The sequence below is a fragment of the Micromonospora sp. HUAS YX12 genome (assembly GCF_040215685.1).
In the GTDB taxonomy this organism is placed as follows: Bacteria; Actinomycetota; Actinomycetes; order Mycobacteriales; family Micromonosporaceae; genus Micromonospora; species Micromonospora tulbaghiae.
The window spans coordinates 1,240,094-1,462,695 of record NZ_CP157974.1 but is presented as its reverse complement, the minus strand read 5'-3'; the positions used below and the strand labels follow the sequence as shown (position 1 = coordinate 1,462,695).

221 protein-coding genes, 4 tRNA genes, 7 pseudogenes and 1 riboswitch (2 of these 233 running past the window's edge) are annotated in these 222,602 nt (G+C 72.0%); of the genes and pseudogenes, 127 read left to right on the top strand and 105 right to left on the bottom strand.

The genetic code is table 11. The features are described from left to right. Positions 1-508: the 3' portion of a TetR/AcrR family transcriptional regulator gene (locus tag ABIH81_RS07315; RefSeq protein WP_349879604.1), read on the top strand. The gene continues 131 nt to the left of window position 1, outside the view; 508 of the gene's 639 nt are visible here — the last part of the coding sequence; the start codon falls outside the window, past its left edge; the stop codon is at positions 506-508. Here the strand turns inward: ABIH81_RS07315 and ABIH81_RS07310 are convergent. Then, complete coding sequence (locus ABIH81_RS07310; protein ID WP_349879603.1) at positions 498-1,160, bottom strand: VTT domain-containing protein; 663 nt, start codon at positions 1,158-1,160, stop codon at positions 498-500. The genes ABIH81_RS07315 and ABIH81_RS07310 overlap by 11 nt on opposite strands. Positions 1,161-1,320: 160 nt before the next feature. On the opposite strand from ABIH81_RS07310, the gene ABIH81_RS07305 reads away from it, so the two are divergent. Further along, positions 1,321-2,517 carry a histidine kinase gene (locus tag ABIH81_RS07305; protein WP_349879602.1) on the top strand — a complete coding sequence of 399 codons (1,197 nt, stop codon included), beginning with the start codon at positions 1,321-1,323 and terminating at the stop codon, positions 2,515-2,517. Next, positions 2,463-3,103: pseudogene (locus tag ABIH81_RS07300) on the top strand (response regulator transcription factor). Before ABIH81_RS07305 ends, ABIH81_RS07300 begins: the two are co-directional and overlap by 55 nt. Before the next feature lie 304 nt (positions 3,104-3,407). Here the strand turns inward: ABIH81_RS07300 and ABIH81_RS07295 are convergent. From ABIH81_RS07295 to ABIH81_RS07265, 7 genes are all read right to left on the bottom strand, one after another. Next, positions 3,408-4,025, bottom strand: coding sequence for a DedA family protein (locus tag ABIH81_RS07295; protein WP_349879601.1), 618 nt, complete (start codon positions 4,023-4,025; stop codon positions 3,408-3,410). A gap of 24 nt (positions 4,026-4,049) precedes the next feature. Further along, positions 4,050-5,309, bottom strand: coding sequence for an adenylosuccinate synthetase (locus tag ABIH81_RS07290; protein WP_349879600.1), 1,260 nt, complete (start codon positions 5,307-5,309; stop codon positions 4,050-4,052). Beyond that, positions 5,306-6,265, bottom strand: a complete 960-nt coding sequence (locus ABIH81_RS07285) for a hypothetical protein (protein WP_349879599.1) — start codon at positions 6,263-6,265, stop codon at positions 5,306-5,308. The genes ABIH81_RS07290 and ABIH81_RS07285 overlap by 4 nt, the downstream gene beginning before the upstream one ends. Before the next feature lie 9 nt (positions 6,266-6,274). Continuing rightward, the gene (locus ABIH81_RS07280) at positions 6,275-7,258 is read right to left on the bottom strand and encodes a serine/threonine protein kinase (RefSeq protein WP_349879598.1); all 984 of its coding nucleotides are present in this window, start codon (positions 7,256-7,258) and stop codon (positions 6,275-6,277) included. After that, the gene (locus ABIH81_RS07275) at positions 7,255-8,013 is read right to left on the bottom strand and encodes an NUDIX domain-containing protein (protein WP_205775951.1); all 759 of its coding nucleotides are present in this window, start codon (positions 8,011-8,013) and stop codon (positions 7,255-7,257) included. The genes ABIH81_RS07280 and ABIH81_RS07275 overlap by 4 nt, the downstream gene beginning before the upstream one ends. An 80-nt stretch (positions 8,014-8,093) precedes the next feature. Continuing rightward, positions 8,094-9,155, bottom strand: coding sequence for a MaoC/PaaZ C-terminal domain-containing protein (locus ABIH81_RS07270; protein ID WP_349879597.1), 1,062 nt, complete (start codon positions 9,153-9,155; stop codon positions 8,094-8,096). Then, positions 9,155-10,513, bottom strand: a complete 1,359-nt coding sequence (locus ABIH81_RS07265) for a 3-oxoacyl-ACP reductase (RefSeq protein WP_349879596.1) — start codon at positions 10,511-10,513, stop codon at positions 9,155-9,157. The genes ABIH81_RS07270 and ABIH81_RS07265 overlap by 1 nt, the downstream gene beginning before the upstream one ends. A 55-nt stretch (positions 10,514-10,568) precedes the next feature. Here ABIH81_RS07265 and ABIH81_RS07260 point away from each other — a divergent pair, with 55 nt between their 5' ends. Further along, positions 10,569-11,861, top strand: a complete 1,293-nt coding sequence (locus tag ABIH81_RS07260) for an acetyl-CoA C-acetyltransferase (RefSeq protein WP_349879595.1) — start codon at positions 10,569-10,571, stop codon at positions 11,859-11,861. A gap of 50 nt (positions 11,862-11,911) precedes the next feature. On the opposite strand, the gene ABIH81_RS07255 is transcribed toward ABIH81_RS07260, so the two are convergent. After that, a complete protein-coding gene (locus tag ABIH81_RS07255; protein WP_349879594.1) occupies positions 11,912-14,209 on the bottom strand; it encodes a PKD domain-containing protein in 2,298 nt (765 codons plus the stop codon). A 309-nt stretch (positions 14,210-14,518) separates the two neighbouring features. Here ABIH81_RS07255 and purB point away from each other — a divergent pair, with 309 nt between their 5' ends. Further along, complete coding sequence (gene purB, locus ABIH81_RS07250) at positions 14,519-15,943, top strand: adenylosuccinate lyase (RefSeq protein WP_349879593.1); 1,425 nt, start codon at positions 14,519-14,521, stop codon at positions 15,941-15,943. Between the two features lie 92 nt (positions 15,944-16,035). Here purB and ABIH81_RS07245 read toward each other — a convergent pair whose 3' ends face one another. Next, positions 16,036-16,617 (bottom strand): YbjQ family protein, encoded by a 582-nt coding sequence (locus ABIH81_RS07245; RefSeq protein WP_349879592.1) that lies wholly within the window; start codon positions 16,615-16,617, stop codon positions 16,036-16,038. 6 nt (positions 16,618-16,623) lie between these two features. Then, on the bottom strand, positions 16,624-17,307 hold the full coding sequence (locus ABIH81_RS07240) for a DUF1986 domain-containing protein (protein ID WP_349879591.1): 684 nt from the start codon (positions 17,305-17,307) through the stop codon (positions 16,624-16,626). A gap of 470 nt (positions 17,308-17,777) precedes the next feature. On the opposite strand from ABIH81_RS07240, the gene purS reads away from it, so the two are divergent. The 4 genes from purS (at position 17,778) to ABIH81_RS07220 (ending at position 22,251) form a co-directional block, all read left to right on the top strand. Next, a complete protein-coding gene (gene purS / locus ABIH81_RS07235) occupies positions 17,778-18,041 on the top strand; it encodes a phosphoribosylformylglycinamidine synthase subunit PurS (protein WP_013473439.1) in 264 nt (87 codons plus the stop codon). After that, complete coding sequence (gene purQ / locus ABIH81_RS07230; RefSeq protein ID WP_349879590.1) at positions 18,038-18,721, top strand: phosphoribosylformylglycinamidine synthase subunit PurQ; 684 nt, start codon at positions 18,038-18,040, stop codon at positions 18,719-18,721. Before purS ends, purQ begins: the two co-directional genes overlap by 4 nt. Before the next feature lie 64 nt (positions 18,722-18,785). Then, positions 18,786-21,491, top strand: coding sequence for a phosphoribosylformylglycinamidine synthase subunit PurL (gene purL, locus ABIH81_RS07225; protein ID WP_349879589.1), 2,706 nt, complete (start codon positions 18,786-18,788; stop codon positions 21,489-21,491). Positions 21,492-21,501: 10 nt separating this feature from the next. Next, entirely contained in the window at positions 21,502-22,251 is a 750-nt protein-coding gene (locus tag ABIH81_RS07220; protein WP_349879588.1) for a 2-phosphosulfolactate phosphatase, read from the top strand. A gap of 95 nt (positions 22,252-22,346) precedes the next feature. Here the strand turns inward: ABIH81_RS07220 and ABIH81_RS07215 are convergent, their stop codons facing one another. Next, positions 22,347-24,623 carry a carboxypeptidase regulatory-like domain-containing protein gene (locus tag ABIH81_RS07215; RefSeq protein ID WP_349879587.1) on the bottom strand — a complete coding sequence of 759 codons (2,277 nt, stop codon included), beginning with the start codon at positions 24,621-24,623 and terminating at the stop codon, positions 22,347-22,349. Between the two features lie 160 nt (positions 24,624-24,783). Between ABIH81_RS07215 and ABIH81_RS07210 the strand changes: the two genes are divergently transcribed. The 5 genes from ABIH81_RS07210 (at position 24,784) to amcA (ending at position 29,447) form a co-directional block, all read left to right on the top strand. Then, complete coding sequence (locus tag ABIH81_RS07210; RefSeq protein WP_269703075.1) at positions 24,784-25,137, top strand: sterol carrier family protein; 354 nt, start codon at positions 24,784-24,786, stop codon at positions 25,135-25,137. A 168-nt stretch (positions 25,138-25,305) separates the two neighbouring features. Further along, the gene (purF, locus tag ABIH81_RS07205; protein ID WP_091414138.1) at positions 25,306-26,823 is read left to right on the top strand and encodes an amidophosphoribosyltransferase; all 1,518 of its coding nucleotides are present in this window, start codon (positions 25,306-25,308) and stop codon (positions 26,821-26,823) included. A gap of 57 nt (positions 26,824-26,880) precedes the next feature. Continuing rightward, the gene (gene purM, locus ABIH81_RS07200; protein WP_349879586.1) at positions 26,881-28,035 is read left to right on the top strand and encodes a phosphoribosylformylglycinamidine cyclo-ligase; all 1,155 of its coding nucleotides are present in this window, start codon (positions 26,881-26,883) and stop codon (positions 28,033-28,035) included. Between the two features lie 127 nt (positions 28,036-28,162). After that, positions 28,163-29,254: a cyclophane-forming radical SAM peptide maturase AmcB gene (gene amcB, locus ABIH81_RS07195; RefSeq protein ID WP_349881031.1), complete on the top strand. Its 1,092-nt coding sequence runs from the start codon at positions 28,163-28,165 to the stop codon at positions 29,252-29,254. Then, positions 29,235-29,447, top strand: coding sequence for a multiple cyclophane-containing RiPP AmcA (amcA, locus tag ABIH81_RS07190; protein ID WP_018785465.1), 213 nt, complete (start codon positions 29,235-29,237; stop codon positions 29,445-29,447). Before amcB ends, amcA begins: the two co-directional genes overlap by 20 nt. A gap of 147 nt (positions 29,448-29,594) precedes the next feature. Here the strand turns inward: amcA and ABIH81_RS07185 are convergent, their stop codons facing one another. Both ABIH81_RS07185 and ABIH81_RS07180 read right to left on the bottom strand, forming a co-directional pair. Then, positions 29,595-29,810, bottom strand: coding sequence for a DUF3073 domain-containing protein (locus ABIH81_RS07185; RefSeq protein ID WP_013283429.1), 216 nt, complete (start codon positions 29,808-29,810; stop codon positions 29,595-29,597). A 291-nt stretch (positions 29,811-30,101) separates the two neighbouring features. Beyond that, positions 30,102-31,184, bottom strand: a complete 1,083-nt coding sequence (locus tag ABIH81_RS07180) for a Glu/Leu/Phe/Val dehydrogenase (RefSeq protein WP_349879585.1) — start codon at positions 31,182-31,184, stop codon at positions 30,102-30,104. A 174-nt stretch (positions 31,185-31,358) separates the two neighbouring features. Here ABIH81_RS07180 and ABIH81_RS07175 point away from each other — a divergent pair, with 174 nt between their 5' ends. Continuing rightward, a complete protein-coding gene (locus ABIH81_RS07175; RefSeq protein WP_349879584.1) occupies positions 31,359-32,198 on the top strand; it encodes a hypothetical protein in 840 nt (279 codons plus the stop codon). Positions 32,199-32,454: 256 nt separating this feature from the next. Continuing rightward, the gene (locus tag ABIH81_RS07170) at positions 32,455-32,664 is read left to right on the top strand and encodes a BldC family transcriptional regulator (RefSeq protein ID WP_007073996.1); all 210 of its coding nucleotides are present in this window, start codon (positions 32,455-32,457) and stop codon (positions 32,662-32,664) included. A 55-nt stretch (positions 32,665-32,719) separates the two neighbouring features. Here the strand turns inward: ABIH81_RS07170 and ABIH81_RS07165 are convergent, their stop codons facing one another. Continuing rightward, on the bottom strand, positions 32,720-33,118 hold the full coding sequence (locus ABIH81_RS07165; protein WP_349879583.1) for a PPOX class F420-dependent oxidoreductase: 399 nt from the start codon (positions 33,116-33,118) through the stop codon (positions 32,720-32,722). 55 nt (positions 33,119-33,173) lie between these two features. On the opposite strand from ABIH81_RS07165, the gene ABIH81_RS07160 reads away from it, so the two are divergent. Next, positions 33,174-33,953: a class I SAM-dependent methyltransferase gene (locus ABIH81_RS07160; RefSeq protein ID WP_349879582.1), complete on the top strand. Its 780-nt coding sequence runs from the start codon at positions 33,174-33,176 to the stop codon at positions 33,951-33,953. A gap of 52 nt (positions 33,954-34,005) precedes the next feature. On the opposite strand, the gene ABIH81_RS07155 is transcribed toward ABIH81_RS07160, so the two are convergent. After that, the gene (locus tag ABIH81_RS07155) at positions 34,006-34,293 is read right to left on the bottom strand and encodes a hypothetical protein (protein WP_013283434.1); all 288 of its coding nucleotides are present in this window, start codon (positions 34,291-34,293) and stop codon (positions 34,006-34,008) included. 162 nt (positions 34,294-34,455) lie between these two features. Here ABIH81_RS07155 and ABIH81_RS07150 point away from each other — a divergent pair, with 162 nt between their 5' ends. Together ABIH81_RS07150 and ABIH81_RS07145 are read left to right on the top strand one after the other, a co-directional pair. Continuing rightward, the gene (locus tag ABIH81_RS07150) at positions 34,456-35,313 is read left to right on the top strand and encodes a 3-hydroxyacyl-CoA dehydrogenase family protein (protein ID WP_349879581.1); all 858 of its coding nucleotides are present in this window, start codon (positions 34,456-34,458) and stop codon (positions 35,311-35,313) included. A 52-nt stretch (positions 35,314-35,365) separates the two neighbouring features. Further along, positions 35,366-36,109, top strand: coding sequence for an enoyl-CoA hydratase/isomerase family protein (locus tag ABIH81_RS07145; protein ID WP_349879580.1), 744 nt, complete (start codon positions 35,366-35,368; stop codon positions 36,107-36,109). 64 nt (positions 36,110-36,173) lie between these two features. On the opposite strand, the gene ABIH81_RS07140 is transcribed toward ABIH81_RS07145, so the two are convergent. After that, positions 36,174-37,511 carry an ABC transporter substrate-binding protein gene (locus ABIH81_RS07140; protein ID WP_349879579.1) on the bottom strand — a complete coding sequence of 446 codons (1,338 nt, stop codon included), beginning with the start codon at positions 37,509-37,511 and terminating at the stop codon, positions 36,174-36,176. A 166-nt stretch (positions 37,512-37,677) separates the two neighbouring features. On the opposite strand from ABIH81_RS07140, the gene ABIH81_RS07135 reads away from it, so the two are divergent. Further along, the gene (locus ABIH81_RS07135) at positions 37,678-38,067 is read left to right on the top strand and encodes a hypothetical protein (protein ID WP_349879578.1); all 390 of its coding nucleotides are present in this window, start codon (positions 37,678-37,680) and stop codon (positions 38,065-38,067) included. A 45-nt stretch (positions 38,068-38,112) separates the two neighbouring features. Then, positions 38,113-38,817, top strand: a complete 705-nt coding sequence (locus ABIH81_RS07130; RefSeq protein WP_349879577.1) for a DUF2786 domain-containing protein — start codon at positions 38,113-38,115, stop codon at positions 38,815-38,817. 6 nt (positions 38,818-38,823) lie between these two features. Here ABIH81_RS07130 and ABIH81_RS07125 read toward each other — a convergent pair whose 3' ends face one another. Next, positions 38,824-39,336 (bottom strand): SRPBCC family protein, encoded by a 513-nt coding sequence (locus tag ABIH81_RS07125; RefSeq protein WP_349879576.1) that lies wholly within the window; start codon positions 39,334-39,336, stop codon positions 38,824-38,826. A 259-nt stretch (positions 39,337-39,595) separates the two neighbouring features. Between ABIH81_RS07125 and ABIH81_RS07120 the strand changes: the two genes are divergently transcribed. Further along, positions 39,596-40,600, top strand: coding sequence for a hypothetical protein (locus ABIH81_RS07120; protein WP_349879575.1), 1,005 nt, complete (start codon positions 39,596-39,598; stop codon positions 40,598-40,600). 152 nt (positions 40,601-40,752) lie between these two features. Here the strand turns inward: ABIH81_RS07120 and ABIH81_RS07115 are convergent, their stop codons facing one another. Continuing rightward, positions 40,753-41,100 carry a transcriptional regulator gene (locus tag ABIH81_RS07115; RefSeq protein WP_349881030.1) on the bottom strand — a complete coding sequence of 116 codons (348 nt, stop codon included), beginning with the start codon at positions 41,098-41,100 and terminating at the stop codon, positions 40,753-40,755. On the opposite strand from ABIH81_RS07115, the pseudogene ABIH81_RS07110 reads away from it, so the two are divergent. Next, positions 41,092-41,331, top strand: a pseudogene (locus tag ABIH81_RS07110) (glyoxalase/bleomycin resistance/dioxygenase family protein); the annotation flags it as partial. The gene ABIH81_RS07115 and the pseudogene ABIH81_RS07110 sit on opposite strands and share 9 nt — an antisense overlap. Positions 41,332-41,445: 114 nt before the next feature. Here ABIH81_RS07110 and ABIH81_RS07105 read toward each other — a convergent pair. Beyond that, positions 41,446-42,366, bottom strand: coding sequence for a hypothetical protein (locus ABIH81_RS07105; RefSeq protein ID WP_349879574.1), 921 nt, complete (start codon positions 42,364-42,366; stop codon positions 41,446-41,448). 324 nt (positions 42,367-42,690) lie between these two features. Between ABIH81_RS07105 and ABIH81_RS07100 the strand changes: the two genes are divergently transcribed. Then, a complete protein-coding gene (locus ABIH81_RS07100) occupies positions 42,691-44,157 on the top strand; it encodes an NF041680 family putative transposase (protein WP_349879573.1) in 1,467 nt (488 codons plus the stop codon). A gap of 74 nt (positions 44,158-44,231) precedes the next feature. Here ABIH81_RS07100 and ABIH81_RS07095 read toward each other — a convergent pair whose 3' ends face one another. From ABIH81_RS07095 to ABIH81_RS07080, 4 genes and pseudogenes are all read right to left on the bottom strand, one after another. Next, the gene (locus ABIH81_RS07095; protein WP_349879572.1) at positions 44,232-45,494 is read right to left on the bottom strand and encodes an IS256 family transposase; all 1,263 of its coding nucleotides are present in this window, start codon (positions 45,492-45,494) and stop codon (positions 44,232-44,234) included. Between the two features lie 94 nt (positions 45,495-45,588). Next, positions 45,589-46,461 (bottom strand): annotated as a pseudogene (locus ABIH81_RS07090) (IS5 family transposase); the annotation flags it as partial. A 125-nt stretch (positions 46,462-46,586) separates the two neighbouring features. Next, entirely contained in the window at positions 46,587-46,997 is a 411-nt protein-coding gene (locus tag ABIH81_RS07085) for a RidA family protein (RefSeq protein WP_349879571.1), read from the bottom strand. After that, a complete protein-coding gene (locus ABIH81_RS07080) occupies positions 46,997-47,821 on the bottom strand; it encodes an NAD(P)-dependent oxidoreductase (RefSeq protein WP_349879570.1) in 825 nt (274 codons plus the stop codon). The genes ABIH81_RS07085 and ABIH81_RS07080 overlap by 1 nt, the downstream gene beginning before the upstream one ends. Positions 47,822-47,900: 79 nt before the next feature. Here ABIH81_RS07080 and ABIH81_RS07075 point away from each other — a divergent pair, with 79 nt between their 5' ends. Then, positions 47,901-48,797, top strand: a complete 897-nt coding sequence (locus tag ABIH81_RS07075) for a LysR substrate-binding domain-containing protein (RefSeq protein ID WP_349879569.1) — start codon at positions 47,901-47,903, stop codon at positions 48,795-48,797. 11 nt (positions 48,798-48,808) lie between these two features. Here the strand turns inward: ABIH81_RS07075 and ABIH81_RS07070 are convergent, their stop codons facing one another. From ABIH81_RS07070 to ABIH81_RS07025, 10 genes are all read right to left on the bottom strand, one after another. Next, positions 48,809-49,198 carry a squamosa promoter-binding protein 15 gene (locus tag ABIH81_RS07070; protein ID WP_349879568.1) on the bottom strand — a complete coding sequence of 130 codons (390 nt, stop codon included), beginning with the start codon at positions 49,196-49,198 and terminating at the stop codon, positions 48,809-48,811. A 296-nt stretch (positions 49,199-49,494) separates the two neighbouring features. Continuing rightward, entirely contained in the window at positions 49,495-50,133 is a 639-nt protein-coding gene (locus ABIH81_RS07065) for a flavin reductase family protein (protein ID WP_349879567.1), read from the bottom strand. Between the two features lie 232 nt (positions 50,134-50,365). Next, positions 50,366-50,439 (bottom strand) — tRNA-Phe (locus tag ABIH81_RS07060). Positions 50,440-50,515: 76 nt separating this feature from the next. Further along, positions 50,516-50,589, bottom strand: a tRNA-Asp gene (locus tag ABIH81_RS07055). A 33-nt stretch (positions 50,590-50,622) separates the two neighbouring features. Next, positions 50,623-50,695 (bottom strand) — tRNA-Glu (locus tag ABIH81_RS07050). Positions 50,696-50,838: 143 nt separating this feature from the next. After that, on the bottom strand, positions 50,839-51,627 hold the full coding sequence (locus ABIH81_RS07045) for a polysaccharide deacetylase family protein (RefSeq protein ID WP_349879566.1): 789 nt from the start codon (positions 51,625-51,627) through the stop codon (positions 50,839-50,841). A 76-nt stretch (positions 51,628-51,703) separates the two neighbouring features. Continuing rightward, entirely contained in the window at positions 51,704-52,651 is a 948-nt protein-coding gene (locus tag ABIH81_RS07040) for a MerR family transcriptional regulator (RefSeq protein WP_349879565.1), read from the bottom strand. Beyond that, positions 52,641-53,234, bottom strand: a complete 594-nt coding sequence (gene idi / locus ABIH81_RS07035; protein ID WP_349879564.1) for an isopentenyl-diphosphate Delta-isomerase — start codon at positions 53,232-53,234, stop codon at positions 52,641-52,643. Before idi ends, ABIH81_RS07040 begins: the two co-directional genes overlap by 11 nt. Then, positions 53,231-54,712 (bottom strand): phytoene desaturase family protein, encoded by a 1,482-nt coding sequence (crtI, locus tag ABIH81_RS07030; protein ID WP_349881029.1) that lies wholly within the window; start codon positions 54,710-54,712, stop codon positions 53,231-53,233. Before crtI ends, idi begins: the two co-directional genes overlap by 4 nt. Positions 54,713-54,741: 29 nt before the next feature. Beyond that, positions 54,742-55,896 (bottom strand): polyprenyl synthetase family protein, encoded by a 1,155-nt coding sequence (locus tag ABIH81_RS07025; protein ID WP_349879563.1) that lies wholly within the window; start codon positions 55,894-55,896, stop codon positions 54,742-54,744. A gap of 64 nt (positions 55,897-55,960) precedes the next feature. Here ABIH81_RS07025 and ABIH81_RS07020 point away from each other — a divergent pair, with 64 nt between their 5' ends. Beyond that, positions 55,961-56,887 (top strand): phytoene/squalene synthase family protein, encoded by a 927-nt coding sequence (locus ABIH81_RS07020; RefSeq protein ID WP_349879562.1) that lies wholly within the window; start codon positions 55,961-55,963, stop codon positions 56,885-56,887. Further along, positions 56,884-58,206, top strand: a complete 1,323-nt coding sequence (locus ABIH81_RS07015; RefSeq protein ID WP_349879561.1) for a deoxyribodipyrimidine photo-lyase — start codon at positions 56,884-56,886, stop codon at positions 58,204-58,206. Before ABIH81_RS07020 ends, ABIH81_RS07015 begins: the two co-directional genes overlap by 4 nt. 39 nt (positions 58,207-58,245) lie before the next feature. On the opposite strand, the gene ABIH81_RS07010 is transcribed toward ABIH81_RS07015, so the two are convergent. After that, a complete protein-coding gene (locus tag ABIH81_RS07010; RefSeq protein WP_349879560.1) occupies positions 58,246-59,346 on the bottom strand; it encodes a serine hydrolase domain-containing protein in 1,101 nt (366 codons plus the stop codon). Positions 59,347-59,438: 92 nt separating this feature from the next. Here ABIH81_RS07010 and ABIH81_RS07005 point away from each other — a divergent pair, with 92 nt between their 5' ends. After that, on the top strand, positions 59,439-60,893 hold the full coding sequence (locus ABIH81_RS07005) for an FAD-dependent oxidoreductase (RefSeq protein ID WP_349879559.1): 1,455 nt from the start codon (positions 59,439-59,441) through the stop codon (positions 60,891-60,893). A gap of 4 nt (positions 60,894-60,897) precedes the next feature. Here ABIH81_RS07005 and ABIH81_RS07000 read toward each other — a convergent pair whose 3' ends face one another. The 3 genes from ABIH81_RS07000 to ABIH81_RS06990 are packed head-to-tail and all read right to left on the bottom strand — an operon-like array spanning position 60,898 to position 62,334. After that, positions 60,898-61,662 (bottom strand): crotonase/enoyl-CoA hydratase family protein, encoded by a 765-nt coding sequence (locus ABIH81_RS07000; protein ID WP_349879558.1) that lies wholly within the window; start codon positions 61,660-61,662, stop codon positions 60,898-60,900. A 40-nt stretch (positions 61,663-61,702) separates the two neighbouring features. Further along, positions 61,703-62,122, bottom strand: a complete 420-nt coding sequence (locus tag ABIH81_RS06995) for a PIN domain nuclease (protein WP_349879557.1) — start codon at positions 62,120-62,122, stop codon at positions 61,703-61,705. A gap of 2 nt (positions 62,123-62,124) precedes the next feature. Further along, positions 62,125-62,334 (bottom strand): type II toxin-antitoxin system VapB family antitoxin, encoded by a 210-nt coding sequence (locus ABIH81_RS06990; protein ID WP_030500628.1) that lies wholly within the window; start codon positions 62,332-62,334, stop codon positions 62,125-62,127. 110 nt (positions 62,335-62,444) lie between these two features. On the opposite strand from ABIH81_RS06990, the gene ABIH81_RS06985 reads away from it, so the two are divergent. Continuing rightward, the gene (locus tag ABIH81_RS06985; protein ID WP_349879556.1) at positions 62,445-63,296 is read left to right on the top strand and encodes a Rieske 2Fe-2S domain-containing protein; all 852 of its coding nucleotides are present in this window, start codon (positions 62,445-62,447) and stop codon (positions 63,294-63,296) included. Between the two features lies 1 nt (position 63,297). On the opposite strand, the gene ABIH81_RS06980 is transcribed toward ABIH81_RS06985, so the two are convergent. Genes ABIH81_RS06980 through ABIH81_RS06925 form a run of 12 tightly spaced genes read right to left on the bottom strand, consistent with a single transcriptional unit; the run spans position 63,298 to position 72,236 of the window. Continuing rightward, a complete protein-coding gene (locus tag ABIH81_RS06980) occupies positions 63,298-64,308 on the bottom strand; it encodes a LysM peptidoglycan-binding domain-containing protein (RefSeq protein ID WP_349879555.1) in 1,011 nt (336 codons plus the stop codon). 14 nt (positions 64,309-64,322) lie between these two features. Continuing rightward, positions 64,323-64,754 (bottom strand): pilus assembly protein TadG-related protein, encoded by a 432-nt coding sequence (locus ABIH81_RS06975; protein WP_349879554.1) that lies wholly within the window; start codon positions 64,752-64,754, stop codon positions 64,323-64,325. After that, complete coding sequence (locus ABIH81_RS06970) at positions 64,751-65,224, bottom strand: TadE/TadG family type IV pilus assembly protein (RefSeq protein WP_349879553.1); 474 nt, start codon at positions 65,222-65,224, stop codon at positions 64,751-64,753. Before ABIH81_RS06970 ends, ABIH81_RS06975 begins: the two co-directional genes overlap by 4 nt. Further along, on the bottom strand, positions 65,221-65,703 hold the full coding sequence (locus ABIH81_RS06965) for a TadE family protein (RefSeq protein ID WP_349879552.1): 483 nt from the start codon (positions 65,701-65,703) through the stop codon (positions 65,221-65,223). The genes ABIH81_RS06970 and ABIH81_RS06965 overlap by 4 nt, the downstream gene beginning before the upstream one ends. Continuing rightward, on the bottom strand, positions 65,703-65,912 hold the full coding sequence (locus ABIH81_RS06960) for a hypothetical protein (RefSeq protein WP_349879551.1): 210 nt from the start codon (positions 65,910-65,912) through the stop codon (positions 65,703-65,705). The genes ABIH81_RS06965 and ABIH81_RS06960 overlap by 1 nt, the downstream gene beginning before the upstream one ends. 25 nt (positions 65,913-65,937) lie before the next feature. After that, entirely contained in the window at positions 65,938-66,801 is an 864-nt protein-coding gene (locus tag ABIH81_RS06955) for a type II secretion system F family protein (protein ID WP_349879550.1), read from the bottom strand. Further along, entirely contained in the window at positions 66,798-67,697 is a 900-nt protein-coding gene (locus ABIH81_RS06950; RefSeq protein WP_349879549.1) for a type II secretion system F family protein, read from the bottom strand. Before ABIH81_RS06950 ends, ABIH81_RS06955 begins: the two co-directional genes overlap by 4 nt. Next, positions 67,694-69,235 (bottom strand): CpaF/VirB11 family protein, encoded by a 1,542-nt coding sequence (locus ABIH81_RS06945; protein ID WP_349879548.1) that lies wholly within the window; start codon positions 69,233-69,235, stop codon positions 67,694-67,696. The genes ABIH81_RS06950 and ABIH81_RS06945 overlap by 4 nt, the downstream gene beginning before the upstream one ends. Then, positions 69,225-70,058 carry a ParA family protein gene (locus tag ABIH81_RS06940; RefSeq protein WP_349879547.1) on the bottom strand — a complete coding sequence of 278 codons (834 nt, stop codon included), beginning with the start codon at positions 70,056-70,058 and terminating at the stop codon, positions 69,225-69,227. The genes ABIH81_RS06945 and ABIH81_RS06940 overlap by 11 nt, the downstream gene beginning before the upstream one ends. Then, the gene (locus ABIH81_RS06935) at positions 70,058-70,726 is read right to left on the bottom strand and encodes an SAF domain-containing protein (protein WP_349879546.1); all 669 of its coding nucleotides are present in this window, start codon (positions 70,724-70,726) and stop codon (positions 70,058-70,060) included. Before ABIH81_RS06935 ends, ABIH81_RS06940 begins: the two co-directional genes overlap by 1 nt. Beyond that, positions 70,723-71,676, bottom strand: a complete 954-nt coding sequence (locus ABIH81_RS06930) for a hypothetical protein (protein WP_349879545.1) — start codon at positions 71,674-71,676, stop codon at positions 70,723-70,725. The genes ABIH81_RS06935 and ABIH81_RS06930 overlap by 4 nt, the downstream gene beginning before the upstream one ends. After that, on the bottom strand, positions 71,670-72,236 hold the full coding sequence (locus ABIH81_RS06925) for a hypothetical protein (protein ID WP_349879544.1): 567 nt from the start codon (positions 72,234-72,236) through the stop codon (positions 71,670-71,672). The genes ABIH81_RS06930 and ABIH81_RS06925 overlap by 7 nt, the downstream gene beginning before the upstream one ends. 569 nt (positions 72,237-72,805) lie before the next feature. Here ABIH81_RS06925 and ABIH81_RS06920 point away from each other — a divergent pair. Both ABIH81_RS06920 and ABIH81_RS06915 read left to right on the top strand, forming a co-directional pair. Next, positions 72,806-73,582, top strand: a complete 777-nt coding sequence (locus ABIH81_RS06920) for an A24 family peptidase (protein WP_349879543.1) — start codon at positions 72,806-72,808, stop codon at positions 73,580-73,582. A 109-nt stretch (positions 73,583-73,691) separates the two neighbouring features. After that, positions 73,692-76,067, top strand: a complete 2,376-nt coding sequence (locus ABIH81_RS06915; RefSeq protein WP_349879542.1) for a glycosyl hydrolase family 65 protein — start codon at positions 73,692-73,694, stop codon at positions 76,065-76,067. On the opposite strand, the gene ABIH81_RS06910 is transcribed toward ABIH81_RS06915, so the two are convergent. Continuing rightward, positions 76,040-76,522 (bottom strand): hypothetical protein, encoded by a 483-nt coding sequence (locus tag ABIH81_RS06910; RefSeq protein WP_349879541.1) that lies wholly within the window; start codon positions 76,520-76,522, stop codon positions 76,040-76,042. The genes ABIH81_RS06915 and ABIH81_RS06910 overlap by 28 nt on opposite strands. Positions 76,523-76,673: 151 nt before the next feature. Between ABIH81_RS06910 and ABIH81_RS06905 the strand changes: the two genes are divergently transcribed. Next, positions 76,674-77,411: an SAM-dependent methyltransferase gene (locus ABIH81_RS06905; protein ID WP_349881028.1), complete on the top strand. Its 738-nt coding sequence runs from the start codon at positions 76,674-76,676 to the stop codon at positions 77,409-77,411. Between the two features lie 7 nt (positions 77,412-77,418). Here ABIH81_RS06905 and ABIH81_RS06900 read toward each other — a convergent pair whose 3' ends face one another. Further along, positions 77,419-77,712: a hypothetical protein gene (locus tag ABIH81_RS06900; protein WP_349879540.1), complete on the bottom strand. Its 294-nt coding sequence runs from the start codon at positions 77,710-77,712 to the stop codon at positions 77,419-77,421. 26 nt (positions 77,713-77,738) lie between these two features. Continuing rightward, on the bottom strand, positions 77,739-78,620 hold the full coding sequence (locus ABIH81_RS06895) for an RNA polymerase sigma-70 factor (protein ID WP_349879539.1): 882 nt from the start codon (positions 78,618-78,620) through the stop codon (positions 77,739-77,741). Between the two features lie 168 nt (positions 78,621-78,788). On the opposite strand from ABIH81_RS06895, the gene ABIH81_RS06890 reads away from it, so the two are divergent. Continuing rightward, positions 78,789-79,274, top strand: a complete 486-nt coding sequence (locus ABIH81_RS06890) for a carboxymuconolactone decarboxylase family protein (RefSeq protein ID WP_334467635.1) — start codon at positions 78,789-78,791, stop codon at positions 79,272-79,274. Between the two features lie 9 nt (positions 79,275-79,283). Here the strand turns inward: ABIH81_RS06890 and ABIH81_RS06885 are convergent, their stop codons facing one another. Further along, on the bottom strand, positions 79,284-80,375 hold the full coding sequence (locus ABIH81_RS06885) for an epoxide hydrolase family protein (protein ID WP_349879538.1): 1,092 nt from the start codon (positions 80,373-80,375) through the stop codon (positions 79,284-79,286). Between the two features lie 94 nt (positions 80,376-80,469). Between ABIH81_RS06885 and ABIH81_RS06880 the strand changes: the two genes are divergently transcribed. The 8 genes from ABIH81_RS06880 to ABIH81_RS06845 all read left to right on the top strand — a co-directional run bounded on the left by ABIH81_RS06880 (position 80,470) and on the right by ABIH81_RS06845 (position 88,402). Next, complete coding sequence (locus ABIH81_RS06880; protein ID WP_349879537.1) at positions 80,470-80,931, top strand: MarR family transcriptional regulator; 462 nt, start codon at positions 80,470-80,472, stop codon at positions 80,929-80,931. A gap of 72 nt (positions 80,932-81,003) precedes the next feature. After that, the gene (locus ABIH81_RS06875; RefSeq protein WP_349879536.1) at positions 81,004-81,606 is read left to right on the top strand and encodes a helix-turn-helix domain-containing protein; all 603 of its coding nucleotides are present in this window, start codon (positions 81,004-81,006) and stop codon (positions 81,604-81,606) included. Beyond that, positions 81,606-81,812: a hypothetical protein gene (locus tag ABIH81_RS06870; RefSeq protein WP_349879535.1), complete on the top strand. Its 207-nt coding sequence runs from the start codon at positions 81,606-81,608 to the stop codon at positions 81,810-81,812. Before ABIH81_RS06875 ends, ABIH81_RS06870 begins: the two co-directional genes overlap by 1 nt. After that, entirely contained in the window at positions 81,809-82,714 is a 906-nt protein-coding gene (locus ABIH81_RS06865; protein WP_349879534.1) for an ATP-binding cassette domain-containing protein, read from the top strand. The genes ABIH81_RS06870 and ABIH81_RS06865 overlap by 4 nt, the downstream gene beginning before the upstream one ends. Further along, a complete protein-coding gene (locus ABIH81_RS06860) occupies positions 82,711-83,505 on the top strand; it encodes an ABC transporter permease (RefSeq protein ID WP_349879533.1) in 795 nt (264 codons plus the stop codon). The genes ABIH81_RS06865 and ABIH81_RS06860 overlap by 4 nt, the downstream gene beginning before the upstream one ends. Before the next feature lie 112 nt (positions 83,506-83,617). Beyond that, a complete protein-coding gene (locus ABIH81_RS06855; protein WP_349879532.1) occupies positions 83,618-84,610 on the top strand; it encodes a DUF559 domain-containing protein in 993 nt (330 codons plus the stop codon). Beyond that, positions 84,597-85,238, top strand: coding sequence for a hypothetical protein (locus tag ABIH81_RS06850; protein ID WP_349879531.1), 642 nt, complete (start codon positions 84,597-84,599; stop codon positions 85,236-85,238). The genes ABIH81_RS06855 and ABIH81_RS06850 overlap by 14 nt, the downstream gene beginning before the upstream one ends. Next, a complete protein-coding gene (locus tag ABIH81_RS06845) occupies positions 85,238-88,402 on the top strand; it encodes a DUF87 domain-containing protein (protein WP_349879530.1) in 3,165 nt (1,054 codons plus the stop codon). The genes ABIH81_RS06850 and ABIH81_RS06845 overlap by 1 nt, the downstream gene beginning before the upstream one ends. Here ABIH81_RS06845 and ABIH81_RS06840 read toward each other — a convergent pair. Then, complete coding sequence (locus ABIH81_RS06840; RefSeq protein WP_349879529.1) at positions 88,384-89,298, bottom strand: NADP-dependent oxidoreductase; 915 nt, start codon at positions 89,296-89,298, stop codon at positions 88,384-88,386. The genes ABIH81_RS06845 and ABIH81_RS06840 overlap by 19 nt on opposite strands. A 116-nt stretch (positions 89,299-89,414) precedes the next feature. Here ABIH81_RS06840 and ABIH81_RS06835 point away from each other — a divergent pair, with 116 nt between their 5' ends. Both ABIH81_RS06835 and ABIH81_RS06830 read left to right on the top strand, forming a co-directional pair. Then, complete coding sequence (locus ABIH81_RS06835; protein WP_349879528.1) at positions 89,415-89,846, top strand: helix-turn-helix domain-containing protein; 432 nt, start codon at positions 89,415-89,417, stop codon at positions 89,844-89,846. A 288-nt stretch (positions 89,847-90,134) separates the two neighbouring features. Further along, positions 90,135-91,613 (top strand): endo-1,4-beta-xylanase, encoded by a 1,479-nt coding sequence (locus tag ABIH81_RS06830; protein ID WP_349879527.1) that lies wholly within the window; start codon positions 90,135-90,137, stop codon positions 91,611-91,613. A gap of 73 nt (positions 91,614-91,686) precedes the next feature. Here the strand turns inward: ABIH81_RS06830 and ABIH81_RS06825 are convergent, their stop codons facing one another. The 3 genes and pseudogenes from ABIH81_RS06825 to ABIH81_RS06815 all read right to left on the bottom strand — a co-directional run. Further along, positions 91,687-91,851: a hypothetical protein gene (locus tag ABIH81_RS06825; protein WP_349879526.1), complete on the bottom strand. Its 165-nt coding sequence runs from the start codon at positions 91,849-91,851 to the stop codon at positions 91,687-91,689. Between the two features lie 23 nt (positions 91,852-91,874). After that, positions 91,875-92,164: pseudogene (locus tag ABIH81_RS06820) on the bottom strand (hypothetical protein). Then, positions 92,161-92,451, bottom strand: a pseudogene (locus ABIH81_RS06815) (hypothetical protein); the annotation flags it as partial. The pseudogenes ABIH81_RS06820 and ABIH81_RS06815, both read right to left, overlap by 4 nt. Positions 92,452-92,915: 464 nt before the next feature. Between ABIH81_RS06815 and ABIH81_RS06810 the strand changes: the two are divergent. Beyond that, entirely contained in the window at positions 92,916-94,337 is a 1,422-nt protein-coding gene (locus ABIH81_RS06810; protein WP_349879525.1) for a helix-turn-helix transcriptional regulator, read from the top strand. Here ABIH81_RS06810 and ABIH81_RS06805 read toward each other — a convergent pair whose 3' ends face one another. The 3 genes from ABIH81_RS06805 to ABIH81_RS06795 all read right to left on the bottom strand — a co-directional run bounded on the left by ABIH81_RS06805 (position 94,338) and on the right by ABIH81_RS06795 (position 98,290). Further along, positions 94,338-94,904, bottom strand: a complete 567-nt coding sequence (locus ABIH81_RS06805; RefSeq protein WP_349879524.1) for an NUDIX hydrolase — start codon at positions 94,902-94,904, stop codon at positions 94,338-94,340. A gap of 368 nt (positions 94,905-95,272) precedes the next feature. Beyond that, positions 95,273-96,055, bottom strand: a complete 783-nt coding sequence (locus ABIH81_RS06800) for a transposase family protein (RefSeq protein WP_349879523.1) — start codon at positions 96,053-96,055, stop codon at positions 95,273-95,275. Positions 96,056-96,268: 213 nt separating this feature from the next. Then, positions 96,269-98,290 carry a hypothetical protein gene (locus ABIH81_RS06795; protein ID WP_349879522.1) on the bottom strand — a complete coding sequence of 674 codons (2,022 nt, stop codon included), beginning with the start codon at positions 98,288-98,290 and terminating at the stop codon, positions 96,269-96,271. 300 nt (positions 98,291-98,590) lie between these two features. Here ABIH81_RS06795 and ABIH81_RS06790 point away from each other — a divergent pair, with 300 nt between their 5' ends. From ABIH81_RS06790 to ABIH81_RS06780, 3 genes are all read left to right on the top strand, one after another. Next, on the top strand, positions 98,591-98,761 hold the full coding sequence (locus ABIH81_RS06790; RefSeq protein WP_349879521.1) for a hypothetical protein: 171 nt from the start codon (positions 98,591-98,593) through the stop codon (positions 98,759-98,761). A gap of 250 nt (positions 98,762-99,011) precedes the next feature. Further along, on the top strand, positions 99,012-99,419 hold the full coding sequence (locus ABIH81_RS06785; RefSeq protein WP_349876492.1) for a helix-turn-helix domain-containing protein: 408 nt from the start codon (positions 99,012-99,014) through the stop codon (positions 99,417-99,419). Further along, positions 99,308-100,090 carry an IS630 family transposase gene (locus ABIH81_RS06780; RefSeq protein WP_349876491.1) on the top strand — a complete coding sequence of 261 codons (783 nt, stop codon included), beginning with the start codon at positions 99,308-99,310 and terminating at the stop codon, positions 100,088-100,090. Before ABIH81_RS06785 ends, ABIH81_RS06780 begins: the two co-directional genes overlap by 112 nt. 80 nt (positions 100,091-100,170) lie before the next feature. Here the strand turns inward: ABIH81_RS06780 and ABIH81_RS06775 are convergent, their stop codons facing one another. The 3 genes from ABIH81_RS06775 to ABIH81_RS06765 all read right to left on the bottom strand — a co-directional run bounded on the left by ABIH81_RS06775 (position 100,171) and on the right by ABIH81_RS06765 (position 102,221). Further along, a complete protein-coding gene (locus tag ABIH81_RS06775; protein ID WP_349879520.1) occupies positions 100,171-100,932 on the bottom strand; it encodes an NYN domain-containing protein in 762 nt (253 codons plus the stop codon). Between the two features lie 33 nt (positions 100,933-100,965). Then, on the bottom strand, positions 100,966-101,970 hold the full coding sequence (locus ABIH81_RS06770) for a hypothetical protein (RefSeq protein ID WP_349879519.1): 1,005 nt from the start codon (positions 101,968-101,970) through the stop codon (positions 100,966-100,968). Between the two features lie 107 nt (positions 101,971-102,077). Continuing rightward, positions 102,078-102,221, bottom strand: coding sequence for a hypothetical protein (locus ABIH81_RS06765; protein ID WP_349879518.1), 144 nt, complete (start codon positions 102,219-102,221; stop codon positions 102,078-102,080). Between the two features lie 968 nt (positions 102,222-103,189). Between ABIH81_RS06765 and ABIH81_RS06760 the strand changes: the two genes are divergently transcribed. The 8 genes from ABIH81_RS06760 to ABIH81_RS06725 all read left to right on the top strand — a co-directional run bounded on the left by ABIH81_RS06760 (position 103,190) and on the right by ABIH81_RS06725 (position 110,900). Beyond that, the gene (locus ABIH81_RS06760; RefSeq protein WP_349879517.1) at positions 103,190-104,398 is read left to right on the top strand and encodes a tyrosine-type recombinase/integrase; all 1,209 of its coding nucleotides are present in this window, start codon (positions 103,190-103,192) and stop codon (positions 104,396-104,398) included. Between the two features lie 75 nt (positions 104,399-104,473). Further along, the gene (locus ABIH81_RS06755; protein ID WP_349879516.1) at positions 104,474-104,848 is read left to right on the top strand and encodes a PadR family transcriptional regulator; all 375 of its coding nucleotides are present in this window, start codon (positions 104,474-104,476) and stop codon (positions 104,846-104,848) included. After that, complete coding sequence (locus ABIH81_RS06750; RefSeq protein ID WP_349879515.1) at positions 104,845-105,792, top strand: hypothetical protein; 948 nt, start codon at positions 104,845-104,847, stop codon at positions 105,790-105,792. Before ABIH81_RS06755 ends, ABIH81_RS06750 begins: the two co-directional genes overlap by 4 nt. Positions 105,793-106,268: 476 nt before the next feature. Beyond that, a complete protein-coding gene (locus tag ABIH81_RS06745) occupies positions 106,269-106,640 on the top strand; it encodes a hypothetical protein (RefSeq protein WP_349879514.1) in 372 nt (123 codons plus the stop codon). A gap of 272 nt (positions 106,641-106,912) precedes the next feature. Then, on the top strand, positions 106,913-107,800 hold the full coding sequence (locus ABIH81_RS06740) for a hypothetical protein (protein ID WP_349879513.1): 888 nt from the start codon (positions 106,913-106,915) through the stop codon (positions 107,798-107,800). A 275-nt stretch (positions 107,801-108,075) separates the two neighbouring features. Beyond that, complete coding sequence (locus ABIH81_RS06735) at positions 108,076-109,029, top strand: hypothetical protein (RefSeq protein WP_349879512.1); 954 nt, start codon at positions 108,076-108,078, stop codon at positions 109,027-109,029. A 13-nt stretch (positions 109,030-109,042) separates the two neighbouring features. Then, complete coding sequence (locus ABIH81_RS06730; protein WP_349879511.1) at positions 109,043-109,690, top strand: ABC transporter ATP-binding protein; 648 nt, start codon at positions 109,043-109,045, stop codon at positions 109,688-109,690. Positions 109,691-109,754: 64 nt separating this feature from the next. Beyond that, positions 109,755-110,900, top strand: a complete 1,146-nt coding sequence (locus tag ABIH81_RS06725; protein ID WP_349879510.1) for an ABC transporter permease — start codon at positions 109,755-109,757, stop codon at positions 110,898-110,900. Between the two features lie 626 nt (positions 110,901-111,526). On the opposite strand, the gene ABIH81_RS06720 is transcribed toward ABIH81_RS06725, so the two are convergent. From ABIH81_RS06720 to ABIH81_RS06700, 5 genes are all read right to left on the bottom strand, one after another. Continuing rightward, positions 111,527-112,246, bottom strand: a complete 720-nt coding sequence (locus tag ABIH81_RS06720) for a hypothetical protein (protein WP_349879509.1) — start codon at positions 112,244-112,246, stop codon at positions 111,527-111,529. A 776-nt stretch (positions 112,247-113,022) separates the two neighbouring features. After that, the gene (locus tag ABIH81_RS06715; RefSeq protein WP_349879508.1) at positions 113,023-113,706 is read right to left on the bottom strand and encodes a hypothetical protein; all 684 of its coding nucleotides are present in this window, start codon (positions 113,704-113,706) and stop codon (positions 113,023-113,025) included. Further along, positions 113,703-114,251, bottom strand: coding sequence for a SigE family RNA polymerase sigma factor (locus ABIH81_RS06710; protein WP_349879507.1), 549 nt, complete (start codon positions 114,249-114,251; stop codon positions 113,703-113,705). Before ABIH81_RS06710 ends, ABIH81_RS06715 begins: the two co-directional genes overlap by 4 nt. 162 nt (positions 114,252-114,413) lie before the next feature. Further along, a complete protein-coding gene (locus ABIH81_RS06705) occupies positions 114,414-115,727 on the bottom strand; it encodes a tyrosine-type recombinase/integrase (RefSeq protein ID WP_349881027.1) in 1,314 nt (437 codons plus the stop codon). 277 nt (positions 115,728-116,004) lie between these two features. Then, positions 116,005-116,079 (bottom strand) — tRNA-Lys (locus ABIH81_RS06700). 119 nt (positions 116,080-116,198) lie between these two features. On the opposite strand from ABIH81_RS06700, the gene ABIH81_RS06695 reads away from it, so the two are divergent. Both ABIH81_RS06695 and ABIH81_RS06690 read left to right on the top strand, forming a co-directional pair. Next, positions 116,199-117,365 carry a sensor histidine kinase gene (locus ABIH81_RS06695; protein ID WP_349879506.1) on the top strand — a complete coding sequence of 389 codons (1,167 nt, stop codon included), beginning with the start codon at positions 116,199-116,201 and terminating at the stop codon, positions 117,363-117,365. Then, the gene (locus ABIH81_RS06690) at positions 117,362-118,024 is read left to right on the top strand and encodes a response regulator transcription factor (RefSeq protein WP_091414275.1); all 663 of its coding nucleotides are present in this window, start codon (positions 117,362-117,364) and stop codon (positions 118,022-118,024) included. The genes ABIH81_RS06695 and ABIH81_RS06690 overlap by 4 nt, the downstream gene beginning before the upstream one ends. Positions 118,025-118,104: 80 nt before the next feature. Here ABIH81_RS06690 and ABIH81_RS06685 read toward each other — a convergent pair whose 3' ends face one another. Next, positions 118,105-118,488: a DUF6223 family protein gene (locus ABIH81_RS06685; protein ID WP_349879505.1), complete on the bottom strand. Its 384-nt coding sequence runs from the start codon at positions 118,486-118,488 to the stop codon at positions 118,105-118,107. A gap of 180 nt (positions 118,489-118,668) precedes the next feature. Here ABIH81_RS06685 and ABIH81_RS06680 point away from each other — a divergent pair, with 180 nt between their 5' ends. Together ABIH81_RS06680 and ABIH81_RS06675 are read left to right on the top strand one after the other, a co-directional pair. Next, positions 118,669-118,968, top strand: coding sequence for a hypothetical protein (locus tag ABIH81_RS06680; protein WP_349879504.1), 300 nt, complete (start codon positions 118,669-118,671; stop codon positions 118,966-118,968). Between the two features lie 36 nt (positions 118,969-119,004). Beyond that, positions 119,005-120,087, top strand: coding sequence for an NAD-dependent epimerase/dehydratase family protein (locus tag ABIH81_RS06675; RefSeq protein ID WP_349879503.1), 1,083 nt, complete (start codon positions 119,005-119,007; stop codon positions 120,085-120,087). A 227-nt stretch (positions 120,088-120,314) separates the two neighbouring features. Here the strand turns inward: ABIH81_RS06675 and ABIH81_RS06670 are convergent, their stop codons facing one another. The 5 genes from ABIH81_RS06670 to ABIH81_RS06650 all read right to left on the bottom strand — a co-directional run bounded on the left by ABIH81_RS06670 (position 120,315) and on the right by ABIH81_RS06650 (position 125,007). After that, positions 120,315-121,463, bottom strand: a complete 1,149-nt coding sequence (locus tag ABIH81_RS06670; RefSeq protein ID WP_349881026.1) for a hypothetical protein — start codon at positions 121,461-121,463, stop codon at positions 120,315-120,317. A 128-nt stretch (positions 121,464-121,591) separates the two neighbouring features. Continuing rightward, positions 121,592-122,341, bottom strand: coding sequence for a ZIP family zinc transporter (locus tag ABIH81_RS06665; RefSeq protein ID WP_349879502.1), 750 nt, complete (start codon positions 122,339-122,341; stop codon positions 121,592-121,594). 37 nt (positions 122,342-122,378) lie between these two features. Then, a complete protein-coding gene (locus ABIH81_RS06660; RefSeq protein WP_349879501.1) occupies positions 122,379-123,578 on the bottom strand; it encodes a GNAT family N-acetyltransferase in 1,200 nt (399 codons plus the stop codon). Between the two features lie 52 nt (positions 123,579-123,630). Next, the gene (locus tag ABIH81_RS06655; RefSeq protein WP_099162983.1) at positions 123,631-124,350 is read right to left on the bottom strand and encodes a protein phosphatase 2C domain-containing protein; all 720 of its coding nucleotides are present in this window, start codon (positions 124,348-124,350) and stop codon (positions 123,631-123,633) included. Positions 124,351-124,443: 93 nt separating this feature from the next. Further along, positions 124,444-125,007, bottom strand: a complete 564-nt coding sequence (locus ABIH81_RS06650; protein ID WP_349879500.1) for an XRE family transcriptional regulator — start codon at positions 125,005-125,007, stop codon at positions 124,444-124,446. 58 nt (positions 125,008-125,065) lie between these two features. Here ABIH81_RS06650 and ABIH81_RS06645 point away from each other — a divergent pair, with 58 nt between their 5' ends. After that, positions 125,066-126,280: a benzoate/H(+) symporter BenE family transporter gene (locus ABIH81_RS06645; RefSeq protein ID WP_349879499.1), complete on the top strand. Its 1,215-nt coding sequence runs from the start codon at positions 125,066-125,068 to the stop codon at positions 126,278-126,280. Between the two features lie 66 nt (positions 126,281-126,346). Here ABIH81_RS06645 and ABIH81_RS06640 read toward each other — a convergent pair whose 3' ends face one another. From ABIH81_RS06640 to ABIH81_RS06615, 6 genes are all read right to left on the bottom strand, one after another. Beyond that, complete coding sequence (locus ABIH81_RS06640) at positions 126,347-127,072, bottom strand: DUF3800 domain-containing protein (protein ID WP_349879498.1); 726 nt, start codon at positions 127,070-127,072, stop codon at positions 126,347-126,349. A gap of 79 nt (positions 127,073-127,151) precedes the next feature. Then, positions 127,152-127,517: a hypothetical protein gene (locus ABIH81_RS06635; protein ID WP_349879497.1), complete on the bottom strand. Its 366-nt coding sequence runs from the start codon at positions 127,515-127,517 to the stop codon at positions 127,152-127,154. 29 nt (positions 127,518-127,546) lie between these two features. Next, the gene (locus ABIH81_RS06630; RefSeq protein WP_121684401.1) at positions 127,547-127,795 is read right to left on the bottom strand and encodes a hypothetical protein; all 249 of its coding nucleotides are present in this window, start codon (positions 127,793-127,795) and stop codon (positions 127,547-127,549) included. Between the two features lie 78 nt (positions 127,796-127,873). Next, positions 127,874-128,344: a large conductance mechanosensitive channel protein MscL gene (gene mscL / locus ABIH81_RS06625; RefSeq protein ID WP_121684400.1), complete on the bottom strand. Its 471-nt coding sequence runs from the start codon at positions 128,342-128,344 to the stop codon at positions 127,874-127,876. Positions 128,345-128,392: 48 nt separating this feature from the next. Beyond that, positions 128,393-129,775, bottom strand: a complete 1,383-nt coding sequence (gene tnpB, locus ABIH81_RS06620) for an IS607 family element RNA-guided endonuclease TnpB (RefSeq protein WP_349879496.1) — start codon at positions 129,773-129,775, stop codon at positions 128,393-128,395. 113 nt (positions 129,776-129,888) lie between these two features. Continuing rightward, entirely contained in the window at positions 129,889-130,581 is a 693-nt protein-coding gene (locus tag ABIH81_RS06615) for a FadR/GntR family transcriptional regulator (RefSeq protein WP_349879495.1), read from the bottom strand. 49 nt (positions 130,582-130,630) lie between these two features. Here ABIH81_RS06615 and ABIH81_RS06610 point away from each other — a divergent pair, with 49 nt between their 5' ends. Next, the gene (locus ABIH81_RS06610; RefSeq protein WP_349879494.1) at positions 130,631-131,899 is read left to right on the top strand and encodes an MFS transporter; all 1,269 of its coding nucleotides are present in this window, start codon (positions 130,631-130,633) and stop codon (positions 131,897-131,899) included. A gap of 10 nt (positions 131,900-131,909) precedes the next feature. Here ABIH81_RS06610 and ABIH81_RS06605 read toward each other — a convergent pair whose 3' ends face one another. Continuing rightward, on the bottom strand, positions 131,910-132,266 hold the full coding sequence (locus ABIH81_RS06605) for an STAS domain-containing protein (protein WP_018789120.1): 357 nt from the start codon (positions 132,264-132,266) through the stop codon (positions 131,910-131,912). 160 nt (positions 132,267-132,426) lie between these two features. On the opposite strand from ABIH81_RS06605, the gene ABIH81_RS06600 reads away from it, so the two are divergent. From ABIH81_RS06600 to ABIH81_RS06570, 7 genes are all read left to right on the top strand, one after another. Then, positions 132,427-133,287 (top strand): STAS domain-containing protein, encoded by an 861-nt coding sequence (locus ABIH81_RS06600; protein WP_349879493.1) that lies wholly within the window; start codon positions 132,427-132,429, stop codon positions 133,285-133,287. Then, positions 133,287-133,697 carry an STAS domain-containing protein gene (locus tag ABIH81_RS06595; RefSeq protein WP_349879492.1) on the top strand — a complete coding sequence of 137 codons (411 nt, stop codon included), beginning with the start codon at positions 133,287-133,289 and terminating at the stop codon, positions 133,695-133,697. Before ABIH81_RS06600 ends, ABIH81_RS06595 begins: the two co-directional genes overlap by 1 nt. Continuing rightward, positions 133,694-134,113 carry an ATP-binding protein gene (locus ABIH81_RS06590; RefSeq protein ID WP_349879491.1) on the top strand — a complete coding sequence of 140 codons (420 nt, stop codon included), beginning with the start codon at positions 133,694-133,696 and terminating at the stop codon, positions 134,111-134,113. The genes ABIH81_RS06595 and ABIH81_RS06590 overlap by 4 nt, the downstream gene beginning before the upstream one ends. Next, complete coding sequence (locus ABIH81_RS06585; RefSeq protein ID WP_349881025.1) at positions 134,110-135,123, top strand: SpoIIE family protein phosphatase; 1,014 nt, start codon at positions 134,110-134,112, stop codon at positions 135,121-135,123. Before ABIH81_RS06590 ends, ABIH81_RS06585 begins: the two co-directional genes overlap by 4 nt. Further along, positions 135,120-136,466, top strand: a complete 1,347-nt coding sequence (locus tag ABIH81_RS06580; protein WP_349879490.1) for a sensor histidine kinase — start codon at positions 135,120-135,122, stop codon at positions 136,464-136,466. Before ABIH81_RS06585 ends, ABIH81_RS06580 begins: the two co-directional genes overlap by 4 nt. Before the next feature lie 2 nt (positions 136,467-136,468). Continuing rightward, positions 136,469-138,007: a SpoIIE family protein phosphatase gene (locus tag ABIH81_RS06575; protein WP_349879489.1), complete on the top strand. Its 1,539-nt coding sequence runs from the start codon at positions 136,469-136,471 to the stop codon at positions 138,005-138,007. 454 nt (positions 138,008-138,461) lie between these two features. After that, positions 138,462-139,028 carry a TIGR03086 family metal-binding protein gene (locus ABIH81_RS06570; protein WP_349879488.1) on the top strand — a complete coding sequence of 189 codons (567 nt, stop codon included), beginning with the start codon at positions 138,462-138,464 and terminating at the stop codon, positions 139,026-139,028. Between the two features lie 55 nt (positions 139,029-139,083). Here the strand turns inward: ABIH81_RS06570 and ABIH81_RS06565 are convergent, their stop codons facing one another. Then, positions 139,084-139,227: a hypothetical protein gene (locus ABIH81_RS06565; protein ID WP_349879487.1), complete on the bottom strand. Its 144-nt coding sequence runs from the start codon at positions 139,225-139,227 to the stop codon at positions 139,084-139,086. Positions 139,228-139,249: 22 nt separating this feature from the next. Between ABIH81_RS06565 and ABIH81_RS06560 the strand changes: the two genes are divergently transcribed. Then, the gene (locus ABIH81_RS06560) at positions 139,250-140,197 is read left to right on the top strand and encodes a threonine/serine dehydratase (RefSeq protein ID WP_349879486.1); all 948 of its coding nucleotides are present in this window, start codon (positions 139,250-139,252) and stop codon (positions 140,195-140,197) included. A gap of 47 nt (positions 140,198-140,244) precedes the next feature. On the opposite strand, the gene ABIH81_RS06555 is transcribed toward ABIH81_RS06560, so the two are convergent. After that, positions 140,245-142,338: a S9 family peptidase gene (locus ABIH81_RS06555; RefSeq protein ID WP_349879485.1), complete on the bottom strand. Its 2,094-nt coding sequence runs from the start codon at positions 142,336-142,338 to the stop codon at positions 140,245-140,247. A 100-nt stretch (positions 142,339-142,438) separates the two neighbouring features. Here ABIH81_RS06555 and ABIH81_RS06550 point away from each other — a divergent pair, with 100 nt between their 5' ends. Continuing rightward, positions 142,439-144,013, top strand: coding sequence for an FAD-binding oxidoreductase (locus tag ABIH81_RS06550; RefSeq protein ID WP_349879484.1), 1,575 nt, complete (start codon positions 142,439-142,441; stop codon positions 144,011-144,013). Between the two features lie 377 nt (positions 144,014-144,390). Here the strand turns inward: ABIH81_RS06550 and ABIH81_RS06545 are convergent, their stop codons facing one another. Then, positions 144,391-146,451, bottom strand: coding sequence for a SpoIIE family protein phosphatase (locus tag ABIH81_RS06545; RefSeq protein WP_349879483.1), 2,061 nt, complete (start codon positions 146,449-146,451; stop codon positions 144,391-144,393). A gap of 170 nt (positions 146,452-146,621) precedes the next feature. On the opposite strand from ABIH81_RS06545, the gene ABIH81_RS06540 reads away from it, so the two are divergent. Together ABIH81_RS06540 and ABIH81_RS06535 are read left to right on the top strand one after the other, a co-directional pair. Then, complete coding sequence (locus tag ABIH81_RS06540; protein ID WP_349879482.1) at positions 146,622-150,986, top strand: HAMP domain-containing protein; 4,365 nt, start codon at positions 146,622-146,624, stop codon at positions 150,984-150,986. Beyond that, positions 150,983-151,540, top strand: coding sequence for a response regulator (locus ABIH81_RS06535; RefSeq protein ID WP_013473514.1), 558 nt, complete (start codon positions 150,983-150,985; stop codon positions 151,538-151,540). The genes ABIH81_RS06540 and ABIH81_RS06535 overlap by 4 nt, the downstream gene beginning before the upstream one ends. Positions 151,541-151,544: 4 nt before the next feature. Here the strand turns inward: ABIH81_RS06535 and ABIH81_RS06530 are convergent, their stop codons facing one another. After that, a complete protein-coding gene (locus ABIH81_RS06530) occupies positions 151,545-152,069 on the bottom strand; it encodes a MarR family transcriptional regulator (RefSeq protein ID WP_349879481.1) in 525 nt (174 codons plus the stop codon). Positions 152,070-152,122: 53 nt separating this feature from the next. Between ABIH81_RS06530 and ABIH81_RS06525 the strand changes: the two genes are divergently transcribed. Together ABIH81_RS06525 and ABIH81_RS06520 are read left to right on the top strand one after the other, a co-directional pair. Continuing rightward, the gene (locus ABIH81_RS06525) at positions 152,123-153,064 is read left to right on the top strand and encodes an ABC transporter ATP-binding protein (RefSeq protein ID WP_349879480.1); all 942 of its coding nucleotides are present in this window, start codon (positions 152,123-152,125) and stop codon (positions 153,062-153,064) included. Next, positions 153,061-154,653: an ABC transporter permease gene (locus ABIH81_RS06520; RefSeq protein WP_349879479.1), complete on the top strand. Its 1,593-nt coding sequence runs from the start codon at positions 153,061-153,063 to the stop codon at positions 154,651-154,653. Before ABIH81_RS06525 ends, ABIH81_RS06520 begins: the two co-directional genes overlap by 4 nt. 95 nt (positions 154,654-154,748) lie before the next feature. Here ABIH81_RS06520 and ABIH81_RS06515 read toward each other — a convergent pair whose 3' ends face one another. Next, positions 154,749-155,081, bottom strand: coding sequence for an STAS domain-containing protein (locus ABIH81_RS06515; RefSeq protein ID WP_282312214.1), 333 nt, complete (start codon positions 155,079-155,081; stop codon positions 154,749-154,751). Between the two features lie 146 nt (positions 155,082-155,227). Here ABIH81_RS06515 and hemL point away from each other — a divergent pair, with 146 nt between their 5' ends. From hemL to ccsB, 6 genes are all read left to right on the top strand, one after another. Continuing rightward, complete coding sequence (hemL, locus tag ABIH81_RS06510) at positions 155,228-156,565, top strand: glutamate-1-semialdehyde 2,1-aminomutase (protein ID WP_349879478.1); 1,338 nt, start codon at positions 155,228-155,230, stop codon at positions 156,563-156,565. Positions 156,566-156,629: 64 nt separating this feature from the next. Next, complete coding sequence (locus tag ABIH81_RS06505) at positions 156,630-157,277, top strand: histidine phosphatase family protein (RefSeq protein WP_349879477.1); 648 nt, start codon at positions 156,630-156,632, stop codon at positions 157,275-157,277. Continuing rightward, positions 157,277-157,852 (top strand): TlpA disulfide reductase family protein, encoded by a 576-nt coding sequence (locus ABIH81_RS06500; RefSeq protein ID WP_349879476.1) that lies wholly within the window; start codon positions 157,277-157,279, stop codon positions 157,850-157,852. Before ABIH81_RS06505 ends, ABIH81_RS06500 begins: the two co-directional genes overlap by 1 nt. Next, positions 157,852-158,745, top strand: a complete 894-nt coding sequence (locus ABIH81_RS06495; RefSeq protein WP_349879475.1) for a cytochrome c biogenesis protein CcdA — start codon at positions 157,852-157,854, stop codon at positions 158,743-158,745. The genes ABIH81_RS06500 and ABIH81_RS06495 overlap by 1 nt, the downstream gene beginning before the upstream one ends. Continuing rightward, positions 158,745-160,364, top strand: a complete 1,620-nt coding sequence (locus ABIH81_RS06490; protein WP_349879474.1) for a cytochrome c biogenesis protein ResB — start codon at positions 158,745-158,747, stop codon at positions 160,362-160,364. Before ABIH81_RS06495 ends, ABIH81_RS06490 begins: the two co-directional genes overlap by 1 nt. After that, positions 160,364-161,338 (top strand): c-type cytochrome biogenesis protein CcsB, encoded by a 975-nt coding sequence (gene ccsB / locus ABIH81_RS06485; protein WP_349879473.1) that lies wholly within the window; start codon positions 160,364-160,366, stop codon positions 161,336-161,338. The genes ABIH81_RS06490 and ccsB overlap by 1 nt, the downstream gene beginning before the upstream one ends. Here ccsB and ABIH81_RS06480 read toward each other — a convergent pair. Together ABIH81_RS06480 and ABIH81_RS06475 are read right to left on the bottom strand one after the other, a co-directional pair. Next, positions 161,307-161,531 (bottom strand): hypothetical protein, encoded by a 225-nt coding sequence (locus ABIH81_RS06480; protein WP_349879472.1) that lies wholly within the window; start codon positions 161,529-161,531, stop codon positions 161,307-161,309. The genes ccsB and ABIH81_RS06480 overlap by 32 nt on opposite strands. Before the next feature lie 44 nt (positions 161,532-161,575). Then, positions 161,576-162,046: a MarR family winged helix-turn-helix transcriptional regulator gene (locus ABIH81_RS06475; RefSeq protein ID WP_349879471.1), complete on the bottom strand. Its 471-nt coding sequence runs from the start codon at positions 162,044-162,046 to the stop codon at positions 161,576-161,578. A 63-nt stretch (positions 162,047-162,109) separates the two neighbouring features. Here ABIH81_RS06475 and ABIH81_RS06470 point away from each other — a divergent pair, with 63 nt between their 5' ends. The 3 genes from ABIH81_RS06470 (at position 162,110) to mqnP (ending at position 165,120) form a co-directional block, all read left to right on the top strand. Continuing rightward, positions 162,110-162,664 carry a carboxymuconolactone decarboxylase family protein gene (locus ABIH81_RS06470; RefSeq protein ID WP_349879470.1) on the top strand — a complete coding sequence of 185 codons (555 nt, stop codon included), beginning with the start codon at positions 162,110-162,112 and terminating at the stop codon, positions 162,662-162,664. A 93-nt stretch (positions 162,665-162,757) separates the two neighbouring features. Continuing rightward, the gene (locus ABIH81_RS06465) at positions 162,758-164,215 is read left to right on the top strand and encodes a menaquinone biosynthesis decarboxylase (RefSeq protein ID WP_349879469.1); all 1,458 of its coding nucleotides are present in this window, start codon (positions 162,758-162,760) and stop codon (positions 164,213-164,215) included. Continuing rightward, the gene (gene mqnP / locus ABIH81_RS06460; RefSeq protein ID WP_349879468.1) at positions 164,215-165,120 is read left to right on the top strand and encodes a menaquinone biosynthesis prenyltransferase MqnP; all 906 of its coding nucleotides are present in this window, start codon (positions 164,215-164,217) and stop codon (positions 165,118-165,120) included. The genes ABIH81_RS06465 and mqnP overlap by 1 nt, the downstream gene beginning before the upstream one ends. 40 nt (positions 165,121-165,160) lie before the next feature. Here mqnP and ABIH81_RS06455 read toward each other — a convergent pair whose 3' ends face one another. Continuing rightward, positions 165,161-166,126: a terpene synthase gene (locus tag ABIH81_RS06455; RefSeq protein WP_349879467.1), complete on the bottom strand. Its 966-nt coding sequence runs from the start codon at positions 166,124-166,126 to the stop codon at positions 165,161-165,163. A gap of 143 nt (positions 166,127-166,269) precedes the next feature. Between ABIH81_RS06455 and ABIH81_RS06450 the strand changes: the two genes are divergently transcribed. Further along, a complete protein-coding gene (locus ABIH81_RS06450) occupies positions 166,270-166,914 on the top strand; it encodes a UbiX family flavin prenyltransferase (protein ID WP_349879466.1) in 645 nt (214 codons plus the stop codon). 51 nt (positions 166,915-166,965) lie between these two features. On the opposite strand, the gene ABIH81_RS06445 is transcribed toward ABIH81_RS06450, so the two are convergent. After that, complete coding sequence (locus ABIH81_RS06445) at positions 166,966-167,232, bottom strand: BldC family transcriptional regulator (RefSeq protein ID WP_013473529.1); 267 nt, start codon at positions 167,230-167,232, stop codon at positions 166,966-166,968. A 257-nt stretch (positions 167,233-167,489) separates the two neighbouring features. On the opposite strand from ABIH81_RS06445, the gene ABIH81_RS06440 reads away from it, so the two are divergent. From ABIH81_RS06440 to ABIH81_RS06430, 3 genes are read left to right on the top strand one after another with little or no spacing between them, the layout of a single operon-like run. Continuing rightward, positions 167,490-167,948 carry an Lrp/AsnC family transcriptional regulator gene (locus ABIH81_RS06440; RefSeq protein WP_018787850.1) on the top strand — a complete coding sequence of 153 codons (459 nt, stop codon included), beginning with the start codon at positions 167,490-167,492 and terminating at the stop codon, positions 167,946-167,948. A gap of 42 nt (positions 167,949-167,990) precedes the next feature. Further along, positions 167,991-168,833 carry an SDR family oxidoreductase gene (locus ABIH81_RS06435; protein ID WP_349879465.1) on the top strand — a complete coding sequence of 281 codons (843 nt, stop codon included), beginning with the start codon at positions 167,991-167,993 and terminating at the stop codon, positions 168,831-168,833. A gap of 10 nt (positions 168,834-168,843) precedes the next feature. Beyond that, a complete protein-coding gene (locus tag ABIH81_RS06430) occupies positions 168,844-169,938 on the top strand; it encodes a PLP-dependent cysteine synthase family protein (protein ID WP_349879464.1) in 1,095 nt (364 codons plus the stop codon). A 16-nt stretch (positions 169,939-169,954) separates the two neighbouring features. On the opposite strand, the gene ABIH81_RS06425 is transcribed toward ABIH81_RS06430, so the two are convergent. The 6 genes from ABIH81_RS06425 to ABIH81_RS06400 form a co-directional block, all read right to left on the bottom strand. Then, positions 169,955-170,575, bottom strand: coding sequence for a putative glycolipid-binding domain-containing protein (locus tag ABIH81_RS06425; RefSeq protein WP_349879463.1), 621 nt, complete (start codon positions 170,573-170,575; stop codon positions 169,955-169,957). Positions 170,576-170,650: 75 nt separating this feature from the next. Beyond that, positions 170,651-170,860, bottom strand: coding sequence for a DNA-binding protein (locus tag ABIH81_RS06420; protein WP_349879462.1), 210 nt, complete (start codon positions 170,858-170,860; stop codon positions 170,651-170,653). Positions 170,861-170,904: 44 nt separating this feature from the next. Beyond that, complete coding sequence (locus ABIH81_RS06415; RefSeq protein ID WP_349879461.1) at positions 170,905-171,120, bottom strand: hypothetical protein; 216 nt, start codon at positions 171,118-171,120, stop codon at positions 170,905-170,907. A 359-nt stretch (positions 171,121-171,479) separates the two neighbouring features. After that, positions 171,480-173,387, bottom strand: a complete 1,908-nt coding sequence (locus tag ABIH81_RS06410; RefSeq protein WP_349879460.1) for a DEAD/DEAH box helicase — start codon at positions 173,385-173,387, stop codon at positions 171,480-171,482. Positions 173,388-173,576: 189 nt separating this feature from the next. After that, the gene (locus ABIH81_RS06405; RefSeq protein WP_349879459.1) at positions 173,577-175,322 is read right to left on the bottom strand and encodes a hypothetical protein; all 1,746 of its coding nucleotides are present in this window, start codon (positions 175,320-175,322) and stop codon (positions 173,577-173,579) included. A gap of 109 nt (positions 175,323-175,431) precedes the next feature. Then, positions 175,432-177,060, bottom strand: a complete 1,629-nt coding sequence (locus ABIH81_RS06400; RefSeq protein WP_349879458.1) for an NlpC/P60 family protein — start codon at positions 177,058-177,060, stop codon at positions 175,432-175,434. Positions 177,061-177,280: 220 nt separating this feature from the next. Between ABIH81_RS06400 and mqnE the strand changes: the two genes are divergently transcribed. The 3 genes from mqnE to ABIH81_RS06385 are packed head-to-tail and all read left to right on the top strand — an operon-like array spanning position 177,281 to position 179,185. Next, positions 177,281-178,450, top strand: coding sequence for an aminofutalosine synthase MqnE (gene mqnE / locus ABIH81_RS06395; RefSeq protein ID WP_018787841.1), 1,170 nt, complete (start codon positions 177,281-177,283; stop codon positions 178,448-178,450). Positions 178,451-178,457: 7 nt separating this feature from the next. Continuing rightward, complete coding sequence (locus tag ABIH81_RS06390; RefSeq protein ID WP_349879457.1) at positions 178,458-178,886, top strand: hypothetical protein; 429 nt, start codon at positions 178,458-178,460, stop codon at positions 178,884-178,886. A 26-nt stretch (positions 178,887-178,912) separates the two neighbouring features. Next, positions 178,913-179,185 (top strand): DUF4229 domain-containing protein, encoded by a 273-nt coding sequence (locus ABIH81_RS06385; RefSeq protein WP_349879456.1) that lies wholly within the window; start codon positions 178,913-178,915, stop codon positions 179,183-179,185. Between the two features lie 71 nt (positions 179,186-179,256). On the opposite strand, the gene ABIH81_RS06380 is transcribed toward ABIH81_RS06385, so the two are convergent. After that, positions 179,257-180,597 carry a C39 family peptidase gene (locus tag ABIH81_RS06380; protein WP_349879455.1) on the bottom strand — a complete coding sequence of 447 codons (1,341 nt, stop codon included), beginning with the start codon at positions 180,595-180,597 and terminating at the stop codon, positions 179,257-179,259. 205 nt (positions 180,598-180,802) lie between these two features. Here ABIH81_RS06380 and ABIH81_RS06375 point away from each other — a divergent pair. The 4 genes and pseudogenes from ABIH81_RS06375 to ABIH81_RS06360 form a co-directional block, all read left to right on the top strand. Continuing rightward, positions 180,803-182,125 (top strand): annotated as a pseudogene (locus ABIH81_RS06375) (M14 family metallopeptidase); the annotation flags it as partial. A 120-nt stretch (positions 182,126-182,245) separates the two neighbouring features. Further along, a riboswitch (cobalamin riboswitch) is annotated at positions 182,246-182,339 on the top strand. 106 nt (positions 182,340-182,445) lie between these two features. Continuing rightward, positions 182,446-183,378 (top strand): ABC transporter substrate-binding protein, encoded by a 933-nt coding sequence (locus ABIH81_RS06370; protein ID WP_349879454.1) that lies wholly within the window; start codon positions 182,446-182,448, stop codon positions 183,376-183,378. Between the two features lie 86 nt (positions 183,379-183,464). Further along, a complete protein-coding gene (locus tag ABIH81_RS06365) occupies positions 183,465-184,538 on the top strand; it encodes an iron ABC transporter permease (RefSeq protein ID WP_349881024.1) in 1,074 nt (357 codons plus the stop codon). Further along, positions 184,535-185,314, top strand: coding sequence for an ABC transporter ATP-binding protein (locus tag ABIH81_RS06360; protein WP_349879453.1), 780 nt, complete (start codon positions 184,535-184,537; stop codon positions 185,312-185,314). The genes ABIH81_RS06365 and ABIH81_RS06360 overlap by 4 nt, the downstream gene beginning before the upstream one ends. Before the next feature lie 430 nt (positions 185,315-185,744). Here the strand turns inward: ABIH81_RS06360 and ABIH81_RS06355 are convergent, their stop codons facing one another. The 3 genes from ABIH81_RS06355 to ABIH81_RS06345 form a co-directional block, all read right to left on the bottom strand. Next, the gene (locus ABIH81_RS06355; RefSeq protein WP_349879452.1) at positions 185,745-186,503 is read right to left on the bottom strand and encodes a VOC family protein; all 759 of its coding nucleotides are present in this window, start codon (positions 186,501-186,503) and stop codon (positions 185,745-185,747) included. Between the two features lie 94 nt (positions 186,504-186,597). After that, positions 186,598-187,335 carry an ABC transporter permease gene (locus tag ABIH81_RS06350; RefSeq protein ID WP_349879451.1) on the bottom strand — a complete coding sequence of 246 codons (738 nt, stop codon included), beginning with the start codon at positions 187,333-187,335 and terminating at the stop codon, positions 186,598-186,600. 9 nt (positions 187,336-187,344) lie between these two features. Continuing rightward, the gene (locus tag ABIH81_RS06345; RefSeq protein WP_349879450.1) at positions 187,345-188,232 is read right to left on the bottom strand and encodes an ABC transporter ATP-binding protein; all 888 of its coding nucleotides are present in this window, start codon (positions 188,230-188,232) and stop codon (positions 187,345-187,347) included. Between the two features lie 148 nt (positions 188,233-188,380). On the opposite strand from ABIH81_RS06345, the gene ABIH81_RS06340 reads away from it, so the two are divergent. The 4 genes from ABIH81_RS06340 to ABIH81_RS06325 are packed head-to-tail and all read left to right on the top strand — an operon-like array spanning position 188,381 to position 190,607. Further along, positions 188,381-188,701 carry a type VII secretion target gene (locus ABIH81_RS06340; protein WP_349879449.1) on the top strand — a complete coding sequence of 107 codons (321 nt, stop codon included), beginning with the start codon at positions 188,381-188,383 and terminating at the stop codon, positions 188,699-188,701. A 12-nt stretch (positions 188,702-188,713) separates the two neighbouring features. Beyond that, a complete protein-coding gene (locus tag ABIH81_RS06335; protein WP_349879448.1) occupies positions 188,714-189,640 on the top strand; it encodes a WXG100 family type VII secretion target in 927 nt (308 codons plus the stop codon). A gap of 9 nt (positions 189,641-189,649) precedes the next feature. Next, a complete protein-coding gene (locus ABIH81_RS06330) occupies positions 189,650-190,003 on the top strand; it encodes a YbaB/EbfC family nucleoid-associated protein (RefSeq protein ID WP_349879447.1) in 354 nt (117 codons plus the stop codon). Between the two features lie 4 nt (positions 190,004-190,007). Continuing rightward, the gene (locus tag ABIH81_RS06325; RefSeq protein ID WP_349879446.1) at positions 190,008-190,607 is read left to right on the top strand and encodes a hypothetical protein; all 600 of its coding nucleotides are present in this window, start codon (positions 190,008-190,010) and stop codon (positions 190,605-190,607) included. Between the two features lie 38 nt (positions 190,608-190,645). Here the strand turns inward: ABIH81_RS06325 and ABIH81_RS06320 are convergent, their stop codons facing one another. Then, entirely contained in the window at positions 190,646-192,691 is a 2,046-nt protein-coding gene (locus ABIH81_RS06320) for an AAA family ATPase (RefSeq protein ID WP_349879445.1), read from the bottom strand. A 221-nt stretch (positions 192,692-192,912) separates the two neighbouring features. Between ABIH81_RS06320 and ABIH81_RS06315 the strand changes: the two are divergent. From ABIH81_RS06315 to ABIH81_RS06295, 5 genes and pseudogenes are all read left to right on the top strand, one after another. Further along, a pseudogene (locus ABIH81_RS06315) lies at positions 192,913-193,283 on the top strand (type II toxin-antitoxin system RelE/ParE family toxin). Beyond that, positions 193,280-193,600, top strand: coding sequence for a helix-turn-helix transcriptional regulator (locus tag ABIH81_RS06310; RefSeq protein ID WP_349879444.1), 321 nt, complete (start codon positions 193,280-193,282; stop codon positions 193,598-193,600). The pseudogene ABIH81_RS06315 and the gene ABIH81_RS06310 overlap by 4 nt, the downstream one beginning before the upstream one ends. 55 nt (positions 193,601-193,655) lie before the next feature. Beyond that, on the top strand, positions 193,656-194,237 hold the full coding sequence (locus ABIH81_RS06305; RefSeq protein ID WP_349879443.1) for a metalloregulator ArsR/SmtB family transcription factor: 582 nt from the start codon (positions 193,656-193,658) through the stop codon (positions 194,235-194,237). Between the two features lie 41 nt (positions 194,238-194,278). After that, a complete protein-coding gene (locus tag ABIH81_RS06300) occupies positions 194,279-195,520 on the top strand; it encodes an MFS transporter (RefSeq protein ID WP_349879442.1) in 1,242 nt (413 codons plus the stop codon). A gap of 137 nt (positions 195,521-195,657) precedes the next feature. After that, a complete protein-coding gene (locus tag ABIH81_RS06295; protein WP_349879441.1) occupies positions 195,658-196,509 on the top strand; it encodes a menaquinone biosynthesis protein in 852 nt (283 codons plus the stop codon). Between the two features lie 58 nt (positions 196,510-196,567). On the opposite strand, the gene ABIH81_RS06290 is transcribed toward ABIH81_RS06295, so the two are convergent. Further along, positions 196,568-197,506, bottom strand: a complete 939-nt coding sequence (locus tag ABIH81_RS06290; protein WP_349879440.1) for a hypothetical protein — start codon at positions 197,504-197,506, stop codon at positions 196,568-196,570. Beyond that, complete coding sequence (locus ABIH81_RS06285; protein WP_349879439.1) at positions 197,506-198,486, bottom strand: hypothetical protein; 981 nt, start codon at positions 198,484-198,486, stop codon at positions 197,506-197,508. The genes ABIH81_RS06290 and ABIH81_RS06285 overlap by 1 nt, the downstream gene beginning before the upstream one ends. A 360-nt stretch (positions 198,487-198,846) precedes the next feature. On the opposite strand from ABIH81_RS06285, the gene paaA reads away from it, so the two are divergent. The 5 genes from paaA to paaE all read left to right on the top strand — a co-directional run bounded on the left by paaA (position 198,847) and on the right by paaE (position 202,610). Beyond that, the gene (gene paaA / locus ABIH81_RS06280; protein WP_349879438.1) at positions 198,847-199,914 is read left to right on the top strand and encodes a 1,2-phenylacetyl-CoA epoxidase subunit PaaA; all 1,068 of its coding nucleotides are present in this window, start codon (positions 198,847-198,849) and stop codon (positions 199,912-199,914) included. Positions 199,915-200,024: 110 nt separating this feature from the next. Further along, on the top strand, positions 200,025-200,312 hold the full coding sequence (gene paaB, locus ABIH81_RS06275; protein WP_349881023.1) for a 1,2-phenylacetyl-CoA epoxidase subunit PaaB: 288 nt from the start codon (positions 200,025-200,027) through the stop codon (positions 200,310-200,312). After that, positions 200,309-201,028: a 1,2-phenylacetyl-CoA epoxidase subunit PaaC gene (gene paaC / locus ABIH81_RS06270; protein ID WP_349879437.1), complete on the top strand. Its 720-nt coding sequence runs from the start codon at positions 200,309-200,311 to the stop codon at positions 201,026-201,028. The genes paaB and paaC overlap by 4 nt, the downstream gene beginning before the upstream one ends. Further along, complete coding sequence (paaD, locus tag ABIH81_RS06265) at positions 201,025-201,501, top strand: 1,2-phenylacetyl-CoA epoxidase subunit PaaD (RefSeq protein ID WP_349879436.1); 477 nt, start codon at positions 201,025-201,027, stop codon at positions 201,499-201,501. The genes paaC and paaD overlap by 4 nt, the downstream gene beginning before the upstream one ends. Then, positions 201,498-202,610, top strand: coding sequence for a 1,2-phenylacetyl-CoA epoxidase subunit PaaE (gene paaE / locus ABIH81_RS06260; protein ID WP_349879435.1), 1,113 nt, complete (start codon positions 201,498-201,500; stop codon positions 202,608-202,610). Before paaD ends, paaE begins: the two co-directional genes overlap by 4 nt. Positions 202,611-202,619: 9 nt before the next feature. On the opposite strand, the gene ABIH81_RS06255 is transcribed toward paaE, so the two are convergent. After that, complete coding sequence (locus tag ABIH81_RS06255; protein ID WP_349879434.1) at positions 202,620-203,270, bottom strand: hypothetical protein; 651 nt, start codon at positions 203,268-203,270, stop codon at positions 202,620-202,622. Positions 203,271-203,374: 104 nt separating this feature from the next. On the opposite strand from ABIH81_RS06255, the gene ABIH81_RS06250 reads away from it, so the two are divergent. The 19 genes from ABIH81_RS06250 to nuoL all read left to right on the top strand — a co-directional run. Further along, the gene (locus ABIH81_RS06250; RefSeq protein WP_013283593.1) at positions 203,375-203,653 is read left to right on the top strand and encodes a type II toxin-antitoxin system prevent-host-death family antitoxin; all 279 of its coding nucleotides are present in this window, start codon (positions 203,375-203,377) and stop codon (positions 203,651-203,653) included. Next, positions 203,650-204,060 carry a type II toxin-antitoxin system VapC family toxin gene (locus ABIH81_RS06245; RefSeq protein ID WP_349879433.1) on the top strand — a complete coding sequence of 137 codons (411 nt, stop codon included), beginning with the start codon at positions 203,650-203,652 and terminating at the stop codon, positions 204,058-204,060. Before ABIH81_RS06250 ends, ABIH81_RS06245 begins: the two co-directional genes overlap by 4 nt. A gap of 73 nt (positions 204,061-204,133) precedes the next feature. Further along, complete coding sequence (mqnC, locus tag ABIH81_RS06240; protein ID WP_349879432.1) at positions 204,134-205,324, top strand: cyclic dehypoxanthinyl futalosine synthase; 1,191 nt, start codon at positions 204,134-204,136, stop codon at positions 205,322-205,324. Positions 205,325-205,750: 426 nt separating this feature from the next. After that, positions 205,751-207,010, top strand: coding sequence for a cell wall anchor protein (locus tag ABIH81_RS06235; RefSeq protein ID WP_349879431.1), 1,260 nt, complete (start codon positions 205,751-205,753; stop codon positions 207,008-207,010). Positions 207,011-207,172: 162 nt separating this feature from the next. Continuing rightward, a complete protein-coding gene (locus ABIH81_RS06230; protein ID WP_349881022.1) occupies positions 207,173-207,820 on the top strand; it encodes a demethylmenaquinone methyltransferase in 648 nt (215 codons plus the stop codon). Between the two features lie 75 nt (positions 207,821-207,895). Next, positions 207,896-208,114, top strand: a complete 219-nt coding sequence (locus ABIH81_RS06225) for a hypothetical protein (protein ID WP_030273586.1) — start codon at positions 207,896-207,898, stop codon at positions 208,112-208,114. Between the two features lie 134 nt (positions 208,115-208,248). Beyond that, complete coding sequence (locus ABIH81_RS06220) at positions 208,249-209,523, top strand: geranylgeranyl reductase family protein (RefSeq protein WP_349879430.1); 1,275 nt, start codon at positions 208,249-208,251, stop codon at positions 209,521-209,523. Positions 209,524-209,658: 135 nt separating this feature from the next. After that, positions 209,659-210,024 (top strand): NADH-quinone oxidoreductase subunit A, encoded by a 366-nt coding sequence (locus ABIH81_RS06215; protein WP_013283601.1) that lies wholly within the window; start codon positions 209,659-209,661, stop codon positions 210,022-210,024. A gap of 11 nt (positions 210,025-210,035) precedes the next feature. Continuing rightward, on the top strand, positions 210,036-210,716 hold the full coding sequence (locus tag ABIH81_RS06210) for an NADH-quinone oxidoreductase subunit B family protein (RefSeq protein ID WP_349879429.1): 681 nt from the start codon (positions 210,036-210,038) through the stop codon (positions 210,714-210,716). Further along, entirely contained in the window at positions 210,713-211,444 is a 732-nt protein-coding gene (locus ABIH81_RS06205) for an NADH-quinone oxidoreductase subunit C (protein WP_349879428.1), read from the top strand. Before ABIH81_RS06210 ends, ABIH81_RS06205 begins: the two co-directional genes overlap by 4 nt. Further along, entirely contained in the window at positions 211,441-212,766 is a 1,326-nt protein-coding gene (locus ABIH81_RS06200; RefSeq protein ID WP_334464085.1) for an NADH-quinone oxidoreductase subunit D, read from the top strand. Before ABIH81_RS06205 ends, ABIH81_RS06200 begins: the two co-directional genes overlap by 4 nt. Next, the gene (gene nuoE / locus ABIH81_RS06195; protein ID WP_349879427.1) at positions 212,763-213,875 is read left to right on the top strand and encodes an NADH-quinone oxidoreductase subunit NuoE; all 1,113 of its coding nucleotides are present in this window, start codon (positions 212,763-212,765) and stop codon (positions 213,873-213,875) included. The genes ABIH81_RS06200 and nuoE overlap by 4 nt, the downstream gene beginning before the upstream one ends. Further along, positions 213,872-215,188, top strand: a complete 1,317-nt coding sequence (gene nuoF, locus ABIH81_RS06190; protein WP_349879426.1) for an NADH-quinone oxidoreductase subunit NuoF — start codon at positions 213,872-213,874, stop codon at positions 215,186-215,188. The genes nuoE and nuoF overlap by 4 nt, the downstream gene beginning before the upstream one ends. Beyond that, positions 215,188-217,629: an NADH-quinone oxidoreductase subunit G gene (locus ABIH81_RS06185; protein WP_349879425.1), complete on the top strand. Its 2,442-nt coding sequence runs from the start codon at positions 215,188-215,190 to the stop codon at positions 217,627-217,629. Before nuoF ends, ABIH81_RS06185 begins: the two co-directional genes overlap by 1 nt. Further along, positions 217,626-218,981 (top strand): NADH-quinone oxidoreductase subunit NuoH, encoded by a 1,356-nt coding sequence (gene nuoH / locus ABIH81_RS06180; protein ID WP_349879424.1) that lies wholly within the window; start codon positions 217,626-217,628, stop codon positions 218,979-218,981. Before ABIH81_RS06185 ends, nuoH begins: the two co-directional genes overlap by 4 nt. A 1-nt stretch (position 218,982) precedes the next feature. Then, entirely contained in the window at positions 218,983-219,630 is a 648-nt protein-coding gene (nuoI, locus tag ABIH81_RS06175) for an NADH-quinone oxidoreductase subunit NuoI (RefSeq protein WP_013283609.1), read from the top strand. Further along, a complete protein-coding gene (locus ABIH81_RS06170) occupies positions 219,627-220,397 on the top strand; it encodes an NADH-quinone oxidoreductase subunit J (protein WP_349879423.1) in 771 nt (256 codons plus the stop codon). Before nuoI ends, ABIH81_RS06170 begins: the two co-directional genes overlap by 4 nt. Next, a complete protein-coding gene (gene nuoK, locus ABIH81_RS06165; protein WP_013283611.1) occupies positions 220,394-220,693 on the top strand; it encodes an NADH-quinone oxidoreductase subunit NuoK in 300 nt (99 codons plus the stop codon). The genes ABIH81_RS06170 and nuoK overlap by 4 nt, the downstream gene beginning before the upstream one ends. Positions 220,694-220,772: 79 nt before the next feature. Further along, a protein-coding gene (gene nuoL, locus ABIH81_RS06160; RefSeq protein WP_349881021.1) for an NADH-quinone oxidoreductase subunit L crosses the window boundary here: on the top strand, positions 220,773-222,602 show its 5' portion. Its footprint extends 60 nt past the window's final position; only the first 1,830 of its 1,890 coding nucleotides appear in the window; it begins with the start codon at positions 220,773-220,775; the stop codon falls past the right edge of the window.

Below are 222,602 nucleotides of genomic sequence, written 5' to 3'. Positions count from 1 at the left end.
CGGCATCTCCAAGCCGATGGTCTACGCCTATCTCGGCACCAAGGAGGAACTCTTCATCGCCTGCCTGCACCGGGAGAGCACCCGGATGATGGAGGCGATCGCCGGCGCCGCCGCCCCCGACCTGCCCGCCGACGAGCGGCTCTGGCGCGGGCTGCGCGCGTTCTTCGGCTTCGTCGGCGCGCACCGGGACGGCTGGGCGGTGCTCTACCGGCAGGCCCGCGGCTCCCAGCCGTTCGCCGCCGAGCTGGCGGCCATGCGTGGCCGGCTGGTCGAGGTGGTCGCCGGGATGCTCGACCACGCGCTGCGCGCCTCCGGCCGCGAGGTCGGCGCCACCGACCTGGAGGTGGTCGCGTACGCGCTCGTCGGCGCCAGCGAGTCGCTCGCCGACTGGCTGGCCGACCACCCCGAGGCCGACGCCGGGAAGACCGCGACCCGGATGATGAACGTGGCGTGGCTCGGCGCCGACCAGTTGCTGCGCGGCGTCACCTGGCATCCGCCTACGGCGTAAGGAAGGGCCCCTTCTTAACGCCTGCGGTAGAGGAAGGGCCCCTTCCTAACACCTGCGGCGCGCGGCGGCCCCGGGCCCAGCGCACCACCTCCACGACCAGCGTCACGGTGAGGGCCAGCCCCAGGCCGAACAGCAGCCCCCGGATCGGATCCTGCTCGAAGGCGAGCCCGCCGAGGTAGCCGACCGACGCCGAGTAGGTGCCCCAGGTGGCCGCGGCCAGCGCATCGAAGGCGAGGAACCGCCGCCGGGGGAAGCGGGTCGCACCCATGGTGAGCGTGACCGCGGTCCGTCCACCCGGCACGTACCGGGCCACGGTGAGGATGAGCCCGCCCCGCACCGCGATGCCCCGCCGGGCCCGGTCCACCGCGGCCCGCCGACGGCTCTCCCGAGGCAGCCGGTCCAGCAGCCGCGCGCCGCCGTGCCGGCCGATCGCGTAGGAGACGTGGTCGCCGACCAGCGCGCCGAACGCGGCCACGCCGATCACCAGCGGCAGGTCCGGCTGGCCGGTGGCGGCGAAGACGCCCGCGGTGATGACGGCCGTCTCGCTCGGTACGACGGGGAAGAACCCGTCCACCACGGCGATGGCGAACAGCGCCAGATAGACCCAGGGCGAGGAGATCGTGTCGTGGAGCAGTTCGAGAGCGGCTTCCATGGCGTCGATGCTGGTCCGGCCCGGGGCCGACGGAATCTGTCGTCGGTCGACGGGGAGGGTCCACTTTCGTCGTGCCGTACCCCGAGACGGCCTCGGGGCCAGCACCCAACCCTCCCCGAGGGCGGTCCCGTCGCGGCCCGGCCCGGCCTAGGCTCGCGAGGTGACCACCTGGCTGGGTGCCGTCCGGCGCGTCGAACCGCACCTGCCGGTGCTGCTGGCCGTGACGGTGGCCGCCGCCACCTGGGCCTCGGTGACCGGCGGGCTCGGCGTGCGGTCGCCGCTGCCCGGGCCGCTGCTCCTGGTCGCCGCCTTGGCCGTGGGCGCGTCCGTGCTCACGCCGCGCCGCTGGGTCGGCCCGGCAGTGGCCGCGGCGGGCTGGCTGATCCTGGCGGCCTGGCCGGCCGTCGTCGTCGCCTCCTGGCAGGCGGGCTCCGGCCTGCGGGGTCGCCGCCTGGTGGCGTACCTGATGGGGGCCCTGCCCGTCCTGGCCGCGGGCGTGGCGGTCGGCGTCGTGGCGGGCGGGGAGCGTCGGCTGGTCACCGCCACGGCGGGCAACGCGGTGGCGTTCTACGCCTGGCTGGTGGTCTTCCCGGCGATGGCCGGACTCTGGCGCCGGGCCCGCCGGGACGCCGTCGCCGCCCTGCGGGACCGGGCCGAGCGGTTGGAGCGCGAGCAGGAGGCGCGCGCCGACCGGGTACGGGCCGACGAGCGGGCCAGGATCGCGCGGGAGATGCACGACGTCGTGGCGCACCGGGTCTCGCTCATGGTGGTGCACGCGGGCGCCCTGGAGGTGACCACCGCCGATCCCGCCACGGTCGAGACGGCCGCTTTGATCCGGTCCACGGGCCGGGCCGCCCTGACCGACCTGCGGGAGGTGCTCGGCGTGCTGCGTCAGGAACGGCCGCTCCCGGCGCCGGGTTGGGACACGGTCGACGACCTGGTACGGGAGTCGCGCGCGGCCGGACTGCGAGTGAGCCGGGCGGACGAGGGAACGCCCGGGCCGGTGCCGGAGGCGGTGGCCCGTACCGTGCACCGCGTGGTGCAGGAAGGGCTGACGAACGTGCGGAAGCACGCCCCGGGCGCGGCGGTCGACGTGTGCCTGCGGCACCTGGCCGACGGGATCGAGGTGACCGTCCGCAACGAGCCGTCCGATCGTCGCGATCCGGTCCTTCCGGGTGCCGGGCTCGGCCTGGTCGGCCTGCGGGAACGGGTCGAGCTGACCGGTGGGCGGCTGACGGCCGGGCCGACCCCGGGCGGGGGATTCCTGCTGCGGGCGCTGGTGCCGGCCGGGGAGACGTCGCGATCCGGGTCGTGCTCGCCGACGACGAGCAGCTCATCCGCGCCGGGCTACGGCTGATCCTGGAGGCCGCGCCGGACATCGCCGTGGTCGGCGAGGCCGCCGACGGACCGAGGCGCTGGCCGCCACCGTGCGGTTGCGCCCCGACGTGGTGCTGCTGGACGTTCGCATGCCCGGTGTCGACGGGCTGGCCGCTGCCCCCGGGATCGTGGCCGCCGGACCGAAGGTGGTCATGCTGACCACCTTCGACCTGGACGAGTACGTGCACGAGGCGCTCCGGGCCGGCGCGGTCGGCTTCCTGCTCAAGGACACGCCGCCCCGGGAGCTCGCCGCCGCCGTACGGACCGTCGCGGCCGGGAACGCCATGCTCGCGCCGACGGTGACCCGGCGGCTGATCAGCTCCTTCGCCGAACGCGGCCCGGCACGGCGGGAGGCCGCACGGCAGCGGCTGTCCCGGCTGACCGAGCGGGAGGCGGCGATCGTCCGCGAGGTGGCCCGGGGAGACGGGAACGCCGAGGTGGGCCGCCGGGTCGGTGCCAGCGAGGCGACCGTGAAGACGCACGTCAGCCGGGCGCTGGCCAAGCTCGGCGTGGCCAACCGGGTGCAGCTCGCCATCCTCGTGCACGACGCCGACCTGCTGGACTGACGGCCCCGGGCCCGGCCCGGCCTCGGTTCCGGCCCGGCCTCGGTTCCGGCCCGGCCTCGGTTCCGGCCCGGCCTCGGTTCCGGCCCGGCCTCGGTTCCGGCCCGGCCTCGGTTCCGGCCCGGCCTCGGTTCCGGCCCGGCCTCGGTTCCGGCCCGGCCTCGGTTCCGGCCCGGCCTCGGTTCCGGCCCGGCCTCGGTTCCGGCCCGGCCTCGGTTCCGGCCCGGCCTCGGTTCCGGCCCGGCCTCGGTTCCGGCCCGGCCTCGGTTCCGGCCCGGCCTCGGTTCCGGCCCGGCCTCGGTTCCGGTCAGCGGCGGGCGGCGGCCCGCTGGTGCGCCCGCCGCCGGCCCCAGCGTGCGGCCTCGAACAGGCCGGTCACGGTCAGCGAGATGGCGACGCCGGCGAGCAGCCCGGACAGCGGGTTGTGCTCGAACGCCAGGCCGCCGAAGTAGCCGAGCAGCCCGCAGTAGGTCCCCCAGGTGGCACACGCCAGGCCGTCGTACAGCAGGAACGTGCGCGCCGGATAGCGGACCGCGCCCATGGTCAGCGTGACGGCGGTCCGGCCGCCGGGGACGTACCGGGCGGTGGTCAGGATCATGCCGCCGCGCCTGTCGACCGCGCGGCGGGCCCACTCCGAGCTGGCCCGCCGCCTGCTGTCCGCCGGGAACCGGGCCAGCCGGTGCGCGCCGCCGCCGCGCCCGATCGCGTACGAGACGTGGTCGCCGACGAGCGCGCCGAACGCGGCGGTCACGATCACCAGCACCAGGCTCGGCTCGCCGCCGGCCGCGAAGACCCCGGCGGTGATCACCACCGTCTCGCCGGGGACGGCCGGGAAGAACGCGTCGACGGCGGTGACCGCGATGATCACCAGGTACACCCACGGCGACGTCACCGTGTGGTGCAGCAGGTCGAGCACGTCCCCCATGCACCCATGCTCGGGGGTGCGGTGTTAAGCAGGGGCCCTTCCTCTGCAAAAGGCGTTAACAAGGGGCCCTTCCTTCGCCTCGGCCGTGGGGCCGTGCGAGGTGAGCACCACTGGCGCCCCCAGCGCCTCCGAGACGGCCGCCGGCCAGTCGTCCGGCGACTCGCCCAGCACCGGCCGGGCGCACAGCAGCCGCTGGGTGAGCGCGGCCTGCCGGTCCAGGTCACCGGCCGGGCCGGGGACGAGCCGGTCCAGGCCCTCGTACCGGTGGCAGATCCGCAGCTCGGGACCGGCCAGGTCGAGGTGGGTGAACGCCAGTCCGTCCACGCCGCCCGCCACCTCCAGGGCGTACCGGTGGGCGACCGCGTCGAAGTGCCCGAACCGGAACCGGCCCTGCCAGGGGTTCGCCGAGTTGTGCCGGTCGGTGAACGGCAGCGCCGCGTCCTCGGTGACCAGCGGCCCGGGACCGTGCCGGGTGGTGGTCGTCCGCAGCACGCCGAGCCGTTGCGCGGTCCCGGCCATCCCCGCCTCGGCGAGCAGCGTCTCGGCGTTGGCGAACGTCGTGGTGCTCCACGTCGTGTACGGGTGGAAGCCGTGCCACTCGTCCAGCAGCACCCCCTGCGCGCCCTCGAAGACGCAGGTGCCCTCGCGCAGCGCGCCCGCGAGCCAGGTCCGGTCGACGATCGCCGCCCGGCGCGCGAAGGCCGCGTACGCGGGCAGGCAGTCGTCCACCGGCGGCGCGTCGAGCGGTCCCAGCTCGGCGGTGAGCCGGTCGCGCAGCGCGGTCAGCCGTCGGCGCAGCACCGCCGGGCGGCGGCAGTCCGCCACCCGGGGCGCCTCGTCGGGGTGGGCGAGGCCGTACGCGACCGCCTCGCCCACCCCGAGCCCGCAGGAGCCGTGCCGGTCGGCTCCCCGGGCGATCTCCCGGGCCCGGTTCGCGGCCCGGTGGTACGGGGTGGCGAGCAGCGCCTCGCCGTCCACTGTCAGACGGTCGAGCGCGTCGGGCACGCCCACCGACGCGAGGTGGTCGGCCTCGGCGGCCAGCGCCAGCGGGTCCACCACCACGTGCCGCGCCAGGTGCGTCCGCACTCCGGGACGGAACGTCCCGGCCCCGAACTGCGCGAACGTGTGGTGCCTCCCGTCGCGCAGGACGACGTTGTGCGCCGCCTGCGCGCCCCCGTTGAACCGGACCACCGTGTGGACCTGCCGGGTGGCGCAGAGCAGGTCCACCACCGTGCCCTTGCCGGCGTCGCCGTAGCCGAGGTCGACCACCATCACGTGGTTCACAGCCGGGTGACCCCGCTTCCGCCGTCGGCCGGGCTGAACGGCAGCGTCGCCACGGTGCGCCGGCCGGAGCCGAGCCGGGCCAGCGCCTTCGACACCGTCCGGGTGGCGGTGGAGCCGGCCCGGTCCAGGTCGCGCAGCCCGGCGTCCAGGTCGATGGCCTGCTCGCCGAGGCCGACGGTGAGCGCGATGGTCTCGCAGACCGCGTCCAGGTCGTCCAGCTCGACCGCGTTCTGCCCGAGCAGGCCGCGCCAGAAGTCCAGCACCTTGCGGTTGCCCGCGTAGTGGCTGCCGGCGGGCAGCAGGTAGTAGGTGTCCCAGCGCGCGGTCACCTCGTCCACGATCTGCCGGACCGGCACGTCCTCGCGCAGGTCGTCCCCGATCAGCCGGGCCACCTCCGCGGTCTTCACCGCCGGGTACCCCAGCTCGTCGCCGATGATGAACAGGTAGCCGCGCCGGCCGCGCTTGTCCCAGCTGTCCGTGGCCGTGTGCCGGGCCATGAAGTACAGCGCCAGCTCGTACGACTCCATCATCTGGCCGCCACCGCCGCCCTCCAGCACGATCCGGCCGAGGTCATCGTCCATCCGGTTGTCGGACTCGAACTGCCCGACCTGCAACGGCACCCGGTCGCAGGTGGCGTCGCCGATCGCGCCGAACATGACCTGCGGATCCTTGGCGTACCCCTGGCGCAGCAGCAGGCCGAGCAGCTGCGGGAGCTTGCTCTGCAACACCCGGGGCACGTGCCCCATCGAGCCGGTGACGTCGAACAGCACGGCGATCGGCGTCGACTGCGGGTGCTCGGCGGAGTCGCGACTCTCCCGTACCGTGTCGCGCGGGTCGAGCGACGGGTGCACCTTCCGCGCGCCGCTGTCGCTGTAGGAGAACGCGCTCTTGCCGGTGCGGCGCCGGTAACGGTCGGCGGCGTCGTACACGTCGGTGGACCAGATTCCACTGCCCATGGCAGCCTCCTACGGGTTGAGGGTGAAGGGTCGGAAGGTGCGCGGCCCGTACAGCCGGTGCAGCACCTCGTCCAGTTCGCGCAGCAGCCGCCAGGCGTCGTCCGGCCGGGTGGCGAGCGCGGTGCCCTGGCAGCCGCCGGCGAAGGCGCGCAGCTCGCGCGGCGCGCGGTCGCCCATCAGCCAGGTCATGCAGCGGGCGGCCATCGCGATGTCGGTGCCGGGGCCGCACTGCCGCTTCGCGGCGACCTCCGGCGGGTACCAGTCCTCGTGGCCGGGCACCAGCGCCGGCACGAGCCCGCCCGGCTCGGCCGAGAAGCACCAGCCGACGAGCACCACGCCGTGCGCGTCCGGCTCGATCAGCACGTGCCGGGGCAGCACCGCGCCGTGCACCACGCCGGCCCGGTGGGCCAGGCCGAGCGCCACGAGCAGCCGCCGCCACATCCAGGCCGCGTCGCGCGGGTCCAGCCCGTCCGGGTACGCGCGGCGCACGTCGTCCAGGCTGTGCAGCCCGGGTACGGTCACCAGCTCGTTGACCTGCCGTTGCACCCCGGTCGACGGGTCACGCGCCGGGTAGGAGTCGACGAGCCGGGGCACGTACGCGAGGTGCCGGGCGTCGCCGTGCTCGGCGATCCGGCGCAACGCGCGCGCCTCGCGGGCCATCAGGTCGTTGTCGCCGGGGTGCCGGGCCACCTTGGCCAGGTGATAAGAAGGGGCCCCTCCTCTACCGGAGGCGTTAACAGGGGGCCCTTCCTTACGCTCGTGCAGGGTGGCGACGTCGCCGGTGTACGCGGGGGCGGGGGTGCGCCAGCGGGTGGTGACTGTGACGAGCGCGTCGGCGGCGGCGGCGCGTACCCCGGGGGCGGCCGCGCCCAGCCGGTCGGGGTGCAGCGCGCCGACCAGTTCGCGGTAGCGGCGGGCCGGCTCCTCGGTGCCGAACAGGTCGGCGTCGGTCCGCGCGGCGGTGACCAGCCGGATCGCCTCCTCGGTCCTCACCGCACCGTCTCCTCCCGGGCGGGGCGCAGGAGCGCCGGGTGCAGCAGCCGGGCGTCTCCGGCGCGGTAGAGCTTGGCCCGGGGGCCGCCGCGCGCGCCGCCGCGCTCGGTGCTGGCGCCGGTGCTCTCCACGAAGCCGGGCACCGAGAGCACCTTGCGGTGGAAGTTGCCGGCGTGCAGCGGGTGGCCCCAGACCGTCTCGTAGACCTCCCGCAGTTCGGTGATCGTGAACTCGGGGGCGAGGAACCGGGTGGCGAGCGGCGTGTACTCCAGCTTGGAGCGGGCGCGCTCCAGGCCGTCGTCGATGATCCGGCCGTGGTCGAAGGCGAGCTGCCGGCTGGTCAGCGCGGTGACCGGCAGCCAGATCGCCTCGTCGGCGTCGGTGTCGGCGACCGGGTCGGGCAGGTCGGGGGCGAACGCCAGGTGCGCGACCGAGACCACCCGCATGCGTGGGTCGCGGTCGGGGGCGCCGTAGCTGCCGAGCTGTTCCAGGTGCACCCGGCGCAGCCGTTCGCCGCCGAGGCCGGTCTCCTCGGCCAGCTCGCGCCGGGCGCCCGCGGCCAGGTCCTCGTCCGGCTGGACGAAGCCGCCGGGCAGCGCCCAGTGGCCCGCGTAGGGCGGCGCGCCGCGGCGGATCAGCAGCAGGTGCAGCGCACCCTCGCGGATGGTCAGCGCGACCACGTCGACGGTGACCGCGACCGCCGGGTAGTCCCGGGGGTCGTACCCGGCGAGGAAGTCCTGCTCGTTCACGGTCACTCACTCTCTCAAGTTGAGAACAACTCAATCTGAGAACAACTTAACGCCGAAAAGAGGGGACGGCAAGTCCCCTCTTTCGCTCAGCGCACGGAACCGGTCAGATGCGGTCTCCCGTCCCGGGCGCTGTGCAGCGCGAAGTCCCAGCCCGCGCCGGTCGCCGAGGCGCTGAACGCCACAGTGGACGGCAGCGGCACCGGCAGCTTGAACGACACGTCCACGGTGTACGCCTCGGGCAGCCGGGGCTCCAGCGCGGCCAGGCAGCGGGCCTTGCTCCACATGCCGTGCGCGATCGGGCGCGGGAAGCCGAACAGCCGTGCGCCCAGCTTCGAGGTGTGGATCGGGTTGTGGTCGCCGGAGACGCGCGCGTAGTCCGTACCGACGCGGGGTGTCACCCGCCACCGCGCCGAGGCGGCCGGCGGCGCCGGGCGGTCACCCCGGTCGCGCCGCGGGCCGCCGCCTGCGGCGCGCTCCTTCCCGAGGTACGTCGACACGCCGCGCCACACCTCCTCGCCGCCGATCGAACCGACCAGCACCACGTCGAGCTGGCGGCCCCGCTCGTGGGGGCGCAGGTTCTCCGCGTACGTGTGGAAGTCGACGCTCTCGCCGGCCTCGACCGGCCGGTGCACGGTGATCCGGTTGGCCACGTGCACCACGCCGGTGAGCGGGATCGGGAAGCCCGGACTCGTCATCAGCCGCAGCGACAGCGGGAACCCGAGCACGTGCAGGTACGTCGCCGGCAGCCGGTCGGTCAGCCGGAACCCGCACACCCGGTCGTAGTCCGCCAGGTGCCCCGGATCCACCGAGACCCCACCGACGGCGAGTTCAACCCCCGGCACGTCGGCCCCGCGCCGCCCCCCGACCCCAGGCACCACCCCGAGCAACGCCCGCCGGTAAAGCCCCCCACTACCAGGCAGCCCGCCCAGCTCCACCCGCCGCCGCCCCGCCGCTCTCTCACCCCGTCGATCATGAGGTTGGCTGCCTTGTGGATCTCCAGAAGCGCCGTCAACTTCATGATCGACGGACGCCGGGCGGGCGGCGGCGTTGGTCTGGGCCAGGGCGGCGGCTCGGGCTGCGGTGAGGTCGCGGGTGGGGCCCTCGATCAGGTCGTGCAGGGTCAACTCCTCCTCGTGGTCCTTCGCCATCACGCCCCCAGCAGGCTCTGGCCGCAGACCCGGATCACGTTGCCGCTCACCGCGCCGCTCGCCGGCCAGGAGAGCCAGCCGATCGTCTCGGCCACGTCCACCGGCAGGCCGCCCTGGGCCATGCTGTTCATCCGGCGTCCCGCCTCGCGGATGGTCAGCGGGATACGCGCGGTCAGCCGGGTCTCGATGAAGCCCGGCGCGACCGCGTTCAGGCTGATCCCACGCTCGCGCAGCACCGGGGAGAGCGAGTCGACCAGGCCGATCACGCCGGCCTTGCTGGTCGCGTAGTTGGTCTGCCCCCGGTTGCCCGCGATCCCGGCGATCGACGAGACCGACACGATCCGGCCGCCGGCCGGGATCAGGTCGCGTTCCAGCAGCACGTCGTTGATCCGCTCCTGGCTGGACAGGTTCACGTCGATCACCGAGTCCCACCGGTCGGCGTCCATCCGGCCGAGCGTCTTGTCCCGGGTGATGCCCGCGTTGTGCACCACCACGTCGACCCGGCCGTGCCGGGACGCCAGGTGCTCCGCCAGCCGGGCCGGCGCGTCCGGCGCGGTCAGGTCGAGCTGCACCGCGCTGCCGCCGATGTCGTTGGCGACAGCGGCCAGCTCGTCCCCGGCCGCCGGGATGTCCAGCGCCACCACCTGGGCGCCGTCGCGGGCCAGCACCTTCGCCAGCGCCGCGCCGATGCCCCGGGCCGCGCCCGTCACCAGCACCACCTGCCCGGAAAGCGGCCGGTCCCAGTCGGCCGGCGCGACGGCGGTGCCGGTGCCGACGCGCACGACCTGGCCCGAGACGTACGCGGACCGGCCGGAGAGCAGGAACCGGAGCGTGGACTCCAGGCTCACCGGGGTGCCGGCGTCACCCTCGCGCGTCACGTAGACGAGCTGGGCGGTCACGCCCCGGCCGAACTCCTTGCCGATGCTGCGGGTCAGGCCCTCCAGCGCGCGCTGGGCGGTAGCCTCCCGGGGAGAGCCGCACTCGGCCGGCGGGGTGCCCAGCACGATCACCCGGCCGCTGGGCAGCAGCGACCGGGCCTGCGGGTGGAAGAAGTCGTAGATCTGGCGCAGCCCGGCGGAGTCGGTGATGCCGCTGGCGTCGTACACCAGGGCCGCGAAGCGGCGGTCGGCGTCGTGGGCGGCGACCGGGTCGGCCGGCTCGACCCCGGCGGCGGTCAGGATCTTCCCGGCCTGCTCGGCGATCCGGCCGCCGGCCGAGGAGCCGAGCAGGACCGGCCCGGGAACGAGCGGGTCGCCCGGCGTGTGCCGGCGCAGTCGGGGCGGGTCGGGCAGCCCGAGGCGCTTGACCAGCGCGCGACCGGCCCCCGTCTGGACGAAGCTCGCGTACCTGTCGGTCATAGGCGTAGCCTACTGGCGAGTAGGGTTCGGGCAACAGTTTCGAGGGAGGCCGATCGTGCAGAGTGTCCGGCGGGTCGCGGTCATCGGGGGCAACCGCATCCCCTTCGCCCGGTCCAACTCGCGCTACGCGCACGCGTCCAACGCGGACATGCTCGGCGCGGCGCTCGACGGGCTGGTCGCCCGGTTCGGGCTGGCCGGCGAGCGGGTCGGCGAGGTCGTGGCCGGCGCGGTGCTCAAGCACTCCCGCGACTTCAACCTCACCCGCGAGGTGGTGCTCGGCTCCCGGCTCGACCCGCACACCCCCGCGTACGACGTCCAGCAGGCCTGCGGCACCGGACTGGAGGCGGCCATCCTGGTCGCCAACAAGATCGCCCTCGGGCAGATCGAGGTCGGCATCGCCGGTGGCGTCGACACCACGTCGGACGCGCCGCTGGCCGTCAACGAGGACATGCGGCGCACGCTGATCCAGCTCAACTCCGCCCGTACGCTCGGCGAACGACTCAAGATCGCGGCGAAGCTGCGCCCGCACCAGCCGTTCAAGCCGGAGATCCCGCGCAACGCCGAACCGCGTACCGGGCTCTCGATGGGTGAGCACGCGGCCCGGACCGCGCTGCGCTGGAACGTCGACCGCACCGCGCAGGACGAACTGGCGCTGCGCTCGCACCAGCGGCTCGCCGCCGCGTACGACAAGGGGTTCTTCGACGACCTGATGACCCCCTACCTGGGGCTGACCCGGGACCAGAACCTGCGGCCGGACACCACCCTGGAGAAGCTCGGCTCGCTCAAGCCGGTCTTCGGCGCCTCCGGCGCGGACGCCGAGCGGGCCACCATGACAGCGGGCAACTCCTCGCCGCTCACCGACGGCGCGTCCACTGTGCTGCTCGCGTCCGAGGAGTGGGCCAAGGCGCACAACCTGCCGGTGCTCGCGTGGTTCTCCTGGTCCGAGACCGCCGCCGTCGACTTCGTGCACGGCGACGAGGGCCTGCTGATGGCCCCCGCGTACGCGGTGCCCCGGATGCTGGCCCGCGCCGGGCTCAGCCTCCAGGACTTCGACTTCTACGAGATCCACGAGGCGTTCGCCTCGCAGGTGCTCGCCACGCTGGCGGCCTGGGAGTCGCCGGAGTTCTGCAAGGAGCGCCTCGGCCTGGACGCCCCGCTCGGCTCGATCGACCGGGAGAAGCTGAACGTCAACGGCTCGTCGCTGGCGGCCGGGCACCCGTTCGCCGCCACCGGCGGCCGGATCGTCGCCACGCTGGCCAAGCTGCTCGACTCCAAGGGGAGCGGGCGCGGCCTGATCTCCATCTGCGCGGCCGGCGGGCAGGGCGTGACCGCGATCCTGGAGCGCTGACGACGACGCCCGCCCGGTTGTGCGCCGGGCGGGCGTCGTCGGTGCGAGCGTCAGCCCCCGACTGTGAACTTCTCCCACGGGCCGACAGTGGTGCGGTTGGCGATCAGCGGCTTGGCGCCCGCACTCTCGGCGCTGACGTAGCGGTTGTTGATCGTCGCCTTGAGGCTGACCGTGCCGTCCGCGTTGCGGACCAGGACGAACGTCTCCCAGGCGCCGGCGCTGGTGCGGTTGGCGATCAGTGGCTTGGTGCCGGTGCCGTCCGCGCAGACGACCTTGCCGTTGGCCTGGGCGAGGAGCGCCACCTTGCCGCTGCCGAGGTCGAGCAGGTCGAACCGTTCCCAAGGGCCGGCGCTGGTGCGGTTGGCGATCAGCGGCTTCGTGCCGGCGCTCTCCGCACTGACGAACCGGCCGTTCGCGCCGGCCTTCAGGGTGCGGTTCGCGTCGGCCAGGTTGACCCGGTAGAACTTCTCCCGGGTGTTGATTGCGGTGGCGGTCGCGACGAGCTCAGCGCTCCCGTTGACGCCCACGTACGCCCGGCCGCTCCAGCGCAGGCTGATCGTGCCGTCCGCGTTGGTGATCAGGTCGAAGGTCTGTTCGTCCGTGACCGCCGGGCTGTTCGGCAGGATCGCGCCGCTGTTGACCAGATACCGTCCGACCGAGCGGGACAGCACGGCGACGCGCCCGTTGCCCGCATCGGCCAGGTCGAACTGCCCGTCGCCGGCCAACGTGGTCTTGTCGGCGGTCAGGACCCGCCCTGCCGTGGCGGACGCGTAGCGCAGGTTGACGAGGGCGAGCAGACCGACTGTGCCGGTACGGCGCAGAACGCTGATGCCCTGCGTGGCGGTGCCGGTCCGGTTGTCGGACCCGGAGACCGTCACCGAGACGGTGTAGTCGCCGGTGGTTGTGTAGGCGTGCGAGGCGACCGGCTTGTCCGAGGTGACCACCGTGCCGTCACCGAAGTCAAAGACGTACCTGGAGATCGGCCGGTACCCGGGGAGCGAGAGGGACGCGTCGGCGGTGACGGTGCGGGTGCCGAGATCCAGTTTCGTCTCGACCCAGGCGCGCGGGGCACCCAGGTATTCGGTCACCCCGCGATCTGCCCACGGCACCGGGCCGGCGCCGGTGTTGGGCCGGTTCGGGTTGTCGGCACGGGCGTTGCCGGCGCGGTCGGTGGCCTGGAAGCCCGGGGCCGCGGAGTTCGCCGAGTCCTCCGCCTCGGTGGTGTAGGACGTGTCCAGGTCGTGCGCGGCCTGCCCGGACGCGAGCCGGAACGCCTGCACGCCCATCCGGGTGCCGTTCCACGAGTAGGCCGTGTCGGACGGCGAACTGTAGTGGTAGGTGTTGTTGTAGTCCACCACGGTGCTGCCGGCGGCGGCGTCGAAGAGGCCGATCTCCACGCCGGGCGGGTCTGCCGGGTCGCAGTAGCTTCGCGTGGTGATCCCGTTCGAGTTCATGATGTTGTTCTGCACCGAGACACCGGTGGCGTCGCCGTCCACCCGGATGCCGTCGCTGCAGTGGTCGCGTACGTAATTGTTGGTGATCGCTGTCCGGGCGGCCCCGCGGACGTGGATCCCCAGCCCTGCCCCGCTCTGGACCTGGGTGTTGGCCACGACGGTGTCCGCCGCCGCCGGGCCGATGGCGACCCCGGCGCCGGTGAACGCGCCGACGGTGCTGTTCAGGATCGTGTTTCCCGGACCGTCGATCCGGATGCCGACGTTCGGCTCGGCGACCTTGTAGGTTCCGCCCACGGTGGCGGAGCGGACGACCACACCGGTGGTCGCCGTGTCCATACTGATGCCGCTGGCCGGCATCACGCCCTTGACGATGATCTGGGCCAGCGTGGTCCGGCTCACGGCGGTGAGCCGGACGATCGGTGCGGTGGCCGTGTCCGCCGGAAGGAAGCTACCGCCCTGCACCGTCAGCCCGGAGGCGTTGGCGAGGTCGAGGGCGGGGCCGTCGGCCGTCTTGGCCACCCGGATGTTCTGGAGCACGATGTCGTGCTGGCCGTGCACGACGACACCGGCGGTGGGGCCGTTGATCGTGGCGGAACCGTCGGCGACGATGGTGATCGGCCGCTCGGGGGTGCCGGAGCGGCCGACGGTGACCCGCTCCGGGTAGGTGCCCTGGCCGATGTCGACGGTCTGGCCCGGTTCGACCCGTGCCACCGCCGGATTGATGGAGCAGAACGGCGCGCCCAGAGTGCCGGGGCCGGTGTCTGAGCAGGCCGCCGCCGTCTGACGGACGTAGATGGTGGTCGTGTCGGCCGCCTGGGAAGGCGCGGCGAGGACCAGCAGGGAACCGCCGGTCAGCACGGTGGTGGTGAGCCCGGCGAGAAGGGGTCTGTGCATGTGAACCCTCGGTCGAGGAGTGAAGGCCCTGAGTGGGACCGGGAACATGATCCGCGACTTGTCGGGTCCGCGTAGCCCTTGGGGGACGTATCGGACGCGGTCGTCGGGCAACCGATCGGTCCTGCACTCCGCCCCCTGGACGCCGACGTCCGGGGGACGCCCACCACCGACGAGATGGCCACCGTCGCGCTGGAGCCGGCGGCATCGGCTGGGCTGACGACGTTCTCGGTCCGGCCCGCCCACGGGCCGGACCGGACCGGGTACCGGCGTCGCCGGGGCCGGCCCGGGCGTCGTGAAAGACTGAGGTACGTGACGATGATCCCGAACGTGCTCGCCAACCGGTACGCCTCGCCCGAACTGGTCGCCCTCTGGTCGCCGGAGGAGAAGGTCCGGATGGAGCGCCGGCTCTGGCTGGCGGTGCTCAAGGCCCAGCGTGATCTCGGCGTGCCGGTGCCGGACGGGGTGGTCGAGGCGTACGAGCGGGTGGTCGACCAGGTCGATCTGGCCTCGATCGCGGCCCGGGAGCGGGTCACCCGGCACGACGTGAAGGCCCGGATCGAGGAGTTCAGCGCGCTCGCCGGGCACGAGCACGTGCACAAGGGGATGACCTCCCGTGACCTCACCGAGAACGTCGAGCAGCTCCAGATCCGCGCCTCGCTGGAGCTGATCCGGGACCGGGTGGTCGCCACGCTGGCCCGGCTGGGCCGGCACGCGGGCGAGTACTCGGCGCTGGTGATGACCGGCCGGTCGCACAACGTCGCCGCGCAGGCCACCACGCTGGGTAAGCGCTTCGCGTCGGCGGCGGAGGAGCTGCTGATCGCGTACGAGCGGCTGGAGGATCTGATCGCCTGGTTCCCGCTGCGCGGGATCAAGGGTCCGGTGGGCACCGCCGCCGACCAGCTCGACCTGTTCGACGGCGACGCCGGCAAGGTGGCGGAGCTGGAGCGCCGGGTCGCCGAGCACCTGGGCTTCAGCCGGGTGCTGGACAGCGTCGGCCAGGTCTACCCGCGTTCGATCGACATGGCGGTCGTCGCGGCGCTGGCCCAGGTGGCCGCCGCGCCGTCGTCGCTGGCGACCACGATCCGGCTGATGGTGGGCCAGGAGCTGGTCACCGAGGGCTTCAAGCCGGGCCAGGTCGGCTCCAGCGCGATGCCGCACAAGATGAACACGCGCTCGTCGGAGCGGGTGAACGGCTTCGCGGTGATCATCCGGGGTTACCTGTCGATGGTCGGCGAGCTGGCCGGCGACCAGTGGAACGAGGGTGACGTCTCCTGCTCGGTGGTACGCCGGGTCGCGCTGCCCGACGCGTTCTTCGCCGCCGACGGGCTGTTCCAGACGTTCCTCACCGTGCTGGACGAGTTCGGCCCGTACCCGGCGGTGATCAACCGGGAGCTGGAGCGCTTCCTGCCGTTCCTCGCCACCACGAAGATCCTGGTGGCGGCGGTGCGCCGGGGCGTGGGCCGGGAGGTCGCGCACGAGGTGATCAAGGAGCACGCGGTGGCCGTGGCGCTGGCCATGCGGGAGAAGGGCGCGGCCGAGAACGACCTGTTCGACCGGCTCGCCGCCGACGGCCGGCTGGGCCTGACCCGGGCCGAGATCGACACCCTGGTGGCCGACCGCAACGCCTTCGTAGGCGCCGCCGCCGACCAGGTCAACCGCGTGCTCGCACGAATCACCAAGGTCGTCGAGTCCCACCCCCAGGCCGCCACCTACTCCCCACCCCCCATCCTCTGACCCCCGCCCTTTCCCGTCGATCATGAAGTTGGCGGCACTCAGGGAGATCATTCCTGCCGTCAACTTCATGATCGACGCGGCAAACGGGTGGGTCAGCCGTTGGTGGGAGTTTCGGCTGCCGAGCTCAGGTTGGGGGCGCTCGCGGGTTCGGCGATGCCGCCGGGCGCGGAGACGATCTCCGGGTCGTTGGCCGTCTCGGCCGCGATCGCCGGCTGGTCCGGCGGCATGACGTCCGGCATCTTCGGCGCGACGATCACCGCAGTGCCGTACGCGCAGATCTCCATCCACATCTCGCCGCAGTCGCGGCTGTCGAAGCGCATGCCGATCACCGCGTTGGCGCCCAGGCGGCGCGCCTCCTCGCCGAGGCGGGCCACCGAGTCGGTACGCCACCGGGTCAGGTTGTCCGGCGCCATCGGGTCGTAGGCGCCACCGCGCAGGTTCTTGACCCCCTCGCGGTACGGGTTGCGGGTCCTCGCCATCGAGGAGACCACTTCGCCGAGGATCTGGCGGATCTCGTAGCCGGGCAGTTGATCCGTCGTCACGACCAGCACGCTTCCGATGCTGTCAGTCCCCGGCCGGGTGGTTCGCGAGCCGTGTTCAGCTGATCGGATGCTGAAAAACGGCGCGGCGCGGACGGCCGGGACCACACCCGACCATCCGCGCCGGATCGGCATCAACCGTCAGACACCGGCCGTCGAGGTGATCCAGGCCCGGTTGTACGCGACACTGCCGTAGTTCTGGATGCTCTGGCCGTCGGCGGTGGAGGCCACGCCGACCTGGCGGCCGTTGTAGAACTGCGGGCCGCCCGAGTCGCCCCGCCAGGCGTTGCCGTTGATCCGGGTGCTCCGGATCGCCTGGCCGCCGTACGCGTCGGTGACGCTGGTGCTGGTGACCCGTACGCTCGCGGTCTTGAGCTGGGGCGACGCGCCGCAGCCGCTGTAGCAGGTCATGCCCCAGCCGTAGATGGTGTTGGTGGAGCCGACCGGCGGGTTGCTGGTGGCCAGCGACACGGCGGAGGTGCTGACCGTGCTGGACAGGCGCAGCAGGGCCAGGTCGTAGCGGCTGTACGAGGCGCTCACGGTGCGGGTCACGCCGCCCGAGGCGTAGTAGACGCTGCCGACCCGGACGGACATGGTGCCGCTGACGCAGTGCCGGGCGGTGAGCACCCACTGGGGCGCGATAACGCTGCCGGAGCAGGTGAACGAGCCGTTGCTGAACACGGCGGCGGCCCACGGCGCGGACGAGACGGTGCCGCCGCCGATGATCGGCTGGGGGCCGGCCGGCGCGGCGGTGGCGCCGGAGGCGGTGGCCAGGACGCCGGCCAGCGCGGTGGTCAGCACGGCGAGCAGGGGACGGAGGCGCATGTCGGGGCTCCTTCTGCACGGACGCCCGGGGTTGCCGGGCAGGGGGTGACACCCGCCGGATGGGGTGGGCCGACGAGGGACGTCGATCTAATTCATCGACATCTGACGATGCATGCTACGGCCGCGCCACCCTCTGTCACAAGATGCTGATCGAATCACGTCGATGGCGTGACGCGCGCCGCGTGCCGCGCGGGCCTGCTGTCGGATACCGGTCCAAGGTGGGGTGTTTCGCGGCGGAATGCCTGCTGGGAGGTGCTGCCGAGGGGTGCCCACGAGCACGGAGCGCAACGAATCCGCATCGACGCCGCAACGAACGGGCAACGGTGTCCGTCCGGCGCCGCCGGTGGGGCCGATCAGTGCCGGAACTGCCCCCGGCCGGTGCGGGCCGGGCGGTATCTGCCAGGTAGGCTGGCTGCGCTCGCCCGATTGTTGGGCCGGCACCCAACTGCGTACACAGTCAGGAGTGCCCAGTGCCTCGCGTCGTCGTCGACGTCATGCTCAAGCCCGAGATCCTCGATCCGCAGGGCCAGGCCGTCGCAAACGCGCTGCCCCGCCTCGGCGTCAGTGACGTCGCGTCGGTTCGGATCGGCAGGCGGATCGAGATCGAGTTTACCGGCGAACCGGACCTGGACCGGGCCCGGGAGATCGCCGACAAGCTGCTGGCCAACCCGGTCATCGAGGACTTCACCGTCCGCGTGGTCACCGCCGACGAGACCGCGGGCGCGCAGTCGTGACCGCCCGGGTCGGTGTGGTCACCTTCCCCGGCTCCCTCGACGACGGGGACGCGGCCCGGGCCGTACGGATCGCCGGCGCCGAGGCGGTCCGGCTCTGGCACGGCGACCCGGACCTGCACGGGGTGGACGCGGTCGTCCTGCCCGGTGGCTTCTCCTACGGCGACTACCTGCGCTGCGGCGCCATCGCCCGGTTCGCCCCGGTGATGGAGACGATCGTCGAGGCCGCGCGTGGTGGCCTGCCGGTGCTCGGCATCTGCAACGGCTTCCAGATCCTCTGCGAGGCGCACCTGCTGCCCGGCGCGCTCACCCGCAACCAGCACCTGCACTTCCGTAACCGGGACCAGGTCCTGCGGATCGAGAGCACCGGCACCGCCTGGACGAACGCGTTCCAGCCGGGCCAGGAGGTGCTCATCCCGGTCAAGAACGGCGAGGGCTGCTACGTCGCCGATCCCGCGACGCTCGATCGGCTGGAGGGCGAGGGCCGCGTCGTCGCCCGCTACGTCGGCGGCAACCCCAACGGATCGCAGCGCGACATCGCGGCGATCACCAACGAGGCCGGCAACGTCGTCGGCATCATGCCGCACCCCGAGCACGCGGTGGAGGCGCTCACCGGCCCCTCCCTGGACGGCCTCGGCTTCTTCACCTCGGTGCTCAAGCATCTGGTGGGAGCGCCGGCGTGATGGTGGCCGGGAACATCGGTCGGCCCATCCGCCGCACCGGCGGCGAGCGCAGCAAGGAGACGTCATGACCACCCATCCGGACCCGGCCCTGCGCGAGCCGCAGGGCGTGGTGCCGCAGGCCGGCCCGACCGACGACTGGGCGCTGGGCGTGGACACCGTTCGCCGGGCCGCCGACTCGCCGGAGGAGCTTCAGCCGTACGCCGAGCTGGGCCTCCGCGACGACGAGTACGACCGCATCCGGCACATCCTCGGCCGCCGGCCCACCCAGGCCGAGCTGGCCATGTACTCGATCATGTGGAGCGAGCACTGCTCCTACAAGTCGAGCAAGGTGCACCTGCGCCAGTTCGGCGAGAAGGCGCCGCCGAGTGACCGGCTGCTCGCCGGCATCGGGGAGAACGCCGGCGTGGTCCGGGTCTCCGACGAGCTGGCGGTGACCTTCAAGGTCGAGTCGCACAACCACCCGAGCTTCGTCGAGCCGTACCAGGGCGCGGCGACCGGTGTCGGCGGCATCGTCCGCGACATCCTCGCCATGGGCGCCCGCCCGGTGGCCGTGATGGACCCGCTGCGCTTCGGCGCGGCCGACCACCCGGACACCGCCCGGGTGCTGCCCGGCGTGGTCGCCGGCGTCGGCGGCTACGGCAACTGCCTGGGCCTGCCCAACATCGGCGGCGAGGTCGTCTTCGACCCCTGCTACCAGGGCAACCCCCTGGTCAACGCGCTCTGCCTGGGCGTGCTGCCGGTCGACCGGCTGCAGAAGAAGGACGCCACCGGCCCCGGCAACATCGTGGTGCTGATGGGCGCCAAGACCGGCCGCGACGGCATCGGCGGCGTGTCGGTGCTCGCCAGCGCCACCTTCGACGAGGGCAGCGAGCAGCGCCGCCCGTCCGTGCAGGTGGGTGACCCCTTCATGGAGAAGCTGCTCATCGAGGCGTGCCTGGAGCTGTACGACGCCGAACTGGTCGTCGGCATCCAGGACCTCGGCGGCGCCGGCCTGACCTGCGCGCTCACCGAGACCGCCGCCTCCGCCGGCACCGGCATGCGGGTCTGGCTGGAGCGCGTGCCGCTGCGCGAGCCCTCGATGGAGCCGCACGAGATCCTGGCCAGCGAGTCCCAGGAGCGGATGCTGCTCGTCGTCTCGCCGGACAAGCTCGACGCGGTGCTCAAGACCGCCGAGAAGTGGGGCGTCTGGGCCACCGCCATCGGCGAGGTCACCGCGCCGTCGGCGGACGGCCAGCCGGGCCGGCTGGTCGTCACCTGGCGCGACCATCTCGTGGTGGACGTGCCGCCGGGCTCGCTCGTCGACGACGGCCCGGTGTACGCCCGGCCGATGCGCGAGCCGGCCGACCTGATCCTGCTCCAGGCCGACCGCGCCGAGACGCTGCCCCGGCCGAGCACCCCGGAGGCGCTCCGGGAGACCGTGCTGCGCATGATCGCGTCGCCGAACCTGGCCGACAAGACCTGGGTCACCGAGCAGTACGACAGGTACGTGCTCGGCAACACAGTGCTCGCCCAGCCGGAGGACTCCGGCGTGATCCGGATCGACGAGCGCAGTGGCCTCGGTGTCGCGCTCTCCGTCGACGGCAACGGCCGGTACGCCCGCCTCGACCCGTACCACGGGACGAAGCTGGCGCTGGCCGAGGCGTACCGGAACGTGGCGGTGACCGGCGCGAAGCCGATCGCGGTGACCAACTGCCTGAACTTCGGCTCGCCGGAGGACCCGGGCGTGATGTGGCAGTTCGCCGAGGCCGTGCGCGGCCTGGCGGACGGCTGCCTGGAGCTGGGCATCCCGGTGACCGGCGGCAACGTCAGCTTCTACAACCAGACCGGCGCCGCGGCCATCCACCCGACCCCGGTGGTCGGCGTGCTGGGCGTGCTGGACGACGTCGCCAACCGGGTGCCGATGGGCTTCGTGCCGCGTCCGGCCGGCGACCACGACCAGCTGTTCCTGCTGGGCGAGACGCACGTCGAGCTGTCCGGCTCGGAGTGGGCCTGGGTGACCCACGAGCACCTGGGCGGCATCCCGCCGCAGGTCGACCTGGCCCGCGAGCGGCAGGTCGCCGAGCTGCTGGCCGAGGCGGCCCGGGTCGGGCACCTCAGCTCCGCGCACGACCTGTCCGACGGCGGCCTGGCGCAGAGCCTGGTCGAGTCGGCCCTGCGCCGCGGCGTGGGCGCCCGGGTCGTGGTGCCGGAGCACTTCGCCGGTGGCTCGATGCCGTTCGTCTTCCTGTTCAGCGAGTCCGCCGGCCGCGTGCTGGTGTCGGTGCCGCGCGGCCACGAGAAGGCGTTCACCGCCCTCTGCGCCGAGCGCGGCGTGCCGTGGGAGTTCATCGGCGTCACCGACCCCTCCTCCGGCGCGCTGGAGGTGCACGGCCAGTTCCGGATCGGCCTGGACGAGCTGCGCGAGGCGCACACCGGTACGCTCCCGCGCCTGTTCGGTGCCGCCGAGGCGGCCCGGGTGGAGGTGGAGGCGACCCGTACCGGGACGACCACGGTGCTTCCGGCCACGGCAGAGCAGCCGGTCGGCGTGGACCCGGCCGAGGTCGACGCCGAGCCGATCGCCAAGGCCGGCCGGGACACCGCGCCGGCCGACGCCGAGGCGTCCGCACCCGCCGCCGCGGCGGAGCCCGAGGCGCCCGCTGCGGCGTCCGACGAGGCGACGCCGGCCGAGGGTACGCCGGCAGCCGACGGAACCCCGGCCCAGGACGGGTCGGCGCCTGCCGACGGGTCCGACGGTACGGCTTCCGGTGAGCCGGCGCCGGGTCAGCGCTGAGGCGCTGGCCTTGGCCGTCTTCACGCAGCCCGGCGCCGGTGCCCGGTTCGACTGGGGACTGACCGGGGCGGCGGAACTCGGCCGGGTCTGTGCCGCCCTGGTGGTGGTGGACGTGTTGTCGTTCACCACCGCCGTGGAGGTGGCGGTGAGCCGTGGCATGCGGGTGCACCCGTTCCCGTGGGGTGAGCAGGCCGCCGACTACGCCCTCCGGGTGGGGGCCGTGGCCGCCGTGGGCCGCCGGAAGACGACGGCGGAGCACCCGTGGTCGCTGTCCCCGGCGGCGCTGCGGGCCGCGCCGGTCGTCGCCGACCTGGTGCTGCCGTCGCCGAACGGTTCGGCGATCAGTGCCGCCGCGAGCGCCACCGGAGTGCCGGTGGTCGCGGCGTGCCTGCGTAACGCACCCGCCGTCGGGCGCTGGCTGCGCGCCGAGGGGTACGGCTCGAAGGACGCGCCGGTGGGCGTGGTGGCGGCCGGGGAGCGCTGGCCCGACGGGTCACTCCGGCCGTGCGTGGAGGACCAGCTCGGCGCGGCCTGCGTGCTCGACGCGCTCGCCGGGGTGCCCGGCGGGCTCTCGGTGGAGGCCGCGATGGCGCTCGCCGCGCTGGCGAGCACGCCGGACGTGCCGGCGGCGGTCCGGGGATGCGTCTCCGGGCGGGAACTCGCCGAGGGCGGCTTCGCCGAGGACGTCGCGGTCGCGACCGAGGTGGGCGTCTCCGACGTGGTGCCGGTGCTCCGCCAGGGCTACTTCGCCCCCGCCTGAGCACCGCACTTCCGCTCCCGTCCTGCGGGGCTTCGCTGACGACTGTGGCCGCCCGCTGTTCGCGGGCGGCCACAGTTCTCTCGTGTCTGGTGCGGTCAGTCGTCCAGCCAGTCGAGGCGTCGTCCGCCCCGGTCCGCCTGCCCGTCCGGGCGAGCGCGACCCGCCTGCGCCGGGTCGTTCGGGTAGGCGTTGTCGTACCCGCCCCCGCGCTGCTGCGGCGGCTCCTGGCCGTAGCCGCCCTGCTGGCCGTAACCGCCCTGCGGGGCCTGACCGTAGCCGTCGCCGTACCCGCCGCCCTGCTGGCCGTAGCCGCCCGACTGGTGACCGCCGTCGTACCCGCCACCGGCGTTGCCGTAGCCGCCGGCCGGCGCGTCGCCGTACCCGCCCGGCTGACGGCCGCTGTCGTAACCACCGGTCGCGCCGTCGCCGTAGCCCCCGGCGGCCTTGTCGAAGCCACCTGCGGGAGCGTCGCCGTATCCGCCCGGCTGACGGCCGCTGTCGTAGCCGCCGGCCGGAGCATCGCCGTAGCCGCCCGCAGGGGCGTTGTCGTAGCCGCCGGTCGCGCCGTCGCCGTACCCGCCGCCCGCCGCGCGGCCGCCGCCGTAGGCCGGGGCGTCGCCGTACCCGCCGGACGGGTTGTCGCCGTAGCCACCGCCCGCGGCGTTGCCGTAGGCGCCGGTGGGCTCGCCGTATCCGGCCGGCTGACGGCCGTTGTCGTAGCCGCCGGTCGCGCCGCTGTCGTAACCGCCCGGCGCGGCGCCGTAGCCACCGGCCGCGCCGTAACCGTCGCCCTGCTCCGGGCCACCACGGCCGTACGAGGCCGAGCCGGCCTGGTCGTAGCCGCGGTCCTGCTCCGGCTGGTAGGTGCTGGTCGGGTACGGGTCGGCCGCCGGCGCGTACTGCGTGCTGTCACCGGTGTAGCGGCCGGTCGGCTCGTCGAAGCGCTCGTTGCCGTATCCGGCGCCCTGGGCCGCGTAGCCCGCCGCGCCGGCCGCGGCACCGGCGGCGTAGTCCGGGCTGCCGTAGCCGGCACCGGAGGAGGGTCCGTTGCCGTAGCCGCCGCCCGAGGAGGGCGCGTTGCCGTAGCCGCCCGCGCCGCCGTAGCCGCCCTGACCCGGCGCGTCGTCGCCGTAGCCGTAGCCGCCCTGGCCGGCGCCGTACGCCGGGCCGGGCGGCGCGCCGTACGGATCCGGCGGGACGTCGTCCACGACCGGCCGCTGGAGCATGGTGGGGGCGTCGCTGATCGAGGCGCCGCCGACCATCGTCGCGGCCGGCCCGGCGCCCATGCCGTTCACCACCCGGGTCTGGTCGTCGGTCCCGTGGTAGGCGCCCCGGGCTGCCGGGATCGCACCGCCCGCGCCGGGGCCACCCGGACCGGCTGGTCCGCCCGGACCGTCGCCGTCGGCGTCGCCGTCCTCGTTCTTGCGGCGCATGTAGAGCAGCACGATGGTGCCCACGCCGACGGCGACGAAGAGGCCGCCGAGCAGGATGAGCAGCCAGGAGCCGAAGCCGCCGGAGTCCTCGTTCGCGGTCGGCTGCTGCGCGGCGGGCGCCTCGGCCGACGGGGTGTCGGTCGCGTCCTCCTCGAGCGGCTCCTCGGACGGCGGGGCGGACTCACTCGCCGACGGGGTTGCGCTCGGGCTCGCCGACGCCTTCACCTGGATGCTGAGCCGGACGCCGGTCACCGACTGGCCGGCGTTCGCGTTGATCGACCGGGCGACGGGCGAGGCGCCCTCGGTGGAGGCGCCGAGGTCGATCCGGCCGGGCGCGATCGGGTTGGACTCGGAGCCGCTGAAGCTGAAGTTGCCGTTGCCGCTGGTGTTGGTACGGCGCTCCTTGCCCGCGCTGTCGCGGAGCATGACGAGGGCGCCGGAGATCGGCTCGCCGTCGGCGTTGACCACCTTGCCGGACACCGTCTTGACGGTCTGCGGCTGCTGCGGCGCCTCCGGACCATTAATCGTCATGTTGCGCGAGTCGCCACCCTGGTCGCCGCCGGCTCGTGCGGAAACCCGGACCTGCCCGGACTTGTTCGCACCCGGTGCAAGGTTGTCGGCGGTCAGCGTGACGCTGAATTCTGCGCTTCCCTGTGCGGGAATGGTCTGCGCTGGCACCCGGCACTGACCCTGACACCTCAGCCCGTCGAATACATCGACGCTGACGCTGAAGACGCTCGGCGTGTCGTTGTTGTTCGTGACGGTGAACTTCATGGGTGTCGATTGACCGCTGGACAGGACGTCTGTCGGCAGGCTGGTGATCTGCACGCCCGGGTTTTCCGCGAGGGCGGGGGTTGCGGGGACGGTGAGCAGGGCGCCGAAGACCAGCGCTACGACCACACCGGCCCGCTGCTTCCAGGCACGTCGGTGTGTTGACACGTCCACCGCCTTCCGGGTCCGATCCCCCCGTCGGCCGCTCGGCCGAGGTTGATCACTCACGGTACGAATAACGCCGTCGGCAACTATGCCTTGTCTGACCGGATCATCTCTACCCAGGGCCGCCGTCGGGCGGCCTTCTGCCGGGTCGTATCGTCCCGTCGTGTCCTCTCCGCACGCATATTCCGAAGCGGTACTCGCCGCGCTGGCGGCGCTGGACGAGGGGCGTACGCCCGAACGGCCGGTGCTCCGGGAGGCGGTCCGGACGCTCTTGGCTGCCCTCGCGGATCGCGCCCCCGGCCGATCGGTGGAGGTGCGCGTACCACCCTACGGCGCGGTCCAGTGCGTGAGTGGTCCACGACACACCCGCGGTACGCCGCCGAACGTGGTGGAGATGGACCCGGCGACCTGGCTGGCGGTCGCCACCGGGCGCCAGGGATGGGCGGAAACGGTCACTGAGGGTCGCATCCGGGTTTCCGGAAACCGGGCTGACCTCTCCCCGTACCTCCCGATTTGAGCGCGGGGCAGCGGGAACCCTGCTCACGCTGAGCGGTCGCTTCGTGACTGTGGGTGTCGACTGCTGGTCGCGTACACTGAGGGCCGACGACGGTCCCGGCCCATGCGTGCGGAGCTGCCCCCCTGACTCCGCCAGGCCAGTCCAGACCCCACTGCGAGGGAGCGGCAGGTGCCCCGAGGCGATGGCCGGCTGAGCCACGACCTTGACCCCCAGCGACCCGGCCCACAGGACGCGTGCGGCGTCTTCGGCGTCTGGGCGCCGGGTGAAGAGGTCGCCAACCTCACCTACTTCGGGCTCTACGCCCTTCAGCACCGTGGTCAGGAGGCCGCGGGCATCGCGGTGAGCGACGGCTCCGGTGTCGTGGTCTACAAGGATCTCGGCCTGGTCGCCCAGGTGTTCGACGAGCCGACGCTGGCGAGCCTGCGCGGGCACGTCGCGATCGGGCACGCGCGCTACTCCACCACCGGCGGCTCGACCTGGGAGAACGCCCAGCCGACCATCCGGGCCACGAGCGCCGGCACCACCATCGCGCTGGCGCACAACGGCAACCTGGTCAACACCGCCGAGCTGCAGCGCGAGGCGGCCGTGCGGGGGCTGGACTCCGACGGTTCGACGAACGACACCTCGCTGGTCACCATGCTGCTGGCCAGCCGACCCGACCTGTCGGTCGAGGCGGCCGCGCTGGAGGTGCTGCCGCAGCTGCGCGGCGCGTTCAGCTTCGTCTTCATGGACGAGTCGACGCTCTACGCGGCGCGCGACGCGCACGGCGTACGCCCGCTGGTGCTCGGCCGGCTCGAACGCGGCTGGGTGGTGGCGAGCGAGACCGCCGCGCTGGACATCGTCGGCGCGAGCGTGGTCCGCGAGGTCGAGCCGGGTGAGCTGATCGCCATCGACGAGAACGGCCTGCGGTCCAGCCGGTTCGCCTCGCCCGAGCCCAAGGGCTGCCTCTTCGAGTACGTGTACATCGCCCGGCCGGACGCCACCATCGCCGGCCGCAACGTGCACGCCGCGCGGGTGCAGATCGGCCGCCAGCTCGCCAAGGAGCACCCGGTCGAGGCCGACCTGGTGATCCCGGTGCCGGAGTCCGGCACGCCGGCCGCGATCGGCTACGCCGAGGAATCCGGCATCACCTACGGCCAGGGCCTGATGAAGAACCCGTACGTCGGGCGCACGTTCATCCAGCCCTCGCAGACGCTGCGTGCGCTCGGTGTCCGGCTGAAGCTGAACCCGCTGCGGCAGAACGTCCGCGGCAAGCGCCTGGTGGTGGTGGACGACTCGATCGTGCGGGGCACCACCCAGCGGGCGATCGTCCGGCTGCTGCGCGAGGCGGGCGCGCTGGAGGTCCACGTCCGGATCTCCTCGCCGCCGGTGAGCTGGCCCTGCTTCTACGGCATCGACTTCGCCACCCGGGCCGAGCTGCTCGCGAACGGGCTGGACAACGAGGGCATCCGGCGCTCGATCGGCGCCGACTCGCTCGGTTACGTATCGCTGCCCGGCCTCATCGCCGCGACCGAGCAGCCGAAGAGCCGGCTCTGCCGGGCGTGCTTCGATGGGGAGTACCCGATCGAACTGCCGGCCGGGAACCTGATCGGCAAGCACGTGCTCGAAGGAGTGGGACGCCGGGTCGCCGCCGAGGCGGCCGGGCCGACCGGTCCGCTCGTCGCCACACCGACCCACCACCCGTAGCACCACCGACGCGGGTCCGGCCGCTCCGGGCCCGCGGGAACCACAAAGGGGAGAACCGTGACGCACGTGTCCGAGCGCAGCGGCGCAGGATCCAGCCCGACGGGCGCCGGCGGCGACCGCCAGCCCTGGTCGGCGGGGTCCGGCCGGACGCAGCGCAAACGCTCGGTCTCGTACGCCGACGCCGGGGTGTCGATCGAGGCGGGCGACCGCGCGGTCGAGCTGCTCAAGTCCAAGGTCAAGGAGACCCGGCGCCCCGAGGTCATGGGTGACCTGGGCGGCTTCGCCGGCCTGTTCCGGCTGGACACGAAGAAGTACAAGAACCCGATCCTGGCCTCCTCGACCGACGGTGTGGGCACCAAGCTGGTGATCGCCCAGCAGCTCGACATCCACGACACGGTCGGCATCGACCTGGTCGCCATGGTCGTCGACGACCTGGTGGCCTGCGGCGCCGAGCCGCTGTTCCTGCTCGACTACATCGCCACCGGTGAGGTCGTGCCGGACAAGGTGGCCGAGATCGGCGCCGGCATCGCGGACGGCTGCCGGTACGCCGGCTGCGCGCTGCTGGGTGGCGAGACCGCCGAGCACCCGGGCGTGCTGCGCCCGGACGAGTACGACATCTCGGCCACCGGTGTCGGCGTGGTGGAGGAGAGCGAGATCCTCAGCCCGGAGCGGGTCGAGGTGGGCGACGTGGTGATCGCCATGCGCTCGTCCGGCCTGCACTCCAACGGCTACTCCCTGGTCCGGCACGTGCTTCTCGGCGCCGGCCGGATGCGGCTGGACGTGGTGATCGACGACTTCGGCCGCCAGCGGACGCTCGGCGAGGAGCTGCTCACCCCGACCAAGATCTACGCGCAGGACTGCCTGAAGCTGATCGCCGAGGCCGAGGTGCGGGCGCTGGCCCACGTCACCGGCGGCGGCATCCCCGGCAACCTGGTCCGGGTGCTGCCCGAGCACGTCGACGCCGTGGTGAACCGCTCCACCTGGAAGCCGCAGCCGATCTTCGACCTGATCCAGTCCAAGGGCCGGATCGAGGACCCGGAGATGGACGCGACGTTCAACATGGGCGTCGGCATGTTCGCGATCGTCTCCGCCGAGGACGCCGACCGCGCGCTGGCCACCCTGACCGGCCGCGGTGTGGACGCCTGGCAGGCCGGCGAGATCATCGAGGGGTCCGGCAACGTGCAGATGGTCGGGCAGCACACCCGGGGCTGATCACCCTGCGCCGATCGGCCGGGCACGTGATCGGGGGTTCACCCCAGCGGTCGCCGCGGCCTAGCCTGGAGGTTCGGTTTTCAGGCAGGCGGGGGAGACGCTGATGGCTGCGCGCACGCCCGAAGGGATGCGGGGCATCGCCGCCGTCCCGTCGTACGTGGTGATGCAGCCGACGACGCTGTGCAACCTCGACTGCGCCTACTGCTACCTCCCCTTCCGGGCGGTCGACAGGCGGATGCCGGTGGCCGTCGCCGAGGCGGTGGCGGCGTCGGTGAACCGGTGGGCGGCGGGCGGCCGCTTCTCCGTGGTCTGGCACGGCGGGGAGCCGCTCGCGGCCGGCCGGGAGCACCTGGCCGCGTTGCTGGCGCCGTTCGGGCCCGACGTCGAGCACCACGTGCAGACCAACGCCACGCTGATCGACGACGCCTGGTGCGCGTTCTTCGCCGAGCACCGGGTACGGGTCAGCGTCAGCGTGGACGGGCCGCGGGCGCGCAACGGCGAGCGGGTCACCCGGGGCGGGCGGCCCGCGTACGACCGGATCCTGGCGGGGGTGGCGGCGCTGCGCCGCCACGGCCTGCCGTTCTCGGCGCTCGCGGTGGTCTCGCGGCCGGAGCCGGGCCTGGCGACCGAGCTGTACGACTACTTCCTCGACCTGGGCTGCGACGTGCTCGGCGTCAACATCGAGGAGACCGAGGGCGTCAACACCCGGACGAACGCCCGCGACGAGGGCGCTGTCACCGGGTTCTGGGCGGAGCTGGTGGCGGCGTGGCGCCGGGATCCCCGGATCCACCTGCGCGAGGTGGAGTGGTCGCTGCGGTACGCGGGCGCGGTCCTGGCCGGCACCGCCGACGACCTGCTGCCCCGGAGCCTCGACCCGATCCCGACGGTCGGGCACGACGGTTCGGTGGTGGTGCTCTCGCCGGAGCTGGCCGGCTTCACCGACCCCCGGTACGGCGACTTCGCCAGCGGAAACGTGCTCACCACGCCGCTGCGCGACATCCTCGCCGCCGCGGCCGGCACACCGTGGGTGGACGAGTTCCTCACCGGCGTGGAGGCGTGCCGGGCGTCCTGCGCGTACTTCGGGTTCTGTGGCGGTGGGCACGCCGCCAACCGTTACTTCGAGCTGGGGCGTTTCGACGGTACGGAGACCGAGCACTGCCGCAACAGCAAGATCCGCCTACTGGAGGGAGTGTTGGAGCATGCCCGAGACCATCAGTGACACCGACCGGGAGGCGGTCGCCGACCGGGTGCGGGATGCCGCTGCGGGGCTTACCGCTCTGCTCCGCGAGGCGGAGGCGGCGCGGCTGCTGCGGGCGGAGGTGTCGGGCGGGGACGGCGCCGGCGCGGTCTGCGCGTGGAACCACTTCGAGAACATCCCGACGTTCTACAACTGGAACAACCGGCCACGCTGAGGGGACGGTTCCGCGATCAAGGACCTGCCGGCGCGTCGGAGCGTGTGCCCCGGCGCGGCAGGTCCCTGATCGTCGGTCGTACGCCGGCTCAGCAGAGCACATGCGTGAGCACGCGGGGGTTGCCGCGTGCTCAGATGTGACCGGAGGTCAGCGGGTCGGACGAGCCCAGGTGTCCGGGTCGTCGTCCGCGTGGTCCTCGTCATCGTCGTCGACATACTCTTTGTAGTCGTCGTCGAAGTTGTGCTCAGACTTTCCACTACCCGCCAGTTCGCGCTGCAAGGCGGTTAGGTCGGTGTTCGGGGAGTGGTACTTCAACTCCCGGGCCACCTTCGTCTGCTTGGCCTTAGCACGGCCGCGCCCCATGGCTCGACCCCCTCGCACAGAATGCGGGGCAGCCCGAAGGCGGGCCCCGATGACGTCAGGCATCTCTCGTGGCTCTTACGGTACATGGGGATGCCATCGTTCGGCACCTCGGGTCACCGTCGACCGGACCTGCGCGTCGCAGTGGTCCAGTCGTCACAAAGTGTACCGGGTAAGGGGTAAGCCCCGGGGCTGGCCGTGACACCGGACATACCGGCACGAAAGAGTTCGCAACTCAGCTTAACGCGCACCGCCTCCGGGGGTGGAGCGCCGCCCCGCCCCCGGAGGTGAGCTTCACCGCAGGTGGATCGTGCGCAGCCGGCCGACCTCGGCCATCCGGCGCTCGGCGAGCCGGTCCGCGGCGACCGCCGGCGGCACGCCCTCGTCGTCGGCGAGCTGGAGGATCTGCCGGGTGGTGTCGAAGATCCGGGTCGCGCGCAGCTTGGCGCGGTCGAAGTTGAAGCCCTCGATCTCGTCGGCGACCTGGATCACGCCACCGGCGTTCACCACGTAGTCCGGCGTGTAGAGGATGCCCCGGTCCGCGAGCACCTTCTCGATGCCCGGGTGGGCGAGCTGGTTGTTCGCCGCTCCGGTGACCACCTTCGCCCGCAGCACCGGCACGGTGTCGTCGTTCAGCGCGCCGCCGAGCGCGCACGGGGCGTACACGTCGATGTCGGAGGTGACCAGCGCCTCGGTGTCCTCGACCAGGGTGACCTGCGGGTGGGTGGTGCGCGCCCACTCCCGGGCGCGCGGGTTGACGTCGGTCGCCACGACCTCGGCGCCGTCGTCGAGCAGGTGGGCGGTCAGGTACTTGCCGACCTTGCCCAGCCCGGCCACGCCGACCCGGCGGCCGGCCAGCGTCGGGCTGCCCCAGACGTGCTCGGCGGCGGCCCGCATGCCCTGGAACACGCCCCAGGCGGTGAGGATCGAGGAGTCGCCGGCGCCGCCGTGCTCCACGCTGCGGCCGGTCACGTAGCGGGTCTCGCGGGCGATCACGTCCATGTCCGCCACGTAGGTGCCCACGTCGCAGGCGGTGTAGTAGCGGCCGTTGAGCGACTCGACGAAGCGGCCGTACGCGCGCAGCAGCGCCTCGCTCTTGATCTGCTCGGGGTCACCCCAGATGACCGCCTTGCCGCCACCGAGGTCGAGGTTCGCCAGGGCGTTCTTGTAGGCCATGCCGCGCGAGAGGTCGAGCACGTCGGCGAGGGCCTCGGCCTCGCTGGCGTACGGGTAGAACCGGGTGCCGCCGAGCGCGGGGCCCAGCGCGGTGGAGTAGATCCCGATGATCGCCTTCAGGCCGGACTGCTTGTCCTGGCAGAACACGACCTGCTCATGCCCCGTGGAGACGGGGTCGTCGGTACTGGCGAATACGCCCATGGCTGACTCCTGTGTCGGTGTGCGTCCTTGTGGGGCGCGGAACCTGGTGGCACGCCGGCGGGATGCTGCCGGTGTCGTAGAGCCTAATATCGGCCCGAACCGTACTGTCGCGCATGTCACGCCACGGGCCCGAGGGCGGCGACGGGCGGTCCCGTCTCGTGGGAGGATCGCGCCGTGCCGTCGCTCTTCGCTTCATACCTGCGCGTGTACGAGCCGCTCACCGCCTTCGACCGGGACCGGCAGTCGTACTGGCGCCGGTACGTCAGCGAGGGGCGCGCCATCGCTCCGCTGGAGGGGCCGGTACGGCAGCGGACCGCGGTGATCGAGGCACTCGGCGCCGGCTGGACCCGGCTGCCCGACCTGCCCGACGAGGCGTACGTCCTGGAGTCCGACGACGCGCTGCTGGTCTGCCCCTGGAACCTGCGTATCCGGGTCGCCGAGGCGGCGCTGAGCGCCCGCGACGGGGTGCCCCCGGTGCTGGCCGACGCGTTCGTGCCGCCGGTGCTCGCCGGGCAGGCCAAGGCCGTGGTGGAGGACTGGCGCAGCGGCGCCCGGGTGCTGGAGCACGGGGTGCCCCGGGTGCACGAGCAGATCGCCACCTGGGGCGTGCCGCTGCGCTGGTTCGTGCTGTTCGAGGCCGGCGAGCGGCACCTGGTCACCGAGCCGGCGCGGCGGGCGCTGCGCTACCGCACCGAGATCTCCAAGGCGCGCCGCCGGGCGTCCCGGGCGCTGTCGGTGCTGCGCAAGTCGATCGGCGAGGCACCGATCACCGAGGCGGTCGAGGAGGCGGCCCGGTGGCTGGAGGAGTTCCACCCGCGCTCGGTGGTCGAACTGGACTACGGCGGCCTGGTGCAACTGCTGCCGGACGAGACGCTCGAGGCCGACGACTCGACCGAGCTGGTGGCCACCGGCCTGTCCGGACTGGGCCGGGGCGAGGCCGAGGAGGCGTCCGCCGCGTACGACAAGCTGGTCGCCCGCTGGCGCGCGGTGCAGCTGCTGGAGCGCTGCAACTGACGCCCGGTTTGCCCCGCTAAGTGGTCTTGGACACGAGAGTGTCTCGTAACTGATGCATCACGAACCGTGATCATGAGTCCGAATAAGGTAGTTTCTGCGGCATAAAAGTCGTAAAAATCGGGCATGGTTCATCCGTCCGTCTAGCGACCTTCAGCCGTTCGGCCCATGTCGGACATCGGGGACTAGCCGGACCATGGGAGACGCGTCGGCCGGCGGGACCCCGGCCGATGTCTATACATGTGGAGGAGTGACCCCGATGGCATCGCGAACGCACGAACCTGAGCCGCTACTCACACCGGCCGAGGTGGCGTCGATGTTCCGTGTCGACCCGAAGACGGTGACCCGGTGGGCGAAGGCTGGCAAGCTCAGTGCCATCCGGACCCTGGGCGGCCACCGCCGCTACCGCGAGTCGGAGGTTCGGGCCCTGCTGCAGGGGCAGATCCCCCAGCAGCGCCAGGGAGACTGACGAAGCGGCGTTCTCCGGCGTTCCGATCAGGGGCGGTGCCGTCGCGGCGCCGCCCTTAATCGCGTCCGGGGGCCGGTCCGTCCAGCACGATCCGCAGCCCCACGGTGCCGCGCTCACCCCGGCGCAGCCGGCTGCCCAGCAGGCTCAGCCGCCCGATCAGCCGGTACTTCTGCTTGAGCAGCCCCCGGACCCGGTTCGTGCTCTCCGGGTCGGCGATCGTGGCGTGACCCGGCGCCGCCGCACCGTGCGGCCGGCCGCGCACGTCGCACGGCGCCACAGTGACCCGGCCGTCGCGCCGGATGCGCTTCACCTTGCCGGAGTCGGCCACCGTCCACACCGCCAGCCCGTCGCCGTCGCGTACCGCCCACACCGGAGTCGGCACCGCCCGGCCGTCCTTGCGGAAGGTCGTGAGCAGGACGTACTTCTCCGCTGCCAGGCGGTCCAGGTCGGTCACGCCGCCAAGGATACGGCGGCGACGGCGCCCCCGACCCCCGGATAGCGTTGCGGGCATGACCGGGGAACCCGAGATCGGCGACGTGTTCGGCGAGATGATCCGCGACGCGTACGCGGTCGCCACCGGGATCGGACCGCGCCCGATGGCCGGCGGTCGCCTGCCCCGCCCGGTCATCGAGATCATCGAGCGCGACGACGGGCTGGTGAACGGCGCGCCCGCCGGGCACTACCTGGACCCGCCGCAGCGCTGGCAGCCGCACGACCACCGGGCCGTGGACCGGGTACGCGGGCACGTCCTCGACGTCGGCGTCGGCGCCGGCCGGATCGCGCTGCACCTCCAGGACCGCGGCGTACCGGTCACCGGGCTGGACACCTCGCTCGGCGCGCTGCGGGTCAGCCGCCACCGGGGCGTACGCGACCTGGTGCACGGCACCGTCGACGAGCACGCCGCCGACGGCCACCGGTACGACACGTTCCTGCTGCTCGGCAACAACCTCGGACTGTTCGAGGGGCGGGAACGGGCCCCGGCGATGCTGGCGGCGCTCGCCGCGCTGGCCCGCCCCGGCGCCCGGGTGATCGCCCACGGCACCGACCCGTACGGCACCACCGACCCGGTGCACACCACCTACCACGAGCGCAACCGCCGGCGGGGCCGGTTCGGCGGGCAGCTGCGGCTGCGGCTGCGCTACCGGCTGCTCGGCACCGAGTGGTTCGACTACCTGGTCTGCTCACCCGACGAGTTCGCCGAGCTGGTCCACGGCTCACCGTGGCGGCTGGCCGACGTGGACGACACCGACCACCCCTACTACCTCGCCACGCTGGAGTTGCGGCGTTAGGAAGGGCCCCTTTCAAGCGCCTACGCGTTAAGAAGGGGCCCTTCCTTACATCTCAGACCTGGACGGTGGGGGTGGTCTGCTCCGGGGGCAGCCCGCCGTCGCCGTCGACCACCTCGTCCGGGGTGCCGTCCTCGTCGATGTCCACCATGGTGATGTCCACCTTGCCGTCACCGTCGGTGTCGAACTGGAACAGGTCGGCCTTGCCGTCGCCGTCGGTGTCCACCACCCAGACGTCGGTCTTGCCGTCGTTGTTGGTGTCCGCGCGGAGCAGGTCCACCCGCTCGTCGCCGCGGGTCTCGACCGTCTCGGTGCTCTCCGCGCTCTCCGGTGCCTGGCTCATCTCGTTCCTTCCTTCGGCGTTGACGGCCGTCCTACCCCGTCCGCTCCGCCCCCACGCATCCCCGGCGGCCCGGCCATGCATAGGGTCGCATCCAGGAACGAGCGAGCGGACGGGCCCGGCGGCGGAGACCCCGCGCGCCCCCGCCGCGGCGAGGGGACGTCGATGAGTGGTCGTTTTGTGGTCGTCGGGGCCGGCACCATGGGCCTCGGCATCGCGTACGTGGCGGCCGGCGCCGGGTACGCGGTCGAACTGGTCGAGGTCGACCCCGCCCGGGGCGCCGAGGCCGTCCGCCGGCTCGGCGAGCTGTGGGACCGGGGCGTACTGCGCGGCAAGCTGACCGAGGAGGCCGCCACCGCCAACCGTGAGCGCGTCACGCTCCGGGCCGGGCTCGCCGAGGTGGCCGAGGGCGCCGACGTGATCGTGGAGGCGGTGCCCGAACGGCTCGACCTCAAGCGTGCCGTGCTGCGCGAGGCGGAGAGCCGACGGCCGGCGCTGCTGGGCAGCAACACGTCCAGCATCGCCATCGCCGAGCTGGCCGCCGGGCTGGACCGGCCCGCCGACTTCGTCGGGTTGCACTTCTTCAACCCGGTGTGGGCGATGGCCCTGCTGGAGGTCGTGGTCGGCCCGGCCACCGCGCCGCGGACCACCGAGGCGGCCGTCGCGCTCGCCGCCCGGCTGGGCAAGGACCCTGTCGTCGTACGCGACATGCCCGGCTTCGCCACCTCCCGCCTCGGTGTCACGCTCGGCCTGGAGGCGATCCGGATGGTGGCCGACGAGGTGGCCGGTCCGGCCGACATCGACAAGGCGATGGTGCTCGGCTACCGGCACCCGATCGGCCCGCTGGAGCTGACCGACCTGGTCGGGCTGGACGTGCGGCTCGACATCGCGCGCACGCTCCAGGCCGCGTACGGGGACCGCTTCGCGCCGCCGCCGCTGCTCGTCGAGATGGTGGCCGCCGGGAAGCTGGGCAAGAAGTCGGGTCAGGGTTTCTACACCTGGAAGGACGGCGTGAAGCAGTGAGCGCGAGGAGTGAGCTTGCGAGCCCCGCAGTCGCGAACGAAAGGCCGGCACGGTGAGCGGGCTGCGGATCGAGGAGCTGCCGGACCGGCTCGTGGTCACGCTGGACCGGCCGGAGAAGCGCAACGCCATCGACGCCGACCTGGTGGGCGAGCTGCACGCGGTCTGCGCCGGCCTGGAGGCACATCCCCGGCTGCTGCTGCTCACCGGCGGGACGGCGGGCATCTTCGCCGGAGGCGCCGACATCGCCCAGCTCCGCGAGCGCGGCCGGCTGGACGCGCTGGCCGCCATCAACCAGGGCGTCTTCGCCCGCATCCGGGCGCTGCCGATGCCCACTGTCGCCGCCGTCGACGGGCCGGCGCTGGGCGGCGGCGCCGAGCTGGCGTACGCCTGCGATCTTCGGGTGTGCACGGACCGCGCGGTGTTCGGCCAGCCCGAGGTGCGGCTGGGCATCCTGGCCGGCGCCGGCGCGACCTACCGGCTGCCGGCGCTGATCGGTGAGGCCCGGGCCAAGGAGCTGCTGTTCACCGGCCGGCGGGTGGACGCCGAGGAGGCGCTGCGGATCGGGCTGGTGAACCGGGTGGTGACCGATCCGGCCGAACTGCTGCCCGCCGCGCACGGCCTGCTCGACGAGATGGCCAAGGGTTCCGCGCTGGCGCTGCGGCTGACCAAGATGGCGGTGGACGCCCCGCCGGCCGCGCACCCGCAGCTCGACCTGCTGAGCCAGGCGGTGCTCTTCGAGGACGAGGAGAAGCACCGGCGGATGACCGAGTTCCTGGACCGGCGCCGGGCGCGCTGAGCCCGCGAGAGACGACGAGGGCCGCACCGGTGTCTTCCGGTGCGGCCCTTCGCGTCGGTGCGGCTCAGCGCTTGATCTCGACTCCCGCGTCGTCGAGCGCGGTGATCGCCGGAGCGGACTCGGCGAAGCCGATGAGCAGCAGCGCCTCCGGTCCGAACGCCTTGATCTCCTTGGCGATGCCGCTGAAGTCGACAGGCGTCTTCGGGTCGGCCGGCGGCTCGTAGGTCAGCAGCTTGAGCCGGTCCGCGCCGATCCCGGCCTTCTCCAGCTCCGAGCGGACGTTCTCCTGGAGGCCCTCACCGTACGAGTCCTTACGGGCCAGGATCGCGATCTTGCGCGGCCCGTCCCGGAGCATCACGTCGGCCAGCGCCCGACCCTGGAGGCTGTCCGGCGGGGCGGTACGGAAGTAGAGGCCCTTGTCGTCCACCGTGCTCAGCCCCGCGTCGGTGTTCGACGGGGAGAACAGGATCCGGCCGGCGGCCACCACGTCCGGCAGCACGGCCCGCGAGATGCCGGAGCCGCCCGCGCCGATGATGACCTGCACGTCCTTGCTGACGTGCGAGGCGACCGTGGCCTTGGCGACCTCCGGGTTGGTGCCGTCGTCACCCTCGATCCACTTCACCGGCTCACCGAGCACACCACCGGCGGCGTTGACCTCCCGGACCGCGAGCGCCGCGCCGGCCGCCAGCGGCGGGTTGGCCAGCGCCAGGTCACCGGTATTCGGCAGCAGCCCGCCGAGGATCAGCGGGGCGTCCTTCGCCTTCCCGTCGCGCAGCTTGCGGCCACGCGGCGGCGTCTTGGTGCTCGCCCCGGACTCCTCACCGGCGCCGACGAACTCGGTCTTGCTGTCGTCGATCTTCTGGTTGTCGAAGTGCATGGTGCCGTAGCTCGCGGTGGCCGGCTCGCCGGCGTCGGTGAACCCGGCGCGGGTGAGCGACACACCCCGGTACTCGATGTCCCGGCCCGCGCGGGCGAGCTGGAGGCAGGCGGCCACCTCGTCGCAGCGCTCGCCGCCGTTGGTCACCCCGACGATCTGCTCGGCGATCTCGGCCGGCGCCGTGGTGCCGGCGAGCTGGGCGGCCAGCGCGCTGATCACGACCGCGTCGTACGACTCGCCGGCGTAGAGGAAGTCACCCAGCTTCGGGTCTACGGCGAGTAGTCGTTCCTTGAAGCTCTCGGCCAGCGGAGTGAGGGGCGTGGTGCCCTTCATCCCGTTGACCAGGTCCGCCCGGTCCTTGAGCTCCGCGGCGTACGAATTAAGCATGTTGCCGTCGGTGCCGTAGAGGCGTACCTGGGTGGCAGGCGTTTCCTCCGGCTCGTCGCTCCCGCAGGCGCTCGTGGCGAGCAGGAGCGCCGCGCAGGCCATGGACAGGGCCGCGCGCGACGTGCGTGTTCTCAGCATGGTCGTCCTTCCTCCGGCGAAGGTCCGCTGCGCACCTTAGCGTGCCCGCGCGGCACGCGGGACTGTGGTGTCGGCTCCGTCGGCACCCCGACTGCGGGTATCACTCTGCGTGGTCGACGAGCTGTTTCCGGGTCACCGCTTGACCCCCGGCGATACTGTTCCGCGGGTGAACGACGAAGCACAGCAGACGCTCGACGACGCGACCGCCGTGCTCCGTTCCGCCCTCGCCGGGGACGGCGCCGGCGTGGTGGGCACGTTCGACGCGGTGGTGGACCGCTCCGGCCTCGCCGGGGCGTACGGAGTGGCGTGGTGCCTGGCCGCCACCATGCTCGGCGACGACACCCCGGGGGGCGGCGCCGCCCTCGACTTCCCCGGTATCGACCAGGCCGACTACGACACCCGCTGGGTGGCCCGCTTCGTCAGCGCCTGCGCCAACGACGACGCGGACACCGGCGAGGCGCTGTTCGGGGCGGCGGCGGCCGACGGGCTGCTGCCCGACTGCCTGCTCACCCTCGCCGGCTCGACCATCGCCACGCTGCGCAGCCGGACGGACTGAACCCGGCGCGCGGCCCGGCACTCCGGCTGTGGTAGCTCTGGGTGCATGTCCGAGGCGATGCTCAGCAAGGTGCGCAAGCTGCTCGCCCAGGCCGAGGACCCGGCCTGCACGCCCGCCGAGTCGGCCGCCTTCATGGCCAAGGCCACCGAGCTGATCGCCCGCTACGGCGTCGACCGGGCGCTGCTCGCCGCCCGCGACCCGGCCGCCGACCCGGTCGGTGACCGGACCGTCGAGGTGGTCGCGCCGTACGCCCGGGACAAGGCCGGCCTGCTCGCGGCGGTCGCCGAACCGCTGCGCTGCCGATGCGTACGCCGCCGGCAGGGCAACGGCTTCGTCATGCACCTGTTCGGCTTCGCCAGCGACCTGGAACGGGTCGAGCTGCTGTTCACCTCGCTGCTGGTGCAGGCCGCGCACGGGCTGGCGGGTGCTGTCGTACCGGCCGGGGAGCACCCGGCGGCGTTCCGGCGTACCTGGCTGGCCGGGTTCGCGTACGTCGTGGCGGAACGACTGCGCGCGGCCGAGAGCAAGGCGGTGGCGGAGGCGGGTGGACCCTCCACGGCACTGGTGCTCGCCGACCGCTCCTATCGCGTCCAGCGCCGGGTCGCCGAGGCGTACCCCCGGTTGCGCACCGCCCCGCGACGACGGCTGGCGGGCGGTGGCTTCGGTTCCGGCGCGGACGCCGGCCGCCGGGCCGACCTGGGCGGCACCGGCGTGGCCGGCAGCGGCGCGGCACCCGGTATCGCCGGCTGATCGATCTCAGGCGGTGCGGGCGACCGTTGCGAGGTAGCGGCAGAGCAGTTCGTGCCAGCCCGCGGTGAGCGCCTCGCGGTAGCCCTCGGCCGCAGTGCCGTGCCGGTCGAAGTAGCGGTGCTCGACGTCCACCCGGGTCCACTCCGGACCGTCGGCGTGGAACAGGACCTCCACCTCGCTGGCCCGCGCCGGATCCGGCACCGGCACGCGGTCCGGGCCGATCTGCCAGGTGAAGACCAGACGCCGGGGCGGATCCCAGGTCAGCACGCGGCCCCAGTCGTTGCGGAAGCCGTACGGGCCGATCTCGTAGAGCATGCCGCCGGCCCGGGGCTCGATGCCGATCGCGGCGAGCGCCTCCGGGCCGGACCAGGTGTATTCACGCACCCACCAGTCGGCGAGCGCGCCGGTGAAGACGGCGTACGCCCGCTCGGCGGACGCCGGGACGAGCAGGTTGCTGCGGAGGGAGAAGCGGTCGGATTCCTGCCGGACCTCATCCGGATCGGCCATCTCCTGTCCCATAGGTCCGGACCATACCGGCTCATGTCTCGGTGTGCAGCTTCCGTACCGCCCGCTTCCGGACACCGGGAACTCCGGTTCCCGACAGCGCTGGGTGGCGGGACAGGCGCTCTGTGCAAGGTGCGGGGCGGGCGCTTCCGGGAGGTCAAGGAGGGCTTCCGCGAGGTGTGGGCGGGCTTCCGCGAGGTGCGGGCGGGCTGACGGATGCCGTACCGGAAAGCGGGTAACCGCGGCCGACCGGACCGATGGGAGAGCGGGGAGCATGAGCGACAGCCGAGCCACCGAGCCAGTGCCGGACCCCGGCGACCAGCCGCCCACCTCGCCTGCCGGTCCCGAGTCGGAGCCGGACGTCCTGCTCGACGTGCCGGAGCTGACCGTCGACGAGATCCGGCTCGCGGTGGACGGGCTCGACGCCGACCTGTCGCTGCGCGTCCGGCTGGCCAACCTGCTCCAGCTCGACGCCGGAGTCCGGGTACACCTGGAGGGTGTCGAGCTGGACATCACCGGGGTGCGCGCCGAGGCGCTGCTGAAGGTGCGGCTGGAGAAGCTGGTGCAGATCCTGGACTGGGCGCTGACCACCATCGACCGCAACCCGCAGCTGATCGACGCGCTGGCCCGCTCGGCCGGGGTCGCCCTGGACGACGTGCGCCGGGTCGCCGCGCCGGTGGTGGACCAGACCGGGCGTACGGTGGCCGCGGCCGGCGAGGTGGTCGAGCGCGCCGCTCCGGCGGTGGTCGATCGGGCGGGTCCGGCGGCGGGTGAGGCGGTCGATCGGGCGGGTCCGGCGGTGTCCGGCCCGATCGAGGCACCCGAACCGCCCCGGCGCCCGGCGCGGACGGAGCCGCCACCGGAAGCTGGTGGCGATCGCCAGAAGCCCTCACCGGCAGTCGGCGCCCGGCGGCCGGAGCCGTCACCGGAATCCGGTGCCGAACGGCCGAAACCGCCGCCGCCAAGTGCCGGGCGGACCGAGCCGCCGCCAAGTGCCGGACGGGCGGAGCCGTCACCGGCGTCCGGTGCCGGGCGGGAGGGGAAGGCGGAGTCCGAGCGCGCTGCCGGATCGGGGCCGGACGCCGCGGCGGGCTCGTCGGCCGACCGTTCCGGCGAGAAGAAGCGCGGCTCGGAGCGAACCAGCCAGTCGGCGAGCGCCGCCGCCGAGGCGGCGCAACTGGCGGGACAGGCCGGACAGGCACTCCGGCAGGCCGGCCGAAGCGTCTGGGAGGCGATCCAGGGCAGCCCCACCCAGAACCGCCGCCCTCCCAAACCGTGACCCCGCCCGTCGCCGACCCCCCGGCTCCGCCCAGCCCTGCCCCATTCCGTTGATCAAGGACTTTGTGTCCGGTTCACCGGCCTGGATGACACAAACTCCTTGATCATCGAGGCGAGGCGAGGCGAGGCGAGGCGGTCGACCAGGGGAGAGCGTCACGCGGGTGGGACGTCGTGCGGAACGGGGGGCGGTGCGGCCTGCTGGTGGCGGCGGAGGAGTTCCTGGAGGGCGGCGATCTCGGAGTGCAGGGCCTGACGTCCCTCCCGGGTGATCCGGATCCACGTCCGGGGCCGGCGGCCGTGGTAACCCTTCTCCACCTCGATCAGGCGTGCCTCCTCCAGCACGGTGAGGTGCCGGGACAGGTTGCCCGCGGTGAGTTCGAGGGCCTCCCGGAGATAGGCCACCTCCACCCGTTCGCCCTCGGCGGCGATGGTCAGGATGCCGAGCCGGTGACGCTGGTGGACCGTGTCGTCGAGACCGTTCGTCGGGAATGGCCCGGCTATGCCAACTTCGCGGTGGAGAACCCGCCGCTGAAGCTCGTACTCCTCGAAGGTGAGCCCGGCCTGCCGACGGCGATGGACCACCTCGGGGTCGAGGTGCCCACCACCGCGGAGGTAAACGCCGGGACCAGCCGGCTCACCGAGTCCGGCCTGACCACGCTGGCGGAGAACGACACCGGGTGTTGCTACGCGCTCCAGGACAAGGTCTGGGTGCGCGGCCCCGGCGACGAGCCGTGAGAGGTCTACACGGTCAAGGCCGACTCGCCGCAGATGGAGAAGGTGACCGCTCTTTCGAGGCGCGCAAACCTACATTTGAAAGCTCGGTTTGTAGCTACCGAGCGTCCGCAACTATCGCGCTTTGGCGAACTTCAGCCGTGCGAACTCCTCGACGTAGACGAACCGCTTGCCGTCCGGAGAGAAGCTCGGGTGGTACGCGCGGGCACCGTCGGCGATCCTCGTCTTCTTCCCGGTGCCGACGTCGACCGACCAGACCCCGCCGACGTGGTCCGACGAGACGGCGGTGATCACCGACCGGCCGTCCGGCGACACCGCCAGGTCGGCGAGGCCGGGAAGCTCCGTGACGAACCTGGCTGTGGCCGATCTGCCGTCCCACTCCGTCAGGTGCCAGGTGAGGTCGGCCGGACTCACCTCGGGAGGCAGCGGCAACCTGCCGAGGGAGTCGGGTGCGGTGATGAAGAACAGCCGGTCACCCAGCGCCGCGGGCGACCGCGCCAGCACCGTCGACTCGCAATCCGTGTCACCGCCACTGAGGTTGAAGGTCGTCCCTCCCACCGTCACCGGAGAGCCGAACCCGTACGCCTTCCCGTCGGCGAGCAGCTGGATTCCTCCCGGACCGCACTCCCGGGGCGCCTCCACAAATCCCCCGCCGGCACCGTTCACGAGTGCGGCGTCGACGAGGAAGCGTGTCGACGCCAGAGGCTCGAACGTCTTGTGGGCGGGCGAGTAGCTGAGCAGCTCGGTTTCGTCCCAGCCGCATTCGAGCGCCACCCCGAGGTCGCCGTCGGGGCCTGCAAACAGGAAGCTGAGCAAGCCCGCTTCGCAGGTGGACACCGCTGGCGCGCGCCTGAGAACGGGTTCCTCGGCGCTCCCGTCGGGTCGCTGCCGCCACACCTCAGCTACTCCCGAGCCCGAGGTCGAGGTCACCTCCCGCAGGTAGTAGACCCAGCCGTCGGCGGCCCAGACCGGATGGAACAGGGAGACACGGTCCAGGAGTCCCGAGACCCGGCCACACCCGCCGAGCAGGATCACGGCCAGTACGAGGACCGGCGTCAGAGCCGTACGCAGCGTCCGCACACACGACCTTCCGGTGCTCACCGGCCTCAATCCGTCCGTCGCTCAGCGGGCTCACCGTAGGCGCCGCCGCCGTTGTCGGGGTGCGTACCTTACACCCGCGAGGTACCAGAAGGTGGGCCGTGGATCCTGCCCGTCGACCGGGAAGCGCAACCGTCGCGACCCCTAGCTTGATCTTTAACCTCCGAGGGGCCTGTGGGGACCCTGACTGATCACGGAAACAGCCCTTGGTCGATGATCTTCTTGTCTAGGGAAGAGCATCAATGACCAAGGGCTGTTCTGGTGATCAGTGTGCATGACCGCGGTTCGGCTGATGCCGTCGGGGACCTGGGCAGGTTCCGGCGAGAGTTCTACGACTGCTTGACTGCTCGGGCTGACGCGTTGTTCGACCTGACGGACGCGGTGTTGTGCGCCGACGGGCCGGTCCGGTCGTTGGTGGAGTTGTCGCTGGTGGGTGAGCACCGCCGGGGGCATGGGGCGTTATATGACGCCCTCGCCTGCGGGCGGCTGGACGTCGATCGGCTGCGCACCGCCCTCGCCGGGGTGCCGTTGCCGCGGGCAGCCGACGGCCGTCTCGTCCTGGCGGTCGACATCACCTGCTGGCTGCGGCCGGACGCGCACACCTCACCGCAGCGGATCCTGTGCCACACCTACGGACGCGGCAAGGATCAGACCATCATGATCCCGGGCTGGCCGTATTCGATGGTCGTGGCCCTGGAATCGGGCCGAAGTTCGTGGACCGCGCCGTTGGACGCGGTGCGGCTGGCGCCTGGTGATGACGCGGCCACGGTCACCGCTGGGCAGTTGCGAGACATCGTGGGGCGTCTGATCGCGGCCGGGCAGTGGCAGGCCGGGGACCTGGAGATCCTGGTCGTGGCCGACGCCGGCTACGACGCGCCCCGCCTTGCGTTCCTCCTGCGTGACCTGCCCGTGCAAGTCCTCGCTCGGATGCGCTCCGACCGGGTACTACGCCGGGCAGTGCCAGCCCGGCAACCCGGGACGATCGGCCGACCGCGCAGGCACGGCGACGAGTTCGTCTTCGGTGATCCCTCCACCTGGGGTGAACCGAATGCTGCCACCGTTGCCGACACCCGTCTTTACGGCACGGCGTGGGCTCGAGCCTGGGACCGGTTGCACCCACGGTTGACCCACCGATCCGCCTGGATCGACTCGGCGAAGATGCTGCCGGTCATCGAGGGAACCGTCATCCGTTTGGAAGTCGAGCACCTGCCCAGCGGCGCGACCCCGAAGCCGGTCTGGTTGTGGTGGTCCGGCGTCGACGCCACCACCGCTGATGTCGACCGGCTCTGGCAGACGTTCCTGCGCCGCTTCGACATCGAACACACGTTCCGCCTGTTCAAACAGACCCTCGGCTGGACCTGCCCGAAGATCCGCACGCCGCAGGCCGCCGACCGATGGACCTGGATGATCCTCGCCGCCTACACCCAACTCCGGCTGGCCCGCGCCCTCGCCACCGACCTGCGCCGCCCCTGGGAGAAACCCGCACCACCGCAGCGTCTGTCACCCGCCCGCGTCCGCCGCGGGTTTCGGCACCTGCGCGCGAAGGCCACCTGCCCGGCCGGTGCACCCAAACCCGCCCGGCCAGGACCAGGACGGCCACCCGGCCGCCGCAACAACCACCCCACCCCGCGCTACGACGTCCACACCGCGACCACCACGAACGCCAAGACACCGACCGCAACGAAGACGAAGTCCCCCGTCAATCCCCGGCCACGCCGCACGGGTTAAAAATCAAGCTAGGCCGTGTTTCGTAGGGGAGTGTGTCGATTTCCGTGTTTGGGCCTGTGGTGTGATCGATGTTGTTAGATGGTGATCCGGTCGCCGTAGGCGAGGATCAGGGCGTTGAGGGCCTTGGCCCAGCCGTAGACCCGGCCGGTGATGCTCCCGCCGCCCTTACGTTTCTGCTGGACGACGAGGTAGAGGACCTTCATCGCGGCCTGCTCGGTCGGGAAGTGCCCCCGCCGGCGGGCGGCTTGCCGGAACCGGGCGTTCAGGCTCTCGATGATGTTGGTGGTGTAGAGGACCTTGCGGACCTCGTGGTCGTAGTCGAGGAACGGCACGAACTGCGGCCAGGAGGTTCGCCACAGCCGGATCACGGCGGGGTACTGGTCACCGAACTCGGCGGCGAACGCCTCGAACCGAGCCTCCGCCGCGGCGACGGTCGGAGCCGTGTAGATCTCCCGCAACGCGGGGGTGATCTTCTGCCAGTCCTTCCGGTTCGTGTAACGCAGACTGGCCCGCACGAGGTGCACGACGCACTGTTGGTGCACCGCGAGGGGCCAGACCTGCTCGATCGCGTCGGTCATGCCCTTGAGGCCGTCGGAGCAGACCATGAACACGTCCTCGACACCGCGGTTACGCAGTTCGGTGAGGTAGCCGGCCCACTGCTTGGCGCCCTCACCGCCCGTGCCGGCCCACATGCCCAGCACGTCGCGTTCCCCGTCGAGGCTGATCCCGACCACGACGTAGACGGGCCGGTTCGCGACCTGCCCCTGCCGGATCTTCATGACGAGGGCGTCGATGAACACCACCGGATAGACCCGATCCAGGGGCCGTTGCCGCCACGCTTCCATCTCCTCCACGACGCTGTCGGTGACCCGGCTGATCAACTCCCGGGACACGTCGGCGTCATACACATCCGCCAGATGCGCGGAGATCTCCCCGGTCGTCAGGCCCTTGGCATACAACGACAGAATCGCCTCGTTGAACCCGTCCAACCTGCGGGAATGCTTCGGGACGATCCGCGGCGTGAACGAGCCCGCCCGATCCCGTGGGACCTGAATCCGCACCGGCCCGACCTCAGTCTGCACCGTCTTCGCCCCGTGCCCGTTGCGAATGTTGGCCCGCCGACCCGACTCGTCATCGACACCAGCCTCGTCCAGATGGGCATCCAGTTCGGCGTCGAGCGCTGACTCCAGGACCGTGCGGGTGATCCCCGCGAGGAGCCCACCCGGCCCGACCAACGACACTCCGTCGGCCTTGGCCCGCTCGACCAACTGCTGCGCGAACTCCACCTCCACCGCCGACGGCTGCGGAAGCTGAACAGCATTCTTCTTGTCTGCCATGACGTGGTCCTTCCCGGACAGGATCAACGTCCTGTCCAACGGACCACACCCAGGTCAAACACGGAAATCTACGCAGTCCCTTTCGTAGGGCACGAAGCCATTGGTTGATGGCGGCGATGGTGAGGGTGGCTTCGTAGCGCACGGCGAGTTTGTCGTATCTGGTGGCCATGGCGCGGTGTTGTTTGAGTTGGTTGATGCCGCATTCGACGGCGTGGCGCAGGCGGTAGAGGTCGGGGTCGAAGGCGGGCGGGCGTCCGCCTTGGGAGCCTTTGGCTTTGCGGTGGGCGTCCTGGTCGGCCTTGCTCGGGATGCACGCGCGGATGCCCCGGGATCGCAGGTGGGCGCGGTTGGCCTTGGACGTGTACGCCTTGTCGGCCAGCACGATGTCGGGGCGGGTGCGTGGCCGGCCGCCCCCGGCTCGGGGGATGCGGACCTTGGCCAACACGGGGATGAACTGTGGGCTGTCGCCGCGTTGTCCGGCGGTCACCACCAGGGCCATCAGTTTGCGGCCCTGCTCGCAGGCCAGATGGGTCTTGGTGGTCCAGCCGCCCCTCGACCGGCCGAGCCCGTGATCCGCCGGCTCGGTCTGCACACCACCAGGAGGCTCCTTCTGCGCCTGGCCATCGCGGCGGGCTCCCGCCGCGTGCTGGTGGGCGCGGCTGATGGTCGAGTCGACGCTGACCGTCCAGTCGACCAACCCCGCCGCGTCCGCTCGGGCCTGCAACGAGGTGAGGATCTGCGCCCAGACACCGTCACGTTGCCACCGCCGAAACCATCGATACAACGTCTGCCACGGCGGGTAGGGCGCGGGCACGTCGCGCCACGGCGATCCGGTCCGGACCCGCCACCGGATCCCGTCGATGATCAGTCTCATGGTCCATCTGCGCGGCCGAGCATGACCCGTCCCGGCAGGCAGCAACGGCTCCAGCGCCGCCCACTGCACGTCGGTCAGGTCATGTCGCCTCACTGCCGTTACGCTCGGCACGAGGTCTCCGGTGTGAAGTTCTAGCTTGGTCGCTGAACCAACTACCGGAGACCTCTTCAATTAGCGACCACCGCCACGCCCAACTTCGATGCCCTACGAAACACGGCCTAGCGGGACCGGACCACGGCCGTGACCTCGACCTCGAGCACAGCGCCCGGCAGGAAGAGCTTGCTGATCTCGACAGTCGTGCTTGCCGGCGGCGGTGTGCCCGGGAAGAGCCGACGCCGGACGGCCGCGTACGACGGAAGGTCAGCCAGGTCCGTCATGAACGTGCGGATGTGCAGCACGTCGTCGAAGCTCGCGCCGTGCGCCGCGAGCACGCCGCCCACGATCTCGAAGATCCGTTCGGCCTGGGCGCCGGCGTCTCCGGGGGCCACCACTTTGCCGTCGTCGTCGACGGCGACCTGTCCGGCGAGCATCAGCAGCGCGCCGCCGCCGACATCGACCCGGGCGACGTGCGCGAAGCGGTCGCCGAACGGGGCCGCGACGGATGCGGGGTTGTCGAGGGTGAGGTGCATCAGTATCCCTTCAGGAAGTCGGCTGAGACGAGGGAGGAGAGATCGGCGCCCTGGTCGGGCGCGGCTTGCATCAGGCCGAGGGCGGCTTCGAGCACGGGAGCCGGCACCGGGAGGCGCAGCGCCAGCCGCGCATCCTTCGCCGCCAACGCGATCGCGAACGAGGCGCCCGGCGCGGTGACCCGTTCGACCGCGCCGGCAAGGGCACCACGGCCGAGCACGGCGACGGCGGTCTGCCTGTCGACACCGAACGTCGCGGCGACGGCCAGCGCGTCGTGCAGCGCGGCGACAGCCGTCACCAGACCTGTGTTCGCGACGAGCTTGACGGCGGCGCCTGCGCCGAGCGGACCGCAGTGACGGACCGAACCGAGTTGTTCCAGCACCGGAGCCGCCCTCTCCACGGCATCGGCAGGGCCGCCTGCGAAGATCGCCAGCGTGCCGGTCCGCGCGGCGTTGACGCTGCCGCCGACGGGGGCGTCGAGGAGTGAGACGCCCGCCGGAAGCCGGTCGGCCACTGCCCGGACTTCGTCCGGCCCGATCGTCGACATCTGCACCACGACTGTCCCGGGCCGGAGCGCGGTGGCGGCGCCGTCCGGCCCGAACAGCACCGTCTCGACCGCGCCGGCGTCGGCGAGCATGACGACGACGACGTCGGCTCCGTCGACCGCGGCGGACGGGCTCGCGGCCACCGTCGCGCCGGCCGCGGCCAGCGGCTCCGAACGCTCCGGGCTGCGGTTCCACACCCTGACCCGGTTGCCGCCGGCCACGAGGCGGCGCGCGATTGGCGTACCCATGTGTCCTGTCCCGAGGACCGCGATGATCTTCACGCGGTAACGCTAGGCTGGTGAGAGCAATGCGGCCAACGAATGTCTCGCATGGCTGCCATGCGTGATTACCATGTCTGCCATGGACACTCAGCTGCTGGAGGTGTTCCGCACCGTCGCGCAGCACGGCTCGATCACGACCGCCGCCCGCGCCCTCAGCTTCACTCAGTCGGCTGTCTCCCGGCAGATCGCCGCGCTTGAGGCCGACATCGGCGCCCGGCTCTTCGACCGGCTGCCCCGCGGCGTCGCCCTCACCGAGGAGGGACGAGGGCTGCTCCCGCACGCCGAGGCGGTCCTCGACCGGCTCGCCGCGGCCCGGCGTGACCTCGACGACCTGCGCGGGCTCGGCCGAGGGCGGCTGCGTGTGGGCGCCTTCCCGACCGCTGTCGCGGCTCTCGTACCCCGGGCGATGGCGTCGTTCCGCTCGGCCTACCCCGAGATCTCGCTGTCGCTGGTCGAGGGTGTGACGCCGCGGCTGCTGGAGCGCCTGCTCGCGGAGGAGGCGGATGTGGCAGTGGTCAGCACCTCGCCCACGGGAGAGCTGGACCGCGAACGATTCGACCTGCGACATCTGCTCGACGAGCGGCTCCTGGTCGCGGTCGCGCGCGACCACCGGCTCGCACGCCGCCGCTCGGTGCGCCTGGCGGACCTCGCCGAGGACGCGTTCGTCGTGGGCTCGGCCACCGCGGAGAACAGCCTGCTCCGCGCAAGCCTGCCCAGCGGTTTCTCGCCGCGCATCGACATCGTCGCGGCCGAGTGGACCGGCAAGCTGGGATGCGTCGCAGCCGGGTTGGGGGTGGCTCTGGTTCCGGCCCTGGCGGTACGCGGAACTCCGCCGGACATCGCCCTGCTACGCCTGCATCCGGACGACGAGTCGGTACGGCAGATATATGCGGCGACCGTGCAGGGCAGGACGCCGCTGGCGGCGGTCACGCACTTTGTCGAGCATCTGCGGGCGGAGGCGGCCCGCCTGGGCTGACCACCTCGCGTTCATCCGGATGAGGTAGCAGCGCGGCCACTGGGAGCGTATTGCTGGGCCATGCCGTCCCGGATCATCCAGACGCGGAAGAACGACTGTTCCTGGTCCATGACGAACAGCTGGACGGCATCGGGCGTGTGCCACGGAACCGAGCCGAAGTGCGCGACAAGAGCGTCAAGATCGGCATGGTTGAGTGCTCCCGCGTACACGTCGCACTCCGGGTACTTGTAGCCACCCCACTGGCTGTCCGCGCCGGTGATCAGCGCCAGCTTGCCGCAGCCGCCCGGCTTCATATCCGGCTCACGACGGGGACAGCTCTCGTCGAGCCACCCGCTGAACGCCTCGGCGTTTCGGTGGTCATCAGGGCTCACCGACAGCATGACGTTGGCAACCCAGCTCACCGCGTCCCCCGATCCACGCCCGGACCGTACAGCCATTCGTACGGCCAAGCCCGTCGGAAGCGTGATGCGGGGTCAACGAGAGCCGAACCGGACAGATGGGCTTGGCGGGGCGAAGCAGAACGCCGACCTGCGTTCACGGACGAACGCCTGATAGATCAGCTCCGGATCACCTCGCCGGGCACCACGAGCGCTGTATGGTCTGACGACTGCCCGACGAGGAGATCCTTGATCCCCACCGCGCACGCCGAAAGCCCTGCTCCCCGCGCATGATCTCCACCTTGGTCGGGTCCGGTGTCCTACCGCCCGGCACCTGCCATCCCGGCCACCGGCGTCTCCGATCGGAAGGTGTGCCCGAGTTCAGGGCCGAGGCCGAAGTAGTGCCGGAAGTTGTAGATCAGCGGGCGCCAAGCGGTGGGGGCGACGTGGTCCGTGCCGGGCACGACGATGGTGGGATCTGCGTGCACGCGGAGCACGTGCGCTTCGATGATCAGGAAGTCGCCGTGCAGGTCGGGACTGATCCTCACGGCCCGTGCCTCCAGTTGGAGCGGACACTCCGCGACCCGCTGCGGTCGTACCAGCTCTGCCGGCTCTGGCCGCAGCCCGGCGGCGGCGAACTTCGCCGGCTCATACCGGAACGCGCCCCGCTTGTGGTCTGGAACCGGGTCGCGGCCGGTGAGCGGGGCAAGCCGCTCCACCGCCGGCCACTGCTCTGCGCCAGGTAGGTTGATCACGAGGTCTGGCCGCTCGCGCAGGTTGCGGGCGGTCTGCCCCTCCGCCCCGAGGCCAAGCACCACGACCTGGCCGAGCGCCCAGGCCGACGACATGGGCGCGAGGTTGCTCGTCCCATCCTCGTTCTCGGTGCTCAACAGCACTACAGGCGTCCCGAAGTAGAGGATCTTGGGATGGATGGTCAGATGATCATTCGTCTGGATCATCTCCGGAGGGTACGGGCGGGACGATTCGGTGCGCGCCGAACGGTCCCCGAGGCGGTCCGCATCCAGTCCGCGAGAAGCCCGCGGACAGCGGGGAGCGGTGAGCGGTGAGAGATGCCGGAAGGCATGTTCGCTGCTAGCGGCGCATGCGCACGCGTCGTCAGAGCGGGCGAAAGCAGAACGCCGACCGGCGTCTCCGCTGATCGGCGTTCCTGTAGCCCGGCGAAAGGCTATGTGGCCAGGGGCGGGGTCGAACCGCCGACCTTCCGATTTTCAGTCGGACGCTCGTACCAACTGAGCTACCTGGCCGTGGTGCTCGGCACATGCTACCGCACGGGCCGATACGCAGAACGCCGCGCATCGAGCTGCGCGGCGTCAGCGCTTGCGGTCCTGACGGGACTTGAACCCGCGACCTCCGCCTTGACAGGGCGGCGAGCACTCCAACTGCTCCACAGGACCTGGCTGGTGTTGCATCCGGCGTGAACCGGACCGTGCCCCCAACGGGATTCGAACCCGTGCTACCGCCTTGAAAGGGCGGCGTCCTGGGCCGCTAGACGATGAGGGCGGCCCCGCCATCATTGCACACTCGCAACTTCAAGCGGACTTGCTCCCATCCGGCCCCGCCGGAGGCAGGAGAAGCATATGCCATGCCCGCGCGGACGACCAAACCGGTATGGGCACGACCGTGGAGCCGGGCAGAACCGCAGGTCAGCGCGGTAGGGCGATGCCGAACCGCCGCTTCAGGTCCGGAATCAGGTGCCGGCACGCAGCCATCGTCTGGGCCCGGTCGCCGCCCGCGTCGTGCATCAGCACGACCGAGCCGTGCCGGGTGGCGCCCTTCACCCGCTTGATGATCGTCTTCGCCGGGGGGTGGTCCCAGTCCTGCGGGTCCACGCTCCAGTGCAGCGGGCGCAGGCCCATCTGCTTGGCGACCGTGACCTCCTCGGCCGTCCAGCGGCCGCCGGGCTGGCGGAACCAGGTGATCGGTGCCTTGGGCGCGGCGGCGTGAATGGCCTCGTTCGTCCGTTCCAGGTCGGATCGGATCTCGGCGGCCGAGCGCCGGCCCAGGTTCACGTCGTGGTGCCAGCTGTGATTGCAGAGCTGGTGTCCCTCGCGCACGATCCGGGCCACCAGCTCCGGGTAGCGCTTGGCCTGCTTGCCGACGACGCAGAAGGTGGCCTTCACGCGGGCCGCCCGGAGCTGGGCCAGGATCTGCGGGGTGTAGCGGGGATCCGGCCCGTCGTCGAAGGTGAGCGCCACCCCGTTGCTCCCGCTCGCCCGGTGCAGGCCCGCCGGCAGCTTCCTCGGCAGCGGGCGCAGCTTCGGCTTCGCGGGGGTGGTGTGGGTCGGTGAGGGCTTCGTCACCGGCGTCGGTGACGGCGACGCCGAGGCCGACGGCGGTGCGGCGGCCTTCTCGGCTGACTTGCCGGCTCCGCCGCAGCCGGTGACGAGGAGCACCAGGCCCAGGGCGAGCGCCGACAGGGCGCGTGGACGCATTCGTCGCTCCCGGAGGGGTCGGGGTCAGACGGACTTTCCGACCGTAGTGGACGCCGACCCGGAACGGGAGAGGGGCTCAGCTCGTCGTCGACTGGTCCAGCGAGTCGCGTACCGCCACGGCCAGCGACAACGCCTCGGCCAGGTCCACCGGCCGGACCACCCCGGCCGGCAGCGAGTCGGCCCGCCAGCCGGGCCCGGCGGCGAGCACCAGCAGCGGCCGGCGCGGCACCGCCAGCAGCGCGGTGAGCTGGCACGGGTCGGCCGTCGCGCGGATGTGCGACCAGAGCACCACCGCCGCCGGACCGGTCCGGTTGACGGCCTCGACCAGGGCGGGCACCGGTACGCGGGCGCCGAGCATGCGATAGCTCACACCGGCCTCGGCCAGCGCGGCGGCGAGCGCCTCCAGTGGCAGCGAGTGCTGCTCCTCGTCGGCGCAGGAGAGCAGGATCCGGGGCGGACCGGTGGTCGGGTGGGCCCGCGCCACGATGGCGAACGCCTCGGAGACGCACCGGGACATGAGGTGTTCCACCTCGATCAGCCCGGAGGTGGCGGCGTGCCGTTCCCCGATGCCGGCGAGCACCGGCCGCAGCAGCCTCTCCCAGGTCACCACCACCCCGTCGGTGGCCAGCGCGTCGGCGATGGTCCGGCCGATGGTCACCGAGTCGAGTCGCATGGCGGCACGGGCCAGCCCGCGCGCCGCAGGACCGGCCCGGCCGACCGGGATGGTGGTGCCGCCGCCGTCGCGTACCGTCGAGGCCCTTGCCTTGAGGCCGAGCCGCTCCGGAGGCAGCTCGGGCGGCGCCTGCCGGGCCCAGCGGGCGGCCTCGGCGGGCGCGACCCCCTCGGCGGTCAGCCGGCGCATGATCTCCAGCCGGGCGAGGTCGGCCGGCGTGTAGCGCCGGTGGTGGCCCGGCACGTGCTCGCTGGGGCCGAGGCCGTAGCGCTGGTGCCAGGTACGCAGCGTGGTGACCGCCACGCCCAGTCGGCGTGCGACGGCCCCCGCGCTCAGCGCCTCATCGGCCACCCGACCGCTCCGGTGCCTCGGTGGCCGGTACGCCCGGCCGGGACGCGTCGGTCGGGTGCAGCAGCCGGTTGACCACTCCGCCCAGCCACGGGGCGTACTCGCGGGGGTGGGCGTCCAGGTCGGCGACCACCGCGCCGGGGTCGACCCAGCGCAGGTCGGCCACCTCGTCCGGGTCGGGCCGCGTGACCAGGTCGGCGGGTACGTCGGCGCGCAGCACGTGGTCGTACTCGAACTCGACGCGTCCGGTCGCCGGATCTTCGGCGTAGTAGAGGTAGACGCCGATCTCGGTGAGGTCGACCGGGTCGACGCCGAGTTCCTCGGCGAGCCGCCGGTTGGCGGCCTCGGCCAGCGACTGGCCGGGCAGCGGGTGCCCGCAGCAGGAGTTCGCCCAGCGCAGCGGGAACCGCGTCTTGACCGCGGCCCGCTGCTGCAACAGCACCCGCCCCTCGGGGTCGACGAGGAGCACCGAGAAGGCGCGGTGCAGCCGCCCGGGTGGCTGGTGGGCGGTCGCCACGGTGGTCTCGCCGACCACTCGGCCGTCGTCGTCGACCAGCTCGACCAGGTGGGTCTCCCGCTCGCTCACGACATCGCCCCGGTGACCCGGGCCGCGGCGATCTTGCCGCTGATCAGCACCATCGGCACGCCGACACCGGGCTGCGTGCCGGAGCCGACGAACACCACGTTCTCCAGCGTCCGGTGCAGGTTGGAGGGGCGGAACGGGCCGGTCTGGAAGAGGCTGTGCGAGGCGGCGAACGGGGTGCCGGCGGCCATGCCCTGCGCGGCCCAGTCGGCCGGGGTGACCGCCCGCATCACCTCGATGCCGTCGCCGAAGCCGACGTAGCCGCGCTCCTCCAGCGTGCTCACGAGCTGGTCGGCGTACCGCTGGGTCAGGTCGCCCGACCAGTCGAACGGCGCCCGCTCCAGGTTCGGCACCGGGGCCAGCACGTAGTAGGTGTGCTTCCCGGCCGGCGCCACCGACGGGTCGGTGCGGCTCGGGTTCGTCACCAGCAGCGACGGGTCGGTCATCAGCTCGCCTCGCCGGATCACCTCGTCGAACGTCCCCTTCCAGGAACGCCCGAAGTGGATGTTGTGGTGGGCGATCTTGCCATAGCTCTGCGTCGAACCGATGTGCAGCACCACGCAGGACGGCGAGTAGGTGAGCTTGCGCCGGCGGCTGGGCGGCAGCAGATCCTCGTAGGCGACCGGCAGGTCCGGGTTGAGCACCACCGTGTCGGCGGGGATGAAGTCGCCGTCCGCGGTGACGACGCCGGTGGCGCGGCCGTTGGCGGTCTCCACCCTTGTCACCGTCGTGCCGTACCGGATCTGCACGCCGTGCTTCTCCGCCGCGCCGGCCATGCCGCGGGAGACCGCGTGGATGCCGCCGCGCGGGAAGCAAACCCCGGCCACCGAGTCGAGGTACGCGATGACCGCGTAGATCGCCAGCGCGTCGTGCGGCGACAGGCCCGCGTACATGGCCTGGAAGGAGAAGACCCGCTGGGTACGCGGGTCGCGGAAGAACTGGTTGATCTTCGTCTGGAGCCGCCGGAAGGCGCCGTTGGCGAACAGCTTCAGCAGGTTGCCGGTGAGCAGGTCGGTCGGCGCGTCGAGGTTGCGCTCGATGAAGTCGGCCCGCTCCCACTGCCACAGGTTGCGGGCGTAGTCGACGAAACGCAGGTAGCCGTCGGCCTCCCGGGGGCCGCAGACGCGGGCGACCTCGGCGGCCATCCGGGTGGTGTCGGTGATGACGTCGAGCGTCGACCCGTCCGGGTAGTAGGCGCGGTACGCCGGGTCGAGCGGGCTCAGGTCGAGCCAGTCGGTCAGCTCCTCGCCCACCGCGCCGAGCGCCTCGGCGATCAGGTCGGGCATGGTGAGGACGGTCGGACCGCTGTCGAACTCGTACCCGTCGACGCTGAGCCGCCCGGCGCGACCGCCCGGCACCGGCTCGCGTTCCAGCACTGTCACCTGCCGGCCGCTGCCGGCCAGGTGCAGCGCGCAGGCCAGCCCACCCAGCCCGGCGCCGACCACGACCACCCGGTCGGTCCGTCCCTTGACGGTACGCATTCCGGCCCCCTTGCTCACGAAGTTGCTCATCATGCCCGCCGCGCCGTGGCGGCGGTGGCGAGGCCGGTCAGCGCGGTGCGCGCGGTCTCGTCGATCGGTGCGGTGCCGAGCGCGGCGAGCGCCTCGGTCACCCGGTCGGAGATCATCCGCTCCACCCGGGCCGTGGCCCCGGTGTCCCGGACCACGTCGGCCAGCCGGTCCACCTCGTCCGCCGAGGTGACCGAGCCGGCCCGCTCCAGGGCGCGGCGCTGCGCCGGGCCGGCGAGCTGCCGGGCCAGCATCAGCAGCGCTGTCGGCTTGCCGGTCCGCAGGTCGTCCCCGGCCGGCTTCCCGGTGGTCTCCGGGTCGCCGTAGACGCCCAGCAGGTCGTCGCGGAGCTGGAACGCCTCGCCGACGGCCAGGCCGTAGCGGGTGTACGCGGCGATGAGCGGGTCGTCCGCGTCGGCGCCGGCCAGGCAGGCGCCGAACAGGAGCGGACGCTGGACGGTGTAGCTGGCGGTCTTGTACCGGGCCACCCGCAGCGCCCGGTCGACGGTCCAGCTCGCCGAGTCGTTCTCGCCGAGCACGTCCAGGAATTGCCCGGCGACCGTCTCCACCCGCATCTGGTCGTAGCAGCGGCGCACGTCGAGCAGCCGGTCCGCCGGGATCGCCGCGTGTGCCATGAGCCGGTCGGCCCACACCATGCAGAGGTCGCCGATGAGGACGGCGACGGCTTCGCCGTACCGGTCGGGGTCGCCGCTGTGTCCGGCGGCCCGGTGCCGGGCGGCGGCGGCCCGGTGCGCGGTCGGCAGCCCTCGGCGGGTGTCGGAGGCGTCCATCACGTCGTCGTGCACCAGCGCGAACGTGTGCAGCAGTTCGAGGGCGGACAGGGCCGGGAGCACCGAGCACAGCGGTTCCTCCCCACCGACCACACCCCGCCAGCCCCAGTACGCGAACGTGGGGCGGACCCGTTTGCCGCCGGCCAGCACGCAGTCGCGCGCCGTCGCGGCGAAACCACCCATCGCTGCGTCGATCTCGGTGAGCGATTCGACCTCCGCGGCCAGGAACGCCGCGAGCGTCTCATCGACCCCTTTGATCAGGTCTTTCGTGAACGCGGCCAGTACGCCGCGGACCGGATCGTCCGTCGCCCCGGGCTGAGCCGGCGCGACGCGGAGCGCATTACCCGCAACTGCGTCGTTGGCCATGTGGGCGAGCGTACCCTAGGGTTACGAGTTGCGTCGATTGCTGCGTCGAAACCGAGGAGGGTCGATGGACGCGGATCTGACCGCCGCCTATGACCGTTGCCGCGAGCTGCACCGGCGTCACGGCCGTACCTACTATCTCGCCACCCGGCTGCTTCCCGCGTGGAAACGGCGACATGTACACGCCTTGTACGGCTTCACCCGGTACGCGGACGAGATCGTCGACCGCACCGAGGACCTGCCGCCGGCCGAGCGCGCCGCCCGGCTGCGCGAGTGGTCGGATCGATTCGTCGCCGGGCTGCACGGTGCGTCGGTCGACGACCCGCTGCTGCCGGCGGTGCTGCACACCATCGCCGTGTTCGACCTGGACCGCGACGACTTCGCGTCGTTCCTGCGCAGCATGGCGATGGACCTGACGGTCATGTCGTACGCGACCTACGACGACCTGCTCGACTACATGGAGGGCTCGGCCGCGGTCATCGGCACCATGATGCTGCCGATCCTCGGCAGCTCCGACCCGGCCGCCGCCCGCGAGCCCGCCCGCCAGCTCGGCTTCGCGTTCCAGCTCACCAACTTCATCCGGGACGTCGCCGAGGACCTCGACCGGGGCCGGACCTACCTGCCCGACGAGGACATGGCCAAGTTCGACCTCACCCGCGACGACCTGCTCGCCGCCAAGGCCGCCGGCCGCACCACGCCGCGCGTCCGCGAGCTGATCGAGTACGAGGTGACCCGAGCCCAGGCCCACTACGTCGCCGCCGCACCGGGCATCCCGCTGCTCGACCCGGCCTCGCAGGCGTGCATGCGCACCGCGTACGTGCTCTACGGCGGCATCCTCGACGAGGTGGCCGCGCAGGACTACGACGTCTTCGTCCGCCGTGCCCTGGTGCCGCAGCGGCGCCGGATGGCGGTCGCGGCGCGGGCGCTGCTCACCCCGCCCGGCACGCCGGTGCGGGTGCCCGGCCCGGCCCTGGAACCGGCCCTGGCCGGATGACCGGCCGGACGGCGGTGGTGCTGTTCACCCGTGACCTGCGGGTGCACGACCACCCGGCGCTCGCCGCGGCCTGCTCCGCGTTCGACCGGGTGGTCCCGCTCTACGTGCTCGACCCGGCGTTGCGGAAGCTCTCGCCGAACCGCACCCGCTTCCTGCACCAGAGCCTGGCCGACCTGCGCGAGGCGCTGCGCAAGCGCGGCGGCGACCTCGTGATCAGGCGCGGCGACCCGGTGGCCGAGACGGTCGAGCTGGCCCGGAAGGTGGGTGCGGAGGGCATCGGGCTCTCCGCCGACGTGAGCCGCTACGCGCACCGCCGGGAACGCCGCCTGCGCGCCGAGTGCGACCGGCACCGGATGTTCCTGCGCGTGTTCCCCGGCCTGACCATCGTCGAGCCCGGTGCGCTGCGCCCCGGTGGCGGCGACCACTACCGCGTCTTCAGCCCCTACTTCCGGGCCTGGCAGGGCGTGCGGTGGCGGGACGAGCTGGCCGCGCCGAAGCGGGTCCGGCTGCCCGAAGACGTCGACCCGGGCCGGCTGCCGGACCCGCCGAAGGGCGACAGCCCGGATGCCGCCGCCGGCGGGGAGACCGTCGCCAGGCGCCGGCTCACCGCCTGGCTGCCGACCCTCGACAGGTACGACGACATCCACGACGACATGGCCGGCAACGAGACCTCGCGGCTCAGCCCGTACCTGCGCTTCGGGTGCGTGTCGCCGCTGGCGGTGGCGAACCGGGCGGGTGACCGGGACGGGCCCTTCGTCAGGCAGCTCTGCTGGCGCGACTTCTACCACCAGGTGGTCGCCGGTTTCCCCGACCTGTCGGCGGTCGCCTACCGGCGTGGCGCGCGTGAGGACTGGCGCGACGACCCGAAGGCGCTGGCCGCCTGGGCCGAGGGACGGACCGGCATGCCGATCGTGGACGCGGGCATGCGCCAGTTGCGCGCCGAGGGCTGGATGCACAACCGGGCCCGCCTGATCACCGCCGGCTACCTGACCAAGCACCTCGGGCTGGACTGGCGGCCCGGCCTGGAGGTCTTCTTCCGGTGGCTGCTCGACGGCGACCGGGTCAACAACTCGGGCAACTGGCAGTGGGTGGCCGGCACCGGCAACGACACCCGGCCGTACCGGGGCTTCAACCCGGTACGGCAGGCCGAGCGTTACGACCCCGACGGCACGTACGTTCGGCGCTGGGTGCCCGAGCTGGAGTCGGTGACGGGCAAGGCGGTCCACCAGCCGTGGCGGCTGCCCGACGAGGTACGCAGCACACTCGACTACCCGCCGCCGCTCGATGTGCCCGGCACCGACCCGGTCTGGTTGCGCTGACGCGGGCGACGGGCGGGCGTCACCGCCGGTGACGTCAGGTCAGAGGCAGGAGTGCAACGCCTCGACCAGATCCTCCACCCGGTCGTGGTCGGCCAGCCGGGCGGTCGCGTACGCGAAGGTGTAGCCGCGGCCGGGGTCGGCCCAGGCGCTGCTGCCGCCGATCCCACCCATGCCCCAGCTGCCGTCCGGCTCCCACTGCATGCCCAGCGTCCAGTGCGCCGTCCGGTCCAGCACCAGGTCCGGGCCGGCGTACTGCACCCGGGTCGCCTCGGCGACCAGGCCTGGGCTGAACAGGCGTACCCCGTCGAGCGTGCCGCCGGCCAGCAGCCCGGCGTAGAGCCGGGCCAGCGCCGACGCGGTGGCGTGCAGGTTCACCGCCGGGATCTCGGCGGCCCGCCAGCGGTCGCCGTTCACCACGGCGACGTCCCGCCCGCCCGGCGGGTTGTCCAGCGCGCGGGCGCGCAGCGAGCCCGGCTCGTCGCGGACCAGGTCCGGCCAGCCGGGGTCGCCGTAGGACAGGTCGGCGCAGCGCCGCCGGTCCGCCGGTCCCAGGCCGAAAGCCAGGTCCAGCCGCCACGGACCAGCGATCTCCTCGGCCAGGAAACGGCCCACCGACCGCCCGTCGACCCGGCGGACCACCTCACCCACCAGGTGCCCGTACGTCCAGGCGTGCTCGCCCGCGACGGCGCCCGGCGTCCACTCGGGCTCGGCGGCGGCCAGGTCGGCGCAGAGCAGGTCCCAGTCGGTGATCGCGGCGGCGGGCCGGGGCACCGGGAAGGCGGGCAGCCCGGCGGTGTGGGCGAGCACCTGCCGCACGGTCGCCGGGGTGCGGAACCCCGGCCAGTACGCGGCCACCGGCGCGTCCAGATCCACCTGGCCCCGGTCGACCAGCAGCAGCAGGCAGAGCGCCACCACCGGCTTGCCCACCGAGTAGACGTCGACGAGCGTGTCCGGCCGCCACGGACGGTCCGCGCCGACGGCCGGCACCACCACGCCCGGCGGGACCGCCGCCGAGGTGCCGCCCACCAGCTCGATCACCGGTACGCCGTCGTGCCACACCGTCAGCGCGGCGCCGGTCTCCCGGCCGGCGGCGAAGAGGTCGTGGAAGCAGTCCCGGACCGGGGCGAAGCGCGCGTGCATGCGGTCACGGTAGGCGGTCACGTTCGTTACCGGCGCGGCAATTCCGGGCCGGTGCGGTGGCCGGTGTCCCGAAGGTGCGGAATGCTTGCGGGATGGCGGAGCCGGAACTGGTGGACGTAGTAGTGGTCGGGCTCGGCGTCGGCGGCGAGGAGGTGGCCGGGCGGCTCGCCGAGGCCGGCCTCACCGTGGTCGGCATCGAACGGAACCTGGTCGGTGGCGAGTGCCCCTACTGGGGGTGCGTGCCGAGCAAGATGATGATCCGGGCGGCGAACGCGCTGGCCGAGGCGCACCGGGTCAACGAGCTGGCCGGGTCCGCCCAGGTGCAGCCCGACTGGGCGCCGGTGGCGAAGCGGATCCGGGCCGAGGCCACCGACACCTGGGACGACAAGGTGGCGGTGGACCGGTTCACCGGCAAGGGCGGCCGGTTCGTCCGGGGCAGCGGACGGCTCGACGGCCCGAACCGCGTACGCGTCGGCGACCAGGTGTTCCAGGCCCGCTACGGCGTGGTCCTCGGGACCGGCACCCGGCCCTCGGTCCCGCCGATCGACGGGCTCGCCGACACGCCGTACTGGACCAACCACCAGGCCATCGAGGTGGAGGAACTGCCCGCCTCGCTGCTGGTGCTCGGCGGCGGCGCGATCGGGCTGGAACTCGCCCAGGTCTTCGCCCGGTTCGGCGTCCGGGTGACGGTGATCGAGGCGGCCGACCGGGTGCTCGCCGTCGAGGAGCCGGAGGCGTCCGCGCTCGCCGCCGACGCGCTGCGCGCCGACGGGGTGGAGATCCACACCGGGGTCCAGGCCGGCCGGGTCGGCCACGACGGCGACGCGTTCACCGTGCACGCCGACGGCGCCGAGTTCACCGGCGAGAAGCTGCTCGTGGTGACCGGCCGTAAGGCGCACCTGGAGGAGCTGGGCCTGGACACCGTCGGGGTGGACACCGGGCAGCGCTACCTGCCGGTGAACGACCGGATGCACGTCACCGACGGGATCTGGGCGGTCGGCGACCTCACCGGCGAGGGCGCGTTCACCCACATCGCCATGTACCAGGCCGGCATCGTGGTGGCGGACGTGCTCGACCACATCCGGCGCACCAAGGGAGGCCCGGACGCCAGCGGCACCGCGAGTGTGGTCGGCGGCGCGATGAGCGCGGGCGGGTCGACTGTCGCGCCGGGCAGCTTCCCGGTCGCCGACTACCGGGCGCTGCCCCGGGTCACGTTCACCGATCCCGAGGTCGGGGCCGTCGGCCTCACCGAGCACCAGGCCCGCGAGCGCGGCGTCAACGTCCAGGTCGGATACGCCGACCTCACCTCGTCGGCCCGGGGCTGGATCCACAAGACCGGCAACGCCGGGTTCATCAAGCTGATCGCCGACGCCGACCAGGGCGTCCTCGTCGGCGCCACCTCGGCCGGACCGGCCGGCGGCGAGGTGCTCTCCGCGCTCGTCGTGGCGGTGCACGCCGCAGTGCCGATCAGCCGGCTCCGGCACATGATCTACGCGTACCCGACGTTCCACAGGGCCATCGAGGACGCGCTGCGCGCGCTGAAGTGACGCCTCAGCCGGCCGGCGCGCCGTGCCGGCCGGCCCCGTCGGCGAACCGGCCGGCGCCGCGTACCCCGTCCACCGCCAGCGACTCCAGGCCGTGGGCCAGCTCGGCCGCCATCGCCTCCGGCTCGGGCAGCCCCGCGCCGTCCAGCACCGCCGCCCGGTCGTTGCGCAGGCACGTCTGCGGGGACCGGGCGATTCCGACGGCCAGCTCCTCGGCCGCCGCGCGGGCCTCACCCGGCGCGACCAGCCGGTTGACCAGGCCCATCGCGTACGCCTCGTCGGCGCGCACCGGGCGGCCGGTGAGGATCAGGTCCATCGCGCGGCTCTCGCCGATCAGCCGGGGCAGCCGGACCGTCCCGCCGTCGATCAGCGGTACGCCCCAGCGTCGGCAGAACACGCCGAGCGTCGCGTCCGACTCGGCCACCCGCAGGTCGCACCAGAGCGCCAGTTCCAGCCCGCCCGCCACCGCGTACCCGGAGATCGCGGCGATCACCGGCTTGGACAGCCGCATCCGGGTGGGGCCCATCGGCCCGTCGCCGTCGGGCTCGACGCGGTTGCCGCGCGGTGTGCCGACGGCCTTGAGGTCGGCGCCGGAGCAGAACGTGCCGCCCGCTCCCCAGAGCACGGCGACCGCCGCGTCCGGGTCGGCGTCGAACGCGCGGAACGCGTCGGCCAGGGCTCGTGCGGTGGGCCCGTCCACGGCGTTACGGGCCTCGGGCCGGTCCAGGATCACAGTGGTCACGGCACCGGCGTGCTCGACGCGTACCCCCATGGGCTCAGCATGCCCGCGACGGCGCCGTCGTGGCTACGGCCTATTTGATCGTGCCGGGCCGGGTCAGCCAGCGCATCGGCTGGCCGGTGACGGCGCCGACCTGGTCGAAGTCCCGGTCGTAGTGCAGCAGCGAGAGCCCGTGGTGCTCGGCGGTGGCGGCGATGAGCAGGTCGACCGCGCCCGCCGATCGGTGCGTCCCCCGCGCGGTCAGCTCGCCCTGGATCTCGGCGGCGCGCTCGTAGATCCGGTCCGGCATCACCACCCAGCCGAAGGCGGCCCGGAGCTGCTCCGCCAGGCGCGTCCGGTCGGCGACGGACCGGGCGGTGTAGAGGAATTCCAGCTCGACCAGGGGGCACACGGCGAGCAGGCCCGCCGTCACCTGCTGGTCCCAGCGCGCCAGCACGTCGGGATCACGCAGGAGCCGGACGAGGGCGCTGGTGTCGATCAGGTAGTCGGCCATCTTCACGAGCGGTAGGCGCCCTTGTCGAGCAGTTCGTCGAAGTCGCCGGCCTGCCCGCGCTCGGCCAGTTCCGCCAGCGCCCGGGCGCGGCGCAGTCTCGCCGCGCCCTCGCGGAGAGCGACGTTCACCGTGTCCTTCTTGGTCTTCGTGCCGAATGCCTCGGCGGCATCCGCCAGCGCCTCGTCGTCGACATCCACCAGGATCTTGGTCATCGCGGCTCCCTATATACGGCCAGCCGCTTGAGTATATCCAGTGGGGGTTCCGTGCGAGGGAATTCCCGGGCGTCCGGTTTGGGGGCTCTCCTGCCGGGAAGTCGGACCGGGTGCGCGAACTACTGACGAAGATCGAACAGGCCACCGGTCTCGACCGGGTGGGTGACCGGTTGCAGCGCGCCGTCCAGGGCACGCTGCGCTCGCAGCGGGTACGCGACGCCCTGCACGGGGTGTGGCTCGGCCATCCGCTGCACCCCGCGATGGTGCAGGTGCCGGTCGGCGCCTGGATCTCCGCCGCCGTGGTGGACCTGCTGCCCGGCCAGCGCCGGGCCGCCACCGCCCTGGTGGGTCTCGGTACGGTCAGCGCGCTGCCCGCGGCGGTCGCCGGGCTCAACGACTGGGCCACGCTCTCCCGCGACCAGCGCCGGGTCGGGCTGGTGCACGCCGCCGCCAACACGGTCGGTCTGGCGTTGTTCGCCGGCTCGCTGGCGGCCCGGCTCAACGGGCGGCACGGCCTCGGCCGGACGCTGTCCTACCTGGGGCTGTCCGCCGCGAGCGGCGGGGCGTACCTGGGTGGGCACCTGGCGTACAAGCAGGGCGCCCAGGCCAGCCAGAGCGTCTCCGAGCTGCACCTGATCAGCGACGGCTGGCACCGGGTCGGCGACCTGAGCAGCCTGCCCCGGCACGAACTGGTCACCAAGAAGATCGACGACGTCTCGGTGATCCTCTACCGGGACGGCGACGACGTCAGCGTGATGCTGGAGCGCTGCCCGCACCAGAGCGGCCCGCTCGGCGAGGGCACGGTGGAGCAGATCGACGGCCATGCCTGCGTGGTCTGCCCCTGGCATGGCAGCGCGTTCCGGCTCGACGGCGGCGAGGTGGTGCACGGCCCGGCCGCGAACGACCAGATCGTGCTGCCCAGCCGCGTGGTGTCCGGCCGGGTCGAGGCCCGGCTGCCCTGAGTCAGTCCCGCCGGTGCCGTCCGCTCGACAGCGCGCGGGCGGGCACCGGCCGCTTGCGCAACCCGAGCAGCGCGCCGATCTGCGCGCCCACGATGCTCGCCACGGCCAGCACCGCCGAGATGGCGAGCGGACGGTTGATCCCCTCCTCGGCGGTGGCCCGGGACGCGCCCGCCGACATGGCCGGCGGCTGACCGGCAGGCGCCTCCACGGTGGGCGTCGCGTCGCGCGGCGTGGGCTTGGGCTTCGCCTTCGGGGTGGTCGAGGAGGCGCCGCCGCCACCGGGCTTGACCGGTGCCGTCTGGGCCGGCTTGGTGACCACGACCCGTCCGGTGGCGTGCCGCCGGGCACCCGAATCCGTCGCGCCCTCCGGCAGCGTGATGAGCTGACCCGGGCGGATCCGGTCCGGGTCGGCGAGCCGGTTGAGCCGGGCCAGTTCCTTGTATCTGTCGAAGTCGTCCAGGTAGCGGTCGGCCACCTCGCCCAGGTAGTCGCCCTTGGCGACCCGGTATACAGCCGGTTCGCTCGTCTCCGCCGCCACCGGGGCCGACGGCGCGACCTGGCTCGGGGCGGTGACGGCGGAAGCCGCGACGACCGGTTGCGGGGCGGTCAGCGCGGCGGCGCTCGCCGCGGCCGGGCTCGCGACCAGGATCAGCGCGACCGAACCGACGAGCGCGGCGGCCGCCTTCTGCTGGCGGTGCATGCCGGGCAGCTTCGGCGCCGGTCGGCGTACCGCCGCCGCGAGCAGTTCCACCAGCACGGAGAACGCGAACGTGGCCCAGCCGAACCAGCCCACCACCGCCAGCGCCCGCAGGAACAGCCGGCCGTCGTCGCGGCTGGTCAACGCCGTACCGACCTCGGCCAGCGTGGGCAGATGGTCCGGCAGCGGGTTGCCGGCGAACGCCAGCAACGCGACCGGCCCGCCGGCCAGCACCCCGACGAGCACGACGAGGGCGCCGAGCCCGGTGAGGACCTGGCCGGCGCGGCGGACAGGGGAGCGTCGGGCTGCACGCATGGCGGCCTTCCTTCCTACGGTGGGCCGGTGAGCGCCCGAGCGGTGGCCTCACCGGTGACGATGGCGGTCTTCTGTGCGCCGAACAGACTCAGCAGATCCCGGCTGTAGGTGATCTGCACGCTCACCCGGATCTGGGTCTCGGCGCCGACCACGGGGAAGTCGACCTCGTGGTCCTGGACGCCGCCCGCGGCGCCGAGGTAGGCGGCGACTGCGGCTCGGGCGGCGACCTGGTCGATCTGCTTCGGGCCGCCCTCGATGGCCTGCGCGCGGTCGATCATCTGACCGCCGGCGCGGGCCGCCTCGGCGGCCAGGTTGTCCGCGCGCTGGAGCGTGCGCAGTTGACCGGCGCCGTCGTAGGCGAGGCCGATGATCGCGAGTACGCCGGTCATCGCCACGGCCAGGAAGAGGCTCACCCGGCCGTTCTCCGCCTCGCGCCGCCCGGTCATCCGCGACTCCGGTAGGTGTCCAGCGGCGAGGTGAATCTCGCCGAGACGGTCTTGCCACCCGGCACGCCGGGCAGGCCGGGCGCGCTCAGGTCGTCGAAGGAGACGGTGCAGGTCACCGTGACCGTCACGGTCGCCGGCACGCCTGCGGCGCTTGCGTACGCGGCGGCGAAGCTCGTCGTCGTCCCGGCCACCGAGCCCGCGAGATCGATCTGGGGTGGGCCGGTGCAGTTCAGCACCGCCCAGCCGAGCTGGTCCTGGGCCGCCTCCTCGGCGGCCTCCGCACCGTCGTCGGCGTTGCGGGCGAGCGAGGCGGCCCGGGCGGCGTCGTGGGCGGCCGACTCCACCGCCTCGTCCGCGACCGCGGTCCGCCCGGCCACGCCGGCCAGCACCATCAGCCCGATGAAGGCGGGCGCGAGCACCGCCACCTCGATCGAGACGGAACCCCGGTCCCGCCGCGGCCCGGCGCTCATCCGGTGGTCCAGCGTTCGGCCGGGCCGTGCGCGGTCTGCGTGACCTCGAACGAGACGCCCGGGATGACCGACAGGGAGCGTCCCTGCACCGTGCAGGTGACAGCGGTGGCGGTCTCGACGCAGGCCGGGCCGGTCTGCTCCCAGTCGACCAGCCAGTCTCCGGACTGTTGCAGGAAGCTGATCGCCCGCTGCCGTCCGGCGTCCGGCCCGGCGTCGATCGTGCGCTGCGCGTTCACGGCGGTCTGCGCCGCGTTCAGCGCGGTGGACCGGGCCACGAACCAGACGGCGACCTGGATCGAGCCGAACAGCATCACCAGGATCACCGGCATCACCACGGCCAGCTCGACCGGGTTGGCGCCCCGCTCGCCCTCGGCCAGGCGGACGCGCAGGGCAGCGGCGATCCGCCCCGGACCGGGCGGGCCGGCGGGCCGGCCGGCAGACGCCGGCCGCCTCCGGACCGTACGGGCGGGGCGGGGCATCACGGCGCCTTCGGCTGCGTGTTGTTCGGGATGGCCTCCATCCAGTTGTTCGCCTTGGCCAGGGCGAGCCCGGTGACCGCCATGGCCACCGCCACCAGGCCGAAGATGATCACCGCGGTCGGCACCGGGCTGTCGCCGCGCTCGGAGTCCCGGCGCAGCTCGGCGAGGCGAGTGCTCACCGCCACGTACAGGTAGGCGTAGAGGTGCATGGTCGTCTCCTTCTCCAAGGTGGGTTCACAGACGGGCGAGGAACGGATAGACGGCGAAGCCGAGCAGGACGAACACCAGCAGCGAGCCGGGGATGTCCAACTTGCTGGTGACCCCCTCGGCCCGGGCCAGGTTGTCGGTGCGGATCTGGTCGCGCAGCGAGTCGGCGCGGGACCGCAACGTCTCGTGCACCTGGGCGCCCTCGCTGCCGGAGGAGCGCATGATTGCGCCCACGTCGCCCAGCTCCGGGATGCCGACCCGCTCGGCCAGCTCCTGCAACTCGTCCCAGGGCGAGTGCATCTGGAGCTGGGCGAGCCGCAGCGCCTCCCGGATCCGGTCGAAGACCCAGCCGTCGCAGACCGCCGCCGCGCGCTCCAGCGACTGCACCGGGCCGTGCGCGGCGGACAGCTGCAACGCCACCAGGTCGAGGTAGGTGCAGACCGCCTGGCGGAACTCGTCCCGGGCGGCGTCGGCCTTGGCCAGCACCGCGCGGTGCGCCAGCAGTCCGGCGCCGAGCGCCAGGCCCAGGCTGGCCACCACCGGTACGGCCACCGGCAGCGCCACCCCGCCGACGACAAGCACCGCTGAGGCGACCGCCGGGGTGGCGAACCCGACGAGCGCGGAGAGCAGCACCGACAGCGCGTACTGCTCCGGGGTGCGGTCGAGCAGGGCGAGCTGCCGGTGCGGCGGGCGCAGCCAGCGGGCGAACCCGCCGAGCCAGTCCGGCCCGGCACCGGCGGCCGGAGCCTGGCCGGGCGGCTGGTGCAGCCGGCGCAGCGCCGGGCCGAGTGCCGGGGTGGCCGGCAGCGCCTCGCGTACGACCAGGAACAGCCCGAGCCCGACCGCGCACCCGCCGAGCACCGCGATCGCCATCTGCCAGTTCAGGATCATGCGATCGCCTCCTCCGGGTCGGGCGCCGGCAGGAACCGCGCCGGCCGGGGCGGCTGGCTCATCGAGCGCACCCAGACCAGCAGGCCGACGAACGCCGCGCCGAGCACCGCCATCACGAGCTGACCCGTCACCGTCCCGTACGGACGGATGTAGTCGCTGTTCACCAGCCCGTACGCGAGCGTCGCCAGCGTCATGCCGGTGAGGAAGCGGACCGCGAACCGGGGCTGGGTGCGCTTCGCCTCGACCTCGCGCCGGGTCGCCACCTCGGCCGAGGCGGCGGTGGCGATCGACCCGAGCACGTCGCCGAGGCGCTCACCCCGGTCGGTGAGGTGCAGGATCAGCGCGGCCACCACCTGGTCGGCGACCGGGTCGGCGATCTCGTCGGCGAAGGCGAGCAGGGCGGAGCGGGCCAGCCAGCCGGCCTGGAGGCGGGCGGCGAGCGTGCGTACCTCCTCCTGGATCTCCTCCGGCGCGGTGGCGATGGTGCCGATGATCGCCTGCTGGAGTCCCTGGCCCGTGGCCGAGATGTCCTTGAGCCGGCGGGTCCACTCGCCTACGGCTTCGACCCGGGCGATGGCCCGCTGCTCGGCCCGGCCGACCGCGAACAGCCACGGCACGCCCGGCACCGCGAGCGCCACCAGCAGGCCCACCACCGGCAGCCCGGTGAGCAGGAACGCCACCGCCCCGGCGACCACCGCGGCGCCGAGCAGGAGCTGGTACCGGCGCTGGTCGGCGCGGCTCGCGCCGGAACCGGTCCAGAGGCGGCTCAGGCCCGGCCCGGTGCCGGGCGCCGGACCGGGCGGGCGGCGGGTGCCGACGAGCGCGACGACGGTCAGCACGAGCCCGGCCACGCAGGCGGCGCCGGAGACCAGGGCGATCAGTTCGATCTGCGTCACGCCGGGCCTCCGCTCGGCCGCGCCCCCAGGCGGGTGTGCCGGGGCCGCCGCCACGCGCCCATACCGGCCTCGACGAACCGGGTGAGCAGGCGGGCGTCGTAGCCGACGCGCAGCAACTGGTCGCGGATGCGTTCGGGCAGGTGGCGGGGGACCGCACGGCCGTCCGGCCCCGGGCCGAAGACGGTCGTCGTGGTGATCCGGTTGCCCTCGCCGACGCCGATGACCTCCTCGACGTGCGAGACGAAACGGTGCTTGCGGCCGCCGATCGCGGTCTCGTCCTCGACCGTGACGTAGACGATCAGGTCGAGCGCGTTGCCGGCCATCCGGCGGGCCTGGTCGACTGTCATCTCTCGGCCGTGCGACAGCGCCAGCTCGATGATGCGTTCGCTCACCCCCGAGGGGGTACGCGCGTGGATGGTGCACATCGACCCGCGGCTCGTGGTCATCGCCTGGAGCATCGGCACGATCTCCCGGGACCGCACCTCGCCGACGATGATCCGCAGCACGCCCATCCGTAGCGACACCGGGATCAGGTCGGCGATGCTGACCTCACCCGCCGGCCGCCCGTCCGCGCCGCGCTCGCCGTGCCCCTCCCGGGACTCGAAACTCATCACCGCCCGGTGTTTGTGCCCGCGCCGGGCCGGCAGGAGTTCCCGGCTCTCCTCCAGCAGCACGTACGGCTCGTCGGCCGGGATCTCGTCCATCAGCGCGCGGATGACTGTGGTCTTCCCGGCCCCGGCGAGCCCGGCGACCATGATGTTCAGCCCGGCCCGCATGGACGCGCGGAGGAAGTCGCGCAGCAGCGGGTCGATCATCTCGTCCAGGTCGGGCCGGCCGCCCGCGATGTCCTCCAGGCTCACCTCGAGCGTGTTGTGCTTGCGGATCACCGCGTACGGGCGGTGGCTGACCAGGAACACGGCGGCGAGCCGGCTGCCGTCGGGCAGTTGCAGGTCGAGCGTGGGCTTCGACGTGGACAGCGACCGCTCGGTGGCCCCGGCCCGGCGGGCCGCCGCCTGAAGGATCTCCACCAGCTCGTCGTCGGTCTCGGCGATCGGCTCGGCCCAGTCGACGCCACCGCCGTGCCGGGTGATGCGTACCTGGTCGCAGCCGAGGATGTGCACCTCCTCGATGCTGTCGTCGACGAGCAGCGTCTGGAGGCGGCCCAGCCCGACGAGTTCGGCGGTGACCTGGTCGAGCAGCAGCCGTTCCGAGTCGGCGGCCATCGGCGTGCCGGCCCGGCGTACCGAGTCGGCGTACGCGGACACCACGGCGACCGCCAGCCGGGCGCGCTCGACCTCCTCGGCGTCGGCGTCGAACTCGCGTCCGCGCTGCCAGTGGGTGAGCCGTTCGCTCAGCTCCCGGCGCAGCTCGCGGACCACCGCGAAGTCGACCCGGGGGCGTGGCGGTGGGGCCGCCGGCGCGGCGGGCACGGGGCCGGGGACGTGGTGCCGTCCGTTCGGCGGTGCGAGCGGCGGCACCGTGGAGACGACGCCCGGCTGCTGCCCGCGCGGGTCGTGGGAGACCGGCTCAAACCGCACCGGACACCCCCGGGACGCTCGGCGCGGTCACCGCGCGCGGTGTGGTCGCCCCGGGCCAGGCCAGCCGGGCGCGCCGCCGGTCCAGCAGCGCCCGGACCGGCACCTCCAGGGCGCCGGCCGCGCGCATCAGCGGCCGGTTGGCCCGTACGGTGCCGCCGTGGGCGAGCACCTCGGCGGTACGCGGGTCGTGCGGCAGGCGGGCGATCACCGGCAGCCGCAGCGCCTTGCTGATCTCGCTGGTGCCGTGCCCGTCGCCGACCACCAGCAGTCGCAGTGTGCCCGGCGGTACGCGGTGCTCGGTGAGATCCCGCTCGACGGCGCGGGCGGTGGCCCGGGTGGCGGACAGGTCGGGCAGGTGCGCGCGCGTGACCAGCAGCACCACCGCGGCGGCCCGCAGCAGCGGCCACGGTGGACCGCCGACTGCCAGCCGGCCACAGTCGACCAGCACGTCGTACGGCGGTTCGCCCCGTTCCAGCCCGGTGAAGTAGTCGGCGAAGCGCTGCCAGAGCGGGATCACGCTGCCGGCCTGGGCCGGGTCCACCACCCCGGGTAGCAGCAGCCGTTCGCGGCGGGGCGCGTCCAGGTCGACCAGCTGGGACCAGAACGCGTGTTCCAGGCTGCCGTCGCGCAGCTCACCCACTGCCAGCTCGCCGATGCCCCGCGGGCCGTCCAGCGTCCCGCCGAGGTAACCGGCGAGGATCGAGCCGCCCGCCGGGTCGCACTCGGCCAGCACGAGCCGCCGGTGCCAGCTCAGCGCGGCGGCGAGCGCGGCGGTGGTGACGCCCGGCGACCCCTTCGCCGAGACCAGGGCGATGATCGCCATCAGGCCGCCTCGGTGAGCACGAGCGCGATCCGGTCGTCGGCGGCGAGCGCCACGACGGCCGGCACGTCCCGTACGGCCAGTGCCAGGTAGACCACCACGTCGCCGTTCTGCGGCGTGGCGGTGTCGATCACGGTGCCCTCGAACCGGGTGCCGCCGCCACGGGACGCCTCCGAGCCGCCGCCGGTCGCGTTCGAGGGCGTGCTGACGAGCAGCACCTTGTCGCCGGGGTGCAGCTTGCGGGCCGGCACCTGCTCGGGTTCGAGCCCCAGCGCGATCTGCTGCTGGCCGGCGCCGAGCAGCGGGGCGTCGGTGAGCTGCGCCGGGGTGAGCAGCGTGCCCGGGGTGAGCCGGACGGCCGCCCGCAGCCCCAGCACCTCGTCCATCCGGTCGGCGGCGACCGGCTGGAGTTCCCGTCCGCCGGAGACGCGTACCGGCACCAGGTCGTCGGCGGTGAGCTGCTGTCCCACGTCGACCGGCCGGGCCACGGCCAGGTACGTGCCGGTGGAGCGGACCGAGGTGACCGCGAACGCCGCGCCCAGCCCGCCGAGGGCGATCAGCAGGACCGCCAGGCCGAGCAGGCCGGGGCGGACGCGTCGTTGCCGGACCACCTTCGGCGGCGCGACGGGCGCCTCCACCGGGGTTCCGTTGCGGGCTGCCACGACACTCATCGGGTCACCACCTGAAGCTCGTTGATCTGTACCGGGACGACGCCGCTGGACCGGCTCTGGGCGATCACGCCGCTCTCCCCGCCGCCGGACCACTCGACGGTCCAGAACGTCGTGGCGCTCACCTGGTAGGTGTCGGCCTTCGGGTAGCCCTGGTCGAGGCCGCAGTCCGGCGAGGTGGAGCCGGCCCCCGGCCCGTCGGCCCGGTACGGCGTGCCCGGTCCGTCGCAGGTGACCTCGATGTCGTCGGACATGTGCCAGACGATCCGGTCCACCTTCGCGGTGATCTCCACGGTCAGTCCCCGGTCGGAGGCGGACGCGGACAGCGGCCCGAAGTACGCCGAGCCCGGGCTGGCCCACATCCAGACCGGCAGCCCGACCAGGCCGGGGCCCTGGCTGCGCCGGGGCGCCACGGCGACCCGGGGCGGGAGCAGCGAGATCGAGGCCAGCGCGCGGCGGGCCAGTTCCTCCGGGTCCGGCGGCGCGCCGTAGCCGGGCGGCGGGGCGTCGAGAAGCGCCCGCCGAATGCTGCCGAGGTCGCCGCCGTTGCAGGTGAGCTGGTACCACTGTTGGCCGGGCGGCGCCTCGCCCTGCGGCTCCTCGAGCTTGTAGTAGCAGCCGTCGGCGTTGTTGAACCAGCCGAGAACCTCGTGGTAGCAGGGGATGGCCCGGCCGTTCCACTGGCACTTCGGGGTGCTTCCGCCGTTGCCGCCCCCGCCGCCGTTGTCTCCGCCGCCACCCGGCCCACCCGGTCCGCCCGGGGTGCCGGGGTCGTCGTCCCAGACGTCGCAGTCGGTCTGTTCCGGCGGGCACGAGCCCCCGGGGTCGGCGGCGCGGGCGGGTGCGCCGGTGAGCGTCAGCAGCGCGGCCAGGCCGGCGGCGAGCAGCAGCCGGCGGGGCGTCCCGGCCCGGGCCGGCCGGGCCGGGACACCCCTTCCTCCCCAGGTCAGCACGGCTGGTCCTGGTGCGCGGCGCCGCCGTTGACCAGCCACCGGCCGTCCGGGAAACGGACCGCTGTGGCGGTGGCCAGGTATCGCCCGCCGCGGGTGCCTGGCACGGCCTTGCGGTCCTTGGCGTAGACGAGCCGGTAGCCGCTCGCGTCCAGGCAGTCCTGGATCTCGACGGTGGGCGGGCGGGCGGCCAGGTCCATCGAGACGACCTCGGGGTCGGAGAGCAGTTTCCCGGTACGCATCGCGCCGTGCTCCTTCGCATCGAGAATCGCCATTCGCACCCGAGTCAGCAGTGGGTCAGCCAGAAAACGGGTCAGAGCGGGATGGGACGGATCGCTGCGCGCACTGGCTGTCCGGGACGCGTCGAGATAGCCGGAATAGGCGGCCAGAGCCGCTTTTCCGGCGGCGTCCTCCTCGGCGCTGGAATGGGCGGCGGGTGCGGCGGCGCGGCCGGTCAGCGGACGGGTGGCCGCCTCCGGCTCGGTGCCGCAGCCGGCCGAGCCGACCACCAGCACGACGCTGAGCAGGAAGATTTCCCATCGGCGGGATTGCCGTGTGCGCAACGCCGATCCCTCCTCGGTGCCGGCCCGGGGCGATCACGCCGACCCGCTCCGGGCATGCGGAAGCGCGCCCGGAACTGTCACTCCGGGCCCCCGTCGCCGCCACTTGTATTGACCTGTACTGATCATTGCGGATTCTGTGCCTGGTGCCTCCGACGCCAATTGATCGGGGGTTGCGTCGTACCCAAGGGGCGAGCATAGGCTCACGTCCGCCGATGCAACAGAGGCAATTCACGTGAACACGGTGAGTGAAGACGGGAGGTGGTGGCCGGTGTGTGTCACCACGATGACGAGCGGGCTTCCGCGGGGCTCGGAGCCGGCGGGCGTGTGCTCACCCGTACGCGCCGCAGCGGCGGCGGCGAGCCATCGTCGTGCCGCCGGTATGGGTGGGGAGCATGCCGCTCGTCCGATCCGTCCCGCCGGTTCGCCGGGGATCACGTCACGGCCCGCCCCGGCCGTCGCCGCGTCGCACCACCCGCTCCTGTCCGCCTCAGTCGTCACATTCACCCGAACGAGAAATCACTCTGCGTGCTCCACGATGGAACGCACGGCGACCGGACGGGGGAGCCGGCATGACGGCTGAACGGGTACGGCGTACCGGACCGGTGGCCGATGCCCGCCGTCCGAGCGCACGGCTGATCGCCGCCCTGACGGTCGTACCCCTGCTCCGGCTGGCGGTGGCGCGCTACGCCGTACCGCCGGGGTCTCCGGACCGGACGGCGTGCGACGGCTGCGGCGCCCCGATCGGGCTGGACCGGCCGCTGCCGGCGCTCGGCCCCGCCGCCCGCTGCCCGGCCTGCCGGGCCCGCATCGGCGCGGCGCCGGCCGTGGTGGAGGTGGCGCTGCTGCTCGCGGTGGCGGTGCCGGTGTTCGCCGGCGGCGCGCCCGCCGCGCGCCTGGCGCTGGCCTGGTGGCTGGTCTGGGCGGTGCCGATGACGATCGTGGACGCGATGGCGCACCGCCTGCCCGACCGGCTCACCTGGCCGGCGGCGGCCGGCACGTGGGTGCTGCTCGGGGTGGCCGCGCTGACCGGCGCGGGCGTGGATCCGTGGATCCGCGCCACAGTCGCCGGGCTGGCGCTCGGCGGCGGGTTCGCCGCGACCACGCTGCTGCTCGGGCGGCGTGGCTTCGGCCTCGGTGACGCCAAGCTGGCGCTGGGCGCGGGCGCGCTGCTCGGCTGGTACGGCTGGCCGGTGCTGGTGGCCGGGTTGGTGCTCGCGCTCGTCCTCGCCGGGCTGGCCGGTGTGGTGCTGCTCGCCGCCCGGCGGGTCCGCTGGTCCGGGCACCTGCCGTTCGGGCCGTTCCTGGTGCTCGGCACCGCCGTCGCGCTCGTGCTCGTCACCGTGTGATCGGCCACCCCCAGGTGCGGTCGGGCGCCGCCACGGGTACCGGAGTCCCAGCCACCTCCCAGCCGGGTCTGATTCGGTGGCGGTCCAGGCTTCGGACTCGGGAGGGCACGTGCCGCACGGCGACGACGGTTGGCGGATCCGGCGCACCAGCGCGGACCTGGACCGGCTGGGCGAGACCGAGTCCGTCTTCGCGCTCGCCAACGGCTGGGTGGGCTGGCGCGGGACGCTCGACGAGGGCGAGCCCTGCGGCATGCCGGGCAGCTACCTCAACGGGTTCCACGAGCAGCACGAGCTGACCTACCCGGAGAGCGGCTACGCGTTCCCGGAACGCAGCGACACCGTGATCAGCGCGCCGAACGCGGCCCTGATCCGGCTCTGGGTCGACGACGAGCCGCTGGACCTGGGCACCGGCACGATCCGGCAGCACCACCAGGAGCTGGACCTGCGCGCCGGGGTGGTCCGCCGGGAGACCGAGTGGGTCTCGCCGGGCGGCCGGGGCGTCCGGATCCGCAGCACCCGCCTGGTGTCACTGACCCGTCGCCCGGTCGCCGCGCTCGATTGGACGGTCGAGCCGCTGGACGAGCCGGTCCGGCTGCGGGTCGGCGCCGACCTGCTCGCCAACCAGCGGGTGCCGGAACGCGCCGACGACCCCCGGGCCGCCTCGGTGATCCACGACCCGCTCACCGGTGAACTCCGCCGCCACGACGGCCTCGACGGCGTGCTCGTGCACCGGACCGGGCGCAGCGGCCAGCGGGTCGCCGTCGCCGTCGCGCACCGGGTCGAGGCGCCCGACGAGATCGCCACCGACACCGAACTGACCGCCGACCGGTTCCGGCTGGCGCTGTCCGGCCCGGTACGCCCCGGCGAGCGGATCCGGGTCACCCGGTTCGCCGCGTACGAGTGCGCGGACGTCGACGGCACCCCGGCCGGTGAGCTGGCCGACCTGGTCGTCGCGGAGGCGGACACGGCCCGGGCCGACGGGTTCGACGCCCTGCTCGCCGAGCAGCGCGCCGCGCTGGACGCGGCGTGGGCCACCGCCGACGTCGAGCTGGACGGCGACCCGGAGCTGCAACTCGCGGTGCGGTTCTCGGTGTTCCACCTGCTCCAGTCCGGGCGGGCCGACGGCGACCGGACCATCCCGGCCAAGGGGCTGACCGGCAACGGCTACGACGGGCACGTGCTCTGGGACACCGAGGGCTACGTGCTGCCGGTGCTGACGTACCTGGCGCCGGAGCTGGCCCGCTCGGCGCTGCGCTGGCGGCACGCCCATCTGCCCGAGGCCCGCGAGCGCGCGGCCGAGCTGCGCCTGACCGGCGCCACCTACCCGTGGCGGACGCTCAGCGGCCGGGAGTGCTCCGGCTACTGGCCGGCCGGCAGCGCGGGCCTGCACGTCAACGCCGACATCGCCGACGCGGTGCTGCGGTACGTCGCGGCCACCGGCGACACCGCGTTCCTCGCCGAGTGCGGCGCCGAGGTGCTGATCGAGACCGCCCGGCTGTGGCACGGCTACGGCCACTTCGACGACGGCGGCGCGTTCCACCTGACCGGCGTCACCGGCCCGGACGAGTACTCCGCGCTGGTCGACGACAACGTCTTCACCAACCTGATGGCCCGGCGCAACCTGCGCGGCGCCGCCGACGCCGCGGAACAGTGCCCGGAGGTGGCCGCGCGGCTCGGCGCCGACGCCGCCGAGGTGGCCGGCTGGCGGGCCGCCGCCGACGCGATGTTCGTCCCGTACGACGGCAAGCGCGGCGTGCACGAGCAGTCCGCCGGATTCACCGCGCAGCCGGAGTGGGACTTCGCCGGCACCGGCGAGGACGACTATCCGCTGCTCCTGCACTTCCCCTACCTGGAGCTGTACCGCAAGCAGGTGGTCAAGCAGGCCGACCTGGTGCTGGCCATGCTGCGCTGCCCGGGGGAGTTCACCTCCGAGGAGAAGACGCGCAACGTCGCCTACTACGAGGCGCGGACGGTCCGGGACTCGTCGCTGTCGGCGTCCGCCCAGGCGATCCTCGCCGCCGAGGTCGGGCACCTCGACCTGGCGTACGACCTGTTCGCCGAGACGGCGTTCCAGGATCTCGCCGACCTCGGCGACAAGACCGCCGACGGGCTGCACCTGGCGTCCCTGGCCGGCGCCTGGCTGGTGGTGGCGCAGGGCTTCGGCGGGCTGCGCGACGACCGGGGCGTGCTCGCGTTCGAGCCGCGCCTGCCCCGGCCGATCACCCGGCTGGTGTTCCACCTGCGGCGGCACGGGCACCGGCTACGGGTCACGCTCACCGAGCGGGAGGCCCGCTACGAGCTGCCGGACACCGGCCCGGGCGACGCGGTGGAGCTGTGGCACCACGGCGAACAGCTCCGGGTCACCGGCGACGGGCCGGTCACCCGGCCGATGCCGCCGGTGCCCGACCCCGGCCCCGAGCCGCAGTCCCCGCCCGGCCGCCGTCCGGAACGGCGCGCTCAGGAAGCGGCCGGCGGCGACGACTGAACCGCCGGGCCGGACATCCGGGTGACGACCTCCTCCAGCGCCTCGAACGCGTACGCCCAGTTGTGGCACTTGAAGCTGCGCAGCCCGGTGATCGGGGTGCGGCAGTCGGCACAGTGGACACCGGGGATCGCGTCCGGCACCTCGGTGTTCACGTACTTGCGTTCGCCGAGGATCACCCGCGCGATCATCGTGTGGTCGTGCACGCCGTGCAGCGCGGACGCGACGATGTCGTACCAGGTGACCCGCCGCCCGCACTTCGGGCAGTCCGGCTCGTCGCCGCTGACCCACAGCGGCGCGCCGATGCTGCGCGTCGGCATGTTCAGCAGCTTCTCCAGCCGTCGCACGTCGGCCTCCGGTGTGGTCCACCGGTGCCGCCCGGGCAGTGACGCGGGCGAGTCGTAGACGGCGCGGAACACCACCGGCTCGACCTCCACTGTCTCCCGTCCACCTGTCATCGGTACCTCCTCGCGACGGCATGTCCCACCGTCGTACCAGGTGGACGGCGGGATCGGCCGGATCACCGACACGACGGGTCAGCGGTGTGTCGCCCAGAGTGCTAGACATCGAGACGTGACGGAGGCTGAGAACCGACCCAATGTCGCCCGGATGTACGACTACTACCTCGGCGGCTGCCACAACTTCGCCGCCGACCGGGCCGCCGCCGAGGAGGTTCTGAAGATCTTCCCGGACACCGGCGTCGCCGCGCAGAGCAACCGCGCGTTCCTGCGCCGGGTCGTGCGCTGGGCCGCCGAGCAGGGCGTACGCCAGTTCCTCGACATCGGCGCCGGCCTGCCCACCCAGGGCAACGTGCACGAGGTGGTCCGCGCGGTACGCCCCGACGCCCGGGTGGTCTACGTCGATTACGACGAGGTCGCCGTCGCGTACGCCCGGCGGTTGCTGCCTGCGGACGGCCGCACCGTCGTGCTCCAGGGCGACCTGCGGCGTCCCGGCGAGCTGCTGGCCGACCCGGCGCTGCGGGCCACCATCGACCTGAGCGAGCCGGTCGCGGTGCTGCTGCTCGCGGTGCTGCACTTCGTGCCGGACGCCGACGACCCCGGCGCGGCGGTGGCGAAGCTGCGCGACGCCACAGTGCCGGGCAGCGTGCTCGCGCTGTCTCACCTCACCCTGGACGGCCTGCCGACGCTGCCCACCGAGCAGGGCACGGCGATCTACCGCCGCAGCAGCTCCCCGCTGGTGCCCCGCACCCGCGCCGAGGTGGCCCGCTTCCTCGACGGGTACGAGCTGGTCGAACCGGGCCTGGTAAAGGTGGCGGACTGGCGGCCCGACGGGGAACCGCAGGCGGCGGTGTCGCACGGCTACGGCGGGGCGGGCATCCGCCGCTGATCCGCAGTCAGTCCAGGCCGCCGTGCGCGGCCCAGAGCGCGGCGGCCCGGTCGGCCGCCGCCGCCACGAGCGCGGCCAGCTCCGGCCGGTCGGGCACCCGGAACGACACGTACGCGCCGCGGCCACCCGCGGTGGGCCGGCCGTACGCCTTCGCGGCGAGGCGCCCGTCCGGCAGCAGCCGGACGTTGAGCGTGGTCAGCGTGAACTCCTCGCCGCGCCGGGTGTCGGTCCAGCGCAGCTCCTCCGGCACCGTCACGTTGATGGCGAGGGCGCTGACGTCGGGCGGGGCGGCGCTGCTCATCCGGCGATCGTCGCACGGTCGCGGGCTCACCGGCGCAGTGCGGTCTCGCGGGTCATGTGGGACAGCTTCTCCGGGTTGCGCACCGCGTAGAGGCCGCTGATCCGGCCGTCGTCGAGGCGTACCGCGACGACCGTGTCCAGCTCGCCGTCGAGGCGTACCAGCAGCGCCGGGTAGCCGTTGACCTGCGCCGGCTCCATCGACGCCACCGCGGCGATCCGGCGCCAGCCGCCCGCGAGCAGCCGGGCCACCTTGTCGCCGCCGGTGACCGGCCGGGCGATCGCCTGCTTGATCCCGCCGCCGTCGCCGACGAGCACCGCGTCCGCGGCCAGGACGCGGAGCAGCCCGTCCAGGTCGCCGGTCTCGACGGCCCGCCGGAACGCGTCGAGGGCGTCGCGGGCCTCGGCCGCCGGGACGGTACGCCGGGGGCGGCGCGCCGCGACGTGGGCCCGCGCCCGGTGGGCGATCTGCCGCACGGCGACGGGACTCCGCTCGACCGTCTCGGCGATCTCGTCGTAGCCGACGTCGAACACCTCCCGCAGCACGAACACGGCCCGCTCGGTCGGCGTCAGCGTCTCCAGCACCAGCAGCATCGCCATCGACACGCTCTCCGCCAGCGCCACGTCGTCGGCCACGTCGGGCGCGGTGAGCAGCGGCTCGGGCAGCCACGAGCCGACGTACGACTCCTTGCGCCGGCCCAGCGTGCGCAGCCGGGACAGCGCCTGCCGGGTGGTGATCCGCACCAGGTAGGCGCGCCGGTCCCGGACCATGCCGAGGTCGACGCCGGCCCAGCGCAGCCAGGTCTCCTGCACCACGTCCTCCGCGTCGGCGGCCGAGCCGAGCATCTCGTACGCGACGGTGAAGAGCAGGTTCCGGTGCGCGAGGAAGTCCTCGGTGGCCGGGTCCGCCATGACTGGCTCCTTCGCTGCTCGGCTGCGTTCCCCACCAGACGCCGGCCACCGCCGCCGTGTGACATCGGGTCGCTGTGGCGGTCCTCACCCGGCCTCGCCGTCACGCCCGGACGCGTCCCCGGCATCTCGTGTTCGTCAGGCACCCACCCCAGCAGAGAGGGCGCAACCATGCAGACCCGATTCAACCTGTTCGAGAACCCGGTCTCGGCGACGTTCATGAAGCGTTTCGCCGGCGCCGGCCTGGTGATCCACCAGTCGTCGCTGCCCCGCACGGTGCAGGAGCTGGTGTCGCTGCGGGCCAGCCAGATCAACGGCTGCGGCTGGTGCATCGACATGCACACCAAGGAGGCGGTGGCCGGCGGGGAGAGCGCGGTCCGGCTGAACCTGGTCGCCGCCTGGCGTGAGTCGACCGTGTTCACCGAGGCCGAGTGCGCGGCGCTGGCGTTCGCCGAGGAGGGCACCCGGCTCGCCGACGCCCATCAGGGCGTGTCCGACGAGACGTGGGCCCAGGTGCGCAAGCACTACGACGACGACCAGATCGCCGCGCTGGTCTGCCTGCTCGGGCTGATCAACGCGGCGAACCGGTTCGCGGTGCTCGTGCACCAGCGCGGCGGCTCGTACGAGCCGGGCATGTTCGCGGCGGCCATGGGCTGAGCGCGGCCGTCACCGCAGGTTCCAGAAGAACGACCGGAGGTCGTCGGCGAACAGCTCCGGCACCTCCAGCGCGGCGAAGTGACCACCCCGGTCGAACTCGCTCCACTGCCGGATCGTGTACGTCAGCTCGGCGATCGGCCGGACGGCCTGGGTGATGTCGTGTGCGAACACGGCCACCCCGAGCGGGGGCGGGCAGGGCGCGGGCGGGCCACCGAACGCGCTCTCCCGCACCAGCCGGGCGGACGAGGCGGCCGTGCCGGTGAACCAGTAGACCGAGACGTCCGTGAGGATGCGGTCCACGCCGACTGTGGATCGGGGATCGGCCCACTCGGTGAACTTCTCGGCGATCCACGCGAGCTGCCCGACGGGGGAGTCGTGCAGCGCGTACGACACGGTCTGCGGCCGGCTGGCGTAGAGCACCTGGTGGGGGTGCCGCTGCGTCTTGAGCCGCATGATCCGGGCGAGCCGGTCCCGGTCCCCGTCGGACAGGCCGGTCTCCCCGGTCCAGCCCGGCGGCGGGGGCGTGGGCAGGTAGTTGAGGTGTACGCCGACCACGTGCTCCGGGTCGATGCCGCCGAGCCGGGTGGAGATGACCGAACCCCAGTCGCCGCCCTGTGCGCCGTACCGCCGGTAGCCGAGCCGCCGCATCAGCTCGGCCCAGGCGCGGGCGACGCGGTTTACGTCCCAGCCGCGTTCCCGGGTCGGGCCGGAGAACCCGAACCCCGGAATCGACGGTACGACCAGGTGGAACTGTTCGGACAGCGGGCCGAGCACGTCGAGGAACTCCACGACCGAGCCGGGCCAGCCGTGCGTGAGGATCAGCGGCAGCGCGTCCGGGTCGGCGGAGCGTACGTGCAGGAAGTGGACGTTCTGCCCGTCGATGGTGGTGGTGAACTGCGGATACCGGTTCAGCTCGGCCTCGGCCTCCCGCCAGTCGTACGCGGTGCGCCAGTGCTCGGCCAGCTCCCGTACCCGGGCCAGCGGGATGCCGTAGTCCCATCCGGCGTCCGGCAGTTCGTCGGGCCAGCGGGTGCGGGCCAGGCGGTCGGCCAGGTCGTCGAGGTCGGCCTGGGGGACGTGGACGCGGAACGGCTCGATCACTGTCGTGCTCCGATCGTTGGTAGCACTAACGTTGGGGTGACCAACGGTATCGCAAATCGTTGGGGCTGCCAACGTTTACGGTTAGGCTGGGTTCGTGGAGAACCCGGAGCCGGACCTCGTACCGACCCGCCTGGCCGGCCTGCCGAGCTGGCTGATCACCCAGACCGCCGTACGCGCCGGGCGGCTGGTCGCCGACGGCCTCGCGGCTGTCGACGCGCGGGGCTACCACTTCCGGCTGCTCGCCACGCTCGACGAGTTCGGCCCGGCCAGTCAGGCGGCGCTCGGCCGGCGCAGCGGCATCCACGTCAGCGACGTGGTGGCGGCGCTCAACGAGCTCGCCGAGCGGGAGTTCGTCACCCGCAGCCCCGACCCGGCCGACCGGCGGCGCAACGTCGTCACCATCACCGCGGCCGGGCGGCGGCAGTTGCGGCGGCTGGAGAAGCGCCTCGCCGCCGTCCAGGACGACCTGCTCGCGCCGCTGTCGCCGGACGAGCGGGCGGACCTGACCCGGCTGCTGGCGCGGGTGCTGGCCCACCACACCCGCCCGCCCGCCTGACGGCTGCCTTCCGGCACCGTCCTCATTCACGGCCCTATCGTTATCGTTCTCGATAGTGATAACGTCTGCGGCGTGACGACGTCGATGGAGCGGTGGGCGGAGACCGCGCTGCACCCGGTGCGGATCCGCATCCTGCGCGCGGTCGCGGGCACCCGGGTGACCACGCACGACCTGGTCGAGCTGTTGCCCGACGTCCCGCAGGCCACGCTCTACCGGCACCTGGCGACGCTCGTGAAGACCGGGATGCTCGACGTGGTGCAGGAGCGCAAGGTGCGCGGGGCCGTCGAGCGCGTGTACGCGCTGCCCGCGCACGGCGCGGCGCTGGACCCGGCGGCCCTGGCGACGGCGACGCCGGAGGACCACGCGCGCTACTTCACCGCGTTCGTGTCGAGCCTGCTGTCCGAGTTCTCCCGCTACCTGGCACGGGAGTCCGTCGACTTCGTCGCCGACGGCGTCGGATACCAGCAGCTCGTACTGCACCTGACCGACGCCGAGCTGCACGAGTTCGCGGCGGGGCTGAACGCGCTGGTCGGCCCGTTGCTCGCCAGAGGGCCCGGCGACGGACGGACCCCCCGGTTGCTGGCGACCATCCTGATGCCCGCCGACCGCCAGGCGACCCCCGGCGACACGCACACGTCAGCGCACGACTCCGACACGACGAAGGGCGACGACTGATGGCCTCCGTGATGCTCAACGGCGACGTGATCGACATCCGGTTCACCGGATGGGAACGGATGTGGGTCGGGCGGGAGCGGTTCGCGCTGCACCTGGTGCTGGACCGCGCGGCGGCCGGCGGAGAGTTCGACGAGGTCGTGGTCTCCGACCCGGCCGCGGCGGGCCTCGCCGAGACGATCGGGCGTGCGACGGGGAGCCGGCCATGACCGGCGACCACCTGGCGATCGAGGCGTCGGGCCTGACCAAGCGCTACGGCGACGTCACCGCCGTACGCGATCTGACCTTCACCGTGCGGCCCGGCGCGGTCACCGGCTTCCTCGGCCCGAACGGCGCCGGCAAGACCACCACGATGCGCATGCTGACCGGACTGGTGACGCCGACCAGCGGCACCGCCACGATCGGCGGGCAGCCCTACGGCCGGCTGGCCCAGCCGTCGCGGACCGTCGGCGCGGTGTTCGGCGGCAATGCGTTCCACCCCGGCCACACCGCCCGTGACCACCTGGGCGTCTACGCCGCGATGGCCGGCTGCCCGGACGGCCGCGTCGCGGAACTGCTGGATCTGCTCGGCCTCGCGCACGCCGCCGACCGTCGTACCCGGGGGTTCTCCACCGGCATGCGCCAACGGCTCAGCCTCGCCACGGCGCTGCTCGGCGACCCTCGCGTCCTGCTGCTCGACGAACCGTCGAACGGCCTGGACCCGGAAGGCATGTCGTGGCTGCGCGGCCTGCTGCGCGGGCTCGCCGACGAGGGCCGCACCGTGCTGGTCTCCAGCCACGTCCTGCACGAGGTCCAGCAGGTGGTGGACGACGTGGTGGTGATCCGGCGCGGCGAACTCGTCGCCGCCGGGCCGTGGTCCCGGCTCACCGGCCCGCCGGCGGTGCTCGTCACGTCGCCGGACGCGGACGCCCTGGCCGCCGCGCTGACGGCCGCCGCCGGGTCCGTCGAGACCGCCGGGCCCGGCCGCCTGCGGGTACGCGGACTGGACGCGCCGCGCGTCGCCGACCTCGCCGCGGACCACCGTCTGCGGATCCACGAGCTGGTCACCGAGGCCACAAGCCTCGAACAGCTCTTCCTCGACCTGACCAGCGACCCGGCGGAGGCCCGATGAACCTGCTCAGAGCGGAACTACGCCGGGTGCTGGCGACCCGGATGTGGGGCGCGCTGCTGCTCGCCGCCGGCGCGCTCGGCGGCGGCCTGGTCGGGATGATGGCGCTCGTCGGACCGGAGAACTTCGACCCGCCGATGCCCGGCCTGCACACCGAGGAGGGCCTGCGGTCGATCCTCGGCATCCTCGGCTTCACCGCCTTCGTGCCGGCCGCCGCCGGCGCCCTCGCGGCCACGTCCGAATACCGGCACGGCACCGCCGCCGTCACGTTCATGTTCGCGCCGCGCCGGGGGCGGGTGCTCGCCGCGAAACTCGCCACCCACGCGATCGTCGGCCTCGGCTACGGGATCGTGCTGGCCGGCTCCGCCGCGGCGGCCCTGTTCACAGTCGCCGCCGTGCGTGGCGTGTCGCTGGGCCTGCCTGCTCCCACGGTGCTGGCGCTGCTCGCCCGCATCGGCGTCGCGATGGCGGTCTACCTGCTCGTCGGCACCGGCGTGGGCGCCCTGCTCCGCAACCAGGTCGCGGCCGTGTGCGTGGTGGTCGGCTACCTGTACCTGGCCGAGCCCGTCCTGATGATGATCCCCGGCGTCAACGCGCTCTACCCGCTCCTGCCCGGCGGAGCCACCGCCGCGCTCACCGACTTCACCTACGTCGCCGACGCGATGTCCGCGCAGCTCGGCAGCGACGCCGTCGCACTCCTGCCGCCGGCGGCCGGCGCGCTGCTGCTGACCGGGTACGCGCTGGCCGCCGCCGCGATCGCCGTGGTCGTCCCGATGCGCCGCGACATCACCTGAGCGTCGCCGCGCGGTCGCGGTCCGGCGTATCAGGGGCTGGCGCCGGCCGAAGACGATTCGTACTCTGGTCATCCGACGCCCAGGGTCGACGGTGGGGGAGGGTCGACGCTGCATGGACCCGGTCCTCGCCGGTCTGCCGACCGACCGCGTCGTCGCCCTGCCCGGCGTGGACACCGACGCGGTCGCCATGATGATCGCCCGCGACCACGCGGAGCTGGCCGCCGTCGTGCACCGCCCCGCCTCGGCGTACGCCATGCCCGCGGACTTCGTGCACGCCGCGCTGGACCGGCTCGAACAGGTCGCCGTCGAGCTGCTGCCGGCCTGGCTGCCCGAGGCCGCGCACGACGTCCGCCCGGACACCTCCGGACTCGCCGCCGTGCGGGCCGCGGCCGCCGCGCGGTCCCGCCGGGACCGCTACCCCGGCTCGTTCCTGACCGACCTGGCCGTCTTCGCGGTGACCGGGCGACGGCCGAGTGCCACGACGCTCCCGTTGCGCGCCCGGGCCGCCGCGCTGGCGCGTCTCGTCGCCGACGCGTTCGGGCGGCGGAAGGTGGTGCTGGTCGTGGAGCCGGTCCACGGCGACGCCGCGGTGGTCGCGGCCGGGGGCGCGTGGCTGGTGCAGCACGGCGGTCCACCGGTCTGGCTGGCCGGAGCCGGCGCGGCCGGGCTGGACGGGCTCCCGGCGTTCCCCGTCGCGCCGCCGGCCGTACCCGCCGGATACGCGCCGGTGGCAGGCCGGCCGCATCCGGGCAGCGACGCCGAGAAGCGCCTGGAGGCGGCGCTGGCGGCGCAGAGCTGGTCGGCCGGGCGGAGATGGAACCAGAACTACCAGTCGCACCGCCTTTCCGCGCCGGTACGCCTGGACCTAGTGTGGCCGGACGAGCGGTGCGTGGTGGAGATCGACGGCCCGGAGCACTGCCGTCCGGTCCGCTTCGAGGCCGACCGGCAGCGTGACGTCCAGCTGCAACTGGACGGCTACGCCGTCCTGCGCTTCACCAACGCCCGAGTAATCCACGACGTCGGCACCGTGGTCACGCAGATCGGCACCTATCTGCGGGCACGTCGCCGAGACCTGGCGGAAGGACGGCACCATGGCCGGCGATGACCTGACCGCATCCGAGAGCGCGATCCTCGTCGTGCTCATGGCCGAGGCGCGGGAGGTGCTGAGCACCGAACTGCGGGACCGCTACGGCCTGGTCGTACGCAAGCCGCAGCGCGACAAGCTCACCCGCCTGCACTACGTCGCCAGCCGCAAGAGCGGGCCGACGTACGCCCTGCAACTGGACGACAAGGGCTGGGTACGGATGCAGAGCGACCTGGACTTCGCGCTGCGGGGCGCGAGCGCGCTCGGTGCCGCGCTCACCGCGTTGCAGGTGAGCCTGCGTGATCGTGTTCTGGCCCGCAGCGGCTGCGCGACGCTCGCCGAACTCTTCGCGCTCACCGACGTGCGCGCGCCCGCCGCTGAGCCGGCCGGGGCGCTGGAGGCGCGTGTGGTCGCCGCGTACCGGGCGCTCGCCGACGAGCCCGGCGCCTGGGTGAGCCTGCGGCGGCTGCGGCCGTTCTTCGCCGACGTGCCGCGCGACGACCTGGACGAGGCCCTGCGCCGGCTGAGCCGCTCCGAGGGCGTCACCATCGCGCCGGAGTCGAACCAGAAGACGCTCACCGGGGCCGACACCGGGGCCGCGCTTCGCCTCGGCGGCCAGGACAACCACCTGCTGGCGATCGGCGTGTAATGAACGAGGCGGAACGGAACGCGCTGGCCGCCCTGCGGTTCGACTGGGCGCCGGTGCCCGACGACGTGTGGCGCCCGCTGCCCTTCCACGTCGACGGCCTGCACGTACCCGTCGTCCGGGAAGTCCTCGCCGGGGTGGACGAGGCGGCGTCGAACCCGCACGGCAGCCCGCTCGGCCTGGTCGTCCAGGGTCAGCGCGGCTCCGGCAAGACCCACCTGCTGGGCGTCGTCCGCCAGCAGGTGCAGGAGCGCGGCGGCTACTTCTTCCTGGTCGGCCTGCTCGACGCCGGCGGCTTCTGGGACGGCGTGCTCGCCGCGATGCTCGACGGCCTGTCCCGGCCGGTGCCCGGCAGCAGCGAGACGCAGCTCAAACTGCTGCTGCGGCGGCTGTCCGCGATGGTGGGGGCGCCACGGACGGCACGCCGTGCCGTCATGGGCGACACCGAACTGACCAAGGTGGCGCTCGACGCCTTCCTGGACGGGCTCGGCGACTTCGACCGGCACGCGGCCCGCACCTGCCAGGAGACGGCGCGCGCGCTCGCGCTCAGCGCCTCCGAGGACATCTCCCACCGCGACGTCGCGGAGAACTACTTCCTCTCCGGAGAGGAGATGGTCGCCGGGGAACGCGCGGCCTGGGGCATGCGCCGGGTTCCGCGCCCGGCCCAGCAGATCGTGCAGGATCTGTCCTGGCTGCTCGCCCTCACCGGCCCGTCGGTCGTGGCGATCGACCAGATCGACACGCTCATCGCCCAGCTGGCGATCCAGAGCGACCCGGCGCTGGCCGGCGCCGCCGCGATGAGCCCCGAACAGGCGCTGATGCTGGCCCGGATGGCGGACGGCCTGATGGCGTTGCGGCAGACGACCCGGCGCACGCTCACCGTGCTCGCCTGCATCCCGAACTCGTGGACAGTCATCAAGTCCGCCGCGGCCGACACGGTGGCCGACCGGTTCCGCGAAGCCCCGCCGCTGCGCCGGATCGACGACGCCGACCTGGCCCGGGCGATCATCGAGAAGCGGTTCGCGCTCCGCTACCGGGAGGCGGGTTTCGTGCCGCCGTACCCGTCGTGGCCGGTGTCCCCGCGCGCCTTCGCCGAGGCCGGTGCCTTCACCCCGCGCCAACTGCTCATCGAGATCGACCGGCACATCCGCGAGTGCATCGCCGACGACCAGGTGCGGGAGATGACCACGCTCGGCGAGCCGCCCACGGCCGAACCCCGGGCGCCCCGCCCCGCACCGGTGACGGCCGCCGGCGAGGAGATGGACCGGTACGACGCCCGGTTCGCCGAGCTGCGGGAGGCCGCCGACGTCACCGGCCCGCTCCGGCGCGCGTCCGAGGACGAGGCGATGCCGCCGCTGCTCGCCGCCGGGCTCACCGCCTGGATCCTGGAGCGGGGCGACGCGGGCGAGGCGTTCAGCGTCGACCCGCCACCGAGCACCGACCCGCCGCTGCACGCCCGGCTGCGGCTCACGCTCGACGAGCGCACCGAGGACCAGGTGCACTGGTGCTTCCGGGCGATCGGCGACGACCACCACGGCAACGCCGCGCTGGCCCGGCTCCGCAAGGCGAGCGTGGCCGCCGCCCTCGACACCGGATCGGGCCGACGGAAGTTGTTCCTGCTGCGCAACCGCGCCTGGTCGGCGAGCGCGGCCACCCGCAAGGCGGTCGGCGCGTTCACCGAGGCGGGCGGTCAGACGCTCGGCCTCGACGACGAGGACGTGCGCATCCTCTCCGCGCTGCGGGTCATGCTGGCCGAGGCCACCATGGACCTTCAGGGCTGGCTGGCCGAGCGCCGGCCGACCCGGGAGCTGAAGTTCCTCCAGCACGCGCTGGCCGACGTGGACCGCTGGACCACCGACGCCGTACCGCCGCCGGAACCCGCCGAGCCGCCGCCGGCCGCCGCCGCTGCCACCGGCCCGGCCGATCCCTCGTTCGTCGTCGGGCACGGGTACGACGACGGGGAACCGGTGCCGCTGGCGCTGGAGGCGCTGCGCAAGCACACCACGATCTTCGCCGGCTCCGGCTCCGGCAAGACCGTCCTCATCCGCCGCATCGTCGAGGAGTGCGCGCTGGCGGGCGTCTCGGCCATCGTGCTCGACCCCAACAACGACCTCGCCCGCCTCGGCGAGGGATGGCCCGAGCCGCCCGCGCAGTGGCGACCGGGTGACGCGGACAAGGCCCGGGACTACCTCGCGCACACCGACGTCGTCGTCTGGACACCGCGCCGCAACTCGGGCCGTCCGCTGAGTTTCCAGCCGCTGCCCGACTTCACCGGCGTACGCGACGACCCGGACGAGTTCGCCGAGGCCGTCGAGGCGGCGGTCGCGTCCCTGGCACCACGCGCGATGGTGACCGGCCGGGCCACCCGGGCGCACCTGGGGCTGGCCGTGCTGCGCAAGGCCGTCGAGCACTACGGCCGGCGCGGCGGCTCCCGGTTGCAGGGCCTCGTCGACACGCTCGCCGACCTGCCGGACGGGATCATCGACCTGGACGACGCCGACAAGATCGGCCTCAGCCTGGCGCAGACCTTGACCGCCGCCATGGTGAACGACCCGCTGTTCGGCGGCGAGGGCACGCCGATGGACCCCGGTGTGCTCCTCACCCCCGCACCCGGCAAGCGGGCCCGCGTCTCCGTGGTGAGCCTGGTGGGCCTGCCGTCCGACGACGTACGGCAGAGCTTCGTCAACCAGCTCCAGATGGCGTTGTTCGCCTGGATCAAGAAGAACCCGGCCGGGGACCGCCCGCTGCTCGGGCTGCTCATCATGGACGAGGCGCAGACGTTCGCCCCGTCCGGCGCGATGACCGCGTGCACCCAGAGCACGCTGGCGCTCGCCGCCCAGGCCCGCAAGTACGGGCTGGGGCTGATCTTCGCCACCCAGGCGCCGAAGGGGCTGCACAACCGCATCCCCGGCAACGCGGCGACCCAGCTCTACGGCCTGATGAACAGCCCGATCCAGATCGAGGCGGCCCGCGAGATGGCCCGGGCCAAGGGCGGCGACGTGCCGGACATCTCCCGCCTCACGGTGGGCGAGTTCTACCTCGCCGCCGAGGGCGCGGCACCTCGCAAGATCCGCACCCCGCTGTCGCTCACCCACCATCCGCGCAGCCCGCTCACCGCCGAGGAGGTGCTGGACCGGGCGCGCGGCGGTCAGGGGCGCAGCACGTAGCGCCCGCGTACCCCGCCGTCGGCCATCGCCCGGTGCGCGTCCGCCGCCCGGTCCAGCGGCAGCACCGCGTGCACCCGGGCCGGCAGCTCACCGGCTGCGGTGCGGGCGAGCAGGCCGGCGAGGCGTACCCCGTCGGCGCGGGTCTCGATCACGCGGACGGTGACGCCGCGCTCGGCGGCCGGCTGCGCGTTGGGCCGCACGCCGACGAGCACGCCGCCGTCGCGGACCAGGGCGAGCGCCCGCTCCTGCCACGCGGCGGCGTCGGCGACCGCGTCCCAGCCCGGTTCGGCGGCGGTGGTGAAGCCGGCGCCGAGGTCACGGACGAACTTCTCGTCGCCGGCCCGCGCCAGGCCGGTCACCCGCCATCCCCGGGCCGGGGCGAGCGCGAGGACGTAGCCGCCGACCGCGCCGGCCGCCCCGGTCACCAGCAGCCGGCCACCGGCGGGCGGCTCGCCGAGCAGGTCGACGACCTGCGCCGCGGCCAGGCCGTTGAGCGGCACGGTCGCCGCCGCCACCAGATCCAGATCATCGGGTACGACGCCGAGGCCGGCCGCGGGCACGACGAGCTGCTCGGCGTACGTGCCGTAGTCGCGGTCGAACCCGGCCACCAGACCGGCGACCCGGGTTCCGGCGGTCAGGTCCACGCCCGGGCCGACGGCGTCGACGGTGCCGGCGAAGTCCCAGCCCAGACCGGTGTGGTGCGGCTGGTCGATCAGCCCCAGCGAGTGGAAGAAGCCGCCTGCCACCCCGAGGTCGACGGGGTTGACCGCGGCCGCGGCGACCGCCACCCGGACCTCGCCGGGCCCCGGCTCGCGCTCCGGGACGTCGACGATCTCGATCGCGCCGGGTCCGCCCGGGGTGCGGACGACGGCGGTGCGGAAGGTACGCGTACCCATGGTTGGTTCTCCCTTGTTCTTGAGGGATGACCTGCTCCACGATGGAGGGGTAACTTTCCTTCGGGAAGTACGCACTTCGGAGTGCGTTGGGTACCCCCGGGTAGGAGGCGCGGACGATGCCGACGCAGACGGCGGCGCAGAAGCGGGCGCAGGCTCGGGCCGAGTACGACGCGTTCCTCGCCGGCTGCCCGAGCCGGCAACTCCTGGACCGGATCTCCGACAAGTGGGTGGCGCTGATCCTGGCCGCGCTCGGCCGCGACGGCCCGGACCACAGCGCGGCGCCGCAGGTCATGCGCTACTCCGAGCTGTCCCGCCGGCTGGCCGGGGTCAGCCAGAAGATGCTCACGCAGACGTTGCGCTCACTGGAACGCGACGGCCTGGTCATCCGCACCGTGACGCCGAGCGTGCCGGTGACTGTCACCTACGAGCTGACCGACCTCGGCCTGTCGCTGCACCGGCTGACGTACGGCATCAAGGTGTGGGCCGAGGCGCACATGGACGAGGTGCACGCCAACCGCGAGCGGTACGACGCCGCCGCCGATCGCTGACCGGCCGCGCCGGGATTCTCCGAAACTTTCGGTCCTAGGCGCGGTTCTCGTCGCGCTTCGCCCTCACGGACATCTGTGGACTCCCGCGCTGATCAGCCGGTTGAGTCCATGTTCGCGCTGACATCGACATTGACCGATCGTGCCGTCGCGGATATCTTCCCAGGGAAGTTACCGGTACATCTTCGAAAAGTTTCAGGGCAGTGACGCGGGGTGGGCGCACCGCCGGCTCCCACCCGCGTCCAGCCGGGCATCGCCAGCGCATCATCGTCCGATATGCAGAGGAGTGTCATGAAACATCTACCGAGGCGCAGCCACCGCGTGGTGCTGGCCGCCGTCACCAGCGCGCTGGCACTGGCCGGTGCCGCGCTCGTGGTGCCCAGCCTGGCCCAGGCGGCGGCGAGCACGCTCGGCGCCGCCGCGGCACAGTCGGGCCGCTACTTCGGCACCGCCATCGCGGCGAACCGCCTGGGCGACTCCACGTACAGCACCATCGCGGCGCGTGAGTTCAACATGATCACGGCCGAGAACGAGATGAAGCCGGAAGCGCTGCAGCCCCAGCGGGGCCAGTTCAACTTCTCCTCCGGTGACCAGATCTACAACTGGGCGACGCAGCGCGGCCTCCAGGTCCGTGGGCACACGCTGGCGTGGCATGCGCAGCAGCCGGGCTGGATGCAGAGTCTGAGTGGTAGCAACCTGCGTCAGGCGATGATCGATCACATCAACGGGGTGATGGCCCACTATCGGGGCAAGCTCGTGGCGTGGGATGTGGTGAACGAGGCGTTCAACGAGGACGGCAGTCGTCGTCAGTCGAACCTTCAGGGCACCGGCAACGACTGGATCGAGGTGGCGTTCCGTACCGCGCGGGCGGCTGATCCGTCGACGAAGCTCTGCTACAACGACTACAACATCGAGAACTGGTCGTACGGCAAGACGCAGGGTGTCTACAACATGGTCCGGGACTTCAAGTCCCGGGGCGTGCCGATCGACTGCGTGGGCCTGCAGACCCACTTCACCGGCGGCAGTTCGCTGCCGGGCAACTTCCAGACCACGCTGTCCAGCTTCGCGGCGCTGGGTGTGGACGTGGCGCTGACCGAGGTCGACGTCACCAACTCGTCCACCAGCCAGTACGCCGGGCTGACCCAGGCGTGCATCAACGTGCCGCGCTGCATCGGCATCACCGTCTGGGGTGTCCGCGACAGCGACTCCTGGCGCTCCAACGAGAACCCGCTGCTGTTCGACGGCAGCGGCAACAAGAAGGCCGCGTACAACTCGGTCCTCAACGTCCTCAACTCCGCCACGCCCAACCCCACGCCGACCGGGACCGCGTCGCCGACCGCCGGACCGACCCCGACCGCCGGCCCGACCACGCCGCCGCCGTCCACCGGCGCGAGCCGGATCGTCGGCAACCAGTCCGGCCGGTGCATCGACGTGCCGAACTCCTCGCAGAGCAACGGCACCCGGGTGCAGCTCTACGACTGCCACGGCCAGACCAACCAGCGGTGGACCTACACCTCCAGCCGGCAACTGACCGTGTACGGCTCGATGTGCCTGGACGCCGCCGGCTCCGGCAACGGCTCGGCCGTCCAGATCTACAGCTGCAACGGGCAGACGAACCAGCAGTGGAACGTCAACTCCAACGGCACCATCACCGGAGTCCAGTCCGGCCGCTGCCTCGACGTCTGGGGCACCGGCAACGGCCAGCAGGTGCAGATCTACGCCTGCAACGGCCAGGCCAACCAGCGGTTCCAGCTCGTCGCGACGAGCTGACCTCCTCGTACGGAAAACGGCTCACCGTCGTGGTCTCGGCCACGGCGGTGAGCCCTTTACGTTGTGCCCGGTGTCAGCCGATCAGCAGCTCGGTGCGGTAGTCGGCGGCCAGCGCCGCGGCCCGGTTCCGGCGCTCGGCCTGCTCCTCCTCGGTGAGCGCCGGCGGCGGCGAGGCGGGACCGTCCACCCGGTCGCCGACGCGCAGGAAGTACTCGTCCTGCCCGGGCAGCATGATCATCACGGGCTCCTGGCCGGATCGAGTCATCGTCTCCTCCGCGTCATCGGTGACGCGGACGGGTCGGTGTTGCGTACTCCTGGCGTCGGTAGCTCCGTTTCCCGGGTCCAGCCGAGAAAACGTCGGTGCAGACACCGGCCGGTGTCCAGGGCATGTCCTCGGTGGCCTGAACGAGGTAGGAGCCGAGGTAGAGGGCCAGCGACACCGGTGCGTCGGCATACTCCGCGCGCAGTTCCCGCTTGCGGGTGGGGCAGGGCCAGGGCAGGTCGCAGCCGCCGCAGCTCCAGACCGGCATGACCGGGCCGTGGGTGGTCACCGCACACCCTCCAGAAACCGGGCGGTGATCGTCCGTGCCTGCCGGCTGGTCGCCCATTCCACCTGCCAGCAGGGGTACGGAGTCAGCCGCGACCACCAGGCGCGGCAGCCGGTGCACATGCCGTCGAAGCCTCGGACGTGCACGGCCAGGATCGCCTGCTCCTGGTCGTCCTTCACTGCGTGTCCTCTCCCGGCCAGTGGCCACGATTGATGGGGATTCGGTGCCGAGCGCGACAGGGCAGGTCGGCGCCGCAGCGGCAGATTCGTCGCCACTTCCGCCAGCACCAGACAGGGCGGTGCCTCCGGGCAAGAGTCAGGGCCGTCGCGACCAGGTAGTCCTCGTACGAGACGTGCCGCCTGCTCGGCGTTGTCCGGGCCGCCCTTCGGCTCATCGCTGCTCTGCCGGGTCCTGCGCCGACTCACGGGTGCCCTGGGGTCGTCGTAGCTGTGCTGCCAGGTCGAGTAATCGCTGTTGGGCTGCCGCGCGCTCGGCGTCCTGGTACCGCTGTCCTGTTCCGGGCGGTGGTGGCGGCTCGTGTTGCCGGAGCAGCCATCGCACCAACAGGTACAGGCGGCCTCGGAGGCGATCGGCATCGAAGTCCATGCTGGAGACGGTCCTGCCGAGCGGGGTGCGGCGACCATGTCGGCTGGCCATGTCACGGTGACATGAGCGGGCTCGACCTGCCCTTACACCGACCGTAGGCTCCTGGCTGAGCACCATGAGTAGTCGCTTGACAACGCTGGGAGCCGTTGTGCTGCTGGGAAATCTCCGGATACCCGACGAAGTCTGGTCGCGCGAGGACATGCACGAGGCGCTGGCGGCCCGAGACATTGGTGCCGTGTTTCGGCTGCTTGCCCGGCACACCGGCGCGAGCCAAACTCGCATCGGAGCGGCTGTCGGCCTGGAACAGGGCTACATCAGCCGAGTCATCGCCGGCCGGCGGGTGACCTCGATCGACGTGCTGGAGCGGATCGCCGACGGCTGCGGCATGCCCGACGAAGCCCGGATGACGCTGGGCTTGGCACCTCGCCAGCGTGCATGTCGTCCGGCCATGGCGGATTACCCGCGCAGTCGGCACAGTGACCTGCCGGCCAGCAGGTCTTGGCGCGAGGACGTCCGGGCCGCCGCGCAACTATGGGAAGGCGATGTGAACCGTCGAGACATGCTTCGCCAGACAGTGTTCAGCTCCACGGCATACACCCTGCCCGCCCTACGCTGGTTCACCGCCACCACGGCGCAGCCCGTCGAGCAGGAGGGGCGCCGGACGGTCGGTCAACCCGACATCGACACCATCCGCCAGATGACCGCCACCTATCGGCGACTCGACAACCAATACGGCGGCGGGCACGCGCGCGACAACGTCACCCGCTTCCTGCACCACGAGGTCACGCCCCTGATGGTCGAGGGCCGGTACGACCCGGCGACCGGCCGTAGACTGCTCACCGCCGTTGCCGAACTGACTCAACTCGCCGGGTGGCAGGCGTACGACATGGCCGAACACGGCCTCGCCCAGCGCTACCTCACTCAGGCCCTCGACCTGGCCAGAACGGCCGACGACCCCGGCTTGGGTGCCGAGATTCTCGCCGCGATGAGCCACCAAGCCACCTACCTCGGGCACGCCGCCGCGGGCGTCGACCTTGCCCGCGCCGCCCGGCAGACAGCACAGCGCGCCGGTCTCACCGTCCTGACTGCCGAAGCGCTGGTCATGGAAGCCCACGCCCACGCTGTCGCTCTCCACGAACGCGATTGCGCCGCCGCGCTTCACCAAGCAGAGCAAGCCCTCGACCGCGCCGACCGCAGCAGAGATCCGCAATGGCTCGGCTACTTCGACGAGGCGTACCTGTCAGCCAAGTTCGGCCACTGCTTCCACGCGCTCGGTCAACACCGTCGAGCTGAACGCTTCGCCGCTCGCTCACTGAAGATGGACGAACGCTACATACGCGGCAAAGCCTTCAACCTTGCCCTGCTGGCCAGTGTCCACGCTCGCCACGGCGAGGCGGAACGTGCCAGCGCCATCGGCACGGAAGCCCTCACCCTGACCACGCAGCTACGGTCGGCCCGGGCCGTCCGCTACGTGCGCGACCTGCAAACCGGCCTGATGTCCCACCGCAGTCGGCCAGCAGTACGGCAATTCATCACCCGAGTTGACGCGGCGCTCGGCCAGCGCCGCTGACTACAGCTCACCCCGAGCCTTGCGCGCCACCAACTCCAGCACCGCAATGACTGTGCCGGCACCAACGATCTCACCCTCGGAGACGAGTCGCCGCGCCTCCTCCAGTGGAATCCAGGCCACCCGCTCGGTCTCGTTGACGTCAACCGGGGCGCCGATGTGCTCCGCCTCCCGGGCAAGAAACAGCAAGTTCTCCGCGTCCGCGGTTGCCACCCACGGCTGAAACGACAGCAACGGCTCTACTGCCTCGGGACGCCACCCGGTCTCCTCCTCGACCTCCCGGACCGCGCACTTCGCCGGATCCTCACCGTCATCGACGTAGCCACCCGGCAGCTCCCACACCCACCGGTCGAACACGAACCGGTGCCGCCGCATCAGAAGCAGGCGCTCCTGGCCGTCGAGGACGGCAACCATGGCCGACCGGGGTGCACGGATCACGTACTGCTCGAAGCGGACCCCGTCCGGAAGCTCCACGTCCGCGATGCTCAGCCTGGAGCGTCGGCTCCCGTCGACAACCCGCTCACCATGAATCGTCCACCGTGTCGACCTGCCGGCCACTTCGTCCGTCACTCGGCCAGTATCCGACCAGCGGTACCGAGCCGCTGTCGAGCGGCGCCGTAGCGATCTGGCTCGCGGCGGTAAAGGGGACTCGAACCCTGAACGTATGGATTAGAAGTGCCCAGGTCATCACAGATTCGGCGGGATCGTCACGTTTGCTTACGGTCCGGGCAGCGGGGGCGCCGTCCCGTCGCGTCCGCGCTGGTCCAGCACCCGGTAACGCAGCGCCCGTTGACCGCAAGCAGCCAGCCCGGGCTAATGCTCGCGGTTTGCCGATGGGTCCGTCCTGGGTTGCGGGCGTCCGAGCACCCGTGGAGCACCCGCAGCCCTCGACCTCGCCTAGCGGTCGATCAAGCGGGAGCGGCATGACTGAGCCATTTTCATCCTGCGCAGCGGTTGGCTTCGACGTGGTGCAGGACGAGGATGGCCTGCACGATCGTCGTCGCTCGCTGCGGGCAGCAGCGCAGCTTGGTCAGGATTTTCCAGGTCTTGAGGGTGGCGATCGCGCGTTCACCGCGGGCGCGGACCTTCGCGTGGGCGCGGTTTACGGCCTTCTGCCGGCGTGACAGCTTCGGGCGGAAGCGGCGCCGCTTGAACGGGGTGCGCACGCTGCCGCCGGCGCCCTGGTAGCCCTTATCGGCGAAGATCATCACGTCTGCCCTGGTAAGCGCGTCGATGATGCCGTGGGTTCGGGCTGCGCTCAGGTCATGGACCGAGCCGGGCAGCGCCGGGGAAGCCCAGACAAGTCGGCCGGCGGCATCGGCGATGACTTGCACGTTCACGCCGTGGTGCTTGTGTTTCCCGGAGTAGTACGGCCGCTGGTCGGCGACCCGGTCGATCGGAATCAGGGTGCCGTCCAGGATCGCGTACGCCAGCCGCCGGATCCGTTGCATGGCGGTGGCGAGGTCATCGGCTGTAGAGCTGAGCAGGGCTATTGCTTCCTGGACGTAGCGCCAGGCGGTGGCGACGCCGATCTCGAAGCCGGCCGCGAGTCGGGTGTAGGTGTCGCCGTTACGCAGGTGGGCGAGAGCCAGCAGCGCCTGCCGGCCGGGATCGAGGCGCCGCCACCGGGATCGGCGCTGCTGACGGTGGCCGCGGATGCGTTCGGCGAGGTGGTTCAGGGTGCGGCTGGACAACGGAATCGTGGCGGGGTAGGACAGCATGGCGAGGCTCCCGGTCGGGGCTTCGAGTCTTGGTCGACAGCTGTCCTACCTGGAGCCTCGCACCCATCGATCACCGGGCCTGCCACACAGGCCCTGACCTGCAAGATCAGCTTGAAAACGGCTCACTGTAGTCACGCCGCTCCCTGTGCCTCACATCCCGACTTCGACGCCCAAGTCGCGGCCAGGGCTGGTCCGCTGTGCTCGAGTGATCGCCTACTGATTCTCGATGACAAACCGGACGCCTGCCGCATCCGATACGGCTGCGAGCACCACCCTGCCGCTGACCCCCCGGATAGGCTGACTAATTTCTGTCTGGTTCGCTAGATCCCAGACCTGCACGGTCCCGCTTTCGTCAGCCGTCGCCACGATCATGTGACCGTCAGGTGTCGGGCCAGCGGCGATCGCCGTGACTCCTCCTACCTGCGGGGTTTTGAATTCCGCGAGCATATGCCCGCTCTCAAGGTCTCCTGCGACGACTCGGCCCGTCGAATGACCGACGATTACCAACACTCGCTCATCTGAAGTCAATGCCAGCGCTACCGCGCTCACGTCATCGTCTACCTGCAGCGGGCTCGGACGAGTTTCGCCTCCGTGCGTGGTCCAGCTGATGATGGTCTTGCTGTCGCTGATCGCACAAAGGACAGCGTGTCCGTCCGGAGGAACAACGGCGGCAACCGCAGCGATTGACCAGGTATTTGCTGCCGGCATCGCGGCTATCTCGCCCCCCTCAGCCCAGTTCCAGTACTCCAGCACGCCATCAGTGCTGCTTGCAAGCAGCACGGGCCGACCACCAACGACCGCAGCCAGAGCTAAAGACTCGACGGGGTGATTTATCGGTTCGGTAACTGGTTCGGAGTCGGGCTTTGTGCCGTCGTGTCGCACGCTCCATAGCCGGACGCTGAGGTGCGCGCCTGCGCGGGCAACGGATAGCCCATGGCCACTTCGGTTAACTGCCACGAAAGCATCACCGGGGATGGCGAATGGCGGGGTGGCCGTTCGAGTTAGCTGTAAACTCTCGTTTACAAGCCAGGCGGAAAGCATGTTCGACTCTCGATCGCGCAGCAAGCCGTCCAACTGAATCTGGTCACCGTCGTTGAGGTAAGCCCTTCGCAGTCCTCGCCAACGTTGCGTCTCGGCGAGCGCAGCCATCTGAGCGTGAACGGCTGCCATACTCTTGCCGCTGCCAGTGGCGTGGAAGACCCGTACGAGTCCAGACGAAAACGCCGATAGGTTAGCGTCCTCTTCGGAGCTGTGCGCCATAACGAAGACCCTCCGTCGCAACGAATCCGAAGCAACGTGGTAGGGCTGTTCCGGGACTGGACGGACTGGCAGTACGGTCGTCTGTCGTTCCGGACGGTTGTCGAAGTGCGCGTCAACGATCAAGACAAGCTGCTTCGCAGGACTCAGTGCCAGTAGGTATCGGATGTCCCGGACACTGATCGCATTTATTGTGAAGCCGTCGGCGGTGGTGATGGTGTCAGCTGCGGACAAGTAAACCTCGGACGTCCGAGCATCCCGTATTCCGTGGCCGGTGTAGTAAATGATCAGCGTTTCTCGCGCCTGGGACGCCGCCTCGACGAACGATGACCAGAGGCGCTCCCGCGTCGGGTTCAACAGGAGCTCATTGGTGTCCGGCGATGGCCCGTCGGCGGGGGACTCTCGGAAGATCCCGGCGAGTTGCCTGGCTGGCTTCAGGTCACGATGGACGACTGGCTCCGCGCCGGCCGTTAGGTAAGTGTCGACGCCAACGAAGAGCGCTCGCCACTCGTCGCCATGGCTCGCCGGAACGGATTCGCTCACGACGCCGCCGGCCGATGAGGGTGCCGTCGGCTCGCTGGCGGTGGGAGGTGTGCTCACTCCTCCACCCGTCGGCCCGACAGGACCGGGCGAGTCGGGCCGAGCGCCAGCCGCGGGAGGCTCGAAGCCGTCCTCGTCATCACTGTCAGTGATCGTCGGTGGGAAGAGGTCCGGTACCTGGTCCGCCATGGCGGCCTGCCACAGCGCGTCGAAGTGGTCGCACAACTCGTCCGGGTCGGCCTTGCGGTCAATCTTGGCGAGGAACTCGACGATCCCGAGGAGCCGCGGCAGGCTGGGGATCCGGGCGACCGAGAAGACGTTCTTGATGATGTTCGGGCCGCAGTCGCACGCACGTGCCATGTCGCGGACCGAGGGCCACCCGGCCCGGGCATGGAGGATGTGCAGCTCATCGTTGAGCCGCTTCAATCTTCCGGTCACGCCAGGAGCGCGACTCAACGCCGCCATGCCACCCCTGAAGGTCAAGGCCCGCCCGCCGGGTGGCAGGCGCGATCAAGCGTAGTGACCTTCGATGCGGCGGTCGAATTGAACGCTCCTTCAGGCTCGCCGTGTACTGGAACGTACCGGGACGTGCCGCGACGCACGTCATCGGTGGCTGGGCGTGCCGTTCTGGCCCGGCCCGGCCCGTCCTGCCGCCGCCTGTAACGCAGCGTGTCTGTGGGCCTGGCCCGGCACCGAGAATTCTCGTCAGGTCCGGAAGGGTAGACGGAGGAGTTGCGGATGATCAACGAGCTTTCCAGCGCCGCGCTGGACGGCATTGTCGAGAACCTGCCGACGGCACTGATCATGGCTGGCCTTGCGGCAGCGGCCACCATGTTCGCTCGCCGCCGGCGTAGCCGGAGTCGAATTCGTAGCCGCAACGCGGAACGCGGCGGCGACGACGCTGCGTGAGCCCGGCGAGCGCTCAAGGTCGGTGCCCGACGGCCTTGAGCGCTCTGCTGGGCAGCGGTGCTGCCCAGCAGACGGAAATGCTTGGGCATCCGCTACTAGTAGCGTGTCGCTGCTAAGTTCTGGTGTGTCTTGTTGGGAGGTTGGTGTCGGCAGATCTTCCCCTTCCCCTCTGCCGGTCAGGACTCCCATGTCGTCGCAGAAGAAGCGGCCGGTCACATTGACTTCGGCTGATCATGAAGCACTGTTGAAGGTGACCACTACGGGTGTGCACCCGGCCTCGATGATCAGGCGGGCGCAGGTGCTGCTCGCGTTGGACACCTCGGCTGGCGAGGTGGACCCGGGTGAGGTGATCGCGGCTCGGCTGGGTGTCTCGGGCGAGACGCTGCGGCTGGTCGCGAAGCGGTTCGCCGAGACCGGCGGCGATATCTGGGCCACGGTGGGCCGCACGAAGCGTGCCGCGCCGCCGGTGCCGTCCCTGGTGACCGGGGAGGTCGAGGCGAGGCTGATCGCGCTGGCCTGTACCGCCCCGCCGACCGGGCATGCCCGGTGGAGCCTGCGGCTGCTGGAAAAGAAGGTCGCGCTCATCGACGACATCCCCGACCTGGACCACTCCACCATCGGCCGGATTCTAAAAAAACGAAACTTCGCCCTCATCTGAAGAAGTGCTGGAACATCCCGCCCAAGCAGAACGCGGCGTTCGTGGCGGCGATGGAGGACGTGCTTGCGGTCTACGCACGCCCGGCCGACCCGGACCGGCCGGTGGTGTGCATGGACGAGAAGCCCTACCAACTGCTGGCCGATGCCCGGGAGGCGGTCCCCGCCGTGCCCGGCCATGACCGCAAGGAGGACTCCGAGTACGTCCGCCACGGGACCTGTTCGATCTTTTGCTGGGTCCAGCCCCTCGCCGGCTGGCGCCATGTGGACGCCCAGCCCCACCGCACCCGGATCGACTGGGCCCGCCAAGTCCGCCGGCTCCTGACCGTCGACTTCCCCGACGCCGAGACCATCGTGCTGGTCATGGACAACCTCAACACCCACAACATCGCCTCGCTATATGAGGCCTTCGAGCCCGAGGAAGCCTTCGCGCTGGCCCAGCGACTGGAGATCCATCACACCCCCAAACACGGCTCCTGGCTCAACGTCGCCGAGATCGAACTCTCGGCACTTTCTCGCCAGTGCCTGGACCGCCGCATCGAGAACATCGACGTCCTCAACACCGAACTCGCCGCCTGGCAGGCCGACGTCAACGCCAACCAACGTCAAGTCCAGTGGCACTTCACCACCGACGACGCCCGCATCAAGCTCCGCCACCTGTATCCCAAGTATTAGCAGCGACGCTCTACTAGGCACTACCGCGACTTCGATCGCGGTGAGCTTTTGCGGTGGAGCACGCAGAAGGCACCCAGCCCTCAGCTCAGCGGCGGTGAGTCCAGGCGGTGCCGCGTCGAGGCGTGAGGGTCGCGAACGTAGACCACGGCGGGTTTACCGTCAGCGGGTAGTCGGCGGTCCACCTCGAAGAGAGCGGTGGCTGCGACGAGGTCGGTGAGTTTGGAGAACCCGTAGGTGCGGGAGTCGAAGTCGGGACGGCGTTTGGTGAGGATGTGCCCAACGCTTGCCAGGTGTGCCCAGCCGTCGTCGCCGGAGGCGGCTTCGATCGTGTCCCGGAGCAGCCTCACGAGGGTCGGGTCGTTGCTGGGGTCGACGATGGGCGTACGCGGCTTGACGGCAACCGCTTGATGCGATGCCGGAGGGTCGAGCTTGAGGTTCTCGGTATAGATGAACTTGTCGCAGGCGGCGACGAACGATTGGGGCGTCTTACGCTCGCCGAAGCCGTAGACGGTCAGCCCGAATTCACGGATCCGTGAGGCTAGGCGCGTGAAGTCGCTGTCGCTGGAGATGATGCAGAATCCGTCGAAGCGCCCGGTGTAGAGCAGGTCCATCGCGTCGATGATGAGGGCGGCATCGGTGGCGTTCTTGCCCGTGGTGTAGGCGAACTGCTGGATCGGTTGGATGGACTGCGCGAGAAGGTGTTCCTTCCAGCCACGAAGGCTGGTGCCGGTCCAGTCCCCGTAGGCGCGTTTGGCATGGGCTGTTCCGTACTTCGCGATCTCGGCCAGGAGCGAGGCGACGACTGCGGGCTGGGCGTTGTCGGCATCGATGAGAACCGCCAAGCGAGTGGTCCTCTGTTCGTTATTGTCCATGTTTCACCTGCTGGTTGAGGGTGAGGTCGCGGCAGATGCAGCCGGTGACTGCGTGGCGCGGATCGGCAAAAGGAAGGTTGCGGTGGTCAGTGCCGGGGCGCCGAAGCGGAAGTACGCGAAGAGGACCGCGTGCAGCCAGGCGCCCGGTCCGGTCAGGCGCAGCGGCTCGGTGTCGGCGAAGAGGAGCACCACCCCGTGCGGGTCGAGGTGGTATTCCATGACGGCGGTGTGGTCGAACGACAGCCACCGTCCGAAGGAGTAGCACCAGGTTCGCGTGGGGGTGAGCACGACCCGGGTGAGTTCGTGGTCGCGCCACTGTGGGCTGGCCATGCGTGCGGCCCGGGAGCGGGCGTTGCTGTTCCCGACGGCGTTGGCGAGCAGGGCGCCGGTGACGAAGGCCGGTGACCCGAACGCCACCGCAGAGGTCTGCTGGTAGGCCACCGTCGTGCCGTAGTGCCGCGCGTAGTGCAGCCGGGCGTCCAGGTGGACCGGCTCCTCGGTGAGGAACCCCGGGGCGGGCACGGCGCCCGGCTGCCCGCCCTGGGCGAGGAATTCGAGGGTACGACGCGCTGCGTCACGACCGTCCGCCCACGAGGTGTCGACGGCAGGGGGTCGTAGCAGCCGGCCGATGCCGTAGCCGGCGGTGTAGGTGGCCAGTGCCCAGGGGGCGGCGACGCCGACGACGGTCACGCTGAACCAGCGCCGGTGGCCGAAGCCGCGCCGGTGGCGTCCCTCCGCGACCCCCACGCACAGCCCGGTGATCGCCGTCGCCGCGACGTAGGCGCCAGCGATCAGTACCAGCAGGCCCAGGAGAGCGCTGACCTCCGAGCACGGCTCCGGAATATCGGCGTCCGAATCCCCGATCGATGATCCGTGGGCCCGCAGGCACCGCTCCGTGGACCGGTACGACCGGTCGACGCCCCACACCAACGCCGGTGTGACGACCGCGGTGGCGACGGCGGTGAAGGTCCAGTGCCGGCTCTTCGGCGGTGGGGGCACGAAGGACATGACCTTTCGTCGCTCCCTCAGTCACCGCATCAGTACGCTCCGACGCGCGATGCTACCGCTCGGCCGATATGCTGTGGGGCCCGCATGCGAGTCGTCGACCCCTGGGATCAGCCGAGTCCGGCCCGGTCGAGCCGGTCGAGCAGGCTCGGTTTGCGCGCGTGCCGCTCGCGCAACAGCCGCATCCGCTGCCGGAACGTCCCGGTATCGCCGTCGCGATCAGCGAGGGCCTTCAGGTCGGCGAGCAGGGCCACGGCCGCGTCGTACTCCCTGGGCCTTTTCGTTTCGATCATCGCGCTGGCCCGCTGCCGGCGTTCGCGCTCGGCCGCCGCACGCTCGCGGGCCGAAGTAGGGCCCCATCCACTCCCGCGGGTCGCCCTTGAGGTCGCCCCACTGGTAGTCGTTGACGAAGCTCGACGACGTGATCCGCGCCCGCGTCGACAACGCTCGCAACTCACGCTGCTGCGGCGGGGTCAACGGACGGTCGACCGCCACGAACTCGTAGTACTGGTACTCACTCACCGCCGACATCCTCCGCCGGGGATGCGTCTACGTCATCAAGCTTGTAGGCAGCTACTGGTGAACTTGAGCAGCACCCCACAAAGGCGGCGGCCCTGCAATGGGCCGCTGACATGCATAGGAGTGGGCCGCCAGGGACTCGAACCCTGAACCTATGGATTAAAAGTACGCAGGACGGGCCACGCCGTCCCAATCGTACTCTTCCTGAGTATCACACCGACCTGCTAGAACGCAACCAGGACGCACGACGAGCACCAGCCACTATGGATCCCGGGTGCTCCCCGGGTGCTCGTCTGTCCGACATGACCCCTGTCCAGCGCACGGCCGAACGTCCGAGACAACCCCCGCGAATCCAGTTCGGGACTTGCGGTCACGGTCGCGGTGCCCGACTGGCGCCGACCGCTGCCTTCTTCGGCTCACCTCAGGAGTCAGACGGCTCACGGTGCTCGGGCCGGCTGCGCGGTGACCGCCGCACCCGGCCGGACTCCCGTACCCATCTGTCCAGGTCTGTTGCGTGCTGAGCGTCGTCGGAGCTAACAGACGAGTTTCCTCGGGCAGGGCCACGCGATCGTGGCGCTCTGGAATAGACGAGTTGGTCAAGGAGGTGATCATGGGCGGTGACGGATCTGTTGGTGTATACCGCCGGTGCGGTTGCACGGACTTGGTGACGGGACGGCGTTTGGGCCCGCGGTGCCCCCGATTGATGGATCCCGCACACGGTAGCTGGTACTTCAGCGTCCAGCTTCCCCGCGACACGCCAGGCCCCGCCCGGTTCCGCAAGGGCGGCTTCCGCACCGCCCAACAAGCGACGACCGCCCGCGACAACGCACTGGCGACCGCGGCCGCCGGTACCAACCCACGCCGGATCACCGTCGAGCAGTGGCTACGCCGCTGGCTGCAGAGCCTGCCCGGCCGGGTCCGCCGATCAACCGCCGTCACCTACGGCCACCACGTTGACTACTACCTGATCCCGTACCTCGGCCACCACACCATGACCGGACTGCAACCCGCCCACATCGAAACCATGTTCACGACCATCGCCGCACTGCCAACCCGGTCCGGCACACCCATCTCCGCCGCGACGATGCACCGGATCCGGGCCACCCTCCGCCGCGCCCTGAACATGGCGATCCGCGAGCAACTCCTGCTGGTCAACCCCGCCCGGCTGATCCTGCTACCCCGCCCCCAGCGACACCGCCCACAACCCTGGTCCGCAGCCCGGGTGGCCGCCTGGCGACACGACGGCCAACGCCCCACCGTGTCGGTCTGGACACCAGAACAGCTCGCCCGGTTCCTCACCTTCACCACCGACGATCCGCTGTACCCGCTCTGGTGGCTCGCCGCGCTACGCGGCCTACGCCGAGGCGAACTCTGCGCACTGCGCTGGACCGACCTCGACCTAACCGAAGCCACACTCACGGTCAACCACCACATCGCCCACGCCCACGGCCGGCCCTACCTCGACGCGCCAAAAACCGCCGCCGGACAACGCACCATCGCCCTCGACCGCACCACCATCGCCGTCCTGCGCCACCACCAACATCATCAGCGACAGCTTTTCGCTGACGCCCGCAAACCGTGGCAGCCGGACGGGCCCGTATTCACCCGGCCCGACACCCGACCGATCCGCCCCGACTGGCTCACCCACTACTTCGCCGCACTCGTCACCACATCCGGACTTCCACCAGTGCGACTCCATGACCTACGCCACGGCGCCGCCACCCTCGCCCTCACCGCACACGCCGACCTGAAAACCGTCCAAGACATGCTCGGCCACACCAGCTACGCCTTCACCGCCGACACCTACACCACCGTCCTACCCGAACGAGCCAGGCAAGCCGCCGAAACCACCGCCCAACTCATCCTCAACGCCCAACACAAACTCCCCGGAACCAAGCCCGGACAGGCATAGGTGTCTCCGGGCATCTCAGTCGATCTCGACCAACACTTCGTTGCGAAGATATGCTTCCTGCGATAGGTTCCGTGTATGAAGACCCCGCTGCAGGAGCCCACGTTCCTGATCCTGACCGCTCTGGCGGAAGGACCTATGCATGGCTATGGGCTGATCCTCGAGGTGACGGAGTTGTCGCAGGGTCGACTGTCCCTCCGGCCTGGCACGCTGTACGGCTCCCTCGACCGGCTGGCCGACGACGGACTGGTGACAGTGGACCGGAACGAGATCGTCGACGGTCGCGCCCGGAAGTACTACCGCCTCACCGACGAGGGGACCAGGTTGCTGCGTACCGAGACGGATCGTATGCGCCGGGCGGTCGAGGCGGCGACCAGCCGTCTCGCTGGTCGTGGGGCGACGAAGCCCTTGATTGCGTCCCGCAGTGCGCGTTTCGCCGGTGGTATCGCATGACGTCCGTGCTGCGTCAGCGCTACACCAAACTCCTGCGCTGGTACCCCGCCGCCGACCGGACCGACCGGGGCGTCGAGATCGTCGATACGTATATGGACCTCGCCCCCGCCGGGCAGCGCTGGCCGCACCTCGCGGACGTCGCCGACCTGGCGGCCGGCGGGCTGCGCCAACGCCTGCGGGCCCGCAACGCCGTCGGACTCGCCGATGCCCTGCCGCTCGCCGGCACTATCGCCTTGGTCGCGGGAACCGTGCTTGCCACGATGGGCCTGATCCTCACGGAAGTGTTTCCGGATCCCGGTCAGTACGACGTCGGGGCCCCCACGCTGGGGCCGTTCCACACCCTTGGTTCGCTGGCGTGGATTACCTGGTTGCTTGTGCTGCCGGCAGGTGCCGCCGGATACGGACGATGGGCGGTCGCGATCGCGACCGCCGTGACGATCGGGGTGGCTGTGGCCGTAGCGGTCGTCCCCTCGACGGAGTTGACCTCGCTCCACCAGCCGAACTTGTTCGTGCTCGTGCCTCAACTCGCGCTCGGCCTGGTGGCACTGGCGGTGCCCCGCCGTCACAGCTACCGAGTCACCGCGGTCATCACCGCTTTCGTCCTCGCGAGCGGGGTGGCGACGGTGCTGATCGGGCCGTCCTATGACGTGCGGTACGAGGCAATTCTCGGCGCGTTGCTGTTCCTGGCACTCATCGTCACTGGTGCGGTCCTCACGGCCCGGCGAGACCGGCGCGCCTGGTGGCCAGCGATCCTGCTACTCGGGCCGGTGCTGCTGCTCGGTCCGAGGTTCGGCCTGGCCGCTGTGCAGGCACTGCCCGCGTGGGACAGCCGGCGAGGAGCCGTTGCCTGGGCCGCGATGTCCCTGTTGGTAGCGGTGGCTTCGCTGCTGATCGCGGTGAGTTGGCAGACGAGACGCGGTCGACACCGGGACGGCCTGGCATGAACAACAGATTTGGGAGCATGTCGAACATGCCACACCGAGTCAGGTCTCCAGTGGATACCGCAGTGCGTTCTGACCGGGAAGATCCGGTTGCTCCGCACCAGGCGGACGCCTCAAGTGAGGGCTGACGAGGACTGAGGCCCGGCGCGGCTCCCGTTCACCTCTGATGGCAGACCCGGTGGATCAAATACCCGCGCATTATATAGGCCCGGCACGAAGTGATCGAGATCACATCGTAACGCGGCCATAACCGCCCGAAAGGCACTACCGGTTCTCGCGAAAGCGACATTCAACCACTATCGGTCGAGGCGACGGGGTAGCGCGGGAAGTTCACGATCGTTAATCTGGTGGCGGTCCAAAGAGGCCATCCAAGGATTTCGCCTATCGATTTGATGGCGTACATGACCGGGGGATTCTGCAGGCCCACTGGTCGCGTGCTGCCCAAAATTCGGTAGGCCCGCCACGGGAGGAAAAGTAGCATGAGAACAGTTCGATCCCTATTGGTTGTGGCTGCGACAGCTGCATTCGCGACAGTCGGGCTGGCTTCGCCGGCGATGGCGGTGGACCGGAATTGTTATGACGGCTATTTTTGCGTCTACAAGGACCTGAACTTCAGTACGAGCAACTCCATGTACCGGTTCAACGTCAGCGACAACAACTGGGATGTCGGCCAGTCTGCGATTTTCAAGGCCGACAGCTCGTGGAGGAATTTCTACTCGCGTACCGCGCACGTGTGTGACTACGGCGTCCTCAGCAACACCACGATGGCTGTTCTGGGCGATGGTTGGGAGCTGAGCTACAGCCAAAGCTGGAACGATCGCGGCGAGGGGCACGCCTGGAGCAAGTGCTGACCTGCGTCCACTAAGGCATCTTGCGCCTGGTTGACGGACCGAGTTCGTGCGGGGTCGATCGGCACCGGCAACGCCGGGGCCGATCGCCTCCTTTCCAGAATCGACGTCTGTGTGCGCGAAGATTGACGCTTACAGCGCTCGAAGCGACCCGTGGTGTCTCGCTTCGTGAGGTGCAATCCACGCAAACGAGACACTTTGCTGTTGGACAAGGTGGGGAGAACGGGGTAATCGCGATGGGACGACGTCGAGCACTGTGTGTGACGGTGATATTGGTGGTGGGGCTCAGCGGATGTGGCGATGATCCTGCCTCCCCGGATGCTGAAGCGGCGGCTACCCGGGCACAAATGGCTTGGGATTCTGCTCAACAGCAGTACAAAGAGGTCGAAGAAATTGAGCGCAGGCTTGTTCGGCGGTGCTTAGCCGAGCAGGGTTTCCAGATCTTCCCTGAGGATGCCCCACCGGGGGATGAGCCAACCGAACGTCAGCGACCGGTTTCGCCTGATCTCACCGATGCCGCCCGTGTCGGGTACGGCCTCGATCCTCGTCGGCTACCCAAGGTGGAAGGTGCAGCCGACAACTCAGCGTACGCAAAGACACCTGACTCGTACAAGAGCAAGCTCACCACCGCCAAATATGGGCCGGAGAGCGAGAAGGTGTCGTTCAATGCCCCCGATGGTGCCAAAGTCGCGATTCCCCGGGCCGGTTGCCTCGGTGAGGTCCGATCCGGCTTGTTCGGCGACCTGAACGAGTATATCCGGCTGTCGTTTACAGCGTCCAATCTCGTACGGCAGGGCACGTCACGCGAGATTGAAGGCGATGCGCAGGTGCAGGCCGCCCTCGACCGTTGGAGGACCTGCGTCCAAGAGGCGGGTTACCCTGACATCAAGGGGTTCGCGGATATGAAGGAAAAAGCGCGGCAGCTCTACAAGAACATCGATCCCAGCAATGGCAAGGCGCTCGACGCCGCATTGGCGACTGAAATAAAAATCGCGACAGCTGAGGCGACGTGTACCAAGTCTGCGGGCCTTGACCAAGCGGTTGCGAAGGCGCAGGCCGAAGGATTTGTCGAGTCACTGGCCAAGTATGAGGCCGATATGGTCGCGTGGAACGCGATGGTGCGCGAGGCGTTGAAGAAAGGTCAGGAGATGTTGAAGGCATGACGGTCAGGCGCGGCAAGGCAGTCTTCGCTGCGGCGATCATGGTTGCCGTCGTCGCAGCGACACTGTCCATCTGGGCCGTTGCATCCCGTGCGCGCACGCCCGCCCAGCGGGCGGCGGAGGCGGCGCCGCCTCCGCCGTCGGAGCTGACCGCGACAGTAGAAGAAGGGCCGCTGTCCGACGGGTTCACTCTCCAAGGCAGCCTCCGCCGCCAGTCGAGGTCATCCGTGGAGGGCCCCACAGTCTCCGGTGGTAGGTCGGTTGTGACGGATCTACCAGTGAAGCAGGGCAGCCCAGTTCGAAACCGCCAGCTGATCGCCGTGGTGTCCGGAAGGCCACTCATCGCGCTAGAAGGTAAGTTCGCCAGTTACCGCGATCTGCGCCTGGGCGACGAGGGTCCCGACGTCCGGCAACTGCGGCTGGCCCTCGGCCTGCGCAGTGATGACGTCTACGATCGCGCCACTGCTGCAAGTGTGGCCCGTCTCTACCGACGAATCGGGTACCCCGCCCCTGCTGAGACGGTGCCTGCCGAAAAAGCACCTGCCACGACAGCGCCTGCTGAAGAATTACCTGCTGAGAAACCGCCTGCCGCGACAGCGCCTGCTGAGACGGCGCCTACCGGGGAAGCGCCTGCCGCTGCTGTGCGCGGGGGGTTTCTTCCTATGAGTGAGGTCGCGTTTCTGCCCTCGCTTCCGGCGACCGTAGTAGACGTTACTGCCGGCGTCGGTGACAAGGGCGACCAACCCCTCCTGACGCTGGCGTCTGGAGAGTGGCAGGTGGTGGCGACGCTCAGCGAGGATGACAAAGCGAAACTCAGTGATCTACCTGCCGATGCCAGCATGGCGATCAGTGAGGGGCCCGGTACCGGGAAGAAGGTTGTCCTTGCCGGGATAAGAACGGTCAAGACAGATCAACAGGGCGAGGTGAACTTCGAGGCGACTTTCAAGATTGCGGTCGCCTCTGGGGATGGTCTGGCCGATGGCGTTCCGGTGTCGGTACGCATCGTTCGGCGACAGAGCCCTCGCGAGGCCGTTGTCGTCCCGGTGTCCGCCCTGTGGACCAAGCCGGGCGGCCAGGCCGAAGTTCGCATCCTCTCGGATGCCGGTCGTACGGCGGTGCCGGTAGAGGTTCTGTTCGTTGTGGATGGGCGCGCCGCGGTGACCGGCTCGCCGGACCTCAAGGGCGGCGTACGAGTAATGGTCGGCTCCCGGGACGGCGGCTCCATTGGCTGACGCCGTCATTCGCTTGATCGACATCGCCAAGACCTTTCCGGGACAGGTGGCCGTGTCGGCTCTGAGCGGAGTAAACCTCGAGATCCGCCGCGGCGAGATGACGGCGATCGTCGGACCGTCGGGAGCCGGGAAGTCTACTCTTCTCAATATTCTAGGGCTGCTGGACGTCCCGACGTCAGGTCGGTACCTGCTGGATGGCAACGACACCTCAAGGCTTGCGGAACGGCAACTGACGTCCCTCCGTGCTGTCACGCTAGGCTTCGTGTTTCAAGCCTTCCACCTCGTTCCACACCTGAACTGTGTGGGTAATGTGATGCTGCCATTGGCCCACCAAGGGTGGCCTCGCCGTGAGCGGACCCGGTTGGCGACAGATGCGCTCGTCCAGGTAGGACTGGGCCACCGACTGTATGCCCGACCCGCAACCCTGTCGGGTGGGGAACGGCAGCGTGTGGCTGTGGCCCGGGCAATCGTGCACTCACCATCGGTGATTCTGTGTGACGAACCGACGGGCAACCTTGACCGGCAGAACTCGGTGCATGTCATGGATCTGCTTCGACAACTGGTCACCCAAGAGCGCTCGCTCGTCGTGGTAACCCACGACGATACGGTGTCGGCTTGCGCCGACCGAATCGTCAAGGTGGTTGACGGTGCCGTCTGCTGACCATCTGCGGCCCCGCCGGGCCACAACCCCGGTCAGGGATGTCATCGCTCAGTCCCTGCAAGCCATGGCTGGACGCCGGGGGCGCGCCGCACTCACGGCGTTGGGTGTCGCATTCGGCATCTGCGCCGCTGTGGCCACGCTGGGGATCACCGCGAGCGCTTCTCAGGCGGTCACTGCCAAGTTCGACGAACTGACCGCCACTGAGGTACGGGTGAAATACCCGACGCTCGATTCAGGCGCGCATGTTGCCCGACCGGAGGTTGCGCAGAGCCTGCGGGTGAAGGATCTCAACGGTGTCCGAGATGCGGGCCTGGTGGCCACGGCCGACGGGAATCCCACCATCTCGAACATTCGTAACGACGACGCGCCGTGGAGCGAGGCGACGGTGTTGGCCGTCCAGGACGGTGGCTTGGCAGCCACCGGCGCAACGATGGTCAGCGGACGTATGTTCGACGCTGGGCATGAGAGCCGGCGCGACAGGGTCGCTCTCCTGGACTCGGTAGCCGCGACCCGGCTCTTCGGCGCGGTGGGAGAGGGCTCCGGTGCAATGGTCTTCGTGGCCGACGTGCCCTACGTAGTTGTGGGCGTCTTCCAAGCGCCCTCGGGCAACACGGCCATGACTGGCGCGGTGGCGTTGCCGTACTGGACCGCCACCGGGCAGTCTGGACTGCGCTTCCCCAACTCGGAGATGGTTGTCAGAACTCAACTCGGGGCAGCGGACCAGGTGGCACGTGAGGTGCCGTATGCTATCGCCCCCCAGGCGCCGGATGAACTAGCGGTGCTGCTGCCGCCGGACTTGCGTTCTCTGCGTGCAGGCGTCGAGCGGGAGACTCAGGCGCTCTTTCTCGGTCTCGCGCTTGTCTCGTTGGTGATCGGCGCACTGGGTGTCAGCAATGTTTCGTACGTATCGGTGCTCGAGCGAAGAGCCGAGATTGGCCTTCGCCGTGCCGTGGGCGCCTCCCGCCGTGCCATCGCGGCGCAGTTCTGTCTGGAGACTGCTGGACTGGGCCTGATCGGCGGCGTCGTGGGGACTATTGCCGGCGTTCATGTCACCGCCGCGACCAGTCTCGCTAAATCCTGGCTCGTCATTCTCGATCCGATGGTGCTCGCTGGCGGCCCTCTAGTCGGTATGGTCACCGGGCTTGCGGCGGGTGTGTACCCGGCGATCGCGGCGGCCCGTGTACAACCGGCCGACGCCTTACGCTCTTGAACAGCCAGGTCTTGATACCTCGCACAGTGAACTCTGCTGCCGATGTCGGCCGTAACAGGCGACAGCAGCGCAGCTGTCTCACCCCGGTGGTGATCGAGGCGCCGCGTAAACTGCTCGTCGCAGCGCTGCCCGCCACTGGCCGACGTGTGTAGGTCTTGGCCGTGGCCGCCGTCCGGCTGATCTGAGCTTCACCCGCGCTGTCCAGCTCCGTAGAGGCCTTGGCCGCCGTCCGCACCCGCGCGGCTTGATCAACGCTGTAGCCAGCGCCAGTGTGCCGACCGTCGTCGATCAAGACGATCCAGGGCGCCCTCGCACCACCTGAATCCCGTTCAACCCTGCTGCACTCGGTCCCGCCGACAAAAGTTCGTCAACCCGCGCCCAGCCAGATCCCGGGCTCGTCGAACTCGTGCCAACCCTCAAGACCTGGAGATTCCTGAAAGCTCCGCTGCTGCCTCGCCGAGGTCCAGGGGGAGGGCCGTACTGCGGGGACCTTTGACACCTCATCCCGTCCCTACCAGACCTCGTCGACCGCTACTGTAGGAGACGGGAACACGATCAGGGCCGTGACCTCTGCGCTGCAGGTCACGGCCCTGATCGTCAATAGGCCTTACACGAGATGCAGGAACTTACTTGCCGCCGAGAAGCTTCCGATGGACGTCGTTGAACCTCTCGTTGTACGGCTTCGAGCAGTCGGCATGGTGCGCGTACGCTGCGTCCGACAGCTCCTGGCCCGCCTCCGTGCTCAGCTTCTCGGCCTGGAGACCCACGTACTCGTAGAATGAGTCGATCGACCTGATCTGGTGTCGGTGCGCTGCCATGCACGCGAGATAGTCGTTCTCGGCCGCCTGCACGGACGGGTCAGACTTAGCTTGGGCAAAAATCGCCTCCGCACGCTCGAGCCCGGCGTCCAAGTCCACCCTGGCAGCCGCTTGAAGCGTGCTGTCGAAACAGCCAGAGGACTCATCGGTGCCCCACAACGCATCACCCCAGGCGCGCTGCCGTTCGGGTGACAACTGGGCCACGATCAGCTCATTCGGATCAGAAGCGTGATTCCGCGACGCCTCGGTAGCTTCGATTACCGCGGCCTTGACGTCACCTCCCTTGGCCTCCGCCGCAGCGCGCGCCTCTTCGACGATCAGGTCGCGCGGAACTCCGACCGAGTAGTCAAATCCACGGCTTTTCATGCAGTCCGCAACCAGCTGTTCATGGCGGAGCACCTGGTCGCGCAAGGAGCTCGGCTTCTCGCCGTGGGCGGCTGGTTGGAGAAAAATCGAGGCGCCGACTGTCGCTGCAATGAGTGCAGCCACCGTGAGCAGCGCACGATTACGGCGTTTCACGTTATTCATAACGGCAGTCCGTTCTGGTCAGACGTAGATTTGGAGGAAGGCGTTGGATCTGCCGTATGCGGACTGGTACCTGTTGTGCGTATGAGTGCGGTCGGTCTGGTTGATCTTTATGCACCCTTCGGAGCGATAGTTGGAGTCTGACCATCCGGAGGTCCCTTGAGAATGGATGAACAGCTCCGTCCTGGTGACGCTACCGCCCGCGCACTTCTTCGAGCCGAGCTCCCAAACCCACCCGCGAACGACCGTGCTCCCCCAGGTCTTGTTGTAGTGAGCGAAACGGGTGCTATCCCTTGCGTCCGCCCAGTAGTAACCATCGGGGAGCCAGCCCCGGTTAGTCAGGCACTCGTTGGTACTTCCGTCACCACTACCAGCACGCTGACTGACGCGATATCGGAGACTGCCGATACTCATATACGCGACGAGCTGGCTGTTCAGTGGGCTCGACGGATTCTTGTCGAAGACGAACCAGGGCGAACCCGGGGTCGAGTCGTACGATGACGTCTCGGTGTAGGCCGATGCGGGTGCCGGCGCGACAGTGATGACAATTGCGGCGACCACTCCCACTACCAACAGCTTGTCTAACACTCTTTCGAGCAGGCTACTTTGCGGTAAGATGCTCCCCTTCGAGTCAGGCGTGCGCCGACGTCGCGGATGCGTACGAAGGCGGCAGACAGCTGGGAAGCCGGCCCCCGTGTGCGCGACAGAAGGGACCCTACGACGTATCGATGACTACAGTGACCCGCAGCGACATCTCACAAAGAACCTGATCGAAGCGGCTAAAACCCTCCATCTATGGAGGACGCGATCATCCACTTGACGTCTGCCTCGGAGATCTGATGCGGAGCTTCCTGCGGCATCCACTGCAGGACGAACAGGGAGCCATCGTGAATCCACTCCGCCTGCTGAACGTCCTCGTCCCCTTCGGTCACGTAGAGGCGAACCTTGACACCGCTGACCCGGATCTCTCTCGGAGCGACGTCGTCCACATGGCTCGGCAGCTTCGTGGTACCAGCATCCCGGATGAGACGCGGAAACGGGCCAAGCGAGTTGCCGGATGGCAGCGACTTGTCAGTGATCTCCGAGACGTACGCACCATCGAACGGTTTCTCGTCGAGCCTGACGAAGCGCTCCGCCGGCTCCAGGGTCGGGGTCGCGGTGGCGGACGATGCCGTGCTGGACGGCGTCGCCGTCGGGTTGGGCGCCTGCGCCGCCGGGCTGGACGGTGTGGTCGTGACCGTCGGGATCGGGAGGGCTGTCTGGTCCGCCGGACGTGACATCAGGGGAAGGCCCACCAACGCGGCGCCGAAGCCGAGGATGACCGCTGCGGTGGTGCCGGCCACGAGCACCTTCCGCCGGGCGCGGCGTCGCCTGCCTCCGGCGAGGATGGCGGAGGCGTCCAGTGGTGGCGTGGTGGCGGCAACGGCGTCCATCGCTTCATGCAGGTCCATCTCGGTACTCATCGGTTCTTGGTTCCTTCCCGAGCCGCGGTCTGCAGACCGTCGAACGACTTTTCCTGCAGTTCCTGGCGCATCCTGCGCAACGCTTTGTGGCACGTGGCCTTCACCGTGCCGACGCGCACCTGGAGCATGTTGGCCACGTCGGTCTCGGTGCGGTCGTCCAGGTAGCGCAGGACTACGACTGCCCTCTCCCGCCGAGTGAGGTGCCTCAGCGCGGCAAGGAGTGCCTGCCGGTCGTCGACCGCGCCGTATGCCGCGTCACCAGACTGCTCCGGCAGAGCGGCGGTCGGTGTCTCGTAGCGGCGGTAGGCAATACGCCACCAGTCCGTCACGGCGTTGGCGACCGCGGCGGCGACGTACGCGTACGGGTCATCGCGCTCGATCCGAGCCCAACGTTGGTACGCCCGGATCAGGACGCCCTGGACGATGTCCCGAGCCTGCTCCATGTCGCCGCACAGGAGGTACGCGTGCGCGACCAACCGGCCCGAGCGCGTGGCGACGAAAGCCGCGAACGACTCGTCGACGTCCGAACCTGATCCGATCTCCATGACCTCCTAGACGAAGAACCCACCCAGAAGGTTTACCGAAGCGCCGAGAAATTTCCGGCCGAGTAGTTGCAGCAGGGACACCGGGCCGGCCGGACAACATGACTATGCGGTAGTCCTGGCCTTCACCGCGACCTTCCGGACCGACAGAGCCAAGCCGTCAACTTAAGCCTGGGACGCTGCACCCAAAGGCAACCTGACACGGGCGTGGGACCGGAGCAACGCCGCCGTCGCGGCCACCGCCCTCTGCTCCAACTCCCGGAACACCGTCCAATACGTGTCCGCGGTCGTGACCGCGCTGGAGTGGCCCAGGTCGTGCTGGATCACCTTGAGCTCGACTCCGGCCGCGCCGGCCAGGCTGGCTGCGCCGTGCCGTAGGTCGTGCAGCCGGACGGGCGGCAGCCCGAGCGTATGGACCAGGGCGTGGAAGCGGTGGGTGAGCCAGTCTGGGCGTATGGGCCGGCCGTCTGGGTGAATGAACAGGTAGTCATGCGGGTTGCGTGCGGTCCCGGCGAAACGGTCCCGTTGCCACTGGCGTTGCTTGCGCAGCAGATGGTTGGTGAACTCGTCCAACGCCAGCGTTCGCACGCCAGCGGCGGACTTCGGCGGCCCGAGGTGCGTCTTGCCGTCGACGATCAGCAGTTGCCGTTGCACGCTGAGCTCGCGGTGGAGCACGTCCAGGTCGGTGCCGCGTACCGCGACGGCCTCGCCTCGGCGCAGCCCACGTAGAGTCATCAGCCACCACAGCGGGAACAATGGGTCCTCCCGCGCCCCGTGGAGGAACTTCGCGGCGTGCTCAACCTCCCAGATCGCGACCGGCGGCTTGACGCCGGTGGCCCGCCACAGCTTCTCCCGCTCCCGGGTCCAGGCCACCGCCAGCGGCCGGGCACCCCGCGGCAGGCGCAGCCGCCACGCCGCGTTCGTCGAGACCAGGCCTTGCCGGCGGGCCTCGCTCAGCGCGCTGCGCAGCACCGCGACCACCCGGTGCACCGTGCCCGGCGCGATCAGCTTGCCGTCGGCTACTTCCTGCCGGCTGATCGCGTCCACCGCCCGCTGGACAGTCTTGACCCCGCGGCGGCCGTCCAGGTCCGCCACCCGGAACCGGCCCAGCCAGGGGATCAGATGCGTGCGGGTCACCGACCGGTACGCCCGCAGCGTCGACGGACGCAGCCGATCCTCCGACAGCGACAGCCAGTACTCCAACCACCGCTTCATCGTCCAGGTCTCGGCCATAGCGTCCGGGCCGTCCAACTCGAGGACCTCGGCCAAGCCCTGCTCAGCCGCTGCCCGGGTCAGGAACCCTCCCCGCCGTAGCCGCTTCTGCCGGCCATCCGGGCCGGGCACGTGCGCGTCGTAGTACCAGCGACCATGACCCGGCTGGCCGCGCTGCGGGCATTGGGCGCCCACCTGCCGGCCGGTCTCGGCCGACCGGCACGCACACCGAGGGAAAACCGTGCCGTTGCTGGTGGCGGCGGTCATCGTGACCACCGGCCGCATGCAAGGACCGGCAGGCCGACCTCGCCGCCGGCTGGGTTTACGCCCCTGAACAGGTAAGTCTCAACATCACTTCGGTAGATCAAAACTTCTCTTTCCTAGCTCAAAGGCCAGTCCTGAGAACTCTCAATCCTTAAGTCCGAAATCCGAGCTTCCGGCGATCCGCCACGGCCAACAACATGTGGGGCTTGACCGTGCCCCACATGTGCCTCACATCCTCCACGTAGGAGGTTCATGCTCAGCTATATTCCCTGCTGGGAAGTGGTGGGCCGCCAGGGACTCGAACCCTGAACCTATGGATTAAAAGTCCACAGCTCTGCCATTGAGCTAGCGGCCCGCACGGCACAGGTTACCCGAACCCGATCAGCCCGGCGTGCGTCGCGCATCGACCCTCCGGCACGACACGAGGCCGCCTCGGGGCCCTCCGCTGCGTTCGCGGACCGCTACGCTTCGGCAATGTCGAGCTGGCACTGGGCGCGGACCGCTCTGGTGCCTGCCGTCGCCCTGGTAGCCCTGCTCGGCCTGATCGTGCAGTCGGAGGGCATCGACACCACCGCCGAGCTGGTCGCGCTGCTTGTCGTCCTGGCCTCCTCCGGCGCGCTCTACCTGCGCCGGCGATACCCGGTGGCGGTGGGCCTGGTGGCGCTCGCCGCGGTCGCCGCGTACGGGGCTCTGCTGCACCGGCCCGGGCCGATCATGCTGGTGTTCGTCGTGGCGCTGTACACGGTCGTCGACGAGGGGTACCTCGCGGTCGCGGTGGGGCTCGGCCTGGCCTCGGTCGTCTCCTTCGCCGTGGCCGACAGCTACACCCGGACCGGTGCCGGTGGGAACGGCGCGACGCTGCTGCACGCCGGCTGGCTCGTCGCGGTCATCGTCGGCGTGACCCGCAACCGGCGGGCCTATCTCGCCGAGGTGCAGGCGCGGGTGCTGGCCGCGGAGCAGCGCAAGGAGGAGGAGGCCCGCCGCCGGGCCACCGAGGAGCGGCTGCGGATCGCCCGCGAGCTGCACGACCTGCTCGGTCACCACCTCTCGCTGATCAGCGTGCAGGCGAGCGCCGCGTTGCACCGGCCCGATCCGGAGCGGTCGGCGGAGGCACTCGCCGTGATCAAGCAGACGAGCCGGGAGACGCTGCGCGAGCTGCGGGCGGCGCTCGGCGTGCTCCGGCAGGAGGGTACGACGCCGAGCCACCCCGTACCGGGTCTGGACCGCCTCGACGAGCTGGTCACGACGGCCGGGCGGCGCGGGCTGACGGTGCGTACCGAGGTGACGGAGACCGGGCCGCTCCCGCCGGAGGTGGATCTGTCCGCGTACCGGATCGTCCAGGAGGCGCTCACCAACGTGAGCCGTCACGCGGGCGCGAGCACGGCGGTGGTCCGGGTCGTGCCGGACGGCGACGAGGTGCTGGTGGAGGTGGCCGACGACGGCGCCGGTCCCGCGGGCCCGCCCGGCACGACGCCCGGCAACGGGATCCTCGGCATGGGCGAGCGGGCCCGGGCGCTGGGCGGCTCGCTCACCACCGGGCCGGGGCCGGACGGCGGGTTCCTGGTGCGGGCCCGCCTCCCGCTGCGGCCCGCCCCGCTGCCGGTCCCGGCACCGCGTGCGGAACGGGGGGAGACGACATGATCCGGTTGCTGCTCGCCGACGACCAGACCCTGGTACGCGCGGGTTTCCGCTCCATCCTCGACGGCGAGGACGGCATCGAGGTGGTCGGCGAGGCCGCCGACGGCGCCACTGCGGTACGGCTGGCGCGGGAACTGCGGCCGGACGTCGTCCTTATGGACATCCGGATGCCGCTGCTGGACGGCCTGGCCGCCACCCGGGAGATCGTCGCCGGCACCGACGCCCGGGTGATCATCCTGACCACCTTCGACCTGGACGACTACGTCTACGGCGCGTTGCGGGCCGGCGCGAGCGGCTTCCTGGTCAAGGACACCGAGCCGGCGGAGCTGATCCACGGCGTACGGGTGGTGGCCCGGGGCGACGCGTTGATCGCCCCGGCCGTCACCCGCCGGCTGATCGCCGAGTTCGCCGCCCGGACCCGGCACCCGGACCCGGGCCCCCGGCTGAGCGCGCTGACCGAGCGGGAACGGGAGGTGCTCGCCCTGGTCGCCGCCGGCCTGTCCAACGACGAGATCGCGGCCCGGCTGGTGCTGAGCCCGGCCACCGCGAAGACGCACGTCAGCCGGATCATGACCAAGACGCGGGTACGGGACCGGGCCCAGCTCGTGGTGCTCGCGTACGAGTCGGGGCTCACCGTGCCCGGCTGGCTCACCGCCTCCTGACCGAGCGGCCGGACAGAACGAGCGGCCGGGACAGCACGACCGGCCGGGACCAACGAGCGACGGGACGAACGAGCGGCCGGTCAGACGGTACGCCGGGAACGGGCCAGCGCCAGCCCGCCCAGCACCGCCCCGATCAGCCCGAACGCCACCCCGGCGATCGCGCCGGCCCGCCCCTGGCCGGTGCCGAAACCCTCGGTGGTGAGCGCCAGATGCCACACGCTGAGGACGAGGCTGACCAGTCCGGCCACCACCGCGACCAGGGCCTGGACCCGCCCCTCGCCCGCCCCGCGACGGGAGCGGGTCAGCGCCAGCCCGCCGACGACCACGCCGGCCAGGCCCACCACGGCGATGACAGTGGCGCCGGCCCGGCCGGAGCCGCCGATGCCCCCGGCGGCGAGCGAGGTGTGCGCGGCCGGGGCGAACCCTCCGACGACTGTGGTGGCGAGCAGGTGACGGATGGACATTCTGGGACTCCCTCGGGTCGCGGCAAGTGGTGACGGCGGCAGCGTATGGACGCGCATCGCCGCCGGTCGTCGCCCCGGAGTCGTCGACCGGGCTACCACCACGGGAGTACGCGCTCCGGCCGCGTACCCCAGGGGTTGTCTCCAGGCGTGAACGGCGGCGGCCGGGGAACCTGGGCGACCATGCGAGTCACGACCACCGCCGCCGTGGCGGCGTCCCGGGAGGTGCCGGGCGACGACGGCGTACGCCGTCCCGGCGGTGAGGTGCACGCCTGGCTGCCGGGTCAGAACCAGACGCTGTGCGGGCTGCCGCTGAGCCGGACCCGGCTGCGCCGCTTCCCGCACGTGCCGTTCGACTACTCCGGTACCGACGTGCTCACCGAGGCCGACCCGGAGGCCTGGCTCTGTCCGCGCTGCCTGGCCGCCACCGCCGGTCGCCGCGATCGGGAGAAGGGCTGGGTGCGCACGAACCCCCGTCCGTGAGCGGTTGCTGCCCGGTTCAGCGGGTACCGCACGGTCATGCGCATCGTGATCGTGGGGGCGACCGGCAACGTGGGGACGGCGGTGCTGCGCCGGCTGCGGCAGGAGGCGGGCACCGAGCTGGTCGGCGTGGCCCGCCGGCTGCCCGGGTCGGACGCCGGTGAGCCGTACGACGACGTGGAGTGGCACTCCTGCGACATCGGCGCGCCGGGCGCCGCCGACCAGCTCGTGCGGATCTTCGCCGGGGCGCGGGCGGTCGTGCACCTGGCCTGGCAGATCCAGCCCAGCCACGACCGGCGCACGCTCTACCGGACCAACGTCGGCGGCAGCCGCGCGGTGATCGAGGCCGCCGTCCGGGTCGGCGTTCCGGCCCTGGTGTACGCCTCATCGGTCGGCACCTACGCGCCCGGCCCGAAGAACCATCCGGTCAGCGAGAACTGGCCGGCGACCGGGGTGGAGACGTCGTCATACAGCCGGGACAAGGCGGAGGTGGAGGCACTACTGGACGGCGTGCAGCGGGAGCACCCGAACCTGCGCGTGGTACGGCTGCGGCCGGGACTGATCTTCCAGCGCGAGGCCGGTACGGAGATCAGCCGCTACTTCCTCGGCCCGCTGGTGCCGGTGCGCCTGCTGCGGTACGGCCGGATTCCGCTGGTGCCGTCGAACCGGCGACTCCGGATGCAGGCGGTGCACGCCGACGACGTGGCGGACGCGTACGCCCGGGCGGTTGTGGGGGATGCGAGCGGCGCCTTCAACGTGGCGGCCGACCCGGTGCTGACGCCGGAGCTGGTGGCGCGGCACTTCCACGGCTGGACGGTGCCGGTGGCGACTCCGGTGCTGCGCGCGGCGGCGGCGGTGACCTGGCGGGCGCGGCTGCAGCCGGTCGACACCGGCTGGGTCGACCTGGCGCTGAACGTGCCGCTGATGTCCAGCCATCGTGCCGAGACCGAACTCGGCTGGACGCCGGCCGTCGACACGGTGACCGCCCTGAAGGAGTTGTTCGCCGGCATGGCCACTCGGGACGGCACCGCCTCTCCGCCGCTGTCCCCGGACCCGGCGCTGCCCGGGCGACCCGCCGCCCTGACCAGAGGCCACCTCCCCGGCCACCCCAACCCCTACTGACCGCGTCCCTGCCCCGCCCTGCCTAGCCGCCCCACCCCGCCCTGGTGATCAAGGAGTTTGTGTCACGCGCAGAGATCAACTAGGACCAAACTCCTTGATCACCGAGCCGGTGATCATGAGGTTGGCGGGGCGACACGCCGGTGGCGCGGGCCGCTAACTTCATGATCGACGGGCGGGGCGGGGCGGGGCGAGGCGAGGCGGGGCAGCGCAAGGGCGAGGCGGGACGGTCAGGAGATCTGGGCGCCCAGGAAGAAGATGCCGGGGTGGCCCCTTGTCTCGAAGCCTCTACTGGGGTTTTCCCGCAAGGTGCTGCTGTCGATCTTCAGGGTGCCGGTGCGGTTGTTGCTGACGAAGAAGATCGCGCCGCCGCCCTCGTTCGCGCTGTTGTCCTCGATCACCGTGCCGGCGATCCGCACCGCGAACTCGTTGCCGTCGCAGTAGATCGCGCCGCCGCTACCGCCGCCCGGCGTGCCGCCCCGGGCCGGGTTCGCGCCGGTGCCGACCGCGCGGTTGTCCCGGAAGACGCTGTTCAGCACCGTCCAGGAGACGCCGATGCTGCTCAACGCCCCGCCATTGGCGCACACCCCGCCGGTGAAGGTGCTGCTCACCACGTACACCGGTTTGTTCTCGAACTGGCTGAGCACGCGCAGCGCGGCGCCCCCGAGGTCCGGGCCGGTACGGTCGCAGCGGTTGTCGACGAACCGTGAGTTGATCACGGCGAACCGCCCGCCGCGTACGAAGATCGCGCCGCCTCCACCGCCCTCGGTGCGATCGCCGGTGGCGTCCCCGCCGGCGAACGTCAGGTTCTGCACGGTGAGCCGCGGGTGGTCCTGGTTCTGGCAGTGCGAGGTGGTCCAGCCCTGCGCCTGGTCGCAGGTGTTCATGTAGAGGATGCGGCGTTTGCCGCCGCCGCTCAGCGTGACCTTGCCGCCGCCGTCCAGCACGACGCGCGGGCCGTGCGAGTTCACCACCTTGGCGGTGGCCTTCATCGTGATGGTCACCGGCGCGGGCCCGCAGTCGAACGTGATCACACCGCCGGCCGCGACGGCCTTCACCACCGCCTCCGAGGTGCAGCTCGCCGGGGTGCCGCTGCCGACGGTACGGGTCGGCCGCGAGGTGTCCACCGGACGCGCCTCGGCCGGCACGCTCGCCCGGCCGTCCGGGTTGCCGGCGCGGAACGCGACGGTGGCCGGGGTGGGGCTCGGCCGGGCGCTGCCGAGACCGGCCCGCCCGCTCGGCGAGGCCGCCGGGGCGGCACCCGGCGTGCCAGGCGTGCCACTGGCCACGGCGGAGACAGGGGCCGGATCCTTGCCGCCGCAGGCGGGGAGCATCGCCGTCGTCAGGGCGAGGGCGAGCAGTGTGACAGCCGACTTCACGCGCACCGCCCGATGCTAGGAGGACCGGCCGCCCCGGCACGACTCCACAGACGATCCTTAACCCACCGCTAAGCCGAATCCGCCGGCAACGGAGGCAAAGCGGCGGCCGGGTCGTCGGACGTGACCGGTCAGGCGTGCGAGAGCGCGAACGCGATCAGGAAACCGAGCACGGTGATCAGCCCGACCAGCAGGTGTGCGTCGGCGAACGCCTCCGGGACCATGGTGTCGGTGATCATCGCCAGGATCGCGCCCGCGGCGAGCGCGGTGATCGTCGCCAGCAACTCGGGCGGCGCGCCGCCGAGCAGCGTGTACCCGGCCAGCGACGCCACCCCGGAGATCAACGCGATGGCCGTCCACAGCCCGAACACGTAACGGCGGGTACGCCCGGCCTGCCGCATGCCGGCCGCGCTGGAGAGGCCCTCCGGCACGTTGCTGAGGAACACCGCGATGACAGTGACCAGGCTGACCGGGCCGCCGGCCAGCAGGCTCGCGCCGATCACCACCGATTCGGGTACGCCGTCGAGCAGCGCGCCGACCGCGATCGCCGTACCCGAGCCGGGCTGTTCCCGCTCGGAGGGCTGCTCGTCGCCGGACCGCTTGCGGTGCCGCGCGCCGTGCCGGGCCAGCAGCACGTTCGCCCCGGTGTACAGCAGCGCGCCGGCCGCCGCGCCGATCGCCACCGGCAGCAGGCCGCCCTTCTCGTGCGCCTCGTCGACCAGCTCGAACGAGACGGCGGACAGCAGCACGCCCGCCCCGAACGCCATCACCGAGGCGGTCACCCGGCGCGGTACGCGCGCGAAGAACCCGACGGCCGCCCCGATCAGCAGGGCCGACCCGGCGAGCAGGCCCCAGAATCCCGCTTCCAGCCACTCCGGCACGCGCTGGACCCTACCCCGGCCGGCGCCGTCAACCGGGTCAGAAGTCGGCGAACAGGTGCGGCAGTTCGCGGGGGAAGAGACGGCGCAGCTCACCGGCCGCGTCCACCGGCACCTCACCCAGTCCCCGTACGACCACCTCGGCGGGGTCGAGCACCCCGTACGCCAGGGCGGACAGCCCGGCGGCGGTGAGCCGCGCGGCCGGCACGCTGCCCTCGGCGGCGGTCAGCGCCGGCAGCACCGCCAGCTTGCCAGTGGTGCCGTCGAGCAGGTGCCGGCCGGCGAGCCAGCGGTCGCCGACCAGCTCGACCAGCACGCGGCCGACCCCGACCGGCTGGTCGGCGAGCGCGTCCAGGCTGAGCAGCCGGGCCATCGGCGCGGTCGGGTCGGGCCGGGCCACCCGCGCCTCCACCTGCACGTCGAGGTCGGTGAGCCACAGCTCGGGCAGTTCGTCGGGGGTCACCTGGACGCTGATCCGGGCCACCTGGTCGACGTGCCGGGCGAAGAACTGGAGCACCGACGCGCGGGCGTACGCGTCGTCGACCAGCAGGTCGTCGGCGAACAGCGTGCCGGCGTGGTCGTCGATCCGGTAGGTCACCGCGCCGACCGTCTCGCCGCCGCGCACCACGCTGACCAGCCAGCGGTCGTCCCGGTCGCGCAGGCCGACCGCGCGGAAGTCCGGGAAGACCGCGAAGCCGTGCCGCTCGCGCAGGCACCGCTCGGTGTACGCGCGCCACCGCGCGTACCCCGCGCCGATCCGCTCCCAGACCAGCTCGTCGGGCAGCTCGGCGCGCAGCAGCGGCGCCAGGTCCGCCGGGTTGAAGATCGCGGTACGCCGCCGGGGCAGCCCGACGTAGCCGAAGCGCTCGTAGAACGAGGCGCGGAACGGGTGCAGCGCGGTGAGCTGGTGGCCCTCGTCGCGCATGCTGTCGAGGAGCTGCTGCATCAGTGTGCGGACGTGGCCGCGCCGGCGGGCCAGCGGATGGGTGGCCACGCCCGCGACACCGGCCATCGGCAGCACCGCGCCGCGCAGGTTCTGCCGCATCGGTATCGCCGAGGCGGCCGCCGCGGTGACCCCGTCCTCCTCGGCCACCAGCGTCGTGTTCCCCGCGTTGTACGGCAGGTACGCGCGGAACTGGTCGGTCCGGGAGGCCGCCACCGGCGATGCCTCGAACGCGTACGCCTGGAGCGGGAAGCTGGTGGTCAGTCGTTCATCGGCGGCGAGCCGGCGGATGTGCATCCGTTCATCCCAACCGCACCGGGCGCGGTCCGCAACCGGAAAGGGCGCCCGCTCACGCCTCGGTGACGTCCGAGATGACCACTGTCACGTTGTCCGGCGCGCCGGCCTGGTGGGCCAGTTTCACCAGTTGCTCGCCGCACTGCTGGCGGTCTCCGTAGGTGGCGAGCGCCGCGGCGATGGCGGCGTCCTCCACGTAGTCGGAGAGGCCGTCGCTGCACAGCAGCAGCCGGTCGCCGGCGAAGACGGTGAGCGCGCCGACGGCGGGTGGCGCGTCGGAGCCCTGCACCGCGCGGGTGACGAGTGAGCGCTGCGGGTGGTGCCGGGCCTGGTCGCGGGAGAGCGCGCCCTGGTCGACGAGCGCCTGCACGAACGTGTCGTCGCGGGTGAGCTGGGTCAGCTCGTGGTCGCGCAGCAGGTAGCAGCGGGAGTCGCCGACCTGGGCCAGGACCAGGGTGTCCCCGGCGAGCAGGGCGGCGGTGAGCGTCGTACCCATGCCGTCGCGGGCCGGGTCAACCGTGATGGCCGCGCGGATGCGCTGGTTCGCGGTGCTCACGACGGCGCGCAGCGCGTCGGCGGCCTCGTCGGCGCCGGTGGGCGGCGTCAGCTCGTCCAGGATCCGGATGACGATCTCGCTGGCCACCTCGCCGGCGGGGAGCCCGCCCATGCCGTCGGCCACCGCCACGAGGCGGTCACCGGCGAGGGCGGAGTCCTCGTTGTTGGTCCGGACGAGGCCGACGTCGTTGAGGATGGCCGAGCGGAGGATGAGCGTCATGAGGACAAGCTTGCCAAGAAGAACGGCTCCGCGTCTGCACGCGCTGGCGGGTCTGCTGAAAGAAATGTCATCAGCTTGCATCCTGGGTATACGTCAACCGTCCGGTGTGGACGGACGAGGATAGCGCAGCAGGAGGCTCGCGTGGACCTCCTCCTCACCCACTGCCGCGTAGGTGTGCGGCACGTCGGAGGTCCACCGCAGGTAGCCCCCGGGGCCGGCGGTCAGCGGGGCGTCGGCCGGGCCGGCGCGGAGGACGCCGGAGAAGACCGTCACGTGTTCGGTAACGCCGCTGGAGTGCGCGGGGGAGAGCTGCGCCGGGCCCGGGGTGACCCGCATCCGGTACAGCTCGTAGGTCGCCTCCCGGTCGCCGAACACCTCCAGCAGGGTGGCCCCGACCGCCGCCCCGCGCACCGTCGGAGCCTCGCCGGGTGCGGAGAGCACGGCGGTCAGCGGTACGCCGAGCTGCGCGGTGATCGCGTACAGGGTCTCCAGCCGGGGGTTGCGCACGCCGTTCTCCAGGCCGGAGAGCGTGGCCTTGCCGACGCCCGCGAGGCGGGCCAGCTCGGACAGGGAGATGCCCCGCTCGGTGCGGAGCGAGCGGATGCGCCGGCCGACCTCCCGGGCGCCCCGGTCGTCGGCTGGTGCGGCGGCTGTCATGGGGGCTATCGTGCTACACCGTGCCGTTCCGTAAACGGAACGGTCGGAGGAGGAGAGCATGGGCGGTCGGCTCCAACCCGTCCTGGCCGGCGTGGTGACCGCCCTGGTCGGCTTCGCCAGTTCGTTCACGGTCGTCCTGGCCGGGCTGCGCGCGGTCGGCGCCGAACCCGACCAGGCCGCCTCGGGCCTGCTCGCGCTCTGCGTCGCCAGCGGCGCCTGCGCGGTCTGGCTCGGCCTGCGGCACCGGCTGCCGCTGTCGATCGCCTGGTCCACGCCCGGCGCGGCGCTGCTCGTGGCCACCGGACCGGTCACCGGCGGCTGGCCCGCCGCGGTCGGCGCCTTCCTGCTCGCCGGGCTGCTGATCGTCGCGGCCGGGCTGATCCCCGCGCTCGGCCGCGCGGTCGCCGCGATCCCCGCCCCGATCGCCTCCGCCATGCTCGCCGGGGTGCTGCTGCCGCTGTGTACGGCGCCGGTACGCGCCCTGGTCGAGGTGCCCCGGCTGGCCGGGCCGGTGGTGCTGGTCTGGCTGCTGCTGCACCGGTTCGCCCGCCGGTGGGCGGTGCCGGGCGCGCTCGCCGTGGCAGTGGTCGCGATCGCGCTGACCACCTCCGGGCCGGCCCGGCTGGACGCCGCACCGGTCCTCGCGTTCACCGCGCCGGCCTGGACGCTGCCCGCCGTCGTCGGGCTCGCGCTGCCGCTGTTCCTGGTCACCATGGCCGCGCAGAACGTGCCCGGTACCGCTGTGCTCGCCGGGTACGGCTACCGGGCGCCGCTGGGCTCGGCGCTGCGGGTGACCGGGCTCGCCACCGCCCTCGGTGCCCCGGCGGGCGGGCACGCGGTGAACCTGGCCGCGATCACCGCCGCCCTGGCGGCCGGTCCGGACGCCCACCCGGACCCGGAACGGCGCTGGATCGCCTCGGTCACCGCCGGGATCGGCCTGGCCCTGCTCGGTCTGGGCGCCGGCGTGGCCACCGCCCTGGTGCTGCTCTCCCCGCCGGTGCTGGTCGAGGCCGTCGCCGGGCTCGCCCTGCTCGGCGCGCTCGCCGGAGCCGTCACGGCGGCGGTCGCCCAGCCGGACGCGCGGGAAGCAGCGGTGGTGACGTTCGTGGTCACCGCCTCCGGGGTGAGCCTGCTCGGGGTGGGCGGCGCGTTCTGGGGACTGGTCGCGGGCTGGCTGATGCTGCTGCTGTTCCGCCGCCGGGCGGTCGTATCCGCGCCGGTCGAGCCGCCCCGGACCGAATCCGCCCCGTCGCTTTCCGGCCGGACCGGGTGACGAACTGTTAACCTGGAGTGCGCAGGAGGCCCGTGAGGGTTCCCGCAACCGCCTTAGGGCCCGCTTTCAAGCGGGCCCTTCGTGCGTCGGCCGTCCGGTCGGATGCCAGCACCAGGAGTGGTACCGGCGCGGCTCGACCCAGGACCACAACCGCGTGTTGGTCGTCGCCTCCCGAGGGTCCGCGCCCGTCCCGCTCGCCATCCTGCGGAACAGGAAGGTGACCAGGTCGACGGCCTGCACCAGCCGGGATGCGTGCGACGGGGCGAAGTGCAGGGTGTCCACGATCCGGCTGAGCCGCCGCGAACGGTAGCCCCCGGTTCCGTCGACCCGGTAACGGGTCAGGTCCGAGCGGTGAATGGCGGGGTTGTCGACCTCGTCCGCGATCACCAGGGCCAGTTCGTCCCGCATCGCCGCGTACCCGTCCACCCGTTCCAGCAGGTGTGACAGCACCACCTCGTGAGCGGGTCGGGTGAGCCCGTAGCGCCGGGCGAGGCCGTGCCGGTCGACACCGCGCAGGATGACAGTGACGTCGTACGTGCCGATCGCCTTGAGCGCCGCGTTGTAGACGGCGATCCGGGCGCGTGGCGGCACGCCCGCCCAGGACATCCGCCCCTGGAACAGGTCGTACCCGTGGAGTTCGGCGGCTCGGTCGATGCCGTATGCCTTGGCCGCGTCCGTCATCACCTCGTCGAGCGCGGTGCTGAGCGGGATGGCCACAGCCTCCGGGACCAGAAGCGCGCCGATCCAGTACCAGCGATCGGTGTACGACTCGTCCACATAGGTCAGGAGCACCCGACGAGCGTAGGCCGCTTCCCGAGCGCGGCCGCCTCGACGCGCAGGACCGACCAAACGGCGCATTCGACCCTGGGCGTCATTCCTCGGCGGGTAGCTCCGTGACCGGGACGGTGAGGCGTACCGCGCCGTCGCTCACCACGGCGATCCGGCCGGCCGGCACGTAGACCGCGCCGGTGCGGACCAGCTCGGTGGAGACCTTGAGGTAGCCGTCGCGCAGCAGCCGGGCCGCCAGGTCGGCCGGTACGTCCGGCTCCTCGGCCGCGGCCGACTCGATCAGCTCGTCCAGGCTGCTGCCCGGGTCGACCGGGGCGGGCGCCTGCACGGTCACCGCGGCCGGGTCGCCGCGCTGCACGAGATCGACTGTGCCCACCTCGACGCCCGCGGAGTCGACCACACGCATGCCGGTGGTGACCCGGGAGACGGTGTCCTGCTGCTGGCTCATGCAGCAGCGGTTCCCGGGGCGCGCGGGCGCTAAACGGAGGGGGCCCAGCCGCCCGGCGGGCGGGGGGACAGCTCGCGCCAGGTGTCGGTGCCGTCCAGCAGCGCCCTGATCGTCTCCTCGGCCTCCTCGACGCTGGCGTGCTCGTAGAACCGGGAGACCCCCTCGGCGCCGCCGGCCCGCTGCTCCACGTGCCAGCGGTCGCCGTCCACCCGGAGGAAGACGTCACGCCGGGCGAGCCGTCCCCATTTCCCGTTCCACCAGTGCCTACGCTGCTCCATGCCCGGACTCTATCGAACATGTGTTCGATACACGTCGGCCCCCGCGAGATCGTCGCGGGGGCCGATCGGCTATGGCGTTCAGCGCGGCGCGGGCGGCTCCTGCCGGCGGCCGAGCACGTCGTCCAGGGCGCTGCGCTGGCCGGGCGTGCCGTGGTTGCCGGCGAGCAACGCGTCGCGGATCTCGGTGAGCAGCTTGACCTCCTCGCTCGGGGCCGAGGGCGGCGGCTCCTCGCCGCGCTTGCGCCGCTCGGCGAGCTTGTTCATCGGGTAGACGACGAGGAAGTACAGCGCCGCCGCGGTGAGCACGAACGTGATCGCCGCGTTGACGAAGGCCACCCAGTCGAACGGGATGCCCCGGAACTTCGGCGTCGAGCCGCTGAGGCCGTCCTCGCTGCCGGTGATCAGCGCGATGAACACGCGTACCAGCGGTTCCAGGAACGACTTGGTGAGCTGGGTCACCACGCCGGTGAACGCGGCGCCGATGACGACACCGACCGCCAGGTCGACGACGTTGCCGCGCATGATGAAGTCTTTGAAGCCCTTGAGCATCCGTACTCCCGTGCCCTGATGAGTCTGCGTCGGGGACAACCTATGCCGTTACCCATCGCCGGCTCTAGTGAGCTCGCGATCGGTAGTCCTGCCTTGCGGCGGGACGGTCCCGGTCTGACCCGCTGAGGCGGCGCCGGGTTGACGCTTCACTGCCACCAGCCCAGCATGCTGGGTCTTACGGTCGGCTCCACGTCCAGCCACCGGACCACTCCCGGTGGTGTGACTCGCGACTAGGGCGGCCAGATTGCGGGCAGCGTTGAGATCTCTATCAAGCACCAGGCCGCACTTTGTGCAGATGTAGATCCGCTCGGCTAGGGCCAGCTTGGCTTTCGCCGTACCGCAACCCGAGCAGGTTTTCGAGGAGGGATACCAGCGGTCGGCCAGAATCATTTGGCCGCCGTACCACTCAGCTTTGTATGCCAGTTGCCGGCGCAGTTCGGCAAAACCGGCATCGGCGATATGCCGCGCCAGCCGTCGATTGCGCAGCATTCCGGCGACGTTGAGGTCTTCTAGCACGATCGTGCCGTGTTCTCGGGCGAGGCGGGTGGTGAGCTTGTGCAACCCGTCGCGACGCAGGTTTCTCACCCGTGCGTGAGCCCGGCTGAGGCGGGCGGATGCCCGTTCCCACCGGCCGGACGGGTGGCGGCTGGCGCACCGATCCGGTCCGGCCTTTCGGGCCAGCGCCCGGCTGAAACGCCGCAACCGCGCCTGTGCACCAATCAGGTGCTGGGGGTTTGGTGCCTTCTCACCGGTCGAGAGCACCGCGAGATGCTTGATGCCAAGGTCGACACCGACCACCGACAGGGGTTGGGTCGGGCGGCGATCGGTTCGCTCGACCTCGCAGGTGAAGGCCACGTGCCACCGGCCGCCGTCACGGCGCACGGTGGCGGACATGATTCGGGCGGTCCCGCTGTCGATGCGGCGGGCGAGCTTACGGGCGGACTCGTGTAGCTTCAGCCGGCCTAGCCGTGGAAGCACTATATGCTTCCGGTCCAACTCCACCCGGATCGTGCCAGTGGTGAAGCGAACGCTCGGCGCAGTGCGTCGGCGGGACTTGAACCGGGGGAAACCGGCGGGTCGGCCGGCCCGGTGCCCGCTGCGGGAACGGGTCCAGTTCCTCAGTGCTCGGGCGAGTGCGTCGAGACCCGTATTGAACGCTTCTTTGGAGCACTCCGTCCACCATGGGGCGACCTGCCGCTTAGCGGCGTTCCATTCCTTGCGCAGCCCTGGAAGCGACCACGACAGCGCCGGGGTGAGTTGATTATCCGGGATGCCGTAGGTGCGCTCCGCGGCCCGTTGACACATCACTGCTCTGACTCGTGCGAGCGCCCAATTGTGCGCCACGCGGGCGGCTCCGGCGTGCGCAAGTGCTGCGCGTTCCTGCGTCGGGGTGAGATCGAGGGCGTATCGGTACGCCTGGATCGTCTTCACGCGGAACCATCGGGAGGTGACGGCGCCGGCCAGGATGCCGTGGCCACTACCTGCTCCTTCGGGTCTCCCGTCATGTCAGGAAGCTAGCGGGTGCCAGTGACATTTTGCGTGCGTCAGCAGCCGCTGCCCCCGGCGGGCCCTTCGAGAAAAGCACCGGCCTCGATCGCCGCCCGCTGCGGGTCGCCGGCCCGGATCGCCTCGACCAGCCGACTGTGATCCACGTACCGCTCGGGGGTCAGCGCCTCGCCCATCGCCTGGGCCACCGTGCTGCGCAGCGCGGCGCCGACCGAGGCGTACAGCTCGGCGAGCATGGCGTTGTGCGCGGCGGCCACCACGACCGTGTGCAGCGCGGCGTCCGCCTCGACGAACTCGTCCACCCGGCCGCCGCGCCACGCGGCCTCCCGGGCCGCGAGCGCGCCGTCGAGCGCCACCAGGTCCTCGGGGGTACGCCTCAGCGCGGCGAGCCGGGCGGCCTCCACCTCGAACGCGCGCCGGACCTCGATCACCTCGGTCATCCGGTCGTCGGTGAGCCGGCGGGCCACCACCGGCGCCAGCTCGTCGGTCGACACCACGTAGGTGCCGGACCCCTGCCGGCACTCCAGCACCCCGGCGTGCACGAGCGCCCGGACCGCCTCGCGGACCGTGTTGCGCCCCACCCCGAGCGCGGCGACCAGTTGCGGCTCGGTGGGGATGCGCCCGCCCACCGGCCACTCGCCGCCGAGGATCCGCTCCCGGAGCTGCACGATCGTCTGCCGGACCCGGTGACCGCGCGGAGGCACGGCGACGGAATCCACGGCGGGTGTCACCGGTTACACCTCGTGCCGAAATTCATCCCATGATTGTAGGTTCGAGGTCATGACTCCGCCACCTGCGCCCGCCGCGACAGTGCCCGCCCCGGGCGTCACCCCGGCGGCGGCGCCCGCCCCGGCGGCCGGCCCGGTCCGGGGCGGTCTGCTCGTCCTGGCCGGGATGCTGCTCGTCGCGCTGAACCTGCGGGCCGCGGTGACCAGCCTCGGCGCCCTGCTCGACGAGATCCGGGTCGGGCTGGGCCTCTCCGGCGTGATGGCCGGCCTGGTCACCACGCTGCCCACCATCGCGTTCGCCGGGCTGGGCGCGCTCACCCCGTGGCTGGTCCGCCGCTGGGCCGCGCCCCGGGTGCTGGTGCTGGCCATGCTCGCGCTCACCGCCGGGCAGGTGCTGCGCGCGGTCACCGGCTCGGCGGCCGTCTTCGTGCTCACCAGCGCGCTCGCGCTCGCCGGTATCGCGGTGGCGAACATCCTGCTGCCGATGCTCGTCAAGCAGCACTTCCCGCACCGCACCGGACTGGTCACCGGGGCGTACACGATGGCCCTGACGGTGGGCACGACGGTGGCCGCCGCCTCCGCGGTGCCGGTGGCGCACGCGTTCGGCTCCTGGCGGGCCGGACTCGGCATCTGGGCCGCGCTGGCCGCGCTGGCCGTACTCCCGTGGGTGCCGCTGGCGCTGCGGGCCCGCGCCGCGCGACGGGCCGCGCCCCCGGCGGTGGCGGTCGCCGCCCCGGCCCGGGTGCGACCGGCCCGGACCCGGCTCGGCTGGGCCATGGCGGTCTACTTCGGGGCGCAGTCGCTCAGCGGGTACGCGATCATGGGCTGGCTGGCCCAGCTCTTCCGGGACGCCGGATACCGGCCGGAGGCGGCCGGGCTGCTGCTCGCCGGCGTGACCGCGCTGGGCGTGCCGGTGGCGCTGATGATGCCGGCGCTCGCCGGCCGGCTGGCCACGCTCCGGCCGCTGGTGCTGTCGCTGACCGTCTTCTCCGCCGCCGCGTACACCGGTCTGGCGCTGGCGCCGCACGGCCTGGCGCCGCTGTGGGTGCTCCTGCTGGCGCTCGGCCAGGGCGCGTTCCCGCTCATCCTGACCACGATCGGGCTGCGTGCCCGGACCGCCGAGGGCACCGTGGCGCTGTCCGCGTTCGCGCAGAGCACCGGGTACGTGATCGCGGCGCTCGGACCGCTGCTGGTGGGCATCCTCTACGAGGCGACCGGCGGCTGGACCGCCCCGATCGGCTTCCTGCTGGGGGCGCTGGCCGTGCAGACGGCGGCGGGCATGGTGATCGCCCGTCCCCGCTACATCGAGGACGAGCGCTGAGCGGGGTCGGTCAGGAGGAGGCCGGGGTGGGATCGCCCGCGACGGCCTGCTCCACCGTCGGGTAGGTGTGCAGCACCTCGACCAGGCCGCTGACCTCGAGGATGCGCAGCACGCCGCGCTGCGGGGCAGCCAGCCGGACCACGCCGCCCGCCTCGTCGCAGTTGTTCTTCGCCCGGACGAACACCGACAGACCGGTGGAGTCGCAGAACGACACCTCGGCCAGGTCGAAGACGAGGCGGCTGCGCCCCTTGTCCAGCAGATCCGTGATCTGGTCCTGCAGTTGCGGTGCCGTGGCCATGTCCAGCTCGCCCGCGACCGACACGACGACCACGTCGCCGCGCTGTTCCGTGTGCACCGTCAAGGACATTCGTCGACCTCCTGTGTTCGGTGGAAACGGTATCCCACGATGGGCGCGCCGCGCAGAACGGGAGCGGTCACGGGTGCGGTCGATCATTCTTTGCCCCGCGGCAAGTAACGCGTCAGCCTCCGGTGATAGAGTCCGCCCGTCCAAATCAGGGAGGTCAACCATGGCGTTGAGCGCCGAACAGGGTGATCGGCTCGCCCACTTGCTCACTCAGTACGCGGAGCGGTTGACCAGTCGCTGGATCGAGATCGTCGCCGGTTCGCTGCGTGGCCGTCTGAGTCGCGCCGAGCTGGCTCGCCAGGTGCAGGAGCTGCACCGCGCGTTGATCGACGCCGGTCGGCATGGCGTCTCCGACCTGGCCGACGAGCACGGCGGTGAGCTGCGGGCGGTGCTGTCCGAGTTGTCCACCAACCGGGCCCGGCAGGGGTTCTCCGCCACCGAGACCGCGATCAGCGTGTTCGCGCTCAAGGACGCCCTGCTGGAGCTGATGGAGGAGGAGAAGGGCGACGAGACCCTGCGCGACTTCGTCTCCTTCTCCGCGCTCGTCGACCAGATGGGCCTGTTCACCTTCGAGACGTTCGTCCGGGCCCGGGAGAGCCTGATCGCCGACCAGGCGGAGCAGCTGCTGGAGCTGTCCACGCCGGTGGTGAAGCTCTGGGAGGGCGTGGTCGCCGTCCCGCTGGTCGGGACGCTGGACTCGGCCCGCGCCCAGGTGGTGATGGAGCGGCTGCTCCAGACCCTCGTCGACACCGGCTCACCGTACGCGATCATCGACATCACCGGCGTGCCGGCCGTGGACACGCAGGTCGCGCAGCACATCCTCAAGACCGTGGTGGCCGCCCGGCTGATGGGCGCCGACTGCATCATCTCCGGCATCCGCCCGCAGATCGCCCAGACGATCGTCGCCCTCGGCATCGAGTTCGGTGACATCGCCACCAAGGCGAGCCTCGCCGACGCGCTGCGCCACGTGCTGCGCCTGACCGGGGTCGAGACCACCGCTCGCCGCCCGCGCCGGGAGTCCTGATGGAACGGGTGCCGATCCTCAAGATCGGCGACATCCTGCTGGTCTCCATCCAGGTCGACATGTCCGACCAGACGGCGATCCAGTTGCAGGAGGACCTGGCCGAGCGGATCGTCGCCACCGGCTGCCACGGCGTGATCATCGACATCACGGCGCTGGACATCGTCGACTCCTTCGTCGGCCGGATGCTGTCCACCATCGCGTCCATCTCGAAGGTGCTGGACGCCGAGACGGTGGTGGTCGGCATGCGCCCGGCCGTCGCCATCACGCTGGTCGAGCTGGGGCTGTCGCTCAACGGCATCCGTACCGCGCTGAACGTCGAGCGCGGCATGGAGCTGGTCGCGGCCAGCCGCGCCGACGAGTGGGACGAGGCGGCCGACGACGAGGACACCGAGACGACGGCGACGGCATGACCACGGGCGTCGACCTGGGTGTGCCGGCGACCCAGGCGATCCGCAGCGACGAGGACGTGGTGCGGGTCCGGCAGTTGGTGCGTACCACAGCCGTCGCGGTCCGGCTCTCCCTGGTCGACCAGACGAAGCTCGTCACCGCCGCCAGCGAGCTGGCCCGCAACACGCTGATCTACGGCGGCGGGGGCAACGCCGAGGTGAGCACCGTCTCCGACGGCCGCCGGCGTGGCGTGCGGATCGTCTTCGCCGACGAGGGACCGGGCATCCCGGACCTCGACCTGGCGCTCACCGACGGCTACACCACCGGCGGCGGGCTGGGCCTGGGACTGAGCGGCGCCCGCCGGCTCGTCGACGACTTCGACATCCGGACGGCTGTCGGCGAGGGGACGCGGATCACCGTCACCAAGTGGTCGCGATGATCGCCGACGTGGTACCCGACCACGGCATCTGGTTCCGGGTCGACACCGGCGCGACCGCCGGCAGCGTACGCCGGGCGGCCGAGCGTCTCGGCCAGCAGCTCGAACTGAGCGCGCCGCGCGTCGCGGACCTGGCCATCGTCACCGCCGAGATCACCAGCAACCTCGTCAAGCACGCCCGCGAGGGCACGCTCCTGATGCGTCCGGCGCGCCGGGGCGGGCAGGCCGGGGTGGAGCTGGTGGCGATCGACTCCGGCCCCGGCATGGCCGACCTCACGCTCTCCTCCGTCGACGGCCACTCCACCGCGGGCACGCTCGGCATCGGGCTCGGCGCGATCACCCGGCAGTCGAGCCGGTTCGACGGCTACTCGTCGCCGGGCCGGGGCACCGTCCTGGTCGTCCAGGTCTGGGACGCCGTACCGCCGGAGCCGGACTGGGCGGCCGGGCTGGCCCGGCCGATCACCGGCGAGCAGAGCAGCGGCGACGGGTACGCGGTCCGCCAGGTCGACGGCCGGCGGCAGGTGCTGGTCTCCGACGGGCTGGGCCACGGTCCGCTGGCCGCCGCCGCGACCGGCGCCGCCGTCTCCGCGTTCCGCGCGGCGCCGGACGGGCCGCCGGACGTTGTGGTGCGGCACCTGCACGCCGCCATCTCGCACACCCGGGGAGCCGCGCTCGCGGTGGCCGAACCGGATCCGGCCTCCGGAGTGCTCCGCTACGCCGGACTCGGCAACATCGCCGCGATGATCGTCGCCCCGGGCGAGCGGCGGCGCGGGCTGGTCTCGCTGCCGGGCATCGCCGGGCACCAGCGTCCGGCGATCCGCGGGTACGACTACCCCTTCTCGCGCGACGCCACCCTGGTCATGCACAGTGACGGGGTGGTGGATCGCTGGGATCTGGACGACTATCCCGGGCTCGCCGGCCGCAACCCGCTGCTGGCCGCCGCGACCCTGCTGCGTGACGCCGGTGTCCGCCGCGACGACGCCTGTGTCCTGGTGGCCCGGGGGGCGGCATGACCGAACCCCTCCTGCACCTCGCGCTCCGGGTGGAGCAGGACATCTTCCTGGTTCGGCAGCGTGGCCGGGAGGTCGCCGCGGCGGTCGGGCTGGAACACCAGGACCAGGTACGGATCGCCACCGCGCTCAGCGAGGTGGCCCGGGAGCTGTTGCACGGGGTCGACGGCGCGGACGTGACGTTCGCCCTCGACCGCGACGCCGCGGGCCGCCAGGTTCTCCAGGTGGACCTGGCGCCGCTGCGTCCGCTCCCCGGTGAACGGTACGAGCCGCAGTCCGGCGCCGTCGCACGTCTGGTGGACACGTTGCGGGTGGTGGCCGTCGAGGGCGATACGGTCGTGAGGATGTCCCGACGAGTGCCCGACCACGCCGAGAAGCTGACGGCGGAGCGTGCCGCCGAGCTTCGCGCCGAGCTGGCCGAGCGCGCGCCGGGTTCCGCGCTGGACGAGTTGGCCGCCCAGAACGCGCAGCTCATCGCCGCCCTCGACGAGGTACGCAGCCAGCGCGACGAGCTGGCGGTGCTCAACTCCGAACTCCAGGAGACCAACCGGGGCGTGATGGCGCTCTACAACCAGCTCACCGAGGAGCTGGAGGAGACCAACCGCGGCGTGGTCGCGCTCTACGCCGAGCTGGACGAGAAGTCCGCCCAGCTGCGGGCGGCGAGCGAGTCGAAGAGCCGGTTCCTGGCCAACGTCAGCCACGAGCTGCGCGCCCCGGTCACCGCGATCATCGGCCTGGCCCGGCTGCTCGCCGACTCCGCCTCCGACCCGCTCACCGGCGAACAGGCCCGCCAGGTGGGGCTGATCCGCTCCTCGGCGGGTGACCTGCTGGGCCTGGTCAACGAGCTGCTCGACCTGGCCAAGGCGGAGTCGGGCCGGATCGAGCCGCACTGGTCCGACGTCGATCTGCGCGCCGTGTTCGGGCAGTTGCGCGGCACGCTGCGGGCGCTCGCCTCCCGCCCCGAGGTGGAGCTGGTGGTCGAGGAACCGCCGGCCCCGGCGACGGTCCGCTCGGACGAGGTGCTGCTCGCCCAGGTGCTGCGCAACCTGCTGCACAACGGGCTGAAGTTCACCGAGCGCGGCGAGGTACGCCTGCGCGCCGAGCGCCGTGGCGAGCAGTGGACGCTGTCGGTCACCGACACCGGTGTGGGCATCCCGCCGGAGCTGCAAGAACGGGTCTTCGAGGAGTTCTACCAGGTGCCCGGCACGACCCGGGTCGGTGGCACCGGGCTCGGCCTGCCGTACGCGCGGCGGCTGGTCACGCTGCTCGGCGGGACACTGAAGCTGACCAGCGAACCCGGCCGGGGCAGTACGTTCACAGTGGTCCTCCCCGCGGGCGGAGCGTGACGGTGGACGGCGGGCCGGTGACCGTGCTTGTGGTCGACGACAGCGGCCCCAAGCGATACCTGCTGGTCAACTGGCTGAACCGGGCCGGCTTCGTCACCGTCGAGGCCGAGAACGGCACGGCGGCGCTGGAGCGGGTGGCCCGGGAACACATCGACCTCGTGGTGCTCGACGTGCGGCTGCCCGACATGAGCGGCTTCGAGGTGTGCGAGCGGATCAAGGAGGCGTACCCGTCGATCCCGGTCGTGCACGTCTCCGCGCACGCGGTCGACGTGGTCGACCGGGCGCAGGGCCTCACCCGGGGCGCGGACGCCTACCTGGCCGAGCCGATCGAGCCGGAGGAACTGGTCGCCACCGCCCACGCGGTGCTGCGCTACTACCAGGCCCGGCGGCGGGCCGAGCAGCTCGCCGAACGGCTCGCCGCGCTCGCCGACGCCACTGTGGAGATGCACGCGACGCCGAACTTCGTCCGGCTGCTGGAGGCCGCCGCGAGCGGCGCGGCGCGGATCTTCAAGGCCCCGGCGGCGGTCGTCGCGGAGACGTTCGACGGGGACTGCCTGGCCGGGGTGGCGGCCGACCCGCACACGCCGGCCACCATCGTGCCGTGGGTGGTGGACGACACCGGAGTGCCGATCGGCACCCGGGTACGCGTCGACGAGCCGGCCAACTGGGCGCTGACCGGCTGGCCGGACGGCGACACCGTGACGGTGGCCGCGTCCCGGCTGCGCGAGGACCGGGCCCCGCTGTACGTGGTGGTGCCGACCGCCACCCAGACCGTACGCACGCCGGTGCTGGTGCAGCTCGCCCAGGCGGTCGCGTCGGCGGTGGAGGCGCAGCGGTCCTTCGACGAGGAGCACCGGATCGCGGTGACGTTGCAGCGCAGCCTGCTTCCGCAGCGGCTGCCCGACGTCGCCGGCCTGGACCTGGCCGTCCGGTACGAGCCGGCGAGCGCGCAGACCGAGGTGGGCGGCGACTTCTACGAGCTGGTGATGCTCGACGGGCACCTGCTGGTGGCGATCGGTGACGTGGCCGGGCACTCGCTGCACGCCGCCACCGTGATGGCCGAGCTGCGGCACGCGGTGCGGGCGTACGCGGTCGAGGGGCACCAGCCGGGTGTGATCCTGGACCGGGTCAACGAGCTGATGCGCAACCTGCTGCCGACCGAGCTGGCGACCATCTGCGTCCTGCTGCTGCACCCGTCGACCGGGCAGGTCCGGATGGCCAGCGCCGGGCACCTGCCGGCGTTGCTGAGCCGGGACGGGCGGATCGAGTTCGTCACGCAGTCCGCGCCGCTGCTCGGCGTACGCGCACCGCGCCCGCCGGACCTGGAGTTCGTGCTGCCCGCCGGCACCACGCTCGTGCTCTACACCGACGGGCTGATCGAGCGGCGGGACGCCACGATCGACGACGGCATGGCGGCGCTCGGCGTGGCCGCCACCCGGGTGGACGACGACCTGGACGATTTCTGCCGGCGGCTGCTCGTCGAGCTGGCGCCGCCGGAGATCCACGACGACGTGGCGGTGGTGGCGGTCCGCCGCCGCTGAGCCGCACCGCGTCCTCCGTCACGCTGCGCTACATCCGACGCCGGGTGGACGACGCGCTCGCTGCCGCCTTTGCTCTGCAGCCATCAGCGCATCAGGCGGCTGAGCAGGCATTCAATGTTGACCTTGGTTGACGGCTCTCCGTTGCGCCCGTCACTTTCTGTATGCGTCGCTGTCGGTCTCCCTGATCTCCTGTGGAGTGCGGGCGAAAAGCCCCTGCGAGATCTTGGTACGGGAAGGCCCCTATGGGGGCACTTTCCTTCCAAGATCTTCCCTGGTCCCGACAAATGAGAGGGTGATCTCGGTTGGCGGGAGAACTGGTGCGTGCATGGGTGCAGAGCAAGGGCGGCGCGGATCTGCTCGACCAGCGCGGTCACCGCAGCGGCCGGCCGGCGCCGGAACCGGACCTGCCGGTCCGTGGCGCGTTCCATCGCGACCGTCCTCATAGGCTGCCCCTATGACTACGAAGACCAGCGAGCTGCTCGCCGTCGCGGCGCCGCGTACGGTCGCGGTGGTGCGCGGCATCTCCGACGACCAGCTCGTCCTGCCCACGCCCTGTCCCGACTACACCGTGCGCGACCTGCTCGGCCACCTGTTCGACGTGGTGGTCAACTTCCAGGCGCTGGCCCGCCGGGAGGAGGTCGACTGGTCCGGCAAGACCGACCACCTGACCGACGGCTGGCGGGACCGGTTCGCGACCGAGGCGGCCCGGCTGACCGAGGCGTGGTCCGACCCGTCCACGCAGGAGGGCGTCTCCCCTGGCATGGGACTGCCGCAGGAGACGGTCGGCATGATGGCCCTGATCGACCTCACCATCCACGGGTGGGATCTGGCGCGGGCCACCGGCCAGGATCTGACCGTGGACCCCGCAGTGGTGGCGGCGGGGCACGAGTTCATGGACCGGATGGGCGACACGGGGCAGAAGATGGGCGCGTTCGGCCCGCCGGTGCCGACCGGCGCGGCTCCGGACAGCATGGACGCGCTGCTCGGCCGGGCCGGGCGCGACCCCGCCTGGACCCGCTGAATCCGGGCGGCCCGCGTGGTGCGCCGCGCGGGCCGTTCCTGACACCACCATTCACTCAGCGGCCGAGCAGCCCGGCCGAGCCGGCGACGACCAGGCCGATCACCGTCGAACAGCAGCAGACGACGAGCGCGGCGGCGACCACCACGAGGATCAGCCACGTCGGTCCCCGTCGCGCCACCGAGGGCTCCTCCTCGCTCATCCCGGCAGTCTAGGTTGGTCCGATGGAGCTGATCTCGATCGCCGACGTCCGGGCCGCCGCCGACGACGTGGCCGGCACCGTGCTGCGGACCCCGCTGGTGCCGACGCTCTGGGACGACGAGTTGTGGCTCAAGCCGGAGAACCTGCAACCGGTGGGGTCGTTCAAGCTGCGCGGCGCCACCCACGCGGTGGCCCGGCTCGATCCGGCGACCCGGGCCCGGGGCGTGGTCACCCACTCGTCGGGAAACCACGGGCAGGCCCTGGCGTACGCGGCCCGCGCCCTCGGCGCGCCCTGCACCGTGGTGGTCCCCGAGGGCGCGCCGGAGATCAAGGTGGCCCGGATGCGGGCGCTCGGCGCGGACGTACGGCTGGTTCCGCCCGCCCGACGGCTCGCCGAGGCGGAACGGATCGTGGCGGAGACCGGCGCGGCGTTGGTGCCGCCGTTCGACCATCCGGCGGTCATCGCCGGGCAGGGCACCATCGGGCTGGAGATCGTCGCCGACCTGCCGGACGTCGACGTGGTGCTGGTGCCGGTCGGCGGCGGCGGGCTCGGCTCCGGCGTGGCCACCGCGGTCAAGGCGCTGCGCCCGTCCGCCGCCGTGATCGGCGTGGAGCCCGTGCTCGCCGCCGACGCCCAGGAGTCGCTCGCCGCCGGTGAGGTGGTCGTCTGGGACGTCGAACGCACCTACTGGACGTGCGCCGACGGACTGCGGACCAGCCTGTCCGCGTTGACCCTGGCCCACCTGCGCGACCGGCTCGACGGCATCGTCACGGTGACCGAGGACGAGATCATGGCGGCCACCGGCCGGCTGCTCCGGGACGCCCGGCTGGTGGCCGAGCCGAGCGGCGCGGTCGCCCTGGCCGCCCGGCTGTTCCACCGCGACGAGCTGCCGGCCGGCCGCACCGTCGCGGTGGTCACCGGCGGGAACGCCGACCCGCATGTGCTGTCCGCCGCGCTCGCCCAGGTGTAAGGAAGGGCCCCTTATTAACAGACGTCTGTTAATAAGGGGCCCTTCCTTCACGCTCGGCCGACGCGGTCGAGGATCCAGGCGTTGACGAACGCCTCCTCGCGCCAGGAGTCGTACCGGCCGCTGGGGCCGCCGTGGCCCGCGCCCATCTCGGTCTTGAGCAGGTAGTCGCCGGCCGGCGCGAACGACCGCAGCCGGGCGATCCACTTGGCCGGCTCGTGGTAGAGCACGCGGGTGTCGTTGAGGCTGGTCACCGCAAGGATGGCCGGGTACTCGGCGGTGGTCACGTTCTCGTACGGCGTGTACGACTTCATGTACGCGTAGACCTCGGGGTCGTCGAGCGGGTTGCCCCACTCCTCCCACTCGGTGACCGTCAACGGCAGCGACGGGTCGAGGATCGAGGTGAGCGCGTCCACGAACGGCACCTGCGCGACGATCCCGGTGAACGCGTCCGGGGCGAGGTTCGCCACCGCGCCCATCAGCAGGCCACCGGCCGAGGCACCCCGGGCGACCAGCCGGTCGCTCGCCGTCCAGCCCGCCTTGACCAGGTGCCGGGCGCAGGCCACGAAGTCGGTGAACGTGTTCTTCTTGGCCAGCAGCTTGCCCTCGTCGTACCAGCGACGGCCCAGCTCGCCGCCGCCGCGGATGTGCGCCACCGCGAAGATCACGCCACGGTCGAGCAGGCTCAGCCGGGCGATCGAGAACCACGGGTCCATGCTCGCCTCGTACGAGCCGTAGCCGTAGATGACGGCGGGCGCCGAGCCGTTGCGCGGGGTGTCGCGGCGGCAGACGAGCGAGATCGGTACGCGGGTGCCGTCGTCGGCGAGCGCCCAGTCCCGGTGCTGCTCGTAGTCGGCCGGGTCGTACGCCCGCCCGTCCGGCCCGGGGCGGACCGGCTTCTGCCGGCGCAGCGTCAGCTCGCGGGTCACCAGGTCGTAGTCGTAGACCGAGTCGGGGGTGACGAGTGAGGTGTAGCGCAGCCGGACCTCGTTCGTGCGGTACTCCGGGTTCGCGTCCAGCCCCACGCTGTAGATCGGCTCGGGGAAGTCGATGTCCCAGCTGTCGTCGCTGCCCACCGGCAGCACCCGCAGGCCGGTCAGGCCGTTGGCGCGCAGCGACACCACGAGGTGGTTCTCGAACGCGTCGACCGCCTCCAGCCGGGTACCCGGCGTGTGCGGGATCAGCGGCTCCCACTCGCCCGGCGTGTCCGCCGAGGTGTACGCCAGCGCGAAGTCCTCCGCGCCGTCGTTGTGCAGGATCAGGAAGCGGTGGCCGTGGTGCTCCACCGCGTACTCGATGCCCTGACGCCGCGGCGCCACGACGGCGGGCTCGCCGGTCGGGTTGGACGCCGGGATCACCCACACCTCGCTGGTGATCTTGCTGTGGATGTCGATGACCACGAAGCGCTCCGAGCGGGTCAGCTCGACGCCGACCCAGAACCGCTCGTCGTCTTCGGAGTAGACCACCACGTCCTCGGTGGACGCCGTGCCGACGCTGTGCCGCCAGACCCGGTTCGGCCGCCACGCCTCGTCCACCGTCACGTAGAACAGCGTGGACGCGTCACTCGACCAGGCCGTGCCGTAGAACGTGTCCGGCACCTCGTCCGGCAGCGACTCGCCGGTGGTCAGATCCTTGATCCGAAGCGTGAACCGCTCGTCGCCGGAGAAGTCGGTGGAGTAGGCCAGCCAGCGCCCGTCCGGGCTGACGTCGAACGCGCCGAGCGAGAAGAAGTCGTGCCCCTCGGCGAGCTGGTTGCCGTCGAGCAGCACCTCCTCGCCGTCGAGCGGGGCGCCGTCCGCGCTGACCGGGGGCGCCGTCTCGCCCGGCCGGACCGCGCGCCGGCAGTGCACGCCGTACTGCTGCCCCTCGACCGTGCGGGTGTAGTACCAGTAGCCGTCCTTGCGGGTCGGCACCGACAGGTCGGTCTCCTGGGTGCGCCGGCGCGTCTCCTCGAACAGCTCCGCGCGCAGCCCGGCCAGGTGGGCGGTGCGCGCCTCGGTGTACGCGTTCTCGGCGTCCAGGTACGCGATCGTGTCCGGGTCGTCCTTGACGGCGAGCCAGGCATACTCGTCGATCACGGTGTCACCGTGGTGGACGCGCTCGGTCGGGACACGCTTGGCGACGGGCGGTGGGGTTTCGGTCACGGCGCCACGTTACCGGTCGCCGGGCCGCCGCCGGGCTCGCCCGCCGACCGAATCCCGCGACTCGCCGCCAGGTCTTTCGAACATGTGTACGATAACCGCCATGGCGGATGCGGCACGTTCCACCGAGCGACTCGAAGCCCTCGACATCACCCGGAAGCTGGCCGCGATCTGCGGTGACCCGTTCGCCCGCTTCGCCGGCCCGGCCGACGAGGTGGCCGGCCGTACCGCCCGGTGGGTGGCCGTGCCGGGCGGCCCGCACGCCGCGGCGGAGGTGTTGCGGCTGGCCGCCGCGCACGACCTGACAGTGGTGCCCCGCGGCGCCGGCACGAAGATCGACTGGGGTGCCGCCCCGGCGCAGGTGGACATCATGCTCGACACCGGCCGCCTCGCCGGGGTCTGGCACGAGCCGCGCGAGGCGGCGGTGGCCGACATCGGCGCCGGTACGCCGCTGCGCGCGGTCCAGGCCACGCTCGCGCGCACCAACCGGCGGCTGCCGGTCGACGCGCCCTCGCCGGGCGCGACGCTCGGCGGGGTGCTCGCCGCAGACGAGTCCGGTCCGCTGCGTCACCGGCACGGCAGCCCGTGCGCCCAGCTCGTCGGGGTGCGCTACCTCGACGCCGACGGCGAGCTGGTGAGCGTCGGCGAGTCCGGCACGGAGGCGCTCGGCCGGGCCGCCCCGGGCGGTGGCGGTGGCCGGCCCGGCGAGCGCGGTCCGGCGGGTGGTGGCGCCCGGTGGGGTGCCGGCTTTGGACCTGGCGGTCCGGCGGACGGTCCCGGCTGGGGCGCCGGTGGTTCGGCGGGTGGCGCGGGCTGGGGTGCCGGTGGTGCGTCCGCCGGAGATCCGGGTGGCGGGGACGCGATCCTCGGGCGGGGCGAGGTGCCCGGGCTGGACGTGGCCCGCCTGCTCTGCGGCTCACAGGGCGGGCTCGGCGTGCTGGTCTCGGCCACCATGCGGGTGCACGCCGCGCCGGCCGGCCGGCTCTGGGTGTCCCGTCCGGTCTGGACGCCCCTGGAGGTGCACGACCTGGTCCGGGCCGTACTGGCCGCGGGTGTCGATCCGGCCGCCGTCGAACTTGACCTGCCCGTGCCGGTGCCGCTGCCCCGGCGTCGCATTCCGCCGACGCACCCATCGGTGGTCAACCGCCCCGACCATCCCGCCGTGACCGGGCGACCCGCGGCGGGCAGCCTGGTGGTGCTGCTGGAGGGCGGCCCGGCCGACGTGACCGAGCGGGCCGAGCGGCTCACCGCCGTCCTCGGCGCCGAGGCGATGGTCAGTCACCACGCGCCGGAATGGTGGGGGCGTTACCCCTTCGCGCCCGGCGACACGGCGCTGCGCATCGAGGTGCCGATCAACGACCTGCACGCCGCCGTCTACGCGGTGCGCGACGCCACCGGCGGCCCGGTGCCGGTACGCGGCTCGGCCGGCTCGGGCACCGTCCACGCCGCCCTGTCCGGCGCGCTGCCGCCCGAGCGGGTCGCTTCGATACTCACCGCCGTCCGCAGCGTGCTGATCGCCCGGCGGGGCCGGTGCGTGGTGGTGGCCGCACCCGCGGCGGTACGCCGTGCCGTCGACCTCTGGGGCGAGCTGCCCGCGTTGCCGCGCCTGCGCAGCGCCAAGGCCCACCTCGACCCGCACCACCGCCTGGCCCCCGGCCGCCTCCCCGGAGGCCTCTGACCCACCCCAGCCCACCTGGTGCCCCGCACCACCCTCCGGCCCGCTCACCTCCGGCCCTGACCAAGCCGGTGATCAAGGAGTTTGTGTCGGATTCCGCACCTCCCCAAGCCCCGAACTCCTTGATGACCGTCGGCGGGGCGGGCGAAGCGCGCGAAGGGCCGGCTGAGGCGCCACGACGGGGGGCTGAGGCGTCCGCGACGGCGCGAAAGCGGGTTGACCATGAAGTTGACGGGGAGGAACGGGGCGAATCAAGCAGCTAAGTTCATGATCGCCGGAGCCGGAGCCGGAGCCGGAGCCGGAGCCGGAGCCGGAGCCGGAGCCGGAGCCGGAGCCGGAGCCGGAGCCGGAGCCGGAGCCGGGGCGGGCCGGCGGGAGGGCTACGGGGTGTCGTTTCGGAGGACCAGGATGGCTATGTCGTCGCGTGGGGGCTCGACCGAGAAGGCGATGGTGGCGGCGCGCAGCCGTGCGGCCACCACGTCGGCCGAGTACCCGGCCAGCGGCGCCGCCGACTCGCGGAGCCGGTCGGTGCCGAACAGCTCCCGTCCGCGCCGCCGCTCGGTGACCCCGTCGGTGTAGAAGATCAGCGCGTCGCCGGGCTTGAGCGTCAGCTCGGCGGTCGGTGTGGTGATCGAGTCGAGCAGGCCCAGCGCCGTACCGCCGGCGCCGACGAAGGTCGCGCCGCCACCGCCGTGCAGCAGTACCGGGCGGTCGTGGCCGGCCAGGTGCAGCGAGACGTCGAGCTGGTCGCCGGCGCCGGGTGCGACAGCCGCCAGCGCCAGCGTGCAGTAGCGTCCGCCGCCGCGCTCGACGAGCGTCTCGTTGAGCCGGCCGAGCACCTCGGGCAGCGGTTTGCCGTCGCCGACGAGCACCCGGATCACGTCCCGGACCAGCCCGGTCACGGCGGCAGCCTGCACACCCTTGCCTGACACGTCGCCGACCACCACGAGCCAGCGGCCGTCCGGCAGCGGGAGCACGTCGTAGAAGTCGCCGCCGACCTCCGCGTCGTCGCCGGTCGGGACGTACTCGGCGGCGAAGCCGATGCCCTCGACCACCGGGAGCACCGGCGGCAGCAGCGACTGCTGGAGCGTCTGGGCCACCCGGCGGCGCTCGGCGTGGATGCGGGCGTTCTCGATGGCGAGGGCGGCCCGGCGGGCCACGTCCTCCAGCACCGACACCTCGTCCGGGTCGTGCCGGTGCCGCTGGTGCCGGCCCACGGCGAGGGTGCCGAGCCGCTGGCCACGGGCGATCAACGGTACGGCGAAGCCCTCCATCGGCCCGCCGAGCGGCACCTGGGCGGCGTTGCGGGACGCCTCGCGCAGCCGGGACTGGATCGAGTCCGGGCCGGTCTCCTGGAGGATCCGGTGCAGCTGCGGGAGCATCGCCTCGTCGGCGTGGCTGGACGCGGCGAGGCGCAGCCGGCCCCACTCGTCGGTGGTGTGCACGGCGCACCACTGGCCGAGCCGGGGCACCACGAGCTGCGGGACGAGCGCCATGGTCAGCTCGACGTCGAGCGACTGGGCGAGCAGCTCACTGGCCTCGGCCAGGAAGGTCAGCCAGGTGGACCGCCGTACGTCGGCGCGGCGCAGCCGATCGTTCTCCAGGTGCAGCGACAGCCGTTCGGCGGCCAGTACGGCGAGCGGCCGGGCGTACGCCGAGGGCGCCGCGTCCAGCTCCAGCTCACCGGCGTACGGCCGGTGCACCGCCAGCGGTACGCGCAGCAGTTCGTTGCCCTCGCGCGGCGGGCGGCCGTACCGGGCGAAGACCTGGGTGCCGAGTCCGTCGCCCCGGTCCAGCCGGACCGTGCCACCGGCGGCGCCCACCATCTCGGCGACCCGGTTCAGCAGCGCGGTGGCGAACTCGGGCAGCGGCTCGTCGGCGTACGCGTCGGGGGTGATCTGCATCAGGTCGCTCATCGCCGCGGCGCTCGGCGTACCGTCGCCGGTCCGTTCCGGTTCGGCGACGCGCAGCGGGCCGGCCGACGGCCTGGCGGACCCGCCGGGGCCGGGCCGGTCCAGGCGGAACCAGACGCCCTTGCCGGTGGGCAGGTAGGTCGTGCCCCACCGGCTGGAGAAGTGATCGACGAGCAGCAGCCCGCGCCCTCTGGCAGCCACCTCGGTGATGTCGGACGTGGTGTTGCGCACGCCGACGATCAGCTCGTCGACCGGGCCGGAGGCGAAGTCGGTGACGGTCACGGTGAGACCGTTGCGGTCGGTGTCGACCTCGATGTCCAGTTCGGTTCGCGCGTGTTCGACAGCGTTGGTGGTCAGCTCGGTGGTGAGCAGCAGCGCCTCGTTCAGCAGTTCGGGCAGCCGCGCTTCGAGCAGCATGGTGCGGACCAGCGCGCGGGCCGCCGCCGGGGTGCGGCGGTCGGCGGGGAGGCGGACCCGGCGGACGCGCTCGTCCGCGCCGCCGCTGGCCGGCCCTGCCTCCGCTGACATCTTCGTATCCTCCACCGCGCCCACCCCGGGTGCCAAGCGTCCCGGCGAACCCACCACCCGGGTTGATACCGCACGTGACGCGCGATCACCCGGGGTGACCTCGACGGATCGCGCGGCACAATGATGGGATGGCCCGTGTGACCGCACGAGCCCGAGCGGAGCGAGGAGCGATGGCCACGGTGAATCAGTCGGTGACCGCTGACCCGTCCGCGTCCGACCACGAGGTGCTCCTCGGTGAACTGGTCGAGGCGCTGCGCCGGGTGGGGCGCGGCGATCTCCGGGTGCGCCTGCCCCGGCGGGCGGGACTGCCCGGTGAGGTCGCCGACGCCTTCAACGACGTGGTGTCGTTGCAGGAACGGCAGCACCTGGACCTGCGGCGGATCAGCCGGATCGTCGGCCGCGACGGCCGGCTCACCGAGCGCCTGGACGACGAGGGCCTGGACGGCTCCTGGGCGGAGGGGCAGCGGGCGGTCAACTCGCTCATCGACGACCTGGGCCGGCCGACCACCGAGATCGCCCGGGTCATCGTGGCGGTGGCCGACGGCGACCTGTCCCAGCACATGGCGCTGGAGATCGACGGTCGCCCGCTGCGCGGTGAGTACCTGCGCATCGGCCGGACCGTGAACACGATGGTGGACCAGCTCTCCTCGTTCGCCGACGAGGTGACGCGGGTGGCCCGTGAGGTGGGCACCGAGGGGAAGCTGGGCGGCCAGGCCGACGTACGCGGGGTGGCCGGCACCTGGAAGGACCTCACCGACTCGGTGAACACCATGGCGTCGAACCTCACCGGGCAGGTGCGGTCGATCTCCCAGGTGGCCACAGCCGTCGCGAAGGGCGACCTGTCGCAGAAGATCACGGTCGGGGCGCGCGGCGAGGTGGCCGAGCTGGCCGACACGATGAACTCGCTCACCGACACGCTGCGGCTGTTCGCCGAGCAGGTGACCCGGGTGGCGCGCGAGGTGGGCACCGAGGGCAAGCTGGGCGGCCAGGCCGAGGTGCCGGGCGTGGCCGGCACGTGGAAGGACCTGACCGACAACGTCAACTCGATGGCGTCGAACCTGACCGCGCAGGTGCGCAACATCGCCCAGGTGTCGACGGCTGTCGCGAAGGGCGACCTGTCGCAGAAGATCACGGTGGCCGCCCAGGGCGAGATCCTGGAGCTGAAGGACACCGTGAACACGATGGTGGACCAGCTCTCGTCTTTCGCCGACGAGGTGACGCGGGTGGCCCGTGAGGTGGGCATCGAGGGCAAGCTGGGCGGTCAGGCGCAGGTGCGCGGCGTCTCCGGCACCTGGCGCGACCTCACCGAGAACGTCAACCAGCTCGCCGGCAACCTGACCAGCCAGGTCCGCAACATCTCCCAGGTCTCCACCGCTGTGGCCAAGGGCGACCTGGGTCAGAAGATCACAGTGGACGCGCAGGGCGAGATCCTGGAGCTGAAGAACACCGTCAACACGATGGTGGACCAGCTCTCCTCGTTCGCCGACGAGGTGACCCGGGTGGCGCGCGAGGTGGGTACCGAGGGCAAGCTGGGTGGTCAGGCCCAGGTCAAGGGCGTCTCGGGTACGTGGCGTGATCTCACCGACAACGTGAACTCGATGGCGTCGAACCTGACCAGCCAGGTCCGCAACATCGCCTCGGTCACCACTGCCGTGGCGAAGGGTGACCTGTCGCAGAAGATCACTGTGGACGCCCGGGGCGAGATCCTGGAGCTGAAGTCCACCGTGAACACGATGGTGGACCAGCTCTCGTCGTTCGCCGACGAGGTGACGCGCGTGGCGCGCGAGGTGGGCACCGAGGGCAAGCTCGGCGGCCAGGCCCAGGTGCGCGGCGTCGCGGGCACCTGGCGCGACCTGACCGACAACGTGAACTCGATGGCGTCGAACCTGACCGCGCAGGTGCGCAACATCGCCCAGGTGTCGACCGCTGTCGCGAAGGGTGACCTGTCGCAGAAGATCACCGTGGACGCGCAGGGCGAGATCCTGGAGCTGAAGTCCACTGTCAACACGATGGTGGACCAGCTCTCGTCGTTCGCCGACGAGGTCACGCGGGTGGCCCGTGAGGTGGGTACCGAGGGCAAGCTCGGCGGTCAGGCCCAGGTCAAGGGCGTCTCCGGTACGTGGCGTGACCTGACCGACAACGTGAACTCGATGGCGTCGAACCTGACCAGCCAGGTCCGCAACATCGCCTCCGTCACCACCGCCGTGGCGAACGGCGACCTGGGTCAGAAGATCACGGTGGACGCGCAGGGCGAGATCCTGGAGCTGAAGAACACCGTCAACACGATGGTGGACCAGCTCTCCTCGTTCGCCGACGAGGTGACCCGGGTGGCCCGCGAGGTGGGTACCGAGGGCAAGCTGGGTGGTCAGGCCCAGGTCAAGGGCGTCTCCGGTACGTGGCGCGACCTCACCGAGAACGTCAACCAGCTCGCCTCGACCCTGACCACGCAGTTGCGCGCCATCGCGCAGGTCTCCACGTCGGTGACCCGCGGCGACCTGACCCAGCGGATCAACGTGAAGGCGCAGGGCGAGGTCGCCGAACTGAAGGACAACATCAACCAGATGATCGTCACCCTCCGGGAGACGACCAAGAAGAACGCCGAGCAGGGCTGGCTGGACTCGAACCTGGCCCGGATCGGTGGTCTGCTCCAGGGCCAGCGCGACCTGGGCGAGGTCTGCCGCATGATCATGCAGGAGGTGACCCCGCTGGTGGACGCGCAACTCGGCGCGTTCTTCCTGGCGGACAGCTCCGAGGGCAGCATGCGGCTGCGGCTCACCGCCTCCTACGGGTACGTGGCACGCGGCCACGACGTCACGTTCGGCCCGGGTGAGGGGCTGGTCGGGCAGGCCGCGTTGTCGCGCCGGACGATCCGGGTCAAGGCGCAGCCGGACGGGCGACTCGTCGTACGGTCCGGGCTGGCCGACACGCCCCCGGCCGACCTGGTGGTGCTGCCGGTCCAGTTCGAGGGCGAGCTGCTCGGCGTGATCGAGTTCGCCGGCGTGGCCACCTTCTCCGAGCTGCACCTGGCGTTCCTGGAGCGGCTGGTGCTCACCATCGGCGTCGCGGTCAACACCATCCAGGCCAACCGGCGTACGGAGGAGCTGCTGGCGCAGTCGCAGCGGCTGGCGCACGAGATGCAGGACCAGTCGGCCGAGTTGCAGCGCACCAACGCCGAGCTGGAGGACAAGGCGAAGCTGCTGTCCGAGCAGAAGGCCAACATCGAGACGCAGAACCGGGAGATCGAACTGGCCCGCCTCGGCCTGGAGGAGAAGGCGCAGCAGCTCACCCGCGCGTCGGCGTACAAGTCGGAGTTCCTGGCGAACATGAGCCACGAGCTGCGTACGCCGCTGAACTCGCTGCTCCTGCTGGCCCGGCTGCTGGCCGAGAACCCGGAGCGCAACCTCAGCGCGAAGCAGATCGAGTTCGCCCGGACCATCCACGGCGCCGGGTCCGACCTGCTCTCGCTGATCGACGACATCCTCGACCTGTCCAAGATCGAGGCGGGCCGGATGGACGTGGAGCCCACCGAGATCCACTTCGCCGAGATCCGCGGCTACGTGGAGCAGGCGTTCGCGCCGCAGGCCGAGGAGAAGGGCCTGGACTTCCAGGTACGGGTGAGCCCCGATCTGCCGCCCGCGCTGGTCACCGACGCCCAGCGGTTGCAGCAGATCCTGCGCAACCTGCTGTCCAACGCGGTGAAGTTCACCGACAACGGCGCCGTGACGCTGCGCATCGGCCCGGCGGCCGAGAACGCCGTCTTCGACGTGCCGGCGCTGACGAACGCGCAGCGGGTGATCGCGTTCACCGTGATCGACACCGGCATCGGGGTCTCGGACGACAAGCTGTCGCTGATCTTCGAGGCGTTCCAGCAGGCGGACGGCACCACCAGCCGGCGCTACGGCGGCACCGGCCTCGGGCTGTCCATCAGCCGGGATCTGGCCCGCCTGCTCGGCGGCACGATCACCGTCTCGTCCGCGCCCGGTCAGGGTTCGACGTTCACTCTCTTCGTACCCGATGTGCTGGCGCCGGACGCGGTGGTGGCGCCGGCGCCGCCGTCGCCGAGCCGCGCGGGCCTGCCGTCGTCGCTGCTCATGCCGATGGAGCTGCCGCAGCCGCAGGAGACGCCCGCCACCCGGCGCCTGGACGGCGTGACCGTGCTGATCATCGACGACGACGTGCGGAACGTGTTCGCGCTGACGTCCGCGTTGGAACTGCACGGGATGACCGTGTTGTACTCGGACAACGGGGCGGACGGCGTCCGCCAGCTCGCCGAGCACCCGGAGGTGGACATCGTCCTGATGGACGCCATGATGCCGGACCAGGACGGGTACGAGACGACCGCGCAGATCCGCCGCAACCACCGGTTCGCGGACCTGCCGATCGTCTTCCTGACCGCGAAGGCGATGCCCGGCGACCGGGAGTCGGCGCTCAGCGCCGGCGGCAGCGACTACATCACCAAGCCGGTGGACCTGGACGAGCTGATCGAACTGATGGCGTCCTGGATCGGCCGGAGCCGAGGCGAGGAGAAGGCGTGACGCAGACGGCCAAGGCCCTGCTGGTGGACGACCGGCGGGAGAACCTGATGGCGCTGGAGGCGATCCTCCAGGGTCTCCCGGTGCAGTCGGTCGCGGTGGAGAGCGGCGAGGCGGCGCTCAAGCAGCTCCTGGTGGACGACTTCGCGGTGATCCTGCTGGATGCCCAGATGCCGGACATGGACGGCTTCGAGACCGCCACCCACATCAAGCGGCGCGAGCGCACCCGGCACGTACCGATCATCTTCCTGACCGCCGCGGACAAGGACGCCCAGCTCGCGCTGCGCGGCTACGCGGCCGGTGCGGTCGACTACCTGACCAAGCCGTTCGACCCGTGGGTGCTGCGGGCCAAGGTGACCGTGTTCGTCGACCTGTGGGTGAAGACGCGGCAGCTCGCCGCCCAGTCGGATCTGGTGCGGGAGCGGGATCTCCAGTGGCGGCACCTGACCGACGCGGTGGACGAGGCGACAGCGCTGCTGCGCGCCGACGACGACCCGTCGGCCCGGGACCGCGCGGTGGAGCTGCTGGAGCAGGCGCGCTGGGGCAACACCCGCTGACGGTTCAGCCGCCGGCCGGGCCGCCGTGCCCGGTCGCGGCCCGCCGGGCCCGCCAGCGGTCGCCGAGCGACTCCAGTTCCTCCTGTACGAAGAGGAAGAAGTCGCGCATCTCGGCGACCCGCTCACCGGCCGGGGTGCTGCGGCCGTGCAGCGCGTCGACCCCGCCGGCGGCGATGTCGATGAAGTTCTTGTAGAGCGTGGTCTTGGTGATGGTCGCCTCGTACCACGGGTTGTCGGGCATCCGGTAGCGGTCGCGCCGGGAGCCCTTGACCGGCTCGCGGACCAGCATGGCGAACTGGGTCAGGTAGCGCACCGCGCCGCTCACCGCCGCCGCGCTGACGCCGAGCCGCTCGGCGATCTCGCCCGCGGTGAGCGGGCCGTCGGCGCTCATCACCGTGAACAGGACCCGGGCGGCCATTCGGGGGAAGCCCACGTCGGCGAAGGCCATCGCCATCCGCTCGACGAAGAGGTGGACCTCTTCCTCGTCTTGGTGGGGCGGCACGTTCATGGTCGGCTCCTCGACGCTCACCCCGTGACCCTACAGTCTTCACAAGTTTGTGAAACAAGCGTAGCTTCTGAAGTATGGAAACGGCAATCGATGTGTCCGGCCTGGTGAAGACCTTCGGCCGCACCCGGGCTCTGGACGGGCTCGACCTGACCGTCCGCACCGGAGAGGTGCACGGCTTCCTGGGCCCGAACGGCTCCGGCAAGTCGACCACCATCCGGGTGCTGCTCGGCCTGCTGCGGGCGGACGCGGGGGCCGTCCGGCTGCTGGGTGGCGACCCCTGGCGGGACGCGGTGGCGCTGCACCGCCGCCTCGCGTACGTGCCCGGCGACGTCACGCTCTGGCCCGGCCTCAGCGGCGGCGAGGTGATCGACCTGCTCGGCCGGCTGCGCGGCGGGCTCGACCCGAAACGCCGCGCCGAGCTGCTGGAGTCGTTCGAGCTGGACCCGCGCAAGAAGGGCCGCACCTACTCCAAGGGCAACCGGCAGAAGGTCGGCCTGGTCGCGGCGCTCGCCTCCGACGTCGAGCTGCTCATCCTCGACGAGCCGACCTCCGGGCTCGACCCGCTGATGGAGGAGGTCTTCCAGCACTGGGTCCGCCGGGCCCGGCAGGACGGGCGCACGGTGCTGCTCTCCAGCCACATCCTCGCCGAGGTGGAGGCGCTCTGCGACCGGGTGACGATCATCCGGGCCGGCCGGACGGTGGAGTCGGGCACGCTCGGCGACCTGCGCCACCTGCACCGCACCGCGATCGACGCGGAGGTCACCGCGCCGCTGGACGGGCTGGCCGACCTGCCCGGTGTGCACGACCTGCGGGTGGACGGGCAGCGGGTCCGCTTCGCCGTGGACACCGCGTCGCTCGACGCCGCGCTGCGCCGGCTCACCGAACTCGGCGTACGCAGCCTGGTCAGCACACCGCCCACGCTTGAGGAACTGTTCCTGCGGCACTACGAGACGGCGTCCTCCGAGTCGGCGCCCTCCACCGACGCGGCGCGCCAAGAGACGGCGGACCGGTCATGAGTGCGCTCACCGGCACGCGCCACCTGGTCCGGCTGATCCTGCGCCGGGACCGCCTCCTGCTGCCGCTGTGGGTGCTGGTCCTCGCGGTGCTGCCGATGACGTACGCGGCCAGCTTCTCCGAGCTGTTCCCGACCGCCGCCGAGCGGGCCGCGTACCTGGAGGGCACCGCCCGCAACCCGTCGATCGTCGCGCTGCTCGGCCCGGCGTACGGCGACAGCATCGGCGGGCTGACCGCCCAGCGCAGCGGCTTCCTGCTGCTCGTCGTCGCGCTGGCGAGCCTGCTCACAGTCATCCGGCACACCCGCACCGAGGAGGAGGCCGGGCGGCGGGAACTGCTCGGCGGCAGCGTGCTCGGGCGGCACGCCGGGCTGACCGCCGCGCTGCTCGTCACGTACGCGGCCGACGTGGCGCTCGGGCTGCTCACCGCCGCCGGGCTGGTCTCGGCCGGGCTGCCGGTGGGCGGCTCGGTCGCGTACGGGCTGGTCACCGTGCTGACCGGTGTGGTCTTCGCGACGCTCGGCGGGCTGGCCGCCCAGCTCACCGAGACCGCCGGCGGGGCACGGGGCATCGGCCTCGCCGGTCTCGGCGCCGCGTTCGGGCTGCGCCTGGCCGGGGACACCGCCGGCAACGACTGGCCGAGCTGGCTGTCCCCGTTGGGCTGGGGCGCCCGCGTTCGCCCGTACGAGGGGGAGCGGTGGTGGGTGCTTCTGCTGCCGCTTGCCGCCACGGTGCTGCTCGCCGCGCTCGCGTACCCGATCTCGGTCCGCCGTGACCTGGGCGCGGGCGTGCTGCCGCCCCGGCTCGGCCCGGCCACTGCGGGCGGCGCCCTGTCCGGTCCGTTCGGCCTGGCCTGGCGGCTGCACCGGGGGCAGATCCTCTGGTGGTCGGTCGGATTCGGCCTGCTCGGGCTGATCCTCGGGGGCGCGGCCGAGGCGGCCGGGCGGTCGGTCGAGGGCAGCCCGCGGATGGAGGAGATCGTGGCCCGGCTCGGCGGGGCGTCCGGGATGGCCGACGCGTACCTGGGGGTCACGCTGAGCCTGGCCGGGCTGGCCGCCGCCGGGTACGGCATCCAGGCCGCGCTGCGGATGCGCGCCGAGGAGTCCGCCGGGCACGCGGAGCCGGTGCTCGCCACCGGTACGCGGCGCTCGGCCTGGCTGCTCTCACATGTGGCGTTCGCGCTGCTCGGCCCGGTGGTGGTGCTCGCGGTGACCGGGCTGGCGACCGGCCTGACGTACGGCCTGAGCACCGGTGACGTGCCTCGCCAGCTGGGCCGGATGCTCGCCGCCGGCCTGGCCCAGGTGCCTGCCGCGTGGGTGCTGGCCGGGCTCGCCGTGCTCCTCTACGGCCTGCTGCCCCGGCTCGCGTCCGCCGCCTGGGTGGTGCTGGCGGTCTGCGTGCTGCTCGGGCAGCTCGGCGCCGTGCTGGAGCTGGACCAGTGGCTGCTGGACGTGTCCCCGTTCACGCACACCCCGCAGGTGCTCCGCGACGCGTGGACCCCCACCCCGCTCTACGTGCTGACCGCCCTGGCGGTGACCCTGGCCACAGCAGGCCTGCTGACGTTCCGCCGCCGCGATCTCCCCGTGGCCTAGGCCGCGTTGATCTTGCACTTGTGGCCCCGACAAAGCGGGCGAATCACCCGCACGGAGGGCCGCAAGTGCAAGATCGCGGGGGAGAACCCCGGGAGTCAGGGGGTGGCTTCGTTGCGGATCATCAGGGCGCTGCGGAGGCCGGTGATGTCCAGGACGCGGATCAGGAAGTCGCCGACGTTGGTGAGGATCAGCAGGCACTGGGTGTGACTGGCCTTGCGGCTGAGCACCACGAGCGTGCCGAGGCCCTGCGAGTCGCAGAACGTGACCCCGGCCAGGTCGAGCACGATGCGCGGGGGCGGATCCGCCAGCACCTCGTTGACCACCGTCGAGAGCTGGGCGGCCGTGAGCATGTCGATCTCACCGGCCAGGCGAAGCACGGCTTCGTCACCCGTCCGGTGTACGGTGATGGACAGTTCGGCACGATCCACCCGGTCAGCCTATCGCGATCTCGACCGACGGGCCTGTCGAGCTGATCGCTGCCGGCCCGCCGCGCCGCTCAGGCGGGTGAGCCTGGTAACCCCCGTCGCGGGGTGCCTGCCAGGCAGCACTCCGGCGCTGACACAATGGCCTCATCGTGACCGAGACGCATTCCGCCGGATCCGGCCGCTACCCGGCCGACGCCCCGGCCTCCGAGGCCCTGTTCGACCGCGCCAAGGCCGTCGTGCCCGGCGGGGTCAACTCTCCCGTGCGCGCGTTCCGTGCCGTCGGCGGCACCCCGCGCTTCATGGTCCGGGGGGAGGGCCCGTGGCTCTTCGACGCCGACGGTCGTCGCTACGTCGACATGGTCTGCTCCTGGGGTCCGCTGATCCTCGGCCACGCGCACCCGGCCGTGGTGGAGGCGCTGCGTGAGGCGGCGGCGCTCGGCACCAGCTTCGGCACGCCGACGCCGGGTGAGGTCGACCTGGCCGAGGAGATCATCGCGCGGACGCCGGTGGAGCAGGTCCGCCTGGTCAACTCCGGCACCGAGGCGACCATGTCGGCGATCCGGCTGGCCCGCGGCTTCACCGGCCGCTCCAAGATCATCAAGTTCTCCGGCTGCTACCACGGCCACTCGGACGCGCTGCTCGCCGCCGCCGGCTCCGGCGTGGCCACGTTCGGCCTGCCCGACTCGCCAGGCGTGACCGGCGCGGCGGCCGGCGACACCATCGTGCTGCCGTACAACGACCTGCGCGCGGTCGAGGAGGCGTTCGCCGCCGAGGGGCAGCACATCGCCGCGATCATCACCGAGGCCGCCGCCGGCAACATGGGCGTGATCGCGCCCCGCGACGGCTTCAACTCCGAGCTGGCCCGGATCGCGCACGCGAACGGCGCGCTGCTCATCGTCGACGAGGTGATGACCGGGTTCCGGGTGTCCCGCGCCGGGTGGCACGGCCTCGACCCGTCGGACGCGGACCTGTGGACGTACGGGAAGGTCATGGGTGGCGGCCTGCCCGCCGCGGCGTTCGGCGGGCGCGCGGAGATCATGGCGAGGCTCGCCCCGGCCGGCCCGGTCTACCAGGCCGGCACGCTGTCCGGTAACCCGCTGGCCTGCGCGGCCGGGCTGGCCACGCTGCGGCTGGCCGACGACGCGCTCTACCGGCGGCTCGACGAGACCGCCGCCGCGCTGGGCAAGCTCACCACCGAGGCGCTGTCCGCGGCCGGCGTGCCGCACCGCCTCTCCACCGCGGGCAACATGTTCTCGGTCTTCTTCACCGACGCGGACGTGCACGACTACGACAGCGCCCGCACCCAGGTGGTGCCGGCGTTCAAGGCGTTCTTCCACGCGATGCTCGCCGGTGGCGTCTACCTGCCGCCGAGCGCGTTCGAGTCGTGGTTCGTCTCGACCGCGATCGACGACGCCGCGTGGGAGCAGATCGACGCCGCCCTTCCGGTGGCGGCGCGGGCGGCGGCAGCGGCGGGACACGGGGGATAGCAGTGAGCGCGAGGAGTGAGCCGGGTTTGCGAGCCCCGCAGTCGCGAACGAAGGGGGCCTAGCCATGGCGAAGACTGTGGTGCACGTGCTGCGGCACGGCGAGGTGTACAACCCGGACGGCATCCTCTACGGCCGCCTGCCCGGGTTCCGCCTCTCCGAGCTGGGCGTGCAGATGGCCAAGGCGGCGGCGCAGGCGCTCGCCGACCGGACCGTCGTGCACGTGGTGGCCAGTCCGCTGGAGCGCGCCCAGCAGACCGCCGAGCCGATCGCGGCGCAGTTCGGCCTCTCCGTCGGCGTCGACGAGCGCCTGATCGAGAGCGCGAACTGGTTCGAGGGCAAGAAGGTCTCGCCGGGTGACGGCTCGTTCCGTGACCCGCGCAACTGGTGGGTGCTGCGCGACCCGGTGACCCCGTCCTGGGGCGAGGCGTACCGGGTCATCGCCGAGCGCATGTTCGCCGCGCTGCACGCCGCCCGGGTCGCCGCCGAGGGGCGGGAGGCCGTGCTCGTGTCGCACCAGCTCCCGATCTGGACGCTGCGCCGGCACGTCGAGCGCAAGCGCCTCTGGCACGACCCGCGCCGCCGCCAGTGCGGCCTGGCCAGCCTCACCTCGTTCCACTTCGACGGCGCCAAGATCGTCGGAATCGGGTACTCCGAGCCGGCGGCCCACCTCGTCTCGATCTCGCCGACCGCCCGGACGGCCAAGGGGGCCTGATGCTCACCCGGAGGCTCGCCGCCGCCCTGCTCGCCGCCGTGACCGCCGGTACGGCGCTGGTCGGCTGTTCCTCCGGCAGCCAGGAGAGCCGGTGCGCGGCCGACGGCTCCACCGTCACCTGCGCCCCCGACCAGCGGTCCAAGACGCCGAAGGTGAGCGGTGAACTGCTCACGGGCGGCAGCTACGACGTCTCCCGCGACCGCGGCCAGGTCGTCGTGGTCAACTTCTGGGGCTCCTGGTGCGCGCCCTGCCGCGCCGAGGCGGACGACCTGGAGGCCACCTACCAGGCCACCAAGGGCTCCGGCGTGACCTTCCTCGGCATCAACGTGCAGGACAGCAAGGACAAGGCGATCGCCTTCGAGGAGGGCCGGGTCACGTACCCGAGCATCTTCGACCCGGCCAGCCGGCAGGCGCTCAACTTCGACATCCCGCCGAACACCACCCCGGCCACCGTCGTGCTCGACCGCGAGGGCCGGATCGCCGTGGTGATCCGCCGGGCCGTCACCCGGGACGAGCTGCGGCCGATCGTCGAGGAGATCGCCGCCGAGTCGCCGCCGCCGAACGGCGCCCGCTGATGGGCGAGACGTTCCGCCAGCTCGCCGAGTCCGGTCCGCTGCTGTTCGCGGTCGGCGCGGCCGCCCTGGCCGGACTGGTCAGCTTCCTGTCGCCGTGCGTGCTCCCGCTGATGCCTGGCTACCTGTCGTACGTGACCGGCCTGGCCGGCACCGACCTGGAGGGTGCAAGGAAGGGCCCCCCCTTAACGCCTCCGGTAGAGAAGGGGCCCCTTGTTAACGTCGGCGCTGGCACCGTCACCGTCAACGGCGGCGCGGGCGGCTCAGGCGGCGTGAGCGTCGTCGAGCGGGCGGCCCCGGGGCGGACCACCGCCGCCGTCAAGGGCCGGGTGCTCGCCGGCACGCTGCTGTTCATCGCGGGCTTCACCGTCGTGTTCGTCGCCACCGCGATCCTCTTCTCCGGCGTCGGCAAGCTCTTCTTCCGGTACGAGCGCACGCTGGAGATCGTCATCGGCGCGCTCGTGGTGGTGCTCGGCCTCGGCTACCTCGGTGTGATCCCCGGCATGCAGCGGGAGTTCCGCATCCGCTGGCTGCCCGCCGCCGGGCTGCTCGGCGCACCGGTGCTCGGCGCGGTCTTCGCGCTCAGCTGGCTGCCCTGCACCGGCCCGACGCTCGGCGCGGTGCTGGGCATGGCGGCCACCGAGGGCGGGACCGGCCGCGCCGTCCTGCTCGCCGTGGCGTACTGCCTCGGGCTGGGGATACCGTTCGTCGTCTTCGGGCTGGGCTTCCAGCGCCTGCTCGGGGTGTTCCGCGCCGTCCGGCGCAACAGCCGCTGGGTCACCCGGATCGGCGGCGCGCTGCTGATCGCGATCGGCCTGGCGCTGATCACCGGCGGCTGGGTGAACGTGGTGATCTGGTTGCAGACGAACGTGGGCGTGGGCGAGGTGAGCATCTGATGACGACCGTCGACGACCGGCCCTCGACCCCACCCGCGCAGGCGCCCCGGCGGCGGGTCAACCCGGTGCTGGCCCTGCTGCGCAACTCATGGCGGCAGCTCACCAGCATGCGTACCGCGCTGATCCTGCTGTTCCTGCTCGCCGTCGCGGCCATCCCCGGCTCGGTGCTGCCCCAGCGCGGCGTCAACCCGGAACGCGTCAACCAGTGGTTCGTCGACCACCCGGACCTCGCGCCCCGGCTGAACCAGATCGGCGCGTTCGAGGTCTTCGGCTCGGTGTGGTTCTCCGCGATCTACCTGCTGCTGTTCACCTCGCTGATCGGCTGCATCCTGCCCCGCGCCCGCGACCACGTCCGCGCGCTGCGGATGAGGCCACCGGCCGCGCCGAAGCGGTTCGACCGGCTGCCGCAGCACGCGGTGCTGGAGGCCCCGGCCGCCGCCGACCCCGAGGCGATCGCGGCGGTGCTGCGCCGCCGCCGGTGGCGGGTCACCGTGCGCGGCGACGAGGTCTCCGCCGAGAAGGGCTACCTCAAGGAGACCGGCAACCTGCTCTTTCACGTGTCGCTGGTCGCCGTCCTGCTCGGGGTGGCGCTCGGTTCCTGGTACGGATGGCACGGCAACCGCATCCTGGTCGCGGGCGAGGACAACGCGTTCTGCAACACCCGCCAGCAGTACGCCGAGGCGTCGCTCGGCCCGCGCGTGGACAGCTCCGACCTGCCGCCGTTCTGCCTGACGCTGGAGAAGTTCGAGGCCGACTACCTGCCGTCCGGGCAGGCGTCCCGCTACTGGGCCACCGTGAAGGTGGACGAGCCCGGCGGCGCGGAACGGACCGCCGGCTTCTCGGTCAACTCGCCGCTGCGGCTCGGCTCGGCGAACGTCTACCTGCTCGGCAACGGCTACGCGCCGCTGCTGAAGTACACCGACAAGTACGGCCGCAGCCAGACCAGTGAGGCGCCGTTCCTGCGTACTGGCGACTCCAACGCGACCGAGGAGGGCGTGGCGATCTTCCCGGACGCCAACGTCGACCCGAAGACCGGCGCCCGCGCCCCGGACCAGCAGATCGCCTTCGACGGGTTCTACCTGCCCACCGTGCCGGACGAGGGCCCTCCCGTCCGCTCCGCCTGGCCCGAGGAACGAGATCCGGCGGTGAACCTGATCGCGTACCGGGGCAACCTCGGGCTGGACGCGGGCATCCCCGGCTCGGTCTACGCGCTGGACCGGCGGCAGATCGACGACGGCAAGCTCAAGGAGATCGGCACCAAGCTGCTGCGGCCGGGGGAGAAGTGGACCCTGGACGACGGCAGCACGCTGGAGTTCGTCGGCAGCAAGCCGTACATCACGCTCGCGGTCCGGCACGCGCCCGGGCAGACGTTGCTGCTGGTGGCCAGCGGCACGCTGCTGCTGGGCCTGATGGGCTCGCTGTTCGCCCGGCGGCGCCGGGTCTGGTTCCGGGTTTCGCCCCCCGAGGGTGGATCTCCGACGGGCGGTAGTAGTTTGGTGGAGGCCGGTGGGCTGCCGCGCACCGAGCACCCAGGGTTCGCCGACGAGTTCGCGCAGCTCGTCGCCGCGGTGAGCGGCGACGCGCCGGACGCGCGGCGGGCGCGAGAAGGAGACGAGTGATGGCCGCACTCTCCGACCAGCTGGTCACGTTCGCGATCCTGGCGTACCTGATCGCGATGATCAGCCACGCCGTGGAGTTCGCGCTGGGCAACGCGCGGAAGGTGACCACGGCCGCCCCGGCCCGGGAACTGGTCGGCGCGGGCGCCGGCGGTGCCGGCGGCGTGATCGACGAGCCGGTCGTCCCGGCCACGTCGCCGCGCCCGGACCGCACCGCCGCCCGGGCCGTGCTGGCCGGCCGGATCGCCGCCTGGCTCACCGTGCTCGCCGGCGCGCTGCACCTGGGCGCCGTGATCACCCGGGGCCTGGCCGCCGACCGGATGCCCTGGGGCAACATGTACGAGTTCGTGCTGACCGGCACCTGGATCGGTGTGGCGGCCTGGCTCGTGGTGCTCTGGAAGCAGCCGGGGCTGCGCCGGCTCGGGCTGTTCCTGACTCTGGTCATGGTGCTGCTGCTGGCGTTCGCCGAGCTGAAGCTCTACGTGCAGGTCGAGCCGCTGATGCCGGCGCTCCAGTCGTGGTGGTTCATCATCCACGTCTCGACGATCATCTTCGCCTCGGGCATCTTCCTGCTGGGCGTGGTGCCCGCCGCCGCGTACCTGATGCGGAACGGCTGGGAGCAGGGGCGGCGCAGCTTCCCGTACACCCTGGCCCGCCGCCTTCCGGAGGCGGCCGGGCTGGAGCGGCTGACCTTCACGCTGCACGCCTTCTCGTTCCCGATCTTCACGTTCGCGGTGATCGCGGGCGCGATCTGGGCCGAGGCGGCCTGGGGTCGCGCCTGGGGCTGGGATCCGAAGGAGACCTGGGCGTTCATCTCCTGGGTGGTGTACGCGGGCTACCTGCATGCCCGGGCCACGCCGAGCGTGAAGCGCAACGTGGCCACCTGGATCGCCAACGTGGGCTTCCTGACCGTGATGATGAACCTGTTCGGCGTGAACTTCTTCTTCACCGGTCTGCACTCGTACGCCGGGGTGTAGTGGCCGGGCGTGCGCTCAGCACCTCGTCCACCCGGCGCGTGACCTGGTAGGCCACCTCCGGCAGATCGGCCAGTTCGAGGCGGTCCGCCCGCAGCGCGAACTGGGCGTGCAGTTCGCGGGCCACCGCGTCGCGGATCTCTGCTTGGAGCGGGCTGAGGCCGTCGGGGTCACCCACCACGTGCGCGTCATTCATCCGCCGATGATGAACCGCCGTCGGCGAAGCTGTCAGTGACGAAGTCATCCGCCGAACCAGCCCGGGACGTCGAGGCGGAACACGTCGGCCGGGACCATCCGGCGCAGGTCGTCCTCGATGGCGGCGACCCGCTCCGCGCCGAGCGTGGCCGCCCAGCGGTCGCGTAGCTCGTCGAAGACCACTGCCGAACGGTGCAGCCCGTCGCGGCCCTTCGCGGTCATCCGGACCAGCTTGCGGCGGGCGTCGGCCGGGTCGTCCACGCGTTCCAGGTAGCCCAGCGCGACCAGCCGGTCCACCGTCTTGCCCGCGGCCTGCTTGGAGACGCCGAGGCGTTGCCCGAGGTCAGAGGCGGTGGTGCCGGCCGGTCCGACGGCCTGGAGGACGAACCCGTGGGCCGGGCGCAGCTCGGGGTGCCCCTGCCGGGCCAGCTCGGCGTGCAGGTCGTCGACGAGCGTACGGAAACCGGCGAGCAGGAGCAGCGGCAGCGCGAAGCCGGGGCGGTCAGGCGTTGCCATGTTCGACAACCACGTTTACTATTTCGACAACCACGTTGACCATCTTACGAGAGGGGTCTCGTCATGTCCCGCTTCACCGCGTACGAGCCGGACACCGCGCCCGCCGCCGCCCGCCCGGTCATGGCCGGGGTCCGCCGTACCCTGGGTCACCTGCCCGCCGCCGTGGGTTTGATGGCCGGCTCGCCCGAGCTGCTCAAGGGCTTCCTCGCGGCGAACGCCGCGTTCGAGGCCACCGACCTCGACCCGGTCGCCCGGGAGGTGGTCGTGCTGACGGTCGCCACCCGCAACGGCTGTCACCTCTGCGTGGCGATGCACACCGCGACGCTGGTCCGGCACGCCGCCGCGCCCGAGCTGATCGAGGCGCTGCGGACCGGCGCGACGCTGCCCGACCCCCGGCTGGAGGCGCTGCGGCGGTTCACCGTCGCCGTGCTCGACCACCGGGGCGCGGTCCCCGACGCCGACCTGGACGCGCTGCTCGCCGCCGGGTGGCAGCCCCGGCACGCGCTGGACGTGGTGCTCGGCGTCGGCACCTACACCATCTCGACGTTCGCGAACCGGCTCACCGCCGCGCCGCTCGACGAGCCGCTGATGGCGTACGCCTGGACGCCCGCGGCCTGAGCTGCGGATGTTAAGAAGGGGCCCTTCCTCTACCGGAGGCGTTAAAAGGGGGCCCTTCCTTGCACCTCAGGGGGGGTGGGGGAGGATGGGAGCATGGCGCGTGGGTTCCCGTACACCGATCTGAAGGATTTCCTCGCGGCGCTGGAGCGTGCGGGCGAGCTGCGGCGGGTGAGCGCCCCGGTCGACCCCACGCTGGAGATCAGCGAGATCGTCACCCGCACCGTCCGGGCCGGCGGGCCGGCGCTGCTGTTCGAGCGCCCCACCCGGGGCGAGATGCCGGTGGCGGTCAACCTGTTCGGCACCGAGAAGCGGATGGCGATGGCGCTCGGGGTGGAGCACCTCGACGAGATCGGTGAGCGGATCGGCGACATGCTCAAGCCGGAGCTGCCGCAGGGCTTCTCCGGGATGATGGGCGGCCTCGGCAAGGTCATGCAGCTCAAGTCGATGCCGCCGAAGAAGGTCAAGACCGCCCCCTGCCAGCAGGTCGTCTACCGGGGCGACGACGTCGACCTGAACCGGCTGCCCGGGTTGCAGGTGTGGCCCGGTGACGGCGGGATCTTCCACAACTTCGGGCTGACCCACACCAAGCACCCGGAGACCGGCAAGCGCAACCTCGGGCTCTACCGGCTCCAGCAGCACAGCCACAACACCGTCGGCATGCACTGGCAGATCCACAAGAACTCCACCGCCCACCACGCGGTCGCCGAGCGGCTCGGCCAGCGGCTGCCGGTGGCGATCGCGATCGGCGCGGACCCGGTGGTGGCGTACTCGGCCAGCGCGCCGCTACCAGCCGACATCGACGAGTACCTGTTCGCCGGGTTCCTCGCCGGTGAGCGGGTCGAGATGGTGGACTGCCTGACCGTCCCGTTGCAGGTGCCGGCGCACGCGCAGATCGTGCTGGAGGGCTACATCGAGCCGGGCGAGCGGCTGCCCGAGGGGCCGTTCGGCGACCACACCGGCTTCTACACGCCGGTCGAGCCGTTCCCGGTCATGCACATCGAGTGCATGACGATGCAGCGCGACCCGGTCTACCACTCGATCGTCACGTCCCAGCCGCCGCAGGAGGACCACGGCCTCGGCAAGGCCACCGAGCGGATCTTCGCGCCGCTGCTGCGCTTCCTGATCCCGGACATCGTCGACTACGACCTGCCCGCCGCCGGCGTCTTCCACAACTGTGCGATCGTGTCGATCCGCAAGCGCTACCCCAAGCACGCGCAGAAGGTCATGAACGCGATCTGGGGCGCGCACATGATGTCGCTGACCAAGCTGATCGTGATCGTCGACGAGGACTGCGACGTGCACGACTACAACGAGGTCGCGTTCCGCGCCTTCGGCAACGTCGACTACGCCCGCGACCTGCTGCTCACCGAGGGGCCGGTGGACCACCTCGACCACGCCTCGTACCAGCAGTTCTGGGGCGGCAAGGCGGGTGTCGACGCGACCCGCAAGCTGCCCGAGGAGGGCTACACCCGGGGCTGGCCGGAGGAGATGCGCATGGCGCCCGAGGTGGTCTCGCTCGTCGACAAGCGCTGGAAGGAGTACGGGATCTGATGACGGCGGCAGTTCAGGAACGGCCCGGCCGGGTCTCGTCCTTCCTCAAGCTCGTCGCCATCGAGCACTCGGTCTTCGCGCTGCCGTTCGCGTACCTGTCGGCGCTGACCGCGATGCAGCTCAACGGCGGCCGGGTGCGCTGGCTCGACCTGCTGCTGATCACCGTGGCGATGGTAGGTGCGCGGACGTTCGCCATGGCCGCGAACCGGATCCTCGACCGGCGGATCGACGCGCGGAACCCGCGTACCGCGAACCGGGAACTGGTCACCGGCGCGGTGAGCGTGCGGACGGCCTGGACCGGCGCGGCGGTCGCGCTCGTGGTGTTCCTGGCCGCCGCCGCCCTGCTCAACCCGCTCTGCCTGGTGCTCGCGCCGCTCGCCGTGGTGCCGCTCGTGGTCTACCCGTACGGCAAGCGGTTCACGAACTGGCCGCACGCCATCCTCGGGGTGGCCCAGGCGGTCGGCCCGGTCGGCGCCTGGCTGGCGGTCACCGGCACGCTCGACGGCTCCGGCCCGGCCTGGCTGCTCGGCGCCGCGGTCGGCCTGTGGATCGGCGGCTTCGACCTGATCTACGCGTGCCAGGACGCCGACGTGGACCGGGAGATCGGGGTGCACAGCGTCCCCGCCCGGTACGGGCGGCGCTTCGCGCTGCACGCCTCCACAGCCGCGCACGTGGTGACGTTCGCGCTGTTCATCTGGTTCGGCGCCTGGGTCGGCTTCGGCTGGCTGTGGTGGATCGGGCTGGCGCTCACCGCTGTCGCCTTCGCCTACCAGCACATGGTGGTCAGCCCCACCGACCTGAGCAAGGTCAACCGGGCGTTCTTCACCGCCAACGGTTTCGTCGGCATCGCGTTGTTCGTCCTCGCGCTGCTCGACCTGGTGATCCGGCTCGGCCTGCGGCCCTGAGCCGGGACGCCGGGGGCGCCGGTGGCCGGGCCGCACCCGCTCAGGACGCCGCGGCGACCGGGTAGCGGGCGCTCTCCAGCGTCCAGTCGACGGTGCCGCGCACGGCGGCGGCCAGCCCGTCGAGATGGGTGGCGACCGCGTCGTCGAGCGTCGGGCCGAACGACGGCGCCGCCGCCAGGAGCGCCGCGAACCGGTCCATCTCGGCACGCCAGTGCCCGGCGACCAGGTCGACCGCCGCCGGCACCGGCACGCCCCGCTCGGTGGCCGTCGCCAGCACCAGGTTGTGCCCGCCGCCGGTGGCCTGGTCGCGCTCCAGCGAGGCGATGTCGTTGAACCAGGACAGCAGGTCGTTGGCGAGGCCGGCGAGCCGCCGCAGCGCCGGATGGTGGTAGACCGCGTCGGGCAGCGGACGCCCGGACGCGAACTCGATCAGCGGGTACGACACGTACGCCGCCGACGTGGCCCGGCGCAGCCGCACGTACTCGGCGACGCCCGGTGGAACCCCGGACGTGGTGGCGGTGGCCTCCCGGTACACCCCGTCGAGGTGGTCGGCGACCGCGTCGGCGAAACGCAGCCGCCACCGGGCCGGCATCCGGCGGCGGGGCTCCCGCCACGCCTGCACCAGCAGACGCCGCAGCGGGCCGGAGAAGCCCGGGTGACGGGCGCGCGGACCCTCGCGCAGCAACGCGAGCGCGCCGTCGCGCAGCGCCCGGATCTGCGGCGGGGTCAGCCCGTCCCGCCCGTCGCAGGCGTCGTCGACGAGGAAGAACCAGGTGAACAACGCGGTCAGCACCCGCAGGTCGGGTTCGGTGGCGTCCGGATAGAGGCGTCCGGCGTACCGGGCGAAGCCGGCCCGCGCCAGCCGTCGCCGGGTGGCCGGGTCCGCCGGCAGGCCGAGCCGGTCGACCTGCTCCACCAGCCAGCCCTGCACGTCGTCGGCGTACGGGGAGAGGCGGGGCGGGATGGGGCAGTCGGAGCGGAGCGCCCGCAGCACCGCTGCCGTCATCACCGGCCCCTCCGTGGAAGTGGATCGCCGAGCGAAGAATTTCACGTCGTGGGAAGTCCCGTGAACCCTCTGGACATCCCGGGCAGGCCGACCGAACGGGGGTCGCCGCCCGCCCTTCGCGACGACCAGGCACGCTTGAGGGCATGCGCGAACCATGGGTGGTGGGTGTCTCCGGCGCGTCCGGGACGCCGTACGCGGCAGCGGTCGTCCGGGGCCTGCTCGACGCCGGCCAGGCGGTGGACCTGATCGTCTCCCGGGCGGCCCGGCTGACGGTGCTGGACGAGACCGGCCGGCCCTTCCGGGACGCGCACTGGTCCGAGGACCTGGCCGCCTGGCTCGACCGCGACCTCACCGGCGCGGACCTGCGGCACTGGCCCGCCGGTGACCTGGCGGCGGGCCCGAGCAGCGGCTCCTACCCGGTACGCGGCATGGCGGTGGTGCCCGCGAGTACCGCCGCGTGCGCGGGCATCGCGATCGGGCTGTCCAAGGATCTGCTCCAGCGCGCCGCCGAGGTGAACCTCAAGGAACGCCGCCCGGTCGTCGTGGTGCCCCGGGAGACGCCGGTGACCCGTAGTCACCTGGAACATCTCATCGCGCTGCACGACGCCGGCGCGGTGGTGCTGCCGGCCAGTCCGGGCTTCTACGGCGCCGGGGCGGCGGCGTCCGCCGGGCAGCTCGTGGACTTCGTCGCCGGGAAGGTGCTCGACGCGCTCGGCGTCGAGCACACGCTGTTCCGGCGGTGGTCCGGCGAGCTGGCCGCCGGTCGCCGGGAGGCGGATCCGGACTGACCGGTTGCCGACGTGCGGGGCGCGGCCCTCGGCCGGACCGCGCCCGCACGTTCAGTACATGCCGGCGTTCGCCGGTCCGGGGCCGGTGGAAGCGGTCGGGCCCATGTTGCGGGCCTTGCCCATGTCCTCCGCCTCGTCCAGCATGCCCTCCCCCTCGAGCAGGGCCCGCACCTCGGATTCCCGAAACCGGCGGTGCCCTCCTGGAGTCCGGATACTGCCGATCCGGCCGGCCGCTGCCCATCTGGTCACGGTCTTCGGGTCCACCCGAAACAGCGCAGCGACCTCACCCGGTGTCAGCAGGCGATCTCCAGTGTCCACAGCCCCCTCCTCGCGTCGACGAAGCCCCCGGCTGAACACACTGCCCCCGGCCGGTGCGAGCCCAGAGCCGTCATGAGGGACGTATGGCAATTACAGCACCGGCTACCGGACGTGTCCGCCAAACGCGAAAAACGCACACACTGGGAAGGTTAGGAAATGGTACCGGCGGAGAACCCCCGTGATCGTACGTTTGTGAAGGGTTGATCCACGGGTACCGACAGTGTTCCGTCGTCGCCGAACGGATAGGGTCACTCTCCGTGGACACGATCGACCTGAGCCTCGTGGAGCTGTTGCGGGGCAACGCCCGTCTGTCGTACGCCGAGCTGGCCCGTCAGGTCGGCCTCTCCGCCCCGGCCGTGCACGAGCGGGTCGGCAAGCTGGAGTCCAGCGGCGTGATCCGGGCGTACCGGGCCGAGGTCGAGCCGGAGTCGATCGGGCTCGGCGTCACAGCGCTCATCGGCATCATCGAGGACTCCGACGCGGACACCGACGACGTGCTGGAGTCGTTCCGCCGCATCCCCGAGATCGAGTCCTGCTACTTCATGGCCGGTGTCGAGTCCTTCCTGCTCAAGGCGCGAGTCGGCACGATCGCCGAGCTGGAGCAGTTGATCGTCCGGCTGAACCGGACGGCCGGGGTGGCGTCCACCCGTACCAGCATCGCCCTGTCGACCAAGTGGGAGAACCGCCCGCAGCCGCTGGAACCGCCCACCGCCTGACGCCTCTGGCCCCGGGCCGGGGGTTGCGGTTACCGTGCGCCGATGACGAGCTCGGGACGCGGTGCCGCAGTGGTGACCGGAGCGGCCGGCGGGCTGGGGCGGGCCCTCGCCGCCGCGCTGCACGCCGACGGCTGGACCGTGCTGCTCACCGACATCGACGCCGGGGCCGTGTCGGCCGCCGCCGCGCCGCTGGGTGGCTGGTCCCGCCCGCTCGACGTACGCGACGAGTCCGCCTGCGCGGAGGTCGCCGCCGAGGCGGCGGCCGCGCCCGGCGGCCTCGGGCTCTGGGTGAACAACGCGGGCATCCTGGTCACCGGCCCGTCCTGGGCGCACGACGCCCGGACCCGCCGCGCCGTGGTCGAGGTGAACGCGCTCGGCGCGATGAACGGCACGCTCGCCGCCGTCGCGGTGATGCGCGAGCAGGGCCATGGCCACGTGCTCAACGTGGTCTCGCTGGCCGGGCTGATCGCCGCGCCCGGCGAGACGGTGTACGCGGCCGGCAAGCACGCCCTGCTCGCGTTCAGCCTCGGCACGTTGAGCGACCTGCGGATGGCCGGCGTCCGGGACGTACACGTGTCGTGCCTGTGCCCGGACGGGATCTGGACGCCGATGCTGCACGACAAGCTGGACGACCCGGGAGCGCTGGCGTCCTTCACCGGCTCGCTGCTCACGCCGGAGCGGGTGGCCGCGCGCGCGGTCCGGCTGGCCCGCCGCCCCCGGCCGGTGGTCAGCCTGCCGCGCTGGCGCGGCGCCCAGGTACGGCTCCTGGACGCCTTCCCCCGGCTCGCCCTGGCCCTCACGCCGGTGATCCGGGCCAGCGGACGGGCCGGTCAGCGGCGGCAGGCCCGCCGGGTCCGGGAAAACCCGAGCCCACCTCGCTTGTAACGTTGCCGACGTGACTCACTTCGACCGGTGCGACGAGGCCAGCCGGCGCTGGGTGACCGAGGCGATCGCCACGGTCGAGGCGGACGCCAACCGCTCCGCCGACACCCACCTGCTGCCGTTCCCGCTGCCCCGCGAGTGGGGGATCGACCTCTACCTCAAGGACGAGTCGGTGCACCCCACCGGCTCGCTGAAGCACCGGCTGGCCCGCTCGCTGTTCCTCTACGGGCTCTGCAACGGCTGGATCGGCCCGGACACCACGATCGTCGAGGCGTCGTCCGGCTCGACGGCGGTCTCCGAGGCGTACTTCGCCCGGATGCTCGGGCTGCCGTTCATCGCGGTCATGCCCGCCTCCACGTCACCGGAGAAGATCGCCCAGATCGAGTTCCAGGGTGGGCGCTGCCACCTGGTGGACGACCCGTCCACGGTCGTGGTGGAGGCGCGCTGGCTCGCCGAGGACAGCGGCGGCCGGTTCATGGACCAGTTCACCTACGCCGAGCGGGCCACCGACTGGCGGGGCAACAACAACATCGCCGAGTCGATCTACGCCCAGCTCGCGCTGGAACGGCACCCGGTGCCCGCCTGGATCGTGGTCGGCGCCGGCACCGGCGGCACCAGCGCCACCATCGGCCGGTACGCGCGGTACCGGCGGCTGCCCACCAAGCTCTGCGTGGTGGACCCGGAGAACTCCGCCTTCTACCCCGCCTGGCAGGCCGGCGACTGGTCGGTGCGCACCGGCCGCGGCTCCCGGATCGAGGGCATCGGGCGGCCCACAGTCGAGGCGTCCTTCCTGCCCAGCGTGGTGGACCGGATGGTGCAGGTGCCGGACGCCGCGTCGCTCGCCGCGATGCGGGCCGGCTCGGCGGTGCTCGGCCGCCGCGTGGGCGGTTCCACCGGCACCAACCTGTGGGGCGCGTTCGGGCTGATCGCGCAGATGCGCGCGGCCGGGCGTACCGGCTCGGTGGTCACGCTGATCTGCGATCCGGGCGACCGGTACGGCGACACCTACTACTCCGACGAGTGGGTGGCCGCGCAGGGCCTCGACCTCGCCCCGCACCTCGCCACCATCGACCGCTTCCTGACCGACGGCACCTGGCCCGCGGCCTGAGCCGGACCCCGGCCGGTCAGCGCGGGTCGACCCGCTCGGCCAGCCCCGGATAGCGCACCACGAAACCGTCCGGGTCGACCTCCAGGTCGGCGGCGAACGTGTCACTGGAATACCGGACCCGGCCCGGGCCCAGCGAGGTGTAGACCTGCTCGGCGGGCACCACGGCCAGGCCGGGCAGCAGCACCCACGCCACCGTCACCGCTGTGGCCAGGTCGGCGGGCAGCCGGCCCAGCCCGATCCGGCGGATCGGCAGCGTGTTCGTCAGCGGCGAGCCGCCCAGGTCCACGTCGAGCGCCTCGGCCAGCCGGCCCGGGTCGTCGGTGCCCGGCAGGCCCGCCGGTGGGTGGCCCGCCGCGCTCAGCGCCGCGTCCAGGTCACCCTCCTCGCCGGTACGCACGCGCCACCCGTCCCGGCCCCGCTCCAGGCGTACGCTCCGCGACCAGCCGGCGCCCTCGGACTCGACCTCCAGCCGGTTCGTCGACCAGTCCGGCCCGACGGTCAGGCGGTACCGGCACGTGTACGGGATCGGATCCACGGCGAGCGCCACACCCTGCGCGGTCAGCCCGGGACCGTCGTCGAGCACGACGTGCTCGGAGCCGGCGGTGTCGGTCCGGGCCCAGAAGAGCGACTTCGGCATGGTCCGGACGTTACGCGACCCGGCGGTCGGCGGCAGCGGATGCGCGAACGCCACCGCGAGCCGGGGCGTTGCTGACTACCCCTGCTCGTCGCCCTCGGTGGGGGGGGGCGGCCGGTTGTGGCGGGCCCACTCGTCGACCTCATCGGCGTCCCAGACGTTCATGCCGATCAGTCGGGCGAGCGGCTCGGGGAACCCGGGGCGGCGGGTGATCTGGAGGACCCGCTGACGCGATACGCCGAACAGGGCGGCCAGCTCGCCGGGCCCGTACAGGCGTGGTCGTCTCACCCGCCGAAAGGAGGCACGAGACGTACTGGTCATGCCTCGTCGGGCTACTCGTCGTCATCCGTTGGTCGGGGCGGCCGGTGCTCCCGGATGTACCGCTCGACGTCCCGCTTCAACCAGACCGCGCCGACCGACAGCTCTTGATACGGCGCGGGGAATGCGGGATGCCGCCGGATCTCGCGGAATCTCGATCTGCCCACGCCGAGCATCTTCAAGATCTCACCGGCCGCGACAAGTTCGCCCGGTCCCGTCTCCTTGGTCACGACTTCGAAGGTAGGAGCGGGCTGGCCCGACTGCGGTGACGCGAACAAGTAACCCCACCAATGTGGGCCCGTCAATGTTGGCAGAGGGGCAAGTGAACGATCTGATGGATCAGGCCCCCGCCCAGGCTCTACTCCGAGCCGCCGGACCCCGCCGAGATGCACATCCGATTCATCGGCTGGCTGCGGTCGGTGCGCAATGTCTGACCCGATCGGCACCGGTCTGCTGCTGGCCGCCGTCATCGCCCAGGCGTTCGGCTGCTGGGTCGCCTGGTCGTGGCGTACCCGGCACGAGGCATCACCCAGACGCACTGCCGCCGCCGAGCGGGTGCTCGGCGGCGGCGTCTGTAGGTGCGCTCAGATCAGTGGGTACGTGCCGGCGGGCGCCCGCCGAAGCCGCGCCTGTCGTCCCGTCCCCGCCCCTCGGCCCGGAAACCGCCGGCCCGGCGCTCGGCCGGACGCGCGTCGCCCCGGTCACGGTCACCGAAACGCCGCTCGGCGTGCGGGCGGTCCTCCTGGCGCCGGTCGCCGAAGCCGCGCGAGCCACTCGGCCGGTCGTCGTACCGCCGCTCGTCCCGGTCGTACCCGCGTCCGGCCGCCGGCCGCTGCCGGTCCCCGTACGGCCGCTCGGACCGCTCGCCGAAGCGCCGGTCGTCGCCGCGCTCTCCGCCGCGCTGGCCGCGGTCGTCGGACCGCTGCTCGCCGAAGCTCCGGCCGTCGGACCGCCGGTCGCCGAAGCTGCGGTCGTCGCGGCGCTCCGGCCGCCCGAAGCGGCGCTCACCGCCGCCGGACCGCTCGCCCGAGTAGCGCTCGCCGGCCGGCCGGTCGCCGAACCGGCGGTCACCACCGCGGTCCGCGAACCGGTCACCGGACCGCTCGCCCGCCGGCCGGTCGCCGAAGCGGCGCTCGCCCCGGCCGTCACGGTCGCCGAACCGGCGCTCGCCACGGTCGGAGAAGCCCCGGCCGCCCCGGTCGAAGCTCCTGCCCTCGCGGTCGCCGAAGCGGCGCGAGCCGCCGCCGCGTCGCGGCTCCGGCTCGTCCCGGACCGGTACGCCGCTGGGCTCGCGCGCGCCGGTCAGCTCGGCCAGCGCCTCGTCGCCCGCCCGGACCCGGGTCTCGGCCGGCTCGACGCCCGCCTTCTCCATCATGGCCAGCGTGGTGCGGCGCTGCTTCGGCAGCACGAGCGTCGCCACCGCGCCCGACTCACCGGCCCGGGCCGTACGGCCGGCCCGGTGCAGGTAGTCCTTGGGGTCCTTCGGCGGGTCCACGTGCAGCACCAGCGAGACGCCGTCGACGTGGATGCCCCGGGCCGCCACGTCGGTCGCGACCAGCACGGGCGTCCGGCCCTCGCGGAACTCGGCGAGCGTCTTGGTGCGCATGCGCTGGGTCTTGCCGCCGTGCAGTCCACCGGCCCGTACGCCGACGGCCGCGAGCTGCTCGACCAGCCGGTCCACGCCGAGCTGCGTACGGGCGAACAGCATGGTGCGGCCCTCACGGGCGGCGATGGACGCCGCGACCGCGAACTTGTCGTGCGGCGGGATCAGCAGCAGGTGGTGATCCATGGTGGACACGGCGGCGGTGGCCGGTGCGGTCGAGTGGGTGACCGGGTCGGTCATGAACCGCTTGACGAGCGTGTCGACGTCGTTGTCCAGAGTGGCCGAGAACAGCAGCCGCTGCGCGTCCGCCGGAGTCTTCGCCAGCAGCCGGGTGACCTCGGGCAGGAAGCCCATGTCCGCCATCTGGTCGGCCTCGTCCAGCACGGTGATCTCGACGTCGTCGAGCCGGCACACGCCCCGCTCGATCAGGTCGCCGAGCCGTCCCGGCGTGGCCACGACGATCTCCACGCCGCGGCGCAGCGCGTCGATCTGCCGGTCGTACGGCACACCGCCGACGGCGGTCTTCAGGAAGACGCCCACCGACTTGCCGAGCGGTACGAGGGCGTCGTTGACCTGCATGGCAAGTTCGCGGGTGGGAACCAGGACCAGGGCGCGGGGGTACAGCGGCCGGGCGCGGTTGCGGTCGGCGAGCCGGGCGATCACCGGCAGGCCGAAGGCGAGCGTCTTGCCCGAGCCGGTCTGGCCGCGGCCGAGGACGTCGCGGCCCGCGAGCGAGTCGGGCAGCGTGGCCCGCTGGATCTCGAACGGGGTGGTGATGCCCTGCCGGGCGAGCGTCTCGACGAGCTGCCGGGGCAGGCCGAGCGAGGCGAAGTCGACGGTGTCGGGCGTCGGGTCGACGGACGGGGACGTGCTGGATTCAGCGAACGTGGTCAAGAAATGCCTCTCGAGCGGGGCGCATCTTCGCGATGGCCCGCCGCGGCCTGTCACGCCGCCGAATCGCCCGCAAGATCGCCCATGGGCGCGCAGTCGAGGCGCGCCGGGTCAGTGATCGCACACAAGTGTACGGCGCATCGCCGACTCCGCCACGGCAACGCGAGACCGTAGTGGGCGGGCTCACCCCTGTCACTCGATGAGCATGGTCCCGGTCAGGCCACTCAGTGCGTCGTTGGCCAGGAAGACCACGAGCAGGCTGATCGCGATGAGCATGGTCAGCGCGACCGCCAGCACGATGATCACCTTGGTGTTGCCGCCCCGGGCCGCCGGGCTCTCCTCGGACCAGCCCTGGGCCAGGATGTGCCCGGTCAGCGATCCGGAGTTCTCCAGCGGGTTGCCCTGCGGGAACGACACGGTGGCGAAGCCGGGCCCGTCGGTCCCGCCGTACGCGGTGGTGGCGAGATCCGGGCCGGCGGGCTGTGGGCGTACCGGACGGGTCGTGTCGGCGTCGCGGGCGGGCGTGGCCGGCGGCGGCCAGGTCGGCAGCGCCGGGGCCGGCACCACGGGCGGCGGCGGTGCCGACGCGGGTGTGGCGGCCCACGACGGCAGCGCACCGCCCGCCGTGCCGGGCGCGGCCGGCGGCGCGATGGGCGGGGTCGGCGGCGACAGGGGCGCGGCCGGCGGGCTCGGTACGGCGGCCCGCGCGGGCGGGAACGACGGGCCGGCCGCCGGGGCGGGGAACAGCGGCGCGGGCAGCGGGCCCGGCCCACCGGTCATCGCCGGTGGCGGCGGGAACGGCGGCGCGGGCATCGGCCCCGGCGGGGGCGGTGGCGGGGGTACGGGCGGACCCGGCGGCGGCACCGGCGGCCCGGGGACCGGTGGCACCGGCCCGGGCGTGGGCTTCGGCGGGGCGGGCGCGGGCAGGGGCGGCGTGGGCCGGAGCGGGGGCTCCGGCTCGGGCACCGGCGGCGCGGGCGACGGCGGCGTCGGACCCGGCACCGGGGTCGGCGCCGGCTCGGGCTCCGGGCCGTTCGGCGCCGGGGGCTGCGCGGGCTCCGGCGGCTGGACCGGCTCCGGCGGTTCCGGGTTCACCGGTCCGGCCCGGTAGACGGTGGCGGCGGCGGGCGGCGCGGCCACCACGGAGGCGGCGACCTCCTCGGCGGAGACACGGCTCAGGCCGGGCACCGACGCGCTGGCCCGGGCGAGTGCGGGTCCGGCCTGCTCAGCGGACGCGGAAGCGCCGGTGAGCGGCGCGGGCTGGCCGGCGGACTCACGCGGCAGGGAGTCGGCGGACCCGACCGGCGGCGCGTCGCCGGACGTGATCGGCGAGGAGTCGGCGGGGGAGGTTCCGGAGCCGTCGTGCGGCTCGGAGGCCGCGTCCGTCTGCTGGGCCGGTGCGGTGTCGCGGTCCGCCGGGTCGGCGGCGTCGGCCGGCGTTGCGGCGTCCACTACCGCCGCGTCCACGGCTGGGGCGGAAGGCGCGGGTACGGGCACGCGTGCGGAACCGGAGACGCGGGGCGCCGGGATGGCCGCCGGAGCACCGCCGGGGGTACCCGTGGAGGCGTCGGCGGGCTCGGGTGCCGCGCCGGCCGGGGCGGGCGGCGCGGCGGCGGGCTGGGGCGTCGCCTGGCGTTCGGCCACGGCGAAGGCGGACCAACTGGACGGCGGCACGGTGGCGCCGGGGAGGCGCCGGTCCAGCGGCGGCGGGGTGTCCGTCGGGGTGCCCGCGCGGTACGTCGTGGGGCCGGCCTGCGGAAGCGGCTGCTCGTCACCGGCGGGCGGCGGCACGGCCGAACCGGCGACTGACACCCGCGCCCGCGCGACGGCCACCGGCCCGGGTGGGGCCGAACCGTGGTCGTCGTCGCCGGCCGGGTCGGCGGGGTCGGGCGTCGGTCCCGGGTGGACCTTCTCCGCCGGAACGTCCTGCTCGCCCATCTCGCCCCTCCGCACCCACGCTCGCCTCCAGCCGTGGCGCCGACCGGAAGTGCCTGGATCTCACCGTGCCATATTCCGGCCCGGGAGCACAGCCGGAGCGGCGGTTGGGTCAGCCGGCGCTGCTGCTCGGGCTGGCGGAGCCGCTGCCGGACGTGCTGCTCGACGGGGCGACACTGCTGCTGCTCGGCGCGGCGCTGCTGGTGTCCGGCTCGGCGCTCGCGCTCGCGCTCTGGCTCGGCGTCGGGTCGGGCGAGCCGGTCGGGCTCGGCGGCGGCGTGCTCGGCGCCGGGCTGGACGTCGTCGGCTTCGGCGTCGGCGTGGTGGGCTTCGGCGTCGTCGGCGTCGGCTTGGGCGTGGTCGACGGCTTCGGCGTGCTGGACGTCGTCGGCTTGGGCGTCGCCGACGGCTTCGGCGTGGCCGGCACGGTCGGCGGCGGGGCGGGGGTCGCCGGGGCGGGTACGGCGCCGATCACCCGGGTCGCGGCGTAGAGCCGGGACCAGCGGACCACCGAGATCTTGACGACGTCGCCGGTCCGCGGCGCCTCCACCATCTTGCCGTCGCCGATGTACATGGCGACGTGGTGGACGCTGGTCCAGCTGCTGCCCGAAGCGAAGAACAGCAGGTCACCGGGGAGCAGGGCGTTCGGCGGGACGGTGCGGGAACGGGTGGCGAAGTACTGGTCCTTGGCGACGCGGGGCAGGCCCCGGTAGCCGGCCGCCTGGTAGGAGGCGAGCATCAGGCCGGAGCAGTCGAACCGGTCCGGGCCCTCAGCGGCCCACAGGTAGGGGTCACCGAGCTGGGCGAGCGCGTAGCGCACGGCGGCGAGCGCCCGCGGGTCCGCCACCAGGCCGTCGATGCTCTGGTCGACCACGTACGAGGTGCCGAGCCGCTGCTCGGCGGCGTCCGCCAGGCGCTCGATCTCCAGGAGCTTGGCCGCGTTCTCCTTGCGGAGCGCGACGAGCGCGGTTTCCTGCTTGCGCAGGTCGGCCTCGGCGCGGGTGAACTCGGCAGCCTTCTCGGTGGCCCGGCGCTGGGCCGACTCGTGTGCCTTCCGGGCGGCCTCCTCGGCGCTCGTGGCGCGGAGGAGTTCGCCGGTCACCGACGTGGGGGCGCCCTCGGCCTTGTCGCCGCGGGTGATGCGCTGGAGGTTGGCGAAGTCGCGCAGGCTGGCGCCGAACTCGCCGGGCGGCAGCGCCGCGTCGGCCTTGACGGCGTCGGCGGCGGCGCTCTTGGCGTTGTCCTGGGCGCGGCGGAGCGCGTCCTGGGCCTCCTTGAGCCGGGCGGCGGACTGGGTCAGCTCGGTCTGCGCGGCGTCCCGCTCGGTCTTGATCCGGAGCAGTGCCTCGCCGAGCTGGGTGACCCGGGCGTCGAGCTGGTTGATCTGCGCGATCAGCGGGCCGTCGGCCGGGTTGGTCACGCCGGTGGTGCCCGGCAGGCCCGCCGTGCCGCCCGGGGTGGTGACGCCGGGCAGACCCGGGACGGTGCCGGGTACGCCGGGAACGGTGCCCGGTACGCCACGGACCGTGCCGGACGAGCCGGGCAGTTGCAGGGGGCCGGTGACCTGGGGCCGGGAGCCGGTGTCGGGCACGACGTCGGGCAGCGGGTCGGCCCAGGCGGGTGTGGCGAGCGCCGCGGCCGCGACCGCCCCCAGGAGGGCGGACCAGAGCGCCGGGCGCAGGACCGGTGAGATCACCGGCTGCCGTCCTCGTCGCCGTCGGGCCTTGGTGCTGTGAGCCATTCCGCTCCCCGTCCGGTCTGGGGTCCGTCACGCGTGCTTGGGCGTGTCGGGACAGGACGGCCCTGGTGTGTGTTCCGCCCCACCCTGTCTTACCTCACGGGTGCGACGATGTCGATGTGCGGAGCGTGACCGCCGGTGACCGGCGCGACCACGTCGGCGGCCGGTCGGGCCCGCGACGTACGCTCGATCGGGAACCCAGGTGGAAGGACGTGGCTTTCGGATGGACGCCGGACTCAAGCGGGAACTCGAGGCGAAGGTGTACGCGGGGGAGCGGCTGACCCGCGAGGACGGCATCGCCCTCTACGCCAGCGACGACCTGACCTGGCTGGGCCGGCTGGCCCACCACAGGCGTACCGAGCTCAACGGCGACCGGGTGATGTTCAACGTCAACCGGCACCTGAACCTGACGAACGTCTGCTCGGCGTCGTGCGCGTACTGCTCGTTTCAGCGCAAGCCGGGCGAGAAGGACGCCTACACGATGCGCATCGACGAGGCGGTCCGTAAGGCCAAGGAGATGGAGGACGAGCAGCTCACCGAGCTGCACATCGTCAACGGCCTGCACCCGACGCTGCCCTGGCGCTATTACCCGAAGGTGCTGCGCGAGCTGAAGGCCGCGCTGCCGAACGTCAACCTCAAGGCGTTCACCGCCACCGAGGTGCAGTGGTTCGAGAAGATCAGCGGGCTCACCGCCGACGCGATCCTCGACGAGCTGATGGACGCCGGTCTGGAGTCGCTCACCGGCGGCGGCGCGGAGATCTTCGACTGGGAGGTCCGGCAGCACATCGTCGACCACAACTGCCACTGGGAGGACTGGTCGCGCATCCACCGGCTGGCCCACTCGAAGGGCATGAAGACGCCGTCGACAATGCTCTACGGCCACATCGAGGAGCCCCGGCACCGGGTCGACCACGTACTGCGGCTGCGTGAGCTGCAGGACGAGACCGGCGGTTTCCAGGTCTTCATCCCGCTGCGCTACCAGCACGACTTCGTCGACTCGGCGGACGGCAAGATCCGTAACCGGATCCAGGCCCGGACCACGATGGCCTCGCCGGCCGAGTCGCTCAAGACGTTCGCGGTCTCCCGGCTGCTGTTCGACAACGTGCCGCACGTCAAGTGCTTCTGGGTGATGCACGGGTTGTCGGTCGCGCAGCTCTCGCTGAACTTCGGCGTCGACGACCTGGACGGCTCGGTCGTGGAATACAAGATTACCCACGATGCCGACTCGTACGGCACGCCGAACACCATGCACCGCGACGACCTGCTGCACATGATCTGGGACGCCGGCTTCCGTCCGGTCGAGCGGAACACCCGCTACGAGATCGTCCGCGAGTACGACGGGCCGCCGTCGCTGGCGGAGCGCCGGTCCGAGCCGCAGCAGGTCTGGGCCTGACCTGGCGATGAGCGACGAGGAACAGCAGCGCGGCTTCCCCCGGCGGGACGCCGAGGGGCGCATCCTCACCCTTGGCGACCTGCTCGGGGTGAGCCTCGCCGGCCTGGTCATCGGGGTGCTGGCGCTGCTGGTCTTCGAATGGGCGTTCGCCACGGTCGGCGACAGCGGCTTCGGGGACACGAACGGCTGGCTCGCGGTGATCCTGCCGCTCTGGCTGTTCTGGGACGAGTTCCGGGCCTGGGAGTTCGGGGCCGCCCGGGTGGTGGCCGCGCTGGCCGGGCTCGGGCTCGGCGTCGTCGCCGGTCTGCTGGTCGCGGGCCTGGCCTCCGGGCTGCCCGCACTGTTCACCGGCGCGTCGGCCGCGGCGGTGTTCACCGTGGTCTACGCCGTCATCTGGTTTCATGGCGTGCACTGGCTGGCCCGGCGTACGGGCTGAGGCACGGAGAGAGTGGGTATGCGGGAATGAGCGCGGCGGTCAAGTACACGCTGGGCCGGGTCGGGCTGTTCGTCGCCGTGCTGGCAGCCCTCTGGTTCGTCGAGATGAACATGTTCCTGCGGCTGATGGTGGCGCTGATCTTCTCCGCCGCGCTGTCGTTCTTCCTGCTGCGCAACTGGCGGGACGAGATGGCCGGGGAGATGGCGGAGGCGTCGGAGCGGCGCCGCGCCGAGAAGGACCGGCTGCGCTCGGCGCTCGCCGGTGACGACGAGCCGGACGCCGAGCGCCGCGACGGCTGAGCGGACGGACGAGGGGCCCGGCGCCGGACGTGGCGCCCGGCCCCTCGCCGTTCACCGGCTGGTCGAGCCGTTCACCAGTTGGTCGAGCCCGGGCCGACCGGCCACGGCCGGTCGGCCGGCTTGATCAGGTACGCGATGCCGCCGGAGCCGGAGGCCACCGTGCCGTTGGCCCGGTAGCGCTTGGTGCGCAGCCAGATCTGCTCGAACTGCTCCCGCTGGTAGACGTTGCGGACCGCGTCGTTGGACGAGGACGCCGGGTCGTTGACGATCACGTCGCCGTCGGCGGTGAAGCCGACGATCACGAACAGGTGCCCGGAGGTGCCGTAGTTGGCCCCGTCCAGCTCGCTGGCGAGGAACGACTGCGAGGTCACCACCGGGATGCCCGCCCTGATGAAGCGTTCCGCCTCGTCCAGCGAGTGCAGCCGGGTGACCCGCGCCTCCAGGCCGGGGAAGCTCGCCGCGTACGCGGTGTTGAACGGCCAGTTGCCGGCACCCTCGTACTCGTAGTCGTAGGTCATCCGGGCGGCGTGGTCGACGGTCGGGTCGGGGTAGGAGGGGTCGACCCAGGACGTGTCCTCGGCCGAGGGCTTGCGGCCCCAGTACTCGACCACCATCTCCGTGGAGGTGGGCGAGCACCACGCCTCGCCGCCGCCGTCGTACTCGGGGTACTCGCCGATGTGGATGTTCTGCGAGTAGCGCGGCACGGCCAGCTCCGTGCCCCAGGCGATGCCGCCCCGGCTCGGGGTGACGGTGAACCGGTCCGGCACGTTCGACGCCATCGCGCCGACCATCCGGACCTGCGGCGATGCGGCCTGACCGGGTGCGCGGTAGAGCGTCAGCCGCAACTGGTACGAGCGCAGCAGCACCCCGGCGTCGGCGTCGTCGATCGAGAACGTGTCGGTCCAGATGCTCGACCACGGGTCGCCCTGGCCGTCCAGCGTGGAGCGCTTGATGTCCTGGTCGCCGGAGGCCCAGCGGCCCATGACGTACCACGGGGTCTGTGCCCCGGTGTTGTACGTGCCGTGCAGCTCGACCTTGATCCAGGTGCCGGCCGGGGTGGCGGCGTTCCACGACGCGACCATCTCGGTGGCGTCGAAGCCGATCCGCCGCTCGGGCGAGGTCCAGGTGGCGTACTCCCAGGTGCGGGTCGTGCCGGTGTGCTCGTCGGTGAACTCGGTGGTGCCCGCCGGGCGGCCGATGGTCAGCGCCGGGTGGCGGCCCGGTACGGCGCGGGTGCCCTGGTGGGAGCCGCTACGCCAGTCGGGGAAGCGGGAGAACTCCTGAAAGGTGATCTGTTCGTCGTGCGTGACGCCCGGTCGCGGGGCTTGTGCCTGGACCGGTGCGCTGGTGCCGAGGAGGGTGAGCGCGGTGAGGCCGGCGAGGGCGGCCGCGCGCATGGGTCTTCCGAACATGGCAGCTCCACAGGGAGACGGCATCGTTGCCGTTCACTGTCGCGCTTGGCGGGAAGTTTCGCCAGATGTTCAGGCATAGAAAATCATTGCCGAAGTGACGATCAGGTCGGGATGGCTAAAGAGAGAGACAGATATTGATATGACCATGTGTCTCCTGGTGGAGTGTGCGGACAACGGGATCTCCCGTACCCCCAGGAGGTTGTCCATGGCCTTCCGCACCTCTCCGCTCCGTCGCCGGCTGGCGCTCGCCGCCGCCGTCGGCCTGACCATCGTCCTCACCGCGGCCGCCGCGCCAGCCGTCGCCCGGCCCGCACCGGAAGGCTCCGGCGAGCCGGCCACCGTCGCCTACCGGGTGCTCGGCCCGCGTACGGCGGCCGACCGCACCGCCGTCGCCTCCACCGGCGCCGCGATCGACTACTCCGAGCACGGCGTGCTGCACGTCACGGCGACGAAGGCCGAGGCGAACGCGATCACCCGGCTCGGATTCCGGCTCGAGAAGGACGTCGTGCCGGAGCACAACCACGCCGACGGGGACATGACCGCCAACGCGTTCCCGCCCGCCGACTCGAACTACCACGACTACGCCGAGCTGACCGCCGTGGTGAACAAGGTGGTCGCCGACCACCCGACGATCGCCCGCAAGCTGAGCATCGGCACGTCGTACCAGGGCCGGGACCTGATGGCGGTGAAGATCTCCGACAACGTCGCCACCGACGAGGCCGAGCCGGAGATCCTGTTCAACGCCCAGCAGCACGCCCGTGAGCACCTGACCGTGGAGATGGCGATCTACCTGCTCAACCTCTTCACCGACAACTACGGCAGCGACTCCCGGATCACCGGCATCGTCAACTCCCGGGAGATCTGGATCGTCCCCACCGTCAACCCGGACGGCAGCGAGTACGACATCGCCACCGGCTCGTACCGCTCCTGGCGCAAGAACCGGCAGCCCAACAGCGGCTCGACCGCCGTCGGCACCGACCTGAACCGCAACTGGAGCTACCAGTGGGGCTGCTGCGGCGGCTCGTCCGGCACGAAGTCGTCGGACACCTACCGGGGCCCGTCCGCCTTCTCCGCCCCGGAGACCGCGGCGCTGCGCAACTTCGTCAACAGCCGGGTCGTCGGCGGGGTGCAGCAGATCAAGGCGAACATCGACTTCCACACCTACTCGCAGCTGGTGCTCTGGCCGTACGGATACACGTACAACAACACCGCCACCGGGATGAACGCCGACCAGTACAACACCTTCGCCACCATCGGGCGGCAGATGGCGGCGACCAACAACTACACCCCGGAGCAGTCGAGCGACCTCTACATCGCCGACGGCACCAGCATCGACTGGATGTGGGGCGCCCACAAGATCTGGGCGTACACCTTCGAGATGTACCCCGGCTCGGCCTCCGGCGGCGGCTTCTACCCGCCGGACGAGGTGATCCCGGCGCAGACCTCACGCAACCGGGAGGCCGTGCTGATCCTGTCCGAGTACGCCGACTGCCCGTACCGCGCGATCGGCAAGCAGAGCCAGTACTGCTGACCTCACCACCGGGCGGGAACCCCGGTTCCACCCCCGCCGGGGTTCCCGCCCACCCCTCCCGTCCGGACGATCTCCGCTGGTCGTGCGCTACCGTGGCACCGACCGTGCCACAGCGAAGCCGGTGTGAAACCGGCGCTGTCCCGCAACTGTGATGCCCCGTACGCGCGGCGCCGGCCCTCCGCCGGCGCCGACGGACGTGGGACGAGCCAGGTCGCCTGCGGCCCGGTCGCGACACGCGCTCTCGAGGAAGGGCGCCTCGCGGACGGGCCCTTCCCCTGTCGGCGAAGCACCACACTCCTCGACCGACAGGAGGCACCATGTCCCGACGTACCCCCCGGCTCTTCGCCGCCGCGCTCGCGGCCGGCGTGCTGCTTCTCGGCGGCTGCGCCGAGAAGACCTCGACCGACACCCCGGCCGCCGGCGGCTCCGGCGGCGCGTTCCCGGCCACCGTCGGCAAGCTGACGCTGGAGAAGCGGCCCGAGAAGATCGTCTCGCTCTCGCCGACCGCCACCGAGATGCTCTTCGCCATCGGCGCCGGCAAGCAGGTCACCGCCGCCGACGACCAGTCGAACTACCCGCCCGAGGCGCCCCGCACCGACCTGTCCGGCTACCAGCCGAACGCCGAGGCGGTCGCGGCCAAGAACCCCGACCTGGTGGTGATCTCCGACAACCTCAACAAGATCGTCGATCAGCTCGTCGCGCTGAAGATCCCGGTCCTCCAGATCCCCGCCGCGACCACGCTCGACGACACGTACCGGCAGCTCACCGACCTGGGCACCCTCACCGGCCACCGGTCCGAGGCGGACGCCGTGGTGCAGAAGATGAAGGACGACATCACCGCGCTGACCAAGGACCTGCCGAAGCGTACGGAGAAGCCGACCTACTACCACGAGCTGGGCCCGGAGCTGTACAGCGCGACCAGCAAGACCTTCATCGGCACCATCTACGCGCTCGCCGGCCTGGAGAACATCGCCGACGCGTCCGACGCCGACGGGAAGAACGGCGGCTACCCGCAGCTCTCCCAGGAGGTCATCGTCAAGGCGAACCCCGACTTCGTCTTCCTCTCCGACACCAAGTGCTGCAAGCAGAGCGCCGACACGGTGAAGGCGCGCAGCGGGTGGTCCGGCATCACCGCTGTGAAGAACGACCAGATCGTGGAGCTGGACGACGACATCGCCTCGCGCTGGGGCCCGCGCGTGGTCGACCTGCTCAAGGTGATCATCGACGCCACCGCCAAGGTCCCGGCCTGACCGTGGCCGTACGACAGGCGGACTCCGCCCCCCACCCGGCCGGGACGTCCGAGACGTCCCGGCCGGGTGCCCGGCTACCCCGGCCCCTGCGGCGCGGGGCGGCCGGCACCCCGATCCGCCCGGCCGGGCTGCGCAAGCGCTGGCTGTTCGCCGGTGTCGTGGCGGTGCTCGTCGCGCTGGTCGCGGGCGTCTCCCTCGGCCCGGTCAGCCTGCCGCCCGGCAGCGTCGCGGCCGAACTGCTCAACCTGCTGCCCGGCGTCCACCTGGACAGCGGGCTCACCGAGCGGGAAGTCGCGATCGTCACCGAGCTGCGGCTGCCCCGGGTCGTGCTCGGCCTGCTGGTCGGCGCGCTCCTCGCCCTGGCCGGCGGCTGCTACCAGGGCGTCTTCCGCAACCCGCTGGCCGACCCGTACCTGCTCGGCGTGGCGGCCGGAGCCGGATTCGCGGTCACCGCGGCGATCGTCCTCGGCGCCGGGGCGGGCGGGGCGCTGACCGGGCTGCCGATCACCATTCCGCTCGCCGCGTTCGTCGGGTCGCTCGGCGCGGTCGTGCTGACCTACCTGCTCGGCGCGGCCGGCGGGCGGGACCGGTCCCCGGCCACGCTGATCCTGGCCGGGGTGGCGGTGTCGGCGTTCTTCGCCGCCGGGCAGACGTACCTGCTGCAACAGCACTCCGACAACATCCAGCAGGTCTACTCCTGGCTGCTCGGGCGGCTGGCCACCGCCGGCTGGCACGACGTGTGGCTGGTCCTGCCGTACTTCGTGCTCACCTCCGTGGTGGTGCTGCTGCACCGGCGCGAGCTGGACGTGCTCTCCGTCGGCGACGACGAGGCCGCCGGTCTCGGCCTGCACCCGCAGCGCTCCCGCTACCTGCTGATCGCCGCCGCGTCGCTGGGTACCGCCGCCGCCGTCTCCGCGTCCGGGCTGATCGGCTTCGTCGGCATCATCGTGCCGCACACCATGCGGCTGCTCGCCGGTTCCAGCCATCGCGTGATCCTGCCGCTGTCGATGCTGTTCGGCGGCGCGTTCCTGGCCCTGACCGACGTGGTCGCCCGGACGGCGGCCGCACCCGCCGAGATCCCGATCGGCGTGGTCACCGCGCTGCTCGGCGGCCCGTTCTTCGTGCTGGTCCTGCGTACCGCCCGCCGGGTGGCGATGTGAACGCCCCCGCGGTGCGCGTCCACGACCTGCGGGTCGCCCTGGGCGGCACCCCGATCCTCGCAGGCGTCGACCTCACCGTCACGGCGGGCGAGTGGGTCACCGTGATCGGACCCAACGGCGCCGGCAAGTCCACCCTGTTGCGCGCCGTCGGCGGCCTGCTCACCGGCTCGGGCGAGGTGGCACTCTTCGGTACGCCGATCAGAGCGCTGCGCCGCCGCGACCGCGCCCGTGTCGTGGCCACCGTGGCGCAGTCCCCGGTCGTACCGATCGGCATGTCGGTGTTCGACTACGCCCTGCTCGGGCGTACCCCGTACATCCCGCCGCTGGGCCGCGAGTCCGCCGCCGACCTGGCCGCCGTGCACGAGGTGCTGGACCGGCTCGACCTGGGCCCGTTCGCCCACCGCGAGCTGGCCACGCTCTCCGGCGGTGAGCGGCAGCGCGTCTTCCTGGCCCGGGCGCTGGCCCAGGGCGCCACCCTGCTGCTGCTCGACGAGCCGACGAGCGCGCTGGACATCGGGCACCAGCAGGAGGTGCTGGAACTGGTCGACCAGCTCCGCCGCGCGCACGGCCTCACAGTGCTGGCCACCATGCACGACCTCTCCATCGCCGGCGAGTACGCCGACCGCCTGGTCCTGCTCGCCGACGGCCGGGTCGCCGCCGCCGGGCCGCCGGAGGAGGTGCTCACCGAGGAGTTGCTGGCCCGCCACTACCGAGCCCACATCCGCGTGATCCCCGGCGAGCACGGCCCCTTGGTGGTCCCCGTCCGCCCAACCTGACCTCACCCCCGCCCTCCCGCCCCGCCCTGCCCGGCCCCGCCTCTTCCCGTTGATCTCGGACTTTCGGCCCGGGCGAAAGGTGCATATGCCGCGCAGGGAGGGCCGCAACCGCAAGATCGACGGAGGGTCGGCGGCCCTGTCGACCCGCAGGTCTTGCCTGCCGGGCTCCCGCCCGCAGCGTTCGCCGTCTCAGTCCCCGGATCGACGTTCCGGCTGCCGGGACGACAGATAGATCTTGGTACGAATCGGCCCTCATGGGGGCCACCCCGTACCAAGATCTCGACTGGCCCCGCTTCTCCCCGTTGATCTTGGACTTTTGGTCCCGGCGAAAGGTGCATATGTCGCATCGCGAGGGCGGCAACCGCAAGATCGGCGGAGAGGGGCGGGGAGAGGGGCGGGGAGAGGAACGGGAACGGGGGCGGGGGCGGGGTCAGCGCAAGGTGGAGATGGAGAAGAGGGCGCCGGCCGGGTCGCGCAGGGCGGCGCTGCGGCCGGCCGGGTTGTCGCGCGGCGGGACGAGGATGGTGCCGCCCAGCTCGGCGGCCCGGGCGGCGGTGCCGTCGGCGTCCTCCACCGCGAAGTAGACCGCCCAGTACGCGGGCAGGTCCGCCGGCATCGGCTCGGCCCGGGGCAGCATTCCGGCGACGATCCGGGCGCCGCAGCGCCACCCGGTGTACGCGACCGGTCCGGCCGGGCGCTCCTCCGGATGCCAGCCGAAGACCAGCGCGTAGAACTCCTTCGCGCCCTCCGGGTCGGGGGTGACCAGCTCGTTCCAGCACATCGCGCCCGGCGCGTTGTACAGCTCGGCCCCGCGCATCGCCATCGGCTGCCACACGCTGAACACCGCGCCGGCCGGGTCGGCGAGCACCGCCATCCGGCCCTGCTGGGCGACGTCGAACGGGGATACGACCACCTGCCCGCCGGCCGCCTCCGCCCGGGTCGCGACCAGGTCGGCGTCGTCGGTCGCCACGTACGTGGACCAGACCGGCACCTGGTCCGGCGTACCGGGTGGCCCGGCCCCGGCGACCGCCTTGCCGTCCTTGCGGAAGACGGTGTAGCCGCCGGCGTCCGGCTCGGGGGAGATCTGCCCGGTCCAGCCGAACAGCTCGGGGTAGAACCGTCGTGCGTCGTCCAGACCGGGCGTGGCCAGGTCCGTCCAGCAGGGCGTGCCGGGCTCGACGCCGTTCACGGTGACCCCTCTCGCCGGGGGCGGCTCCGCTCGCCCGCCCTGTCGGCATCGTGGCACCGCCGGGTCGGCCACCGGGCCGGAACCGGACAAAAGGTCAGCTGAAGCGGCGCCCCTCGTCCCGCCGGTACGCCCAGCTGGCGAGTGCGGCGAGCACCAGCACCCAGACCAGGAGCATCACCAGCGCACGGGTGTCCGGCCGGAAGTCGGTGACCGCCGCCCAGATCAGTTCCACGGCGCCCCGGGTCGGCAGGTAGGGGGCGATCGCCTTGATGAAGCCGGGCGCGTCGTCCGGCCCGGAGAGCAGGCCGCCGCCGAACGCGAGCGGGAAGAAGATCACCTGTGCCACCACGATCGCCGCCTTGCTCGGCAGCGAGTAGCCGATCGCCAGGCCGAGCAGCGTGAACGGCACCGAGACCACGGCGACCGCGCCCAGCCCGAGCAGGAACTGCACCGCGCTGACCCGGGCCTCGGTGGCGACCGCCGCGATCACCACCACCGGGATCATCGAGACGTAGGTCAGCACCACCCCGGCCAGGATCCGCCCGGCCAGTCGCGGCGCCGGTCCGGTCGGCAAGGTCCGGGTGTACGGGTTCCAGGGCTGGTCGCGGTCCTCGGAGACGCCCACGCCGTACTGGAAGATGTTGGCGGTCATCACCGCGAACGTCACCATGGCGGCGGTGGCGTAGGTGGCGCCGGCCGGGTCGTCGCCGGCGAACGGCACCACGAAGAAGAGCATCGAGGCGGCGGGGAAGAACGCGCTGCCCACCACCGCCACCGGCACCCGGATGATCTCCAGGAGGTGGTAGCGGGCGTGGACCAGGGCGAGCGGCACGGCGGTCTCCTAGGCAGGGGTGGGCGCGGGCCGGTCGTCGGCCGTGATGGCGAGGAACGCCTCCTCCAATGAGGTGGGCCGGACCTCCAGGTCGCGGAACGCCACCCCGGAGGTGACCAGGTCGCGGACGAGCTGGTCGGCGTCGGTGGTGAGCAGGTGCACCCGCCCGTCGGCGCGTTCGGTGGCGACCACACCCGGCAGCGCCGGCAGGTCGTCGGCGGCGAGGCTGACCCGGCGTACGCCGACGATCCCGCGGATCGCCGCCACCGAGTCGTCGGCGAGCACCCGCCCGTGGCCGATCACCACCACCCGCTGCGCGAGCGCCTCCACCTCCTCCAAGTAGTGGCTGCTCAGCAGCACGGTGCCGCCGTCGGCGTGGAAGCCGCGGATCGCGTCCCAGAGCGCGTGCCGCGCCTCCACGTCGAGGCCGGTGGTCGGCTCGTCGAGCACCACCAGCCGGGGACGGCCGACGAACGCCAGCGCCACGGCGAGCCGGCGACGCTGCCCGCCGGAGAGACCACCGGTCTGGCGGCGTACCTGGTCGGCGAGGCCGAACCGGTCGAGCAGTTCGCCGCGCGGCACCGGGTCGGGGAAGTGCGCGGAGACGAAGTCGACCACCTCGCCGACCCGCAGCGTGCCGGGCAGGCCGGTCTCCTGCGGGGTGACCCCGAGCTGCCGCCGGCTCGCCGGGTCGCGCGGGTCACCGCCGCACAGCTCGACCCGGCCGGTGGTGGGGCGGCGCAGCCCGACCAGCAGGTTGATCAGGGTGCTCTTGCCGGCCCCGTTCGGGCCGAGCAGGCCGACCAGCTCCCCGGCCCGGACGGTGAGGTCGACCCGGTCCAGCGCCAGCACCTCGCCGTAGCGGCGGCTGACCTGTTCGGCGCGGGCCAGGATCATCGGCGATCTCCTCGGGCGGGGGTCTGTGCGTTCCCTGTCTACCGTGCCTGCGCCAGTCACGGTGTCCCCTGCCCGGCTGCGCGCATCCCCTAGTCTGGTGGCGCCGTCGACGACGGTGGAAGTTCCGACCGGACACTGGGGAGGGTCCGTGACCAGTCCGAGCAGGAATCTCGACGTCCAGCCGGAGGCGCTGAGGGTGTTCGCCGCCGCCTCCCGGGACCGGGCCGGCCGGTTCCGTGAGCTGAACCGGGTGTTCCGCGACGGCCACGTGGCCCGGCACTCCTTCGGCGTGATGCCCGCGTCGTTCAGCCTCGCCGCGGCGTACGAGCAGCAGTTCGAGGCGTGCCTGCAGGGGCTGGCGGACGGCGCCGAGACGATGCTGACGATCGCCACGGGGCTCGCCGAGACCGCCGCCGCCTACGACGACACGGACGCGGCGAACGACACCATGTTCACCGCCGCCGGCTGAGGGGGACCGGGGATGAGCACCGAGGCGCTCCAGCGCAACCAGACCTACTTCGAGCAGATCGTGTCGGGCACGCCCGACCCGTTCAAGCCGCTGTCGAACGCGGTGCTGTGGCCGTTCGAGCAGCTCCTGGAACTGGTCGCCGGTGAGCCGGACGACCTGATGCGGGCGGCCCAGCTCGCGCTGACCACCGGGGAGGCGGTCCGGCAGATCGCCGGTGACCAGATCGCCGACCGGGCCCGGCTGCGCGGCGCGTGGGACGGCGACGCGGCGGAGAAGTTCCACGCCTCGATGCAGTCCATCGAGGACGCGATGGAGGATCTGGCAAAAGGGCTGGACGGCACCAAGGAGGTGCTGGTCGACGCCGCGAACGCGGCGGTGGACGCGTTCAACCTGCTGGTCGAGCTGATCCTGGAGTTCCTGCTCTGGTTCCTGACCGAGATCATCATCGCCGCGGTGGCGGCGGCGCTGAGTGCCGGGGTGAGCCTGGCCGCCACAGTGGTACGGGTGCTGGCCCGGCTGGCCACCACCGTCGGCCGTATGGTCAAGATCGTGGCCCGGTTCGCGGAGATCCTCACGAAGCTCGCCACCAAGCTCCAGAAGGTCGCCAACCTGCTCGACCACTACGCCAAGGTGGTGATGGAGCTGCGCCGGGCCAAGAAGGCGTACAGCGCGTTCAACAAGTCCGGTTACACGAAGGCGGCGCTCGCCTTCAAGGTCGAACGCGCCGCCGTCCTCTTCCCGGGCAAGTTCGCCATCAACCAGGCGTCCCCGGTGAACATCCCCGGCATCGGCGGCGCCCTGCTCGACACCGGGATGGGTCTGCACGACATCTCCGACGGGCGCAAGGACCGCAACTACCTGGTGGACGGCACGTACCGCGAGGACCTCGGCCCGTACACCGAGGGCGTGCAGAACGTGTTCGACTCGATCGTGAACTGAGAGGCAGCAATGACGTTCCCGGCCCTGGACCGGATCGAGGCGCTGGCCCGCAACCTGGACGGGTGGCAGCGCGAACTCGGCGCGCGGATGGCCGAGCTGGAGCAGAGCAGCGCCGAGGGGGTGAGCGCCTCCGGCCTGGTCACGGTCGTCGCAGCCGCCGACGGCAAGATCCTCTCCACCGACATCAACGCCCGCGCCATGCGCTTCGACTCGTACACGCTCGCCGAGGAGATCACCTCGGCGGCGAACCGGGCGCAGGAGGCCGCCGCCGCCCGCGTACGCGTGATCGTCGGCGAGGTGATGGGCAACGCCCCCGCCGCGGAGCGCCGCGCCGACGACGGCTACGGCCACGACCGATACTGAGCCGATGGACGAGACCAGATACCGCGACCGGCTCGACCGGCTCGTCGAGCCGGGCGAGCGCGTGCTGGCCCACGCCAAGGCCGACGTCGGCCAGGGGCTCGCTCCGGCGCCGCCGCCCGAGCCGGAACCCCACGCCGAGGCGAGCCGGCGGACCGTCGGCTCGGTGCTGCTGAACGTGCTGCTGCCACTGGCCACCTGGGACCGTGGCGACCGCCTGGTCGACCTGATCGGCTGGGGGATCGCCGGGCGCGGCGCCCCCGGCTCGGCCGCCTCCCGCCTGCACCGCGCGCTCCGCCCGCCCCGGCCCGACCTCCAGGTCCGGGAGACGCTGCTCGCGGTCACCGACCGGCGGTTGCTGGTCTGCCGCACCGGCGGGGTCAAGCTGCTGGCCGGGCGCGAGGCCGAGGAACGCGCGCTGGCCGAGACCTCGGTGGCGTGGTCGGCCACCCGGGCGGAGATCGCCTCCGCGCGGGTGGGCTGGCACCGGCTCAACCCGAAGCGGCTGCGGATCGACTTCACCGACGGTTCCTGGCTGTCGTTCACCGTGCCGATCGCCGAGTCCGGCCGGCCGCTGCGCGAGGTCGCCGCCGCGCTGTCCGCCTGACCGGACCCGCTCACCGGGCCGCGGCCGGTTCGCCCGGGTCAGGCGGTCAGCGGCGCGGGCAGCGGCTCGCGGTGCAGCACGGCCAGGCGGGAGACCGCCCGGGTCAGCACCACGTAGAGGCGGTGCAGCCCACGCGGCTCGGCGGCCACGATCGCGGCCGGCTCGACGACCACCACGTGGTCGTACTCCAGGCCCTTCACCAGCGTCGCCGGGACCACGGTGACGCGTGCCGCGGCCTCGACGTCGTCGGCGGTCGCGGTCTCGACGCCCGCGTCGGCGAGCGCCGCGCGGAGCCGTTCGACCGCGTCGTCGGCGGCGATCACACCGACCGAGCCGTCGTGCGCGAGCGCCGCCCGCACCTCGGCCACCGTCGCGGCCGTCAGGTCCTCGGCGGTACGCACATCGAGCGCGCCGTCGTTGCGCAGCGACCGGGCCGGGGGTACGTCGACGGCGAGCGCCGGCAGCAGCCGGTTAGCGAACGCCACCACCGCGGCGGGCACCCGGAAGCCCACGCTCAGCGGCACCACAGCGGCGTCCGGCTTGCCCAGGTGAGCCAGGGAGTCCCGCCAGTCGGTCGCCGCCCAGGGCGCGGTGCCCTGGGCCAGGTCGCCGAGCAGCGTGATCGAGCCGTGCTCGCTGCGCCGGGCGATGGCCCGGCACTGCATCGGGGAGAGGTCCTGCGCCTCGTCGACCACCACGTGCCCGAAGCCGGCGGGCCGTTCCAGCAGCCCGGCCACCTCGTCGATGAGCACCGCGTCGGCGGCGGTCCACCGGGTCGCCTTCGCGGTGCGGGCGACAGTGCCGGACCGGAACAACTCCTGCTCCTCGGGCGTGAGCAGGCCGTCCGCGGCGGCGGCGAGCGCGTCGGCGTCGGTACGCAGCCGGTGCAGCAGCCCGTCCGGGGTGAGCGCCGGCCAGACCGCGTCGAGCAGGTCGGTGACCGGCTTGATCCGGCTCATCCGGCGCAGCCAGGCGTCGCTCGGTGACTCCGCGCGGCGCGCCTCCGCCTGGCGTTGCAGCAGCCCCACCACCCGCGCCCGGACCCGCTCCCGGCCGGTCGCGTAGGGCAGCCCCTCCTGGCGTGTCTCGGTGACCAGCCGGTGCAGCGGGTCGAGCCCGATCCGCCACCGGTACGAGCCGTCCGACACCATGATCGGCTCGGTCGGCGTACCGATGTGGGCGTCGACGGCCCGGCGCAGCACCTCGGCCATCCGGACGTCGTGCTTGAGCGCGGCGGCGGCCGGGTCGTCGACCGCGCGGACCGGCACCCGCGCGACCAGGTCCTCCACAGTGGCCTGCTCGACCTCGACCTCACCGAGCGCGGGCAGCACCGCCGCGATGTACGACAGGAACGCCCGGTTCGGCCCGACGATCAGCACGCCCGAGCGGCGCAGCCGTTCCCGGTGCAGATAGAGCAGGTACGCGGCGCGGTGCAGCCCGACCGCCGTCTTCCCGGTGCCCGGCGCGCCCTGCACGCAGATCGAGTCCGCCAGGTCGGCCCGGACCAGCTCGTCCTGCTCCGGCTGGATGGTGGCGACGATGTCCCGCATCGGGCCGACGCGCGGGCGCTCGATCTCGGCGGTGAGGATGCGGCTGGCGGTGCCGAGTTCCTCGCCCCGGTCCAGGTGCTCGTCCTCGAAGCTGGTCAGCGTCCCGGCGCTGAACCCGAACCGGCGGCGTACGGCGACACCCTGCGGGTCGCGCGCGCTGGCCCGGTAGAACGACCGGGAGACCGGCGCCCGCCAGTCCAGCACCAGCGGCTCGCCCAGCTCGTCGGTGACGTGCCGCCGCCCGACGTGGTACTCCCGCCCGGCGTGGTCCGGGTCGTCGCCGCCGAAGTCCAGGCGGCCGAAGAACAGCGGGGTGGCCGGGTCGTCGGCCAGCTCCTTGACCCGCCGGGCCATGTGCCGGCCGAGCTGCTCGGCGGTGTACGAGTCACCGGCCACCTTGTCGCCGGTGGCGAAGAGCGCCTGGGCGCGTTCCCGCATCCGGGTCAGCGCGGCGCGGGAGGCGTCGAGGTGGGCACGCTCGGCGGCCAGTTCGGCGCCGAGGCCGGGCGTGGCGTCAAGGTCGGTTGCGGGCACGATGAACTCCGATGGCTCAACTGAGGCTCGCTCGCGTGTCCGGGGCGGTTGGCCTGCTCCCGGCGCGTGGACGTCCGCTGCGGTGCATGCTCACCGCGGCCGTCGGGCGGCCCTCCACGCTACGGGAGCACCAGCAGGTCGCGCCAACGAATTTCGTGGTGGCATGCGATTCACTCGACCCGCCCCCGCCTTAAGAATATTATTAAGTCCGGAGGTGGGGGATGGAGTGGGAGATCCTGATGACCGGGCAGGTGGAGGAGTTCCTCGACCAGCTCTACGTCCTCGACCGCGACTCCCATCGCCTCGTCAACCAGGCCATCCTGGTGCTGGAGCGAGACGGGCCTGCCGAGGGGCGGCCCCTCGTCGACAGCATCACCGCCTCGCGTCTGGGCAATCTCAAGGAGCTGCGGCCCCCTCAGCGGGACGCACCGAGATCAGGGTTCTGTTCGTCTTCGATCCTTGGCGTTCGGCGGTGCTGCTGGTCGCCGGTGACAAGTCCGGCCAGTGGGCACGCTGGTACCGGGAAGCCATACCGGAGGCGGAGCGGCTGTACGACACGTACCTGAAGGAACGGCAGGAGGAGAACCGATGAGCGGCGTCAAGCGCTGGCGGGACACCACGCACCTGGGCCGGGCGATCGACACGGCCGGCGGGCCGCGCGCGTTCGAGGCCGAGGTCGGGGAGATGCTCGATCATGCTCGCGGTTGGCGGCTCGCGGAGCTGCGCAAGCGGCGGGAGATGACACAGGAACAGGTGGCGTCGAGGATGGGTGTCTCGGTCGCTCGGGTCTCGCAGATCGAGGCGGGCAACGTCGCGACCCAGGAGGTGCTCGCGCGCTACGTCGGCGCGCTCGGTGGCACCCTCAAACTGATCGCCGACTTCGGTGACGAGCAGCTCAAGGTCGCCTGATCCGCCGGGTTCGACCGCTGGATCCCGCCGTCCGCGGACGCGGGATCATTGAGGCATGACCGAGGCGCTTCCCGGCAGGAGCCGGGTGACGATCAGTGATCCGCAGGTGATGCGGGCGCTCGCTCACCCGGCCCGCATGGCGATCATGGAACATCTCGGCACGCTGCAGGGCGGTGCGACGGCCACCGAGTGCGCCGAGATCGCCGGGCTGTCGCCGAGCGCGACCAGCTACCACCTGCGCGAGCTGGCGAGGTTCGGGCTGGTCCGGCAGGCGCCCGGCCGGGGTGACGCCCGGGAGCGGGTGTGGCAGGCGGTGAATCCGTCGTACCACGTCGAGGTGGGGCCGGACGCCGACCCGGAGGCGCGTGCCGCCGAGGCGGCCCTGGTCGAGGCGCACATGGTCCGCGACGCCCAGCGGGTCCGGGAGTGGTTGCGCCGCGCGCCGGACGAGCCGCCGGAGTGGTACGCGGCGACCTGGTTCAGCGACAGCGTGCTGCTCATGACCGCCGAGGAGCTGACCGAGCTGAACCAGGCGATCCAGGCGCTGATGGAGCCGTACCGGCGGCGGACCCGGACCGACCCGCCCGCGGGGGCCCGGCCGGTGGCGACGCAGTACCGGGCGTTGCCTCTCGACTGACGGGGTTGCGTACGCCAGTTGTGAAGGATTACTTTCGAAGTATGTCCTTCACAACTGGCGAGTCGCGCTGGCCGGACGTCTGGCTCGCGGCCACCGCGCGCGGCATCTCCAGCTGCGGGGACTTCCTCGCCGCCGCCACGCTCACGCTCGCGCTCCAGTCCGCCGGTGCCGGCGGCCTCGCCGTCTCCGGGCTGCTGCTCGCCGCGACGCTGCCGCTCGTGGTGCTCGCACCGCTGACCGGTCGGCTAGCCGACCGGGTGGACAGCCGGGTGCTGCTCGTCGCCGCCGGTCTCGCCCAGGGCGCGGTCTGCCTGGCCCTCGCGTACGCCCGGGATCCGGTCCTGGTGATCGCGCTCGTGGCGCTGCTCGCGACCGGGCTCGCGGTCACCCAGCCGGCGATCGCCGCGCTGGTGCCGGTGATGGTCCGGCCCGAGGACCTACCCAGGGCGGGTGCGCTCAACCAGACCGCCGGGACGCTCGGCGCGCTCGCCGGTCCGGCGCTGGCCGGGCTTCTGGTCGGGCAGTTCGGCACCCGGGTACCGCTGCTCGTCGACGCGTTCAGTTACCTCGCGCTGGTGGCGGCCGGGCTGCTCATCCGTACCCGCAGGGGAGGGCGCCGGGCGCCGGGCGGCGTCGCCACGGCGGTCGCACCACCGTGGCGGCTGCGCCGCGACCCGTTGCTGACGGTGATGGTCGGCAGCGTGGCCGCGGTGGTCGGCGCGGTCGGCGCGGTGAACGTGATCGAGGTCTTCTTCATCCGGGAGACGCTCGGCAGCAGCACCACCGTGTACGGCCTGGTCACCGGCTCCTGGACGCTCGGCATCGTGCTCGGCGCGTGGCTGTTCGCCCGGGTCGCGCGCCGGCTCGCCGACGACGGCGCGCTGCTCGGCGCCGGGCTGGTGCTGCTCGGGGGGTGCTGCCTGGCGGTGCTGGTCTCGGCGGCGGTGCCCTCGGCCTGGCTGCTCGTACCGATCTGGCTGCTGGGCGGCGTGGCCAACGGCGGCAACAACGTCTTCGACCAGTTGCTGCTGGCACGACGGGTGCCGGAGGCGGCCCGGGGCCGGGCGTTCGCCGTCTTCGGGGCGGCGGCTCAGGGTGCCGCGATGGGCGGCTACCTGGTGGGCGGCCTGCTGCTGGAGGTGGCGGGCCCGCGCGCGCTCGTCGCCGGATGCGGCGTGGCCGGCCTGCTGGTCGTGGTGGCGCTGCTCGGGCCGGTCCGCCGCGCGGTACGCGCCGAGCGCGCCGTTGCGCGCGCCACAGCTCTCGCGGCGGAGCCCGCGTGATCCGCTGGTGTTAAGAAGGGGCCCTTCCTCTGCCGGAGGCGTTAACAAGGGGCCCTTCCTTCCCGCCGGGTGCGGAGTTCACCACTCGATCGGATCCCCCGGCGGCGGGGTGGAAGCCACGGCGATACGGTCGGGTCATGGCCGATCGCATCGCCCGCCCCCGGGTGGGGCACATCCAGTTCCTCAACTGCCTGCCCATCTACTGGGGGCTGATGCGGTCCGGCGCGCTCATCGACGTCGACCTGCACAAGGACTCGCCGGACCGGCTGAGCGCCGCCCTGGTCGCCGGTGACCTGGACATCGGCCCGATCACGCTCGTGGAGTTCCTCAAGCACGCCGACGACCTGCTGCTCCTGCCCGACCTGGCGGTGGGCAGCGACGGGCCGGTGCTCTCGGTGAACGTGGTGTCCACCCGCCCGCTGGGCGAGCTGGACGGCGCCCGGGTGGCGCTCGGCTCCACGTCGCGTACCGGGGTGCTGCTGGCCCAGCTGCTGCTCGCCGAGCGGCACGGGGTGCGCCCGGAGTACTTCCGCTGCCCGCCGGACCTGACCCAGATGCTGCTGGAGGCCGACGCCGGAGTGCTCATCGGCGACGTGGCGCTGCGCGCGCTCTACGAGGCGCCGGCCAAGGGCCTCGCGGTGACCGACCTGGGGCAGGCGTGGCACGACTGGACCGGTCTGCCGATGGTGTTCGCCGTCTGGGCGGTACGCCGCGAGTTCGCCGCCGCCCACCCGGGCCTGGTCAAGGAGGTGCACGAGGCGTTCCTGCGCTCGCGCGACCTGTGCCTGGCCGAGCTGGACCAGGTGGCGGAGGCGGCGGCCCGCTGGGAGACGTTCGACGCGGCCACGCTCGCCACGTACTTCCGGGCGCTCGACTTCTCGCTGGGTGAGCGGCAGGTGGCCGGGCTGCGCGAGTTCGCCCGCCGGGCGGCCGCGTACGGGGAGGTGCCGGCGCTGCCGGCCGACGGCCCGGAGTTCTTCCGGGGCTGACCGCGCCGCGCGGGGCTCCGGGCGCCGCGCGGGAAGCAGGCCGGTGGGCCCGCGTGGCTCAGGTCGCCGGGCGCAGCAGCGCCTTGGTGATCCGTTCGCAGGCGTCCATGCCGTACTCCCAGCCGCCCTCGACGCCGAACGGGGTACGCAGCATCACGCCCATCGTCCAGGTGTCGCCGATGGCCAGGCAGTTGACGTGGTACTCCTCTTCCTTCTCCCGGTCGATCCACCCGTTCTTGATGGCGATCTTCTTCTGCTGGGCCGCCGGGAACGCCTTGCGGATGCCGAAGTCGCCGGGAGCGCGTACCAGGCGCATCTCGTTGAGCAGCCACTTGGTCCACTTCGGCCCGGCCGCGCGGCCGTCGTCGATGCAGAGACCGAGGCGGGCGGTGTCCCGAGGGGACAGCTCGGTACGGCTCCAGCCACCGTCGGAGGCGACCTCGCTGTCGGTCAGCTTGCAGATCGAGATCAGCCGCTCGATCGAGTCCGAGCCGCCGACGCTCTCGTAGAACTCCTGCGCCCGGGTGTTGTCGCTGTCCCGGATGATCTTCGTGGCGTCGGCCAGCTTCGCGCCGCTCGGCGTCTTGCCGTCCTCGGCGCTCAGGCGCAGGTAGTCGGCCACCACCCAGGACTTGATCAGGGACGCGGTGGTACTCGTCTCGTCCATGTTCGACGAGCCGATGATCTTCCCGGTGCGCTTGTCCAGCACGGACCAGGCGTACCAGCCCTTGATCTTGAGGTTGTCGAGGTTCTTCGCCTGGAACGGCAGTGGTTCGAGCGACGGTGAGGGAGCGACCCGCGGTTTCGCGCCGCGGTCGACGGTCTGCTGTGCCGACCGTTCGCTCGTCGGCTCGGGATGCGAGTTCGCGGTGGCCTCCAGCGGGGAGCCGGGGATCACACGCAGGGAGAGGCCGAGCAGGCCGACGAGGACCACGGCCAGGGCGCTGAACGCGAGCGGGCGCCGATGGCTGCCGGGCCGACGCCGGGCACCGGCCATCAGAGCTTCCCGACCGGCTGCTGCGGCACCTTGAGTGCGGCGCCGGGCTGCGGCGTCACGAGCTGGGTGGCGACGGCGGCGCACATCTTCGCACCGTACGGCAGGCCGGAGCGGCCCGGGTACCGCATCATCACGGCGAGACTCCACTTGTCGGTGAACGCGAGGCAGCTGACGTGCCAGTTGCCGTCGTAGGCGAGCTGCGTCCAGCCGTTCTTCATGTGCACCGGACCCTGCGACTTGATCGTCGCCGGCAGGCCGTCGATGACGCCCCACCGGCCGCCGCCGGACCGTGCGCTCTGCTTGCTGACGCTGCCGGCCACCTTGGTCATCTCGCTGAGCAGCCACTTGGTCCACTTGGGGCCGGCGGCGCGGCCGTCGGCGATGCAGTCGCCGAGGCGGGCCGCGTCCCGGGGGGACATCTCGGTGAAGCTCCACCAGCCCTTGTAGTCGGGCACGTCGCCGGGCTTGGTGTCGGTCAGGCCGCAGATCTGGATCGCCCGCGCGACGACCGGGTCCGGCTTGCCGCCCGGCTGGGGCTTGTAGGAGCCGCCGGCCGCCCGGTAGACCCGGTTGGCGCCGTCGTCGTCGCTGTTCCGGATCGCCAGGATCGCCGCCTTCTTGAGGTCGGCGCTCGGCTGCTCGTCGCCGAGCTGGCGAAGGTAGTCCGCGACGATCCAGGCCTTGAGCATCGACTCGGTGGAGCTGGTCTGGTTCATGTTCTTCGCGCCGGTGACCGTGCCGGTCTCGCGGTCCATCAGGGCCCAGGAGAAGAACTCACCCTTGAAGTTCACCGACACCGGGGCGTCGGCGAGCGTCGGGGGCGCCGGCGCGGTCGGTGCCGGCGCCGGGACCTGCTCGCCGCCGCCGAGGCCGCCCGCGCTGTCTCCGCCGGAGAGCTTCGCGTACGCGGCCGGCACCAGCATGACGCCGCCGATGAGGACCGCCACGATGGCGAGCACCATGGTCACGCGAGGTCGCATGAGTGGTGAGCTCCAGATGTCTGGCCGGGGGGACCGGCGCTTCCGCATGGATTCGGCCCGGTCGCCACCAGGCCGGGGGGACGATGGCCTGAACGGTGACGATCATGAAGCCGAACGGTTTGCCGGTCGGAAGTCTACTTCCGGACAGCGCTGATGCCAGGTCTCGACACCCGTGACTTTGCCGGGTGGGCGGGATATTGAGCCGCTTTGCCATCCTTGGGGGATTTCTTCTATTCGAAGTGATCGACATCACAGCTACCAGGGACGATGGCGCCACGCGCATGCCCGGTGACGCCCGGTGGCCCTCGAAACCTGTTACACCCTCTGGTGTCATTCGTGGCGAGCTGTAACACTGGCTGCATGTATGGCAATGACTTCGCCCCGCCCGAGGACGCTCCGGGCGGCGGCCTGCTCGGCGAGGTGGAGGCGGCGGAGGCCGCGCTGCGCGAGGCGGCGGCGCGGGCCCGGGGCGGAGGTGCCGCTCCGGACGAGGACGTCGAGGCGTACTTCGCCGACGTCATCAGCGCGGACCAGAAGATCGAGCCCCGCGACTGGATGCCCGAGGCGTACCGCAGGACGCTGATCCGGCAGATCGCCCAGCACGCCCACTCCGAGATCATCGGCATGCAGCCGGAGGGCAACTGGATCAGCCGGGCGCCCTCGCTCAAGCGCAAGGCGATCCTGCTCGCCAAGGTGCAGGACGAGGCCGGTCACGGCCTCTACCTCTACGCGGCCGCCGAGACGCTCGGGATCAGCCGCGACGAGCTGGTGGATCTGCTGCTCGACGGACGGCAGAAGTACAGCTCGATCTTCAACTACCCGACCCTGACCTGGGCCGACGTGGGCGCGATCGGCTGGCTCGTGGACGGCGCGGCGATCGTCAACCAGGTGCCGCTGTGCCGCTGCTCCTACGGGCCGTACGCACGGGCGATGATCCGGGTCTGCAAGGAGGAGTCGTTCCACCAGCGGCAGGGCTACGAGATCCTGCACACGCTGGCGCACGGCACCCCGGCGCAGAAGGCGATGGCGCAGGACGCGGTGGACCGCTGGTGGTACCCGTCACTTGCCATGTTCGGCCCGCCGGACGGCGACTCGACGCACAGCGCCCAGTCCATGGCCTGGAAGATCAAGCGCTTCTCCAACGACGAGCTGCGCCAGCGCTTCGTCGACATGTGCGTCGGTCAGGCGGAGGTGCTCGGCCTCACCCTCCCCGACCCGGACCTGCGCTGGAACGACGAGCGGCAGGCGTACGACTACACCCAGCCCGACTACGCCGAGCTGATGCGGGTGATCAAGGGCGACGGGCCGTGCAACCGGGAGCGCATGGCGCACCGGCGCAAGGCGCACGCCGACGGCGCGTGGGTACGGGAGGCCGCCGCGGCGTACGCCGCGAAGCGGGCGGAGCGAAAGGAACCGGTGGCGGCATGAGCGAACGCACCGAGCGGAGCGAGGGCCGTGAGGGCATGCCCGGCCGGCTCGGCATGAGCGAACGCACCGAGCGGAGCGAGGGCCGTGAGGGCATGCCCGGCCGGCTCGGCATGAGCAGCCCATCCTCTCCCCTGTGGGAGGTCTTCGTGCGGGCCCGCCGTGGCCTGTCGCACACCCACGTCGGCAGCCTGCACGCCCCCGACGCCGAGCTGGCCCTGCGCAACGCCCGGGATCTCTACACCCGCCGCCAGGAGGGCGTCTCCATCTGGGTGGTGCCGGCGAGCGCGATCACCGCGTCCAGCCCGGACGAGAAGGACGCGTTCTTCGACCCGGCCGCCGACAAGGTCTACCGCCACCCGACGTTCTACGAGGTGCCCGAAGGGGCGGCCCACCTATGAGTTTCGAGTTCACGCTGGCCATCGGCGACGACGCGCTCATCGCGGCGCAGCGTCTCGGTGAGTGGACCTCCCGCGCGCCGGAGATGGAGGAGGACATCGCGCTCGCGAACATCGCCCTCGACCAGCTCGGCGCGGCGCGGCTGCTGCTCACGTACGCGGGTGAACTGGAGGGCGCGGGCCGCGACGAGGACGACCTGGCCTACCTGCGCGACGACCGCGAGTTCCGCAACTGCCTGCTGGTCGAGCTGCCCAACGGCGACTTCGGCGTGACCATGGCGAAGCTGTTCTTCCTGGCCGCGTACCAGTCGCCGCTCTACACGGCGCTGGCCGGCTGCGCGGACGAACGGCTGGCGGCGGTCGGGGCGAAGGCGCGCAAGGAGTCGGCGTACCACCTGGACCACGCCTCGCTGTGGGTGAAGCGGCTCGGCGACGGCACCGAGGAGTCGCACCGGCGCATGCAGGACGCGGTCGACCAGGTGTGGCCGTACGTCCACGAGCTGTTCGCCCCGGACCCGGCGGCGCCCGTCGACCCGTCCACCCTTCGGGCCGGCTTCGACGCCACCGTGTCCGCCGTGCTGGACGAGGCGACGCTGACCCGGCCGGAGACCGGCTGGGCGCCCGGTGGCGGCCGGGACGGCCTGCACACCGAGCACCTCTCGTACCTGCTCGCCGAGATGCAGGTGCTGCACCGCGCCCACCCCGGAGCGCGCTGGTGAGCGACGCCAGGGCGGCCGCGGCGGCGGTGGTGGACCCGGAGATCCGGGTCATCACCATCGACGAGCTGGGCATCCTGCGCGCGGTCGACGAGGAACCGGACACCGGCCGGGTCGTCGTCACCATCACCCCCACCTACACCGGCTGCCCGGCCATGGACGTGATCCGGGAGGACATCCGCCGGGCGCTCGCCGCCGCCGGGCATCCGGACGCCGAGGTCCGGACCGTCTACCACCCGGCGTGGAGCACGGACTGGATCTCCGACAGCGGCCGGGCCAAGCTCGCCGCCGCCGGCATCGCCCCGCCCGCGCCGCGCGGCGACGACACGGTGGTGCCGTTGACCCTGGCCGTACGGTGTCCGCGCTGCGGGTCGCCGGAGACCACACAGATCAGCCGCTTCGGCTCCACCGCGTGCAAGGCGCTGTGGCGCTGCCGCTCCTGTTCCGAACCCTTCGACCACCTGAAGGCGCTGTGACTGTCACCATCACCCGGCCGGTCCGCCGCCGGCCGGTCTTCCACCCGCTGCCCGTCACCGCCGTGGACCGGCTCACCGACGATTCGGTGTCGATCACGTTCGCGGTTCCGGAGGCCCTGCGCGAGACGTTCGCGTTCTCCGCCGGGCAGCACCTCACCGTCCGCCGCCCGGCCGGCACCGGCGGCGAGGAGGTGCGGCGGTCGTACTCGATCTGCTCCACCCCCGACGAGCTGGCCCGGCACGGCCGGTTGCGGATCGGGGTGCGTGAGGTGCCGGGTGGGGCGTTCTCCGCGTACGCCTGCGGTGCGCTGCGCGGCGGCGACACCGTCGAGGTGCTGCCGCCGCTGGGCCACTTCACCTCCGCGTTCACCCCGGACCGGGTCCGCCGGTACGGCGCGGTGGTCGCCGGTTCCGGCATCACCCCGGTGCTCGGGCTGGCCGCGACCGCGCTGGCCACCGAGCCGCGCAGCACGTTCACGCTCGTGTACGGCAACCGCACGGCGAACTCGGTGATGTTCGCCGAGGAGCTGGCCGACCTGAAGGACCGCTACCCGACCCGGCTGCACCTGGTGCACGTGCTGTCCCGGGAGATGGGCGAGTCCGCGTTGCTGTCCGGGCGGATCGACGCCGACCGGCTGACCCGGCTGCTCGACACCGTCGTACCCGGTGACGAGATCGAGGAGTGGTTCCTCTGCGGCCCGTACGGCATGGTGGTGGACGCCAAGGCGGTGCTCGCGGGTCGCGGCGTGCCGGACGCGGCGGTGCACACCGAGTTGTTCCACGTCGACGCCCCGCCGGAGCCGGTCCGGCGCGAGGCCGACCGGCCCGGTGCCGGCACCGAGGTGACGATCCTGCTGGACGGGCGCTCGTCCAGTTTCACGATGGGCCGGGACGAGCGGGTGCTCGACGCGGCTCTGCGGGTGCGCGGCGAGTTGCCGTACGCCTGCAAGGGCGGGGTGTGCTCGACCTGCCGGGCCAAGGTGACGGCCGGTGAGGTGACGATGGCGCGCAACTACGCGCTGGAGCCCGACGAGGTGGCAGCCGGTTACGTGCTGACCTGCCAGTCCAGCCCGGTCACCGACGAACTGACAGTCGACTACGACGCGTAGCGCCGCCGGTCAGATCACCACCGGCGGCGCCGTGGCGGCGCGGCCACGGGCCCGGCTGACGTGGCCGCGCCACCCGCCGACGAGCGCGAACAGGGTCCATCCCGCCGCGCCGAGCACGAGCATGCCCCGCTTCCCGTCCGGGTCCACGTCCCGCGCGTCGGTCGGTTCCACCTCGCCCCGCGGGTCGACGAGCACCGTCAGCCGCTGGCCGACCCGGTAGCCGGGGGAGCTGCCCCGGTAGACCAGCGGTTCGTCGAGCCGGCCGGTGTCGCCCTGGAGGGCGAACTCGTGCCGCTTGCCGACCGTCTGCACGTCGGTGATGGTCACCTGCTGGGCGACGCCGCGCTCCCGGAGCACCGACTCCGGGGCGAGCTGCACGGCGCCCACCAGCACGAACAGGGCCGGCACCACCGACAGGAAAGTCAGCCACCAGCCCCGGTGCAGCAGGCGCAGGCCGACCGCGAAGGCGAGGCAGCCGGCCAGGCCGACGCAGATCGGCACCGCGATCGGCAGTCCCACGGTGAGGTGGCCGACCACCGTGGTCACGGCGATCACGGCGAGGCCGAAGCCGGCCAGCACGGCGGTCATCGTGAGGGACCAGAGGGCGGAACGGGCGCCGGCCACGCGTACGGGGGTGGGCGGGGGCGGTACGACTGGCACGCCGAGAGCGTAGGCGGGCGACGCCAGCACCCCGCTTCCCGCAGTGGCGTTCCGGATCGACCACCGCCCGTGACGCGTAGAACGTTTCGTCCTACACTCGGCTCATGGAGCAGATCGCCGTCCGGGAGCTGAACCAGCACACCAGCCGGGTGCTGGCGCGGGTGCGCGCCGGTGAGACGGTCGAGGTGACCGATAGGGGTGAGCCGATCGCCCGCCTCGTCCCGGTGCTGGCCGGCGACGCGCTTCTCGGCCGGTTGGTGGCCGAGGGCCGGGCCACTGCCCCGACCACGACCGGCCCGGTCCCGATGCCGCCGGTGCTCGGGGATCCCACGGTGGACGCCGCGGCCGCGCTGGTCGAGGCGCGCGACGAGGAGCGCTGGTGATCTACCTCGACTCGGCGGCGGTCATCAAGATGCTGCGGCGGGAGGCGGAGACACCGGATCTGCTCGGCTGGCTGAACGAGCGCGCCGGCACCGCCCTGGTGTCGTCGGCTCTCGTCGAGGTGGAGGTGCCACGGACGTTGCGTCGTGCCGCTCCACAGGCGCTGGTGGGTGTCCCCTCGGTGCTGGGACGTCTCTACCGGGTCGAGATCGACGCCACGGTCCGGGCGACAGCGGGCGCGTATCCGGAACCGATGCTGCGCAGCCTGGACGCCGTCCACCTCGCCACCGCCGAGGTCCTGGCCCGGCAGGCGGCGGCCGAGTTCGTCGCGTTCGTCACGTACGACAAGCGGCTGCTGGAGGCGGCCAAGGCGATCGGGCTGCCGGTGGCCAGTCCGGGCATGCCCTGACCGGGTGGGTCTCTCGTCACCGGGTGAGGAGTGGCGTTTCCCGCCGTCGGGCCCGCGACGTACGCTCGGGGATGTGACGGCGAACCGGGAGATCGACGACATCCTGCAACGCAGCGCGGACGGCGGGCGGATCACGCCCGAGGAGGCGCTGCTGCTCTACACCGACGCGCCCTTCCACGCGCTGGGCGAGGCGGCCGACGCGGTACGGCGGCGCCGCTACCCGGACAACATCGTCACGTACCTGATCGACCGCAACATCAACTACACGAACGTCTGCGTGACGGCGTGCAAGTTCTGCGCGTTCTACCGGGCCCCCAAGCACAAGGAGGGCTGGACCCACCCGACCGAGGAGATCCTGCGCCGCTGCGGCGAGGCGGTCGAGCTGGGCGCCACCCAGGTCATGCTCCAGGGCGGGCACCACCCGGACTACGGCGTCGAGTACTACGAGGAGTTGTTCTCCTCGGTCAAGAAGGCATACCCGCAGCTCGCCATCCACTCGATCGGCCCGAGCGAGATCCTGCACATGGCCAAGGTCTCCGGCGTGAGCCTGGACGAGGCCATCGCCCGGATCAAGGCCGCCGGCCTGGACTCGATCGCCGGTGCCGGCGCGGAGATGCTGCCGGACCGCCCGCGCAAGGCGATCGCGCCGCTGAAGGAGTCCGGCGCCCGCTGGCTGGAGGTCATGGAGCTGGCGCACCGGCAGGGCCTGGAGTCGACGGCCACCATGATGATGGGCACCGGCGAGACGAACGCCGAGCGCATCGAGCACCTGCGGATGATCCGCGACGTGCAGGACCGCACCGGTGGTTTCCGGGCCTTCATCCCGTGGACGTACCAGCCGGAGAACAACCACCTCAAGGGCCGTACCCAGGCGACCACGCTGGAGTACCTGCGCCTGGTCGCGGTGGCCCGCCTGTTCTTCGAGACGGTCCCGCACCTCCAGGCGTCCTGGCTGACCACCGGCAAGGACGTCGGGCAGCTCGCGTTGCACATGGGCGTGGACGACCTCGGCTCGATCATGCTGGAGGAGAACGTCATCTCCTCGGCCGGCGCCCGGCACCGGTCCAACCTGCACGAGCTGATCGGCATGATCCGGTCGGCGGACCGGATCCCGGCCCAGCGGGACACGCTCTACAACCGGCTCGCGGTGCACCACACGCCCGCCGACGACCCGAGCGACGACCGGGTGGTCTCGCACTTCTCGTCGATCGCGCTGCCCGGCGGCGGCGCCGGGAAGTCGCTGCCGCTGGTCGAGGTCAACTGACCTCGTTCCCCCGTTCGGCCGGTCGGCGTTCGTCGTGCGGCCGGAGCTCCGCCCGTTTCCGGTGAAGCTTGTGCCGGAGGTCTTCACCTGTGTGATCACCGGCGGCTAGCCTGCCCGCGCGACACCACCGATCCGGGCCGCGAGCAGGCAGGTAACAGGTCGGCGGCGACCCGGTCGAGCAGGGCCCGGTGAACCGACGACGCCATTACGCTGGCGGCGTCCGTCGGACCGTCGTCCTCCATCGGCCCATGAGGGCCGTTCACATAACGCACCGCGGCAGGGGCGGGATGGGTGACCATCCCGCCCCTGCCGTCTGCCGGGATCGATGGAATTCCCACCGCTGGGCGGTGGCGTGACGACGCGTCGCTCCGGTACCGTCCGTTCGTTCGGTACGTGATCACGCGCGTCCCTACCCCCGGGGGAACAATGACCTTCCGCTACCGGTCCACGCTGGCCCGTGCCGGCGTCGTGGCCCTGCTCTCCACCGCCGGTCTCGGCGCCGCCGCCGGCCCGGCACAGGCCGCCGACAAGGCCGACCTCCAGCTCATCCCGCTCAGCTACCAGCTCGCCAAGGGCGTCACCGAGGCGAAGGCCAAGCCGTTCAAGTTCCAGGTGAACAACACGCTCGGGACCGTCGACGCGAAGGACGTCCGGGTCACGGTCGAGACGAAGGGCCTCAAGACCGCCAAGGTCGGCGTGCTGGTTCCGGCCGGCTGCGACGTCCGTGGCACCACCTTCTCCTGCCTGCTCGGCGACCTGCCCGCGGGCACCACTGAGGACTTCGGCCTCCCGCTGTTCTCCACCGGCGGTAAGGGCGCGGCCGGCACGCTCATGGTCTCGATCAGCGCGGCGAACGGCACCGGCGTGCTGGACACGGTCGACCACGACATCACCGTCACCGAGCCGGGCTACGACCTCACCACCTGGGTCCAGGACGTGTACGCCGGCGTGCGCGTGGACGGCGACGACGCCGACGAGTCGGGGCTGCGCCCGGTCCGGCCGGGCGAGACCGCGCCGCTGGACTGGGCCGTGTTCAACGACGGCAGCAAGCGCGCCACCGGCGTCCAGTACGGGATCGCGCTGCCGGCCGGTGTCACCTTCGCGAAGCTGCCCGACGGCTGCGTCGAGCAGAACCTGGGTGGCGTCCTCAACGCGTACTGCGAGGACCTGGGCGCGGTGCTCAAGCCCGGCCAGTACTACACCGCCGACGTCCGGGTGAAGGTCGGCGCGGACGTGACCGAGAAGCTGCTCCGGCCGGGCTTCGTCTGGGCCGCCGGCCTGGACGCCGCCACCGGTGCGCCGGAGGAGGAGCCGCGGGTCGCCAGCTCGGCGCAGCGGCGCGCGTTCGCCGAGACCGACGACGGTGACAACACCGCCCAGTTCGACGTCTTCGTCGACCAGAGCCCGCAGTCGACCCCGAGCCCGACGCCGACCGCCGGCCCGACCTCGACGCCGACCGCCCAGCCGACGCCGACCGGTGGCGCGACGGCGGTGCCGACCCCGACCGCCGGTGGTGGCGCGGGTGGCGGCACCGGTGACGGTGGCCTGCCGGTGACCGGTATGCAGGTCGGCCTGATCGGCGGCATCGGCGCCGCAGTGCTCGCGGCCGGCGCGGCGCTGATGCTGCTGTCCCGCCGCCGCGAGGTGGTCCTGGTGGCTCCGGGCGAAGAGCGCACCGGCGACTGACCGGGGAACCGATACGCGACCAGGGCGGGGTGGGTGACCACCCCGCCCTGTCGCGTACCCGGGGGGAGGCGGGGGCGGCGCGGCTGGCAGAGTGGAGGGGTGAGCCGTACCCCGCAGGGCCAGCGCGCCAGCCTGGACAAGCAGCCGCACGAGGTCGCCGCGATGTTCGACGGCGTCGCCGCCCGCTACGACCTGACGAACACCGTGCTCTCGTTCGGGCAGGACCGGTCCTGGCGGCGGGCCACCCGGGCGGCGCTCGGGCTGCGGCCGGGCGAGCGGGTGCTGGACGTGGGCGCCGGCACCGGGGTGTCGACCGAGGAACTGGCCCACTCCGGGGCGTACGCGGTCGGCGCGGACCTGTCGCTGGGCATGCTGTACGCCGGCAAGCGCAGCCGCCCGTCGGTGCCGCTGCTGGCCGGGGACGCGCTGCGGTTGCCGTTCGCCGACGCCAGCTTCGACGCGGTGACCATCTCCTTCGCGCTGCGCAACGTCAACGACACCGACGCGGCGCTGGCCGAACTGGCCCGGGTGACCCGGCCGGGCGGGCGGCTGGTGGTCTGCGAGTTCAGCACCCCGGTGAACCCGGCGTTCCGCACCGTCTACCTGTCGTACCTGATGCGGTCGCTGCCGGCGGTGGCCCGCGCGGTGTCCAGCAACCCGGACGCCTACGTCTACCTGGCGGAGTCGATCCGGGCCTGGCCGGACCAGGCGGCGCTCGCCGCGCGGATCGGCGCGGCCGGCTGGGGCCGGGTGGCGTGGCGCAACCTGACCGGCGGCGTCGTGGCGCTGCACCGGGCCGTCCGAAACTGACCGTCCCGGCCAGCGTGCGCTGGTCATTTCGTGAATATCCGATTCTGGTCTACTTTGTCCCGTAGGCTCGCCTCCATGACGGGACCAGACCAGGCCGCCACCGACGACGACGCCGCCGAGCTGATCGCGCAGCTCCGCGAGCTGGCCGGGGCGGATCCCGCCGATGTCCGGCAGGTCGTCGCCGAGGTGCTCGCCGCGCTGGACCGGGCCGCCGGTGGTGCGTTGCGCGACCACCTGCCCGAGGCCATCCGGCTCGACGCCGGGCTCGGACCGGCCGCGCAGGCGCGTCCCTGACCGGTCTCGACGCTCCTACCGGCGCATTTCTGCGAAGTTAGGCCCCCCTCAGCGCGTCCTGGTGTAACGCCGGTCATAGACTCCAACCGGATCGGCTTGTGAAGCATTTCACGAGCATGCGGGAGGAGGCGCGGATGACCGCGGTGGAGAACGACGCCGACGTCATCGTCGTGGGCGCCGGTCCCGGAGGATCGGCCACGGCGTACCACCTGGCGCGGCACGGCGTACGCGTGCTGCTGCTGGAGAAGACGGAATTTCCCCGGGAGAAGGTCTGCGGTGACGGGCTCACGCCCCGCGCCGTGCGGCAGCTGATCCGGATGGGCGTGGACACCTCGCCCGAGGCGGGATGGCTGCACAACAAGGGCCTGCGGGTGATCGGCGGCGGAGTACGCCTGGAGCTGGACTGGCCCGACCTGGCCAGCTTCCCCAACTACGGCCTGGTGCGGACCCGGCTCGACTTCGACGACCTGCTCGCCCAGCGCGCGGTCGCCGCCGGGGCGAAGCTCCAGACCAGCGTCAACGTCCTCGGGCCGGTGCTCGGCGCCGACGACCGGGTCATCGGCGTGCAGGCCGAGGTCGGCCCGGACAAGGAACCCGCCACGTTCCACGCCCCGCTCGTGGTCGCCGCCGACGGCGTCTCCGGCCGCTTCCCGCTCGCCCTCGGGCTGGCCAAGCGGGAGGACCGCCCGATCGGCGTGGCCGTCCGCCGGTACTACCGCTCGCCCGCCAAGCACGACGACGACTACCTGGAGTCCTGGCTGGAGCTGCGGGCCAAGGGCAACGACGCGCTGCTGCCCGGCTACGGCTGGATCTTCGGCCTCGGCGACGGCCGGGTGAACGTCGGCCTGGGCGTGCTCAACTCCTCCTCGGCGTTCGGCAAGACGAACTACCGCAAGCTGCTCACCGACTGGCTCGCGAACACCCCCGAGGACTGGGGGATGACCGACGAGTCCAACGCGGAGGGTCCGATCCTCGGCGCCGCGCTGCCGATGGGCTTCAACCGGGTTCCGCACTACACCCGCGGCGTGCTGCTGGTCGGTGACTCCGGCGGCATGGTCAACCCGTTCAACGGCGAGGGCATCGCGTACGCGATGGAGTCCGGCGAGATGGCCGCGGAGGTCGTGGTGCAGGCGCTCGCCCGCCCGGCCGGCGCGGAGCGGGAGCGGGCGCTGATGGCGTACCCGCAGGAGCTGAAGGCCCGCTTCGGTGGCTACTACCGCCTCGGCGGGGTCTTCGTGAAGCTCATCGGCCGCCCCGAGATCATGCGGATGGCCACCAAGCACGGCATGCCGCACCCGATGCTCATGCGCTTCGTGCTCAAGCTGCTGGCCAACCTGACCGACCCGCGCGGCGGGGACGCGATGGACCGGGTCATCAACGCGATGACGAAGGTGGCCCCGGCCGTGTAGGAGACGACCGGCCCGGGGCCCGAACGCCCACGAGCCGGACAGAGATCGACCCCCGCCGACCGAGGTCGTGAGGGACGTGAATAGTGTGATTTTGGCCAACCACCGAGGTCAGGGAAGGACGAGCAGGGGACAACGATGACGCTCTCTCCTTACGCACCCATCATCGGGCTGTTCGCCCTCGCTGCGGCGTTCGCGCTGTTCTCCGTGGCCGCTGCCCGACTCGCCGGCCCGCGGCGTCTGAACAAGGCCAAGCTCGAGGCGTACGAGTGTGGCATCGAGCCGAGCCCGCAGCCGGTCGGCGGCGGCCGGTTCCCGATCAAGTTCTACCTGACGGCGATGCTCTTCATCGTCTTCGACATCGAGATCATCTTCCTCTACCCCTGGGCGGTCTCCTTCGACGCCCTGCCGATCTTCGGCTTCGTGGAGATGGTCCTGTTCATCGTCGCGGTCTTCGTCGCGTACGCCTATGTGTGGCGTCGCGGCGGCCTGGACTGGGACTGAGGAGGTAGCAGATGGGCATCGAGGAGAAGCTCCCCTCCGGCGTCCTGCTCACCAGCGTCGAGAAGCTGGTCAACTGGACGCGGAAGACCTCGGTCTGGGGCGCCACGTTCGGTCTGGCCTGCTGCGCCATCGAGATGATGGCGGCGGGCGGGCCGCACTACGACATGGGCCGCTGGGGCATGGAGGTCTTCCGCGCCTCGCCCCGCCAGGCGGACCTGATGATCGTGGCCGGCCGGGTGAGCCAGAAGATGGCCCCGGTCCTGCGCCAGATCTACGACCAGATGGCCGAGCCCCGCTGGGTCATCTCGATGGGCGTCTGCGCCAGCAGCGGCGGCATGTTCAACAACTACGCCATCGTGCAGGGCGTCGACCACGTCGTCCCGGTCGACATGTACCTCCCCGGCTGCCCGCCCCGGCCGGAGATGCTCATCGACGCGGTGCTCAAGCTGCGCGAGAAGATCATGCACGAGCCGCTGGGCCCGAACGGCCGCAAGATGGCGGAGGCCCGCCAGGCGCGCGGTGACGTGCCGGTGGTGCCGTACGGCTCGATGCCCTCGTCGTACCGCAGCGACAAGGCCCGCCGTGCCGAGTGGACGAAGGCGGTCCGCGAGGGGCGTGAGGAGCAACTGCGGATCGAGAACTGGATGAAGGCGCAGAACCACCTCCAGGCGTCGCATAGGGGCCCGAAATGAGTAACGACAAGAACAACGACGGCGGGGTGCCGGTACCCACCACCCCGGCCGGTGCCAGCTCCACCGCCCCGGCGGAGTACCCCCCGGCCAGCCCGGCCGGCCGGGGCATGTTCGGCAACCAGGGCACCGGCGACGTCTCCGGCTACGGCGGCCTGGTCCGCCCACGCAAGCCGATCGAGGAGGCGGCCCGGCCGTACGGGAGCTACTTCGACGAGGTGCGGGACGCGCTGGAGGAGGCGTACCCGGACTTCGGCGACGCGATCGAGAAGGTCGTGGTCGACCGGGGCGAGCTGACCCTGCACGTCCGCCCGGAGCGGATCGCCGAGGTCTGCCAGGTGATGCGCGACGACCTCGCGCTGCGCTTCGAGCTGTGCTCCTCGGTGTCCGGTGTGGACTACCTGGGCGCGCAGGAGCGCCGCCTGCACGTGGTCTACCACCTGACCTCGATGACCTACCGCCGCAGCGTCCGGCTGGAGGTGGCGGTCTCCGCCGAGGAGCCGCACGTCCCGAGCGTCACCGCCGTCTACCCGACCGCCGACTGGCAGGAGCGGGAGACGTACGACATGTTCGGCGTCGTCTTCGACGGCCACCCCGCCCTGACCCGGATCCTCATGCCGGACGACTGGGAGGGGCACCCGCAGCGCAAGGACTACCCGCTGGGCGGCGTCCCCGTCGAGTACAAGGGTGCGGAGATCCCCCCGCCGGACCGTAGGAGGTCGTACCAATGACCACGTCGAACTACGCGACCGAGCGCGAGACGACCGAGGGCAAGGTCTTCACCGTCACCGGCGGGGACTGGGACGAGGTCGTCTCCGGCACGGACCCGATCAACGACGAGCGGATCGTCGTCAACATGGGTCCGCAGCACCCGTCCACCCACGGCGTGCTCCGGCTGGTCCTGGAGCTGGAGGGTGAGACGGTCCGCGAGGCCCGCTCGGTCATCGGCTACCTGCACACCGGCATCGAGAAGAACCTGGAGTACCGCAACTGGGTCCAGGGCTCGACGTTCGTGACCCGGATGGACTACCTCTCGCCGCTGTTCAACGAGACGGCGTACGCGCTCGCGGTGGAGAAGCTGCTCGGCATCACCGACGACATCACCGAGCGGGCCACCACCATCCGCGTGCTGATGATGGAGCTCAACCGGGTCTCGTCGCACCTGGTCTGGCTGGCGACCACCGCCATGGAGCTGGGCGCGATCAACATGATGTTGTACGGCTTCCGCGAGCGGGAGTACGTCCTGGACATCTTCGAGACCATCACCGGCCTGCGGATGAACCACGCGTACGTGCGGCCGGGCGGCGTGGCGCAGGACGTGCCGGACGACGCGATCCGCAAGATCCGCGACTTCCTCAAGCTGATGCCGAAGCGGCTCAAGGAGTACGAGAACCTGCTGTCCGGCCAGCCGATCTGGCTGGAGCGTACGCAGCACGTGGCGGTGCTCGACGTGACCGCCTGCATGGCGCTCGGCGTCACCGGCCCGGTGCTGCGCTCCGCGGGCCTCGCCTGGGATCTGCGCAAGACGATGCCGTACTGCGGTTACGAGACGTACGAGTTCGACGTGCCGACCCACACCGACGGTGACGTGTGGGGCCGCTACCTGGTCCGGGTGGCCGAGATCCGCGAGTCGCTGAAGCTGATCGAGCAGGCGCTGGACCGCCTGAAGCCCGGCCCGGTGATGGTGTCCGACAAGAAGATCGCCTGGCCGGCGCAGCTCGCCATCGGCGTGGACGGCATGGGCAACTCGCTGGAGCACGTCGCCAAGATCATGGGTCAGTCCATGGAGTCGCTGATCCACCACTTCAAGCTCGTCACCGAGGGCTTCCGGGTTCCGCCGGGCCAGGTGTACGTCGGCATCGAGTCGCCCCGCGGCGAGCTGGGCGTGCACGCGGTGTCCGACGGCGGCACCCGGCCCTACCGGGTGCACTACCGGGAGCCGAGCTTCGTCAACCTCCAGGCCCTCCCGGCGATGGCCGAGGGCGGCCTGATCGCCGACGTGATCGCCGGCGGCGCCTCGCTGGACCCCGTGATGGGTGGTTGTGACCGATGAGCTTTTCCGAAACGACTCGCGCCCGGGCGCGGGAGATCATCGCCCGGTACCCGGCGGACCGGTCCCGCTCGGCGCTGCTGCCGCTGCTGCACCTGGTCCAGTCCGAGGAGGGCTACGTCTCCCCGGCCGGTGTCGAGTTCTGCGCCGAGGTGCTCGGGCTCAACAAGGCCCAGGTCGGCGCCGTCGCCACCTTCTACACCATGTACAAGCGCAAGCCCACCGGCGACTACCTGGTGAGCGTCTGCACCAACACGATGTGCGACGTGCTCGGCGGGCAGAAGGTCTACGACACCCTCGCCGAGCACCTCGGCGTCGGGCACGAGGAGACCACCGCCGACGGGAAGATCACCCTGGAGCACGCCGAGTGCCTGGCGGCGTGCGACTACGGCCCGGTGATGACCGTCAACTACGACTTCTTCGACAACGTGGAGCCGCAGGCCGCGCTCGACGTGGTCGAGGAGCTGCGCGCCGGCGGCCGGCCGATGCCGACGCGTGGGGCGCGGCTCTGCACGCTCAAGGAGATGGCGGTCCAGCTCGCCGGTTTCGCCGACGAGCGCGACGGCGCGGTGGCCGACGGCGGGCCGGGCGAGCCCAGCCTGCGCGGCCTGCGCCTGGCCGAGCAGCACGGCGTCTCGGTCCCGGGCTTCGACCCGAAGACGCCGATCCGCAGCAAGGCCGAGGCCGACCGGGCCGCCGCCGAGGCGAAGGCGAAGGCCGAGGCCGCGAAGCCGGCCCCCGCGCCCGAGCCGGCCAAGGCCGTCGAGCCGGCCAGGCCGGAGGCGGCCACCGGCAGCACCGCGCCGGATGTGAAGGCGCCGGACGCCAAGTCGCCGCAGGTGCGTACCGCCGAGACCCGGCAGCCGGACGCGAGGACCGCGGTGCCGGACGCGCCCGGCACGAAGATGCCGGTGGACGGCCCGGCCCCGGCGCCGCGCGACGCGCGGGCGGCGGAGGCGGCCGGCGTGGCGGCGAACCCGCCGGCCGGTGACGGCAAGCCCGCCGGCGACGCGGCCGGCGCGCAGGAGCGCAACCTCAAGGAAGCGGAGTCCGGTACGGGCGCGGACGGCGCCGACCCGGCGGACGCGAGCGGAACGGGGGTCCGGAAGTGACCACTCCTCGGCCGGAGACGCTGGCCAAGCTCACGCCGGTGCTCACCAAGCGCTGGCTCTCGCCGGACGCGTGGCGGCTCGGCACCTACGAGAAGCTGGACGGCTACGCCGCCCTGCGCAAGGCGCTCAAGGCGCACCCGGACGACCTGATCCAGCTGATCAAGGACTCCGGACTGCGTGGCCGGGGCGGCGCGGGCTTCCCGACCGGTCTCAAGTGGGGGTTCATCCCGCAGGGCGACGGGAAGCCGCACTACCTGGTGGTGAACGCCGACGAGGGCGAGCCGGGCACCTGCAAGGATCTGCCGCTGATGACCCACGACCCGCACTCGCTGGTCGAGGGCGTCATCATCGCCTCGTACGCGATCCGGGCCAACCGGGCGTACATCTACATCCGCGGCGAGGCCGTGCACGCCGCCCGGCGGCTGCGCAGCGCGGTCGACGAGGCGTACGCCAAGGGTTATCTCGGCCGGAACGTCCTCGGTTCGGGCTTCGACCTGGACCTGGTGGTGCACTCCGGCGCCGGGGCGTACATCTGCGGTGAGGAGACCGCGCTGCTGGACTCGCTGGAGGGCTTCCGCGGCCAGCCCCGGCTGCGCCCGCCGTTCCCGGCGACCCACGGCCTGTACGCCAGCCCGACCGTGGTCAACAACGTCGGCACCATCGCCAGCGTGCCGTACATCGTGCTCGGCGGCGCGGACTGGTGGAAGACGGTGGGCACGGAGAAGTCGTCCGGCCCGATGATCTACTCGCTGTCCGGCCGGATCGCCAACCCGGGCCAGTACGAGTGCTCGATGGGCATCACGCTGCGCGAGCTGATCGAGCTGGCCGGCGGCATGAAGCCCGGGCACAACCTGAAGTTCTGGACCCCGGGTGGCTCGTCGACGCCGCTGCTGACCGCCGAGCACCTGGACGTGCCGCTGGACTTCGAGGGGGTGGCGGCGGCCGGCTCGATCCTGGGCACCACGGCCACGCAGATCTTCTCCGACCAGGACTGCCCGGTGTACGCGACCTACCGGTGGCTGGAGTTCTACCACCACGAGTCGTGCGGCAAGTGCACCCCGTGCCGGGAGGGCAACTACTGGATGGTCCGGGTCTACCGGCGCATCCTGGCCGGCCAGGGCACCCACGAGGACCTGGACACCCTGCTCGACACCTGCGACAACATCCTCGGCCGTTCGTTCTGCGGTCTGGGTGACGGCGCGACCAGCTCGGTGACCTCGTCGCTGAAGTACTTCAAGCAGGACTACCTCGACTACATCGAGGGACGTACCGCTCCGAAGCTGTCGGAGAAGACCCTGGTAGGGGCGCACTGATGACCGACGTAGCCAAGCAGACCGAGACCGTCACGCTGACCATCGACGGCGTCGAGGTCACCGCGCCCAAGGGCGCGCTGCTGATCCGCGTCGCCGAGCAGCTCGGCACCGAGATCCCGCGCTTCTGCGACCACCCGCTGCTGGCCCCGGCCGGCGCCTGCCGGCAGTGCCTGGTGGAGGTGGAGGGCCAGCGCAAGCCGGTCGCCTCCTGCACCCAGACCGTCGCCGACGGCATGGTGGTGCGGACGCAGCTCACCTCCCCGGTCGCCAAGAAGGCCCAGGAGGGGGTGATGGAGCTGCTGCTCCTCAACCACCCCCTGGACTGCCCGATGTGCGACAAGGGCGGCGAGTGCCCGCTGCAGAACCAGGCGATGTCCACCGGCCGGACGGACTCGCGGTTCCACGAGCACAAGCGGGAGTACCCGAAGCCGCTGCCGATCAGCACCCAGGTGCTGCTCGACCGCGAGCGTTGCGTGCTCTGCCAGCGGTGCACCCGGTTCTCCGAGGAGATCGCCGGGGACAAGTTCATCGACCTGATGGGACGCTCCTCGCACGAGGAGATCAACATCTACCGGGACGAGGAGTACGGCGAGGACGGCGACGCCGGTGACGTCCCGTTCAACTCGTACTTCTCCGGCAATACCGTGCAGATCTGCCCGGTGGGCGCGCTGACCGGTTCCCAGTACCGGTTCCGGGCCCGCCCGTTCGATCTGGTCTCCACGCCCAGCGTCTGCGAGCACTGCTCGGCCGGCTGCGCCCAGCGCACCGACTGGCGGCGCGGCAAGGTCCTGCGCCGGCTGGCCGGCGACGACCCGGCGGTGAACAAGGAGTGGAACTGCGACAAGGGCCGCTGGGGCTTCCAGTACACCCGCGCGTTCGACCGGATCAGCACGCCGATGGTGCGCGACGAGAAGACCGGTGAGCTGCGCGAGGCGTCCTGGAGCGAGGCGCTCACCCGGGCCGCCGAGGGGCTGCGCGCGGCCCGCGACGGCGCGACCGGCACGGCGGTGCTGACCGGCGGCCGGCTCACCGTCGAGGACGCCTACGCGTACGCGAAGTTCGCCCGTATCGCGCTGCACACCAACGACATCGACTTCCGGGCCCGTCCGGTCTCCCGCGAGGAGGCCGACTTCCTGGCCAGCAGCGTCGCCGGGGTCACCGACGTGACCTACGCGGACGTGGAGAACGCGCCCGCCGTGGTGCTGGTTGGCCTGGAGCCGGAGGAGGAGTGCCCGATCCTCTTCCTGCGGCTGCGCAAGGCGTACCTGAAGAAGAAGCTCACCGTGTACGCGATCGCGCCGTTCGCGACCCGCGGCCTGGAGAAGCTCGGGGCGAAGCTCGCCCGGGTCGTGCCCGGCGAGGAAGCCGGCGTGCTGGCCGAGCACGCCACGGTGGCCGAGGCGCTGGGCCGGCCCGGCGCGATCCTGATCGTCGGCGAGCGCCTGGCCGAGGTGCCGGGCGGCCTGTCGGCGGCGGCGGACGTCGCCCGGCGTACCGGTGCCCGGCTGGTCTGGGTGCCGCGGCGCGCGGGTGACCGCGGCGCCGTCGACGCGGGCTGCCTGCCCAACCTGCTCCCCGGCGGCCGGGTCGTCACCGAGCCGGCCGCGCGCGCGGAGCTGGGCGAGGCGTGGGACATCCCGGCCGGGGTGATCCCCAGCCAGGCCGGCCGCGACACCGACGGCATCCTCACCGCCGCCGCGAACGGCAAGCTGGGCGCCCTGGTCGTGGCCGGCGTCGACCCGGCCGACCTGGCCGACCCGCGCCTGGCCGAGTCCGCACTGGACGCGGTGCCGTTCCTGGTCAGCCTGGAACTGCGGATGAGCGCGGTGTCCCGCCGCGCCGACGTGGTCCTGCCGGTCGCGCCGGTGGTCGAGAAGGCCGGCAGCTTCCTGGACTGGGAGGGCCGGCTGCGCACGTTCGAGAAGGTGCTGGACACCGGCGCGATGACCGACGCCCGCATCCTCGACGCGCTCGCCGCGCAGCTCGACGTGCGGCTCGGGACCGGCGACGTGCCGGCCATCCGCCGCGAGCTGGGCGCGCTGCCGCGCACCCGGGTCGAGCGGCCGTCGGCGCCCTCGGTCGAGCCGGCCGCCGTGCGGCAGCCGGGACCGGGCGAGGCGGTACTCGCCACCTGGCACCAGCTGATCGACCTGGGCAGCCTCACCGACGGCGACGAGCACCTCGCCGGCACCGCCCGCCCGCCGGTGGTCCGGCTGGGCAAGGGCACCGCCGAGGCGCTGGGCGTCGCCGACGGTGACCCGGTCACGGTGGGCACCGACCGCGGCGCGATCACGCTGCCGGCGGCGATCACCGAGATGCCCGACGGCGTCGTCTGGCTGCCGACCAACTCACCCGGCTCCACCGTGCGGCGCGGCCTCGGCGCGACGTCCGGCGACGTGGTGAGCGTCTCCGCAGTCGGGAACGAAAGGTGGGTGCAGTGAACCCCGTCATCCTCGCGGCGCAGGATCCGACGCTTGCCGACTTCGGCAAGGACCCGTGGTGGCTGGTCCTCGGGAAGGTCCTGTTCGCGTTCGTCGTCGCCGTGGCGGCCACGCTGCTCGGTGTCTGGTTCGAGCGCCGGGTCGTGGGCCGCATGGCGGTGCGGCCCGGCCCCAACCAGGCCGGCCCGTTCGGTCTGCTCCAGACGCTCGCCGACGGCGTGAAGCTGGCCTTCAAGGAGGACATCCTCCCGCGCAAGGCCGACAAGGTCGTCTACTTCTTCGCCCCGGTGATCTCGGTGGTCTGCGCGGTCACCGCGCTGTCGGTGATCCCGTTCGGGCCGATGGTGAGCATCTTCGGGCACCGGACGCCGCTCCAGGTCACCGACGTGTCGGTGGCGGTGCTGGTGGTGCTGGCCTTCTCCTCGCTCGCCGTGTACGGCATCGTGCTCGGCGGCTGGGCCAGCGGCTCCACCTACCCGCTGCTCGGCGGTCTGCGGTCGGCGGCCCAGCTGGTCTCGTACGAGGTCACCATGGGCCTGAGCGTGGTCGCGGTCTTCATGACCGCGGGCACCATGTCGACGAGCGGGATCGTCGCCGCTCAGGGCGACGGCACCCGGCTGAGCATCGGCGGCCTCGACATCGCCGCGCCCGGCTGGTACGCGATCCTGCTGCTGCCCAGCTTCATCATGTTCTTCATCGCCATCGTCGGTGAGACGAACCGGGCGCCGTTCGACCTGCCCGAGGCGGAGTCGGAGCTGGTGGCCGGTTTCCAGACCGAGTACAGCTCGCTGAAGTTCGCGCTGTTCATGCTCAGCGAGTACGTCGCGATGGTGACGATGTCGGCGTTCACCGTGACGCTGTTCCTCGGTGGCTGGCACGCGCCGTGGCCGATCACGCTCTGGTCGGGCGCCAACGAGGGCTGGTGGCCGATGCTGTGGTTCTTCGGCAAGGTCATCGTGCTGGTGTTCGTCTTCGTCTGGCTGCGCGGCACGCTGCCCCGGCTCCGGTACGACCAGTTCATGCGGTTCGGCTGGAAGGTGCTGCTGCCGCTGAACCTGGTCTGGATCATGGTGCTCGCCGGGCTGCGCTCGATCGAGGACTGGCAGACCCGGGACCGGCTGCTCGTCACCGCCGTCGGCGCGGGCGTGCTGCTGCTGGCCACGCTCTTCTGGCCGTCGCGGAAGAAGGAGCCGAAGCCGTCGCTCCAGGAGCAGGCGGACACCCGGCCGTACGGCAGCTTCCCGCTGCCGCCGATGGATCTTCAGGTTCCGCCGAGCCCGCGTACCAAGCGCGTGCTCGCCGAGCGGGAGCCGGCCAACGTGGTCGCCGGCCCGGACTCCAGGGAGGTGTGACGTGGGCGCGATCACCGGAACGTTCAAGGGCTTCGGTGTCACCTTCTCGCACATGTTCAAGAAGGTCGTCACCACCGACTACCCGTTCAAGCCGCCGGTCTCGGCGCCGCGCTACCACGGGCGGCACATCCTCAACCGGCACCCGGACGGGCTGGAGAAGTGCATCGGCTGCGAGCTGTGCGCCTGGGCCTGCCCGGCCGACGCGATCTACGTGGAGGGTGGCGACAACACCGAGGAGCAGCGCTTCTCCCCGGGTGAGCGGTACGCCAGCACCTACCAGATCAACTACGCCCGGTGCATCTTCTGCGGGCTCTGCATCGAGGCCTGCCCGACCCGTTCGCTCACCATGAGCAACGAGTACGAGCTGGCCCGGGACAACCGGCAGGACCTGATCTTCACCAAGGAGCAGCTGCTCGCGCCGCTGCTCGAAGGCATGGAGCAGCCGCCGCACCCGATGCGGCTGGGCGACAGCGAGAAGGACTACTACGTCGGCGCGCTCACCAACCCGGGCACCTCGGCCGGCGCCGAGCGCTCGCCGATGGGCCCCGGCCGGTACCAGGTGGAGGAGCACCCGGGCGTGACCTTCCCCGGCGCCGAGCAGGCCGAGCAGCGGTCCGCCGCCGCGGCGGGCAAGGGAGGCAAGGCATGACCTCGGCAACGGTGCTCGCCGCCGCCGGCCAGGTGTCCGGGGGTGAGGAGGTCACCTTCTGGATCCTCGCCCCGCTGGCCCTGCTCGGCGCGGTCGGCATGGTGTGGGCCCGCAACGCGGTCCACTCCGCGCTCTGGCTGGTGCTGACCATGCTCTGCCTGGGCGTGTTCTACGTGCTTCAGGCCGGGCCGTTCATCGGCATGGTGCAGATCATCGTCTACACCGGCGCGATCATGATGCTGTTCCTGTTCGTGCTGATGCTGGTCGGCCGGGACGCGTCCGACTCGCTCATCGAGACGCTGCGCGGCCAGCGGGTCGCCGCCGTGGTCCTCGGGCTCGGCTTCGCCGGCCTGGTGGGCACCGGCCTCTACCGCGCGCTCGACGGCGTCCAGCCGGTCGGGCTCGACCAGGCCAACGCCGAGGGCAACGTGCAGGGCATCGCCCGGCTGCTGTTCACCAAGTACGTCTTCGCCTTCGAGCTGACCTCGGCGCTGCTGATCACCGCCGCCGTCGGCGCGATGGTGCTGGCGCACGTGGAGCGGCGCAAGGCGGACCGGATGGACCAGATCGCCACCATGAAGGCGCGGTTCCGCCCCGGCAACTACCCCGGACCGAAGCCCGGCCCGGGTGTCTACGCCACGTCCTCCTCGGTGGCCACCCCGGCCCGTCTGCCCGACGGCCGGCTGACCGACCGCAGCATCCCGGAGATCATGCCGGTGCGCGAGCTGACGGCCGAGGAGACCGCACCGAAGGGGACTGAGAAATGACCCCGGACTACTACCTCATCCTCGCGGCGGTGCTGTTCACCATCGGCGCCGTGGGCGTGCTGGTCCGGCGCAACGCGATCGTGCTGTTCATGTGCATCGAGCTGATGCTCAACGCGGCCAACCTGACCCTGGTCACGTTCAGCCGGATCAACGGCGACCTGAACGGCCAGATCATGGCGTTCTTCGTGATGGTGGTGGCGGCGGCCGAGGTCGTGGTCGGGCTCGCGATCATCATGGCGATCTTCCGGACCCGGCGCTCGGCCAGCGTCGACGACGCCAACCTGCTGAAGTACTGAGGGGCTCGTGGTGGAACAGATTCTGACGATCGCCCAGTCTGAGCCAGCCGAAGCCGTCACCTTCGCCACGGCGGACGGGATGCTGGGCAGTGTCTGGCTGCTGGTGGCGATCCCGCTGGTCAGCGCGGCGATCCTGCTGCTGCTCGGCAAGCGGGCCGACCGCTGGGGCCACTGGCTGGGCGTGGGTGCCATCGGCGCCGCCTTCGTGCTCGGGCTCACCTACTTCTTCCAGCTCCGCGGCCTGGAGAACAAGCAGGTCGAGCTGAGCCTCTGGGACTTCATCGCGGTCGGCGGCCTGCGGGTGGACTTCGGTCTGCTCTTCGATCCGCTGGCCGCGGTCTTCGTCCTGCTGATCACCGGGGTGGGCTTTCTGATCCACCTCTACGCCGTGGAGTACATGGCGCACGACGCGGGCCGGCGGCTGTTCTTCGCGTACTTCAACCTGTTCGTCGCCGCCATGCTCCTGCTGGTGCTCGGCAACAACTACGTGATGCTCTACTTCGGCTGGGAGGGCGTCGGCCTGGCGTCGTACCTGCTGATCTCCTTCTGGTACGGCCGGCCCAGCGCGGCCACCGCCGGCAAGAAGGCGTTCCTGATGAACCGGGTCGGCGACGCCGGCCTGGCCATCGGCATCTTCATCATGTTCGCCATGCTCGGCACCACCCAGTACGACGAGGTGTTCAACGGGGTCGGCTCGCTGACCTCGACCACCGTGCTGGTGCTCGGCCTGCTGCTCCTGCTCGGCGCGGCCGGCAAGTCCGGTCAGTTCCCGCTCCAGGCGTGGTTGCCGGACGCGATGGAGGGCCCGACCCCGGTGTCCGCGCTCATCCACGCGGCCACCATGGTCACCGCGGGCGTCTATCTGATCGCCCGTTCCAACGCGATCTTCTCGGCCAACGAGACGCTCCAGCTCGTGGTGGTCAGCGTCGGCGCGCTCACGCTGCTGATGGGCTGCATCATCGGCGCGGCCAAGGACGACATCAAGCGGGTGCTGGCCTGGTCGACCGTGAGCCAGATCGGCTACATGTTCCTGGGCGTCGGCCTCGGCGGCGCCGCGTACGCGCTGGCCATCGTGCACCTGCTGGCGCACGGCTTCTTCAAGGCCAACATGTTCCTCGGCGCCGGCTCGGTCATGCACGGCATGAACGACCAGGTGGACATCCGCCGCTTCGGCGGGCTGTCGAAGTACATGAAGGTCACCTGGCTGACGTTCATGATGGGCTGGCTCGCCATCATCGGCATGTTCCCGTTCTCCGGCTACTTCTCCAAGGAGCCGATCATCGTGGCCGCGTTCGAGCGGGAGGGCTGGACGGCCTGGCTGTTCGGCATGGCCGCGCTGCTCGGCGCCGGGCTCACCGCGTTCTACATGACGCGGCTGTTCGTGCTCACGTTCCACGGCCCGAAGCGCTGGACCGAGGACATCGAGCACCCGCACGAGTCGCCGAAGCTGATGACCGTCCCGCTGATCCTGCTGGCGATCGGCTCGGTCGGCGCGGGCTTCCTGCTCGCCACCTCCGTACCGGACTGGCTCACCGCCACCAACGGGCTCGGCACCGAGAGCGGGGAGCACGCGCCGGTGCTGGCGCACTGGCTGCTCACCGCGCTGTCGCTGCTGGTCACGGTGCTGGGCGCCGGGCTGGCCTGGTTCCTGTTCCGGGGCGGTACGGCCACCGAGCCGCAGCCGGCCGGCGTGGTGGTCACCGCCGCCCGCCGGAACCTCTACACGGACGCCTTCAACGAGGCGGTCTTCGAGAAGCCGGGCATCTTCCTCACCCGGGCGCTGGTGTTCCTCGACAACCGGGGCGTCGACGGGCTGGTCAACGGCCTGGCCGCCGCCGTGGGCGGGGGCTCGGGCCGGCTCCGGCGGCTCCAGACCGGCTTCGTGCGGTCGTACGCGACCTCGATCCTG

Coding starts and splice junctions, on each gene's coding strand:
- ABIH81_RS07000 (WP_349879558.1), bottom strand. CDS start 61,662: ATGGGGGTACGCGTCGAGCACGCCGGTGCCGTGACCACTGTGATCCTG.
- ABIH81_RS06660 (WP_349879501.1), bottom strand. CDS start 123,578: ATGCACATCCGCCGGCTCGCCGCCGATGAACGACTGACCACCAGCTTC.
- ABIH81_RS06470 (WP_349879470.1), top strand. CDS start 162,110: ATGTCCCGCTTCACCGCGTACGAGCCGGACACCGCGCCCGCCGCCGCC.
- ABIH81_RS06400 (WP_349879458.1), bottom strand. CDS start 177,060: ATGGCTCACAGCACCAAGGCCCGACGGCGACGAGGACGGCAGCCGGTG.
- ABIH81_RS06230 (WP_349881022.1), top strand. CDS start 207,173: ATGTTCGACGGCGTCGCCGCCCGCTACGACCTGACGAACACCGTGCTC.
- ABIH81_RS06755 (WP_349879516.1), top strand. CDS start 104,474: ATGAAGACCCCGCTGCAGGAGCCCACGTTCCTGATCCTGACCGCTCTG.
- ABIH81_RS06630 (WP_121684401.1), bottom strand. CDS start 127,795: ATGGAGCAGCGTAGGCACTGGTGGAACGGGAAATGGGGACGGCTCGCC.
- ABIH81_RS06905 (WP_349881028.1), top strand. CDS start 76,674: ATGTACGACTACTACCTCGGCGGCTGCCACAACTTCGCCGCCGACCGG.
- ABIH81_RS06855 (WP_349879532.1), top strand. CDS start 83,618: ATGGACCCGGTCCTCGCCGGTCTGCCGACCGACCGCGTCGTCGCCCTG.
- ABIH81_RS07005 (WP_349879559.1), top strand. CDS start 59,439: ATGGCGGAGCCGGAACTGGTGGACGTAGTAGTGGTCGGGCTCGGCGTC.
- purL (WP_349879589.1), top strand. CDS start 18,786: ATGACCACCCATCCGGACCCGGCCCTGCGCGAGCCGCAGGGCGTGGTG.
- ABIH81_RS06200 (WP_334464085.1), top strand. CDS start 211,441: ATGACCACGTCGAACTACGCGACCGAGCGCGAGACGACCGAGGGCAAG.
- ABIH81_RS06900 (WP_349879540.1), bottom strand. CDS start 77,712: ATGAGCAGCGCCGCCCCGCCCGACGTCAGCGCCCTCGCCATCAACGTG.
- ABIH81_RS07150 (WP_349879581.1), top strand. CDS start 34,456: ATGAGTGGTCGTTTTGTGGTCGTCGGGGCCGGCACCATGGGCCTCGGC.
- ABIH81_RS06860 (WP_349879533.1), top strand. CDS start 82,711: ATGAACCTGCTCAGAGCGGAACTACGCCGGGTGCTGGCGACCCGGATG.
- ABIH81_RS07295 (WP_349879601.1), bottom strand. CDS start 4,025: ATGGGGGACGTGCTCGACCTGCTGCACCACACGGTGACGTCGCCGTGG.
- ABIH81_RS07130 (WP_349879577.1), top strand. CDS start 38,113: ATGTCCGAGGCGATGCTCAGCAAGGTGCGCAAGCTGCTCGCCCAGGCC.
- ABIH81_RS06960 (WP_349879551.1), bottom strand. CDS start 65,912: ATGCACCTCTACGCCTACCTGTACGTGGCGGTGAGCACTCGCCTCGCC.
- ABIH81_RS07155 (WP_013283434.1), bottom strand. CDS start 34,293: ATGAGCCAGGCACCGGAGAGCGCGGAGAGCACCGAGACGGTCGAGACC.
- ABIH81_RS06995 (WP_349879557.1), bottom strand. CDS start 62,122: ATGGCCGACTACCTGATCGACACCAGCGCCCTCGTCCGGCTCCTGCGT.
- ABIH81_RS06910 (WP_349879541.1), bottom strand. CDS start 76,522: ATGACAGGTGGACGGGAGACAGTGGAGGTCGAGCCGGTGGTGTTCCGC.
- ABIH81_RS07010 (WP_349879560.1), bottom strand. CDS start 59,346: ATGCACGCGCGCTTCGCCCCGGTCCGGGACTGCTTCCACGACCTCTTC.
- ABIH81_RS06545 (WP_349879483.1), bottom strand. CDS start 146,451: ATGTCAGCGGAGGCAGGGCCGGCCAGCGGCGGCGCGGACGAGCGCGTC.
- ABIH81_RS06505 (WP_349879477.1), top strand. CDS start 156,630: ATGGCGAAGACTGTGGTGCACGTGCTGCGGCACGGCGAGGTGTACAAC.
- ABIH81_RS07160 (WP_349879582.1), top strand. CDS start 33,174: ATGACCGGGGAACCCGAGATCGGCGACGTGTTCGGCGAGATGATCCGC.
- paaA (WP_349879438.1), top strand. CDS start 198,847: ATGTATGGCAATGACTTCGCCCCGCCCGAGGACGCTCCGGGCGGCGGC.
- ABIH81_RS06390 (WP_349879457.1), top strand. CDS start 178,458: ATGAGCGACGAGGAACAGCAGCGCGGCTTCCCCCGGCGGGACGCCGAG.
- ABIH81_RS07285 (WP_349879599.1), bottom strand. CDS start 6,265: ATGGGCAGTGGAATCTGGTCCACCGACGTGTACGACGCCGCCGACCGT.
- ABIH81_RS06450 (WP_349879466.1), top strand. CDS start 166,270: ATGCGCGAACCATGGGTGGTGGGTGTCTCCGGCGCGTCCGGGACGCCG.
- ABIH81_RS06870 (WP_349879535.1), top strand. CDS start 81,606: ATGGCCTCCGTGATGCTCAACGGCGACGTGATCGACATCCGGTTCACC.
- ABIH81_RS06170 (WP_349879423.1), top strand. CDS start 219,627: ATGACCTCGGCAACGGTGCTCGCCGCCGCCGGCCAGGTGTCCGGGGGT.
- ABIH81_RS06465 (WP_349879469.1), top strand. CDS start 162,758: ATGGCGCGTGGGTTCCCGTACACCGATCTGAAGGATTTCCTCGCGGCG.
- ABIH81_RS07025 (WP_349879563.1), bottom strand. CDS start 55,896: ATGGCCAACGACGCAGTTGCGGGTAATGCGCTCCGCGTCGCGCCGGCT.
- ABIH81_RS07180 (WP_349879585.1), bottom strand. CDS start 31,184: ATGGGCGTATTCGCCAGTACCGACGACCCCGTCTCCACGGGGCATGAG.
- ABIH81_RS06745 (WP_349879514.1), top strand. CDS start 106,269: ATGAGAACAGTTCGATCCCTATTGGTTGTGGCTGCGACAGCTGCATTC.
- ABIH81_RS06295 (WP_349879441.1), top strand. CDS start 195,658: ATGGCCGATCGCATCGCCCGCCCCCGGGTGGGGCACATCCAGTTCCTC.
- ABIH81_RS06330 (WP_349879447.1), top strand. CDS start 189,650: ATGACGTTCCCGGCCCTGGACCGGATCGAGGCGCTGGCCCGCAACCTG.
- ABIH81_RS06570 (WP_349879488.1), top strand. CDS start 138,462: ATGACTACGAAGACCAGCGAGCTGCTCGCCGTCGCGGCGCCGCGTACG.
- ABIH81_RS06495 (WP_349879475.1), top strand. CDS start 157,852: ATGGGCGAGACGTTCCGCCAGCTCGCCGAGTCCGGTCCGCTGCTGTTC.
- nuoE (WP_349879427.1), top strand. CDS start 212,763: ATGAGCTTTTCCGAAACGACTCGCGCCCGGGCGCGGGAGATCATCGCC.
- ABIH81_RS06345 (WP_349879450.1), bottom strand. CDS start 188,232: ATGATCCTGGCCCGCGCCGAACAGGTCAGCCGCCGCTACGGCGAGGTG.
- ABIH81_RS06385 (WP_349879456.1), top strand. CDS start 178,913: ATGAGCGCGGCGGTCAAGTACACGCTGGGCCGGGTCGGGCTGTTCGTC.
- ABIH81_RS06865 (WP_349879534.1), top strand. CDS start 81,809: ATGACCGGCGACCACCTGGCGATCGAGGCGTCGGGCCTGACCAAGCGC.
- ABIH81_RS06595 (WP_349879492.1), top strand. CDS start 133,287: ATGGAACGGGTGCCGATCCTCAAGATCGGCGACATCCTGCTGGTCTCC.
- ABIH81_RS06685 (WP_349879505.1), bottom strand. CDS start 118,488: ATGTCCATCCGTCACCTGCTCGCCACCACAGTCGTCGGAGGGTTCGCC.
- ABIH81_RS06325 (WP_349879446.1), top strand. CDS start 190,008: ATGGACGAGACCAGATACCGCGACCGGCTCGACCGGCTCGTCGAGCCG.
- ABIH81_RS06830 (WP_349879527.1), top strand. CDS start 90,135: ATGAAACATCTACCGAGGCGCAGCCACCGCGTGGTGCTGGCCGCCGTC.
- mqnP (WP_349879468.1), top strand. CDS start 164,215: ATGACGGCGGCAGTTCAGGAACGGCCCGGCCGGGTCTCGTCCTTCCTC.
- ABIH81_RS06835 (WP_349879528.1), top strand. CDS start 89,415: ATGCCGACGCAGACGGCGGCGCAGAAGCGGGCGCAGGCTCGGGCCGAG.
- ABIH81_RS06720 (WP_349879509.1), bottom strand. CDS start 112,246: ATGAATAACGTGAAACGCCGTAATCGTGCGCTGCTCACGGTGGCTGCA.
- ABIH81_RS06645 (WP_349879499.1), top strand. CDS start 125,066: ATGGGCGGTCGGCTCCAACCCGTCCTGGCCGGCGTGGTGACCGCCCTG.
- ABIH81_RS06540 (WP_349879482.1), top strand. CDS start 146,622: ATGGCCACGGTGAATCAGTCGGTGACCGCTGACCCGTCCGCGTCCGAC.
- ABIH81_RS06290 (WP_349879440.1), bottom strand. CDS start 197,506: ATGGCCGGTGCCCGGCGTCGGCCCGGCAGCCATCGGCGCCCGCTCGCG.
- ABIH81_RS06565 (WP_349879487.1), bottom strand. CDS start 139,227: ATGAGCGAGGAGGAGCCCTCGGTGGCGCGACGGGGACCGACGTGGCTG.
- ABIH81_RS06635 (WP_349879497.1), bottom strand. CDS start 127,517: ATGAGCCAGCAGCAGGACACCGTCTCCCGGGTCACCACCGGCATGCGT.
- nuoK (WP_013283611.1), top strand. CDS start 220,394: ATGACCCCGGACTACTACCTCATCCTCGCGGCGGTGCTGTTCACCATC.
- ABIH81_RS07045 (WP_349879566.1), bottom strand. CDS start 51,627: ATGCGTCCACGCGCCCTGTCGGCGCTCGCCCTGGGCCTGGTGCTCCTC.
- ABIH81_RS07245 (WP_349879592.1), bottom strand. CDS start 16,617: ATGCCGATCCGGCGCGGATGGTCGGGTGTGGTCCCGGCCGTCCGCGCC.
- ABIH81_RS07085 (WP_349879571.1), bottom strand. CDS start 46,997: ATGCACCTCACCCTCGACAACCCCGCATCCGTCGCGGCCCCGTTCGGC.
- ABIH81_RS06970 (WP_349879553.1), bottom strand. CDS start 65,224: ATGAGCGCCGGGCCGCGGCGGGACCGGGGTTCCGTCTCGATCGAGGTG.
- ccsB (WP_349879473.1), top strand. CDS start 160,364: ATGGCCGCACTCTCCGACCAGCTGGTCACGTTCGCGATCCTGGCGTAC.
- ABIH81_RS06210 (WP_349879429.1), top strand. CDS start 210,036: ATGGGCATCGAGGAGAAGCTCCCCTCCGGCGTCCTGCTCACCAGCGTC.
- ABIH81_RS06920 (WP_349879543.1), top strand. CDS start 72,806: ATGACGGCTGAACGGGTACGGCGTACCGGACCGGTGGCCGATGCCCGC.
- ABIH81_RS06980 (WP_349879555.1), bottom strand. CDS start 64,308: ATGCGTGCAGCCCGACGCTCCCCTGTCCGCCGCGCCGGCCAGGTCCTC.
- ABIH81_RS06475 (WP_349879471.1), bottom strand. CDS start 162,046: ATGGCAACGCCTGACCGCCCCGGCTTCGCGCTGCCGCTGCTCCTGCTC.
- ABIH81_RS06305 (WP_349879443.1), top strand. CDS start 193,656: ATGACCGAGGCGCTTCCCGGCAGGAGCCGGGTGACGATCAGTGATCCG.
- ABIH81_RS07270 (WP_349879597.1), bottom strand. CDS start 9,155: ATGGCGAAGGACCACGAGGAGGAGTTGACCCTGCACGACCTGATCGAG.
- ABIH81_RS07075 (WP_349879569.1), top strand. CDS start 47,901: ATGGACACTCAGCTGCTGGAGGTGTTCCGCACCGTCGCGCAGCACGGC.
- ABIH81_RS06675 (WP_349879503.1), top strand. CDS start 119,005: ATGCGCATCGTGATCGTGGGGGCGACCGGCAACGTGGGGACGGCGGTG.
- ABIH81_RS06215 (WP_013283601.1), top strand. CDS start 209,659: ATGACGCTCTCTCCTTACGCACCCATCATCGGGCTGTTCGCCCTCGCT.
- ABIH81_RS06220 (WP_349879430.1), top strand. CDS start 208,249: ATGACCGCGGTGGAGAACGACGCCGACGTCATCGTCGTGGGCGCCGGT.
- ABIH81_RS06435 (WP_349879465.1), top strand. CDS start 167,991: ATGACGAGCTCGGGACGCGGTGCCGCAGTGGTGACCGGAGCGGCCGGC.
- ABIH81_RS06300 (WP_349879442.1), top strand. CDS start 194,279: ATGTCCTTCACAACTGGCGAGTCGCGCTGGCCGGACGTCTGGCTCGCG.
- ABIH81_RS06680 (WP_349879504.1), top strand. CDS start 118,669: ATGCGAGTCACGACCACCGCCGCCGTGGCGGCGTCCCGGGAGGTGCCG.
- ABIH81_RS06610 (WP_349879494.1), top strand. CDS start 130,631: ATGACTCCGCCACCTGCGCCCGCCGCGACAGTGCCCGCCCCGGGCGTC.
- ABIH81_RS06825 (WP_349879526.1), bottom strand. CDS start 91,851: ATGATCATGCTGCCCGGGCAGGACGAGTACTTCCTGCGCGTCGGCGAC.
- ABIH81_RS06455 (WP_349879467.1), bottom strand. CDS start 166,126: ATGACGGCAGCGGTGCTGCGGGCGCTCCGCTCCGACTGCCCCATCCCG.
- ABIH81_RS07065 (WP_349879567.1), bottom strand. CDS start 50,133: ATGATCCAGACGAATGATCATCTGACCATCCATCCCAAGATCCTCTAC.
- ABIH81_RS07140 (WP_349879579.1), bottom strand. CDS start 37,511: ATGCTGAGAACACGCACGTCGCGCGCGGCCCTGTCCATGGCCTGCGCG.
- ABIH81_RS06480 (WP_349879472.1), bottom strand. CDS start 161,531: ATGAATGACGCGCACGTGGTGGGTGACCCCGACGGCCTCAGCCCGCTC.
- ABIH81_RS06600 (WP_349879493.1), top strand. CDS start 132,427: ATGGCGTTGAGCGCCGAACAGGGTGATCGGCTCGCCCACTTGCTCACT.
- ABIH81_RS06490 (WP_349879474.1), top strand. CDS start 158,745: ATGACGACCGTCGACGACCGGCCCTCGACCCCACCCGCGCAGGCGCCC.
- ABIH81_RS06605 (WP_018789120.1), bottom strand. CDS start 132,266: ATGTCCTTGACGGTGCACACGGAACAGCGCGGCGACGTGGTCGTCGTG.
- ABIH81_RS07265 (WP_349879596.1), bottom strand. CDS start 10,513: ATGACCGACAGGTACGCGAGCTTCGTCCAGACGGGGGCCGGTCGCGCG.
- ABIH81_RS06895 (WP_349879539.1), bottom strand. CDS start 78,620: ATGGCGGACCCGGCCACCGAGGACTTCCTCGCGCACCGGAACCTGCTC.
- ABIH81_RS06310 (WP_349879444.1), top strand. CDS start 193,280: ATGAGCGGCGTCAAGCGCTGGCGGGACACCACGCACCTGGGCCGGGCG.
- ABIH81_RS06370 (WP_349879454.1), top strand. CDS start 182,446: ATGTCCCGACGTACCCCCCGGCTCTTCGCCGCCGCGCTCGCGGCCGGC.
- ABIH81_RS06580 (WP_349879490.1), top strand. CDS start 135,120: ATGACCGAACCCCTCCTGCACCTCGCGCTCCGGGTGGAGCAGGACATC.
- mscL (WP_121684400.1), bottom strand. CDS start 128,344: ATGCTCAAGGGCTTCAAAGACTTCATCATGCGCGGCAACGTCGTCGAC.
- ABIH81_RS06990 (WP_030500628.1), bottom strand. CDS start 62,334: ATGACCAAGATCCTGGTGGATGTCGACGACGAGGCGCTGGCGGATGCC.
- mqnE (WP_018787841.1), top strand. CDS start 177,281: ATGGACGCCGGACTCAAGCGGGAACTCGAGGCGAAGGTGTACGCGGGG.
- ABIH81_RS06850 (WP_349879531.1), top strand. CDS start 84,597: ATGGCCGGCGATGACCTGACCGCATCCGAGAGCGCGATCCTCGTCGTG.
- ABIH81_RS06790 (WP_349879521.1), top strand. CDS start 98,591: ATGATCAACGAGCTTTCCAGCGCCGCGCTGGACGGCATTGTCGAGAAC.
- crtI (WP_349881029.1), bottom strand. CDS start 54,712: ATGCGTACCGTCAAGGGACGGACCGACCGGGTGGTCGTGGTCGGCGCC.
- ABIH81_RS07125 (WP_349879576.1), bottom strand. CDS start 39,336: ATGGGACAGGAGATGGCCGATCCGGATGAGGTCCGGCAGGAATCCGAC.
- ABIH81_RS07170 (WP_007073996.1), top strand. CDS start 32,455: ATGGCATCGCGAACGCACGAACCTGAGCCGCTACTCACACCGGCCGAG.
- ABIH81_RS06380 (WP_349879455.1), bottom strand. CDS start 180,597: ATGTTCGGAAGACCCATGCGCGCGGCCGCCCTCGCCGGCCTCACCGCG.
- ABIH81_RS06715 (WP_349879508.1), bottom strand. CDS start 113,706: ATGAGTACCGAGATGGACCTGCATGAAGCGATGGACGCCGTTGCCGCC.
- ABIH81_RS06225 (WP_030273586.1), top strand. CDS start 207,896: ATGACGGGACCAGACCAGGCCGCCACCGACGACGACGCCGCCGAGCTG.
- ABIH81_RS06425 (WP_349879463.1), bottom strand. CDS start 170,575: ATGCCGAAGTCGCTCTTCTGGGCCCGGACCGACACCGCCGGCTCCGAG.
- ABIH81_RS06520 (WP_349879479.1), top strand. CDS start 153,061: ATGAGTGCGCTCACCGGCACGCGCCACCTGGTCCGGCTGATCCTGCGC.
- paaC (WP_349879437.1), top strand. CDS start 200,309: ATGAGTTTCGAGTTCACGCTGGCCATCGGCGACGACGCGCTCATCGCG.
- ABIH81_RS06285 (WP_349879439.1), bottom strand. CDS start 198,486: ATGCGACCTCGCGTGACCATGGTGCTCGCCATCGTGGCGGTCCTCATC.
- ABIH81_RS06205 (WP_349879428.1), top strand. CDS start 210,713: ATGAGTAACGACAAGAACAACGACGGCGGGGTGCCGGTACCCACCACC.
- ABIH81_RS06235 (WP_349879431.1), top strand. CDS start 205,751: ATGACCTTCCGCTACCGGTCCACGCTGGCCCGTGCCGGCGTCGTGGCC.
- ABIH81_RS07240 (WP_349879591.1), bottom strand. CDS start 17,307: ATGCGCCTCCGTCCCCTGCTCGCCGTGCTGACCACCGCGCTGGCCGGC.
- ABIH81_RS06710 (WP_349879507.1), bottom strand. CDS start 114,251: ATGGAGATCGGATCAGGTTCGGACGTCGACGAGTCGTTCGCGGCTTTC.
- ABIH81_RS06725 (WP_349879510.1), top strand. CDS start 109,755: ATGGCTGGACGCCGGGGGCGCGCCGCACTCACGGCGTTGGGTGTCGCA.
- ABIH81_RS06695 (WP_349879506.1), top strand. CDS start 116,199: ATGTCGAGCTGGCACTGGGCGCGGACCGCTCTGGTGCCTGCCGTCGCC.
- paaB (WP_349881023.1), top strand. CDS start 200,025: ATGAGCAGCCCATCCTCTCCCCTGTGGGAGGTCTTCGTGCGGGCCCGC.
- ABIH81_RS06650 (WP_349879500.1), bottom strand. CDS start 125,007: ATGACAGCCGCCGCACCAGCCGACGACCGGGGCGCCCGGGAGGTCGGC.
- ABIH81_RS06705 (WP_349881027.1), bottom strand. CDS start 115,727: ATGACCGCCGCCACCAGCAACGGCACGGTTTTCCCTCGGTGTGCGTGC.
- ABIH81_RS07095 (WP_349879572.1), bottom strand. CDS start 45,494: ATGGCAGACAAGAAGAATGCTGTTCAGCTTCCGCAGCCGTCGGCGGTG.
- ABIH81_RS06655 (WP_099162983.1), bottom strand. CDS start 124,350: ATGACGCTCATCCTCCGCTCGGCCATCCTCAACGACGTCGGCCTCGTC.
- ABIH81_RS06760 (WP_349879517.1), top strand. CDS start 103,190: ATGGATCCCGCACACGGTAGCTGGTACTTCAGCGTCCAGCTTCCCCGC.
- ABIH81_RS06585 (WP_349881025.1), top strand. CDS start 134,110: ATGATCGCCGACGTGGTACCCGACCACGGCATCTGGTTCCGGGTCGAC.
- ABIH81_RS06690 (WP_091414275.1), top strand. CDS start 117,362: ATGATCCGGTTGCTGCTCGCCGACGACCAGACCCTGGTACGCGCGGGT.
- ABIH81_RS06560 (WP_349879486.1), top strand. CDS start 139,250: ATGGAGCTGATCTCGATCGCCGACGTCCGGGCCGCCGCCGACGACGTG.
- ABIH81_RS07310 (WP_349879603.1), bottom strand. CDS start 1,160: ATGGAAGCCGCTCTCGAACTGCTCCACGACACGATCTCCTCGCCCTGG.
- ABIH81_RS06525 (WP_349879480.1), top strand. CDS start 152,123: ATGGAAACGGCAATCGATGTGTCCGGCCTGGTGAAGACCTTCGGCCGC.
- amcA (WP_018785465.1), top strand. CDS start 29,235: ATGCCCGAGACCATCAGTGACACCGACCGGGAGGCGGTCGCCGACCGG.
- ABIH81_RS06955 (WP_349879550.1), bottom strand. CDS start 66,801: ATGATCCTGAACTGGCAGATGGCGATCGCGGTGCTCGGCGGGTGCGCG.
- ABIH81_RS07185 (WP_013283429.1), bottom strand. CDS start 29,810: ATGGGGCGCGGCCGTGCTAAGGCCAAGCAGACGAAGGTGGCCCGGGAG.
- ABIH81_RS06845 (WP_349879530.1), top strand. CDS start 85,238: ATGAACGAGGCGGAACGGAACGCGCTGGCCGCCCTGCGGTTCGACTGG.
- ABIH81_RS06940 (WP_349879547.1), bottom strand. CDS start 70,058: ATGGCGATCATCGCCCTGGTCTCGGCGAAGGGGTCGCCGGGCGTCACC.
- ABIH81_RS07020 (WP_349879562.1), top strand. CDS start 55,961: ATGGACGCGGATCTGACCGCCGCCTATGACCGTTGCCGCGAGCTGCAC.
- ABIH81_RS06185 (WP_349879425.1), top strand. CDS start 215,188: ATGACCGACGTAGCCAAGCAGACCGAGACCGTCACGCTGACCATCGAC.
- ABIH81_RS06550 (WP_349879484.1), top strand. CDS start 142,439: ATGGCGGATGCGGCACGTTCCACCGAGCGACTCGAAGCCCTCGACATC.
- ABIH81_RS06935 (WP_349879546.1), bottom strand. CDS start 70,726: ATGAGTGTCGTGGCAGCCCGCAACGGAACCCCGGTGGAGGCGCCCGTC.
- ABIH81_RS07120 (WP_349879575.1), top strand. CDS start 39,596: ATGAGCGACAGCCGAGCCACCGAGCCAGTGCCGGACCCCGGCGACCAG.
- ABIH81_RS06750 (WP_349879515.1), top strand. CDS start 104,845: ATGACGTCCGTGCTGCGTCAGCGCTACACCAAACTCCTGCGCTGGTAC.
- ABIH81_RS06500 (WP_349879476.1), top strand. CDS start 157,277: ATGCTCACCCGGAGGCTCGCCGCCGCCCTGCTCGCCGCCGTGACCGCC.
- ABIH81_RS06890 (WP_334467635.1), top strand. CDS start 78,789: ATGCAGACCCGATTCAACCTGTTCGAGAACCCGGTCTCGGCGACGTTC.
- ABIH81_RS06800 (WP_349879523.1), bottom strand. CDS start 96,055: ATGCTGTCCTACCCCGCCACGATTCCGTTGTCCAGCCGCACCCTGAAC.
- ABIH81_RS06770 (WP_349879519.1), bottom strand. CDS start 101,970: ATGTCCTTCGTGCCCCCACCGCCGAAGAGCCGGCACTGGACCTTCACC.
- ABIH81_RS07015 (WP_349879561.1), top strand. CDS start 56,884: ATGACCGGCCGGACGGCGGTGGTGCTGTTCACCCGTGACCTGCGGGTG.
- ABIH81_RS06250 (WP_013283593.1), top strand. CDS start 203,375: ATGGAGCAGATCGCCGTCCGGGAGCTGAACCAGCACACCAGCCGGGTG.
- ABIH81_RS06965 (WP_349879552.1), bottom strand. CDS start 65,703: ATGCCCCGCCCCGCCCGTACGGTCCGGAGGCGGCCGGCGTCTGCCGGC.
- ABIH81_RS07255 (WP_349879594.1), bottom strand. CDS start 14,209: ATGCACAGACCCCTTCTCGCCGGGCTCACCACCACCGTGCTGACCGGC.
- ABIH81_RS06840 (WP_349879529.1), bottom strand. CDS start 89,298: ATGGGTACGCGTACCTTCCGCACCGCCGTCGTCCGCACCCCGGGCGGA.
- ABIH81_RS06335 (WP_349879448.1), top strand. CDS start 188,714: ATGAGCACCGAGGCGCTCCAGCGCAACCAGACCTACTTCGAGCAGATC.
- ABIH81_RS06405 (WP_349879459.1), bottom strand. CDS start 175,322: ATGGGCGAGCAGGACGTTCCGGCGGAGAAGGTCCACCCGGGACCGACG.
- amcB (WP_349881031.1), top strand. CDS start 28,163: ATGCGGGGCATCGCCGCCGTCCCGTCGTACGTGGTGATGCAGCCGACG.
- ABIH81_RS06975 (WP_349879554.1), bottom strand. CDS start 64,754: ATGACCGGGCGGCGCGAGGCGGAGAACGGCCGGGTGAGCCTCTTCCTG.
- ABIH81_RS06590 (WP_349879491.1), top strand. CDS start 133,694: ATGACCACGGGCGTCGACCTGGGTGTGCCGGCGACCCAGGCGATCCGC.